Source organism: Pantoea sp. EEL5, assembly GCF_049892805.1.
GTDB classification, from domain to species: Bacteria; Pseudomonadota; Gammaproteobacteria; order Enterobacterales; family Enterobacteriaceae; genus Pantoea; species Pantoea ananatis.
The window spans coordinates 960,129-1,190,814 of record NZ_JBNDNJ010000001.1 but is presented as its reverse complement, the minus strand read 5'-3'; the positions used below and the strand labels follow the sequence as shown (position 1 = coordinate 1,190,814).

At 53.9% G+C, this 230,686-nt stretch carries 214 protein-coding genes, 3 tRNA genes, 1 other RNA gene, 3 pseudogenes and 1 other annotated feature (2 of these 222 only partly in view); of the genes and pseudogenes, 101 read left to right on the top strand and 120 right to left on the bottom strand.

The genetic code is table 11. The annotated features are described in order from the left end of the window. The 3 genes from ACPXSQ_RS05780 to ACPXSQ_RS05770 form a co-directional block, all read left to right on the top strand. Positions 1-339, top strand: partial view of an efflux RND transporter periplasmic adaptor subunit gene (locus tag ACPXSQ_RS05780; protein ID WP_013025715.1) — the final stretch only. It extends 816 nt beyond the left edge of the window; only the last 339 of its 1,155 coding nucleotides appear in the window; its start codon lies off the left edge, out of view; its stop codon occupies positions 337-339. 12 nt (positions 340-351) lie between these two features. Continuing rightward, positions 352-3,507, top strand: coding sequence for a multidrug efflux RND transporter permease subunit OqxB (oqxB, locus tag ACPXSQ_RS05775; RefSeq protein WP_072138745.1), 3,156 nt, complete (start codon positions 352-354; stop codon positions 3,505-3,507). Between the two features lie 108 nt (positions 3,508-3,615). Then, positions 3,616-4,905, top strand: coding sequence for a dienelactone hydrolase family protein (locus tag ACPXSQ_RS05770; RefSeq protein ID WP_426143091.1), 1,290 nt, complete (start codon positions 3,616-3,618; stop codon positions 4,903-4,905). A 143-nt stretch (positions 4,906-5,048) separates the two neighbouring features. Here the strand turns inward: ACPXSQ_RS05770 and ACPXSQ_RS05765 are convergent, their stop codons facing one another. Both ACPXSQ_RS05765 and ACPXSQ_RS05760 read right to left on the bottom strand, forming a co-directional pair. After that, entirely contained in the window at positions 5,049-5,543 is a 495-nt protein-coding gene (locus ACPXSQ_RS05765) for an RrF2 family transcriptional regulator (RefSeq protein WP_014605889.1), read from the bottom strand. 187 nt (positions 5,544-5,730) lie between these two features. Continuing rightward, positions 5,731-6,915: an MFS transporter gene (locus ACPXSQ_RS05760; RefSeq protein ID WP_210456233.1), complete on the bottom strand. Its 1,185-nt coding sequence runs from the start codon at positions 6,913-6,915 to the stop codon at positions 5,731-5,733. A 198-nt stretch (positions 6,916-7,113) separates the two neighbouring features. On the opposite strand from ACPXSQ_RS05760, the gene tus reads away from it, so the two are divergent. After that, positions 7,114-8,043, top strand: a complete 930-nt coding sequence (gene tus, locus ACPXSQ_RS05755; RefSeq protein WP_014605891.1) for a DNA replication terminus site-binding protein — start codon at positions 7,114-7,116, stop codon at positions 8,041-8,043. 33 nt (positions 8,044-8,076) lie between these two features. Here the strand turns inward: tus and fumC are convergent, their stop codons facing one another. Next, positions 8,077-9,474: a class II fumarate hydratase gene (fumC, locus tag ACPXSQ_RS05750; protein WP_042676472.1), complete on the bottom strand. Its 1,398-nt coding sequence runs from the start codon at positions 9,472-9,474 to the stop codon at positions 8,077-8,079. Positions 9,475-9,672: 198 nt separating this feature from the next. Here fumC and manA point away from each other — a divergent pair, with 198 nt between their 5' ends. The 3 genes from manA to add all read left to right on the top strand — a co-directional run bounded on the left by manA (position 9,673) and on the right by add (position 13,690). Further along, the gene (gene manA / locus ACPXSQ_RS05745) at positions 9,673-10,848 is read left to right on the top strand and encodes a mannose-6-phosphate isomerase (protein WP_105087533.1); all 1,176 of its coding nucleotides are present in this window, start codon (positions 9,673-9,675) and stop codon (positions 10,846-10,848) included. A 132-nt stretch (positions 10,849-10,980) separates the two neighbouring features. Next, a complete protein-coding gene (locus ACPXSQ_RS05740) occupies positions 10,981-12,480 on the top strand; it encodes a YdgA family protein (protein WP_013025708.1) in 1,500 nt (499 codons plus the stop codon). Between the two features lie 214 nt (positions 12,481-12,694). Next, entirely contained in the window at positions 12,695-13,690 is a 996-nt protein-coding gene (add, locus tag ACPXSQ_RS05735) for an adenosine deaminase (RefSeq protein WP_028715104.1), read from the top strand. A 43-nt stretch (positions 13,691-13,733) separates the two neighbouring features. Here the strand turns inward: add and ACPXSQ_RS05730 are convergent, their stop codons facing one another. The 5 genes from ACPXSQ_RS05730 to ACPXSQ_RS05710 all read right to left on the bottom strand — a co-directional run bounded on the left by ACPXSQ_RS05730 (position 13,734) and on the right by ACPXSQ_RS05710 (position 19,490). Then, entirely contained in the window at positions 13,734-14,774 is a 1,041-nt protein-coding gene (locus ACPXSQ_RS05730) for an oxidoreductase (RefSeq protein ID WP_028722333.1), read from the bottom strand. Positions 14,775-14,852: 78 nt separating this feature from the next. Continuing rightward, complete coding sequence (gene araC / locus ACPXSQ_RS05725) at positions 14,853-15,770, bottom strand: arabinose operon transcriptional regulator AraC (protein WP_014593654.1); 918 nt, start codon at positions 15,768-15,770, stop codon at positions 14,853-14,855. A gap of 72 nt (positions 15,771-15,842) precedes the next feature. Then, the gene (gene araH, locus ACPXSQ_RS05720; protein WP_013025704.1) at positions 15,843-16,829 is read right to left on the bottom strand and encodes an L-arabinose ABC transporter permease AraH; all 987 of its coding nucleotides are present in this window, start codon (positions 16,827-16,829) and stop codon (positions 15,843-15,845) included. Positions 16,830-16,841: 12 nt separating this feature from the next. Next, positions 16,842-18,362, bottom strand: a complete 1,521-nt coding sequence (araG, locus tag ACPXSQ_RS05715; protein ID WP_029569977.1) for an L-arabinose ABC transporter ATP-binding protein AraG — start codon at positions 18,360-18,362, stop codon at positions 16,842-16,844. Positions 18,363-18,506: 144 nt separating this feature from the next. Then, positions 18,507-19,490, bottom strand: coding sequence for an arabinose ABC transporter substrate-binding protein (locus ACPXSQ_RS05710; RefSeq protein WP_013025702.1), 984 nt, complete (start codon positions 19,488-19,490; stop codon positions 18,507-18,509). A gap of 365 nt (positions 19,491-19,855) precedes the next feature. Here ACPXSQ_RS05710 and ACPXSQ_RS05705 point away from each other — a divergent pair, with 365 nt between their 5' ends. Then, complete coding sequence (locus tag ACPXSQ_RS05705; protein ID WP_174260744.1) at positions 19,856-21,541, top strand: ribulokinase; 1,686 nt, start codon at positions 19,856-19,858, stop codon at positions 21,539-21,541. A gap of 11 nt (positions 21,542-21,552) precedes the next feature. Then, positions 21,553-23,043, top strand: coding sequence for an L-arabinose isomerase (gene araA, locus ACPXSQ_RS05700; RefSeq protein ID WP_174260743.1), 1,491 nt, complete (start codon positions 21,553-21,555; stop codon positions 23,041-23,043). Between the two features lie 333 nt (positions 23,044-23,376). Here araA and ACPXSQ_RS05695 read toward each other — a convergent pair whose 3' ends face one another. After that, positions 23,377-24,114, bottom strand: coding sequence for a hypothetical protein (locus ACPXSQ_RS05695; protein ID WP_105082491.1), 738 nt, complete (start codon positions 24,112-24,114; stop codon positions 23,377-23,379). A gap of 211 nt (positions 24,115-24,325) precedes the next feature. Next, the gene (locus ACPXSQ_RS05690; protein WP_024471577.1) at positions 24,326-25,048 is read right to left on the bottom strand and encodes an SDR family oxidoreductase; all 723 of its coding nucleotides are present in this window, start codon (positions 25,046-25,048) and stop codon (positions 24,326-24,328) included. A gap of 93 nt (positions 25,049-25,141) precedes the next feature. On the opposite strand from ACPXSQ_RS05690, the gene ACPXSQ_RS05685 reads away from it, so the two are divergent. After that, positions 25,142-26,077 (top strand): LysR family transcriptional regulator, encoded by a 936-nt coding sequence (locus ACPXSQ_RS05685; protein WP_014605897.1) that lies wholly within the window; start codon positions 25,142-25,144, stop codon positions 26,075-26,077. Positions 26,078-26,233: 156 nt separating this feature from the next. Further along, positions 26,234-26,932: an RluA family pseudouridine synthase gene (locus tag ACPXSQ_RS05680; protein ID WP_022622738.1), complete on the top strand. Its 699-nt coding sequence runs from the start codon at positions 26,234-26,236 to the stop codon at positions 26,930-26,932. A gap of 101 nt (positions 26,933-27,033) precedes the next feature. Here ACPXSQ_RS05680 and ACPXSQ_RS05675 read toward each other — a convergent pair whose 3' ends face one another. Continuing rightward, positions 27,034-27,969: an alpha/beta fold hydrolase gene (locus ACPXSQ_RS05675; RefSeq protein WP_024471575.1), complete on the bottom strand. Its 936-nt coding sequence runs from the start codon at positions 27,967-27,969 to the stop codon at positions 27,034-27,036. Positions 27,970-28,066: 97 nt separating this feature from the next. Between ACPXSQ_RS05675 and ACPXSQ_RS05670 the strand changes: the two genes are divergently transcribed. Continuing rightward, positions 28,067-28,657 (top strand): CGNR zinc finger domain-containing protein, encoded by a 591-nt coding sequence (locus ACPXSQ_RS05670; RefSeq protein WP_029569975.1) that lies wholly within the window; start codon positions 28,067-28,069, stop codon positions 28,655-28,657. An 88-nt stretch (positions 28,658-28,745) separates the two neighbouring features. On the opposite strand, the gene ACPXSQ_RS05665 is transcribed toward ACPXSQ_RS05670, so the two are convergent. Both ACPXSQ_RS05665 and ACPXSQ_RS05660 read right to left on the bottom strand, forming a co-directional pair. Further along, complete coding sequence (locus tag ACPXSQ_RS05665) at positions 28,746-29,285, bottom strand: DUF2058 domain-containing protein (protein ID WP_014593642.1); 540 nt, start codon at positions 29,283-29,285, stop codon at positions 28,746-28,748. A gap of 392 nt (positions 29,286-29,677) precedes the next feature. Further along, positions 29,678-30,160, bottom strand: coding sequence for a cold-shock protein (locus ACPXSQ_RS05660; protein WP_013025692.1), 483 nt, complete (start codon positions 30,158-30,160; stop codon positions 29,678-29,680). A gap of 292 nt (positions 30,161-30,452) precedes the next feature. Here ACPXSQ_RS05660 and ACPXSQ_RS05655 point away from each other — a divergent pair, with 292 nt between their 5' ends. From ACPXSQ_RS05655 to ACPXSQ_RS05635, 5 genes are all read left to right on the top strand, one after another. Continuing rightward, positions 30,453-31,118, top strand: a complete 666-nt coding sequence (locus ACPXSQ_RS05655; protein WP_104933356.1) for a haloacid dehalogenase type II — start codon at positions 30,453-30,455, stop codon at positions 31,116-31,118. A 115-nt stretch (positions 31,119-31,233) separates the two neighbouring features. Beyond that, complete coding sequence (locus ACPXSQ_RS05650) at positions 31,234-32,199, top strand: phosphotransferase (protein WP_228225216.1); 966 nt, start codon at positions 31,234-31,236, stop codon at positions 32,197-32,199. 14 nt (positions 32,200-32,213) lie between these two features. Continuing rightward, positions 32,214-33,581 carry an aspartate aminotransferase family protein gene (locus ACPXSQ_RS05645; protein ID WP_426143080.1) on the top strand — a complete coding sequence of 456 codons (1,368 nt, stop codon included), beginning with the start codon at positions 32,214-32,216 and terminating at the stop codon, positions 33,579-33,581. Positions 33,582-33,591: 10 nt separating this feature from the next. Next, positions 33,592-34,095, top strand: a complete 504-nt coding sequence (locus ACPXSQ_RS05640; RefSeq protein WP_013025688.1) for an Lrp/AsnC family transcriptional regulator — start codon at positions 33,592-33,594, stop codon at positions 34,093-34,095. 144 nt (positions 34,096-34,239) lie between these two features. Continuing rightward, entirely contained in the window at positions 34,240-34,623 is a 384-nt protein-coding gene (locus ACPXSQ_RS05635) for a hypothetical protein (protein WP_202631234.1), read from the top strand. Here the strand turns inward: ACPXSQ_RS05635 and ACPXSQ_RS05630 are convergent. From ACPXSQ_RS05630 to ACPXSQ_RS05605, 6 genes are all read right to left on the bottom strand, one after another. Next, positions 34,620-35,036 carry a hypothetical protein gene (locus ACPXSQ_RS05630; RefSeq protein ID WP_128574254.1) on the bottom strand — a complete coding sequence of 139 codons (417 nt, stop codon included), beginning with the start codon at positions 35,034-35,036 and terminating at the stop codon, positions 34,620-34,622. The genes ACPXSQ_RS05635 and ACPXSQ_RS05630 overlap by 4 nt on opposite strands. A 42-nt stretch (positions 35,037-35,078) precedes the next feature. Next, complete coding sequence (locus tag ACPXSQ_RS05625) at positions 35,079-35,906, bottom strand: MBL fold metallo-hydrolase (RefSeq protein WP_072138735.1); 828 nt, start codon at positions 35,904-35,906, stop codon at positions 35,079-35,081. 106 nt (positions 35,907-36,012) lie between these two features. Next, a complete protein-coding gene (locus ACPXSQ_RS05620) occupies positions 36,013-36,720 on the bottom strand; it encodes an alpha/beta fold hydrolase (RefSeq protein ID WP_029568755.1) in 708 nt (235 codons plus the stop codon). Between the two features lie 104 nt (positions 36,721-36,824). Further along, positions 36,825-37,406, bottom strand: coding sequence for a histidine phosphatase family protein (locus ACPXSQ_RS05615; protein ID WP_426143076.1), 582 nt, complete (start codon positions 37,404-37,406; stop codon positions 36,825-36,827). A 172-nt stretch (positions 37,407-37,578) separates the two neighbouring features. Continuing rightward, positions 37,579-38,682, bottom strand: a complete 1,104-nt coding sequence (locus ACPXSQ_RS05610) for a mechanosensitive ion channel family protein (protein ID WP_015700371.1) — start codon at positions 38,680-38,682, stop codon at positions 37,579-37,581. A 565-nt stretch (positions 38,683-39,247) separates the two neighbouring features. Then, positions 39,248-40,135, bottom strand: coding sequence for an SDR family oxidoreductase (locus ACPXSQ_RS05605; protein WP_072138733.1), 888 nt, complete (start codon positions 40,133-40,135; stop codon positions 39,248-39,250). Positions 40,136-40,259: 124 nt separating this feature from the next. Here ACPXSQ_RS05605 and ACPXSQ_RS05600 point away from each other — a divergent pair, with 124 nt between their 5' ends. Continuing rightward, positions 40,260-41,162, top strand: a complete 903-nt coding sequence (locus ACPXSQ_RS05600) for an AraC family transcriptional regulator (RefSeq protein WP_420916628.1) — start codon at positions 40,260-40,262, stop codon at positions 41,160-41,162. Between the two features lie 89 nt (positions 41,163-41,251). Here ACPXSQ_RS05600 and ACPXSQ_RS05595 read toward each other — a convergent pair whose 3' ends face one another. The 7 genes from ACPXSQ_RS05595 to ACPXSQ_RS05565 all read right to left on the bottom strand — a co-directional run bounded on the left by ACPXSQ_RS05595 (position 41,252) and on the right by ACPXSQ_RS05565 (position 49,223). After that, a complete protein-coding gene (locus ACPXSQ_RS05595; protein ID WP_426143073.1) occupies positions 41,252-42,682 on the bottom strand; it encodes a purine-cytosine permease family protein in 1,431 nt (476 codons plus the stop codon). Between the two features lie 513 nt (positions 42,683-43,195). Further along, positions 43,196-44,089: an N-acetylmuramoyl-L-alanine amidase gene (locus ACPXSQ_RS05590; protein WP_013025678.1), complete on the bottom strand. Its 894-nt coding sequence runs from the start codon at positions 44,087-44,089 to the stop codon at positions 43,196-43,198. Further along, positions 44,090-44,365, bottom strand: a complete 276-nt coding sequence (locus ACPXSQ_RS05585; protein ID WP_029568750.1) for a helix-turn-helix transcriptional regulator — start codon at positions 44,363-44,365, stop codon at positions 44,090-44,092. 686 nt (positions 44,366-45,051) lie between these two features. Continuing rightward, the gene (locus ACPXSQ_RS05580; protein ID WP_013025676.1) at positions 45,052-45,300 is read right to left on the bottom strand and encodes a helix-turn-helix transcriptional regulator; all 249 of its coding nucleotides are present in this window, start codon (positions 45,298-45,300) and stop codon (positions 45,052-45,054) included. A 51-nt stretch (positions 45,301-45,351) separates the two neighbouring features. Continuing rightward, entirely contained in the window at positions 45,352-46,056 is a 705-nt protein-coding gene (locus tag ACPXSQ_RS05575; RefSeq protein ID WP_013025675.1) for a fimbria/pilus periplasmic chaperone, read from the bottom strand. Further along, a complete protein-coding gene (locus ACPXSQ_RS05570) occupies positions 46,028-48,388 on the bottom strand; it encodes a fimbrial biogenesis outer membrane usher protein (RefSeq protein WP_028715094.1) in 2,361 nt (786 codons plus the stop codon). Before ACPXSQ_RS05570 ends, ACPXSQ_RS05575 begins: the two co-directional genes overlap by 29 nt. Positions 48,389-48,443: 55 nt before the next feature. Next, on the bottom strand, positions 48,444-49,223 hold the full coding sequence (locus ACPXSQ_RS05565; protein WP_426143069.1) for a DUF1120 domain-containing protein: 780 nt from the start codon (positions 49,221-49,223) through the stop codon (positions 48,444-48,446). A 1,671-nt stretch (positions 49,224-50,894) separates the two neighbouring features. On the opposite strand from ACPXSQ_RS05565, the gene ACPXSQ_RS05560 reads away from it, so the two are divergent. Both ACPXSQ_RS05560 and ACPXSQ_RS05555 read left to right on the top strand, forming a co-directional pair. Beyond that, positions 50,895-51,800 carry a winged helix-turn-helix domain-containing protein gene (locus ACPXSQ_RS05560; RefSeq protein ID WP_014593630.1) on the top strand — a complete coding sequence of 302 codons (906 nt, stop codon included), beginning with the start codon at positions 50,895-50,897 and terminating at the stop codon, positions 51,798-51,800. Continuing rightward, the gene (locus ACPXSQ_RS05555; RefSeq protein WP_019105277.1) at positions 51,793-52,251 is read left to right on the top strand and encodes a hypothetical protein; all 459 of its coding nucleotides are present in this window, start codon (positions 51,793-51,795) and stop codon (positions 52,249-52,251) included. The genes ACPXSQ_RS05560 and ACPXSQ_RS05555 overlap by 8 nt, the downstream gene beginning before the upstream one ends. A gap of 84 nt (positions 52,252-52,335) precedes the next feature. On the opposite strand, the gene ACPXSQ_RS05550 is transcribed toward ACPXSQ_RS05555, so the two are convergent. The 6 genes from ACPXSQ_RS05550 to ytfQ form a co-directional block, all read right to left on the bottom strand. Then, positions 52,336-53,916, bottom strand: coding sequence for a sensor domain-containing diguanylate cyclase (locus tag ACPXSQ_RS05550; RefSeq protein WP_210456234.1), 1,581 nt, complete (start codon positions 53,914-53,916; stop codon positions 52,336-52,338). 25 nt (positions 53,917-53,941) lie between these two features. Continuing rightward, on the bottom strand, positions 53,942-54,322 hold the full coding sequence (locus tag ACPXSQ_RS05545) for a hypothetical protein (protein ID WP_024471565.1): 381 nt from the start codon (positions 54,320-54,322) through the stop codon (positions 53,942-53,944). A gap of 120 nt (positions 54,323-54,442) precedes the next feature. After that, positions 54,443-55,429 carry a galactofuranose ABC transporter, permease protein YjfF gene (yjfF, locus tag ACPXSQ_RS05540; protein WP_014593627.1) on the bottom strand — a complete coding sequence of 329 codons (987 nt, stop codon included), beginning with the start codon at positions 55,427-55,429 and terminating at the stop codon, positions 54,443-54,445. Further along, the gene (ytfT, locus tag ACPXSQ_RS05535) at positions 55,426-56,442 is read right to left on the bottom strand and encodes a galactofuranose ABC transporter, ATP-binding protein YtfT (RefSeq protein WP_014593626.1); all 1,017 of its coding nucleotides are present in this window, start codon (positions 56,440-56,442) and stop codon (positions 55,426-55,428) included. Before ytfT ends, yjfF begins: the two co-directional genes overlap by 4 nt. Beyond that, positions 56,435-57,955 (bottom strand): sugar ABC transporter ATP-binding protein, encoded by a 1,521-nt coding sequence (locus tag ACPXSQ_RS05530; RefSeq protein ID WP_019105279.1) that lies wholly within the window; start codon positions 57,953-57,955, stop codon positions 56,435-56,437. Before ACPXSQ_RS05530 ends, ytfT begins: the two co-directional genes overlap by 8 nt. A 54-nt stretch (positions 57,956-58,009) precedes the next feature. After that, the gene (ytfQ, locus tag ACPXSQ_RS05525; RefSeq protein WP_013025666.1) at positions 58,010-58,966 is read right to left on the bottom strand and encodes a galactofuranose ABC transporter, galactofuranose-binding protein YtfQ; all 957 of its coding nucleotides are present in this window, start codon (positions 58,964-58,966) and stop codon (positions 58,010-58,012) included. Positions 58,967-59,632: 666 nt separating this feature from the next. Here ytfQ and ydgT point away from each other — a divergent pair. From ydgT to nth, 9 genes are all read left to right on the top strand, one after another. Beyond that, a complete protein-coding gene (gene ydgT / locus ACPXSQ_RS05520; protein WP_014605919.1) occupies positions 59,633-59,848 on the top strand; it encodes a transcription modulator YdgT in 216 nt (71 codons plus the stop codon). Positions 59,849-59,954: 106 nt separating this feature from the next. Next, positions 59,955-60,398 (top strand): DUF2569 domain-containing protein, encoded by a 444-nt coding sequence (locus ACPXSQ_RS05515; RefSeq protein WP_013025664.1) that lies wholly within the window; start codon positions 59,955-59,957, stop codon positions 60,396-60,398. A gap of 123 nt (positions 60,399-60,521) precedes the next feature. After that, on the top strand, positions 60,522-61,103 hold the full coding sequence (gene rsxA, locus ACPXSQ_RS05510) for an electron transport complex subunit RsxA (protein ID WP_013025663.1): 582 nt from the start codon (positions 60,522-60,524) through the stop codon (positions 61,101-61,103). After that, positions 61,103-61,681: an electron transport complex subunit RsxB gene (gene rsxB, locus ACPXSQ_RS05505; RefSeq protein WP_013025662.1), complete on the top strand. Its 579-nt coding sequence runs from the start codon at positions 61,103-61,105 to the stop codon at positions 61,679-61,681. Before rsxA ends, rsxB begins: the two co-directional genes overlap by 1 nt. After that, the gene (rsxC, locus tag ACPXSQ_RS05500) at positions 61,674-64,118 is read left to right on the top strand and encodes an electron transport complex subunit RsxC (protein WP_426143062.1); all 2,445 of its coding nucleotides are present in this window, start codon (positions 61,674-61,676) and stop codon (positions 64,116-64,118) included. Before rsxB ends, rsxC begins: the two co-directional genes overlap by 8 nt. Further along, positions 64,119-65,177: an electron transport complex subunit RsxD gene (gene rsxD / locus ACPXSQ_RS05495; RefSeq protein ID WP_426143060.1), complete on the top strand. Its 1,059-nt coding sequence runs from the start codon at positions 64,119-64,121 to the stop codon at positions 65,175-65,177. A 3-nt stretch (positions 65,178-65,180) separates the two neighbouring features. After that, the gene (rsxG, locus tag ACPXSQ_RS05490; protein WP_172796946.1) at positions 65,181-65,813 is read left to right on the top strand and encodes an electron transport complex subunit RsxG; all 633 of its coding nucleotides are present in this window, start codon (positions 65,181-65,183) and stop codon (positions 65,811-65,813) included. Then, positions 65,806-66,510, top strand: a complete 705-nt coding sequence (locus ACPXSQ_RS05485) for an electron transport complex subunit E (RefSeq protein WP_014605923.1) — start codon at positions 65,806-65,808, stop codon at positions 66,508-66,510. The genes rsxG and ACPXSQ_RS05485 overlap by 8 nt, the downstream gene beginning before the upstream one ends. Next, the gene (gene nth / locus ACPXSQ_RS05480) at positions 66,507-67,139 is read left to right on the top strand and encodes an endonuclease III (RefSeq protein ID WP_013025657.1); all 633 of its coding nucleotides are present in this window, start codon (positions 66,507-66,509) and stop codon (positions 67,137-67,139) included. Before ACPXSQ_RS05485 ends, nth begins: the two co-directional genes overlap by 4 nt. A gap of 55 nt (positions 67,140-67,194) precedes the next feature. Here the strand turns inward: nth and ACPXSQ_RS05475 are convergent, their stop codons facing one another. Beyond that, positions 67,195-67,893 (bottom strand): CTP synthase C-terminal region-related (seleno)protein, encoded by a 699-nt coding sequence (locus ACPXSQ_RS05475; RefSeq protein WP_013025656.1) that lies wholly within the window; start codon positions 67,891-67,893, stop codon positions 67,195-67,197. 599 nt (positions 67,894-68,492) lie between these two features. On the opposite strand from ACPXSQ_RS05475, the gene dtpA reads away from it, so the two are divergent. Both dtpA and gstA read left to right on the top strand, forming a co-directional pair. Further along, the gene (gene dtpA / locus ACPXSQ_RS05470) at positions 68,493-69,977 is read left to right on the top strand and encodes a dipeptide/tripeptide permease DtpA (protein ID WP_013025655.1); all 1,485 of its coding nucleotides are present in this window, start codon (positions 68,493-68,495) and stop codon (positions 69,975-69,977) included. A 152-nt stretch (positions 69,978-70,129) separates the two neighbouring features. Continuing rightward, positions 70,130-70,735: a glutathione transferase GstA gene (gene gstA / locus ACPXSQ_RS05465; RefSeq protein WP_014605926.1), complete on the top strand. Its 606-nt coding sequence runs from the start codon at positions 70,130-70,132 to the stop codon at positions 70,733-70,735. A 28-nt stretch (positions 70,736-70,763) separates the two neighbouring features. Here the strand turns inward: gstA and pdxY are convergent, their stop codons facing one another. From pdxY to uraH, 5 genes are all read right to left on the bottom strand, one after another. Next, entirely contained in the window at positions 70,764-71,624 is an 861-nt protein-coding gene (pdxY, locus tag ACPXSQ_RS05460; protein WP_013025653.1) for a pyridoxal kinase PdxY, read from the bottom strand. Between the two features lie 56 nt (positions 71,625-71,680). After that, positions 71,681-72,955 carry a tyrosine--tRNA ligase gene (tyrS, locus tag ACPXSQ_RS05455; RefSeq protein WP_014605927.1) on the bottom strand — a complete coding sequence of 425 codons (1,275 nt, stop codon included), beginning with the start codon at positions 72,953-72,955 and terminating at the stop codon, positions 71,681-71,683. 137 nt (positions 72,956-73,092) lie between these two features. Beyond that, positions 73,093-73,749, bottom strand: coding sequence for a pyridoxamine 5'-phosphate oxidase (pdxH, locus tag ACPXSQ_RS05450; RefSeq protein ID WP_015700385.1), 657 nt, complete (start codon positions 73,747-73,749; stop codon positions 73,093-73,095). Positions 73,750-73,772: 23 nt separating this feature from the next. Continuing rightward, a complete protein-coding gene (locus ACPXSQ_RS05445) occupies positions 73,773-74,087 on the bottom strand; it encodes an MliC family protein (protein ID WP_013025650.1) in 315 nt (104 codons plus the stop codon). A 303-nt stretch (positions 74,088-74,390) separates the two neighbouring features. Next, positions 74,391-74,810: a hydroxyisourate hydrolase gene (uraH, locus tag ACPXSQ_RS05440; RefSeq protein ID WP_013025649.1), complete on the bottom strand. Its 420-nt coding sequence runs from the start codon at positions 74,808-74,810 to the stop codon at positions 74,391-74,393. A gap of 230 nt (positions 74,811-75,040) precedes the next feature. Here uraH and ACPXSQ_RS05435 point away from each other — a divergent pair, with 230 nt between their 5' ends. From ACPXSQ_RS05435 to ycgZ, 4 genes are all read left to right on the top strand, one after another. Then, positions 75,041-75,274, top strand: coding sequence for a YgdI/YgdR family lipoprotein (locus ACPXSQ_RS05435; protein WP_014605928.1), 234 nt, complete (start codon positions 75,041-75,043; stop codon positions 75,272-75,274). Positions 75,275-75,305: 31 nt separating this feature from the next. After that, positions 75,306-75,533 (top strand): YgdI/YgdR family lipoprotein, encoded by a 228-nt coding sequence (locus ACPXSQ_RS05430; protein WP_014605929.1) that lies wholly within the window; start codon positions 75,306-75,308, stop codon positions 75,531-75,533. Between the two features lie 620 nt (positions 75,534-76,153). Next, positions 76,154-76,423, top strand: a complete 270-nt coding sequence (locus ACPXSQ_RS05425; protein WP_014605930.1) for a hypothetical protein — start codon at positions 76,154-76,156, stop codon at positions 76,421-76,423. Positions 76,424-76,657: 234 nt separating this feature from the next. After that, a complete protein-coding gene (ycgZ, locus tag ACPXSQ_RS05420; RefSeq protein ID WP_014605931.1) occupies positions 76,658-76,897 on the top strand; it encodes a regulatory protein YcgZ in 240 nt (79 codons plus the stop codon). Positions 76,898-77,069: 172 nt separating this feature from the next. On the opposite strand, the gene ACPXSQ_RS05415 is transcribed toward ycgZ, so the two are convergent. The 5 genes from ACPXSQ_RS05415 to umuD form a co-directional block, all read right to left on the bottom strand. Then, a complete protein-coding gene (locus ACPXSQ_RS05415) occupies positions 77,070-77,273 on the bottom strand; it encodes a hypothetical protein (protein ID WP_013025644.1) in 204 nt (67 codons plus the stop codon). 153 nt (positions 77,274-77,426) lie between these two features. Further along, a complete protein-coding gene (locus tag ACPXSQ_RS05410) occupies positions 77,427-78,068 on the bottom strand; it encodes a TetR/AcrR family transcriptional regulator (protein WP_014593623.1) in 642 nt (213 codons plus the stop codon). Between the two features lie 140 nt (positions 78,069-78,208). Further along, positions 78,209-79,054 (bottom strand): glyoxalase III HchA, encoded by an 846-nt coding sequence (gene hchA / locus ACPXSQ_RS05405; RefSeq protein ID WP_014593622.1) that lies wholly within the window; start codon positions 79,052-79,054, stop codon positions 78,209-78,211. A 148-nt stretch (positions 79,055-79,202) separates the two neighbouring features. After that, complete coding sequence (umuC, locus tag ACPXSQ_RS05400; RefSeq protein WP_013025641.1) at positions 79,203-80,465, bottom strand: translesion error-prone DNA polymerase V subunit UmuC; 1,263 nt, start codon at positions 80,463-80,465, stop codon at positions 79,203-79,205. A gap of 2 nt (positions 80,466-80,467) precedes the next feature. After that, a complete protein-coding gene (umuD, locus tag ACPXSQ_RS05395; RefSeq protein WP_014605933.1) occupies positions 80,468-80,887 on the bottom strand; it encodes a translesion error-prone DNA polymerase V autoproteolytic subunit in 420 nt (139 codons plus the stop codon). A gap of 891 nt (positions 80,888-81,778) precedes the next feature. On the opposite strand from umuD, the gene ACPXSQ_RS05390 reads away from it, so the two are divergent. Next, positions 81,779-82,057, top strand: coding sequence for a helix-turn-helix transcriptional regulator (locus ACPXSQ_RS05390; RefSeq protein ID WP_013025639.1), 279 nt, complete (start codon positions 81,779-81,781; stop codon positions 82,055-82,057). A gap of 146 nt (positions 82,058-82,203) precedes the next feature. Here the strand turns inward: ACPXSQ_RS05390 and ACPXSQ_RS05385 are convergent, their stop codons facing one another. Beyond that, positions 82,204-83,091: a LysR family transcriptional regulator gene (locus tag ACPXSQ_RS05385; RefSeq protein ID WP_196492566.1), complete on the bottom strand. Its 888-nt coding sequence runs from the start codon at positions 83,089-83,091 to the stop codon at positions 82,204-82,206. A 278-nt stretch (positions 83,092-83,369) separates the two neighbouring features. Here ACPXSQ_RS05385 and bla point away from each other — a divergent pair, with 278 nt between their 5' ends. Both bla and ACPXSQ_RS05375 read left to right on the top strand, forming a co-directional pair. After that, positions 83,370-84,251 carry a class A beta-lactamase gene (bla, locus tag ACPXSQ_RS05380; protein ID WP_210456236.1) on the top strand — a complete coding sequence of 294 codons (882 nt, stop codon included), beginning with the start codon at positions 83,370-83,372 and terminating at the stop codon, positions 84,249-84,251. 240 nt (positions 84,252-84,491) lie between these two features. Continuing rightward, the gene (locus ACPXSQ_RS05375) at positions 84,492-85,283 is read left to right on the top strand and encodes a BPL-N domain-containing protein (RefSeq protein WP_013025636.1); all 792 of its coding nucleotides are present in this window, start codon (positions 84,492-84,494) and stop codon (positions 85,281-85,283) included. 106 nt (positions 85,284-85,389) lie between these two features. Here the strand turns inward: ACPXSQ_RS05375 and ACPXSQ_RS05370 are convergent, their stop codons facing one another. Beyond that, complete coding sequence (locus ACPXSQ_RS05370; protein ID WP_014605937.1) at positions 85,390-85,614, bottom strand: hypothetical protein; 225 nt, start codon at positions 85,612-85,614, stop codon at positions 85,390-85,392. Between the two features lie 675 nt (positions 85,615-86,289). Here ACPXSQ_RS05370 and ACPXSQ_RS05365 point away from each other — a divergent pair. Beyond that, entirely contained in the window at positions 86,290-86,547 is a 258-nt protein-coding gene (locus tag ACPXSQ_RS05365) for a biofilm development regulator YmgB/AriR family protein (RefSeq protein WP_014605938.1), read from the top strand. 363 nt (positions 86,548-86,910) lie between these two features. Continuing rightward, entirely contained in the window at positions 86,911-87,099 is a 189-nt protein-coding gene (locus ACPXSQ_RS05360) for a hypothetical protein (protein WP_022622461.1), read from the top strand. 47 nt (positions 87,100-87,146) lie between these two features. Here the strand turns inward: ACPXSQ_RS05360 and ACPXSQ_RS05355 are convergent, their stop codons facing one another. Further along, positions 87,147-88,115, bottom strand: a complete 969-nt coding sequence (locus tag ACPXSQ_RS05355) for a UV damage endonuclease UvsE (protein WP_028715085.1) — start codon at positions 88,113-88,115, stop codon at positions 87,147-87,149. A 329-nt stretch (positions 88,116-88,444) separates the two neighbouring features. On the opposite strand from ACPXSQ_RS05355, the gene ACPXSQ_RS05350 reads away from it, so the two are divergent. The 6 genes from ACPXSQ_RS05350 (at position 88,445) to ACPXSQ_RS05325 (ending at position 99,228) form a co-directional block, all read left to right on the top strand. Then, a complete protein-coding gene (locus tag ACPXSQ_RS05350; protein WP_014605940.1) occupies positions 88,445-88,621 on the top strand; it encodes a general stress protein in 177 nt (58 codons plus the stop codon). 520 nt (positions 88,622-89,141) lie between these two features. Continuing rightward, positions 89,142-91,406, top strand: coding sequence for a catalase HPII (gene katE, locus ACPXSQ_RS05345; RefSeq protein WP_029568738.1), 2,265 nt, complete (start codon positions 89,142-89,144; stop codon positions 91,404-91,406). A 473-nt stretch (positions 91,407-91,879) separates the two neighbouring features. Beyond that, on the top strand, positions 91,880-93,667 hold the full coding sequence (gene treZ, locus ACPXSQ_RS05340) for a malto-oligosyltrehalose trehalohydrolase (RefSeq protein ID WP_210461650.1): 1,788 nt from the start codon (positions 91,880-91,882) through the stop codon (positions 93,665-93,667). After that, entirely contained in the window at positions 93,664-96,195 is a 2,532-nt protein-coding gene (treY, locus tag ACPXSQ_RS05335; protein WP_013025628.1) for a malto-oligosyltrehalose synthase, read from the top strand. The genes treZ and treY overlap by 4 nt, the downstream gene beginning before the upstream one ends. Before the next feature lie 59 nt (positions 96,196-96,254). Continuing rightward, complete coding sequence (glgX, locus tag ACPXSQ_RS05330) at positions 96,255-98,327, top strand: glycogen debranching protein GlgX (RefSeq protein ID WP_013025627.1); 2,073 nt, start codon at positions 96,255-96,257, stop codon at positions 98,325-98,327. 136 nt (positions 98,328-98,463) lie between these two features. Then, entirely contained in the window at positions 98,464-99,228 is a 765-nt protein-coding gene (locus ACPXSQ_RS05325) for an SDR family NAD(P)-dependent oxidoreductase (RefSeq protein ID WP_013025626.1), read from the top strand. Between the two features lie 201 nt (positions 99,229-99,429). Here ACPXSQ_RS05325 and ACPXSQ_RS05320 read toward each other — a convergent pair whose 3' ends face one another. Then, a complete protein-coding gene (locus tag ACPXSQ_RS05320) occupies positions 99,430-99,705 on the bottom strand; it encodes a hypothetical protein (protein ID WP_014605943.1) in 276 nt (91 codons plus the stop codon). A gap of 721 nt (positions 99,706-100,426) precedes the next feature. Here ACPXSQ_RS05320 and ACPXSQ_RS05315 point away from each other — a divergent pair. Together ACPXSQ_RS05315 and ACPXSQ_RS05310 are read left to right on the top strand one after the other, a co-directional pair. Then, a complete protein-coding gene (locus ACPXSQ_RS05315; RefSeq protein WP_013025625.1) occupies positions 100,427-101,638 on the top strand; it encodes a diguanylate phosphodiesterase in 1,212 nt (403 codons plus the stop codon). Positions 101,639-101,867: 229 nt separating this feature from the next. Continuing rightward, complete coding sequence (locus ACPXSQ_RS05310) at positions 101,868-102,101, top strand: DUF4060 family protein (RefSeq protein WP_006119000.1); 234 nt, start codon at positions 101,868-101,870, stop codon at positions 102,099-102,101. 32 nt (positions 102,102-102,133) lie between these two features. Here the strand turns inward: ACPXSQ_RS05310 and anmK are convergent, their stop codons facing one another. Then, a complete protein-coding gene (anmK, locus tag ACPXSQ_RS05305; RefSeq protein WP_013025624.1) occupies positions 102,134-103,270 on the bottom strand; it encodes an anhydro-N-acetylmuramic acid kinase in 1,137 nt (378 codons plus the stop codon). 284 nt (positions 103,271-103,554) lie between these two features. On the opposite strand from anmK, the gene slyB reads away from it, so the two are divergent. Further along, positions 103,555-104,022 (top strand): outer membrane lipoprotein SlyB, encoded by a 468-nt coding sequence (gene slyB, locus ACPXSQ_RS05300; protein WP_013025623.1) that lies wholly within the window; start codon positions 103,555-103,557, stop codon positions 104,020-104,022. 44 nt (positions 104,023-104,066) lie between these two features. Here the strand turns inward: slyB and slyA are convergent, their stop codons facing one another. Beyond that, entirely contained in the window at positions 104,067-104,504 is a 438-nt protein-coding gene (slyA, locus tag ACPXSQ_RS05295; protein WP_013025622.1) for a transcriptional regulator SlyA, read from the bottom strand. A gap of 141 nt (positions 104,505-104,645) precedes the next feature. On the opposite strand from slyA, the gene ACPXSQ_RS05290 reads away from it, so the two are divergent. Genes ACPXSQ_RS05290 through ACPXSQ_RS05280 form a run of 3 tightly spaced genes read left to right on the top strand, consistent with a single transcriptional unit; the run spans position 104,646 to position 107,748 of the window. Next, positions 104,646-104,888 carry a DUF1656 domain-containing protein gene (locus ACPXSQ_RS05290; RefSeq protein WP_013025621.1) on the top strand — a complete coding sequence of 81 codons (243 nt, stop codon included), beginning with the start codon at positions 104,646-104,648 and terminating at the stop codon, positions 104,886-104,888. Between the two features lie 5 nt (positions 104,889-104,893). Beyond that, complete coding sequence (locus ACPXSQ_RS05285) at positions 104,894-105,751, top strand: HlyD family secretion protein (protein ID WP_197665913.1); 858 nt, start codon at positions 104,894-104,896, stop codon at positions 105,749-105,751. After that, positions 105,748-107,748 carry an FUSC family protein gene (locus ACPXSQ_RS05280; protein ID WP_028715080.1) on the top strand — a complete coding sequence of 667 codons (2,001 nt, stop codon included), beginning with the start codon at positions 105,748-105,750 and terminating at the stop codon, positions 107,746-107,748. Before ACPXSQ_RS05285 ends, ACPXSQ_RS05280 begins: the two co-directional genes overlap by 4 nt. On the opposite strand, the gene ACPXSQ_RS05275 is transcribed toward ACPXSQ_RS05280, so the two are convergent. The 4 genes from ACPXSQ_RS05275 to ACPXSQ_RS05260 form a co-directional block, all read right to left on the bottom strand. After that, entirely contained in the window at positions 107,749-108,216 is a 468-nt protein-coding gene (locus tag ACPXSQ_RS05275) for a hypothetical protein (RefSeq protein WP_014593614.1), read from the bottom strand. A 136-nt stretch (positions 108,217-108,352) separates the two neighbouring features. Further along, a complete protein-coding gene (gene sodC / locus ACPXSQ_RS05270; RefSeq protein ID WP_014605947.1) occupies positions 108,353-108,871 on the bottom strand; it encodes a superoxide dismutase family protein in 519 nt (172 codons plus the stop codon). Between the two features lie 81 nt (positions 108,872-108,952). Further along, on the bottom strand, positions 108,953-109,849 hold the full coding sequence (locus tag ACPXSQ_RS05265) for an aldo/keto reductase (RefSeq protein ID WP_014593612.1): 897 nt from the start codon (positions 109,847-109,849) through the stop codon (positions 108,953-108,955). Between the two features lie 68 nt (positions 109,850-109,917). After that, positions 109,918-110,157: a DUF1289 domain-containing protein gene (locus tag ACPXSQ_RS05260; protein WP_071785158.1), complete on the bottom strand. Its 240-nt coding sequence runs from the start codon at positions 110,155-110,157 to the stop codon at positions 109,918-109,920. Between the two features lie 175 nt (positions 110,158-110,332). Here ACPXSQ_RS05260 and ACPXSQ_RS05255 point away from each other — a divergent pair, with 175 nt between their 5' ends. The 4 genes from ACPXSQ_RS05255 (at position 110,333) to rnt (ending at position 113,388) form a co-directional block, all read left to right on the top strand. Beyond that, positions 110,333-110,935 (top strand): TetR/AcrR family transcriptional regulator, encoded by a 603-nt coding sequence (locus tag ACPXSQ_RS05255; protein WP_022622467.1) that lies wholly within the window; start codon positions 110,333-110,335, stop codon positions 110,933-110,935. Positions 110,936-110,981: 46 nt separating this feature from the next. Continuing rightward, complete coding sequence (locus ACPXSQ_RS05250; RefSeq protein ID WP_014605951.1) at positions 110,982-112,079, top strand: alkene reductase; 1,098 nt, start codon at positions 110,982-110,984, stop codon at positions 112,077-112,079. Positions 112,080-112,189: 110 nt separating this feature from the next. Further along, on the top strand, positions 112,190-112,597 hold the full coding sequence (gloA, locus tag ACPXSQ_RS05245; protein ID WP_013025612.1) for a lactoylglutathione lyase: 408 nt from the start codon (positions 112,190-112,192) through the stop codon (positions 112,595-112,597). 119 nt (positions 112,598-112,716) lie between these two features. Then, positions 112,717-113,388, top strand: coding sequence for a ribonuclease T (gene rnt, locus ACPXSQ_RS05240; protein WP_013025611.1), 672 nt, complete (start codon positions 112,717-112,719; stop codon positions 113,386-113,388). Between the two features lie 45 nt (positions 113,389-113,433). On the opposite strand, the gene ACPXSQ_RS05235 is transcribed toward rnt, so the two are convergent. Continuing rightward, positions 113,434-113,769 carry a Grx4 family monothiol glutaredoxin gene (locus tag ACPXSQ_RS05235; protein ID WP_170934913.1) on the bottom strand — a complete coding sequence of 112 codons (336 nt, stop codon included), beginning with the start codon at positions 113,767-113,769 and terminating at the stop codon, positions 113,434-113,436. Positions 113,770-114,133: 364 nt separating this feature from the next. Here ACPXSQ_RS05235 and ACPXSQ_RS05230 point away from each other — a divergent pair, with 364 nt between their 5' ends. Then, positions 114,134-114,955 (top strand): C40 family peptidase, encoded by an 822-nt coding sequence (locus tag ACPXSQ_RS05230; protein WP_014593610.1) that lies wholly within the window; start codon positions 114,134-114,136, stop codon positions 114,953-114,955. A 64-nt stretch (positions 114,956-115,019) separates the two neighbouring features. On the opposite strand, the gene ACPXSQ_RS05225 is transcribed toward ACPXSQ_RS05230, so the two are convergent. Further along, positions 115,020-115,109 (bottom strand): YnhF family membrane protein, encoded by a 90-nt coding sequence (locus tag ACPXSQ_RS05225; RefSeq protein WP_019105306.1) that lies wholly within the window; start codon positions 115,107-115,109, stop codon positions 115,020-115,022. 280 nt (positions 115,110-115,389) lie between these two features. Here ACPXSQ_RS05225 and purR point away from each other — a divergent pair, with 280 nt between their 5' ends. After that, positions 115,390-116,415 (top strand): HTH-type transcriptional repressor PurR, encoded by a 1,026-nt coding sequence (gene purR, locus ACPXSQ_RS05220; protein WP_014605954.1) that lies wholly within the window; start codon positions 115,390-115,392, stop codon positions 116,413-116,415. Here the strand turns inward: purR and punR are convergent. Further along, the gene (gene punR, locus ACPXSQ_RS05215) at positions 116,412-117,317 is read right to left on the bottom strand and encodes a DNA-binding transcriptional activator PunR (RefSeq protein ID WP_013025606.1); all 906 of its coding nucleotides are present in this window, start codon (positions 117,315-117,317) and stop codon (positions 116,412-116,414) included. The two genes, purR and punR, sit on opposite strands and share 4 nt — an antisense overlap. 108 nt (positions 117,318-117,425) lie before the next feature. On the opposite strand from punR, the gene punC reads away from it, so the two are divergent. Beyond that, complete coding sequence (punC, locus tag ACPXSQ_RS05210) at positions 117,426-118,628, top strand: purine nucleoside transporter PunC (RefSeq protein ID WP_013025605.1); 1,203 nt, start codon at positions 117,426-117,428, stop codon at positions 118,626-118,628. Positions 118,629-118,914: 286 nt separating this feature from the next. After that, the gene (gene cfa, locus ACPXSQ_RS05205) at positions 118,915-120,063 is read left to right on the top strand and encodes a cyclopropane fatty acyl phospholipid synthase (RefSeq protein WP_024471835.1); all 1,149 of its coding nucleotides are present in this window, start codon (positions 118,915-118,917) and stop codon (positions 120,061-120,063) included. Between the two features lie 304 nt (positions 120,064-120,367). Here the strand turns inward: cfa and ACPXSQ_RS05200 are convergent, their stop codons facing one another. After that, positions 120,368-121,036, bottom strand: coding sequence for a riboflavin synthase subunit alpha (locus tag ACPXSQ_RS05200; protein ID WP_072136693.1), 669 nt, complete (start codon positions 121,034-121,036; stop codon positions 120,368-120,370). Between the two features lie 204 nt (positions 121,037-121,240). Here ACPXSQ_RS05200 and ACPXSQ_RS05195 point away from each other — a divergent pair, with 204 nt between their 5' ends. From ACPXSQ_RS05195 to ACPXSQ_RS05170, 6 genes are all read left to right on the top strand, one after another. Next, positions 121,241-122,614, top strand: coding sequence for an MATE family efflux transporter (locus ACPXSQ_RS05195; protein WP_014593604.1), 1,374 nt, complete (start codon positions 121,241-121,243; stop codon positions 122,612-122,614). A 153-nt stretch (positions 122,615-122,767) separates the two neighbouring features. Next, positions 122,768-122,844 (top strand) — tRNA-Val (locus tag ACPXSQ_RS05190). Between the two features lie 3 nt (positions 122,845-122,847). Next, positions 122,848-122,924, top strand: a tRNA-Val gene (locus tag ACPXSQ_RS05185). Between the two features lie 10 nt (positions 122,925-122,934). Beyond that, positions 122,935-123,011 (top strand) — tRNA-Val (locus ACPXSQ_RS05180). A gap of 346 nt (positions 123,012-123,357) precedes the next feature. Continuing rightward, entirely contained in the window at positions 123,358-124,770 is a 1,413-nt protein-coding gene (gene pykF, locus ACPXSQ_RS05175; RefSeq protein ID WP_013025600.1) for a pyruvate kinase PykF, read from the top strand. Between the two features lie 306 nt (positions 124,771-125,076). Next, positions 125,077-125,313 (top strand): major outer membrane lipoprotein, encoded by a 237-nt coding sequence (locus ACPXSQ_RS05170; RefSeq protein ID WP_006118977.1) that lies wholly within the window; start codon positions 125,077-125,079, stop codon positions 125,311-125,313. 74 nt (positions 125,314-125,387) lie between these two features. Here the strand turns inward: ACPXSQ_RS05170 and ACPXSQ_RS05165 are convergent, their stop codons facing one another. Genes ACPXSQ_RS05165 through sufA form a run of 7 tightly spaced genes read right to left on the bottom strand, consistent with a single transcriptional unit; the run spans position 125,388 to position 132,006 of the window. Next, positions 125,388-126,368 (bottom strand): L,D-transpeptidase family protein, encoded by a 981-nt coding sequence (locus tag ACPXSQ_RS05165; protein WP_426143036.1) that lies wholly within the window; start codon positions 126,366-126,368, stop codon positions 125,388-125,390. 56 nt (positions 126,369-126,424) lie between these two features. Then, on the bottom strand, positions 126,425-126,841 hold the full coding sequence (sufE, locus tag ACPXSQ_RS05160; protein WP_014593602.1) for a cysteine desulfuration protein SufE: 417 nt from the start codon (positions 126,839-126,841) through the stop codon (positions 126,425-126,427). A gap of 21 nt (positions 126,842-126,862) precedes the next feature. Continuing rightward, positions 126,863-128,086 carry a cysteine desulfurase SufS gene (gene sufS, locus ACPXSQ_RS05155; RefSeq protein ID WP_041457615.1) on the bottom strand — a complete coding sequence of 408 codons (1,224 nt, stop codon included), beginning with the start codon at positions 128,084-128,086 and terminating at the stop codon, positions 126,863-126,865. After that, positions 128,086-129,363 carry a Fe-S cluster assembly protein SufD gene (gene sufD, locus ACPXSQ_RS05150; RefSeq protein ID WP_105080194.1) on the bottom strand — a complete coding sequence of 426 codons (1,278 nt, stop codon included), beginning with the start codon at positions 129,361-129,363 and terminating at the stop codon, positions 128,086-128,088. The genes sufS and sufD overlap by 1 nt, the downstream gene beginning before the upstream one ends. Beyond that, positions 129,338-130,084, bottom strand: coding sequence for a Fe-S cluster assembly ATPase SufC (gene sufC / locus ACPXSQ_RS05145; protein WP_013025595.1), 747 nt, complete (start codon positions 130,082-130,084; stop codon positions 129,338-129,340). The genes sufD and sufC overlap by 26 nt, the downstream gene beginning before the upstream one ends. Positions 130,085-130,130: 46 nt before the next feature. Next, positions 130,131-131,624 carry a Fe-S cluster assembly protein SufB gene (gene sufB, locus ACPXSQ_RS05140; protein ID WP_013025594.1) on the bottom strand — a complete coding sequence of 498 codons (1,494 nt, stop codon included), beginning with the start codon at positions 131,622-131,624 and terminating at the stop codon, positions 130,131-130,133. 7 nt (positions 131,625-131,631) lie between these two features. Further along, the gene (gene sufA / locus ACPXSQ_RS05135; protein WP_013025593.1) at positions 131,632-132,006 is read right to left on the bottom strand and encodes a Fe-S cluster assembly scaffold SufA; all 375 of its coding nucleotides are present in this window, start codon (positions 132,004-132,006) and stop codon (positions 131,632-131,634) included. A 388-nt stretch (positions 132,007-132,394) separates the two neighbouring features. Between sufA and ACPXSQ_RS05130 the strand changes: the two genes are divergently transcribed. Then, positions 132,395-132,799 carry a hypothetical protein gene (locus ACPXSQ_RS05130; protein ID WP_014605959.1) on the top strand — a complete coding sequence of 135 codons (405 nt, stop codon included), beginning with the start codon at positions 132,395-132,397 and terminating at the stop codon, positions 132,797-132,799. A 31-nt stretch (positions 132,800-132,830) separates the two neighbouring features. Here the strand turns inward: ACPXSQ_RS05130 and ydiJ are convergent, their stop codons facing one another. Continuing rightward, entirely contained in the window at positions 132,831-135,884 is a 3,054-nt protein-coding gene (gene ydiJ, locus ACPXSQ_RS05125) for a D-2-hydroxyglutarate dehydrogenase YdiJ (RefSeq protein ID WP_072138005.1), read from the bottom strand. A 208-nt stretch (positions 135,885-136,092) separates the two neighbouring features. Between ydiJ and ydiK the strand changes: the two genes are divergently transcribed. Both ydiK and rprA read left to right on the top strand, forming a co-directional pair. Next, on the top strand, positions 136,093-137,193 hold the full coding sequence (gene ydiK / locus ACPXSQ_RS05120; protein WP_022622475.1) for an AI-2E family transporter YdiK: 1,101 nt from the start codon (positions 136,093-136,095) through the stop codon (positions 137,191-137,193). A 254-nt stretch (positions 137,194-137,447) separates the two neighbouring features. Next, positions 137,448-137,556, top strand: an RNA gene (gene rprA, locus ACPXSQ_RS05115) — antisense sRNA RprA. Between the two features lie 65 nt (positions 137,557-137,621). On the opposite strand, the gene ppsA is transcribed toward rprA, so the two are convergent. Then, positions 137,622-140,006 carry a phosphoenolpyruvate synthase gene (gene ppsA, locus ACPXSQ_RS05110; protein WP_013025589.1) on the bottom strand — a complete coding sequence of 795 codons (2,385 nt, stop codon included), beginning with the start codon at positions 140,004-140,006 and terminating at the stop codon, positions 137,622-137,624. Between the two features lie 416 nt (positions 140,007-140,422). Here ppsA and ppsR point away from each other — a divergent pair, with 416 nt between their 5' ends. Together ppsR and ACPXSQ_RS05100 are read left to right on the top strand one after the other, a co-directional pair. Next, on the top strand, positions 140,423-141,250 hold the full coding sequence (gene ppsR, locus ACPXSQ_RS05105; RefSeq protein WP_013025588.1) for a posphoenolpyruvate synthetase regulatory kinase/phosphorylase PpsR: 828 nt from the start codon (positions 140,423-140,425) through the stop codon (positions 141,248-141,250). Positions 141,251-141,402: 152 nt separating this feature from the next. Continuing rightward, a complete protein-coding gene (locus tag ACPXSQ_RS05100) occupies positions 141,403-142,449 on the top strand; it encodes a 3-deoxy-7-phosphoheptulonate synthase (RefSeq protein WP_013025587.1) in 1,047 nt (348 codons plus the stop codon). A 1-nt stretch (position 142,450) separates the two neighbouring features. On the opposite strand, the gene ACPXSQ_RS05095 is transcribed toward ACPXSQ_RS05100, so the two are convergent. The 15 genes from ACPXSQ_RS05095 to ACPXSQ_RS05025 form a co-directional block, all read right to left on the bottom strand. Next, positions 142,451-143,887 (bottom strand): protein adenylyltransferase SelO, encoded by a 1,437-nt coding sequence (locus ACPXSQ_RS05095; RefSeq protein ID WP_072138718.1) that lies wholly within the window; start codon positions 143,885-143,887, stop codon positions 142,451-142,453. Positions 143,888-143,977: 90 nt separating this feature from the next. Continuing rightward, a complete protein-coding gene (locus ACPXSQ_RS05090; protein WP_014593597.1) occupies positions 143,978-144,712 on the bottom strand; it encodes an EAL domain-containing protein in 735 nt (244 codons plus the stop codon). A gap of 292 nt (positions 144,713-145,004) precedes the next feature. Beyond that, a complete protein-coding gene (locus ACPXSQ_RS05085; protein WP_013025584.1) occupies positions 145,005-145,463 on the bottom strand; it encodes an NlpC/P60 family protein in 459 nt (152 codons plus the stop codon). Between the two features lie 66 nt (positions 145,464-145,529). Further along, positions 145,530-146,279: a vitamin B12 ABC transporter ATP-binding protein BtuD gene (gene btuD / locus ACPXSQ_RS05080; protein WP_013025583.1), complete on the bottom strand. Its 750-nt coding sequence runs from the start codon at positions 146,277-146,279 to the stop codon at positions 145,530-145,532. Next, complete coding sequence (locus ACPXSQ_RS05075) at positions 146,280-146,825, bottom strand: glutathione peroxidase (RefSeq protein WP_013025582.1); 546 nt, start codon at positions 146,823-146,825, stop codon at positions 146,280-146,282. Positions 146,826-146,858: 33 nt separating this feature from the next. Further along, the gene (btuC, locus tag ACPXSQ_RS05070) at positions 146,859-147,854 is read right to left on the bottom strand and encodes a vitamin B12 ABC transporter permease BtuC (protein ID WP_033765927.1); all 996 of its coding nucleotides are present in this window, start codon (positions 147,852-147,854) and stop codon (positions 146,859-146,861) included. 99 nt (positions 147,855-147,953) lie between these two features. Continuing rightward, entirely contained in the window at positions 147,954-148,256 is a 303-nt protein-coding gene (gene ihfA, locus ACPXSQ_RS05065; RefSeq protein ID WP_006118960.1) for an integration host factor subunit alpha, read from the bottom strand. A gap of 4 nt (positions 148,257-148,260) precedes the next feature. Continuing rightward, the gene (gene pheT / locus ACPXSQ_RS05060; protein WP_014593594.1) at positions 148,261-150,648 is read right to left on the bottom strand and encodes a phenylalanine--tRNA ligase subunit beta; all 2,388 of its coding nucleotides are present in this window, start codon (positions 150,646-150,648) and stop codon (positions 148,261-148,263) included. 14 nt (positions 150,649-150,662) lie between these two features. Further along, positions 150,663-151,646 (bottom strand): phenylalanine--tRNA ligase subunit alpha, encoded by a 984-nt coding sequence (pheS, locus tag ACPXSQ_RS05055; RefSeq protein WP_013025578.1) that lies wholly within the window; start codon positions 151,644-151,646, stop codon positions 150,663-150,665. Between the two features lie 72 nt (positions 151,647-151,718). Then, positions 151,719-151,844: a sequence feature (Phe leader region), on the bottom strand. Continuing rightward, complete coding sequence (gene pheM / locus ACPXSQ_RS05050) at positions 151,795-151,839, bottom strand: pheST operon leader peptide PheM (protein ID WP_106120997.1); 45 nt, start codon at positions 151,837-151,839, stop codon at positions 151,795-151,797. (Overlaps the previous feature by 45 nt.) A 116-nt stretch (positions 151,845-151,960) precedes the next feature. Continuing rightward, a complete protein-coding gene (gene rplT / locus ACPXSQ_RS05045) occupies positions 151,961-152,317 on the bottom strand; it encodes a 50S ribosomal protein L20 (protein WP_426143026.1) in 357 nt (118 codons plus the stop codon). Positions 152,318-152,361: 44 nt separating this feature from the next. Then, positions 152,362-152,559 carry a 50S ribosomal protein L35 gene (rpmI, locus tag ACPXSQ_RS05040; RefSeq protein ID WP_004157374.1) on the bottom strand — a complete coding sequence of 66 codons (198 nt, stop codon included), beginning with the start codon at positions 152,557-152,559 and terminating at the stop codon, positions 152,362-152,364. 100 nt (positions 152,560-152,659) lie between these two features. After that, positions 152,660-153,211 (bottom strand): translation initiation factor IF-3, encoded by a 552-nt coding sequence (infC, locus tag ACPXSQ_RS05035; protein WP_026020952.1) that lies wholly within the window; start codon positions 153,209-153,211, stop codon positions 152,660-152,662. Between the two features lie 3 nt (positions 153,212-153,214). Beyond that, positions 153,215-155,143: a threonine--tRNA ligase gene (gene thrS / locus ACPXSQ_RS05030; RefSeq protein WP_014593593.1), complete on the bottom strand. Its 1,929-nt coding sequence runs from the start codon at positions 155,141-155,143 to the stop codon at positions 153,215-153,217. A 246-nt stretch (positions 155,144-155,389) separates the two neighbouring features. Continuing rightward, positions 155,390-156,151, bottom strand: coding sequence for a DUF481 domain-containing protein (locus tag ACPXSQ_RS05025; RefSeq protein WP_014605966.1), 762 nt, complete (start codon positions 156,149-156,151; stop codon positions 155,390-155,392). Between the two features lie 351 nt (positions 156,152-156,502). Between ACPXSQ_RS05025 and ghoS the strand changes: the two genes are divergently transcribed. Then, on the top strand, positions 156,503-156,805 hold the full coding sequence (gene ghoS, locus ACPXSQ_RS05020; RefSeq protein ID WP_015700425.1) for a type V toxin-antitoxin system endoribonuclease antitoxin GhoS: 303 nt from the start codon (positions 156,503-156,505) through the stop codon (positions 156,803-156,805). A 78-nt stretch (positions 156,806-156,883) separates the two neighbouring features. Next, positions 156,884-157,777, top strand: a complete 894-nt coding sequence (locus ACPXSQ_RS05015) for a fructosamine kinase family protein (protein WP_015700426.1) — start codon at positions 156,884-156,886, stop codon at positions 157,775-157,777. A 4-nt stretch (positions 157,778-157,781) separates the two neighbouring features. Here the strand turns inward: ACPXSQ_RS05015 and ACPXSQ_RS05010 are convergent, their stop codons facing one another. Beyond that, positions 157,782-158,318 (bottom strand): YniB family protein, encoded by a 537-nt coding sequence (locus tag ACPXSQ_RS05010; protein WP_426143019.1) that lies wholly within the window; start codon positions 158,316-158,318, stop codon positions 157,782-157,784. A 156-nt stretch (positions 158,319-158,474) separates the two neighbouring features. Between ACPXSQ_RS05010 and hxpB the strand changes: the two genes are divergently transcribed. The 4 genes from hxpB (at position 158,475) to ACPXSQ_RS04990 (ending at position 162,000) form a co-directional block, all read left to right on the top strand. After that, positions 158,475-159,143 carry a hexitol phosphatase HxpB gene (hxpB, locus tag ACPXSQ_RS05005; RefSeq protein WP_022622480.1) on the top strand — a complete coding sequence of 223 codons (669 nt, stop codon included), beginning with the start codon at positions 158,475-158,477 and terminating at the stop codon, positions 159,141-159,143. Positions 159,144-159,272: 129 nt separating this feature from the next. Further along, positions 159,273-159,863 (top strand): metal-dependent hydrolase, encoded by a 591-nt coding sequence (locus tag ACPXSQ_RS05000; protein WP_015700429.1) that lies wholly within the window; start codon positions 159,273-159,275, stop codon positions 159,861-159,863. 151 nt (positions 159,864-160,014) lie between these two features. After that, positions 160,015-161,406 carry an L-cystine transporter gene (locus tag ACPXSQ_RS04995; protein WP_014605969.1) on the top strand — a complete coding sequence of 464 codons (1,392 nt, stop codon included), beginning with the start codon at positions 160,015-160,017 and terminating at the stop codon, positions 161,404-161,406. Positions 161,407-161,601: 195 nt separating this feature from the next. Continuing rightward, complete coding sequence (locus ACPXSQ_RS04990) at positions 161,602-162,000, top strand: DUF6515 family protein (protein ID WP_014605970.1); 399 nt, start codon at positions 161,602-161,604, stop codon at positions 161,998-162,000. Positions 162,001-162,055: 55 nt separating this feature from the next. On the opposite strand, the gene osmE is transcribed toward ACPXSQ_RS04990, so the two are convergent. Beyond that, positions 162,056-162,391 carry an osmotically-inducible lipoprotein OsmE gene (gene osmE, locus ACPXSQ_RS04985; protein ID WP_013025567.1) on the bottom strand — a complete coding sequence of 112 codons (336 nt, stop codon included), beginning with the start codon at positions 162,389-162,391 and terminating at the stop codon, positions 162,056-162,058. A 225-nt stretch (positions 162,392-162,616) separates the two neighbouring features. Between osmE and ACPXSQ_RS04980 the strand changes: the two genes are divergently transcribed. Next, entirely contained in the window at positions 162,617-163,819 is a 1,203-nt protein-coding gene (locus ACPXSQ_RS04980; protein WP_015700430.1) for a multidrug effflux MFS transporter, read from the top strand. A 117-nt stretch (positions 163,820-163,936) separates the two neighbouring features. Next, a complete protein-coding gene (gene nadE, locus ACPXSQ_RS04975; protein ID WP_015700431.1) occupies positions 163,937-164,761 on the top strand; it encodes an ammonia-dependent NAD(+) synthetase in 825 nt (274 codons plus the stop codon). A 76-nt stretch (positions 164,762-164,837) separates the two neighbouring features. Here the strand turns inward: nadE and ACPXSQ_RS04970 are convergent, their stop codons facing one another. After that, entirely contained in the window at positions 164,838-166,493 is a 1,656-nt protein-coding gene (locus ACPXSQ_RS04970) for a methyl-accepting chemotaxis protein (RefSeq protein ID WP_015700432.1), read from the bottom strand. 536 nt (positions 166,494-167,029) lie between these two features. On the opposite strand from ACPXSQ_RS04970, the gene yddG reads away from it, so the two are divergent. Next, positions 167,030-167,920 (top strand): aromatic amino acid DMT transporter YddG, encoded by an 891-nt coding sequence (yddG, locus tag ACPXSQ_RS04965; protein WP_014605974.1) that lies wholly within the window; start codon positions 167,030-167,032, stop codon positions 167,918-167,920. Positions 167,921-167,986: 66 nt separating this feature from the next. Then, positions 167,987-168,850, top strand: coding sequence for an excinuclease Cho (gene cho / locus ACPXSQ_RS04960; RefSeq protein ID WP_013025562.1), 864 nt, complete (start codon positions 167,987-167,989; stop codon positions 168,848-168,850). Between the two features lie 81 nt (positions 168,851-168,931). On the opposite strand, the gene spy is transcribed toward cho, so the two are convergent. The 6 genes from spy to ACPXSQ_RS04930 form a co-directional block, all read right to left on the bottom strand. Next, positions 168,932-169,423 (bottom strand): ATP-independent periplasmic protein-refolding chaperone Spy, encoded by a 492-nt coding sequence (gene spy / locus ACPXSQ_RS04955; RefSeq protein WP_019105326.1) that lies wholly within the window; start codon positions 169,421-169,423, stop codon positions 168,932-168,934. A gap of 282 nt (positions 169,424-169,705) precedes the next feature. Further along, positions 169,706-170,701: a succinylglutamate desuccinylase gene (gene astE, locus ACPXSQ_RS04950; protein WP_064373664.1), complete on the bottom strand. Its 996-nt coding sequence runs from the start codon at positions 170,699-170,701 to the stop codon at positions 169,706-169,708. A gap of 49 nt (positions 170,702-170,750) precedes the next feature. Further along, positions 170,751-172,076, bottom strand: a complete 1,326-nt coding sequence (gene astB / locus ACPXSQ_RS04945) for an N-succinylarginine dihydrolase (RefSeq protein WP_426143012.1) — start codon at positions 172,074-172,076, stop codon at positions 170,751-170,753. Next, the gene (gene astD, locus ACPXSQ_RS04940) at positions 172,076-173,542 is read right to left on the bottom strand and encodes a succinylglutamate-semialdehyde dehydrogenase (protein ID WP_015700435.1); all 1,467 of its coding nucleotides are present in this window, start codon (positions 173,540-173,542) and stop codon (positions 172,076-172,078) included. The genes astB and astD overlap by 1 nt, the downstream gene beginning before the upstream one ends. Then, entirely contained in the window at positions 173,539-174,570 is a 1,032-nt protein-coding gene (gene astA, locus ACPXSQ_RS04935; RefSeq protein ID WP_014593580.1) for an arginine N-succinyltransferase, read from the bottom strand. The genes astD and astA overlap by 4 nt, the downstream gene beginning before the upstream one ends. Further along, complete coding sequence (locus tag ACPXSQ_RS04930; protein WP_072138003.1) at positions 174,567-175,787, bottom strand: aspartate aminotransferase family protein; 1,221 nt, start codon at positions 175,785-175,787, stop codon at positions 174,567-174,569. The genes astA and ACPXSQ_RS04930 overlap by 4 nt, the downstream gene beginning before the upstream one ends. 887 nt (positions 175,788-176,674) lie before the next feature. Here ACPXSQ_RS04930 and ACPXSQ_RS04925 point away from each other — a divergent pair. Further along, positions 176,675-177,754, top strand: a complete 1,080-nt coding sequence (locus tag ACPXSQ_RS04925; RefSeq protein WP_426143009.1) for a porin — start codon at positions 176,675-176,677, stop codon at positions 177,752-177,754. A gap of 428 nt (positions 177,755-178,182) precedes the next feature. Here ACPXSQ_RS04925 and ACPXSQ_RS04920 read toward each other — a convergent pair whose 3' ends face one another. The 7 genes from ACPXSQ_RS04920 to ACPXSQ_RS04890 form a co-directional block, all read right to left on the bottom strand. Further along, the gene (locus ACPXSQ_RS04920) at positions 178,183-179,655 is read right to left on the bottom strand and encodes a YchO/YchP family invasin (RefSeq protein ID WP_105087517.1); all 1,473 of its coding nucleotides are present in this window, start codon (positions 179,653-179,655) and stop codon (positions 178,183-178,185) included. Positions 179,656-179,793: 138 nt separating this feature from the next. After that, positions 179,794-180,588, bottom strand: coding sequence for a glucose 1-dehydrogenase (locus ACPXSQ_RS04915; RefSeq protein WP_013025553.1), 795 nt, complete (start codon positions 180,586-180,588; stop codon positions 179,794-179,796). Positions 180,589-180,600: 12 nt separating this feature from the next. Then, positions 180,601-181,668 carry an ABC transporter permease gene (locus ACPXSQ_RS04910; protein WP_029569929.1) on the bottom strand — a complete coding sequence of 356 codons (1,068 nt, stop codon included), beginning with the start codon at positions 181,666-181,668 and terminating at the stop codon, positions 180,601-180,603. 17 nt (positions 181,669-181,685) lie between these two features. Further along, complete coding sequence (locus tag ACPXSQ_RS04905) at positions 181,686-183,212, bottom strand: sugar ABC transporter ATP-binding protein (protein WP_064352570.1); 1,527 nt, start codon at positions 183,210-183,212, stop codon at positions 181,686-181,688. Positions 183,213-183,222: 10 nt separating this feature from the next. Further along, positions 183,223-183,834 carry a DUF2291 family protein gene (locus ACPXSQ_RS04900; RefSeq protein ID WP_013025550.1) on the bottom strand — a complete coding sequence of 204 codons (612 nt, stop codon included), beginning with the start codon at positions 183,832-183,834 and terminating at the stop codon, positions 183,223-183,225. A 45-nt stretch (positions 183,835-183,879) separates the two neighbouring features. Continuing rightward, positions 183,880-184,815 (bottom strand): D-ribose ABC transporter substrate-binding protein, encoded by a 936-nt coding sequence (locus ACPXSQ_RS04895; protein ID WP_014593574.1) that lies wholly within the window; start codon positions 184,813-184,815, stop codon positions 183,880-183,882. 54 nt (positions 184,816-184,869) lie between these two features. Continuing rightward, entirely contained in the window at positions 184,870-185,664 is a 795-nt protein-coding gene (locus tag ACPXSQ_RS04890; RefSeq protein WP_013025548.1) for a GolD/DthD family dehydrogenase, read from the bottom strand. A gap of 342 nt (positions 185,665-186,006) precedes the next feature. On the opposite strand from ACPXSQ_RS04890, the gene ACPXSQ_RS04885 reads away from it, so the two are divergent. Further along, a complete protein-coding gene (locus tag ACPXSQ_RS04885; RefSeq protein WP_013025547.1) occupies positions 186,007-186,819 on the top strand; it encodes a DeoR/GlpR family DNA-binding transcription regulator in 813 nt (270 codons plus the stop codon). Between the two features lie 30 nt (positions 186,820-186,849). Here ACPXSQ_RS04885 and cobA read toward each other — a convergent pair whose 3' ends face one another. The 7 genes from cobA to ACPXSQ_RS04850 form a co-directional block, all read right to left on the bottom strand. Continuing rightward, a complete protein-coding gene (gene cobA, locus ACPXSQ_RS04880; RefSeq protein ID WP_028715064.1) occupies positions 186,850-187,671 on the bottom strand; it encodes a uroporphyrinogen-III C-methyltransferase in 822 nt (273 codons plus the stop codon). Next, the gene (locus ACPXSQ_RS04875) at positions 187,668-190,289 is read right to left on the bottom strand and encodes a nitrate reductase (RefSeq protein ID WP_028715063.1); all 2,622 of its coding nucleotides are present in this window, start codon (positions 190,287-190,289) and stop codon (positions 187,668-187,670) included. The genes cobA and ACPXSQ_RS04875 overlap by 4 nt, the downstream gene beginning before the upstream one ends. Beyond that, positions 190,286-194,359, bottom strand: a complete 4,074-nt coding sequence (gene nirB / locus ACPXSQ_RS04870; RefSeq protein ID WP_426143001.1) for a nitrite reductase large subunit NirB — start codon at positions 194,357-194,359, stop codon at positions 190,286-190,288. The genes ACPXSQ_RS04875 and nirB overlap by 4 nt, the downstream gene beginning before the upstream one ends. A gap of 10 nt (positions 194,360-194,369) precedes the next feature. Further along, on the bottom strand, positions 194,370-195,158 hold the full coding sequence (locus tag ACPXSQ_RS04865) for an ABC transporter ATP-binding protein (protein ID WP_013025543.1): 789 nt from the start codon (positions 195,156-195,158) through the stop codon (positions 194,370-194,372). A 10-nt stretch (positions 195,159-195,168) separates the two neighbouring features. Beyond that, the gene (ntrB, locus tag ACPXSQ_RS04860) at positions 195,169-196,041 is read right to left on the bottom strand and encodes a nitrate ABC transporter permease (protein WP_014605988.1); all 873 of its coding nucleotides are present in this window, start codon (positions 196,039-196,041) and stop codon (positions 195,169-195,171) included. An 11-nt stretch (positions 196,042-196,052) separates the two neighbouring features. Further along, positions 196,053-197,303 (bottom strand): CmpA/NrtA family ABC transporter substrate-binding protein, encoded by a 1,251-nt coding sequence (locus tag ACPXSQ_RS04855; protein ID WP_022622495.1) that lies wholly within the window; start codon positions 197,301-197,303, stop codon positions 196,053-196,055. 257 nt (positions 197,304-197,560) lie between these two features. Further along, positions 197,561-198,784: a nitrate regulatory protein gene (locus tag ACPXSQ_RS04850; protein ID WP_014593566.1), complete on the bottom strand. Its 1,224-nt coding sequence runs from the start codon at positions 198,782-198,784 to the stop codon at positions 197,561-197,563. A 487-nt stretch (positions 198,785-199,271) separates the two neighbouring features. On the opposite strand from ACPXSQ_RS04850, the gene ACPXSQ_RS04845 reads away from it, so the two are divergent. From ACPXSQ_RS04845 to ACPXSQ_RS04810, 8 genes are all read left to right on the top strand, one after another. Continuing rightward, positions 199,272-199,760 (top strand): SH3 domain-containing protein, encoded by a 489-nt coding sequence (locus ACPXSQ_RS04845; RefSeq protein ID WP_015700446.1) that lies wholly within the window; start codon positions 199,272-199,274, stop codon positions 199,758-199,760. A gap of 70 nt (positions 199,761-199,830) precedes the next feature. Continuing rightward, positions 199,831-201,048 carry a type IVB secretion system protein IcmH/DotU gene (icmH, locus tag ACPXSQ_RS04840; RefSeq protein WP_014593565.1) on the top strand — a complete coding sequence of 406 codons (1,218 nt, stop codon included), beginning with the start codon at positions 199,831-199,833 and terminating at the stop codon, positions 201,046-201,048. Next, the gene (tssM, locus tag ACPXSQ_RS04835; protein WP_072137996.1) at positions 201,048-203,156 is read left to right on the top strand and encodes a type VI secretion system membrane subunit TssM; all 2,109 of its coding nucleotides are present in this window, start codon (positions 201,048-201,050) and stop codon (positions 203,154-203,156) included. The genes icmH and tssM overlap by 1 nt, the downstream gene beginning before the upstream one ends. Positions 203,157-203,169: 13 nt before the next feature. Then, positions 203,170-203,868 (top strand): type VI secretion system-associated protein TagF, encoded by a 699-nt coding sequence (gene tagF, locus ACPXSQ_RS04830; RefSeq protein WP_014593563.1) that lies wholly within the window; start codon positions 203,170-203,172, stop codon positions 203,866-203,868. A gap of 34 nt (positions 203,869-203,902) precedes the next feature. Continuing rightward, positions 203,903-205,030, top strand: a complete 1,128-nt coding sequence (gene tagH / locus ACPXSQ_RS04825) for a type VI secretion system-associated FHA domain protein TagH (RefSeq protein ID WP_089517397.1) — start codon at positions 203,903-203,905, stop codon at positions 205,028-205,030. Beyond that, a complete protein-coding gene (locus ACPXSQ_RS04820) occupies positions 205,027-205,803 on the top strand; it encodes a PP2C family protein-serine/threonine phosphatase (protein ID WP_014605992.1) in 777 nt (258 codons plus the stop codon). The genes tagH and ACPXSQ_RS04820 overlap by 4 nt, the downstream gene beginning before the upstream one ends. Positions 205,804-205,816: 13 nt before the next feature. Further along, positions 205,817-206,764, top strand: a complete 948-nt coding sequence (locus ACPXSQ_RS04815; protein WP_014605993.1) for a hypothetical protein — start codon at positions 205,817-205,819, stop codon at positions 206,762-206,764. A gap of 44 nt (positions 206,765-206,808) precedes the next feature. Then, entirely contained in the window at positions 206,809-208,221 is a 1,413-nt protein-coding gene (locus ACPXSQ_RS04810) for a serine/threonine protein kinase (RefSeq protein ID WP_013025532.1), read from the top strand. 60 nt (positions 208,222-208,281) lie between these two features. Here the strand turns inward: ACPXSQ_RS04810 and ACPXSQ_RS04805 are convergent, their stop codons facing one another. Together ACPXSQ_RS04805 and chaB are read right to left on the bottom strand one after the other, a co-directional pair. Continuing rightward, entirely contained in the window at positions 208,282-208,956 is a 675-nt protein-coding gene (locus ACPXSQ_RS04805) for a gamma-glutamylcyclotransferase (RefSeq protein ID WP_024472169.1), read from the bottom strand. A gap of 452 nt (positions 208,957-209,408) precedes the next feature. After that, positions 209,409-209,639, bottom strand: coding sequence for a putative cation transport regulator ChaB (gene chaB, locus ACPXSQ_RS04800; RefSeq protein ID WP_014605995.1), 231 nt, complete (start codon positions 209,637-209,639; stop codon positions 209,409-209,411). Positions 209,640-210,003: 364 nt separating this feature from the next. Here chaB and chaA point away from each other — a divergent pair, with 364 nt between their 5' ends. Further along, complete coding sequence (chaA, locus tag ACPXSQ_RS04795) at positions 210,004-211,095, top strand: sodium-potassium/proton antiporter ChaA (RefSeq protein ID WP_013025529.1); 1,092 nt, start codon at positions 210,004-210,006, stop codon at positions 211,093-211,095. A 66-nt stretch (positions 211,096-211,161) separates the two neighbouring features. Here the strand turns inward: chaA and kdsA are convergent, their stop codons facing one another. The 6 genes from kdsA to hemA are packed head-to-tail and all read right to left on the bottom strand — an operon-like array spanning position 211,162 to position 216,511. Continuing rightward, on the bottom strand, positions 211,162-212,016 hold the full coding sequence (kdsA, locus tag ACPXSQ_RS04790) for a 3-deoxy-8-phosphooctulonate synthase (protein ID WP_013025528.1): 855 nt from the start codon (positions 212,014-212,016) through the stop codon (positions 211,162-211,164). Between the two features lie 25 nt (positions 212,017-212,041). Next, the gene (gene sirB1, locus ACPXSQ_RS04785; RefSeq protein WP_014593560.1) at positions 212,042-212,851 is read right to left on the bottom strand and encodes an invasion regulator SirB1; all 810 of its coding nucleotides are present in this window, start codon (positions 212,849-212,851) and stop codon (positions 212,042-212,044) included. After that, positions 212,848-213,246, bottom strand: coding sequence for a SirB2 family protein (locus ACPXSQ_RS04780; RefSeq protein ID WP_015700453.1), 399 nt, complete (start codon positions 213,244-213,246; stop codon positions 212,848-212,850). The genes sirB1 and ACPXSQ_RS04780 overlap by 4 nt, the downstream gene beginning before the upstream one ends. Positions 213,247-213,287: 41 nt before the next feature. Beyond that, positions 213,288-214,130, bottom strand: coding sequence for a peptide chain release factor N(5)-glutamine methyltransferase (gene prmC / locus ACPXSQ_RS04775; protein WP_014605997.1), 843 nt, complete (start codon positions 214,128-214,130; stop codon positions 213,288-213,290). Beyond that, positions 214,130-215,212, bottom strand: a complete 1,083-nt coding sequence (gene prfA / locus ACPXSQ_RS04770) for a peptide chain release factor 1 (protein WP_013025524.1) — start codon at positions 215,210-215,212, stop codon at positions 214,130-214,132. Before prfA ends, prmC begins: the two co-directional genes overlap by 1 nt. A gap of 42 nt (positions 215,213-215,254) precedes the next feature. Then, on the bottom strand, positions 215,255-216,511 hold the full coding sequence (gene hemA / locus ACPXSQ_RS04765; protein WP_014605998.1) for a glutamyl-tRNA reductase: 1,257 nt from the start codon (positions 216,509-216,511) through the stop codon (positions 215,255-215,257). Positions 216,512-216,728: 217 nt separating this feature from the next. On the opposite strand from hemA, the gene lolB reads away from it, so the two are divergent. From lolB to ACPXSQ_RS04745, 4 genes are all read left to right on the top strand, one after another. Beyond that, positions 216,729-217,352: a lipoprotein insertase outer membrane protein LolB gene (lolB, locus tag ACPXSQ_RS04760; RefSeq protein ID WP_014605999.1), complete on the top strand. Its 624-nt coding sequence runs from the start codon at positions 216,729-216,731 to the stop codon at positions 217,350-217,352. Then, on the top strand, positions 217,349-218,206 hold the full coding sequence (gene ispE / locus ACPXSQ_RS04755; RefSeq protein ID WP_013025521.1) for a 4-(cytidine 5'-diphospho)-2-C-methyl-D-erythritol kinase: 858 nt from the start codon (positions 217,349-217,351) through the stop codon (positions 218,204-218,206). Before lolB ends, ispE begins: the two co-directional genes overlap by 4 nt. A 136-nt stretch (positions 218,207-218,342) precedes the next feature. Continuing rightward, positions 218,343-219,290, top strand: coding sequence for a ribose-phosphate diphosphokinase (gene prs, locus ACPXSQ_RS04750; RefSeq protein WP_006118899.1), 948 nt, complete (start codon positions 218,343-218,345; stop codon positions 219,288-219,290). Between the two features lie 220 nt (positions 219,291-219,510). Next, entirely contained in the window at positions 219,511-220,665 is a 1,155-nt protein-coding gene (locus ACPXSQ_RS04745; RefSeq protein ID WP_014606000.1) for a GGDEF domain-containing protein, read from the top strand. On the opposite strand, the gene ychH is transcribed toward ACPXSQ_RS04745, so the two are convergent. Beyond that, positions 220,657-220,935 (bottom strand): stress-induced protein YchH, encoded by a 279-nt coding sequence (ychH, locus tag ACPXSQ_RS04740; RefSeq protein WP_013025519.1) that lies wholly within the window; start codon positions 220,933-220,935, stop codon positions 220,657-220,659. The two genes, ACPXSQ_RS04745 and ychH, sit on opposite strands and share 9 nt — an antisense overlap. A gap of 260 nt (positions 220,936-221,195) precedes the next feature. Here ychH and pth point away from each other — a divergent pair, with 260 nt between their 5' ends. The 3 genes from pth (at position 221,196) to ACPXSQ_RS04725 (ending at position 224,389) form a co-directional block, all read left to right on the top strand. Further along, positions 221,196-221,783 (top strand): aminoacyl-tRNA hydrolase, encoded by a 588-nt coding sequence (gene pth / locus ACPXSQ_RS04735; RefSeq protein WP_014606001.1) that lies wholly within the window; start codon positions 221,196-221,198, stop codon positions 221,781-221,783. A 106-nt stretch (positions 221,784-221,889) separates the two neighbouring features. Continuing rightward, complete coding sequence (gene ychF / locus ACPXSQ_RS04730; protein WP_013025517.1) at positions 221,890-222,981, top strand: redox-regulated ATPase YchF; 1,092 nt, start codon at positions 221,890-221,892, stop codon at positions 222,979-222,981. Between the two features lie 214 nt (positions 222,982-223,195). Continuing rightward, positions 223,196-224,389: a tyrosine-type recombinase/integrase gene (locus ACPXSQ_RS04725; RefSeq protein ID WP_426142984.1), complete on the top strand. Its 1,194-nt coding sequence runs from the start codon at positions 223,196-223,198 to the stop codon at positions 224,387-224,389. A 147-nt stretch (positions 224,390-224,536) separates the two neighbouring features. Here ACPXSQ_RS04725 and ACPXSQ_RS04720 read toward each other — a convergent pair. The 6 genes and pseudogenes from ACPXSQ_RS04720 to ACPXSQ_RS04695 form a co-directional block, all read right to left on the bottom strand. Further along, a pseudogene (locus tag ACPXSQ_RS04720) lies at positions 224,537-224,690 on the bottom strand (ISNCY family transposase); the annotation flags it as partial. A 106-nt stretch (positions 224,691-224,796) separates the two neighbouring features. Beyond that, positions 224,797-225,120, bottom strand: a pseudogene (locus ACPXSQ_RS04715) (GNAT family N-acetyltransferase); the annotation flags it as partial. Positions 225,121-225,344: 224 nt separating this feature from the next. Continuing rightward, positions 225,345-225,602: a hypothetical protein gene (locus ACPXSQ_RS04710; protein WP_426142982.1), complete on the bottom strand. Its 258-nt coding sequence runs from the start codon at positions 225,600-225,602 to the stop codon at positions 225,345-225,347. Positions 225,603-226,262: 660 nt separating this feature from the next. Beyond that, entirely contained in the window at positions 226,263-226,691 is a 429-nt protein-coding gene (locus ACPXSQ_RS04705; RefSeq protein WP_426142980.1) for a hypothetical protein, read from the bottom strand. Positions 226,692-226,744: 53 nt separating this feature from the next. Beyond that, positions 226,745-227,326, bottom strand: coding sequence for a hypothetical protein (locus ACPXSQ_RS04700; protein WP_426142977.1), 582 nt, complete (start codon positions 227,324-227,326; stop codon positions 226,745-226,747). Between the two features lie 88 nt (positions 227,327-227,414). Next, positions 227,415-228,443, bottom strand: a complete 1,029-nt coding sequence (locus ACPXSQ_RS04695; RefSeq protein ID WP_426142975.1) for a hypothetical protein — start codon at positions 228,441-228,443, stop codon at positions 227,415-227,417. 88 nt (positions 228,444-228,531) lie between these two features. Here ACPXSQ_RS04695 and ACPXSQ_RS04690 point away from each other — a divergent pair. Further along, positions 228,532-229,049: pseudogene (locus ACPXSQ_RS04690) on the top strand (TonB-dependent receptor domain-containing protein); the annotation flags it as partial. A gap of 98 nt (positions 229,050-229,147) precedes the next feature. Beyond that, positions 229,148-229,408, top strand: coding sequence for a DUF2534 family protein (locus tag ACPXSQ_RS04685; RefSeq protein WP_426142973.1), 261 nt, complete (start codon positions 229,148-229,150; stop codon positions 229,406-229,408). A 499-nt stretch (positions 229,409-229,907) separates the two neighbouring features. On the opposite strand, the gene ACPXSQ_RS04680 is transcribed toward ACPXSQ_RS04685, so the two are convergent. Further along, positions 229,908-230,686, bottom strand: the 3' portion of a protein-coding gene (locus ACPXSQ_RS04680) for a putative phage abortive infection protein (protein ID WP_426142971.1). The gene runs 517 nt beyond the window's last position; the window shows 779 of its 1,296 coding nt (coding positions 518-1,296); its start codon lies beyond the right edge, outside the window — the gene reads right to left on this strand; the stop codon is at positions 229,908-229,910.

The window sequence follows — 230,686 nt, the reverse complement described above, 5'->3', positions numbered from 1 at the left end:
CGCATGCGCGCCCTTCTGGACAACCGCCAGCGCACCTATACGCCCGGCCTGTTTGCCCGCGTTCGCCTTCCCGGTAGCGCGCAGTTTAATGCCGTGTTAATCGACGACAAAGCCGTGCTGACCGATCAGGACCGCAAGTATGTCTATGTGGTCGATGCACAGGGTAAAGCCCAACGTCGTGATGTTCATCCCGGCGCGATGGCGGACGGATTACGCATCGTTACCACCGGTTTACAGGCGGGCGATCGGGTTATCGTTGCCGGCCTGCAAAAAGTGTTTATGCCTGGTATGCCGGTAACGGCAAAAACCGTCGATATGGCCGCGACTGCCGCGCGATAACCTGAGGTTGTTATGGATTTTTCCCGCTTTTTTATTGATCGGCCGATCTTTGCCGCCGTGCTGTCCGTCTTGATTTTTATGACCGGGCTGATCGCCATCCCGCTGCTGCCCATCAGTGAGTATCCGGACGTGGTGCCGCCCAGCGTGCAGGTGCGTGCCGAATATCCCGGCGCTAACCCGAAAGCCATCGCCGACTCCGTGGCAACGCCGCTGGAAGAGGCGATTAACGGCGTTGAAAACATGATGTACATGAAGTCCGTGGCCGGTTCTGACGGTGTGCTGGTGACCACCGTGACCTTCCGCCCGGGTACCGATCCGGATCAGGCGCAGGTTCAGGTGCAAAACCGCGTAGCCCAGGCCGAGGCGCGGTTGCCGGAGGACGTGCGACGTCTCGGGATCACGACGCAAAAAATGTCGCCGACCCTGACCTTAGTAGTGCATCTGTTTTCCCCTAATAACACCTACGATTCGCTCTATCTGCGTAACTACGCCACGTTGAAAGTCAAAGATGATCTGGCCCGTCTGCCGGGCGTGGGGCAAATCCAGATTTTTGGCGCGGGTGAATACGCGATGCGCGTCTGGCTCGATCCCAACAAAGTGGCGGCGCGCGGCTTAACCGCCTCGGACGTTGTGAAAGCGATGCAGGAGCAGAACGTACAGGTTTCTGCGGGGCAACTTGGGGCGGAACCGTTAAAAAAACAGAGCGATTTTCTGCTGTCCATTAATATGCAGGGACGGCTGGAAAACGAGCAGCAGTTTGGCGATATCATTCTGAAAACGTCAGAGGACGGCTCACTGGTCCGGCTGCGTGACGTGGCGCGCATTGAAATGGGTTCAGGCAGCTATGCCCTGCGTTCGCAACTCAATAACAAAGACGCCGTCGGTATTGGTATTTTCCAGGCACCAGGCGCCAATGCTATCGATCTGTCAAACGCGGTGCGTGCCAAAATGGATGAACTGGCCACCCGTTTCCCCAACGATGTGAAGTGGGCTGCGCCTTACGATCCCACCGTGTTTGTTCGCGACTCCATTAAGGCTGTGGTGCAAACCCTGCTGGAAGCGGTGTTTTTAGTGGTGCTGGTGGTGATTCTGTTCCTGCAAACCTGGCGCGCTTCCATTATTCCCCTGCTGGCGGTTCCGGTATCCGTGGTCGGCACCTTTAGCGTGCTGTATCTGCTTGGGTTCTCGCTCAACACGCTAAGCCTGTTCGGACTGGTGCTGGCCATCGGTATCGTGGTGGACGATGCCATCGTGGTGGTGGAAAACGTTGAACGCAATATTGAGATGGGACTGTCACCCAAAGCCGCTGCCCATCAGGCGATGCGTGAGGTATCCGGCCCGATAATTGCCATCGCCCTCGTGCTGTGCGCGGTATTCGTGCCCATGGCGTTTCTGTCGGGCGTGACCGGCCAGTTTTACAAACAGTTCGCCACCACGATTGCGATTTCAACCGTGATCTCCGCCATCAACTCACTGACCCTGTCTCCCGCACTGGCCGCGATGTTACTGAAGGATCATCAGGCCCCCAAAGATATGCCGACGCGCCTGATCGACAGGCTGTTTGGCTGGATTTTCCGGCCGTTTAACCGCTTCTTTCAGCGTAGTGCGCACGGCTATGAATCGATGGTGGGGAAAACCCTGCGTCGCCGCGGCGCGGTGTTTGGTGTTTACCTGGTGTTACTGGCTGGCGCGGGCTGGATGTTTCATGCGGTGCCAGGTGGGTTTATTCCCACTCAGGACAAGCTTTACCTGATCGGCGGCGTCAAAATGCCGGAAGGCTCGTCGCTGGCGCGCACCGATGAAGTGATTCGTCAGATGAGCGAAATCGGCCTGCAAACGGAAGGCGTGGCCTATGCGGTGGCCTTCCCCGGCCTGAACGCGTTGCAGTTTACTAATACGCCGAACAGCGGCACGGTCTTTTTTGGCCTGAAGCCGTTCAGCGAACGTAAACAAACGGCGGCGCAGATAAACGCGGAGATCAATGCGAAAATTTCCCGCATTCAACAGGGATTTGGCTTTTCAATTATGCCACCGCCTATCCTGGGGCTAGGCCAGGGTTCGGGCTATTCCCTTTACGTTCAGGATCGGGCCGGACTGGGCTATGGCGCACTGCAGACCGCGATTAACACCCTCTCGGGCGCGGTTATGCAGACGCCGGGCATGCATTTCCCGATCTCCTCTTATCAGGCCAACGTGCCACAGCTGGAGGTGCAGGTTGACCGCGATAAGGCGAAAGCACAGGGCGTAGCGTTAACCGATCTGTTCAGTACGCTACAAACTTATCTGGGTTCATCCTACGTTAATGACTTTAACCGTTTTGGACGCACCTGGCGCGTCATGGCGCAGGCCGACGGGGAATTCCGCGACAGCGTTGAGGACATCGCGAACCTGCGTACCCGTAACGACCGCGGTGAGATGGTGCCGATTGGCAGCATGGTGCACATCACCACGGCCTACGGCCCCGATCCGGTGATTCGTTATAACGGCTATCCGGCGGCTGACTTGATCGGCGATGCCGATCCACGCGTGCTCTCATCGGCGCAGGCGATGCGTCAACTTGAAACGATGTCGGGTCAGCTGCTGCCGAACGGCATGAATATCGAATGGACCGATCTCAGCTATCAGCAGGCGACGCAGGGTAATACGGCCCTGATTGTTTTCCCTGTCGCTGTCCTGTTGGCGTTTTTAGTGCTGGCTGCACTGTATGAGAGCTGGACGCTGCCGCTTGCGGTGATCCTGATTGTGCCGGTGACCATGCTGTCTGCCCTTGTGGGCGTCTGGTTAACCGGTGGGGATAACAACGTATTCGTGCAGGTTGGACTGGTCGTGCTGATGGGGCTGGCCTGTAAGAACGCCATTCTGATTGTGGAGTTCGCCCGCGAACTGGAGATTCAGGGCAAAGGCATTACAGAAGCGGCGCTGGAAGCCTGCCGTCTGCGCCTGCGTCCTATCGTAATGACCTCTATCGCCTTTATTGCCGGCACGATCCCCCTGATTCTGGGTGAAGGTGCGGGTGCTGAAGTGCGTGGCGTTACCGGCGTTACCGTGTTCTCCGGTATGTTAGGCGTTACGCTGTTTGGCTTGTTCCTGACGCCGGTGTTCTACGTGACGCTGCGCAAGCTGGTGACGCGTAAAGCCGCTCAGCAGCGCTTACAGAACGCGCCATAATGGAGTCGACAGCGGGCGATGAAAAACCGCCTGCTGTCATCCCTCCGGCTTCATGCTTTCCCACCTGCTTAGCGCACCGCTTTTGCTTTTAAAAATAAAACCCCGTTAATGGACGAGGCAGAATTTCGCCGTCGCATGCATGACATAGTTATGGCTGATAATGTGACGGACGCGCTATCCCGCATGATTGATAGTCTGTCGCCCGCTCTTGTGACCTCCAAAAGCAAAAAGCAAAAGGAAATGTTCAGAATGCCGTTTCGTTTTCAGCGCAATATGATGATTCTGTGCCTGCTTGTGATTTCACTTCCTTCAATTAGCTTGCCCCTTTCGCAATACCAGCAATTTGATGGACTGATAAGAGCGCCCCTTACTCTTGAGGTGACGCTGAGCAATGGCCAGTTCGCTGAGCTTGATGCCTTTGTAACCCGACCCAGCGGAACCGGTGCCGCACCGCTGGTCTTGATAACTAACGGGACTGAAGGCTCCCGGGCCTTTGATCGCGGCATCATGAATCCAAACCGTATGTCAGGCACGGCTCTGGCGTTTGCACGCCACGGCTATGCTGCAGTGGTGGTGTTACGCGAAGGCTATGGCCACTCAAGCGGAAACGCAGAATATGCGGGCGGTTCATGTGAGCAGCCGCGCCATCAGCTGGCCGGGCAGCGAGATCGGATGGATCTGCTGGCCGCGCTGGCTGTACTGCAAAGACAGCCCTGGGCATCGCGGGAAAACGCGATTCTGGCTGGCATGTCTTCCGGCGGCTTTGCCGTTCTGGCAACCAGCGCGGCGAATCCGCCTGGCGTTAGCGCAGTCATTAATTTTGACGGCGGCCGGGGCGCGAATAAAGATAAATCGCTTTGTGATGGACCGGGTCTGCTTACCGCATTCGAACGCTACGGTGCAACGGCACGTCTCCCCTCGCTCTGGCTCTACTCTGCCAACGATCAGGATTTCTCGCCTGACATGGGAAGAACGTTTTATGACGCCTATCGACGTCAGGGCGGCAGCGCTGAATTTCGTGAAATGCCCCCCTTTGGTAAGAATGGGCATGTTTTCATGGATAGTGCGCCTGAAGCATTTTGGTGGCAGACGGTTTCCACGTTTCTACAGGCTCATCATCTGCCTTACCAAGAGGTTGTCTCTCTTCCCGACACCACCTTGCCCGTGCCTGCGGCGTTAAATAAAGCCGGGGCGGAGGCGTTTAAACATTACACCTCGTCCCGTCTGTATGAAAAAGCCTTCGCGATCGGTCCGGAAGGCGCATGGGGAAGCGCCTATTGGGCCAGAACCGGCGACGATGCGGCCAGCATCGCCCTTGAATATTGCAATACCTTTAACCGTGGTGATAAAGGCAGTTGCAGGCTGTATGCCATCGGTGATGCGGTTGTTTTACGCTAAGCCTGCACGCTAAAAAAAATGATGGGCCGGGCAGAAAGGACAGTGCCCTGTAACAGGGGGGATAATCATGGTGACGGGCAAAATGTGACGCGCGGCAAAGCGCTGTTTCCTTGAGGGACAATCAACACATAAAAAAAGCCGCATCAGCGGCTTTTTTTGCACTCGCTTTCAGGCTCTGCCACATCAGGTTCCGGTACGGCGGTACAGTTGCTGGTATCGTGGGTTTTCAGCTCATTTAAGGCATCGGCCACCGTGCGTTTGGCCAGGACCGCGAGTGAGGCCTGCTCGGCTTCTTCTGCGATAGATTTAAAATACCAGCACAGGTTGGCGCTGACCAGGCAACGCGGCGCGACGTCCGGGCGCGCAGCCCAGAGTTTTTTATCATCAGTGACGGAAACATAAATATCACGCAGGGTGATGTCTGCCGCCGGTCGGCCAAGATGAATGGAGCCGGTGCGTCCCAGCGTAGACACAATAATGCCGTCACGCGTTAATGGCACCATCAACTTGCGGATAAAACTCGGGTTTGCTTCAAGCCCGTAAGCGAGAATCGCGCTGGTAGAGCGTTTTCCCATTTGCTCCGCCATCGCCACGCTCAGAACCATTTGCAAAGCTGTCGGGAAGCGATAATCAAGCATCTTTGTATCCTGAATTGCGGTGCGTTTTTGTTGTTGTATTGCCGCATGAGTGAACAATGAATCAGCTGTAAATATAACAAAGGCGGTGGGTTTTTAGAAGCAAGAGGCCCGCGACAAGGCACATATTCACCACACTGAAGCCGTCAACAGCACAAGGTGCTTACCGCCATTCTGCTTGCCGATTCGCTTAAGGCGCTGCGTTGACCGGTGCGGGAAGCCGTTTTTTTAACGCCACCACCATCAGCAGGTTCAGCACGGCGAGCGTGCAAAGCAGCCATAAGGTGGCGTCTGCGCCCAGGGTGGCAAACACATAGCCAAACACCAGCGGCGTTATTGCCTGGCCCATTAGCGCCGGACGCGCCATTCTGCCTGCGAGCACGGCATAGGCTTCCGGTTTGACCATCACCAATGGCAACGTGCCCCGCACAATCGCACGCAGGCCGTTGCCTGCACCGTAAAGGATCATGCTGAACAACGCCGTTTGAGGAAACAGCGCCAGCAGCACCAGGCCCAACGCGACGAATCCAACAGAAAAAAACGTGGTCCAGATGGGATGACTCCCTTTGAAAACCATATCGATAATCCGCGAAGCCACCTGGCACGGCCCCAGTATGGCGCTGATCGCCAGCGCCGAGGCCAGGCTGTAACCGCTCGCTTCCAGCAGGGTAATAAGCTGCACGGAGATGGCCGTCATGATGACCGATGCCAGGGTGAAAATGGCACACAGCAGGCGAAACAGTACCACAGGCAAATCGGCCTCAGCGGCAGGCGGGCTTTGACGTTTAACCGCTACGGGCGGACTGCTCTGCGGCAGTGCAAAGAGATAAACGGGCAGAACGCAAACCAGTAACAGTCCGGCGATGGCAAAACAGGCGCCGCGCCAGTCAAGCCAGTGGATCAGCAGTGCCGTTCCCGGCCAGACCAGGCTGGTGCAGAAACCGGAAATAAGCGTTATGCCGGTTATCGCGCTGCGCGCATGTCCGCCATAGCGAGTGCCCAGGGTGGCAAAGAGCGCATCGTACAGCCCCATCGCCATGCCCACGCCAATGATGACCCAGGCCAATAAAAACACAGGTAAATGATGGCTGAACCCCATGAGGATCAACCCTGCCGCCATCACAAAGCCATTTAACGCCAGCATCAAACGCCCGCCGGTCCGGGCAATCATGTGCCCACAGCGCGGAGCCAGTAGCCCGGAAACCAGAATGCCTAACGAGAGCCCACCATAAACCCACTGTTGCGACCAACCGGTCTCCGCCACGATGGGCGCGGCCATCACCGCCATCAGATAAAAGGATCCGCCCCAGGAGAGGATCTGAACCAGCCCCATAAGGACAATGCTGAATGAACCGGGCTTTTTGATTACGTCCATGTCGGGAATCCGTTAGCGAGCGAAGCGTTTTTATAACATGTTAATGCAATAGAAAAAACGGGGGCCACTTTTTCCTGCCTGCGCCGAATGGCGGCACGGTTTTAATAACACGACTAATAGTATGTTGTAACTATATTCGCTATTGCAGCGCCTTGCGACTTCTGCCACATTGAGCATGTTGTAACTATGGAGAACAGAATGGCGCGCTACGATTTAGTGACTGACATGCAGCAATGCGTAAAAGATCTTGAGCAGGCGTTAGGTGCCTTGCGGCAGCAGATTGAGTCGCTACCGCTATTGATTGCCCGGGTCTTTCGTTTACCGCCCGTCGAAAAAGGTCATGAGCATGATCCTGTGACGCAACTTGCCGTTGAGCAGCTGCTTGGCATTCAGGCGCGAGACATGGCCATGAATCACTACTGCCGGCTGTTTATGCAACATCAGTCGGAAAAGCTCAGTACTAAAGCCGCCGTGCGCTTGCCAGGTGCGCTTTGTCTTGCGTGCAGCGAACAGGAAGAAACGGAGCTCACTGAGCGCATCGCGGGAATCAATCACCTTAAAGCCCGGCTGGAGCACCTGATTACGGTGGAGTCCGGCCTGCCCTCTGAAGCCCGCTTTGAGTTTGTCCATCAGCATTTACGAGGGCTAATCACCCTGAATGCCTACCGGACCATCACCGCGATCCCGGCACCGGAAAGTGTACGTTTTGGCTGGGCCAATAAGCAGGTGATTAAAAACGTGAAACGGGAAGAGATCGTTGCCCAACTGGAAAGAAGCCTGAAAGCGGGCCGCGCCCAGGCGCCCTGGACACGAGAACAGTGGGCAGAAAAGGTTCAACAGGAGCTGGCAGATGTCCGCGCCCTGCCCGCCTCAGCACGTCTCAAGATTAAACGCCCGGTGAAAGTGCAGCCTATTGCGCGCATCTGGCGCGCAGAAGAGAAAAAGCAAACCCAGCTGGCCTGCCCGTCACCGATTCTGGTGCTGTGCCGCGACCGCAGTCAGGTGCCGCAGTTGGGTGAGCTGCTGAATTATGATGCCGACAATATTACGCATCGTTATAAGCCAGCCGCCGAACCGCTGTCTTTGCTGATCCCCCGGCTGCACTTATGGGTTGATTGTCTGGTGTGATGTCAGGGCCGTGAAGGCCCTGACGTGCCTGACTCACTGCTTCATGCTGCCAACCATCTCTTCCGGGCGAACCCAGGCATCAAACTCGTCTTCAGTCAGATAACCCAGTTTCAGCGCCGAGGCTTTAAGCGTTAAGCCTTGCTTGTGAGCCTGCTTGGCAATTTCCGCCGCTTTGTCATAACCGATGTGGGTATTTAACGCGGTAACCAGCATGAGCGATTCGTTGAGTAACTGTTCAATTCGCTCACGCACCGGCTCGATACCGGTCGCGCAGTGGTGGTTAAAGCTGTCCATGCCGTCGGCCAGTAAACGAACCGATTGCAGGAAGTTATGAATAATCATCGGACGATAAACGTTCAGCTCGAAGTTGCCTGACGCACCGCCCATGTTAATCGCTACATCATTTCCCATCACCTGGCAGCACAACATTGTCAGGGCTTCACACTGGGTTGGATTCACTTTGCCCGGCATAATGGAGCTGCCCGGTTCATTTTCCGGAATAGCAATTTCACCGATACCACAACGTGGGCCCGATGACAGCCAGCGCACGTCGTTGGCAATCTTCATCAACGACGCCGCCAGCCCTTTAAGTGCGCCGTGCGCATGCACCAGCGCATCGCAGGTTGCCAGCGCTTCAAATTTGTTGGGCGCGGTCACGAAGGGTTGTCCGGTCAGGTCGGCCAGTGCTTTAGCCACGCGAACGGCATATTCAGGATGCGTATTCAACCCGGTTCCTACCGCCGTTCCACCCAGCGCCAGTTCTCCAAGGTGCGGAATGCTCTGTTCGATGTGCCTGAGGTTATGCTCAAGCATGGCAACCCAGCCCGAGATTTCCTGTCCCAGTGTTAACGGCGTGGCGTCCTGGAGATGGGTGCGGCCAATTTTAACGATGTCTTTAAACGCCTCAGATTTGGCGCTCAGCGTTTGTTTAAGCACGTTCAGCTGTGGGATCAGATGTTCACGCACCGCAATGACGGCCGCCACGTGCATGGCGGTGGGAAACACATCATTCGAACTCTGGCTCTTGTTGACATCGTCGTTAGGATGCACGAGGCGCGCCATACCGCGCTCTCCGCCGAGCAGCTCACTGGCCCGGTTAGCCAACACTTCATTCATGTTCATGTTGGTCTGGGTACCTGAACCGGTCTGCCAGATTGCCAGGGGGAATTCGTCACTGTGCTTGTCCGCTAACACCTCATCGGCGGCGTTCACGATCGCTTCCGCCCGCTCGGCCGGTAATAAGCCCAGATCCCGGTTAACGCTCGCGGCGGCGCGCTTGGTCATTGCCAGCGCATGAACCAGCGCGACAGGCATTTTTTCTGTCGAGATGCGGAAGTGCTCCAGTGAGCGCTGTGTCTGAGCGCCCCAAAGTTTCTCAGCCGGTACATCAATTGGCCCCATTGAATCTTTTTCAACGCGATTGGCTGCCATGATTTTCTCCTTAGCACAGTTTTAGATAAGACTTAGCGTCATCGGTTGTCGATTAGCCCCTGTCTGACGCGGTTAAACTTACACAATTTTTTAACATCCTCCGAGCTTAGCATCCTTCTTGCGCGGGATATGTATTTTCCATGGCGGTTTCTGGTTTAATAAGCGCAGTCTTTTTCCGCCAGTAAGGCAATTAAAAAAATGAAAAAAATGATTAACTCCCTGCAAAATTATGCATGGGGCAGTAAAACCGCTTTAACCTCGCTGTATGGCATAGCCAATCCAAAGCAGTTACCGATGGCTGAATTGTGGATGGGTGCGCACCCTAAAAGCCCATCGACTGTGGAAGAACATGGCAAGCCCCGTTCGTTACGTGATGTGATTGCGGCCAATCCGCAGCAGATGCTGGGCGATGCCGTGGCGAAGCGCTTTGGCGAGCTGCCTTTTTTGTTTAAAGTGCTTTGTGCCGATCAGCCGCTGTCCATTCAGGTGCATCCCTGCAAACGCGCTGCCGAAGAGGGTTTTGCGCGTGAGAATGCCGCGTCAGTCCCTCTCAATTCCGCAGAGCGCAATTATAAAGACGCTAACCACAAGCCCGAACTGGTCTATGCGCTGACGCCCTTCAAAGCCATCAACGGTTTTCGCGAACTGAACGAAATGGTTTCGCTGCTGGAGCCGGTTGCCGAGGCACACCCGCAGATCGCCCATTTCCTGCGCCAGCCCACTTTGGAAAATCTTGCCCAGCTGTTTTCCACCCTGCTTTCCCTTGAAGATGATGAAAAAACGCAGGCGTTGCGCGTACTGATGACCGCCGCACAGCAGCATCATGGCGAGCCATGGCAGACTATCAACGACATTGCGGAAGTGTATCCGCAAGACAGCGGCCTGTTTTCACCGCTGCTGCTTAACGTGATCACGCTGCAACCCGGCGAAGCCATGTTCCTGTTTGCCGAAACACCGCACGCCTACCTGCACGGCGTCGCGCTGGAAGTCATGGCCAACTCTGATAACGTGTTACGCGCGGGCCTGACGCCGAAATATATCGATATCCCAGAATTGATGGCCAACCTTGCATTTAAAGAAAAGCCGGCCAGTCAACTGCTCACGCAACCCGAGCAGCACGAAAACAGCCTGAATTTCCCCGTACCCGTGGAGGATTTTTCGTTCTCTATTCATGCGCTTACTGATAAGCCGCTTTCTGTCCATCAGGACAGCGCTGCGTTGCTGTTTTGCATTGATGGCGAGGCGACGCTCGTCTGTGGTCAGCAGCAGCTGGTGCTCAAACCTGGCGAATCCTGTTTCGTGGCAGCCAGCGATCCGTCTCTGACCATTGCAGGTCACGGCCGTGTTGCACGCGTATTTAATGAGTTAAGCTGAGACGGCTGACGTCACCGCGCTTAACTGCTATTATTTCAATCTATTAGCTAAAAATGCCTGTGGGCGCTTTTTCATCCGCCGTTTGGCGCGGTCTGTCAGGCGGGTGAAATCAAGGATAAGGACGATTCAGCAATGAAAAAGACTCAAGTTGCCGTTGGTGTGGTAGTTGCTCTGGGCGTAGTCTGGACAGGTGCGGCATGGTTTACCGGCAAAAAGCTGGAAAGCAATATGGATCAGATGATCCAGAACGCCAATGCCCAGTTAACGGCGATGGCCCCGAACAGTCGTCTTAAAGTGAGCTATCAGGATTATCAACGCGGCATTTTCAGCAGTAAAATGAATGTGGTTATCCAGGCGAGCTCGCAGACGGAAGACAACCCGCTGCTAAAACCCGGCCAGAGCATCATTCTGAATGAACAGATCGATCACGGTCCTTTCCCGTTTGCCCAGCTGAAAAAATTCAACCTCATTCCCAGCATGGCCTCTGTTCACACCACGCTGGCAAATACCGATGCGGTTAAAAAACTGTTTGAGCTGACCAACAACCAGTCGTTTATCAATGCTGAAACCCGCGTGGGATACAGTGGAAGCACCGATACCGCGGTGAATATTCTGCCCATCGATTATCAAAATGCACAAACGGCGCAGCGTGCGGCCACCAGCGGCGGCACGGTGAATATCAGCGCAGATAACAAAGGCGATAAAGTTTCGCTGGACAGCGACATCGACAGTATTGCGATCACCAGCAAAAACCAAGTCGATCAGCCGGTCATGTTTACGTTAAACGGACTGAAGCTTAAAGCCGATACGCACCTGACCAGCGAAGGCGTTCGCATTGGCGATCAGTCAATCAGCGTGGATAAACTGGCTGCCGCCGTAAACGGACAGGACGCGGTGATCCTGAATAAGATGGTCGGTGATTCTGCTTTTGATAATAAAGCGGGCAAAATCAGTGGCGACATCAACTATAAAATTGATGGCGTGGAAGTGCAGAAACAAAATCTGGGCCAGTTCGCATTAAAAATGAAGCTGTCTCAGTTCGATGCGCAAAGCGTAAAAACCTTCTCTGACAACTACAACGCACAGCTGACCACGCTGATGAATCAGCCGGGCGTGGAAGATGATCCGGTTCGTTTCCAGAACGGTGTTCGTGCCATTCTGCTGAATAATCTGCCTACCCTGTTAAAAGGTGCGCCTACCGTTAGCGTTGCACCGCTGAGCTGGAAGAACGATAAAGGCGAAAGCACCTTTAATCTGAACGTTAATTTTAACGATCCGTCGACGGTAACGGGCGAGCCGCAGACGCTGGCCGCATCGGTTGATCGCGTGCTGAAAACGCTGGATTTAAAACTCTCTGTGAATATGCCAATGGCAACCGAAACCATGCGCCATATTGGCCTGGCTGAGGGCTATCAGGCGGACGACGCGCAGAAGCTGGCGGATCAGCAGGTCAAAGGCCTGGCAGCGATGGGACAGATGTTCCGTCTGACACAAACCCAGGACAACAATATCGTTACCAGCCTGCAGTATGCTAACGGCCAGGTAAATATGAACGGCGACAAAATGACGCTGGAACAGTTTATGTCGCGTTACATGCTGGGCGTGCCAACCAACGAAGGCATGCCAGAGTAAGCGTTGTCTTCTGGAATCAGGCGGCCTTTGGCCGCCTTTTTTATGCCAATGCCTGGCGGGTGTGCCGCTGCTGGTAAATTCATTCAGTGCCCATCACGCAACTTTGCGCAATTTATCAGCACCTGACTCACTTGTTGCGCAAATTGCTGGCGTTGTTGCGCAAGATATTTTTATAATGCTCTGCACTTTACAGATACCCGGACGAGTGCACTCCATGATTGATTCAAAACTTCCGCTTACCGACATTCATCGCCACCTTGATGGCAACATCCGTGCACAAACCATTCTTGATTTAGGCCGCCAGTTTAACCTGTCCTTGCCTGCCACTACGCTTGAAGCCCTGCGCCCGCATGTGCAGGTAACGGAAACACAGCCGGATCTGGTGAGCTTTCTGCAAAAGCTGGACTGGGGCGTAAAAGTGCTGGGCGATCTTGACGCCTGCCAGCGCGTGGCGCGAGAGAACGTGGAAGATGCCGCCAGAGCAGGCATTCATTACACCGAGCTGCGTTTCTCGCCGGGCTACATGGCGATGACCCATAATCTGCCGATTGCAGGCGTGGTCGAGGCGGTCATTGATGGCATAAAAGCCGGATGCCAGCAGCATGATATCGACGTGCGTTTAACCGGCATCATGAGCCGCACGTTTGGCGAACAGGCCTGTCTGGATGAGCTCAACGGTTTACTGGCCTTCCGCGACCATATCACCGCCGTCGACTTAGCCGGTGACGAGCTGGGTGCGCCGGGGAGTCAATTCCTCAGCCACTTTGCCCGCGCGCGTGATGCCGGTTTTCGCATTACGGTTCATGCTGGTGAAGCAGCAGGCCCGGAAAGCATCTGGCAAGCCATTCGCGAATTAGGCGCTGAACGTATCGGTCACGGCGTGAAAGCAATTGAAGATCGCGCGCTGATGGATTACCTGGCGGAGCACGCGATCGGCATCGAATCCTGCCTGACCTCCAATATTCAAACCAGTACCGTGTCCTCGCTGGCCCAGCACCCACTGAAAGTCTTCCTGGAGCACGGCGTTCTGGCTACGATTAACACCGACGATCCTGCGGTACAAGGCATTGAGCTGGCCCATGAATACCTGCATGCCGCCCCGGCGGCAGGGTTAAGCCAGGCTCAGATGCGACAGGCCCAGGAAAATGGCCTGACGATTGCCTTCCTGAATGAGGCGGAAAAAGCGGCCATTCGGGCGAAGGTGCAGTAAACAACAAGGCCGCTGATTCAGCGGCCTTTTTTTCGCGTATTGACTATTTTAAAGACAACGTCTGGCGTTTTTCTGCCGACTGTAGCCCTCGCTCAATCAGCTCCATCACCTGAATTGCCTCTTCAGCAGTGACCGGGTTAGCGCCTCGTCCGTTAATGGCATCACGGATCCCCGCATAGTAGGCCGGATAGTTGCCAGGCTGTGTCAGGCAGGTTTTCTCGGTCATGCTATCACCCTCAACCTGCGTTAGCGTGCCATCGCGCATGTCGTAGCCCCACTCTTCGCTCGGCGGAAAATCACCGGCTTTGAGACGATCTTCCTGCGGGTCCAGACCGTATTTCACATAGCTGCCTCGCGTACCGTGAACCGTATAGCGCGGTGATTCTGCCGCCGCTAACATGCTGGCGTGGAGTACCACACGTCGCTGAGGATAGGTTAACGTGGCGTGGAAGTAGTCGGTCGTTTGTGCGCCGGGACGCAGTTCAGCTAAATCCACATTGATCGCCACCGGTGGTCCAAACAGCTGCAGCGCCTGGTCCAACAGATGCGGGCCTAAATCGAACCAGATGCCGCTGCCCGGCCCTTTCATTTCACGCCAGCGCTGGCGAACCTCCAGCCGGAAGCGGTCAAAGTGCGATTCAAAATAGCGCACTTCCCCCAGCTCGCCCTCGGCAAGTAAGGCTTTTAGCGTCAGGAAATCGCTGTCCCAGCGGCGGTTGTGGAACACAGACAGCAACAACCCTTTGGCTTTGGCTAGCGCATCCAGCTCGCGCGCCTGTGACAACGTCACGGTAAAGGGCTTATCAACGACCACGTGCTTGCCCGCATTCAGTGCCGCTTTGGCCAGGGGAAAATGCGTATCGTTGGGGGTGGGGATGACAATCAGTTGTAGGGTGGGATCGTCCAACAGCGCCTGAGGATCGGCCACCACCTTTACGGAGGGCCAGTCGGCATTGACTTTGCTGGCATCGCTGCTGGAAATGGCTGCCAGCTCAACATCCGGCGTTCCCGCAATCAGCGGGGCATGAAATGTTTTACTGGCAAAGCCATAACCAATGAGTCCAACTCGCAGTTTCTCGCTCATTCCTTTTCCTCTCTATTCGCTAACCAGACTGATTTAAGACTAATAGTCTCGTCAGGACAAGGAGGATTCCCCTTAAAATCAGGAGACTGTGCTGCGGGCGACTGTCCAGGCGTGCTGACTGGCTAAATTATCGTGCACGTCCTGATTACGTCGACGAAAATCACTGGGGCTGACGCCCACGCGTTTACGGAAGACGCGCGAGAAATAAAGCTGATCGTCATAGCCCACTTCGCGACCAATGCTGGCAATCGGCTCCTGCGTGGTCTGCAGCAGCAACTTGGCCCGTATCACCCGCTGATCTTCACGCCAGCGAAGCAGATTCACGCCCATCTGCTCACGGAACAGGTGCGCCAGCCGCGAAGGCGATAAGCAGACGTGGCGAGCCACTTCTTCAATTTTCACCTCGCTGGCGAGATGATTGTTCACATACTGGCAGGCTTCGATGATGCGCGGATCGCGAATTTGCTGGTGATTCCGCGGATCTTCCTCCACCGCACGCAGCAACAGGCGCTCCAGCAAATTCATCGCCAGTTCTTCGGCAAAGCGGCGTGAGGAGTTATGGGTTTGTTCAATGGTGGCAAACAGGCGATCGAATTCGCCACGCAGGGATTCAGGCAACCGCAGGCGCCCTACACCTTCCTGCTCATCCTGCCAGCGCAGCCAGTCATGCCAGTAAGCGCGCGGCCGGAAATAGACCCAGCGGTGAAACCACTGCGGGCTGTCGGGGGCACGACCGTAATAGTGGGCGGTTTTCGGCTGAAACAGCAGCATTTCACCGGGTTCACAATCAAAGGCTTTTTCGCCATCGAATACCCGGCCTTTGCCTTTGATGGTCAGGTTAAGAATATAGCCCTTCATGCCGTGCGGGCGATCGATAAAGAAATCCAGCGGACCATCCGCGGTGATAGGCGTTAACCCCGCCACCAGCCAGGCATTAAACGCGTATCCGGGCAGCAGGGGATTTTGCTGCTCTGCCGGTAATTCACGGTGATACATAATGTCCTCACTTCGTCGTTGAGTGATCACCCGCGGACGCCTTTCGCGTCCGCGGGAAGGTTTCACGCCAAATCAGACTTTATTTTTTTGTTTGTAGCGGTCAAATATCACCGCGGCTAACAGTATCAAACCACGCACAACATACTGTGAGAATGGCGAGATATTTAACAAATTCATCGCATTCTCGACGGTGCCAAGAATAAGCACGCCCGCCACCACGTAGGAAATTTTACCGATTCCGCCCTTGAGGGATACGCCGCCCAGGACGCAGGCAGAAATGACCACCAGCTCATAACCGATGGAGGTCATCGGCTGTCCGCTGGTCATACGGGACGCCAGAATGATGCCCGCCGCGGCGGAAACCAGACCTGAAAGGATAAAAATAATGATACGAGTCCGCACTACCGGTACGCCTGCCAGTCGCGCGGCTTCTTCATTGCCGCCGATAGCCAGCGTGTTGCGTCCAAACGTGGTTTTATTCAGCAGGAAGGCAAAAATCACCATGGTGGCCAGGGTGATCCAGATGGGGGCAGGCACGCCCAGCCAGTTGGCGAAGCCCAGCACAAAGAAGCGCTCGTCTTCGATGCCGACCGCTTTGCCATCGGAGAAAATGTAGGCCAGACCACGCACGATCTGCATTGTCGCCAGGGTCGTAATCAGGGCGTTAATCTTCAGTCGTGCAATCACGAAACCGTTGATAAAGCCGGTCGCCATTCCAAGCAGCAGCCCGGCCCCCACGCCAATCCACAGGCTTTCGGTCATGTTAATGACCACCGCCGTTACCACGCCTGCACAGGCGATAACGGAGGCAACCGAGAGATCGAAATCGCCGGATGCCAGACAGAACAGCATGCCGCAGGCGACCATGCCGGACATCGACATGGCCAGCCCCAGGCCTTTCATATTGATAAAGGAGCCGAAGTTGGGCACAAACACAGCACAGGCAATAAACAGCAGTGCAAAGACCACCAGCATGCCGAAATTGTCCCAGATGCGACCAAAATGCAGACCACGGCGTGGCGCTGCTGGCGGCGTATTAGATGTCGTGGATGAAGTCACGGTACTCTCCTGTCAGGCCACGGCGGCCGCTTGTGTCGTTTTAGGCATAGCCAGGCTCAGCGTCTGCTGCTCCGTAGCCTCGTCATGCAGTATTTCTCCGGCGATAGCCCCTTCACGCATGACCACAATGCGGTCAGCAAGGCCCATCACTTCCGGAAGATCGCTGGAAGCAAACAGCACCGCAATGCCCTTGTTTGCCAGCGCATAAATCAGGTTATAAATTTCGTGCTTGGCCCCAACGTCAATGCCGCGCGTGGGCTCATCCAGCAGGATCACTTTCATCTCCTCTGACAACCAGCGCCCCAGAATGGCTTTTTGCTGGTTGCCGCCAGAGAGGTTCATGATCAGCTGATCGGCACTCGGTGTTTTGATGTTGAGCGAACGAATATGACGGTCAGCGTTCGTGGCTTCCCAGCCGTTTTTAATCAGGCATCCGGCGGTCAGGTTATGGCGACGGGCGCTGATGTTGATATTGTCGCGGACCGAATGTACCGGAATGATGCCTTCGGCTTTGCGATCTTCCGGGCAGAGCATCACGCCAGCACGGATAGCATCGATTGGGGCGCTGAGCTTCAGCGGTTTGCCATCCAGCAGCACCTGACCGCCACGCAGTCGCGTTGCGCCAAACAGCCCTTTCAGCAGCTCGCTGCGCCCTGCGCCAACCAGGCCAAATAAGCCAACAATTTCGCCCGCGTGCACATTGAGCGAAATCGGCGTTCTGACGCCCTTCGCTTCCACATTCTGCAGTTCGAGCCGCACGGCGCCTTTTTCACGCGGCGAATACCCATAAATGTCGCCCAGATTACGCCCGACCATCGCCTGAACCAGATCGTCGTGATGCGTGTTGGCCATGTCGGTAAAGGTTCGAACATAGCGGCCATCTTTAAAAACGGTGATGGCGTCGCTGAGGGCAAAGATCTCTTCCATACGATGCGAAACGTAGAGCACCACGCGCCCTTCTGCCCGCAGCTGACGGATAACCCGGAACAGGTTATCGATTTCCCGTGCAGACAGTGAACTGGTGGGCTCATCAAACGCGATGATGCGCGCATTGCGCGCCAGCGCTTTGGCAATTTCCACCATCTGCCATTGCCCCAGAGACAGGTATTTCAGCGGCATGTCGGGATCAACGTCCATGCCTAAGTTTTTCAGTTGCAGTCCGGCTTCGTAACGCAGCAGTTTTCGGTTGACCAGCCCGTGCTTGTGCGGCAACTGACCGAGATAAATATTTTCTGCCACGCTCATTTCGGGGACTAAATGCAGTTCCTGGTAGATAATCGCCACGCCCGCGTCCAGCGCGTCAGTGGTGTGCTGAAAATTAACCGGCTTTCCTTTGATACGAATGTCACCGCCGCTCGGCAGATAGCTGCCACTGAGGATTTTAAGCAGTGTCGATTTACCGGCACCGTTTTCTCCCATTAGCGCATGCACCTGACCACCGTGGCACTCAAACGAGATGTCCTGTAACGCTTTGACGCCGGGAAAGGTTTTACTGATGCCATGAAACGACAGAAAGGCTGAATCAGTGTTCATGGTTTCTCCAAAAAATGGCGTTGATGATTCGGGCCACCGGCAGTTAAGGATTTATCCTGTTACCCCATTGGGTAACGCTGTAAACCCCCTGCTTTCTCTGTGGCCCGATAATGACTTTACCTGTGCTGCCTAAGCAGCCTGCTGTTACATCAACCCTTTCTTCGCCAGCTCGGCTTTAAAGTTGTCGCGGGTGATTAACACCACGTCGGTGACTTCAGTGAATTTCGGCGGTTCCTGACCTTTGCTCACCCAGTTGTAGAGCATCTGGCTGCTCTTATAACCGTGGATATCCGGGCTTGGCAGCAGAGATCCATAGAAGCCGGTTGCGTTGGCCTTCGACAGTTCACTCACCGCATCCACACCGTTAATACCGATACCGATGACGTCAGCGGCTTTAAAGCCCTGTCCTTCGGTTGCGCGCACGCCGCCCAGCACGGTGTTGTCGTTCATGCCGACAATCAACCAGTGTTTCACTTCCGGGTGCTGAACCAGCAGAGAGTTACCCGCATCGAATGCACCAGGGATATCATTGGACTTGGTCGGCACCTGGTAGATCTGTTTTTCCGGGAATCCTGCAGCTTTTAGCGCATCCATCGAACCCCCGGTACGACGACGGGCGGTATCCAGCTCGTTCGCCGTAATCGCCATCACCGCCGTGTCTTTTGCGTCCCAGCCGCGTTTTTGCATTTCTTTATAGAGTTCCTGACCCTGACGCTCACCAATCTTGGTCGCCGCCATCATTACTAACGGCACGCTATCCATGGGTTTGCCTTTGGCGTTGACGAACTGGTCATCCACCGCAATCACTTTCAGTCCGTAGCCCCGTGCTTTTGCCATAATGGCCGAGCCCAGCTTGGGATCCGGTGTACAGATAACAAAACCTTTCGCGCCGCTTGCCGCAAGGCTGTCTATCGCATTGAGGGTTTTCTCGCCGTCCGGAACGGCAATTTTGATGACCTCAAAGCCCAGATCTTTTCCGGCCTTATCGGCAAATTTCCATTCCGTCTGGAACCACGGCTCCTCGGGTTGCTTGACCAGAAAACCCAGCTTCATGGTCTCGGCGATAGCTGATTGTGACATAACCGCTGCCAGCCCAATGGCTGCCAACGCTTTAGTGAATTTATGCATGATGCTCTCCGGCGCTAGTTGTTTTATCGCTGTTAAAAACGAATTGGTGTAAACGCTACCAGTTAACTTTCTTTTAGGGGTACAGAAGTAAATCAGGACGTTAGCGCGAGCCGCGATGGTAGCCTGCTTAAACGTTGGCCTATTTTTAGCGGGAATGGAGAAGAAAAATGTAGAGCGGTATCACATCTTAAAATCACGACAGAATGATCCATATATTCAGCGAATTTAACCGTCTCTTAACTTTTGCAATGGATCACAATTTCACTGCTGATGGCAGAAAAGTGCATATTCTCAGCCAGCCGTGACTAACCGTTATTTCTTACACATCACAGGATAAGGAGGTTTATTCATAACAGGAGATTCAAATGCGTACTGAAGCCATCACCCTGGGACTGGACTTTGGTAGTGATTCGGTGCGTGCGCTGGCGGTGGATTGTCACTCTGGTCAGGAGCTGCAAAGTGCCGTGGCAAACTATGCACGCTGGCAGCAAGGCCTTTACAGCGATCCTCACAGCAACCGCTTCCGTCACCATCCACAAGACTATATTGATGCCATGGAGCAGGCCATGCTCGAGGTGTTAAATGCGTTGAGTGAAGAACAACGCGCTGCCGTCGTCGGTATCGGCGTTGACAGTACCGGCTCCACACCCGCGCCTGTTGACCGTGACGGCAAGGTTCTGGCGCTGCGGCCTGAGTTTGCTGAAAACCCAAACGCGATGTTTGTGCTGTGGAAAGATCATACGGCAATTGAAGAAGCCGAAGAGATCAATCAGCTGTGCCGTAGCGGCCGCTTTACCGACTACAGCCGTTACATTGGCGGCATTTACTCTTCTGAATGGTTCTGGGCAAAAATCCTTCACGTGACGCGTCACGATGCAGCGGTGCGCGAGGCCGCAGTCTCCTGGGTTGAACTGTGCGACTGGGTACCGGCATTGCTCAGCGATACCGTTGCCCCAGAAAAACTGCGCCGTGGACGCTGCGCCGCCGGCCATAAAGCACTGTGGCACGGCGACTGGAACGGCTTGCCGGATGTGGAATTTCTGAATGCGCTCGATCCCCATCTTACTCAGCAGCTTGACTCTCCCCTGTTTAAAGACACCTGGACCGCGGATTTGCCGGTGGGCACGTTGAGTCCCGAGTGGTCACAGCGCCTGGGGTTATCCCAGCAGGTGACGATTTCAGGCGGTGCCTTTGACTGTCATATGGGTGCAGTGGGCGCAGGCGCACGGCCCTACACGCTGGTGAAAGTGATTGGCACCTCCACCTGCGACATTCTGATTGCGGATACTGAGAAGGTGGGCGACCGCGCGATCAAAGGCATTTGCGGACAGGTCGATGGCAGCGTGGTGCCGGGCGCAATGGGTCTGGAAGCCGGACAGTCGGCGTTTGGCGATATTTATGCCTGGTTCAGTCGCCTGCTCGGCTGGCCGTTACAGCAGGCGGCGCAGCACCATCCTGAACTAAAACCGCAACTGGCAGAGATGCAAAAGTCGCTGATCAAAAACCTGACTGACGCCTGGGCCGCCAATCCGCAATTGGATCATCTGCCGGTGGTGCTGGACTGGTTCAATGGCCGCCGCACACCGAACGCCAATCAGCGTCTTAAAGGCGTGATCACCGACCTTAATCTCGGCACCGATGCCCCAGCCCTGTTTGGCGGCCTGATTGCGGCGACCGCATTTGGCGCCCGCGCCATCATGGAGTGCTTCGAGCAGCAGGATATTCCGGTTGAGAACATTTTGACCCTGGGCGGCATTGCCCGTAAGTCACCCGCCATTATGCAGGCCTGCTGCGACGTGATGAATCGCCCGCTGGATATCGTCTCTTCAGATGAATGTTGCGCCCTGGGCGCCGCCATCTTCGCCGCCGTGGCCGCCGGTGTTCACCGCGACGTCGAGCAGGCACAGAAGGTGATGGCCAGCCCGATTGACGTCACGCTGCAGCCCGATCCGCAGCGCGTCGCGCGCTATCAGGAACTTTATCAACGCTATCAACAATGGTGCGTGACGGCAGAACCTCATTATGCCGCACGTTCCGCTTCCGCTAAGTAAAGGAGTGGTTTATGCAACAGTTCAACGTGTGGTTTGTCATTGGTACACAGCACCTCTACGGAGCGGAAACGTTACGTCAGGTTGAGCAGAATGCCCGTCAGGTGGTGGAAGGTCTGAATCAGGCGGGACTGCCTGTGCGCCTGGCACTCAAACCGCTGGTGAAATCGCCAGATGAAGCGCTGTCGCTGTGCCGTGACGCCAGTCACGATCAAAACTGTGTGGGCATCATTACCTGGCTTCATACTTTTTCGCCGGCCAAAATGTGGATCGGCGGTTTAAACGTATTAACGAAACCGTTATTGCAGTTTCATACCCAGTTTAATGCCGAAATTCCGTGGGACAGCATGGACATGGACTTCATGAACCTGAACCAGACCGCTCACGGCGGTCGTGAGTTTGGCTTTATCGGCGCACGTATGGGCCTGCAGCACAGCGTGGTGACCGGCCACTGGCAGGATAAACACAGCCAACAGCGCGTGGCCAACTGGATGCGCGCCGCGCTGGCCAAACAGGTCAGTCAGCACCTGAAAGTGGCCCGTTTCGGCGATAACATGCGTGAAGTGGCCGTAACGGAAGGCGATAAGGTCGCGGCACAAATCAAATTTGGCTATGCCGTCAATGGCTGGGGCGTGGGGGATCTGGTCGAAGTGATTAACGGCGTCAGCGATGGCGATGTTAATGCACTGGTCGATGAGTATGAGAGCCAGTACCGCTTCACCGATGTGGCCGCCGTCGGCGGTGAAAAGCGGCAAAACGTTCTGGATGCCGCGCGCATTGAGCTGGGCCTGAAGCGTTTTCTGGACGATGAAGGCTGTATGGCATTTACCACCAACTTCCAGACGCTGCATGGCATGACCCAGCTACCCGGCCTGGCGGTACAGCGCCTGATGGGCCAGGGCTATGGTTTTGCAGGCGAAGGCGACTGGAAAACGGCCGCCCTGCTGCGCATTTTCAAAGTGCTGGCGGGCGATCGTCCCGGCGGAACCTCCTTTATGGAGGATTACACTTACCACTTCTCACCGGGCAACGATTTAGTACTGGGTTCACATATGCTGGAGGTGTGCCCGTCCATCGCGCTGGAAGAGAAGCCGCTGATTGACGTTCAGTTCCTGGGCATTGGCAACAAAGCCGATCCGGCACGACTGATCTTCTCAACACCGGCAGGCCGTGCCATCAACGCCAGCGTGATCGATATGGGTGACCGCTTTCGTCTGCTGGTGAACGTAGTGGACGCCATCGAGCAGCCTAAACCTCTGCCAAAACTGCCCGTGGCCCGTGCGCTGTGGAAAGCTCAGCCATCGCTGGCAACGGCCTCTGAAGCCTGGATCCTGGCGGGCGGCGCGCACCATACCGTGTTCAGTCAGGCACTGAGCCTGGATGATATGTATCTGTACGGTGAGATGCACGGCATTGAGGTGCTGGTGATTGACGAACATACCCAGTTGCCTGCGTTTAAGGATGCCCTGCGCTGGAACGATGCGTACTACCATATGAAGCGTTAAGATTGCTGAGACGTTGCGAACGGGTCAGATTGCTGGCCCGTTTTTTTATGGCTTGCCGCCGACCTTATCAACTCAGGCGGTCAACCGTGAATCACCCGAGGTAATACAATCGGATCAGTACGCCTTGCGTCACGGCTTTGCTTCTTCTTTTTTATCTGTTTCGTTATGAGGTTCTGCGTCAATTCGAGCCTGTTTCTGTGCAGTCAGTAGGCTGATGCAAAAGGGTTATCTGGCAGCAGAAATTAACATACGGGCTAGACGTTCTTTGTACAAAGGGCACAGGCCTGGATCACTCATTGCCTGCCACGTAACAGCGGCAGGCAGGCCTGGCATTTATTTTTTCAATAAACGTGGCAGTTGATTATCAAGCTCAAGAATACAGGCATCCATCATCTTTTGCGTTTCCTGGGTCACTTTAGCGTAATTGTTGGCCTTCCAGTCACTGATCGGTGCTGTCGCCGGTTTCGGTGCACACTCTGATACCACATAGGCGCTGAGAATATTGCCGCCTTCCGGACGTTTATAGAACAGCACGCGGTAAGTTAAATCGTAGTTGCTGTTATTGGCCGACATATCGCTATAAACCAGTGACCATTGCGCCGCGGCAATGAACAGCGGCTGTGTATAAGCATATCCGTTGCCATTTTTATCGAGCCAGCTTTTTATTTTCACTACGGCTTTTGGGGTAAAATAGTGCGCCGTAGGTTCGGGCAGCGCATCAACAGAGGTGCCTTTATAACTGTTTTTGTCAAAGGAGCCGGTGCTGATTCCCCCACCTAACACTGCCGTTAGCACAGACATGCCCACACCCGCACCGGTACTCACCGGTGTGACTTCGCGCAGTTTTACGTCTGAGTAATGATTGTTATTCATATCCACTGGCGCATAAATCGTCTCAACAGTCAGCGTGCTGCCGTTATCGGCCTTAACGACCTGAGCATTATTTTTACCTGCGCATCCCACCAGAAAGATTAATGACAACGTACCCGTTATTAATAACTTGCTCATATTTATCGCATTCCCTTTACGTAAAAAGCCCTTGTTTCCGATTGTCTCTTTAAGGATTTCCAACCGGATTTCAGCTTCTATAACGGGTAAAAGGGAAAAAGCTTTAGGATTTTTTCATTAATTTTTGATGAATACTCATGGCTTAGTGTCGGTCAAGCATGATGGTGCGCAGGAACGTCCAGGCAGCTGACGGGCACCTGTGGTTCAGCAAGCGCCCACGGATGCCCTCACAGAAGAGGCCTGAATATCACCCTTTCCATCACTGAATGGCGGTTTACCACGTCACCGGCTTGCCAAAGCGATCCAGATACTCCAGCCCCGATCGGCCCCGCTTGTGCTCGATGACGTTCACGATATCAGGCAGGGTTTCCTCAAGGCTAAAGGCCCCCTCTTCACCGCCCAGAGCCGTGCGGATCCAGCCCGGTGCCAGCAGTAATAAAGCCCGGTCCGGATGAGAGCGCGCCTGCCGTGCCGCATAGCTTCGCATATATTGATTCAGCGCGGCTTTAGAGCCGCGATACACTTCTCTTCCCCCTTTCACATTATCCCCCACGCTACCTTGACCGGATGACATGACGCCAATCAGTCCGTTGGCTCTGACTCGATCCTGACAGGTTTCAACAACCCGCATTGGCGAAAGCGCATTCGTTACCATGACGTGAATAAAATCTTCGGTACTGACCTCTCCAATCGTCTCACTCTGGTTGGGATTCGCCGTGCCGGCATTCACAAAAAGCGCGTCATAGCAACGATGCTGCAACCGCGATTTAAGCTGAGCGATTTGATCGGTATCGTTGATGTCCAGTTGTTCAATGGTAAGTGCATGCGGATAACGTGCAGACAAATCCTGCATAGCCTCGGGATGGCTGTTACGCACCGTTGCCGTCACTTCCCAGCCGCGGCTGAGCAGCTCACTGGTCATGGCCAACCCGATACCTCGTGAGGCACCTATTAATAACATTTTGGGCTTGTCGGCCTGCGATGAATAAAGCGTCATAAGAGTTACTCCTGCTGGTTGCGGAAATAACGACTTTAATGCGCAAAGAACAGTTGAGCCAGACGCACAGGATGCAATAATAGATTGCGTCTGATGCAAGGGTCTGACTTTATGCCTGATATTGATCTGAATTTACTCACTGCGCTGGATGCTTTGCTGACAGAGTGCAGCGTGACACGCGCAGCGAAACGGTTGGGGCTCAGTACCTCAGCCATGAGCCGCACGCTAGGCCGCTTACGCCTGGCGACCGGCGATCCGCTACTGGTTCAGGCCGGGCATAATATGGTTCCAACGCCCTATGCCACTGAACTGGCCACGCGCGTCCATGAGACGACTATGGACGCGTTCGCCCTGCTGCGCCCCGCAGATAAACGCCTCGATCTTTCTACAACCGCGCGCAGCATCGTTATACGGGCGAATGAAGGATTTATCGATTTAACCGCCGCCGCGCTGCTTAACGAGCTTCGCCAGACCGCGCCCAGGCTACGACTCATTTTCGTCAATAAATCAGATAAAGCGCCGCAGGCGTTGCGTGAAGGCAAGATTGATCTTGAAATTGGCGTGCTGGGTACGGATGCGCCGGAACTCAAAACCAGGCTGCTATTCAGCGACCACTTTGTGGGCATCTGCCGACGCGATCATCCGCTGCTGGATAACCCAGGCGTGACGGCAGAGCGCTATGCCAGCTTTTCGCATATCGTCATGTCCAGAAATAATGCCCGCTCTGGGCCTGTTGACGCCGCGCTTGATGCGCTTCAACTGCGCCGGGACATTCTGATGTCCGTTCCGACTTACAGCAGCGCCATCAATATTGTTTGCCAGACAGACCTCATTGGGCTGGTACCGTCATCCGCGCTGGTCGGGCCCAACCGGCGCGCCGACCTGGTGCATTTCGATCTGCCTGTGGCTACACCGGTGATAAAGGTGCTGGCTATCTGGCATCCAAGACTGCACGCGGACCCGGTGCACCGCTGGCTTCGTGATACGATCGTCGCCGTTTGCCGCCGGGAACAGGGTAAAACCAAATGAATAGCGCGATGTGATACCGGGTCGACACAGAGACTCGCGATCTTGCAAGCCGGTATCAGACTTTTTTCCTTTCCGGGCTGATGCTTATAGCGCCCCATTCGCCTGGGGGGTGAAAATTCGTTATCATCAGCGCCTGTTCACGCCCCAGGCCCACTGATGTCTACGATCGTTGATACTTTTATTGCCCCGCCGTGCCATGAGGAGATACGCATTCTCTATCAGGACGACCATCTGGTGCTGATCGACAAGCCCAGTGGGCTGTTGAGCCTGTCAGGCAAAAACCCCCAAAACCTGGACTCGGTACACTATCGCCTGGTGACGATCTTCCCCGGCTGCACACTGGTGCACCGGCTGGATTTTGGCACCTCCGGGTTGATGGTTGTGGCGCGTAACAAAACCATTAACGCGGCGCTCAGCCAGCAATTCAGCGCGCGCACGGTGGCTAAGCATTACAGCGCCCTGCTGTGCGGGCATTTACCGGATGAAGAAGGCATCATCGATGCTCCCATCGCGAAAGACCCAGCCCGGTTTCCACGGATGTCTATTTGCGCCGAATGGGGCAAGCCTGCCCGTTCCCGTTATCGGGTTGTTGAGCGTTTTAACTTTAAACGGGATGACGCCAGTGTAATTCCCCTGACGCGCGTGACGCTGATCCCAGAAACCGGTCGCACTCATCAGTTGCGTATTCACTGCCAGCTGCTGGGCCATCCGATTTTAGGCTGTGACCTCTACGGGGGGCTTTTGCTGCCGGGCACGGAACAGACGCCAAGGTTAATGCTTCATGCCAGTGAACTGCAGTTTGTTCATCCCGTTACCGGTGAGCCCTTTCACATCGTCAGCCCCAGTCCGTTTTAACGCAACGCCTTTACATTGGCGCCAGGAACACGGCTGACATTGTTGTGCCAGGCCGCTTCAGCCCGCAAACGCCTCTTGTTGTCACGGCTGACGGCACCGGTTTACTTCAGGTGCAGGTTATTCAGAAAGTCGGTAATAGCCGCAGCGATCGCCAGGCCGTGCGTTTCCAGCGCAAAGTGTCCGGTATCATAGAAGCGAATCTCCGCATCGGGCAGATCCCGTTTCCACGCCTCGGCACCAGCCGGCAGGAAGAAGGGATCGTTTTTCCCCCACACCGCAAGCAAGGGGGGCTGAAACTGACGGAAGTAGTTCTGAAACGCCGGGTACAGCGCCACGTTTGATGCGTAATCCAGCAGCAAATCGAGTTGAATCTCCGCGTTACCCGGCCGAAGAATGTGCAAACCCTCAAGCGTGTAACCATCCGGTGAGACACGACTTTTATCGGGCACGCCCTCAAGATATTGCCATTTGATCGAAGCTGGCGTTGGGAAGTCTCGCAGCGCGTCACGGTTTTCCTGGCTGGGCTCCTGCCAGTAGCGCTGGATCGGTTTCCAGCCCTCACCCAGTCCTTCCTCATAGGCGTTACCATTTTGAGAAATAATGGCCGTAATCCGTTCGGGATGACTGACGGCAAGCCGCCAGCCGACGGGGGCGCCATAGTCATGAACCATCAGCGCATAGCGCTCCAGCTTAAGCTGTTGCGTTAACTGCTCAATAGTGATTGCCAGCTGGCTGAAGGCGTAAACGTATTCGCCTCGTGCCGGAGATTCCGTGAAGCCAAACGCAGGCAGGTCGGGTGCAATCACGTGGTAGTGCCCGGCAAGATGCGGGATCAGGTCTCTGAACATAAACGAGGATCCCGCGAAGCCATGCAACAGCAGTATTGTCGGCCTGTTGGGATCGCCCGCTTCGCGGTAAAACACATTGACGTCGCCAACCTGTTCGTAGCGGTATTTTACGCCATCCCGTTGCTGTGCATCGTTAACGTCTTGCGTACGCAAACTGTCTGTCGTCGTAATGGATTTTGAAGCCGCCATGATGTTTCCTTATGATGTAACCGTTAAAGTTATTATTTGAAGGTTACGATCTGTTTTGCTAACCTGTCAAATATGTTTTTAACAGTTACAGGCAGCTATGAATTCCGATCTCAACACCCACGACTTCCTTTTCCTGGCGGATAACCTCGCACTGGACTTTATCAATAGTGAATACGGCGTGGACGAGCAGCGACATGACTGTTTCAGCGACGATCGACGCGTGATGCTCTGGCTGGAGATGGCAGGGATCTTGCCGGATGGCGCGCCTTTGCAGGCACCTGATGGGCTGTTACATGAAGCGCGGGCGCTGCGCGACAGTGCACGTGCACTTGTCGATGCTGCGATGAATGGCTTATCTGCGGATCTGACTGTTCTTAACAGGCTCTATAAGGACGGGCGCCCGACGAAGCGACTGGCGTGGGATGATGACGCGCAGCGATACCAGATCGCGGTTAGCCACGAGGAGATAAGCATAGCCATCCTGCTTTGGCCGGTGGTCAACGCACTGGTCGAGCTTGTTGTCAGTGACAGCTTTACCTACGTGCGCCAGTGTGAAGCACATGACTGTATCCTGCTTTTCCATGACCTCAGTAAATCGCACCGCCGCCGCTGGTGCAGCATGGCGACCTGTGGCAATCGCATGAAAGTCGCGGCGTTTCGATCCCGAAAGCGATCGGATCAGGTTTGATTATGGCTGCAAACGGCACGAGCCCTGCGGCGAAAGTGCGCAGCACTTTGCAGCAAGGCTCAGCGGTTATCCCGCCTGATTGCAATCATTACCACATCAGATCATCGGGTACTTTGAAATCGGCATAGGGATCGTCTTCATCCTGGGCTTCCTGACTCAGCGCACTGTTTAAGACAATACTGTTGGCATCACGTTGGGCAATTTTATCAGCCACGCTCGCGGGAATAATGGCGTAATGGCTCTCTTCGCTGTTATCAACCTGCAAACGTGCGATCGCCAGACGGCCATTGATAAGTTGTGCCTGGGTGGGCTTATCCACCATGATTTTTTTAATCAGGTTGTTATCTGTGAAGTTAAAACCGATATCACCTCGGGAAATGTCGATTTTGTTCATGTCAATCAGCTGCTTCACCTGCGCCTTGTACTCTTTTGAAAGCACAGCCTGCCGTTGTTGTTCATTAAGCTGCTTGTCACGCTCTTGCTGGGCTTTTTTGTTCTCTTCTACAGCTTCGCGCGCCTCGCGGGCCTGAACACGCGATTTTTTGGCCGTTCTCTGGACCTTGTCCATTTTCTTACTGGTGACTAATCCTGCTTTTAACAGCTGCTCTTGTAAGGTGAGTTTTGCCATCTTGTTCTCTGAATCTGATGAGGAATGGGCGGGATTATACCTGAGGCGATAGCAGATTGCAGACGCTGATGTAGTGCGCACTTAAGACTCGAGCGGACGTTGTATGCGCGAAGTCGTGAGGTTCCCCACGTCGGGTCCGGTATCCGTCAGTCGCTCATCCCCGGGTTAGCGTCCTGCAGATGCTGGCTGAGAGGGAGCCGGTGGTTCGCTAACGCAATCGGCTATGCGCAACAGAGACGACGTTGAGGGAAGTCTGTAAACTCATCAAGACGCGCACTGGAATATAACAAACCTGTTAGTCACAGGCGGTAAAGCGCGAAGAGAGATAAAAAGAAGGGATAAACGCCGCCAGCGCCCTGTCAGGCGAGCACTGGCAGACAGGTCTGATGATGTCAGACCTTGAGCATTTTTACTGTGGCATCAATGTCTATCTCATCTTCAGAGAAGATTAGGGTTGCGCCCTGAAAGGTGGTGATGGCCAGTTTTTTCAACGTACGCATCTCATCGGCCTGGGCTGCGGATTTAGGTTTGATATTGTTCATTAAGATGCCCACAGACAGCACCGTATTTTCTTTATCGATACGGCTGCTGGCAGGCACTTCCTCGCTGAAGACCACATAAGACTTAATGGCAGTGAGCTTGATTCGCTCACCCGCGATAAAAATGTATTTGCTCTCTGGCAGGACTTTCACCGCAAAGGCCGACAGCCCTTTATTGTTGGTGGTGGGTTCAAACGTCACCGCCGCATCTTTCTTAATCAGATCAGGGTTGGCGACCTTAATCACGTGAAAATACCGGTTATCACCGTTTTCATCTTTGATAAAGCCAAAGCCTTTATCCTGAAACCAGGTTGTGATTGTTCCATTCATCGCCATTACCGCCTACCTAATCGTTTATCTACTCAATTTTTTCAGCGCGCAGTGTAAAACACAATGCGGGTGCAAACTACGTCTTTGGGCTAAGTGTGGCCGATAAATTTCTGCTCTGCACCTAAGCTTTTCGGGCAGAGAGGTCGGGAAGACCATGAGGGCGTGGCTGGCGGCAGATGAATAATGCCGCCCCCCACTGTGAATTGAGCAAAAACCACTCCGTTACCGGGTCAATAAGAAATTATCTGTTCGGTCACAGCGATATACTTCTTTAAAACAAATTAAAGAGGTTAATCGCATGATTTATCAGCCAAAATTTATCAGCTTCGACTGCTACGGAACGCTCATAAACTTTGAAATGGGGCCGACCGCTAAGGGGCTTTTTGCCGACCGGATTGCAGAACAGCGAATGCCTGCGTTTCTGGACAGCTTCCGTTTCTACCGGCTTGATGAAGTGCTGGGTGACTGGAAGCCGTTTTTTCAGGTCGTTGAAAACGCTATTCAGCGGGCCTGTAAAGCGCATGATGTGGAGTACCGCGATTCTGATGCACTCACTCTTTATAACGCGGTGCCGACCTGGCAGCCACATCCTCACGTTGTGGAAACGCTGGAATTGATCTCTCAACATATTCCGTTAGTGATTTTGTCGAATTCGATGGTGGATCTTATTCCCCACAGCGTCGCCCATCTTAAAGCGCCTTTTCATGCGGTGTACACCGCTGAAGCGGCTCAGGCTTACAAGCCGCGTGCACAGATTTTCGAATACATGTTTGACCAGTTGGGCTGCGGACCCGAGCAGATGATGCACTGCTCCTCCAGCTTCCGTTATGACCTGATGACGGCATCCGACCTTGGCTTTATGGCCAAAGCGTTTATCGATCGTGGGCATGAACCCGCCTTAGAAGGTTATGGCGTTGATCGGCTCACCGACTTCCGCCAGCTTGCCGGCCTGCTTGGTATTTAATGCGTCTCTGGGTGCGGAGAAACGAGGAAATATGATGCCTGATGAACAGAGGCCCAAGGCGGTTGCACTCAGCACAGCTGCGCCAGCGCTTTCGCTGCCGGCTATCCAATCTTTAGTGTCTGAAAAATATGGCATTGAGGGCAACGTCCTGCCGCTGGCCAGTGAGCGCGATCAGAACTGTTGCATCGAGCAGGCCGACGGCACGCGCTATGTGTTAAAGATCAGTAATCCCTCTGAAGCGCTGTCCATCGTGGATTTTCAGATTGCCGCGCTTAATCACATCGCCGAGGCTGCGCCCGGGCTGTCCACGCCGCGCGTCGTGCGAACGCTAGAGGGCTCCCTGCGTGACAACGTCACTCTTGACGGAGGAGAAATAACGACCGTCAGAATGCTGACCTATTTAGACGGTATACAGGTTAAGGATACGGAGAGAACCCCAGCACAGCGTTGCGCGATGGGCACCTGTCTGGCCCGGCTTGACCTGGCTTTACAGGCATTCAGCCATCCCGCTGCCAGCCACGATCTTCTCTGGAACGTTTCAGCCGCGCATCGCCTGATGGATAAGCTGGAAGACCTCGTGGATCCCACCCGTCGCAGGCTGGCTGAAAAATTTATGACACGTTTTATCACCCATATCCTGCCGCGCCTTCCGGCGCTGAGGGCGCAGGTTATCCATAACGACTTCCATCTCTACAACGTGATGGTTGCGCCAGAGGCGCAGGATCATATTACGGGCATTATCGATTTTGGCGACATGCTTTATGCCCCCCTGGTCGGCGAAGTCGCAACCGCGGCGGCCTTTCAGATGACAGGCAGCGTCGATCCTTTTGCCGGCGCCGCCCAGTTTGTCGGCGCCTACCACCAGACGCTCCCGCTTACCGATCTGGAGCAGGCGGTCGTGACCGATCTGATGGCGACCCGTCATCTGATTACCGTTTTGATTACCGAGTGGCGCGCGGTTCGCTATCCACACAATCGCGCCTATATCATGCGGCACAATCCAGCCGCGTGGGAGGCGCTGTCTTTAATGGCGGATCTGTCTCGCGATACGGCACGTGACCGACTGCTGGCTGAACTCTGAAACCGGAGAATTGTATGAAAAGCACGACAGATCTCAATATGGTAAACGCCTATATCCCCGGCCAGGTCGACGTGGGGCCGGTCACCGCCGCGATGATTCAACGGCGCGATGCGCTGCTCGGCCCAGCCTATCGCCTGATGTACGAGCATCCCTTACATATCGTGCGCGGTGAAGGCGTGTGGCTCTTCGATCCTGAGGGCCGTCGCTATCTGGATATTTATAATAATGTCACCTCGCTCGGGCACTGCCATCCTGCCGTCACCGAGGCCATCTGTCAGCAGGTTCAGACGCTGGCAACAAATACCCGCTACCTGCACGACACCATTCTGGAACTGGCCGAACGCCTGCTGGCCACCGTGCCGGAAACCGCGCTTGCGCATCTGATGCTGACCTGCACAGGCAGTGAGGCCAATGACCTGGCTTACCGTATTGCCAAAGTTCGTACCGGGGGCACCGGCATTATTGTGACCGAGACGGCCTATCACGGCATCACGGACGCGGTGTCTCAGTTCTCGCCCTCTTTAGGCACGTCGGTGGATCTTGGCGCCCATGTGCGCCTGATTCCTGCCCCACGGCTTTATCATGCTGAGGGAGCCGATCTTAGCGAGCGCTTCACGCGCGACGTGGAAAACGCAATCGCCGACCTGCAGCGTCACGGCATCAAACCCGCCGCGCTGATCGTCGATTCCTTGTTCACCAGCGATGGCATCTTGCCTGGTCCGGTGGGCTTTATGAAAGGTGCAGTTGAAGCCATCAAGCGGGCCGGTGGCGTGTTTATTGCCGATGAAGTTCAGCCCGGCTTTGGGCGCACAGGCGAGACAATGTGGGGCTTCCAGCGCCACGGCATTATCCCGGACATGGTGACGCTGGGCAAGCCGATGGGCAACGGTCAGCCGATTGCCGGTCTGCTGGCCACCGCTGATGTGCTGGCGGAGTTTGGTCAACGCTCACGGTATTTCAATACTTTTGCGGGCAATACCGTTTCCTGCGCAGCCGCACTGGCCGTTCTGAAAACCATTGAAAGGGATGGCCTGGTTGCCCATGCGCGCGATGTAGGCAAACAGCTGCTTGATGGCATAACCGCGCTGGGTAAAAAGCATGAGGCGATCGGTGATGTTCGCGGTGCCGGCCTCTTCGTTGGCGTGGAACTGGTTTCCGATCGTCTGTCGCGCACCCCGGATCGCTGGCTGACCAGTCAGGTGGTGAACAGAATGCGTCAAAAAGGCGTGCTGCTGAGCGCATGCGCAATGGGCCACAACGTGCTGAAAATTCGCCCACCGCTGGTCTTGACGGCAGATCAGGCGGGAATGATAATCGATGTCCTCGATCAGTCGCTGACAGAATCGACGGCCGCCAGGGCTTCCCAGTCTGTTCTGAGGTAATCACCTGACCATGACGCACATTAAACCCCTCGATCGTACCGATATCAGAATACTTGAGCATCTTCAGCGCGAGGGGCGGTGTTCGATAGTGGAACTGGCTGAGGCGATCAGCCTCAGCCCCAGTCCCTGCCTGGCGCGCACCCGACGCCTGGAGCAGAGCGGAATTATTTCGGGTTACGCCGCCAGGGTTACGCTGAACAAACTGGGTAATAACCTGGTTGTGTTCTCCGAAATCACCCTGAACAGTCATTACCCGTCCGATTTTATCAAATTCGAATCCGGCGCCTGTAAGTACCGGGAGATTGTAGAGTGCTACAACATCAGCGGAGGCTATGACTATCTGTTAAAAATCATCGCCCCGAATCTTCACAGGTTTCAGGACCTGATGGATCGTTTGCTGGACGATGAGATCGGTATTGCCAAATTCGCCAGCCGGGTCGTTCTTCGGCAACCCTGGCAGTGGCGCGAAGAGCCACTGAGCGAGATTGCAACCGGGCAGGCAAGCTGGTCGTAATGCCTTGTGCAGGCTGACGGCACATCATGTTACCCCCGGCTTTTCGACCGTAGCTGAGGGTGACTTTAGGGATGAGCCTGATGCAGCGGTATTATCCGCAATAAACCAGGCCGAACGTTAAGGCTTTGAGCGGTGAAAATGATCATGCGATATCAGATGGCTGTCTTGTTGTTTGCAGGAACAACCGCTGCGCTGGCAGCGCCCCCCGTTGCCAATGTCTGGCAGATCTATCAGGCTGAACTCGCTCGCCAGTGCCCAGCTAAACATCTTGAATGGCTCGCACCGGCTGACATTCGTGATGCGCTTGATGACTATCAATCCCATCTGAGTACCGGTTTACAAAGTGCGATGACGACCGCCGAACGTCACCGCTGCCGCGATGTGTCGGCAGGTGTGACATGTGACAATGTCGGTGACCTGGATATTGCCTGGAAAAACGATTTAATGCCCGCTGTTGCGGCCTCTTTTTGTCGCCGTTTTACGATGTGCCGAAAACAGTCGGACTGCGACAACCTTGCTGCACCTTAGCGCTGCCTACCCGCCACCGACGCGAAACCTAAGCGCATGCCGGAATCCGCAGAAGCCTTGCGATCCTTTTTAAGACAATCAATAACTGCGCGCAACGGCGCAGACATCAACCGGCGGGGAAAATAGCGCCAGGAGCCTGCAAAAAAGGCCCACCACGCGTCAGGCAGCGGCATGAGTTCGCCTGTCTTAACGTGTGGCTGCAGCCCGTTTTCGAACGTCGCGGTTACGCCCTGGCCTTTTAGGGTCAGATCGCTTGCACCAGATACACCGTTAACCCCGATAGTCAGGCGTCCGGGCGCATCCATGCGAACCGTTTCTCCATTGCGCGCAAACGTCACGGGGACGTGTGCAACGTGGGGAAATTGTAGATTGATGCCGCCTGCCCCGGCACCGCCATTCAACTTGGGGCGCACTGAGGTCAGGCAAGGATGACAACGTGAGATAACCCAACCGGCTCAGACAAAACGCCATTCAAAGCCGTTTGCCGTTTTATTGATATGACCGGCGGAACTTCGGGCAAAGTGAGCGCTGAACCATAGCGCCTGATTCTCGACAGCCCATTCCATCGCCCAGCGGCGTTGAACTTCAGCCTGCTCTGCGTTGGCACAAAAGCGTGAGGCCAGATGAGGCTGCCTGACCTGAAGCTCGTTATGCATCAGGTCACCGCTGAATAAGGCATATTCCCCCGCACTGTGCAGGATAATCGACGCATGATCGTGGCTGTGCCCCGGCGTCGGGACAACGCGTAACACTTCAGCGAAATGCGGCGTTTGACTCACATCGAACGTCTCAAGTAACCCGGCATCGATCACCGGGTTAAAGCTGTCTTCTAAAACCGTTTTTCTTGCCGGATCGTTTTGCCAGCTTTTCAGGCCAATAGCGGAACAGTGATAGCGCGCATTTTTGAAAAATGGCGCCCACTTGCCTTCAACCTGATGGGTATTCCAGCCAACGTGGTCGCCATGCAGATGGGTGAGCAAAACGATGTCCACCTCATCGGGATTAATGCCTGTCTCGCGAAAACATTGTTCATAAGGCGTATCCAGTTGGTGGGAAAGCGGAGAGCCGAGGCGCTCACGTCCATTACCACTCGCTGTATCAATGACAATGACGTTATCTGGCGTTCGGACAATCCAGCTATGCACCGAAAGCGCGATATTTTCAGGAGAAAGACCGTCCAGCTGCTGGTCTGGATACAGCATGCTCACAGATAATGACGCCTCAAGTTCCGAAACCTTGAAGACGTCACAGTCACCCACGCGATAGTTCGATTTCTGTTTCACAGTAGCCCCTAAGACAGGATGAAATGATGCTTTTGATGAGTATGATTGAATCGTATCAGCTGGAAGAGGTTATCCCTGCAAAAATCTCATCGCCCCGCCCTCTGTGCTAATCCGTCACCAGCCGGGCTATGTTTTCGCCCAAATCTAAAAGAAAGGCCTCTCGCGACGGATGTGAATCGGTTACCTGCGGAGGCAAGGTATTCATGAAGGTAAAATGCCCGGCCTCTGCCATCACACAGAGATAAGTCTGCGTGTAACCCTCCAGTGCCTGTTTAAGAAAGCAGGCCTGGGACGGGGGCGTCAGGCTGTCCTTTTCACCTGCCCAGATGTGAACAGGTACGTTCACCGCTGCCAGCGCAGACGGAGCCTGGAAAAAATCGGCGGGCGGTGCCAGTAAAATAAGTCGATGCAACATCCGGTCGCCGGCGAAAACAACCGATTCCCCTGTGCTTGTCATCGCTACAGCCCCGGCATTAAGCAATAAAATCACGCTACCCAGGGAGTGGCCAACACCGGTAACCGACGCATAACCGCTACAAAATTCATTCTGAGCCCGCGCAAGCCGCTGGCAGCGTTCCAGTAATTCAGCGCTGGCGGGCACGGGTGAGGTCAACCGTTCAAAGTGTGGCGCGACAACGGAAACGCCATGGCGGGCAAAGGTCTGGAGAAGTTCAAGATGGCGCAGCGGACTGCCGCCCAGCCCCGCAGCAAAAAGGATACAGCGCGTCGCCCCCTTAACCTGCAATAAGGTGACGTCAAACGCCTCTTCCCCATGTTTGATCCGAGACGTTTCAGTAAGATCACTTTTGTCCATCAAAACGCATCCCGCTTAACCGATTGTCAAAAATATTAACAGGCTCTCGCCACCTTTACGCGTTGGATGCCGTTCTGCCACACAGTAAACCCCGGCTTCGTGAATTATGACTGGTCAGGACATTGGGATGAAACGTCATTGAGCCCCTCTGCATCCTGAGTAAATGATTTGAAGTGCTGGCGATCGTCAATTTTTACCACATAAATTGAATCAAAATCCGCTGACGGCCAGTCAGGTACAAGCGCCGCATCTCCGCCCGTTTTTTCAACAAGTGTCCGGGCAGCAATGACCAGATTTTTATGCTCCCAGGCGATCATGGTCAGCGGAACGCGTTTCTCATTGAGAAGGTCAGAGACCAGTTTACGGGGTTTATCCGCGTGAAAGCGCAGTATTACAGGCCTGGAAACCTGCACCGCCAGAGGGATCAGCGTGGAGAGTGGCCGCAGCGAACTCCCTGTTTTATCCTCTTTCGGTGCAGAGGCGTAAAGCGCATCCGGGTTTCCATAGCGGCTCAGCAACACTGCAGGAAGTTTCAAGGCCCGATTAAGACCTTTGCAGGTCAGTTGACCACTTGCATTGTCGGGTTTTTCGCCATGACGAAAAAAAACATAGGTACTGTCGGCCTCAGCACTCAAGGGGACAAAGACAGTACACGCAAACACTAAAGCCAAAAATTTCTTCATCATAACGTCCTGTGAGTCATAAATTCGCCAGCAAGGGCCTGATTTCAGAGCAGTTCACTAACAACAGATAAACGGTCGATGAACGAATGAATCTGCTGACTGGCTGCACAAGTGTGCCAGACACAGGCACAATAGCGCTTATGCCCCGTCCGGCGCATCTGTATTCTGTGCGCTGTCACCCAAGCGAGCCGGGTTGCGACCTGGCCTCCTGGCCGTTCATCTCCGAATCGGTCAGCGTCGCTCTGACATGCGGCAAACTCTGCGGATAATGTTGCTGGATAAACTCAATCATTTTCTCACGTACGTAACAGCGTAAATCCCAGGCCGTGGGAGAGTTCTGTGCGGTCATTAACAACCTGATTGTCATGGTTTTTTCGCTGGTATCGGTGACCTGGAGCACCTGCGTCTGCTGATCCCAAAGCCTCGTTTCACTGAGTACTTTTTCAAAATGCTGGCGGAGAGGTTCCAGCGGCATGGAATAATCCACGTAAAGAAAAACCGAGCCGAGTATTTGCGCGTTATTCCGCGTCCAGTTCTGAAAGGCATTTTCGGTAAAGTAGGTAATGGGCAGAACCAGTCGGCGCAGGTCCCAGATACGCACGACAACGTAGGTCAGATTGATCTCCTCAATCCAGCCCCACTCTTTTTCCACGACCACGGCATCGTCAATTTTTATCGGTTGCGTGAAGGCAATTTGTATTCCGGCAAACAGATTCACCAGCGACTTCTGCAGGGCAAAGCCAATGATGATTCCGGCTACGCCAGCACCCGCCAGAATCGTCGTGCCAAATTTACGCACACCCGGAAAGCTCAGCAGAATCATGGACAGACAGAATAACACCAGGATGACGATGGCGACCTTTTTGACATACATTAATTGCGTACGAATCTTGCGGGCGCGAAGGTTATTCGACAGATTAATGTCATAACGGATAAAGAGCATATCCTGCGCCACATTCGTTAACCGAATTAATACCGAGCAGACCGACAGGATAATAAAAATATTGGCGGTGGCGGTGATAAAATTTAGGGATTTTGGAGGGATATTAATATAATTAACCCCGATATTGATGAGCAGTAGGGGAATAAAAAGAAACAGGGATCCACGTAGATGCTTTTCAAGCGATTTGAACAGTTTTCTGTCGCGATTTTGCCAGTAGCGAATAAACACAAAAAGAACAAATCGGGACAGAAAGCCCACAATTAACGAAAAGATAACCAGTAAAACCGCAGGCACCCAGGTTGGCACCCCAGAGAACTCATCAAAGATCAACGACATCATTTTCCCTTCTCAAGCAATCGACAGCCTCAGGCTGTATGAAAGGTCACTAAAATCAGTAACCGCTGTTTTCTCGGTTATCTGCGAACGACGTGATTACGTATAGTAGTCTATGAAAAATTTGACCCACTGCCTCTTTAATCGGATAAAAACCGCATAAGGCGGCCAGTTTTAGCGGCGCTGTGTTCATAACCGACTGAAAATAAGACTTATTTACTTTCGGGCAAGTAAGATATCGCCATCGGCTTCACTCAACCGACATGCTCTGCTGGTAGCGGGGGAAATACGCGAAAGCGCAGCAAGGCCTCGCTTCGGTGCAAAAGCATTGCCGAGCGAGACAGGCACGATTGCCGCACAACCGCCACGTCAAACGCAAAGCCGTCATCTTGCAGAAGGCACGCACTCCTACCCGTCAGTGGAAAAAGGGGTTTTTCCCGGGGAAAGCACACCACCTGGTCGCCTGCGGTCGGCGACGCGTAGAACGATGTCGCTTTGGCGGGGCATATTACGTTGAGCAGGTCCACTTAGGGTGCAGCGGACCTGGCAGAGCAGTGTCGTTATCCCGTTAACGCAGACGAACCTGCTCAAGGTCAGCCAGTAAGCCGGGCCCCTGTGGCTTCCAGTCCAGATCCCTGCGGGTGATTGCAGCCGAAGCAGACATGTCCTCTGCAACAAATTTGCCCAACGCGCCAAAGTGTGCTGATGCTTCACTCGCCTCAATGCGAACCACCGGCACATCAAGCACCTGTCCAATCGTTTCGGCAATGCTGCGCAGGGGAATACCTTCTTCTGCTACGGCATGATAGCGCCTGCCCGCCAGATTTTTTTCAAGGGCGAGGACATAAAGCCGTGCAGCATCACTGATATGTACCGCCGACCAGCGGTTCTGACCCTCGCCCACCCAGGCCGAGACGCCCTTTTGCCGGGCCGTTTCAATCAATGAGGTCACTAGCCCTTGTTTCAAGGGATTATGCACCTGAGAGAGCCGGATGACGGCAACATTGATCCCTTTTTCTAAGACCGCCATTGCGCCCCGTTCTGTCGCCTTACGCGGATTGCGGTGTTCAAAGTTAACGTGGTTTTCAACTGCCAGGCTGCCAGGCCCTGCTGAGCCCAGCGCGACGGCGGACGTGACGATCAGCGGCCGCTGCGTTCCCGCCAGGGCTTCACCCAGCGCCTCAACCACCAGCCTGTCTTTTTCGCATTGGGCGACAAACGTGGAAAAATCATGATTAAACGCTGTGTGAATAACCCCGTCGCTTAGTGACGCGCCGCGCCGCAGGCATTGAAGGTCGTTAATGTCGCCAAAAAAGGGTTCGACACCCGCAGCAGCCAGCACTTCCGCGCCTTTTTGGCTTCGGGTCAGCCCTGAAACCTGGTAGCCGGAGGCAATAAGCTGAGCGGCAACCGCGGTGCCGATAAATCCCGTCGCGCCGGTAAGAAAAATTCGCATCCTGTTCGTCCTTACTGTGAATCAGCCATCATTTAACAACCCGATGCAGCTAATTTAGACGGGAGGCGTAATACATTCTATGCTGGAACGTCGCTGTTTTATGTCCGATCGTCCGGAGCAGACTATGGACCCGCTATCACAGTTGTTATCGCTACTCAAAACTGAAAGTTACGTTTCAGGCGGTGTTGTTCTTGATCCTGCACAGGCAGTCCAGTGGCCCGCTCATGACGGGGTCAAATGTTATGCCGTCGTGTTTGGATCCTGCTGGCTGTCCGTTGAGGGACTGGCAGAGCCCGTCAGGCTCACCGCTGGAGAGTGTTATCTTTTACCTCCCGGCCCCCCTTTCAGACTGGCAACAGACTTAACGCAAAAACCGGTCGATTTTCAGACCGTCCGGACTGAAATGATTTCCGATATCGCAACCAAAACGCACGAAACGTCAGGTTGTTTTCTGGTAGGCGGGCATTTTTTACTGGCTGGCCGCGCTGCACGCCTGCTTTTGCATTCCTTATCACCCGTGGTGCATGTTCACAGAGACGCAGATAAAAAGGCGATGTATTGGGCACTTGAACGGATGGCTCAGGAAGTGCGCGCCCCTCAACCGGGCAGCGAGCTTATCGTGCAGCAACTGGCTTTTATGCTGGTCATACAGGCCCTGCGATTGCACGCCGATGACAGCACAACTCCCCGCACTGGCTGGCTCTTTGCTCTCCGCGATAAAAAGCTGAGCGCGGCGATAGCCTGTATGCACGATGCCCCCGGACAGGGCTGGACAGTGGAAACGCTCGCCACGCAAGTGGGAATGTCACGTTCGGCGTTCGCACAACACTTTAGCCAAACCGTGGGTATGGCTCCTGCTGCCTATCTCACCCAGTGGCGAATGCTGTTGGCCTGCGACCGCTTACAACAGACTGATGACTCTGTACTGCATATTGCCACCTCGCTGGGATACGAGTCAGAAAGTGCATTCAGAAAAGCCTTTAAGCGCGTCATCGGCTGCACACCTGGAAAATTCCCCGCAGGGTAACAGGTTCAAGCCTGCCCTGGCAGACGGCGACAGACGGGAATGTTGGACATGATGCGAGACGATCGTCGCGGTTGGCGATCGTCTCGCGGTTATTTGGCCGGGCAGACAGACGCTTCAAGTTTGCCCCGCCGATCCCACCGGCAGGCAAGCAGCCACAGCAGCGCCGTCACAATCCAGCCGATGATCCACGAGATGTCGTTGCCGGCAAAGATCCAGGTCAGCGAACCATGATAAAGCGGGTTATCGATAAACGGCAGTTGCACCAGCACGCCCAGAAAGTAGACCGAAATACCGGCCCCGTTCCAGCGCCCATAGCGCCCGTCTGGCTGCGACAGCGCCGGGATATCTACTTTGCCATGGGTGATGAGATAAAAATCAGTCAGGCTTATCGCGCTCCAGGGCACAAAGAAAGCCAGCAGAAACAGCAGGAAGTGCGTAAAGGATTTCAGGAAAGCCGGTTCACTCAGCAGGGCAATCACGCAGGCCAGCGTCACCATTGAGGTGACAAACATAACGCGCCCCGCCCGACTGAGCGAGGTTTGCTGGCGAAAACCCGACACAATGGTCGTCAGAGACATAAAACTGCCATAGGCATTTAACGTGGTGAACGTAATTTTGCCAAAGCAGATGGCGAAATAGATCACCATCGCCATGGTGGCGCTGCTGCCCAGACTCACAATATAGCCAACCTCATTGCCTGAAAAGGCCTTACCGGCGATCGCGGCAACGATCACGCCCAGGGTCATTGATGCCTGGGTGCCGGTCATGCTGCCAAAGAACACCGCGCAGAACAGCGTCTTTGCGGAAACATCGGCGGGAAGATAGCGCGAATAGTCAGAGACATAGGGGCAAAACGCAATTTGCCAGGAGGAAGACAGCGAGACCGCCAGCAGAAAGTTAGCCAGCGTAAAATGGCGATTCTGCCATACCGCCGATAAGTCGTGAGTGGAGAGCAGCGTGATGAATAAACAGGCAAAGGCCAGGACGCCGATCACGCTCGCCAGTTTCCCCAGTTGATGAATCACACGATAGCCCAGCACCGCAATCACCACAATAAGGGCGCTAAACACCACCATTCCGGTCGCGTTGCTGACGTGAATAAGCTTCGCCAGCGCCTGTCCCGCCAGCACCGTACCACTGGCAGAAAAGCCGACGTACATTATACAGACCAGCACCAGGGGAATGACCGCACCGAATACACCAAACTGCATGCGGCTGGTGATCATCTGCGGTAACCCCAGGCGCGGGCCCTGAATGGCATGCAACGACATGATGCCCGCCCCGATGATTTGGCCGACCAGCAGCCCAACCAGCGACCACACCACATCGCCGCCCAGAACCACAGCTAGCGCGCCCGTGACAATGGCGGTGATTTGCAGATTACCGCCAAACCAGAGGGTAAACTGGCTGAAAGGCTGCCCGTGACGTTCGCGCGGCGGGATGTAATCAATCGAACGGGTTTCTGACAGGCGCGGTTTCTCTGCGCCTGAATAATCTGCTGCAGGTGATTCAGCTGGCATAGTTTCCTCACTGGAACACAGCATACGCGGTGCGTTGAGACCTATTGTTGAACGGATGGATGCGTAAACGGCAGTACATGTATATACATGTAACGATACTGTCACGCGAGTTGAGAAGTTACAAGATGACGCGTCATTGGAAAATGTGATGGTGCAGGCAAGCCTGACAGGTGACCGCGCATCGCTTGCTAGCATGTCGGGCGTGAAAACGAACAATTGCGCTGGCTCCTGCCCTCAACCCGTCAGATTGACGTATTGAAGGCAAAGCCGAGTACAGGCGAAACGCGCCACATGCCTTACCAGGTGTTAAATCCACAACAGCCAACACGGTAAAATTGCGATATGAATCTCCGTCTGGCTCCGTTCACAAACTGACAGGAGCCCTTATAAGGAGTCAGCCTAAACATAACGTTTGCCCGTTAGCCGCCCACCCAGCACACCGCCTCTGCGTGACTGGCGTCCGTAACAGCCCGATGCTCAAAGTCGCTGCCTGGCCTTGAGTTGATGATCCCTTCAATCAATGGCCTTTGGGCGATACTGTTCGTTAAGCGCCTGAGCAATTGCCTCTGTTTCCGCATCAGGTATGCCGTTATCAAGCGCCGGTCTGAAGTGCATTTGAAACGCCTGAATGGTTTTTATAGTCTCCTCGTCCAGCACACCCGTTTGTGGAATAGCATCATATCCATAGGTTTTAAGTAGCACCTGCATTTTATGAACATTCACAGGTGCGGTTGGTAGACGACCGTTGAGATATTTTTTTATTTTCTCTGCTTCCGGCCAGGCCCCGATCCCCTGAGCAGCCAGTTGTTTCCAGGGAAACAGCTTACCGGGGTCTTGTTTTCGCAGGGGGGCGATATCACTATGACCGACTACGTTATCAGGGGTAATATTATAACGCTGGATAATACGCCTGGACAACGCGACAAGCGCCTTGATTTGTTTTTCATCGTAGGGATACCAGGTTTTATGTCCCAACATATTTTCTGAAAAACCACGATTAACAATCTCAATACCGACAGAAGAATCATTGAGATTGACACGCCCATTCCAGTTACTGACACCGGCGTGCCAGGCGCGCTTATCTTCATGGACCAGTTGATAGATGAGGGGTTTATCTGCTGTATTGTCAGGCGACTCAGGAATAAGGTAATGGGCGCTGACATTATTACCTGTAAGAAGTTTTAACGATGTCGCGTTATCAGCGGCCGTGTAATGAAAAACCAGGAAACGAATACGTTCGTTTTGGGCGAGTGAAGAATAATCATGGCTCAGCGTATAGTCTTGCCTGTTTGCTTTTGACGAAATGCTAGGGCTACAACCTGTAAGTGATAACAGTAAAAACAGGCTGGTAAGGATGCATCTTACATTCTTTTTAATTCCCATATCAATTAAATCCTTTTGCAACATTTACTTTATCCTGATCGCTCTTTTATTCTGACGGAGGATAGAAAATTCAATCTCGCTCCTCTGATAAGAAAGCCTGTTTTCCAAAAACCACATAATGAATTCATTATCATTCTTCACGCCGATTTTTTTCATCACTCTCCGTTTATAATAACTGACTGCTTTCTCCGGCAGATTCATCCATTCGGCTATTTGCCTTACTGTCATCCCGGTCATAAAAAACCAGGTAACCGCTACTTCATTTTCAGTAAATGTCAGACAACGTTTTGCATTATCCATAAAAGTCACAACCCCTCCACTGGAGCAATAATTTTTTATCTCTCCACAAATAACCAAAAAAAATATTTAATTAACAATTAACTTCAAATCCCAACCTGTCATTCATCATCCCAACGCCATATAAAAATGCCCCCTTCCCTAACCTGGTGGCATTCAGTGAACGACTAGCTAAGATAATTCCGGATTGTACGTACCGGATTAACATGCCCCGCTAAACCGGCATCATAATTTCTAAAAACGCCGCATTTAATTGATAGAAACCCTAAGCACGAAGCCACACAGAACAGATTTCCATTCTCAGAATATCGGATGTACTGTTTTTTATTAGCCTCTCGCTATTTTCATATTCAATAAAGCGTTCAGCTCAGAACATTGAGATAACAATTTTAGGACGTTACACAACCAGAAAGGGTATTATCTGCGCCTGTCTGTAACTCATCCCCCGCCAGTTACAGAAAGGCGCAGAATCCTCCGGCAATATCTTTCCCCCCTACAGCGGCCAAAAGCCCCCTTTTCCTCGCAACGTTTTGCCAGCACCGCCTCCAACGCCATAAACCTTCCCTGCACCTGCCCACATACATTGCGGAGAGGAAGGCATATCGCCGGCACAGTGCCGAGAGCGTTCGCCAAAATATTCAAACCACGTACACCCGATGGTTATTAATTGGATGAATCCTCGTTTTGCACTAACCCTCCCTCTCCTCAAGACTAAAAGAGGGACGGTTGGCGATGAACCAGAGAATAAGTTCCTTATTGTTTTTCACACCTAATTTACGCATCACCCTGCGTTTGTGGTAACGAATTTTCAGCACATCCATGCCTGTCCGGCACGCAATCTGCTGTAATTTCATTCCGGTCATGTAAAACCCTATTACGGCAATTTCTTTGTCCGTTAAAAAAACATTTTCTCCATGTTTCCCGATAACCCTAAGCACATGTTATCTCCATAGCGAATCAGTAAACCTCAAAGGCGCGCCTGCAATAAACTACAGGGTGACTTTGTTTGTTTTTAACTGATAATTATAATCACTGACGCTGGTGATGCTCAGATGCATACCCTTTGAAAGTGGATGAGAAGGTGTAGCGCACAACGTCTCCTGCGGAAGAACATAAGGCTTCGTAAAAGTGATTTTCGATCCGCCTTCATCTGTATTAACCAAAGGTGAGAAACGGAACACTTTAGCGCTGGGATTACTTATACAGAGATCGCCGCGGACTAACTGATATTGTACGCGCTGCCACATATCTTTTTGCTCGATATCTTTTCTGACGTTAACTACGACCGGCAGATCTTGCCCAATGAGAATTTTCACCTTTCCATCGCTGACCTCATCCTTAGGTGGTAATCCTGTAAATACGACGCGCGCGATATGCTCTTTTACATCCGGCGTATTGGTACGGTAAATTACCCGAATGCTCTGGATGTCGCCTGGACCTATTACAATAGCCTGAGGTTCAGTATACAGTGTGCCACCGGCAAGATTATCGTCTGGTAGACGCCGGATTTTGCTGTAAAGCAGCACACTTTTATCGCCATTATTCTTAATATCAATAGTCGACTCCTGCTTACCTGACTCGATCAACACCGCTGATGATGAAGGTAGAATTTCGGCACTGGCATCATGAATAAGACCTGTAAATATGAAAACACTCATAGAAACGTTACGAAGCATGGCAGTTGAAAATAACATTTTTAATACTCTCCTGTTGATTCAGACGACGAGATGAAAGTTTACATTGCATATTTAAATGCGTAGGTGACGACATACCTTCTGATTCCAGCTTTCCGATATCTTTTTCATCGATTAAAAGAATATCTTTGTCGATGAAACGGGCAATTAATTTTCCAGAACCGTCATAAAAAAGATCAATCTGATGAATGTCAGAAGGTTTGTGGCTCCATTTCAACAGCATTGAACGGTTATCCGCTATGCCAAATTTAAAGAACGGCACCGATCCGCGAACAGCTGAAAAATCTCTGACGTTGTTTTTAATGATTACACCTGATGGCAGACCTTCCGGGCTAACGCGAATAAAATCATTTCGTCCTTCAGCGACAGGCGTAATTATGGCTTTTCCATCATGATTGGTGACCGCACTACTTTGTAATGAGGCGACATCAAGATAATGATGGACGCCTGTGTCGACCACCGCCCAGGTATTGCCAATACGGTTTGGTGAGAAAATAACGCCTTCTTTACTAATGGCAACAGCACCGGATAAATATGCCGCGGTGGTCTGCGATACGCCTCCGGCATCTCGTCCCTGGGAGAGCGAGACATCCGCAGTGGTGTAAGGTGTAATGACGGCATTATCCAGCGAGTAGCTTTCTGAACGACCCGCGCCCGACGTACGCATCTGGCTGGCAGTCACGGTATAGTTTTTAGATACCGGCGCACTGAGCGAATTCGACAGGCGCGCTCTGTTACCGTACGTGTAATACTGACTTCGCCAGTTAGCGCTGTGTTTGTTGAAACTTAGTGGAAGGCTCAAGAAAAGATTGAGGCTGATCTTATCTTTTTGCGTTTGTCCGGGGCTTAATGACATGTAGGAGACACCTACGCCCAACGAAGCTTTTCCCACAGGTAAGTTCAGACTGCCTGACAATGAATTGAAACCAGGCGCATCGTAGAAACGATAATGTGTTAACGAGATACTTCCTGTCACGCCATAGGAAAACTGCTGCGTTTGCGTTAAACCAATGCTGCTCCGCTGTGCATTGTAATTCCCGAGTCGTGCCTGGCCAATATAGCTAAAATGCCGGCTGTTACGACTAAAATTAAGGCTGGTATTTTTATAGCTGCCTGAAACATCCAAACTCAGGCCCTTCTGGTTTTTCTCATTTTGTACGCTTGTCAGGCTGGAGCGAAAGCGAAAATCTTTTTCGAAAGCCGTATTGCTGACCGTAAGCCCGCGATAGCCTGACGCAGTGACCATAGCGACCGATGGGGCGAAGATTGAATTTAGCGTTCTGGAGAAACCGGCGCCGCTTACCGTGCTTCTGCTGCCGCTAACGGTACGTCCCGTAAAAGCATAATAGCCCGCGTTACCATCCTGGTCAGAGGTGATTTGCGCGCGTGAGATGATGCGCGAGTCAACGATCTGCCCGTCTCGCTTAACCAATACCCTGACGTCATCACTAAAGCCAGCTACCGGAATATTACGCAGTTCCGCATGGCCTTTCTGAATGATTTGTTTCCAGAGAAGCAAGTTATTTTGCCAGAACTCGACAGTCAGCGTTTCTGCAGCTTCATAATTAAAGTTCACAAATGCCGTCGCGTTGCCGTTGGCGGAGGAGATGATGGCACCATCAATATAGCCAGTGCCAAACCCACCATCGCTAACGATTGTTCGTCCTGCGCGGACGCGAACATTTTGATAGTCTCGCTCAATATAGCCATCACGTATCGTGTTAACCGCCGTACGTGCGTTACGGCTGCTAAAGGAACTGTAGTAACCATGTGAGCGAATAATCGTATTGTTCATATTAATTCCGGCTTCATAATCTGTATTGATACTGTTGAGGGAGGTTTCTCCTCCTGAAAAGCGATAGGCATAGGTATTGTAATTTATAAATGCCCCGTTCCCGCCACTCAACCTTTGCTTCCCCTCTGGATTAATCAGATATTTTACAGGGACTAATAACCGTAAGGTATTATTAGCCCGATCAAATTTAGCCTGAATCTGTTTATCCAGATAAAAATATTTACTGCCATTTCTGGCTTTGTAGGGCGACCATGCTAACGCTTTTATTCCTGCTTTTAATTTTATGTCTTCCGAATAAACCGCTGCATTTTTAACCGAAAAAACCCTTCCTGATAAAATATATTTTCCATTGATGTAAATATCAGATTCCGTTTCTCGCTCTGGCATTACATGCTGATTAAGTGCATTATCAAGCTGCGCAGAAGTGATACCATTCGCAGCCATCAAATTAGAATCAAAATGTAGCGTTTCACTCCGCACTGGTGCTATAAAAATTAAAAAGAAAATAACAGTAACAACATAATATATTTTTTGCATGTCAAAATCAGGCACCTCATAGGGAGATGCCTGCTGTCGCTCTCAAAAAAATAAATTAGAAATAACGTACGTTAATCTGTGCAGTACCCTGCCAGTCAACCTGTTGTGCATTGGTTATCATATTTCCGGCGTTTAATTGCGGTTCGATGTCAAACACCCATGAAATAACTTTCCCTGAGGCTGGTGCACTAGTCGTTTCATCCCATGGTGTCCAGTCTTCCGTTTTCTTATAACTCCAATTGGCATTTAACACACGACCAAACGCAGTACCACTATGCGAACCACTATTCTGGTAACCGAAAGAGGTCGTATTGGTCACGCCGTCTACCGTTGATGAAACAGGGCTGATGGTAAAATTCCCCAATTTATTTCCCGTTACCGGATCCATCCCTAAACCAAAAATACGCGTACTATCTGCATGCCCACTTCTGTTATTGGTATTCACACCCACCATAGCACTGCTTTCATTGGGGTCGGTCGCCCAGAATGCCACTTTCTGCGCTGAGGGACAACTTACCTGTAATGTCACTTGTTTCGCTGCAAAGGTATTGACCGCGGTTTGATTAAGATCTTTGTGCTGAGTAATCCCCCAGTCAAGAGCCTCACCGCCTACAACATTTGCTGTACAGGCGTTCGGCGCAATGATGCCATGAACATTAATGTCGGTTCCCGCCATGGCTGAATGGCAAAATAATGCACTGGTGGTGAAACTCAACGCTAATACTGTTTTATTAAAAGACACGTTATTCTTCCTTATCTCTATATAAAAAAATCGACACAAGCCGCTCAGGCTTAATGCGGTGAGAAATATAACGTTAAACATTGAAATCGCCATATGAATTAATCTCTTTTTTTATAAAATGATCTTTTGTTTTTTATTGTTAAAAATCAATAAGATAGACACATACCCTATGCCACATTTAAAGCAATGTTTTTTTGATTGATTTATAAATAAATTCAGAAAAGAACATACACATCAACTCCAAATATTTACTTATCACTGCGTGAAAACCCGTCTTTTAAAGATTGCAATGGACACCTGCCGGATTAGACTGCCCTTTCCAGTTCCTTTTCATACTTTTTTCTGTGTCGAAGCGTCAGTACACACAACGCCATGCCGTCACATCTGATTGACGCTGTTTCATTGCCCTACTAATCACGTTTAAAATAGACAAACGTTCAGCCTGACGCTGTCGTTAGTCACTCAATCTGAATGCATTACTTAAGATTTTTCATTCCTGACCATTTTCATTCCTTTAGTTCATTACTGGTTTACATTGACTCACAGCCATATCTTTTAGTCAGATAGTCGTACCAGAAAAGCTTACCGTTTTATCCTACCTTCCCGTTAAATCAGCAATATGTTTGAAAAAGAAAGTGCGGTGCAAACCGTGACGCTCTTAGAACATTGGGCCTCAGGCCTGGGTAGCGCACTTTTCGATACTTAACGTCAGGAGATCAGGAAACGACAGACATTCTGTCAGGTCGATGAGAGTGGTGTTTGTTACAGCGGGATATTGATTACATGATATCTACGATGCGTTGCTAAGCCATAATGTCGCAGGTATGGATAAATACAGCATGACACAGGTAAGTGAGGGCAGTTAAAAACATCATCAACGCCCCATTGAAATGCAATACCTTAACGTTAAACGAAGCAACGTAAGATTCTGTGATGCCCACCTTGAATTCTCGCGTGATTTACTTAAACCACGGCTGATGCGTGATCTCAGGCTGCAGTGACGATGAGTATCATTGAGGTAGAGGTTCTTTGAAAATGGAGGGTGTATTCGTTCCGCTCAGTCTGCAATCTGGGCTTAATCTGGTTGGTTTAACAACCCTGCACATTATTTTCTTGCAGATTTTATCCTCGCCCAACCCCCCTGGTCGCATGATGTCTGTCTGCGCGACCTGAGGATTGCGCGCATGCAGCTACGCCTACCTCTGATGTGGATAGCGCTGACGGCTTATTAAAGTATGTATGTGCGTTTTTCATATGAGTGCGTATGCTGACAACAACGTCTGTTTTGAATGATGCAGTGAACGGCAGCAAGCGCGTAAACCAATGAGAGTTCAAATGAATCTGACACCTGCCGTTGACCAGAACGCCTGACTGACAGGGCAAATGAGAATGTATATAATTACTATTAGAGAAATTTTTGAGAAGTTAATTGCGCGTTTTAACATCGTTATCTGCTGTCTTTCGCGTGCGACAGCGGGCTACATAAGAAGCCTAAACCCGCTTCAGGTTCCCTCTAAAAACATTACTATTTTTTATTAAATTAAATTTAAAATTATAAACAATAAAATCAATTACTTACAACTTAAATCATGTATTTTATATTCCACTTAAATTAAAAAAGCCAAAGGCATGCAAATAAAACTCTTTTATTTAATTTGATTTGGAAATTATTCAGCACTATGCTGATGTCGATTCAGATAACAAATTTTTATCTATTAATTCCTTTCAATAGATGGGTATTCATGTCCATTTCTTTTGGTACAGATGGAGAGCACTTTGAGCCGAAAGATTACACTTAATCACTTTCTGGTTTTTGAACCCGAGAAAAAAAGAATTACTGGCAGAGGCAATCCGGCGATCATTAGTGCTTCAGCATCACTATGCTTCGAGTTGCTCATTGAAAATGTCGGTGAGTTAGTCACTCATCAACAGTTTTTTGACTATGCATGGCGTCGTTTTGGCATGGAGCCGACCTCTACGTCCCTCTATCAGAATATATCCAGCCTCAGGCGCGCACTGAGTAAAGCCGGACTGCAGGAAGACATCATTCGAACGATGCCCCGGCGTGGTTTTATTCTGTCACCACAAACCGTGGTGATGAAAGAAAATACCGTTACAGCCTCTTCAGCAACTGTCTTGAGTGAGAAAAATTATGAACCTCTTTCGTCAGAAGAAAACACAGAATCGCACGAGGGAGCATCTCCAGCCGTGTTACAGCACGCAGATGTCGAGGATGATAAAGATGATAAGACGGTTTTACCCTCAACACGTCAACGTGATCACTCGCCATGGCTACCCACAACAGAAATGTTGTTAGCACGACTCTCTTTTAAAAATGTGTTTTTTACCGCCATCACTTTCGTTTCTTTTTGCTGTATTTTTATTTTTATCAAAGTCGAACCGCAATCGGCAGAGCCCGTTTTCGCTCACAGCATGGACTATAAAGGCTGCGTGATTTTTAATAACTCAGACGCCTGGCTCAATAGCGCTGAGTTAAAAAAACGCGTAGATGATTTGGATATCAATTGTAAAGACAGTCAATATATCTATATGACATCTTTTAAAAATGCTGACAGACTCTCTTACTTTCAATGCCAGCACCCCTTGCACGCTACAATTCGAGCAAACTGTCTCTCTCATTATTATGTTAAGAATTTCAATGATGAATAAAATTCTGGTTCTGACAGGGCTATGCTTTATCGCTCTTTTATTGTATCCATTTAGTGGAAACCGGGAACACCGTATATCATGTAAAGCGGATATTTCTTATCAGTGGCAAGATAGCACGCTAAATTTATTCATTTCTCAAAACATCCAGAATGGCAAAGGTATACTGGCTCTCTCTGGTACGCTTCATGAAAAAAATAAAGCCGATGGTTATTTAAGTAAAACCATATCTTTCTCCTATCGAGAACAGGGCTATTATTATCACCTTAACTCAGATTTGGTCATCAACTCGCCACAAATGACCATGAGCGTTCAGGATCAAAGAAAATGGTTACCTGATTTCTTTATTGAAAAAGGGAAGCCTCTGCTGCTGAAAATCAGGCCTTACGGTGATAAAGCCTGGCTTTTTTACTCTGAGACTACGCCACTTTTCGTCTGTGAAAGAAGTAGTTAGCTTTTTTAACGATTTTTCACCCTTGTCCACTGCACGACGCTGAGATCTCAATGTTGATAATCTTGACGTCGTGCAGTGCATTTTTTACGACGAAATCAGTTTACTTCTGGCAGAAACAACTCTGTTTCGCCCCTCATGCTTTGCCTGGTACAACCATTGGTCAACGGAAAGCAATGTTTCCTCAATATCGTTGTTATGGTGAGCTAAACTCTCCACGCCAGCTGATATTGTCATTTTTCCTATTTCGCTAAATTGCGCACATGCGATATGTTCACGGATACGATTTGCAATAGATTCAGCCTCTGAGATTTGTGTATTCGGAAAGAAAACAACAAATTCTTCGCCACCAAACCGACAAACAATATCGTTAGTGCGGCAGCCTTTTTTTAAAAACATCGCGACGGCAACTAACGTTTTATCACCGATATCATGCCCATAGTGATCATTAATGCGCTTAAAGTAATCGATATCGAAAGAGGCAAGACTATGTTCGTTTTTAGCAGAGAGGTAAGGCGCGGTAAGTTGCTCAAATCCACGTCGGTTATACAGTTTGGTCAGATGATCGGTTATTGCATCATCACGTAATATGGCCAACGTTTTATTAATTGTGTTCGAATAAGCCAAAAAAGATTTTTTCAGCCGGTCAGATTCTTTATACCACGTTTTTATACCCTTGATTTTGGGAGGCAAATCCTTCGTTGTAGTAGACCGGGTCAGGCCAGCGAGTCTTTCGAGCGGTTTGGAAATCTGCGTGGAAACAAAGATGCTCACACCGACCAATAGCAATGCTATCACCAGTCCATAAACCAACACATCTTTAGCGATAAGCGTGAGTGTCGTGCTGACCACGTCAGGCGAAACGCATACGAATACGTGCCAGTTGGTTTTGATAACGTCTGAATAGCCTAACAGGCAGTCGCGTTGTTCTAACGTTGTCTTTAATCCACCGCTGCTGGCCTGATTCAGCCGCGTCGTCAGGCTGGTAGTCAAAGGATTGTTTTTTCCTGTAAGCATCTCATCAGGTGAATAAATGACTTCTCCAGTATCTGAAACAATGCTGATCGTTGTTTTATCAGTGTAAAAATGATGGCTCATGAGGCGGCTTAAAATACTTTTTCTTTTCAGGTAGATAGATCCTGCAATATAACCCAGATACGCCCCCGAAGAGGAATAGATCGGGTTCGACAAAAAAATGAGATAGTTACCTGTGGAAGGTGTAAAGGGTTCTGATACGAACGCCCCCTTTTTTACCGCCATCAACTGCTCAGGGGCAACATTCAAAGACGTACCAACAGGCAGTAAACCTGGTGGAGAGGATGCCGCAACGTAACCGTCTGGCGTTAGCATCACGACTGAACTGAACATATCCGATTGCAGTCTTAATCTGTCAGCTTCTTGCTGTAGTGCCTGTTTGTCTTCAAAACGTTTAATCTGAGTGGCACTGTATGCAAGCTCTTTTTGTGCCGTTCTGAATGTACTGTCGGTCATATCAGCAAGCTTACGGGCATAGGCGGTGTTAGATTCAATAATTCTTTTTTCAGTCAGAATCTTAAGAACAACGCCCACCACCAATATCAGCATGAGTGCAGTAATGACTATGCAACCAACAGAATGCAGGCACAGAAGCCCTTTTAACGAGGGTTTATAGGTTTTATTCATTCCCACAGCAGGTCTCTGTTATTTGCCATCATTATTTCAAAGATATTAGCACTGCCTGGAAAAAACAAAGCGTTTCACGGCTAAACGTCACCCTCTTACTCTCGCTAATCAGCGACATCGCGCTGATAAAGGCGTAAATCCAGCGCTTGCCAGACTGGCAATCCGGTGACGCAGTTATACCGCTGGCACCCTCTTCTCCATCATTAACCTTATTCTGCCGTGAAAAAAGAGGCGGGCCGTCGTTAACGTCTTCTGAAACAGGCCAAATACGTACAGGACAGGCATTCATTGCAAATGCGTTATGACCTGCTAGCAATAATAAACCGACATAACGCAGAGGGAATGGACATGCTTTATCCGTGATTGAGAAAGCATGCAGGCTGGCATGATGTGATACAACGCATGCACCCACACGATGAATAATCCCTGTTCAGGCAATGCTTATTCACTCACGCTCTCTCACCTACCATTACCGATTATGGGTTGCGCCACCTGCTACTCAAAAAAGCGGCGCATCAGCGCCGCCCTTAGCTTATTGAATCAGCCGTTTCACCGGCGCGTTCCGTTGACGATCCCAAATTACCGTCAGCAGGCGCTGTAACGCGATAAACGCAAACAGCAAAATGCCAATAGCAATCTTGGTCCACCAGGAACTGAGCGTGCCGTCAAAGTTGATCCAGGTTTGAATAAGCCCCTGAATTAACACGCCGAACAAGGTGCCCAGCACCGTGCCTACGCCACCCGAGAGTAAGGTTCCGCCAATCACTACAGAGGCAATCGCATCCAGTTCCACGCCCAATCCAGCCAGGGCATAGCCCGCCGAGGTATAGATGGAAAACACAATGCCGGCCAGCGTCGCCAGGGTAGTCGACAGCATGTAGATCTTAATGGTGGTGGCGCGGGTTGAAACGCCCATGAGTTGCGCGGAGGTCAGGCTGCCGCCAATCGCATAAACCTGATTACCAAAGCGAGTGCGATGCGCCAGAATGATCCCGCCCGCCACCACCACCAGCATGATCAGCGCCAGCAAACTGAGCCGCCCGCCCCCCGGAACCTTCCATGCCATGCTGGACAGCGTGGCGTAAAGAGGATGATCGATCGGAATAGAATTCTCAGAGACCAGGTAACTGCAGCCGCGCAGAAAAAACATGCCCGCCAGGGTGATAATAAATGCGGGAATTTTCAGCGCATCAATCAGCCAGCCCATCATGGCACCAAACATCGCTCCCATACTCAGGATGAGGGCAAACGCCAGGACGGGGTTGAGGTGATAGTCACCGATAACCTTTGCCAAAAATACACCCGAAAACGCAATGACGGCCCCCACCGAAAGATCGATGCCGCCCGATAAAATCACAAAGGTCATACCGACAGCGATAATGCCGAGGAAGGCGTTATCCGTCAAAATGTTACAGATCACCCGCGTGGAAGCAAAGCCGGGAAACTGGCTCAGGCAAAACAGATAGCCCATGACGAACACCAGTAGGGTGATCATTAGAGGCAGATGACGTTTAATCATGATGGACGTCTCCGTTTAAACATCGCAATAAAGCGCGGGGATTGCAGAAGCAGAACGCACATGACCACTATCGCCTTCACCACCTGATTCAACTCTGGCGGAAAGCCAGAGAGTAGAATACCGGTGTTCATCGACTGAATAATCAGCGCACCTATCAATGACAGCACGATGTTAAACCGGCCGCCCATCAGGGATGCTCCGCCGATGACCACGGCGAGAATCGCATCCAGTTCCAGCCACAATCCGGCATTGTTAGCATCTGCGCCACGAATATCCGCCGCCACAATCAGGCCGGCTACCGCCGCGCAAAGGCCGCTGATGGCATAGGTGGACATCACCACCAGCCAGCCATTTACGCCTGCATTGCGCGCGGCGCGCAGGTTAATGCCCACGGCTTCGATAAACAGCCCCAGGGCGGTTTTACGCGCCAGTAGCCAGACCAGCAACGCAACCGCCACCGTGATCCAGACCGGCACCGGTAACAACCACAGCGCCCCATTCCCAAACCAGCCAAGGCTGTCATTATTAAAGGTTACGATTTGCCCCTGAGTAATAAGCTGAGCAATACCGCGTCCGGCGACCATTAAAATCAGCGTGGCAACAAACGGCTGGATACGGAGCAAGGCCACCAGAATGCCGTTCCATATGCCGCAGGCCAGACCGCTGGCCAGCGTCACCATAATGATAAAGGGTACACCGTGCCCGGCGACGGTCAGCGTAGCGGCGGTGGCGCCGGCAATCGCCATCACGGCGCCGACCGACAGGTCGATCCCGCCGGTGGCGATGACCAGCGTCATGCCGATGGCCAGTAAAGCAACGGGCGCGGCGCGGTTGATAATGTCGATCGGACTGCCAAACAGCCGTCCGTCCTGAAGATGAATCGCAAAAAAGTTATTCGCGACCAGGCTGTCAACTAACAGCACCAGCAACAGGGCAATAATCTGCGGCATGCCGGGCGGCAGCCTGAACTTGCGACGTTGAGGTTTGGTCGCGGTGACCGGGGATTCAAGCATGCTGCGTACCTCCGTCAGCAATAGCGTTAACGATTGCCGCCACTGAAAGCTGCTCCAGTGGAATTTCAGCCACCTGTTTCAGATCACGCATGATCAATACACGATCGGCGTAGCCGACCAGCTCTTCCAGCTCTGAAGAGATAACCAGCAGCGCCAGACCATCAGCACACAGCGACTCGATGAGGCGGATAATTTCCGCATGAGCGCCCACATCAATGCCGCGCGTCGGTTCATCCAGGATCAGGAACTGCGGTTTTGTCACCAGCCAGCGTGACAGCAGAACCTTTTGCTGATTGCCGCCCGATAACAGCTCAACGGGCTGCTCTGCATGCGGCGTGCGAATACCCAGACTTTTAATAAAACGTTCGGCAATCGCCTGCTGTTCCCGTTTTTTAATCGGCCGTAACCAGCCGCGCTGCGCCTGCAGGGCCAGAATAATGTTTTCCCGCACCGAGGCCGCACCAATGATACCGTCGGTTTTGCGGTCTTCCGGACAGAACCCCATGCCCAGGCGTGAAGCCTGAGCAGGCGTGCGAATGTGTTCAACTTTGCCTTTGATCTTTGCCGTACCGCGATCGGCGCGACGAATACCAAATAACACTTCGGCCGTTTCAGTGCGTCCGGACCCCAGCAGTCCGGCCAGCCCCACCACTTCGCCGGGCCTGACCTGCAGGCTGAAAGGCTCGATCGTGCCTTTCTTGCCGTAATCTTCAAAAGACACCACAGGCTGATTACTGCGTAGCGTGCTGCCCTGACGCTGCAGCGCGGTCGCCATCAGCTCACGGCCAATCATCAGTTTCACCAGTTCAATCTGCGGCAGCGTTGCCGTGTCATGCGTGGCGATGAATTTACCATTGCGCAGTACGGTGATGCGGTCGGTGATGCGATAAACCTGATCCAGAAAATGCGTGACGAAAATCAGGCTCATGCCGCGATTTTTCAGCTGCGTCATGAGGGTAAACAGCATTTCAACCTCGCTGGCATCCAGGCTGGCAGTAGGTTCATCCAGAATCAGGACCTGCGCAGAAAGATCGACAGCCCGGCAGATGGCAATGATCTGCTGCATGGCGACTGAATAGTGGCCAAGGGGCCGGGTGACATCAAGGGCAAAACCGTAATTACGCATCAGGGCATCGGCATCGCGAACCATGCGCTTACGATCGATCATGCCAAAACGACGCGGTTCACGCCCGATATACAGGTTATCTGCCACCGACATGTTGGGCAGCAGGTTAACTTCCTGATAAACCGTACCGATACCGATATCCTGGGCTTCGGCGGTGCTGTGCGGCGAAATCGCCTGGCCGTTTAGCGTTACGGTGCCGCTGTCCCGGGTGTAAACGCCGGTCAGGACTTTTATGAGTGTGGATTTTCCGGCGCCGTTTTCACCTAACAGCGCCATGATCTCGCCTTTACGCAGGCTGAAAGACACATCGTCCAGCGCTTTGACGCCCGGGAAGCCTTTACTGACGCCGCTGATGGCTAAAAGAGGTTGTTCGTTGTGTGTGGTCATGCTGTCAACTCCGCCCTACATCATGGAAAACCGCCCCGAAGGGCGGCCTGCGGCTTAGTAACCCATGTTCTTTTTCTTATCTAACTCGGCCTGCGCGTCAGCAGGTAAAAAGAGTTTTGATTGCGTTCTGATAATTTTTGGCGGCAGCGTGCCGTCTTTTTTGAATTTTTCCAGCGCGTCAAACGCCGGGCCTGCCATGTTTGGCGTTAATTCCACGTTTGCGTTGGCTTCGCCTGCCAGCATGGCTTTATAGATATCAGGTACACCGTCAATCGAACCAGTCAGGATGTCTTTACCCGGTTTCAGGCCGGCCTCTTTGATGGCCTGAATGGCACCGATGGCCATGTCATCGTTATGGGCGTAAACCATGCAAATGTTTTTGCCGTTATTCTCTGCTTTGATAAAGCTTTCCATGACTTCTTTACCTTTACTGCGGGTGAAGTCGCCAGACTGAGAACGGATGATTTTGATATTAGGATGACCGCTAATCGCTTCGGCAAAGCCTTTTTTGCGGTCGATGGCGACGCTGGCGCCTACCGTGCCTTGAAGTTCAACGACGTTACACTTCTTGTCGCCCACCGTTTTCACCAGCCAGTCACCGATAAGCTTACCTTCCAGCACGTTATCCGCCGTTACGACAGCCTGGTACAACGAGTTGTCTTTCACCACAATGGCGCGATCCAGCAGGTAAACCGGGATTTTCGCGTCTTTAGCTTCTTCTAATACCGGCTCCCAGCCCGTCTGAACCACTGGTGCGATAAAGATGGCATCAACGCCCTGCGCAATAAATGAACGCACGGCCTTGATTTGGTTCTCTTGTTTTTGTTGTCCATCGGCAATCTTCAGATTGATGCCGCGTTTTTTGGCTTCGCTTTTTGCCACATTGGTTTCAGCCGAGCGCCAGCCGGATTCCGAACCAACCTGTGAGAATCCCACTGTCATTTCCGCCGCTAACACTGAGCCACTTAATGCGGCGCTGACCAGCGTGGTCAGGAGTAAACGTTTCCACATAGTTTTTATTCCTCTGAAGGGCGTTCGCTGTATAGGGTAAAGTGCCCATTAAGACTGACGTAAAAAAAAGTAAATTAGGGCGACACGCTTCACAAAATCGAGCGATTTAAAGGAGTTACGCGTTTCATGAGGGGGCATTTCATCAGGGGTTATGGACAAAACGCCTGTGTTTTTTTTCAACTTATGATAAATAAATGTAATAAACAGAATCGTTTAAGTGTAGGCCAGTTGAAAACGATTACAGGGAGGCGTACAGAATGAGTTACGGCAATTATTCGGCGACAAAAAGTGCATTTTGTGATTTCCAGCACATCCCTACACGGCCCTGTATATCGAATGAAACGATTCCGCTATAAGCCTTTGTTGAGGGTTTACTGACGTTCTCTTCATCTGACGCGGGAAACGGGAATTAATGGCAGTCGATTCGTACATATAAACAAATAAAAAGTTACCTGGTCTGATCAACCCAAACAACATACGCCCTGTACAGCACCTGACCTGATAACGGCGGCGACGTTTACTGTGCACGAAAATGATGAAAAGGGTTGTTTAGCGATCAATCTCTCGTGATTGTCTGATTTTTGCTTTTTTTAAGTGGCAGAACTGGACACGGCCGGGTGTCTCCCTATACTTGGCATTCTTTCCCATCCATCCGTTACGATAAAAATGACTGCGCACGATTATCTTTTAAAATTCCGCAAAGTGAATAACCTCGACAGTCTGGAAAAACTCTACGACCATCTGAATTATTCCCTTTCTGACAACACCGATATCATCAATATGTACCGGGCTGCAGATCATCGTCGCGCAGAGCTGGTATCCGGTGGTCGTCTGTTTGATCTGGGCTGCGTACCTAAATCGGTATGGCGCTACGTGGTATAATTCTGAGCTTCAGAATATTGTCTGAAAGCGCTTAGCCATAATGTTTCCCTTCTGTCTTAACATGCTATTCTGAGCCGCTTCTGACATTGAGACAGGATTAACCGCAATGAACACACAGGATGCCGCACCCCGAATTGGTGGCTGGCTTTTAGTGCCGCTGGCATGGTTGCTGATGACGCTGCTCACCACGGCGCTGGTGATGGCCATGTATCTGACACCGCTGTTTGATACACAATGGCGCGCCACCCTGTTTAATCACAGTTCGCTCGTCACCACCTACTGGGCCATTTCGCTTTTCACCGCCACCGCGCTGTGGGCTTACAGCATGTGGGTTGTGTGGATTTTCTTTAAGCGCTCTTCCCGGCTGCCCCGCCACTATATTGTCTGGTTGCTGATTACCGTGCTGCTGGCCCTGAAAACGTTTGCTTTTACGCCGGTTTCTGACGCCCGGGCGATTCAGACGTTACTGCTGTCTCTGGCGGCAGCGGCAATTTTTGTGCCTTATTTCAAGCGTTCAGCACGGGTAAAAGCGACGTTTACTCAGCGGTGAGGCCAAAATTATCGCTAACAGTTTAATCCTGAGTGCGGTTGTCCGTAGACAATGTTGTGTCACAGTTGTGATACAGCGTTTTATCAATGATAATAAGCCGCTTTCTGGTATTCAGGCGAAAAAATGACCGATTATCTCCTTCTCTTTGTGGGTACTGTGCTGGTGAATAACTTCGTTTTGGTGAAGTTCCTCGGCCTGTGTCCCTTTATGGGCGTTTCCAAAAAGCTGGAAACGGCGATTGGCATGGGCCTCGCCACCACATTTGTTATCACACTGGCCTCTATTTGTGCATGGCTGGTGAACCATCTTATTCTGGTGCCACTGGACTTAGTGTACCTGCGCACCATGGCCTATATTCTGGTGATCGCCGTGGTTGTGCAGTTCACCGAAATGGTGGTGCGCAAAACCAGCCCGTCGCTTTACCGACTGTTGGGTATTTTCCTGCCACTGATTACCACCAACTGCGCGGTGCTGGGCGTTCCCTTGTTGAGTGTTAACCTCAACCACACCTTTCTGCAGGCGGCGCTGTATGGATTCAGCGCCTCGCTGGGCTTCTCGCTTGTCATGGTGCTGTTTGCCGGTATGCGTGAGCGCCTGGTTCTGGCAAACGTGCCTGCCCCGTTCAAAGGAAACTCGATTGCGCTGATCACCGCAGGCCTGATGGCACTGGCGTTTATGGGCTTTACCGGTTTGGTGAAATTCTGATGAGTGCGATTTGGATAGCGGTTGCGGTATTAAGCGCCCTGAGCCTTGTGTTTGGCGCCCTGCTGGGTTACGCCTCACGACGCTTTGAGGTTGAAGAGGATCCCATTGTTGAGCAGATCGACGCTGTTCTTCCGCAAAGCCAGTGCGGCCAGTGCGGTTATCCTGGCTGTCGTCCTTATGCTGATGCGGTGGGCAATAACGGTGAAGCCATCAACAAATGTGCGCCCGGTGGCGAACAGACCATGCTGAAGCTGGCGGCCCTGCTCAACGTTGAGCCGCAGCCGATTGATGGCGACGAAGAAGCCAAAGCGCCCGTGCGCACCGTAGCATGGATAGATGAAGCGAACTGTATTGGCTGCACGAAATGTATTCAGGCCTGCCCGGTTGATGCCATCGTTGGCGCAACACGCGCCATGCACACCGTGCTGAGCGACGTGTGTACGGGCTGCGACCTGTGTGTCGCGCCTTGTCCTACCGATTGTATTGAGATGCGTCCGGTTGCCACCACCACGGCCAACTGGAAATGGGATCTTGAAACCATTCCTGTTCGGGTGATCCCGGTAGAGAGTCATGCTTAATCTGCTAAATTTTTTTAAAAAAGAGAAAACCTGGGATTTTCAGGGCGGCATTCATCCGCCTGAAATGAAAACCCAGTCTAACGGTACGCCGCTGGCCGAGCTGCCGCTGCCGCACCGGTTTATTATTCCGCTGAAACAGCATATTGGTCATGAAGGTGAGATCTGCGTATCGCCGGGCGATCGCGTACTGCGCGGTCAGCCACTGACGTTTGGCCAGGGCAGAATGCTGCCGGTGCACGCACCGACGTCCGGCGTCATCGAGGATATTGCCCAGCACATGACGGCTCACCCTTCGGGCCTGTCAGAGCTGTGTATTTTCCTGACGCCGGATGGTGAGGACCGCTGGATGCCGCTGGAACCGCTGCCGGACTACCGCCAGCATGAACGAGCCGCTATCCTGAAACGCATTCACGATGCCGGCATCGCCGGCCTGGGCGGCGCAGGCTTCCCGACCGCCACTAAACTGAAAGGCGGCCTGCGGGGCGTTAAAACGCTGATTATCAATGCCGCCGAGTGTGAGCCCTATATCACCGCTGACGATCGGCTGATGCAGGATTACGCAGCCGAAGTGCTGGAAGGCAGCCGGATTCTGGCCTGGGTCTTACAGGCAGATCGCGTTTTAATTGGCATCGAAGATAACAAACCTGAAGCCATCGCCGCTCTGAAGCAGGCGCTGGGCGGTGAGCGCGATCTCCAGATTCGCGTCATTCCCACCAAGTATCCTTCGGGCGGTGCCAAACAGCTCACCAAAATTCTTACCGGTATGGAAGTGCCGCACGGCGGACGCTCGACGGACATTGGCGTGCTGATGCAAAACGTCGGCACGGCCTGGGCGGTTAAGCGCGCCATCATTAATGGCGAGCCCATCACCGAGCGCGTAGTCACCCTGACAGGTGAAGCCATCGCCCAGCCACGTAATGTGTGGAGCCGGTTGGGTACGCCAATCAGTCATCTGCTTCATCAGGTCGGTTTTCATCCCTCACCACGCCAGATGGTGATTATGGGCGGCCCGCTGATGGGCTTTACCCTGCCGTCACTGGATGTTCCGGTGGTTAAAATCACCAACTGTATTCTGGCTCCGTCCAGCACGGAAATGGGCAACGACGAGCAGGAGCAGTCCTGTATTCGCTGCTCTGCCTGTGCTGATGCCTGCCCGGCTAAGCTGCTGCCGCAGCAGCTTTACTGGTACAGCAAAGGCGGCGATCATGATAAAGCCCGTGCGCACCATATTGATGACTGTATTGAATGCGGTGCCTGCGCCTATGTTTGCCCCAGCAACATCCCGCTGGTGCAGTATTACCGCCAGGAAAAAGCCGAGTTGCGGGCTATCGATCTGGAAGCCAAACGGACGCTGGAAGCGAAAGCACGGTTTGAAGCGCGTCAGGCACGACTCGAACGGGAAAAACAGGCACGTGAAGCACGTCATGCAGAGGCGAAGCAGCGCGTAGCGCGCAGCGACAGTGCTGAACTGGCTGCGGCTCAGGCACGCGCGAAAGCAAAACCTGGTGGAAACGAAGAGGCCGTCGCCGAGGCTCGCCATGCTCAGGCTCGCCTGCGCCAGGCTGAAGCCCAGTCGGAAACCCAGGCACTGAGCCGCCAGACGACCGATCCGCGCAAAGCGGCGGTTGAAGCCGCTATTGCGCGTGCTAAAGCAAAAAAATCAGCCGTTCCGGACGCGTCTGAAGAGGTGGCGGAGGATCCACGCAAGGCCGCCGTAGCCGCCGCCGTGGAGCGCGCCAAAGCGAAGAAAGCCGCGCAGGCCGCCAGCGCTGAAGGTACTGAGGATGTGCAGCCCGCCCCACAGGAGGATCCACGCAAGGCCGCCGTGGCCGCCGCCGTGGAACGTGCCAGAGCGAAGAAAGCCGCGCAGGCCGCCAGCGCTGAAAGTACTGAGGATGTGCCGCCCGCCCCGCCGGAAGACCCGCGCAAGGCCGCCGTGGCCGCCGCCGTGGAACGCGCCAGAGCGAAGAAAGCCGCGCAGGCCGCCGTCGCTGAAAGTACTGAGGATGTGCAGCTCGCCCCGCCGGAAGACCCGCGCAAGGCCGCCGTGGCCGCCGCCGTGGAACGCGCCAAAGCGAAGAAAGCCGCGCAGGCCGCCGTCGCTGAAAGTACCGAGGATGTGCAGCCCGCTCCGCCGGAAGACCCGCGCAAGGCCGCCGTGGCCGCCGCCGTGGAGCGTGCCAAAGCGAAGAAAGCCGCCGCCGCCCTGGCTCGCGCGGAGGACGCTTCTCGCGATGCTGCACTGGCTGCAACAGAGGCGCACCGTGACGTCGAGCAGGCGGAAATGGCGCAAGAACAAGCCAATAATGCGAATGCTGAAGCCGAACAGGCGCCGGAACTTGAGCACCCTACTGACGCGCGCAAAGCCGCTATTGCGGCTGCTATCGAACGTGCCAAAGCGCGTAAAGCGCAATCGACATTGACACCTGAGGACTAAATGGCTTTTCGTATAGCAAGTTCACCTTATACCCACAACCGGCGCAGCACCGGCAACATCATGATGCTGGTGGTGCTGGCTGCGCTGCCGGGCTTTGCAGCGCAGTGTTATTTCTTTGGCGTGGGCACGCTGTTGCAGGTGATTCTGGCCTCGGTAACGGCGTTGCTTACCGAAGCGGCCATCCTGCGTTTACGCAAAAGCCCGGTTGCTGCCAACCTTGCGGATAATTCAGCCCTCTTGACGGCCATTCTGCTGGGAATCAGCATCCCCTCTCTGGCGCCCTGGTGGCTGGTAGTGATCGGTACAGTCTTTGCGATTGTGATCGCCAAGCAGCTTTACGGTGGACTGGGACAAAATCCCTTTAATCCGGCGATGGTAGGCTATGTGGTGCTACTGATCTCGTTTCCGGTACAGATGACCAGTTGGATGCCGCCGGACGCGTTACAGATGATTAAACCGGGGATGCTCGATTCACTCAGTATGATTTTTACCGGCCATACTCTTGCGGGCGACACGATGCAGCAGCTGCAGCTCGGTGCCGATGGCGTCAGCCAGGCCACGCCGCTCGATACATTCAAAACCGGCCTGCGCGCGGGCCACAGCGCCGCGCAACTTCTGGCACAGCCCATTTACAGTGGTGTGCTCGCGGGTCTCGGCTGGCAGTGGGTTAACCTGGGTTATCTGGTGGGCGGTCTGTTCCTGTTATGGAAAAACGCCATTCGCTGGCATATCCCGGCTGCCATTTTGCTGTCGCTGGCCTTCTGCGCAACGCTGGGCTGGCTGTTCTCGCCCGCTACGCTCAACAGCCCAGTGATTCATATGTTCTCAGGTGCCACTATGCTTGGGGCATTTTTTATTGCTACCGATCCGGTCACCGCTTCGACGACCGACCGTGGTCGTTTACTCTACGGTGCGCTGATTGGGCTGCTGATCTGGTTAATTCGCAGCTTCGGCGGATATCCGGACGGCGTTGCTTTCGCTGTATTGCTGGCTAATATATGCGTACCGCTGATTGACTATTACACTCAGCCGCGTGTTTACGGCCATCAAAAGGATTAAATGATGCTGGACACGATACGCAAAAATGGCGTGACGCTGGCGCTGTTTGCCGCCATTACGACCGGCGTGACGGCTATAGTGAATACGGTCACTAAGCCAACCGTTGAGCATCAGACGCAACTGCAGCAGAAAAATTTGCTGGACCAGGTGGTGCCGACCGATATGTACGACAACCACATTCAGCAGGAATGTTACGTTGTCACTAATGCGGCGCTGGGTAACACCAATCCTCACCATCTTTATCTGGCACGTAAAGGCAACCAGCCTGTTGCCGCGGCGCTGGAAACGACGGCACCGGACGGCTATTCCGGCGCGATACAGATGCTGGTCGGGGCTGACTTTAACGGTAAGGTGCTGGGCGTCCGCGTGATTGAACATCATGAAACGCCCGGTTTAGGCGATAAAATAGAACTGCGCATTTCTGACTGGATTAACAGCTTTAATGGCAAAGTGGTAACAGGTCCGGATGATAAAGCGTTTGCCGTTAAAAAAGACGGTGGCGAATTCGATCAGTTCACTGGCGCCACGATTACCCCACGAGCCGTCGTGAATGCCACCAAACGTACGGCATTATTAATTGAATCCCTGAAAGGGAAACTCTCTTCGTTACCCGAATGTGGAGACGCAAATGAGTGAAGCTAAAAACCTGCTGGTAGGCGGGCTGTGGAAAAATAACTCGGCGCTGGTACAGCTGCTGGGCCTGTGTCCGCTGCTGGCGGTGACCGCCACCGCCACCAATGCGTTGGGGCTGGGGCTGGCCACCACGCTGGTGCTGACCCTGACCAACAGCTTTATTTCCGCCTCGCGCCGTTGGGTGCCCTCGGAGATTCGCATCCCCATTTACGTGATGATCATCGCGTCCGTGGTGAGCTGTGTACAGATGCTGATTAATGCTTATGCCTATGGCCTGTATCAGTCGTTGGGCATTTTTATTCCGCTTATCGTGACCAACTGTATCGTGGTAGGCCGTGCCGAGGCCGTCGCATCGAAAAGCAGCATCCCTCTTGCAGCCCTTGATGGTTTTGCCATTGGGATGGGCGCAACCTGCGCAATGGTGGTGTTGGGTTCCCTCCGTGAAATTATTGGCAGCGGGACGCTGTTTAACGGTGCAGACCAGCTGTTAGGCCCGTGGGCAAAAGCATTAAAAATTGAGGTGATTCATCTGGATTCACCGATGCTGCTGGCGATGTTACCACCAGGCGCCTTTATTGGTCTGGGCATGATGCTGGCGGGTAAATACCTGATCGATCAAAAAATGAAGCAGCGTGCTGTGCGCCGTGCTGAAGAGCAGGCGCTGGCTGCACCGCAAGGCAATACCGGAAAAGCCGTGTGAACCAGACAAAGCGTACCGAGATCCTCAGCCGTTTGCAGCAGGCTAATCCTCATCCTACGACCGAGCTGCAGTTTAGCTCGCCGTTTGAATTATTGATTGCGGTTCTGCTCTCTGCCCAGGCCACCGACGTCAGCGTGAATAAAGCCACCGCAAAGCTCTACCCGGTCGCGAATACGCCCGCTGCGATGCTGGCGCTGGGCGTGGACGGTGTGAAGGAATACATTAAAACGATCGGACTGTTCAACAGCAAGGCTGAGAATGTCATCAAAACCTGCCGCATTCTGCTGGAACAACACGGCGGAGTGGTGCCCGAAGATCGTGCAGCCCTGGAAGCGCTGCCCGGTGTGGGCCGTAAAACGGCAAACGTGGTGCTCAACACCGCCTTTGGCTGGCCCACCATCGCAGTGGATACCCATATTTTTCGCGTCTGCAACCGGACAAATTTCGCCCCCGGCAAGAATGTCGAGCAGGTCGAAGAAAAACTGTTAAAGGTTGTGCCCAAGGCATTCAAAGTGGACTGTCACCACTGGCTGATTCTGCACGGTCGCTATACCTGTGTGGCCCGTAAGCCGCGCTGTGGCGCCTGTCTGATTGAGGACCTGTGCGAATACCCGGATAAAGTGGAATAACGCGAAGGTGTTGTCTGATAAAGCCTGTGAACACACAGGCTTTTTATTTTCTGATCTAACGCTGGTCCAGAGCCGCCTGCATCCAGGCAATCACCAGCGGAGAGTCCTTATCCTGTAAGGCTGCACGCTCGGACTGGAAGAGCGTGGCGACGTAAAAAGGATGATCGGTCAGTTCTATGCCGCGTACATCGCCATTGAGATCCCAGGCGGTGATACGCAAATTGTTGCCTTCCAGCGCTGCACTGAAGTCCGGGTTAACGCCAAAGTTGCAGTGATAGCCTTCATCGCTAGAGAGGCTGTCGTAGGCGGTGGCAATACGTGAACCGGGTTCAAATGTCACCTCACCGCGCTGCTCCACCAGCGAGCAACTTAACGGCGCAATCACCATCCGCCCTTCATCGCTGGTTTCTGCATGATTCGCATCATGCCAGCCCAGTACGTGACGTGCATAGTCGATAACGGCATACTGAAAACCGCCACAGGAACCCAGAAAAGGTTTTCCCCCTTCCCGTACCCAGCGCAGCATACTGAAGACGCCCTCATCATTTTTATAGGGACTTCCCGGCACCAGCCATACGGCATGGCTTTGCCTGATGGCGGTTAAATCGCCCAGCTCAGGTGTTGGGATCCACTCAGGTTCAATATCGATAGCAAGATGGGCAGCGGCACGGGAAAGCGCCAGGGGAATAGCCTGATGCGCAACGGCTTCCGGACGATAGTCGCCGACTAACGCGAGACGTAAAGGTAACGGCATAGCAAAATTCCTCTTAACGAAATAAGGATGCTACGGCAGGGGGCAACAGATGTCGAGTCCCGAAGTGCGGCTCTGTCGTGTCTCCCACCCGATACAGCGAAGCGCTACGGGCACGCCGTACCCAGATAAGCTTTTTTCTCTGCTTGAATTAACAGGCAAAAATGTGACCTTAATCAACCTTTTTACGCCTTTGGTGGAGATTAACGTCATAATACGCAGACTATTTCATCAAATCGGCGTCAAAACCTGCTTTATAGCCAGATTGTCCTGAGAAAATATCACTTTCCGTTGTAAAGCTCGGCGTAACGCCGCTTTAGTAGTTAATGTCATTATTAACACTCCTGCAACCCCACCGCGACGTCATTACTTCACAGAAACGCTTAAAATCAGAATTAAATTCCAACTAATAATATTTATTTAGGTTTTAACGCCACACGATCGCTTTCCGGCAGAAGGTAGAAAACGCTTGCCCTGTCGCCTTTATTCAGCCAAATTAGTCGCCGTTTTTCCCATCTAATAAAAATCTGGCCCATGGTCTGATCACATGGCGCGGACTTAATTCCTGTCGCGACACAGGATATGAAATAACAGAGGTACAAGTGTCAACTGCAAACAAACACACCGACGAGGCCGTCAGCCTTAACGCGTTCAAACAGCCCAAAGCGTTTTACCTGATCTTTTCTATCGAATTATGGGAACGTTTTGGTTACTACGGCCTGCAGGCCATTATGGCGGTTTACCTGGTGAGACAACTGGGGATGTCGGAGTCCGACTCTATTACCCTGTTCTCCTCATTTAGCGCCCTGGTATATGGCCTTGTCGCCATCGGTGGCTGGCTGGGTGACAAAGTCCTCGGGACCAAACGCGTTATCGTTCTTGGCGTGCTGGTTCTGGCAATAGGTTATGCCCTTGTGGCTTTCTCGGGCCACAACGTCAGCATCGTTTATGTTGGTATGGCGACCATTGCCGTGGGAAGTGGCTTGTTTAAAGCTAACCCCTCTTCGCTGCTCTCGACGTGCTATGACAAAGACGATCCCCGTATTGATGGGGCCTTCACCATGTTCTACATGTCCATCAATATCGGTTCGCTGTTTTCAATGATGCTGACTCCGTGGTTAGCGGAGAAGTACGGCTACAACGTGGCGTTTTCGCTCTCGGTTGTCGGCCTGGTCATCACACTGCTTAACTTCCTGTTCTGCAAACGCCTGGTGAAAGACTTCGGCTCTAAACCGGACTTTGCCCCACTACAGTTCGGCAAACTGTTGATGACTCTGGTGGGAATTGTCGTCCTGGTCGCCCTGGCAAACTGGATGCTGCACCACCAGTCAATCGCCCGCGTGCTGTTAGGCGTGATAGCGTTCGGTATCTTTGTCATCTTTGCCAAAGAAGCCTTTGCCCTTCACGGCGCAGCCCGTCGTCGTATGATTGTTGCGTTCCTGCTGATGGTGGAAGCCATCGTGTTCTTCGTGCTCTATATGCAGATGCCAACGTCGCTTAACTTCTTTGCGATTCGCAACGTTGAGCACAGCATTTTGGGTATCACCTTTGCCCCTGAGCAATTCCAGGCGCTGAACCCGTTCTGGATCATGCTTGCCAGCCCGATTCTGGCAGCCGTCTACAACAAGCTGGGCGATAAACTGCCCATGCCGCACAAGTTCGCCATCGGTATGGTGCTGTGTTCAGCAGCCTTCCTGGTGTTACCGGTCGGCGCGAAGTTTGCCAGCGATGCGGGGATTGTGTCTGTTAACTGGCTGATTCTCAGCTATGGCCTGCAGAGCATTGGTGAACTGATGATTTCCGGTCTTGGCCTGGCGATGGTGGCGCAGCTGGTTCCGCAGCGTCTGATGGGCTTTATCATGGGTTCATGGTTCCTGACGACGGCGGGCGCAGCGGTCATTGCCGGTAAAGTGGCAAACCTGATGGCCGTTCCTGAAAACGTTACCGATCCGCTGATCTCCCTGGCCACCTACGGCAGAGTTTTCCAGCAGATTGGTATCGCGACGGCGGTCATCGCCGTGCTGATGCTGATTACCGCCCCTCTGCTGAACCGCATGACTCAAGATACGGCAGCAGACAAAGCCTGACTGAGGTCATGACTTTTCACGAAAACCGGGCCTGCCCGGTTTTTTTGTTTTTGTCGCCGATCAATGCCTCGCACATTCCTGCACCTTATTACTGGCAATTCCGCGCCATGAGATTACTATGCAAACACGATTCGCAACATGGTGGCCTCATTATGAAACTGTTTTGTAAAGCTGGTGCCTGTTCCCTTTCACCGCATATCGTCATGCGTGAATGTGGTCTGGACTTTACGCAGGTTAATGTTGATCTGCAGACTAAGCTCACCGAGCGCGGTGAAGATTTTCGCCAGATCAACCCCAAAGGTCAGGTGCCGGCCCTGCAGCTGAGCGATGGGAATGTATTAACGGAAGGCGCGGCGATTGTGCAGTATCTGGCCGATCTTAAACCCGATCGTCACCTCCTGGCCCCGGTGGGGAGCCTGACGCGTTATCACACCATTGAGTGGCTCGGCTATATCAGCAGCGAGTTACACAAAAGCTTCTCTCCCTTGTTTCGCAACGATGCGCCTGAGGAGTACAAAGCGTTGGTGCGCCGCCAGCTGGAGGCGAAATTTGCCTGGGTAAACGATGAGCTTAAAGACAAACAGTGGCTGATGGGCGTGCACTTTAGCGTCGCGGATGCCTATTTATTTGTGGTTACCCGCTGGGCAAAAGCGCTGAACCTGGATTTGGCCGCGCGGGACCACCTGCAACACTGGTTTGAACGCGTTGCAGAGCGGCCGTCGGTTCAGGCCGCGCTCAAAGCGGAAGGACTTAACTGATACGATGAGGGCCGTAACCGGCCCTTTTTTACAGCTTCTCAGCGGGGAAGACGTGCGTCGGTCGGACAATGGCATCCTGAGCGGCAACCAGTTGCAGTTCATACTCGCCCATCTCATGCGTTTTCAGCATCACTTCATAGACCGCAGCAGTGACGTGTTCCAGCGCCGCCTGCAGCGACAGCCCGTGCAGCAGATCGACCAGCAACAAGCCACTGGTCAGATCGCCCACGCCCACCGGTTGACGAACGCCAAAATCCACCAGCGGACGGCTGATGTGCCAGGCTTCACCGGCGGTCACCAGCAGCATCTCAAACCGATCGCTGCGGCGCCCTGCACGCGCCAGGTGCTTAATCAGCACGACTTTCGGCCCCTGGCTAATCAGCATACGTGCCGCGTCAACCGCCGTTTCTACGCTGGTTACGCTGCGTTCGCTGAGCATTTCCAGCTCCAGCAGGTTGGGGGCGATGATATCGCTGGCGGGAAGCGCCAGTTTGCAGTGGAACTCCGCCACGCCGGGTGCAACGATGCAGCCCTTTTCCGGGTGCCCCATAACCGGATCGCAGAAATACCAGGCTTCCGGGTTCGCGGCTTTTACCTGGCGCACGATTTCCAGAATGTTTTCGCCCTGCTCGGCCGAGCCCAGATAACCGCTGAGTACCGCATCACAGGTTTTCAGGCGGTCAATATCGGCAATGCCTTTGACGATATCGGTTAAGTGCGTGGCCGGCATCACGGTACCGGTCCAGTGGCCATATTGCGTATGGTTAGAAAACTGCACGGTATTCAGCGGCCAGACGTTCACACCCATACGGCGCATCGGGAACTCTGCCGCCGCGTTGCCCGCGTGACCAAACACCACGTGCGACTGAATTGCTAAAACGTTTTTCACTTTTTTGCCCTGTAGTGCCTTGCCATAAAAAAGGGCCGGAAACCGGCCCTGAAAGGTTACTGCCAGTTAATCAGGCAGTAATGCTTTTTACCGCGACGCAGCAGCGTGAAGCGGTTGAACAGCTTATCGCTGTCACTGAAACGGTACTCAGCATCAGACTGCTTTTCACCGTTCAGCGACACGGCATTCGAACCAATCATGGTGCGAGCCTGACCACGTGAAGGCACCAGCTCAGCTTTGACCAGAGCCTGTTGCAGATCGTCTTCGGCGCTTAGCGTGATGGTCGGCATACCATCCTGCGCCAGCTGTTCGAAGTCGGCCTCTGTCATATCGCTCAGCGCGCCAGAGAACAGGCTCTCGGTGATTCGTTTCGCGGCAGCCAGCCCCTCTTCGCCGTGCACCAGGCGCGTGACCTGCTCGGCCAGCACGTACTGCGCGCGCGGCGCGGTTCCGCTGTTTTTATCTTCTTCTTCCAGGGCATGAATCTCTTCAATGCTCAGGAAAGTGAAGAACTTCAGGAAGCGGTAAACATCCGCATCTGCGGTGTTGATCCAGAACTGGTAAAACTTGTAGGGACTGGTTTTCTTCGCATCCAGCCAGACCGCGCCGCCTTCGGTTTTACCGAACTTGGTGCCGTCCGATTTGGTGATCAGCGGAACGGTCAGACCAAATACCTGGTTCTGGTGCAGACGACGCGTCAGATCGATACCGGAGGTGATGTTACCCCACTGGTCAGATCCGCCAATCTGCAGGGACACGCCGTGCAGCGCATTCAGACAGGCGAAGTCGTAACCCTGCAGCAGGTTATAGGAGAATTCGGTGAACGAGATCCCCTGGTCGTCACGGTTCAGGCGCTGTTTAACGGCTTCCTTGTTGATCATCTGGTTAACAGAGAAGTGTTTACCGATGTCACGCAGGAAAGTCAGCACGTTCATATTGCCAAACCAGTCATAGTTATTGGCCGCAATCGCGCTGTTGGCACCACAGTCAAAATCCAGGAAGGGTGCGACCTGCGTCCGGATTTTTTCTACCCACTCACCGACGGTTTCGCTGGTGTTGAGTTTACGCTCTGCAGCTTTGAAACTGGGATCGCCAATTAAGCCCGTGGCGCCGCCTACCAGCGCAACCGGCTTGTGCCCGGCATCCTGAAAACGTTTGAGGCAGAGCAGTGGAACCAGATGGCCCAAATGCAAGCTGTCAGCAGTGGGGTCAAAGCCGCAATAGAGCGAAATTGGCCCTTGCGCCAGTTTCTCTACTAACGCGTCTTCATCCGTCACCTGGGCGATCAGGCCCCTCTCTTGCAATTGTTGTATCAGGTTACTGCTGGTCATCACTGACTCCAAATTGATCAGGCTGCACCTATGCTGGTACACAGCTTTCCGCTGAGTTGCGGAAGGAAAAATTAAGGGCTATAGCATAAAGCGCTGACGCCTTCTGTGCCAGCGCTGATGAGGGGGAAAACGCAGTTTTACGGCGCGAGTCGGTCAATTTTCCAGCCGTCGTTATCTCGCTGATAGAGGAAACGATCGTGAAGACGATGTTCGCCCCCCTGCCAGAACTCCATCGTATTAAATTTCACCCGATAACCGCCCCAGAAACTGGGCAGTGGCACGTCACCCTGCTGAAATTTTTGCTTCAGCTCCAGAAACTTGCCTTCCAGAACGCCGCGGGCAGAGATCCGGCTCGACTGTCGGGAAACCCAGGCGCCAATCTGGCTGTCACGGGGACGGCTGCTGAAATATTTCAATACCTCCAGCGGCGACAGCTTCTCGACTTCGCCCAACACCATCACCTGACGCTCTAAAAAGTGCCAGGGAAAATGGAGGGAAATACGCGGGTTGTGACCCAGCTGCTGTGCTTTACGGCTGCCGAGGTTGGTGTAAAACACCATGCCCTGCTCATCGTAGTGCTTGAGCAGCACGATACGTTGATACGGCTGCCCTTGCTCGTCCACCGTGGCCACCGTCATGGCGGTGGGATCGGGCAGTTGCGCCTCACAGGCCTGCTTTAGCCAGCTTTCGAACAGCGCCAGCGGATTATCGGGTAAATCTTTGCGACGCAGCCCACCTCGCGTATATTCACGGCGCAGATGGGCAATAGTTTGTAGCATGTCACTGTCACTCATGATGCACATTCACTCCGGTAACGTTAACGGGCAGGTTGCAACTCGCAATCGTTTACAACGATCTTATCATTGCGCTCAATAAAGGCGCCGTTTCCTTTGGACCAGAAAACATAGTGACCGTCGCTGTAGCGAGCGCCGGAAGCGGAAACCGTTTGTGTCAGGGTCAGCGGCTTGCCGTCCATGATAAAGCTTACCTGCTGTTTGGCATTATCCAGCGTCACGGTGAGCGGCAATGTGCCACAGCGGTAGTGTAACGTTTCTGGCGCGGGCGACGACTTGTGCATCAGGCTACAGCCCGACAGCACTAACACAGCAGCCACGGTTAATCCTTTTAACATCAGCGATTCTCCTGTACGGAAAGCAGGGCATGGGGCGTTCTGCTTGATTAGGTGTCATTGACCTTCGCCGGAGAGCCACGCGGGCGCACCGACCTGTCAGGGCAATTTAACCGATGATAGCCTGGGCATCAGCAAAAGTGTTTAAATAAGGCAGTGGAATAAAGACGAATACGGCGGGCGCGTTCCGCCACCCTGCAGGAGAAGCAGGGCGGCAGGTAGAGGGTCAGCAGCGGCATGCTGCCTACGCGAAGTGCCCCTCACTGGGCCGGCAGTGACGCTGAGCAGTGACGCTGCCGGGTGAGATTAGTTACCGCGATAGGTTGAATAGCCGTAGGGACTCAGCAGTAACGGAATATGGTAATGAGGCTCGCTGCTTTCCATGTGGAATATCACCGGAATTTCCGGGAAAAAGGATTTGTGCTGAACTTTCTGGTAATAATCGCCTGTTTTAAAGACGACTTTGTAATCGCCTGTTTCAACTTTTTTCCCTTCGGGAAACAGCGCGCTAATTCTGCCGTTTTTATCGGTAACACCGGAGGAAAGTTTTACCCACTTATCCTGCTCTTTATGTTCAAGGTCAACGGAAATACCCGGCGTTGGCGTGCCCGACTCCAGATTTAATACATGAACGCTCAGGGGATTTTTCATGCTGTCTGATTGTGCTGCATAAGCACTCACTGAACCCATTAATAACGCTGCGACTGCACTCATTTGCCATTTCATTGTCGATTCCTTTATTTAGTTAACCTGTTACCAAGGTTACAGAGCGCCCGATGAAATACCTAACGACAGGCGTTAAATGTGAATTTTCTGAGAGACAGGATGCTTTCCTGCTCTGTTTTAGCTATTCGCGCTATTTTCTTTTCATCATTTATGTCGTTTCGCGCTTTGGCCTGCAAAAATCTCAAAAGCGTCTATGCTGTTTAATTCAAGGTCCACTTCAAGGAGATGAAATGCATACTAAATCCTTCTCAGCCGCCGTTTTACTTGCTCTGTCCCTGGCAACGTTAGTAGGTTGCTCTTCAAACCAATCTATTAAAACATCAGACGGCCGCACGATAGTGACCGACGGTAAGCCTCAAATTGACAGCGATACGGGGCTGGTTTCTTATCGTGATGCACAAACAGGCAAAACCGAACAAATTAATCGCGATCAGATCAGCAACATGAGTGAACTTGATAACTAATTAATTCCATCATGGATATAAGGTGAAGACTATGAAGAAGACGCTGATTTTACCGCTGGCCGTTTTGATCGGCATGGCCGCATTAAGTGGCTGTACTCGTACCAGCTATGCCATTCACACTAACGATGGCCGTACCATTATTAGTGACGGCAAACCTTCTGAATCTGACGCCGGTTTACTGGGCTACACCGATGCAAACGGTGTGAAACAGCAGATTAATAAAACCGACGTTAAAGCCGTTTCAGAAGTTCCAAACTAATAAATGTGCCGCCCCGAACAGGGCGGCTTTTTTTATTGCCCGCAGCCCTGTTCTGTTTCCCCTCGCCTTATCGTCTCCCCTGCTCGTTAATACGCCGCTCACGCTCCGGTTTATTCTGATGTCAGAATCGAATGTAAACAGGGTGACGTCAGACCCGTTCTGTTTTCTGTTTTCTGTTTTCTGCTATCTGCTATCTGCTATCTGCTATCTGCTATCTGCTATCTGCTTCCAGCTTAAGGTGACTTTTCATCTTGCGTCTGACTTTTCGCCGTTCTGGCGATCTTTTTTTAACGCTTTTAGGGCCTCATAACAGGTTTATTTTACCTGCTACGATCCGAATAGTGCCGCAATTTCGGCCTTTAACTGTCAAGCACCTATCTTAATTTCAGGCCAATGACCGCGTATCTAGTGCTTTAATCACTTCAATTTCTTTCTGGAAAACCTCTCTGATTGCGCTTTTTCCCTGCTTTTTAAGAGCTTAGCGCGCTTATCACAAAGTTCACTTTTTTCACGGCTTTCTTTGATAGGTAATGCCTAATGAAATTAGGCTTTCACTATGCATTTCTTTTACTAGACTAATTACTGGGTCGACGACATTCTCACTCACTCAGGAGGTGCATATGTATTTTCACGATGAAGCTACCGGCCATAAGATTATTGGTGAAGCTGCGGTGAACCTGGCCCTACAGGATGAGGAGATAACTGTGGTTTCGCTGATCCGTCAGCTGAGCGTTATGGCGGATAATGAAATCGACGACGAGCGGGTCATTCAAATCGCGGATGCCCGTAAATGGCTGAAGAGCTTTATTAACGTCGCGACACGGGAGCGGGCAGAGCTCAACTGGATGGCCGTTACTGGCCAGGTGCCTGCCAACCTGACCGAACACTAACCCTCCGGTCAGTGGGTTATCCCTCTACGCGGGCGCACTGTGCGTCCGCGTTACCCTGGTCCGGCCCTGCTCTCTTCTTTGTTTTCCCTTGTCAACGGGCTGTTGCACCCTACTTTTTCCCTCTCCGCCAGCAACCGTTCATTTTTACATCGAAATAGCTGTACAAGTTTTATTTTATTGTATAACTTTATGCTACTTTCAACTGACGACTTTTGGACCACTGCGAGAGCACCTATGCAACACAATCATCGCCTACCTCAGAGCGCCGACGATATCTCACGTTATTTTTCTGCGGCGAACCTGCCTTCACAGCAAGAGCTGCTGGGACAGATCGTTGTTGATATTTTACGCGCAGGTCAGAACGTAAACCGTAAATCTATCTGTACTAAACTGCTGCGCCGCCTTGAGCTGTCGGCAAGTCAGGAAGAAGAGCGTCTTTGTCGTGAATTGATTGGGTTGCTGTTTGGGCGGTGACACGGCAACTGACTGCCGTTATTCGGGCGGGTCATCTTTGTCAGAGCAGTAGCGGCATAACCGCTGTTACTGCTTCTGGTGCTGTTACTGTTTCTGTTGTTTCTACTACTTTTACTGTTTCTGTTGCTTCCGCTGCTTTGCAGAACCCTGTCCGGCAAATGATCCTCACACGCTAGTGAAGTTTATGCGCCAGGATGCGGATGGCCTGTTCGCAAGTCAGCCTGGTCTTTTCGCACGCCGTCTGAAGACTTTGCTGGTGCAGCGCGCTGATAATGTCCTGTACCGTCACCGCTTCTCCGGGCTGAAGAATACCTGACACAATCCTTCCTAAAAGCGCGTGTATTTCTTCACCGATCTCTGTCCTGTTTTGTTTCACGCATTTTCCTCAAACTTTACTTTTCATTTAATATTCATTCGTTTATCAAAATGGCGCTTTTCCATTCGTCCTGTTAGCGCATCAGATCTCATGCGTTAGCTGTCATCTTCGCGCTATAATTTAGGAAATATTCGCTTCCTAAATAGACAAATGTTAATCCAGTATTTTCAAGGCCAGGGCGATGGTCGCTTGCTCATTGGCAACATCGGCGACCTTGCCCGTGACGCGCATGCCAAATGCGATACGCAAAATCAGGCCTGCGGCCGTTTCAATATCAAGATCGGCGGATATTGAGCCATCGTGCTGCCCTTCTTCCAGTAATGACATCAGAAAGTGCTTATTGCGGTTGATCACCTGGGCAACCAACTGCGACAGCTCTGCGTCGAGCACCTGTAGCTCAATGGCACTGCCGACCACGAGACAGCCGGTGCGCCCTTCACCACCACGAGAGGAGTCCAGATAAAACTGCAACAGCTCGCTTAGCTTCGCGCGGCCAGTGGCGTATTGAGCCAGCCGCTCCCGCAAATCCGCATTGCGAACGGCGATATAGCGCTGAAAGACCAGCAAAAACAATGAACGCTTATCCTGGAAAGCCTTGTAGATGCTGCCGACAGAGAGGTTCATTGCTTCACCGAGATCGGCCAGCGATGCGGCATGATAGCCTTTTTGCCGAAACACAATCATTGCCTTATCCAGAGCCTGTTCCATATTGAACTCTCTGGGCCGACCGCGTTCTCTGTGTTTACAGGCTGTAGATAGCTGGCTGTTCATGACGACCAATGTGAAAGGCGACATCTTCGGCACTGGCCGAAAACGATATGCACCCGTGATTGTATCTCAGGCGTGGATCACAAGTATACCCCGAATCCCAGCCCTGATGCAGAAGCCTGCACGAAGGCATTGCAGGCGACCGCTCAGGGCGCACGTGCGAGCCTTTAGCGGTTAGCGTTAAGTAATGCTTCTGCAGCCAGTTTACCCAACGCATTGGCGGCAAACGGGCTGTCGCCGGTTAATACCCGACGGTCTTTATGTACGGTGCCTTTGATATCACTGTTGACCAGCGTGAGCCCCATTGCCTGAAGCTTCTCGCCAAAATACCAGGTTAAATGCCCCGGCATATAGCCGATATCGGGCGTTTGCTTATCCGCTGAATCCGGGAATGCGCAGATAGCGTAGCCGTTAAGCGGGTTTTCCCCTTTACCCAGCGCAAGAAACGCTGCCGGGCCATGGCATAGCGATATCAGATGACGATCGTTTGCCAGCGTCCAGCGAATCGCCTCTGCGACCGCCTCACTTTCTGGCAGCCCAATCAACGCACCGTGCCCCCCCGGAATAAACACACCGGCATAGTCTGAATGAGGCGTAAGTGATGCCACCACGTCGCTTAGCGTTAAAGGTGAACGGAACAGCGCCAGGCAATGGTTGTAAAATCCGACCACCACCTCATCCTGTTGGGGCATTGCCCAGTGTTCAAACTTCACCATCTGTCCGGACAGCGTGGCCACGTCAAACTGAAAGCCGGCCTGATACAGGTGGTACAGCGGCAGCAGGGTTTCAATGGGATGATTCCCGGTTGAAAACAGCGTGTCGTTATCCAGCGGCAGATAGCGCTCGTCAGCGCAGATGACCAGAATTTTTTTGTGCCCTGAGTACGGTTGCGCGTATTCAGCATCGCTCAGATCGGATTTAGGGCTGGTGAACTGGTCAAGAGAATAGGCTGACGGGAAAAACGCGTTATGTTCAGCCTGATCGGCCACTGGAGATTTACTGGGTTCTGACATGACAATGCTCTCCTTAAGGGCGAATGAATACCTGTTTCATCCTAGACCAGAAAGCCTGGTTTACGCAGAGCGGCAGCACAAAACGGACCCTTTATGAGAGCATTCCGTCTTATGACCGCGCCTGAAACCGATGTCACGACGGCCGCCGTCACTTCACCACGGGCAAATCGCTGAGGCGGGTGGTGTAAGCCGGCGACAGCATCTCGCGCTTCATGGCCCAGCGTTTTTCCGTCCCCTGCCCGGCAAACCACATCTTTCCTTTGCCCTCTTTGTGAATCAAATCGATCACCTGCATCAGATCGTTACGGCCGGGGTTAACCGATCGTTCGTCGAACAGATCCAGCTGCGTTACGCCATGGTCGAAAAAATCACTCAGGACAATGCCGGCCTTGATATAGCGATGCCCTTCTATCCAGATATAGTCGAGCATCTCGGTCGCCACCCGGATGATGTCGCGCGTATCGTGAGACGGCGTCAGGAGTTGCCCCGTGGCCTGATTACCGTAAAAATTTTCGCCGGGCGCGTGTGGACTGGTGCGCAAAAACACACCGATTTGTCTGCAGTACTGTTTTTCTTTGCGAAGTTTTTCGGCCGCACGTTCGGCGTAGGTGCAGACGGCCTGCCGCACCTGCGCATAGTCTGACAGGCGACTGCTGAAGGAGCGTGAGCACATAATCTGTTGTTTGGTGGGTTCGAGCGCCTCCAGATCCTGACAGGGTTCGCCGCGCAACTCTCTTACGGTGCGCTCCAGCACCACGCTGAAATTTTTACGAATCAGGCTGGTGCTCTGGCAGGCTAAATCATCTGCCGTTTTAATCCCCATTTCCTCAAGTCGCTGGCTGAGCCGTCTGCCAACGCCCCATATATCGGCGACCGGCACAAGTGAAAGCAACTTTTTCTGTCGTTCTCTGTTGGACAAATCCAGAACACCGCCTGTCTTACTCCACTTTTTTGCGGCATGGTTAGCCAGCTTTGCCAGCGTCTTAGTGGGGGCAATGCCGACGCACACATTGAGATGAACTTCTTTTTTTATTCGGGTTTTGATCTCGCGGCCGAAGGTGTCGAGCGACATACAGTGACTGACGCCCGTCAGATCCAGAAAGGCTTCGTCAATGGAATAAATCTCTACCGAGGGCGCCATTTCCTCCAGCAGCGTCATCACTCTGGTACTCATATCCGCATAAAGGGCGTAGTTGGAACTAAAAACCTGCACGTTGTGACGGGCAATAATCTCCCGCATTTTGAAAAAGGGCACGGCCATCGTAATGCCCAGGGCTTTTGCCTCCGCATTGCGTGCAATCACACAGCCATCGTTGTTAGATAACACAATAATGGGCTTTCCTTTGAGATCGGGCCGAAACACCGTTTCACAGGAGGCATAAAAGTTGTTCACGTCCACCAGCGCAAACATGATTAATAAACCGACTTGATCACATAGGTCACCACACCAAACACTTCCAGCGCATCCTCCGTGCTAATCGCAATCGGTTTAAACTGCCGGTTCATCGGCATCAGTTGCAGACAGGGCTGAAGCTGAAGACGCTTAACGGTAAATTCCCCCTCGACAGAGGCGACCACGATATCGCCATGCGAGGCTCTTAGCGCGCTGTCCACCACCAGCATATCGCCGTCATTAATGCCTGCGCCGGTCATCGACTCTCCACTTACCCGTACAAAGTAGGTCGAACTGGGGTGCTGAACGATCAGCTTGTTCAAATCAATACGTTGCTCTACGTAGTCCTGAGCCGGCGATGGAAAACCACATGGCACCCGCTCCATAAACAGCGGCAACGCGAGTAACGCACTGACGTTTGCTGGCCTGATAAGCTCCACATTTACCTCCCCTTCCAAAATAACTGTATATAATTACAGTAATCGCGATCAACGGGTTTGATCAAGTGAAATGGCAAGGGTTTATATGAAGCGGTTGATGTGGATACAGATTTTTTTGCAGCCGCGCCGGGCAGGTTTTACGCAACTGTTCAGCAATCCTGCATTCAGGTCATTCTTTCACCTGCGGCTTTCTCTGCGCCTTAACCTGTTTCGTTCGTGGCGCGCTTTTTGTCTGACGCCGTGGCTGCGTCATGTTCACGACCCTGAAACGGTTACACGCACGGTATTTCAGTGGGCCGTTCACCTGCATGTTTCCCGTTAATTAACGCGCTTTTCTGTTTGGTCCCGATGAACGGCAGCGTAAACATCGACAGCATTTGTATTCTGGCGCTGACTGATTTAATTTTCTGCCAATAATAAACTGCAAATAATGATTGTCGTTATGCCTTATATTCATGCCGACGTATCGCTATTCAGATAGCGATTTGATGAAAGACACAACATGAAAGACACAAGGCGCCGCCTGTTGCGTTAACCTCCGGCCGTTTTTATTATTCTTCCCGGCCTGATGCCAGGACAGGATATTTATCCCCGCACGCACAGCACACCGTTCGATAAAGCGGAATCACAGAAACCTGGCCCGTCAGTGATAAGCCGTTTCAGCTGGCCCCCGGCGGGGCGCGCCCGATATCGCGGTGCGGTAAGAGATGCTTTTCCTGACTGCTTCTGATCATGCCTGCGTAGATCAGATCTGATGAAGACATATAAACACCTGATTTAACTGTTAATATAATTATTAAGATAAGTAAAGAATACGTGAAGTGTTCTCACCGCCGCCCAGCGCTATGATGCGCCCTGACCTGACAGCCTTATAAGGGAAAGGAGCACAGCATGGAATTAAAAAACCGTCACGGACAGAAAGTATCTTTAACAACCGATGAAATTTCATTAACGTGGTTTTTTATGACGGGAATGGAAATGAATAAAATAGCAGACTGGATGGCGCTTCCCGTGCACGCTGCATATTATATTAAGCAACGTCTCATGAAAAAACTTGGCGTGAAAAATAACAGTGAGTTTATCATCTGGTTTATTAATTACCGGGAAACCAGCGAAAATGAAAAAGCGGCGCAGAGCATTCCTGAACGCAGAGTGGGCATAATAAAATGAATCCCTGTTTTTTTACGCCTGTGACGAAGGGGGCCAGTGAAAAAACCGCTGGCGGCTCACAGGCCGCCTTGCTCTCTTAATCCGGTTAACGCGGGTTACCTCGACCCGAGTGATGTTATTCACAACAGGCTGTCGGGCTTATCCGGCTATTCGCCTTCGCCTGTTGCCCGCCGCCCTATCCATTCACGAAATATTTCCATCGATGGCGTCATCTTCTTTGAACGGAGCCAGGTTAGCCAGTAGCTGCCGACATCAATCTCTAGCGCAAAAGGACGGGCCAGCGTACCGGCATCCAGTTCACGCTGGAACATGCACGCCGGCACCAGCGCAACGCCGCCCGTATGAAACGCGGCCTCAATCATCAGACGTGACGAGTCAAATACCGGGCCGGTGATCCTGGGCGGTGTGATCCCCGCTGCCGTAAACCAGCTGTCCCACTCATCAGCCCGGTAGGAACGTAACAGATTTTCCCGTAACAGGCAGGCGGGTTGTTGCAGGCGGCGGGCAACGTCGGGGCGACAAAGCACCGTAAGCGGAGCCGTAAACAGCCGTTCATTCTGCGTGGCGGGCCAGGCGCCAGAGCCAAACCGAATCGCATAGTCCACGCCCTCGCCCGCCAGGTTGACCACGTTATTGTTGGTGCGTACGTTCAGTTCCAGCGCCGGATGCTGCTGACGGAACGCCTCAAGCCGGGGTAACAGCCAGCCCAATGCAAAAGTCCCCACGCAGGCGACAGTCACTACCTCTCGGTACTCACCCCCTTCGAAACGACGCCAGGCGTTTTCAAGCTGCGTGAAGGCTTCTGACACTTCAGCAAACAGCAGCCTGGACTCATCCGTCATCTCCAGACCGCGCGGCAACCGGCGGAATAAGACGACGCCCAGTCGTTCTTCCAGCAGTCTGACCTGCTGACTGACGGCGGCCTGAGAGACAAACAGCTCCAGGCCCGCGCGGGTAAAATTCAGGTGGCGGGCGGAGGCTTCGAAAGCCCGAAGTGCGTTAAGCGGAACATCATGTTTCACATTTACCCCCAGAAATTCTTTTGGCTCCTCTCAAATTATCTCGCTTGTCGGAATTTTGAAATCCCCTACCATCTCCTCCGCTAACGCTCTTCTTCAGAAAAAACGTGCTATAGCAGGATGCAGGCCTCAGCGGACAGCTTCCCAGGCGCGAGACATCTTTTAAATCGACATAAGTTTAACGAGGGGCTGAAGGGCAACTTTTCGTTTAATCCTGACCGCGCAACGATGCGGCTAACCGTTATGCCTTGCCTCTGTTCAGCGAGGCGGGCATTCATCAGTGGAGATTGACTATGACTCATCTGTTCAGACGACGCGCCAGCACGGCCGTTACCCTGTTGGCACTCGCGATGCCGCTTGCCGCTCAGGCCGGCTTTGACGAGGCCGCACTGCAACGCGGCATCCAACAGCTGGAAAAAAACGCGGGCGGACGATTGGGTGTGGCGGTAACCGACACCACCGATGGCACCGTTTTCACCTACCGGGGAGATGCGCGCTTTCCGCTATGCAGCACCAGTAAAGTTTTCGCCGTTGCGGCCATCCTGAAAAAAAGCGAAAGCGCGGACGGATTGATGAGTGAAAAAATCGCCATTCATAAAGCCGACCTGGTTAACTATAACCCCATCACTGAAAAACACTTCGGCGCCACCATGACGGTAGCAGAACTCAGCGCGGCGGCGCTGCAATACAGCGATAATACCGCTATGAACGCACTGCTGACCCGCCTGGGTGGCCCGCAGCAGGTCAATGCGTTTGCACGTAGCATTGGCGACAGCACCTTTCGGCTCGATCGCAAAGAACCGGAGCTGAATACCGCTATCCCGGGTGATAAGCGTGATACGACATCGCCTGATGCCATGATGCAAAGCCTGAAAAAGCTGGTGCTGGGCAAGGCGCTGGCACCCGCGCAACGTCAGCAACTGACCGACTGGATGAAAGGCAATACAACAGGTGCTAACAGCATACGCGCAGGCCTGCCCGCCAGCTGGACGGTTGCAGATAAAACCGGAAGCGGTGATTACGGCACCACCAATGATATTGCCGTCATCTGGCCACCGCATCATGCACCGCTGGTGCTGGTAACCTATTACACCCAGCCTGATAAGCACGCCGCTGCGCGTAAAGATGTGCTGGCGGGTGCAGCGAAAATTGTCGCCTCAGGGTACAACAAATAAGGGCGTTCAGCGCGCGACTGCGCACACCGCCACCCCGCTGGCGGCGGTGTGCTCAAGAGTCTCGTCGGCCAAAAGGGTTAGTGCGGGATAATCACCGCCCTGAATTGAGCAGTTGCTCAAGAACATCAGATTGCGGTATGTTGATGTCGGCCTGGCACGCTGCCTGAGCCAACCGGCTTTCCGTTGCGGCAGCGGCCGTTACGGAAATCTTCTCTTTCTTTGTCTGACAGGAAATGCAACATGCGCCTCGCTTCTGACGCATCACAACGTGTCCGCTATCGACGCGGGATTTTCACCGCGATGCTGTTTGCATTGAGCGTCGCATCCGGCGTTAGCCTGGCGGCACAAACTCCGCTAAACGTTGCCGTTTATCGCGGTGCGGCAGGCTGTGAGGGCTGTTCTGAAATGGTGGTGAAAGCGCTTCGTGGCGTCGCGATGCCACTCAGCATTGCCTATATCGGTGAGCACGAAAAACGAAAGCTGAATGCACAGAACCTGCGCCAGTTTGATCTTTATATCCAGCCCGGCGGCGGCCAGGACATCCCCGCTGCCTATGACGCGCTCGGTGATGAAGGGGCCCGTGCCGTGCGCGATTTTGTCCGCAGTGGCAAAGGCTATCTCGGTCTGTGCATGGGAGCCTACCTGGCGGACAGTAACTGGCTGGGGCTCATCGCCTCGCCCCTTGACTCTGAAGTGGGACGTCCGGGCTCACACATCGCGGATGAGGGTGATTACACGATCGCGGTGACCTGGGATCACAGACAAGAAACCTTTTATTATCAGGATGGCCCTTATCTTGTTGGTCAGACACAGCAGGACGGTTTTACACCTGTGGCTTTTTACCGTAATGGCGATGTGGCGATGGCGCGTTACGTCTACGGCAAAGGGACAGTTGTGTTAACCGGGCCGCATCCGGAAGCGGATGAGCGCTGGATGGGCGACGTCAGCGACAGTGGCGCAACTGACACCTCACCCCAGCAAAAGATGACGCGCCTGCTGGCTTATTTCTCCACACAACGCGCGGCGAAATAATGCGGATCGCCGTCAACGCCTGACGGGCTGCGCCGCCCGGACAACCTGAGCCCCGGCGGCTAATCCAGGGGCCGGACGCTGCCCTGACGACAGCGCACTGACACCGTTATACTTCGTTATCGGACTCCAGCGCGTCCTGAATCGCATCGGCCAGATTGGCGATTTCGTTTGCCACGGCCTGCAGATCCCACGCCGCTTTCGAGCCATTCGCAGACGTTGAAGCGCTGACGGACTCTTTTGCCACCGCCAGTGCCGCCGCAACCGCCACCGTACGTTTATGCTGTTCCTGTGTCATGCCTGCCGGCGGCAGCGAAAAATAGTCGTTAACCATTATCATTTCCTTCTGATTCGAGAGGCGTAAACCTTAACGCCCTGCGGGGGCAGAAGGAAGTGAATTATTGCAACGCCGCCCACAAAGCCAGCGTCAGGCCCCTGTAACGCACAACCAGGGTTGCTACTGCCCTCTTTCTGATTTCTGACGCGCATGCAACATGGACGTCATCTCTGACGCTATCTCGCCACCCGGCAGCGCAGCGCCATCCTGTCGCTTTGACAGATTATCGCACCTGCCAGCGGACAGGGATCGGGCTCAACGCGGCTTTATCAGCGTTATGTTGTACAGATTTTTCCTGGCGGGCAGCGTTTTGATGCCGTTTTATCCCAGGTTATACAGCTTGATCTGTACAACTTTGTACAGTCTTGTACAACAGCGAGGAGGAAACCGAAACGCGGAAAAATGAAAAAAACCCTTATAAATCAGAGTAAAATACCGAGCAGAGCCATTACACAGCGTTGCTGATGGTGAAAAAACTCCTCCGACCACCGATTTTTTTTCGCAAAAAATTGTACAAAGGTAATTTTTTTGTATAACTTTACGGCGTGATGTTAAGTCACTTGTAACGAAAGGTGCCTTGCACCGCATCTGAAGGTGAGTGGATTTCCACCTTCAGATGCAAAATTTTTCTCTGCCACGGGCAGAAACGGTTTCCACGATTTTGAGGCTACTATGCAAACGACAACCAATACCGAGTCTCAGATTTCTGAATATTTCATGAATGCGGGTGAGCATTTCACCAGTGAAAAAGATGTGATTGCAGAGACCTGGTCAGAACTCGCGGCCTTTAAAGCACACGTTTCTGAAAAAGATATGGTGCTGGGCTTAATCCATAAACTGGAAAGCGAAACCGACGCGACCAAACAGGATATCTATCGTCAGGCCCTGGAGATTGTGCTTCAGCGTACGCCGGGCGAGGCTCGTTTTTAATTTTGTTGTGATGACACGCTACTTAGCAAGGACGCTTTGCCTTCCCTAAAAATTTGCCCCTGATTCAGGGGCTTTTTTATGCCTGTCTGGCAATCTTTTCACGACAATAGTTGAGCAAGAGGGCGTGATAACCCTGCTCGTCGCGCGTTATCTTTCGCCCGTTTCTGTGAATTTTCCTGCCGTTGGGTTTAATTACGGCTGGGAGAAGCATGTTTCGTCACTCATCAAGCTGTACGAGGAGGAACCTCCCCCTTCGTTAGGCTGTCAGCAGGGAAACGCCAGCGAAGGACACACTCGCTGGCGGCAGAAACCCATCCCGGATCCTCTCATCGGCCCTGCCCGTCAAGGCGAACGGCAGGCCTTTTGATATGCGCCCTTAGCCAATGGGATCTGCTGGCAGAGGTTATCGCCGAAGCAACAGGTCAGGTGCTGGCTACGCGGCGTTATCCTCAGACAAAGGATACCGGCCTGAACGATTTTCTGGCATTCCCGATCGCGCTGCGACCGTCGCGATCAAAGCGCAACAGCCACTGCGGGCTGCTGGCCGGGTAAGCCGGTGCCCGCCGCTGACGTCACTTCAGACCCGCAACGGGCACGTCTCAGGTAATCAGGCTATTACGCCTGCCCCAGTCATACAGTTGTTCACGCGCCAGGTTTTTCATTTTTACCTCACACATGATATCGAAGTCGCCGAAGGACAAGGCCCAGCCGTTGAGCGTGGCATTGAAATAGTAATCAGAATGCGCACGCAGTTTGGTTTTCGGCACACTGAGATCCTGCTGGTCCGGAAAGCCTTCGGCCGGAATAATTCCCTCCTGCGAAATCGAGTAGTGCATCACCGGGCGTACGCCGCGCCAGGAGTCGATAATCTGCGCCATCCTTGCATCACTGGCCTGAATAAACTGATTCTCTTTAACCCAGTGATGATGAATATCCAGCACCACAGGGCAAAGCGACCGGGCCTGCAGCACATCATCCAGCGAACACGATATCTCATCGTTCTCCACCGTCAGCATCAACCGGGCTTCGGGGCTGAGCCGCTGAAATGCCTGCCTGAACCCTTCAAACCCGAGTTTGCCATTCATATGAATGTTGATTTTAAAATCCTGAAAGGTTTTGCCGTAGCCCATCAGGCAGGCACAGAGAGCATGATATTCCACATCCTCTAAGGCACGTGACACGACATCAGGATTATCCGACGCCAGCACGCTGTACTGTCCCGGGTGGAATGACAGCCGGATATGATGCGTCCGCGCCAGCTCGCCGCAGCGGGCGAACAGCGGATACAGCTCGGGTAAAAACGTTGCAAATAACGGCTTTGCCTGCGGCACCGTATACAGCGGCAGTAAATCACTGCCAATGCGCATCATCCTTAACGCCTCTGGCAGTGCCGCAATAGCTTCCAGCGTCAGATACAGGTTCTGCAAATTTGTCTTTGAAATCTCGTAAATCAGCGCGGTGCGCTGGGCCTCACCCAGACCGAGAAAACGGGTACGCGTGGTCGCGCGGAAGGGAAAATATTGCTTGCCCTGTTCGTTTAAGTACTTACATGCAAAGCCTAATTTCATAAACACTCCTGAACGGTATTCAGAAAGTGTAACAGCTAATTCAAATTTCGCCATTTAGAGCATAACTTTCAATAAGTTAATGCTTTATTTTACCAATAATTTCGCACTGACGGGCAGAGTGTAACGGATGACGTATAACAGCACATTGCGGCGCCCGACCTGTTTAGTCTGCGGGCAGAATTTATTCACTGATTTTACAAGTAAATACCCTTAGATTTCGTCCAGGAACAAGGGATGACAAAGTGGCATAATTTCGTATCAGAACTAAACTTACCGCTGTGACTAGCTAGTCCTTCTTATCTAAGGAACCCTGATATGAGGTCTTGTCTATGACACAACAGAAATACAGAGGTGGTGCCGGTAATTTTGCCAACGATCCTGAGCGAGCCAGTGAAGCGGGCAGTGCAGGAGGCAAAGCCAGCGGAGGTAATTTCAAAAACGATCCTGAAAGAGCCAGGGAGGCCGGTCGGAAAGGAGGCAAAAACAGCCGTCGCACCTCTAAGTAGATCTGAGTAAGGCGCCTTAAGGAGGTAATACGCCATGGACTGGCGATTTTCACCCTTTCTCACCCCTGCCTGTTATTCCCGTTAAGGATAACGATCCCCATGTTTAAATACCGATTGCTCACGGATAATATCGGCTTCGCTTGCGCGTTAATAAGCGCAACGGAAAAAATAAAACTCAGCCGACTTTAGCGAAGCGTAACCGTCTTAATCCCCGCTTTTTCAGAAAAGGCCTGGTTTGATAAAACAGCTTCACGCCATCAATACACAATAACCTCCACGACCAATAAATAACAAACTGATAAATATCAATAGATTAAACCACATCCGTCGCGCTTAAATAACCATTTAGTTTCATCGTTAAATTATTTTCTCCTTTCTTAACATCTCCCTGATTTTGCGTTACGCCATCCGATAATTATTTTACCATCGCCATTAAACGCAATATTTATAAGCTTATTAATTAAGTTGTTCTATATTTACTGGCACCTCAAGTAGTAAAAAAAAGCTGGAGCAACGTGTCATGCCGAATGAGAAAAAGAATAATCCTCTGAATCACCCAGCCCCCACAACGGGTCCGGAATCCTCACAACCCGGACTGGGCTCGCTGGCACCTAAAGAGGGTTCACATCAACCCCCAGCCGAACCGACACCGCCGGGTAAAAAACCCACCGCGCCGGGTAGCCTTAAAGCACCCGACACGCACAGCACGAAACTCGATCAACTGGAAGCGAACCGTAAAAACGGAACGGACAGCCCGCTGACGACCAATCAGGGCACCCGTATTGCAAATGATCAGAACACATTACGCGCCGGCTCACGTGGGCCGACGCTGCTTGAAGACTTCATCATGCGGGAGAAAATCACGCATTTTGACCATGAGCGCATTCCGGAGCGCATCGTGCATGCGCGCGGTTCAGCCGCCCACGGCTACTTTCAGCCCTACTGCTCACTAAAGGATGTAACTAAGGCGCACTTCCTGAGTGAGCCAGAGCAGATCACGCCAGTATTTGTGCGCTTCTCGACGGTCCAGGGCGGCGCGGGGTCAGCGGATACGGTGCGTGATATTCGTGGTTTTGCTACCAAGTTCTACACCGATGAAGGCGTTTTTGACCTGGTCGGTAACAACACACCGGTGTTCTTTATACAGGACGCCCACAAGTTTCCCGATTTTGTACATGCGGTAAAGCCTGAGCCGCATAATGAAATCCCTCAGGGACAGAGTGCTCACGACACGTTTTGGGACTATGTGTCGCTACAGCCTGAAACTCTGCACAACGTGATCTGGGCGATGTCTGACCGGGGTATTCCGCGCAGCTACCGCACGATGGAGGGGTTTGGTATTCACACCTTCCGCCTGATTAACGATGAAGGCAAAGCGACATTTGTTCGTTTCCACTGGAAACCGCTGGCAGGCAAAGCCTCGCTGCTGTGGGATGAATCCCAGAAGCTGACCGGTCGCGACCCCGACTTCCACCGCCGCGATCTGTGGGAAGCGATTGAAGCGGGAGATTTCCCGGAATTTGAGCTTGGCCTGCAGATGATCCCGGAAGAAGATGAGTTCCGGTTCGACTTCGATATTCTGGACGCCACCAAGCTTATTCCGGAAGCGCTGGTGCCCGTCGTGCGCGTCGGCAAAATGGTGCTGAACCGCAATCCGGATAACTTCTTTGCTGAAACGGAACAGGTTGCCTTTCATCCGGGGCATCTCGTCCCGGGACTCGATTTTTCTAACGATCCGCTGTTACAGGGCCGTCTGTTCTCCTACACCGATACGCAAATCAGCCGCCTCGGTGGGCCAAACTTCCACGAAATCCCGATCAACCGCCCGGTTTGCCCGTACCACAATTTCCAGCGCCAGGGCATGCACCGGATGGATATTGATACGAATCCGGCCAACTACGAACCCAACTCCATCAACGACAACTGGCCACGGGAAACACCGCCTGCCGCAAAAGGGGGCGGTTTCGAAAGCTATCAGGAGCGCGTTGAAGGCCACAAAGTTCGCGAACGTAGCCCCTCGTTTGGTGAGTATTATGCCCAGCCGCGTTTGTTCTGGAACAGCCAGACTGACATTGAACAGCAGCACATCATTGCCGCCTACTCTTTTGAGCTGAGTAAGGTGGCCCGCCCTTACATCCGTGAACGCGTGGTGGACCATCTGTTGCGCATCGATGTCAAACTGGCCCAAGGGGTGGCCGCCAACCTCGGGATTGATCTCAGCGATGAGCAGCTCAACACCGCCCCGCCAAAAGACGTCAATGGCCTGCAGCGCGATGACAGCCTGAGCCTGTATGCCATTCCCGATGCCGACATCAAAGGCCGTCAGGTCGCGCTGCTGCTGAGCGAAGGCGTAAAAGCCGACGACGTATTGGCTATTCTGCAGCATCTCACCGCTGCTGGCGTGCACACCAAACTGCTGGCGGCGCATATGGGCCAGGTCAGCGCGGACGATGGTTCTTTGTTGCCGATCGATGCCACGTTTAACGGGCTACCTTCGCTGACCTTTGATGCGGTGATCGTCCCCGACGGTAACGTTGATGCCCTGCTGAAAAGCGGAGATGCACGCTACTTCCTGCTGGAGGCTTACAAACATTTGAAAGTCATTGGCCTGAGTGGTGAAGCACGCCGTTTCAAAGCGCAGTTTGATCTGGATGAAAATCAGCAGGAGGAAGGCATCGTGGAAGCCGATAATGCTGAAATCGCGCTGATGAATGATTTTACTGCTGCGATGGCAGAACACCGCGTCTGGTCGCGTAGCCAGAAGGCCGAATCCATTCCGGCCTGATGACAGGAGCAGCCCGCCCTGCCACGGGAGGGCTGACACCTTAAACGCACGCAGAATGGGCGTCCACCTGGTCTGTTTGCGTCAAAACCGCTGTTAAAGGCGGTTTTTTTCTGCCTGATGCCCGTGCTCTTTTTCTGATTTCCCCAGTGCAGAGGCAAATGGAGGCCGGGCTCATCGGACAGCCCGGCCTCGCTGGGGGGAAAAGCCACAGGGTACATTGCGCGCGGCGGCAGTAAATGTTGGAACCTGGTCTATGATTATTTGTTGAGAGTGTTGTGTGAAGCAGGCACTGCCGGGTGCCTCATGCGGTATTACACATAACAATATCTGAATAATGGCACGGGGAAAGGCTGTTAAGGCGCACCGACCTCCCGGGCTCCTGATCTCGCTAACATCATTTTGCATTCGCATCATCGGCTTACCGATAGCGTGGTGGTGCTTATTGCGTACTTTCTGGTTAAAGAGGCAACGGAATGGTATCTACATCTTTTTTTAAGAGTTGGGGAAGCGAATATCTGGCCGATGGCAACGTGCGTTTCCGCGTCTGGGCAACGGGTCAACAGCAGGTTAGTTTACGACTTTCGGATAAAGATCTTGCCATGACGCCCGCCGGAGACGGCTGGTTTGAGCTGCAGGTCAGCGATGTACAGGCGGGGGCAACCTATAACTTTGTGCTGAACGATGGCACGGTGATTCCCGATCCCGCTTCACGCGCGCAACAGAATGACGTTAATGGCCCGTCTCTGGTCGTCGATCCTGCTCACTACCGCTGGCAGAACACCACCTGGCAAGGCCGCCCGTGGCAGGAAAGCGTGGTTTATGAAATGCATATGGGCACCTTCACCGAAGAAGGCACGTTCCAGGCTGCGATAAAGAAACTGCCTTATCTGGCGGAAACCGGCATTACCATGATTGAAGTCATGCCCGTTTCTCAGTTTGGCGGGCAGCGCGGTTGGGGCTACGATGGCGTGCTCCTGTACGCGCCACATGCCGCTTACGGAACGCCCGATGACTTTAAAGCGTTTATTGACGCGGCTCATGGCTATGGCATGGCGGTTGTTCTGGACATCGTGCTTAACCACTTCGGCCCGGAAGGGAATTATCTGCCCTTGCTGTCACCAGACTTCTTCCATAAAGACCGGATGACGCCATGGGGCGCCGGCATTGCCTATGATGTGGATGCGGTGCGACGTTATATTGTTGAAGCCCCGCTCTACTGGCTGCAGGAATACCACCTGGACGGCCTGCGCTTCGATGCCATCGACCAGATTGAAGACGTTTCCGACACGCCTGTTTTGATCGAAATCGCTGAACGCATTCGCGCAGATATTCCCGAGCGCCAGATCCATCTCACCACCGAAGACTGTCGCAACGTGATTTTCCTGCATCCCAGATCGGAAGATGGCACCGCCCCACTGTTCACCGGCGAATGGAATGATGACTTTCATAATGCCGTTCATGTGTTTGCCACAGGTGAAACGCATGCCTATTACAAAGATTTTGCCGATCGGCCGGAAAAACGTGTGGCACGCGCGCTGGCTGAAGGGTTTGTCTACCAGGGCGAGGTCTCAGTGCAGTCTGGTGAAGCGCGCGGTGTTGACAGTACCGGACAGCCGCCGGTGGCCTTCGTGGACTTTATCCAGAACCACGATCAGACTGGCAACCGTGCGCAGGGAGAAAGGCTGATTTCTCTGGCCGGTGCCGAACGTACTCAGGTGCTGCTGGCAACGTTGCTGCTGTCGCCCCATATCCCTTTGTTGTTCATGGGGGAAGAGTACGGCGAAACCCATCCTTTCCTGTTCTTTACAGATTTCCATGGCGATCTGGCGAAAGCCGTGCGGGAAGGCCGGGCGAAAGAGTTTGAAGGACATGCCGGTCATGAGGGCGAGAGCGTTCCCGATCCTAACGATGAAGCGACCTTTACCCGTTCAAAACTGGACTGGAGCAAGCTGGAGAGCGAAGAAGGAAAACGCTGGCTGAAGCTGACCCGCTCACTGCTGGCACTCCGGCAGCAGCATATTGTGCCGCTGCTGGCGACGGCGGGTGGAAACAGCGGAAAGGTACTGGACACCGCAGAGGGATTTGTTGCCGTGAGCTGGCGTTTCCCGGCGGGCACGTTATCAATGGCATTCAACATCGGCGAACAGGATCGCGCCCTGCCGGCGATGCCGGGCGAGACAATCTTCGCCTGGCCAGAATCCACCGATGCGCTCCCTCAAAACGCGATCGTTGTTCGTCTGGCTGCCGGAGAACCTAAATGAGCATTCCAACCGCCACCTACCGTATTCAGTTCCGCAATGGCATGACCTTCGATCGCGCTGCAGCGCTGGTGCCCTATCTGAAAAAAATGGGGATCAGCCATCTCTATGCCTCACCGATCTTTACCGCCACCCGTGACTCCACTCACGGTTATGACGTGACCGATGTTAATGAAATCGACCCGGCGATTGGCGGACGCGCGGGGTTTGATCGTCTGGTCAGCACGTTAAAACAGGCCGGACTGGGGCTTATCATTGATATCGTCCCCAACCACATGGCGGCATCGCTGGAGAACGGCTGGTGGCACGACGTGCTTGAACACGGTAAAGACAGTCGCTATGCCGACTACTTCGACATCGACTGGTCACGCCGTCTGACGCTGCCGTTTCTGGGTGATGATATTGATACCGTTCTGGAGAATGGCGACCTTGCCGTTAAACGCGATCCCCAGACCGGCAAGCCTGCGCTGGCCTATTTTGAAAGTTACTATCCGCTTACGCCGGAAAGCTGGCAGGGACAGGAAGAAGCCGTGCTCCAGCTGCGCAGCAAAGCCGGGCTGGATGCATTGCATCAACAGCAGCCCTGGCGGCTGATGTCGTGGCGCGATGCCGCACGGGACCTCTCCTACCGCCGCTTTTTTGAGGTGACCGGGCTGGTTGGCGTACGGGTTGAAGATCCCACCGTCTTCAGGGATGCACACCGGCTTATTCTGGAACTGGTCCACAGCGGCGCGGTTGACGGCCTGCGCGTCGATCACGTTGACGGACTGGCCGATCCTAAAGGTTATCTGACGCAGTTGCGTCGCGAGGCCGGCGAGGCATGTTATATCACCGTTGAGAAAATCCTGGGTGAAGGCGAGCAGATCCCCAGCGACTGGCCAATTTCCGGCACCACAGGCTATGAGTTTATCGCCGCGCTGTCGCATGTGCTGGTTGATAATCACTCTCTCAACGCCCTCCGCCAGGCCTGTGAAAGCGTCAGCGGCCAGGTCGTGCAGATGGACGACGAACTTCGTAAGGCAAAATGCCTGATGGCAGATCGCAATTTTGCCGGGGAATTTTCGCGCCTGATGGACCTGGCCAGCGCCATTGCCGAGGGGGAACACATCGCGATTGATCCCGAGCGGCTCCGCAGCGCACTGCGCGAACTGCTGGTGGCGTTCCCGGTCTATCGAACCTACGGCAATGCGCACGGCCTGCCTGCCAACGACCAACAACGTCTTCAGGCCGTCGCTGACGGCGTCAGGGCGTCGGAACATGCACCTGACAGCCACATGCTCGATTTCCTGCTGCAGATCATGCAGGGCGACGTCGCCAGCCAGTCCACCGCACTGGCGAACAGCTTCCGGACCCGCTTCCAGCAACTCACCGGTCCGCTGATGGCGAAATCCATCGAAGACACGCTGTTTTACCGACAGAACAGCGCGCTGGCGTTAAATGAGGTGGGCGCGGAACCCTTACAGACGCAGTTTTCCCCGCAGCAGTTTCACCATGAGATGGCAACGCGTCTTGCGCGTCAGCCGGACGCCCTTTCCGCCAGCTCGACGCATGATACCAAGCGAGGCGAAGACGCGCGCGCGCGGCTTTACACGTTGACGGAAGCCCCCCAGCGCTGGGCCGAGAACGTGGCGCGCTGGCGCGAACTCAATCGCCAGGCCGTGGGTGCCCTTGAGGACGGCCCTGCGCCGGAACCATCCGTGGAGTGGATGCTGTATCAGGCGCTCGCCGGTGTCTGGCCGCCCACCTTAGATCCCCGGGACAGTGCGGGGCTGGATGCCCTTGCCGAACGCTTCGCAGGCTATGTCGAAAAAGCCCTGCGTGAAGCCAAACTGCGCACTGACTGGACCGAGAACAACACCGCGTACGAGCAGGCCGTGCTGGGCTACGCGCGTCACCTGCTCTCACCTGCAAATCAGCCTTTCCTGCAGGATTTCGTTGAGGCGCTGCAACCCTTTATCCGTGCTGGCTTGGTGAACAGCCTGAGCCAGAGAGTCATTAAGCTGACCGCGCCCGGGGTGCCGGATGTGTATCAGGGAAGCGAAGCACTGGACTTCAGCCTGGTCGATCCTGATAACCGACGTGAACCGGATTATGCCGCCCTGGAAGCGATGTTACGTTCTGCGACGACGGCCCTGCCCGGTAGCCATGATAGCTGGCTCAGCGGTCAGGTTAACCAGCTTGCCACCCTGGCGCTGCTCAATTTACGCCGGGACAGGCCTGAACTCTTTGCCCGGGGCAGTTATCTGCCGCTTACGGCCGAGGGCGCGCAGTCCGACAGGCTGCTGGCGTTTGCGCGAACCCAGGGCAGTGAGGCCATTATTGTGGTGACATCCCGACTTGTGTTCGACGCGCAGCTCAAGCTGGAAGCGCCCCCAGCGACGCACTGGGCCGCCACCGAGATCGTGCTGCCGGATGAACTGGCACATCGCCGTTATCGCAATGTGCTGAGCGGCGAAACGATCAACCTGACCGACCGTATTTCGTTGGAAACGTTAAATAACTACTGGGCACTGGCATTGTTAGCTTGCTGAAAGCAGGTCAGTACATGGATTGAAACACCGTAACGGGGTTCGTTAATTGAGAGGGACAGATGTCAAATCATCGTTTTGAAATTACGTCGGGATCGGGCCAGCAACTTGGGGCGAACTTTGATGGCAAAGGCGTAAACTTTGCGCTGTTTTCTGCCCATGCAGAACGCGTGGAGCTGTGTCTTTATGACCCAAGCGGAAAAAATGAAATAGCCAGACTGGATTTGCCCGAGTTCACACATGAGATTTGGCACGGTTACGTGCCCGGCTTGCAGCCCGGCGCGCTCTATGGCTATCGCGTTTACGGTCCTTACGATCCGGAAAACGGCCATCGGTTTAACCCGAATAAACTCCTTGTCGATCCCTATGCCCGCGAACTGGCCGGGGACATCGCATGGAATGAGGCGCACTTCGCTTATGACCTGTATCACGAAGACAAAGATCTGACGTTCGACGATCGCGACAGCGCCCCCTTCACGCCAAAATGTCGCGTGATCGACCCCAACGAATTTGACTGGCAGGACCAAAACCGCCCGCAGGTTCCCTGGTCTGAAACGATCGTCTATGAAACGCATGTGAAAGGCTTTACCCAGTTGAACATGGCGCTGCCGCCTGAAATGCGCGGGACTTACGACGGCATGAGTCATCAGTCCACGGTGGGCTATATCAAGAGCCTGGGTATTACCTCCGTCGAACTGTTACCGGTGCACTGGTTTCCGGACGATCAGCACCTGCTGGATAAAGGACTGAAAAATTTCTGGGGTTATAACTCGCTGAACTTTTTTTCTCCGGCGACACGCTATTTTGGTCCGCGAGGCATTCAGGGTTTCCGGGATATGGTCCGCGCCTTCCACGACGCGGGCATTGAGGTGATCCTTGACGTGGTTTATAACCATACTGCGGAAGGCAATGAACTGGGGCCAACGCTGTCCTTTAAAGGTATTGATAACTTCTCTTATTACCGCACCTTACCCGATCAGCATCGCTATTACATTAACGATACCGGCACAGGAAACACCGTAAACACCTCTCATCCGCGTGTGTTACAGATGGTGACGGATTCACTGCGCTACTGGGCGGACTCCATGCATATCGATGGTTTCCGTTTCGATCTTGGCACCATTCTGGGCCGTGAACCAGAAGGCTTCGATCCCCGCGGCGGCTTCTTTGACGCCATTACGCAGGATCCCCTGCTTTCACGCTTAAAACTGATCGGTGAGCCCTGGGACATTGGCCCTGGTGGTTATCAGGTCGGCGGCTTTCCACCGGGCTGGGCGGAGTGGAACGATCAGTATCGCGATACCGTGCGCGATTACTGGAAAGGAAACAATGTCCCGACCGATTTTGCCGCCCGTCTGCTTGGCTCTGGCGATCTGTACGATCAGCGCGGACGTCGTCCCTGGGCCAGCGTTAACTTTATCACCGCGCACGATGGCTTTACGTTGAACGACCTGGTGTCTTACAACGAGAAGCACAACGCCGACAATGGTGAAGACAACAACGACGGTCACAACGATAACCGGTCTTATAACTATGGCGTGGAAGGCCCCACTGACGACGAAGGCATTAACGCCGTTCGCGAGCGCCAGAAACGTAACTTCCTGGCCACGCTGTTTTTCTCCCACGGAACCCCGATGCTGCTGGCAGGCGATGAGTTTGGCCGCAGCCAGATGGGAAATAACAACGGGTACTGCCAGGACAGTGAAATTTCATGGGTTCACTGGGATAACCTGCCCGCTTCGGCCGAAGCCCTGCGTGAATTCACCCGTCATGTGATTTCACTGCGCAAAACCCAGCCGCTGTTACGGCGTGAAAGCTGGCGCGACGGGATGGAAATCAAGTGGTTCAATGCCGGCGGCGGCCTGCAGCAGGCTGAGCAGTGGGACGAAGGTTCAACGCTCGGTGTCTACATCGGCCGACCCGATCTGCAACATCAGGATGGCGTCTGGTATGACGTGCTGATGCTCATCAACCCGTTTGAAGGTAATGTGCCCTTCCAGATCCCTCAGTTCGGTGAGGGCGGCTGGGTGCTGGAACTGACCACCAGCGATACCAGCAAACACGGGATGGTGATCACCAAAGAGAAGGACTTTGAACTGGAAGGCCGCAGTATGGCGCTGTTCAGAAGGCCTTAAGGACGCCCGGCGCGGCGCGAACCGGATGCGTAACGGTTAAACAATACGCATCCGGTACCGTTGCGCTTGACCTGGGCCGCAGGGCTGCCAGGCTGAACAGGGTTAAAACAGTAAGCGACGCCATTAAGGAGGCAAAATGTCCAGATTTACAGGTAAAATCGTTGTAGTGACAGGAGCCGGATCAGGAATTGGTGAAGCAAGCGCCAAACGCTTCGCACAAGAAGGCGCATCTGTCGTGTTGGTTGGCCGTAATCAGGATAAGCTGCAAAAAGTCCTGGCACAGTTGCCCGGCGATGGCCATATGGCAGCGGCCTGCGACGTGGCTGAGGCCGATCAGGTAAAAGCGCTGGCCGCCCGCGTTGAAGAAAAATATGGCCGCATGGACGTGCTGGTTAACAATGCCGGGATTATCGTTCAGGGACGCATCCACGAGATCGAACCCGCTGACTGGAAGAAGCTGATGAGCGTCGATCTCGACGGCGTATTCCACTGTGTGCACTTCTTTATGCCTGCCCTGCTGAAATCGAAAGGCAACGTAGTGAATATTTCGTCGGTATCAGGATTAGGTGGCGACTGGGGCATGAGCGTCTATAACGCGGCCAAAGGCGCCGTTACCAACTTCACCCGGTCACTGGCCATGGATTATGGCGCGGACGGCGTGAGAGTGAATGCGATTTGCCCGGGCTTTACCTTCACCGAGCTGACGGAAGCGGTGAAAAACGATCAGGCCCTGCTTGAGCGTTTCTATGACCGCATTCCGCTTAAACGCGCAGGTGAGCCTGAAGATATTGCTGATGCCATTGCCTTTATCGCCAGCGATGACGCACGTTATATTACCGGCGCAAATCTGCCGGTTGATGGCGGCCTGACCGCTTCGAACGGACAGCCTAAACAGGCGTAATCATCACAGCGCTGTAGTTTTCGGCGTTAATATTAACAGGCGTGAGCGTCACGCCTGTTAACCAGGTAATAATGTGCACCCTTCTTCGCGGTTATTATTATTTCACCTTCACACATTATTTCTTTATATCGCGCTCACGCCTCAGGCGCAGTAAACCGATATCTCCGCCGCGCGTAACGTCGGCGCTGACGTCCGTAATATTCAGGAAGACTTAGGTGTATGTCGCGTCGGCATGGCCCGATTGCGCGATGCCAGACTCCGCCCGGCAGTGGGACAGACGAAAGGGCTAAGGCAGGCGGTGCAGAGAATCGCATCCGGATGATGGATTTTCGCGACCGTTAAGGCCTGTTGCCGGGTGTAGAGTGAACCGATAAATTCACTTCCACGGCTGTTATCCAGCTGGCTACAACCTTCTTTATGAATTATCCATCCGCCTCGGGTAAAAGGACATACGTAATAGTAGCTTGATTTAAGCATAGGACTGCCCCTGCTGGTCGCTGTGTCAATCAGGACGATAAAAAGAGTGATGTAAGGTTTTATTTAATAATGTAGCGTTGTTAACCCTAGCTGAGAATTATCCCTAAAACCACAGGGATAATGACAAAACAGGGGTTTTGAGATTTATTCGCAGCGGGGTCACTGACTTACGTTAGCATCTTATCAGACTCTGGCTGCTGAAAAAGGCGCCAGGTGCAAGATCAGATTTGATACTTTAATCATTGTGTTTACCTCTCTTCTTCGACATTTTGGTTAAAAAAACATGCCAAATCAGGCTACTGCTGTTTTCTTTTCAAGGGCAGCAGTCAGGGAACCAGGATAATTTGATTACCCCAGGTAACCTGAGAATAATACTCATCGGTGTCATTTATTAACGGACCATAACCTGCAAAAAAGATACGTCTATTCAATACCTAACCACTGAAGTGCTGATATAATAGAAACAATGCGTAACACGCTGGTAATGAACAGAATAATAAAAAACCTGTTTGCCCCCGCCATGGTCTGTTATCCACCCCATGGATCGATCGTGTTAAACCTTCTGTGACAACGGAACATCACAGGTAAGCGCCCCCTGTGCCGTGCTGGAGAAATGCACGGCAAGGACACATTTTGCGATGGTAGTACAGCAGGATTAGGCTCCGCCTGATAAGCGATCTGGCAATGTGTGCGGTAAAAAAACAAGAATCTGGAAGACTTTATGTTGTCTACAATTATCTATCGCAGTCACATCGCTGACCATGTTCCGCTTAAGATGCTGGAGGGATTAGTCACCAAGGCTAACAAAATTAATGAATCATCCAGCGTCACCGGTATTTTATTGTTTAATGGCACCCACTTTTTTCAGCTCCTTGAAGGTCCTGAACGTGATGTGCTGGCGGTTTACGAACGTATTTGCCGCGATACCAGCCATCATAATATTGTGGAATTAATGCGCGATTATGCCCCTGCGCGACGTTTCGGCAACGTGGGCATGGAGCTGTTTGACCTGCGGCAATACGATAAAACCACGGTGCTTAATGCGGTGCTGGAAAAAGGCACCACCAAATACCAGCTGACCTATGAAGATCGGGCGCTTAAATTCTTGCGTACCTTTGTTGAAGCGCGCGAGAAAGAAAATTATTTTGAAATTCCCTCAGCAGACAGCTGGGATTTTATTCAGGATGAGGCCGAAACCCGCGAAGGTGATGTTGCCATGCTGAATCAGGAAGGCGTAAATTTTGCTTTTCAGGCCATTATTGATCCCTTTGCACGCAAAATTGTTTCCCTTGAAGCGCTGCTTCGCGGCAATCAGGGTGAAACGCAACAGCACTATTTTTCCCGCCTTGATCCGGATGATATCTACCGCAACGATTTGCACTCTAAACACACGGCCTTTGCACAGGCAAAGGCGCTCGGCCTGGATGATATGGTGCTGTCGATCAATCTGCTGCCGATGTCGCTGGTGCTTGTTCCCGACGCGGTCGACTTTCTGCTGACGGAAATTCATGCCCACCAGCTGGTGCCGGAGCAAATTGTCGTTGAGTTTACCGAGAATGAGATCATCTCTCGTCCTGACGAATTTGCCGCCGCGCTGAAACAGCTCAAAGCCGCCGGTATCAGCGTCGCGCTCGATGATTTTGGCGCGGGTTATGCCGGGTTATCACTGCTTACCCAGATCCAGCCCGATAAAATTAAAATCGACCGCAGTATTATTAGTAACGTGCACAAGAGTGGCCCGAAGCAGGCTATCGTCCACGCGATTTTAAAATGTTGTTCATCGCTGGAAATTACCGTGATTGCAGAAGGGATTGAACAGCCCGAAGAGTGGATGTGGCTGGAAGCCGCCGGCATTTCACAGTTTCAGGGATTCCTGTTTTCCTGGCCGAAATTAAATGGCGTATCTTCCGTTTCCTGGCCCGAGCTTAAATAAACCCTGGCTCCCGCAACACAATAAATTTTCATTCTCTCTTGCCGGACATAAAACGTGCTGCTAAATATTAGTAGCACGTTTCAGATTGTGTCATTGCGCTGCAATATTAGACGTGCACGCTGTTTTTTAAATTATCGATGATGTTAAGCAGTCAGATGTTCAGTGTTAAAGACCGACGCAACGCGCCCTGTTAAGGCGTGCCCCACAGGTATAGCATTTGAGGGACTGAATGAAGCAAATCATCCGCGGTGATAAAGAACCCGTCCATATCGTTGCCGCCTCGCGCGCGCTGGAAGCCCATATGTCTCGTTATGGTGAGGGAAATAAATACCATCCGGTTATCTATTCAATTGCCTATCGCAGCAAATACTACCAGGTTGAAGTCATTACCCGGCGTGAAACCATCGTGGCAACCGTCATCACGGGCGTGCGCAAGTTAACGCATCTGCCTGGCGTGGCCTGATTCGTTTTACGCTGTTCTAAAAGGGGACAGATTCAGTCCCCTTTCCCCTGTCGCATGAACAACGGATTGGCGGGATAAATGGCGCCAATCACGCTTTTTTCGCGTGCGCCGGTGACCGCAGGCAAATTTCCGGGCAGGCCGGACAGGGTGCGAAACGCCAGCCAGGCAAACGCCAGCGCTTCCATATCATCCCCGTTGATACCGATCGTGTCGGTTGTCGTCACTTCGGTACCCGCAAGATGCGAAGCCAGTCGCGCCATCAGTAACGGATTGCGGCTTCCCCCACCACAGGCCAGTAAACGATCGCATCCGTCATTGAGTTGCACCTGTTGCGCGATGCTGACGGCGGTAAATTCATTAAGCGTAGCCTGAACGTCCTGTGCGGCGATGCCAGGAAAATGACGCAGATGTTGTTCAAGCCAGCCCAGGTTAAACAGCTCCCGCCCGGTGCTTTTAGGCGGCGGCAACGCGAGCCAGGGCTCGCGCAGCAACGTATCAAGCAGGGCATGACTGACTTTGCCACTCAGCGCCCACTGGGCATCTTTATCGTAAGCTTTGCCCTGATTACGCCATATCCAGGCATCAAGCAGCATATTGCCAGGCCCGGTATCAAACCCGCGAACAGGCTGCCCCGGAATAAGTAAAGAGAGATTCGCAATCCCGCCGATGTTCAGCACCATGCGACGTTCGGTGGCATCCATCATCAAGGCCTGATGGAAGGCCGGCACCAGCGGTGCGCCCTGCCCGCCCAGCGCCATATCACGCCGCCTGAAATCCCCCACGACCGTAATGCCGGTCGCGGCAACTATCTGATTGTGATCGCCAATTTGCAGCGTATTCGGCGCTGCGCTCTGCGGCTCATGCCATACGGTTTGCCCGTGACAGCCGATCGCCGTGATATCGCCAACTTCAAGGGATTCACGGCGCATCAGGGTCAATACCGCCTCAGCAAACAGCTGCCCCAGCCGCGTATCAAGCTGCCCTAACTGCGACAGCGTCAGGGCCTGTCCCTGGCAAATGGCCAGAATAGCCTGACGCAAATCCGGTGGCATGGGATGACAGTAGCTGGCCTGCTGAGCCACCATATTTTCGTCAATGGCCGCCAGAACCACATCCACACCATCAAGACTGGTGCCCGACATCACGCCGATGTAGCGTCCTGATTTCATAGCCGTTCCTTTTCATTAAGGTGAAAATGGTGTTACGCGCGTTAAGCCTGACAAAAAATTGCGGTTAAATCCATGATTAATTTGTTTTTAATCAATAAATTGCCTGTGAGTTAACGCCTTAGAAATTTTTTTCTCATCGATTGAATCATTGTTAAAATTTAACGGTCTATGCTGGCGTCAGCCATGTTTTATACCGGCAAAGGTCAATTCTCCAGTTTTCTGTCTTATACTGTTTACAGGATTTCGCGAGAGATAGGCGCATTCTTGAATAAAGGAGTTTTCAAATGATTAAGCGTGTAATTGTGGTCGCTTTGACTGGAGTGATGCTTGCAGGTTGTAGCAATACCGATACGTTGTCGGGCGATACCTACAGCGCCAGTGAAGCCAAACAGGTCCAGAGCGTTTCATACGGTACCTTAGTGTCCGTACGTCCGGTTAAAATTCAGGGCGGCGATGACAGCAATATCATTGGCGCTATCGGTGGTGCCGTACTGGGTGGATTCCTGGGCAACACGATTGGCGGCGGTGCGGGACGCAGCCTGGCAACAGCCGGCGGGGCCGTACTGGGTGGCGTTGCGGGCCAGGGCGTGCAAGGTGCGATGAACAAAACAGACGGTGTTGAACTGGAAATCCGCAAGGATGACGGCAACACCATTATGGTGGTGCAGAAACAGGCCGCCAGCCGTTACTCTGTAGGACAGCGCGTAGCGATGGCGACCGATGGCAGCCAGGTCACCGTTTCTCCACGCTAATACAGTCACCCACCGACGCCGGTGACGGGCACTGTGCGTCGGTATTACTTTTCTTTGTTCTGTAGTTCGAGAATATTCTTCTCAAGGCGCGCAATCAGCGACACCATCTGATTGATCTCATCGCGGCTGATACCGGTGAGAATATCGTCACGGGTAATGTCAATCACGTGTTCGACCTGCTGAATAACCGGCTCGGCCTGTTGTGTGAGCTTAATGCGTTTGGCTCGGCGGTCATGTGCGCAGGTGGTTCGGGTAATCAGCCCTTTTTCTTCAAGCTGATCTAAGGTTCTGACCAGCGAAGGTTGTTCGATACCGATGGCTTTGGCTAACTGAATTTGTGACTGCTCAGGCGGTAACTGATGGATATTGTGCAGCGTAACCCAATGCGTTTGGGTTAAATCGAGTGGCTTCAGGCGTTGATCGATCAGAGCCCGCCAGATGCGCACCAGTCTGGACAGGTCCGTTCCGAGTGGGGTATCCATGTTATCTCCTTATAATTAGTCGGCTAGCTATCAGGCTGCATTGTATAGTATTTTGCAAGCCGGAAGTTAAATTACTAATCACTAAGTAGACAGTTTCGGCTGAAAATATTTCACTAACCTGTTCCAGAGTGCATCCCCATAATGGATATCATCAGCAACGGATTTCTCAGTGTTCACCCACTTACGGAACTGATTTTCGGTGCGTCACTTTACTTTCCTCCCCTGTTTAAAGCGGTGCTGGCCGGTTTTTTTCTCTGGCTGCTGATTCACCCACTGCTGCGCGGCTGGCTCGCCTCTGGCGACGTCTGGCATCCCACACTGTTTGATCTTTCCTTATTTGTGCTGTGCGTGACGGCCTCACTCTGGCTGATGGATCACGGATGAAAACGATGAAATTTTCCGGATTAAAGTACTTTTCAACGCTGATTGTTTTTACCCTTGCGCTGCTCAGTGCCTGGTGGGCCTGGAATTACTACATGCAGTCGCCCTGGACACGAGATGGAAAAGTGCGTGCCGAGTTAGTGGATATCACGCCGCAGATTTCAGGACGCATTGTGGCATTGAAGGTGACAGATAATCAGTTTGTTCACAAAGGCGAAACGTTGTTGACGCTGGACCCCGTCCCCTGGCAAATCGATCTGAATAAAGCCGATGCGCAGCTTAGCCAGGCAAAAGCCGATCTCGCTAAAGCGCAAAACGAGTTCAGCAGGCGAAGCCGGCTGCCGCGCAATACCATTTCAGGTGAAGATCTGGATGTTGCCCGTCTGAACGCCGATGCCGCACTGGCCAGCGTGAAGGCGGCACAGGCACAGCGTGATCAGGCGCAATGGAACTTGCAGCAAACCACCCTCACCGCCCCCACGGACGGTTGGGTGAGTAATTTAACCCTGCGCCCTGGCAACTACGCCAGCGCCGGTACGCCGCTTTTTGCCCTGGTCGACAGCCACTCTTACTACGTCGTCGGCTACTTTGAAGAAACCAAGCTGCGCCACATTCATCCTGGCGCCGCTGCCAACGTGGTGCTTTACAGCAGCGGCGCGCAGTTGACCGGTCAGGTAGAAAGCATCGGGCGGGCTATCTACGATCAAAGCCTGGAGGCGGATAACGGTTTACTGCCGGATATTAAACCGAACGTGCCCTGGGTTCGTCTGGCGCAACGTGTCCCTGTCCGTATCCGCCTCACATCGCTTCCCGATCGCGCGCTGTTGATCGCCGGTACAACCTGCACGATTACGATAGCACCATGAATCTCAACGGGCTGGCCTGGGGAAACCTTCCCTGGGTAAAGGCGGATCGCAATCAATGGCGCTATGCGTTACGCAATGCAGGCGCGATGTGCCTTGCGCTGAGCATTGCCTATGGTTTGAACCTGGACGAGCCTTACTGGGCCATGACCTCAGCAGCAGTGGTAAGTTTTCCTACCCTTGGCGGCGTGATCAGTAAAAGCCTGGGCCGCATCGTGGGCAGCCTGTTGGGGGCGGCCGCTGCGCTGTTGATTGCCGGCCATACGTTAAACGAGCCTTGGCTGTTCACCCTGTATATTGCCGGCTGGCTGGCGCTGTGCACCTGGGTGGCAAACCACTATCAAAACAATGTGGCCTATGGTTTTTCGCTGGCGGGTTATACCGCAGCCATTATTGCCTTCAGCTGTGTCAACCTGACGGACATCACCAGCCTGTGGGAGATTGCTCAGGCGCGGGTATGTGAAGTGATTTCCGGGCTGCTGTGCGCGGGCTTTATGATGATGCTCTTACCCAGCACCTCTGACGGCGATGCACTCATCCACGCGCTAAAACAGATGCACGCCCGCCTGCTGGAACATGCCACGCGCCTGCTGCAGGACACCCGTAATGACGAGATACGCAGCGCCCATGAAACGGTGATTGGTCAGATCCTGACCATGAACTTATTACGCATCCAGGCCTTCTGGAGCCATTATCGCTTTCGCCGCCAGAATAACGTGCTGAATTACATCCTGCATCAGCAGCTGAGACTGACCAGCGTGCTGTCCAGTCTTCGTCGTATGCTGCTGAACTGGCCCGATGCACCTGAGGCGCTGTTTGAGGTACTGAAGGCTATCATGCAGGAACTGGCCAAACCCGACTGCAATAAGTATCGGCTCGCGGCGTTGTTGCGCACGATTACGCCTGCCAGCGAAGGGGATTATCGACAGCGGGCGTTCTGTCAGCGGCTGCGCTACTTCTGCTGGATGTACCTCAACGTATTGCGCTGGATACGACTGCTGGAGCACGCCGAGGCGGATACCCGCTTTCAACCACCGGCCGTATCGGCGCTGGCCAGTGAGAGCGATAGCGCAGAGGCAGGCTGGAGTGCACTGCGCACTTTTACTGTCGTGGTCGCGGGTTGCGCATTCTGGATTACGACGCAGTGGTCTTCGGGCGCATCGGCGCTCACCTTCACGGCGATCGCCTGCGTGCTTTACGCCTCGGCTCCCTCACCCACAGGCAGCATTACGTTATTACTGAAAACGCTGTTGTGGCTGTTTGCATTTAGCTTTGTGTTTAAATTCGGGCTGATGGTGCAGTTTAATCAACTATGGCAACTGCTGGCGGTGTTATTTCCGTTGTTGCTGACCCTGCAACTGTTCCGGGTGCAGCAGAAACAGCGGGCCGCCATGTGGGGACAGTTTATTGTTTTTCTGGGATCGTTTCTGGCCGTGACCAATCCACCAGACTGGGACTATCAAACGTTCTTTGACGGCAATATCGCCAAAATTTGCGGCGTACTGCTCGCCTGGCTGGCGTTTCAGCTGCTGCGCCCCAGTTCGGATAGCCGCCGCAGCCGACGCCATATTCAGTCTCTGCGCATGGCTTTTCTCGATCAGCTTCGCCCCCGGCCCCATTTGAGTCAAAACCGCTTCGAGTCGCTGATCTATCACAAGATCGGCCAGCTCAGCAGCAGTCGGGATGAAAAAGCGCGCGTCTGGCTACTGCGCTGGGGCGTGGTTTTGCTCAACTGCTCACACCTCGTCTGGCAGCTGCGCGACTGGCCCACCGAATCCGCAGTTCTGAATCAGTATCGCGAGCGTGCGATGCAGGATCTGCAACATGTGATGAGCCTTCGCGGTGTTCAGCACCGGCAACTTGATGCGGCACTGGATGCGCTACAGACGATGACAGATGAAACGATCAGGGAAAATACCCGGGAAGCCGAAACGCTTGCCGGATTGTTGTGGCGCTTACGTTGTTCGCTGGAACAGCTGAAACAGGCCATTCCCGACTGACTACTGACAGTACTGCTGATGCTGGCGGTTAAAATCATCCTGCAGTTGCTGTACCGTTTTTTGTCCTTCGAATCGCGTCTTATCCGCCTCAGAAACCGGCTCAATAACCAGCGCTTTTTCATCCGGGGAGAAAATAAAGCGCCGGGAAATGAAGGTGCCAGTGAAGCTTTTCCCCGTGATGCCGCCGCAAATCATCACCGTATTGTGGTGATAGATCGTGGTATCTGTGAAATTGGTTTCCGTGGCGCTACGCAGAACATTTTGGCAATGCGATGCTTCAAGTTTTTGCACCACGTCCCGACTCAGCCGCTCACGGCCTTTCGCGATATGTTCACACCGAATCCGTGCAGGATTGGTATCAATGGTACGCTGAAGCTCTCGCCCGGTTTCGGTTACCAACTGCGTATCATTGGGTTTATCACAGCCTGCCAGCAGCAGGCACAGTAACCATGCGCCCTTCCATTTCATTTACCCTGCTCCTCAGGTTGTCAGGCTTTATGACGGGAATCAGTATCATAGGGGGGAATGAAGGCATGATGCTACAACAAATCTTCAACGTACGAAAAGCCATGCTGGCGGCAACCGATGCCGCCAGACTATCTGATCAGATTACGCCGCAGGCAAAGCGTGCCCCGCCGCCGCCGAGCGGTTTCGGGTGATCCGCGTGATTATCGCCGCCCACGTGAACCATCAGTGCCTTGCCTTTTATCTCACTCAGGTTTTTGATCCGGGGTGCCAGCACGGGATAGCTGGCCTTGCCCTGGTCATCCACGTAGAGCGCTGGCAGGTCCCCTAAGTGACCTTCACCGTAGGGTCCGAGATGTTTACCGGTATTATCCGGGTCCAGATGACCACCCGCCGCGCCCGCGGCCACCGTTTTCCCCTCTGATTCACCTGGTTCACAGCTGCCTTTCGCATGGACATGGAAGCCGTGGATGCCCGGTTTTAGCCCCGCCAACATGGGCGTAAACTGCAAACCATATTGCGTTTCTTCGATCTTCACCGTGCCAACAGATTTGCCGATACCCTGCGGCGACACCTCATGAATCGTCACCTCTTCACTGGCGGCCTGGGCTGCGCCGCAGGTTAACAGCGTCAACAACGCGATAGTTTTCACTTTCATTGTGGCTCCTTAGTGCTCTGGGTTCAGCTTAAGCCTGGCCTCAGTGCGCAAAGATTGCCGCAAATTGACGAATGTTTACGCTCAGGGTACGTCGTAGCCCAGCGCTGCTTTACGAATACGGAACCACTGTTGGCGACTGAGCGACAGATCCACGGCCCCCGCCGCCTCGGTGACGCGCTGGATTTTGCCGGAGCCGATGATAGGTAACGGCTTGCTCGGCAGGCGCATCACCCATGCGTAGACGACCTGTTCCAGACTGGATGCGCCTGTCTCCTCTCGGACCCGCGCCAGCTCGTCGCGCAACGGCTGGAAATGGGGATCGCTGAACAGACGTCCGCCCCCGAGACAGGACCATGCCATAGGGCGCAGGCGCTGCTGCTGGCAGTGATCCAGCGAACCATCCAGCAGCACGTTTTGCTGAACGGGAGAGATTTCAAGTTGATTAGTGACCAGGCTAAAAGGCAGACGCGACTGCAACAGGGCAAACTGCGCAGGTGTAAAATTGGACACGCCGAAATGAAGCACTTTACCGGCCTGATGCAGTTGAAGAAACGCATCGGCAACGTCATCGGCGTCCATAAGGGGATCGGGCCGATGAATCAACAGGAGGTCGAGATAATCGGTGTGAAAAGCCTGCAGCGAACGCTCTGCGCTGGCAAGAATGTGTGCGGTATCGGTGATGTAATGGCCAATCTGATGTTCGGGTTTGGCGCGCGTCGCAATGCCGCATTTCGTGACAATCTGAAGCCGCTGGCGCAGCGAGGGTGCCTGTTTTAATGCTTCACCAAACGCCGCCTCGCAACGGTAATCACCATAAATATCGGCATGATCGACCGTGGAAATCCCCAGTGAAAGATGGTGTTCAATAAAGGCGACCCGTTGCTGTGGCGTCATGTCCCACTCCATCAGGCGCCAGTAGCCCATAATCAGCGGTGAAAAGTGAGGGCCCTGTGGCGCAATAGCTTGCGGTTGTAACATCGTGTTCTCCCTGTGACACAAAAGCGGCTGGTTGTCTGTCAGGGAGTATAACGGAAATCGTGCGGGGGTCAGAACAAGGTCGGTTGCTGGGGTTCCTGAGGCTCATCCTTATGCTGCTGACGCAGCATACGCAGGCGGCGCTGATGGCAAAGGCGCAGCACGTCACGTTTCTGGCTGTCGGTATAGCGCATCCAGTTAAAACGCTCGTCGCGGCTGCGCAGGCAACCGAGACAATAGCCACGTGAATCTGTCTGACAAATACTCCGGCATGGACTGGGAACCGGAAAAAACTCAAGCTGCTCTGCCACAACTGCCCCCGCTAAAACGTGCATCCCTCTATTGAAGACAGACTGGTGCGATTGTGCAAGAAATAATCACAACACGAACAATTTATTCACTTTCAATACGTGATGATTTAACACTCTGTGCCTGTCCCGCGATTAAAATTTGCATTAGACCGATTGGTCTACCAGGATAAACCCCATGAACAAGATGCCACAACGTCATGAAACACGTGAACACCTGCTGATAACGGGCGAGAAGCTTTGCCTGCAGCGCGGATTTACCGCCATGGGGCTGAGTCAGCTGCTGACACAGGCGGCCATTCCGAAAGGGTCGTTTTATTACTATTTCCCGTCAAAAGAAGCGTTTGGCGTTGCCCTGCTTGAGCGCTACTTTGTCCGCTACCTGCATGAGGTAGAGCAACAGTTGTCTCAGCCAGCGGGCACGGTGAGAGAACGATTGTTAGACCATTTCAGACATGCGCTTGCGGTGTTTGAACAACAGGGGCACATCGTCGGTTGTCTGAGTGTGAAACTGTCGGCTGAAGTTTGTGACCTGTCTGAACCCATGCGCGGTGCCCTGCAGCACGGTGCCAGTCATGTTATCGCGGCTTATAGCCGCGCCTTAACGACGGCACAGCAGGAAGAAGGACTGATATTGCCGCATCCGCCTGAACAGCTGGCAGAGCTACTCTATGTCTTGTGGCTCGGTGCCAGTTTGCAAAGCAAGCTTTCCCGTAAGGCACAGCCCCTGCGGCTGGCGTTTATTACCATCGAACAGTGGCTGAAAGCGCCACTGGTTTAAAAAAACCACAATTTGTAGACGACCGGTCTACTTAAAAGGAGTTGTTATGGCGAGTACTCAGCTGTTTCGTCCGCTAAAAGTTGGCGCAATTACCGTGCCTAATCGTGTCTTTATGGCCCCGCTGACACGCTTGCGTAGCATTGAGCCAGGCGATATCCCGACGCCGTTGATGGCCGAATACTATCGTCAGCGCGCCGGGGCGGGCCTGATTATTACCGAAGCTACCCAGATTTCTTTCCAGGCCAAAGGTTATGCGGGTGCGCCGGGTTTACACACCCAGCCGCAAATCGCCGCGTGGAAAAATATCAACGAAGGTATCCACCAGGCAGGCGGACACAGTGCCGTACAGCTGTGGCACACCGGCCGTATTTCACACAACAGCGTCCAGCCGGAAGGTAAAGCGCCGGTTGCGCCTTCGGCGATTCCCGCAGGCACACGCACTTCCCTGCGTGCCGAAGACGGCAGCGTGTATCGCGAAGATACCTCAGTGCCGCGCGAACTGAGCATCAGTGAAATTCAGCAAATCGTTGCCGATTTTGGTCAGGCCGCTGCCAATGCGCGGGAAGCAGACTTCGACATGCTGGAACTGCACTCCGCTCACGGCTATCTGATGCACCAGTTCCTGTCACCGTCCTCGAATCAGCGTACCGATGAGTACGGCGGCAGCGTTGAGAAACGCGGACGTTTTGCGCTTGAAGTGGTCGATGCCGCGATTGCCAACTGGTCAGCGGATCGTGTTGGTATCCGTGTCTCTCCTGTCGGCAGCTTCCAGAACCTGGATAATGGCCCGAACGAAGAAGAAGATGCACTGTGGTACATCGCTGAACTGGCGAAACGCAAGATTGCCTATCTGCATATGTCAGAACCTGACTGGGCAGGCGGTACACCTTACAGCGACGCCTTCCGTCAGAAAGTCCGTGATACCTTCCCGGGCGTAATTATTGGCGCTGGCGCTTACACCGTTGAGAAAGCGGATGATCTTATCAGCCGCGGCTTGATCGATGCCGTTGCCTTTGGTCGGGATTACATCGCTAACCCGGATCTGGCCCAGCGTTTACAACAAGATGCACCACTGAATCCACAGCGTCCCGAATCCTTCTACGGTGGCGGCGCTGAAGGCTATACTGACTATCCTGCACTGTAAAACGCAGGCAGCCGTGAGTCTTTCACGGCTGCGGTTATTCTTTGGCGATTATAGTCGCTATACTGAGTGTTTGTGTCATCCGGGGATGACGTTTTTCAAAAGAGGAAGCTATGCGTTTACTTCATACCATGCTGCGCGTTGGCGATTTGCAACGCTCCATTGATTTTTACACTCGCGTGCTGGGCATGCGCCTGCTTCGCCAAAGCGAAAACGCTGAATATAAATATACCCTGGCGTTTGTGGGCTACACCGAAGAGAGCGAAGGTGCCGTTATTGAGCTGACCTACAACTGGGGCGTTGACAGCTACGATCTCGGTAACGCTTATGGTCACATCGCGTTGGGCGTTGATGATGTTGCCGCAACCTGCGAGCGCATCCGTAACGACGGCGGTAACGTGACGCGTGAAGCCGGCCCGGTCAAAGGTGGCACCACGATCATTGCCTTTGTTGAAGATCCAGACGGTTATAAAATCGAACTGATTGAAAATAAACATGCCGGACACGGCCTCGGCAGCTAAGCCGTCAACATCAGCCCGCGCAACGCGGGCTGATTCTCGCTTACCTTACCTGTACCTGCTGCAGACGGGGCGCTTTTTTGGCATACTACGCGCTGCCCTTTTTCTGCAATGAGATACTGATGTCTGAATCGTCTTCCCCCAACGCACTCAATCAACGCTTTCGTGGTTTCTATCCCGTGGTTATCGATGTGGAAACGGCGGGCTTCAATGCGCAAACCGATGCGCTGCTGGAAGTCGCGGCCATTACGCTGAAAATGGATGACGAGGGTTGGCTTCATCACGACCAGACACTGCATTTTCATGTTGAACCTTTTGTCGGCGCTCTGCTGCATCCGGAAGCCCTTGCCTTTACCGGCATCGATCCCAGCAATCCGTTACGGGGCGCGGTGAGCGAATACGAAGCCTTGCATGCCATTTTTAAACTGGTGCGCAAAGGCATTAAAGATACCGGGTGCAATCGCGCGATCATGGTGGCGCATAATGCGACCTTCGATCTTAATTTTATGAATGCCGCCGCCGAACGCGCCAGCCTGAAACGGAATCCGTTTCATCCTTTTGCCACTTTCGACACGGCCGCTCTGAGCGGGTTAGTGCTGGGTCAGACGGTACTGGCCAAAGCCTGCAAAGCGGCCGGGATGGAATTTGACAGCAGTCAGGCGCACTCTGCGCTGTATGACACGCAGCAAACGGCCACGCTGTTCTGCGAACTGGTCAATCGCTGGAAACGTCTGGGAGGCTGGCCGCTGGCTCTAGCGGAAGAGGCAACAGAATATCAGGGCGCGGCGGAGTAAACGCCCGTTAAACGAAGAAAAGGCCGACGATGTCGGCCTTTTTTATTATTCCGCTTCTTTAAACTTCTCTGCGGTTTCTTTGACCAGCGGTTGTAATTCGCCACGCTGGAACATCTCAACAATAATGTCGCAGCCGCCAACCAGTTCGCCATCGACCCACAGCTGAGGGAAGGTTGGCCAGTTAGCATACTTTGGCAGCTCTGCGCGAATATCCGGGTTCTGCAGAATATCCACGTAAGCGAAGCGCTCACCACAGGCAGACAGCGCCTGAACCGCCTGGGCAGAGAAACCGCAGCTTGGCAGTTTCGGCGAACCTTTCATGTACAGCAGGATCGGGTTTTCTGCGATCTGGCGCTGAATTTTTTCTACAGTACTCATTATTGCCTTCCTTAATTCGTCACTTCGTGTTTCTTTATTGTAGCGACTTCCCTTCAGGACTGAAAATGAGATTTTCTTCCCGTTAGGGCAAACCGCCATGTTTGTTAAGTCCGCTTGCGCGCTATCCACCCGCTCATCGGGACCCAAAAGGTGAATGCATTAATAATTTGCAATAATTTTGCTGAGTTAACCTGCTGAAATTACTTATTTATGCCTGCTTTTTACCCAAGTTATTAATTAATAAAAAAAGGACTTACTGTTTTAAAAAAAACTGGACTAGAATGTCTTCGGCGCTGATCGTTGATCAGATTTTTCTTAACCTTGTCAGATATCTGTTGAACCTGACAGCTTAACCAGTAAACGGACTATGCGTTCAATTATTACGCTTCTTATTCTGGCTTTTGCGCAACTGTTCTTTAACGTCGCCTCTGCATCACCGCAGGCGCCGGTTAAGGCCAGCTTGCATAAGGTAGAGAAAAAAAGTGCGCGCGAAGATGAGCGGCGCAAGCGACGCACGGTTAAAGCTTCGGCGAAAAAAAGCCGTTCCTCCGCAGAGCAGAAATCCAGCAAAACGCTTAAAACCAGTAAAAATCCCTCTCACGCGGTTGCCTCTCACAAAACCCTGACCAAAGCGACTGATTCACACAAGAAGCTCACCAAAAAAGTGGCGGCCAATGCCACCAGCAAGAAACGCTATGGTCATCAACGCGCGGTGAAGGTGGCGAAAGCGGACAGCAAGGATACCGGCACCATCAAAATGAGCAACGCACACCGTCAGCGCTATCAAAAAGCACGTGAAACGGCGATGGCGAAACTGATGGGACAGCTGGGCAAGCGCTACCAGTGGGGCGGAAAATCGCCGCATACCGGTTTCGACTGCAGCGGCCTGGTGTGGTACGCCTACAAAGATGTGGTGAAATTTAAAATTCCGCGTACTGCAAATGAAATGTATCACCTGCGGGATGCCGCGCCGGTGAATCGGGAAGCGCTGGAGAAAGGCGATCTGGTGTTTTTCCGCATCAACGGACGTGGCACGGCCGACCACGTGGGTGTTTACCTGGGTAACGGTAAATTTATTCAGTCACCGCGTACCGGAAAGGACATTCAAATCAGTGCGTTAAGCGAAGATTACTGGCAGCGCCACTATATTGGTGCGCGTCGCGTCATGACGCCAAAAACCGTTCGCTAAACGTCACTCCTCCGTCATACCGACGGAACGCAGCCGGGACAGGGAAACCTTCCCGGCTTTTTTATTAGTTCAGAATGGCGGTAAAGCTGAACGCAATAATCATCAACAGTGCAGCCGCCGTGGTCATCAATGACAGTTTCAGATCGGTACTCATCACAACTCCTTAGGCACAATTTTAGTAGGGGTTAAGCATTTTCCCACACGCGTGGGTAAAAATCTCGTTTTATCCGTGCAGCCTTGTTAGAATCCCCTCTTTGTTGCGCAACAGCGCGCAACATCGGTTGCGTCAGCACCCTTTTCAACCGTTATTTCCTGCCCCGATGCCCCATAACCGGTCAGAAAAACGATTTTTTTGCAGAAATAACCGTCCGCTGACGCAAACGTTTAACAACATGCTTATCAACAGGTTAGATAAGCCCGGGAGTTCGATTTTCATGGCAACAATTAAAGATGTGGCGAAACGTGCAGGCGTCTCTACCACAACCGTTTCTCACGTCATCAATAAGACGCGCTTTGTCGCAGAAGATACCCGCGAAGCGGTCTGGGAAGCGATTCGGGAATTACATTATTCACCCAGCGCCGTAGCACGCAGCCTGAAGGTGAATCACACCAAAACGCTGGGCCTTTTGGCCACCTCCAGCGAGGCGCCCTATTTCGCTGAAATTATTGAAGCCGTGGAGAATCACTGCTTTGATAAAGGCTACACCCTGATTTTAGGCAACGCGCATAACGACCTGCAAAAACAGCGTGCCTACCTCTCGATGATGGCGCAGAAGCGCGTCGATGGGCTGCTGGTCATGTGTTCTGAGTACCCGGATGATTTGTTGCAAATGCTGGAAGCCAACCGCAATATTCCCATGGTGGTCATGGACTGGGGCGAATCCCGTGCCGATTTTACTGACACGGTGCTGGATAATGCGTTTCAGGGCGGTTATCTGGCCGGCCGCTACCTCATCGAACGCGGGCATCGCGATATTGGCGCCATTCCAGGGCAAATGGAACGTAACACCGGTGGTGGCCGTCATGCCGGTTTCCTCAAGGCGCTGGAAGAAGCCGGAATTCAGCCGCGTTCAGAGTGGATTGTGCAGGGCGATTTCGAGCCTGAATCCGGGTATCAGGCTATGCAGCAAATTCTGTCGCAGAAGCAGCGCCCAAGCGCGGTGTTCTGCGGTGGCGATATTATGGCCATGGGCGCTATCTGTGCCGCCGATGAAATGGGCCTGCGCGTCCCGCAGGATATTTCGGTGATTGGCTACGATAATGTGCGCAACGCACGCTATTTCACGCCTGCACTCACTACCGTGCACCAGCCAAAAGCGCAACTCGGGGAGAAGGCTCTGGAAATGTTGCTGGACCGCATTACCAGCAAGCGTGAAGAGTCGCAAACCATCGAAGTGCATCCGACACTGATTGAGCGACGCTCTGTAGGCTACGGTCCCTATCGCGACTACCGTCGCTAATCCTCGCTCAACCACTCCTGATTGAGCGTTTGCGCATCACCCAGGTAATTGAGCAACCAACCCAATGCCGGTGATGCGCGATCTTCCGCCCAACTGACGCAGCAGGGACTTTCTGGAAAAGGCTGGGGCAAGTTAAGTTCGGTCACTTCGCCGCTGTCCAGTAGCGGGCGGGCTAAGTGCCCCGGCACCATTGCGACGCACAGCCCGGCCCGGACGCAGTCCAGCCCGGTCTGCCATTCAGGCACCACCAGTCGGCGTTGATTATCCAGAGCCCAGGTCATACGGCGCGGTAACGCACGCGAGGTGTCTTCCAGCACCAGCGAAGGCCAGTTGCGCAACGCCTCATCATCCAGCCGGGCGACCTGGGTTAACGGATGTTCCCGCGCGACGATGCAGCGCCAGTTCAGAGTTCCCATATCGCGGAAAGCAAACCGCCCGCCCACCGGAATCGCCTGAGTCGCGCCTATTGCGACCTCGACTCTTCCGTCAGCCAGCGCATCCCATACGCCGTTAAACACTTCATAACTGATGTGGAGCTCCATATCCGGAAAGTGGCGATAGAAATCCCTGACGAACTGACGGGTTCGGTGCGGTTTCACAATGCAGTCCACCGCAATCGCGATTTGCCCTCGCCAGCCGTTGGCCAGTTGCTGGCACTGACGGCGCGTGGCATCCATTTTTTTGATGACGCTGCGGCCTTCTCGCACAAAATGTTCGCCTGCAGGTGTCAAAACGACCTCCCGGTGCTGCCGTTCAAACAGCGGTACCGCCAGCCAGGTTTCAAGCTGGCGAACGGTATAGCTGATGGCAGAAGGCACACGGTGCAACTCCTGGGCCGCGGCACTGAAACTGCCGCCACGCGCGACCGCATCAACCACTTCAAGCGCATATTCAGACCACATATCCTGCCTTTAAATTTTTTAACAGCAACAGGCAAATTTTACCGTTTCACAGTATGAAGTACAGCTTTTACACTGCCCCGCGTTTATCCTGCAAAAAATGAGAATCAGATGTCAGCTTCTAAAGGATTCATTCCCTATCTTGCCGTGCTCAGTATGCTGGGCTTTCTGGCCACCGATATGTACCTGCCCGCCTTCGGGGCCATGCAGCAAAGTTTTAACACCTCCGCCGGGATGATCAGCGCCAGTATGAGCCTGTTCCTGGCGGGTTTTGCCTGTGGTCAGCTGGTATGGGGACCGCTGTCAGATCGTATTGGCCGCAAACCGGTATTGCTGGCAGGACTGAGCCTGTTTGCGCTGGGTTGTGCGGGGATGCTGTGGGTGGACGACGTCGTACTGATGCTGGTGCTGCGCTTCATTCAGGCCATCGGCGTGTGCGCGGCTGCCGTGAGCTGGCAGGCCCTGGTGGTCGATCGCTATCCTCAGTCGCGCGCGAATAAAGTCTTTGCCACTATTATGCCGCTGGTCGCGCTGTCTCCTGCGCTGGCCCCGCTGCTGGGAGCCTGGCTGATTAGCCATTTTCACTGGCGCTCAATTTTTGTCGTTCTGACCGCGATTGCCGCAGCCCTGATCCTGATTACGCTGCGCCTGCCATCGGTACAAACAGCCCGCCGCCCGGCCCCGTCACAGCCCGGTTTTATGACGCTGCTGCGTTCACGCGTCTACAGCGGTAACGTCCTGATGTATTCTGCCTGCTCGGCCAGCTTTTTTGCCTGGTTGACCGGATCACCGTTTATTCTGGCAGCGATTGGCCTGTCGCCTGCTGATATCGGCTTAAGCTATATTCCGCAGACCATTGCTTTCTTAGTCGGCGGTTTTGGCTGCCGTGCGCTCCTTAACCGTTTCAAAGGGGCGCAGTTGCTGCCATGGCTGCTCATCGTCTATAGCCTTAGCGTACTGGCCCTGTTTGCCGTCGCCCTGTCAGGCTCGGTTTCACTCACCGCTTTGCTGGTGCCGTTTTGCGGCATGGCGCTGGCGAACGGGGCGATTTATCCCATCGTCGTATCCAGTGCACTTCTGCCCTTCCCCCATGCGACCGGCAGAGCCGCCGCCCTGCAGAACACGCTGCAGCTGGGCCTGTGCTTTGTCGCCAGCCTGGCCGTCTCGGCGGGCCTGACCCAGGCGCTGTTCACCACAACGCTCATCATGGCGGTGACGATTGTACTGGCGCTGGCAGGCTATCAGATGCAGCGCCGCACCGGCGCACAAACTGATATTGCCTCAACGGCACATCCCTGCCAGGATAATAACTGAGGCAACGACTTTTGTCGTCTGAGTGATCAACACGTGACGGGCCCGCCAGCGCCTCCTGTGCCGGGCCCTGATTCGCCGTACCATCATAATAACAATGTTTGACGCAGCCTCATCGCTGTGAAGGTGTCTTTGTGGGCAAATGCACTCTGCTGGCCCCTGCATTGCACCCTTTCTCTGTACGCTTAAGGTTGTCTGGCGCAAGGCGTCATCTGTGACTTTTCTCATAATCCTGAGAAACGGCTCCTGCTCTTTCTCAGGTTCTGACAGTTCTGGTGATGGAGTGGCTATGAGTTCAACATGTGTAGCAGAAGTGAATATCGAACGAAACCATTGGTACCGTATCGTTCATGAGTTATTGCAAAAAGCAGACATCGAAATCAACGGTTCCCGCCCATGGGACATTCAGGTTAAACATCCCGATTTTTTTAAACGCGTCCTGCAAAAGGGCTCCCTGGGGCTGGGCGAAAGTTATATGGACGGCTGGTGGGAGTGCGAAAGGCTGGATATGTTTTTTCATCGGGCGTTGAAACATAAGCTTGATGAGCAGCTTCCTCATCACGTGCAGGATATCGTGCGCATTGCGCTGGCCCGCCTGGTTAACCTGCAGTCGAAAAAACGGGCCTGGCAAGTCGGCAAAGCGCACTATGATCTGGGTAATGACCTTTTTACCCTGATGCTCGATCCTTACATGCAATACTCCTGTGGCTACTGGAAAGACGCCACGACGCTTGAGGCGGCACAGGAAGCCAAACTGGACATGATCTGTCGCAAGCTGCAACTGAAACCCGGTATGACCTTGCTGGATATTGGCTGTGGCTGGGGCGGTCTGGCGGCTTATGCAGCAAGAAACTATGGCGTCAGCGTACAGGGCGTGACGATCTCTGCAGAACAACAAAAGCTGGCGCAGCAACGCTGCGAAGGGCTGGATGTCACTATCCTGCTTCAGGATTATCGCGATCTGAATCAGCAGTTTGACCGCATCGTCTCGGTGGGGATGTTCGAACACGTGGGACCAAAAAACTACCCAACCTACTTTGCCACGGTCAATCGCAACCTCAAGCCAGACGGAATTTTTCTGCTGCATACCATTGGCGCGCTCAAAACGGATATGCACGTCGATCCGTGGATCGGCAAGTATATTTTCCCGAATGGCTGCCTGCCTTCTTTACGCCATATTGCCGACGTCAGCGAACCGCATTTCATTATGGAAGACTGGCACAACTTCGGCGCTGACTACGACACCACGCTGATGGCCTGGCATGAGCGTTTCCAGCGTGCCTGGCCTGACCTGGCCGGACGTTATGAAGAACGTTTCCGACGCATGTTCTCCTACTACCTGAACGCCTGCGCCGGCGCGTTTCGCGCCCGTGAGATTCAGCTCTGGCAGGTTGTCTTCAGCCGTGGCGTTGAGGGGGGATTGCGGGTGGCGCGATGATTGCGCCCGTTTATGCGCCGTGGCAAGGTCGATATTGTCCGGACCGAACGCGGACGGCAGCCGGTAACCCCGGTTGCCGCGTTATCTGCCTGCCCCCACCTTCGCAGACGGGAAAATGGCGATCTTAAACCGCAGTCCAGGGCTGCAGCACATTCGCGCCGGGCGTTTTCGCCCGGGCAGTTGACACTGCACAGCCGTCAGTCGTCCCGGAAGACGGCGGGCGACACGGCAACCTGCTGGCCTGTGGGCAACGCTTTGGTCACGGCTGGCGTTATTTACCGCTATTTACCGCTATTTACCGCTGTTAATCCCGATCCGTTTCGGGCTGATCGGCCTGCTCTGCCAGTGCCCTGAGCGCGGCATCTTCACGCTGGGCCAGGACGCGCTCCACCGTGTCCACAATAGCCTGAGTATGGGGATCGATTTCGATGTTGACTCTGTCGCCAAAGGTTTTGGCGCCGAGAGTGGTTCGCTCCAGCGTCTCGGGGATAAGATAAACGCAGAATTTTGTTTTGGTCACGTCGCCTACGGTCAGGCTGATACCGTCGATGCCCACAAATCCTTTGTGCAGGATATATTTCATCTGCAAAGGATCCTGAATTTTAAACCAGACTTCGCGGTTGTTTTCAGAGCGGACAATTTTGCAGATTTCAGCCGTGGTCATGATGTGGCCGGACATCAGGTGGCCGCCAATTTCATCGCTGAATTTTGCCGCCCGCTCGATATTCACCACATCGCCCTGCTTGAGATCACCAAGATTGGTCACGCGCAGAGTTTCTTTGATCAGGTCAAAACTCACCAGATCGCCGTTGATTTCGGTGACGGTCAGGCAGCAACCGTTATGGGCAACCGATGCGCCCAGCGCTAAACCCGGCAACAGGTCAGCAGGAAGCCTGGCCACATGGGTGCGAAACAGACCTTTATCTTCAATGGACACGATTTCTGCGGTGCCCTGCACAATACCGGTAAACATAGTCTTTGCCTCTACGAAATTTGTGCCAGTTTAACACAGCCATGCTTAAGTGTTAGGTTTCAACAGCCTGAGAGACAGGCGGCACAAGTCCAAAACGCATTGCGTGACAAAGATTGGAGAAATCGGTCGCGCCAGTTACACTAAGCCCTGCTTCGTCTGAAGCAGTCCTCATTTCTTTATTAATCAGATAAGTCAGGTGTTTACGTGCAGAAGTATTTAACAGAAGCGCGTCAATTGCTGGCCCTCGCGATCCCCGTTATCCTGGCTCAGGTGGCGCAAACCGCGATGGGATTTGTAGATACCATTATGGCCGGCGCCGTCAGCGCCACGGATATGGCCGCCGTTGCTGTTGGCACGTCCATTTGGCTTCCCGCCATCCTGTTTGGTCATGGTGTTTTACTGGCATTGACGCCCACCATTGCGCAACTTAATGGTTCAGGTCGCCGTGAGCGAATCGCTGAACAACTTCGTCAGGGCTTTTGGCTGGCGTTTTTCCTTTCTCTGCTCATCATGCTGGTGCTGTGGAATGCCGGGTATGTTATCCGCTCGATGCATGATATCGATCCGCTGCTGGCAGAAAAGGCCGAGGGCTATCTGCATGCCCTGCTGTTTGGCGCGCCAGGCTACCTGTTTTTTCAGGTTATGCGTAACCAGTGCGAGGGGCTCTCCAAAACCAAGCCCGCGATGGTGCTGGGTTTTCTTGGGCTGATGCTGAATATCCCGCTGAACTACATTTTTATCTACGGCCATTTCGGCATGCCGGCGCTGGGCGGCGTAGGCTGTGGCGTGGCGACGGCCTCGGTGTACTGGGCCATGTTCTTCTGCATGCGTTTTTGGGTACGACGAATGCGCAGTATGCGAGACATTCGCGTAGAGAGCCGCTGGTCAGCGCCTTCACGCGTTATCCTGCAACGTCTCACAGGGTTGGGTTTGCCGGTCGCGCTGGCGCTGTTTTTTGAAGTGACCCTGTTTGCCGTGGTGGCCCTGTTAGTCTCGCCGTTGGGGATTGTTAACGTCGCCGGGCACCAGATTGCCCTGAACTTCAGTTCGCTGATGTTTGTCCTGCCGCTGTCGATGGGCGTTGCCGCCACCATTCGCGTTGGCTATCGGCTGGGTCAGGGCTCGACAGAGCAGGCGCGGGTCGCCGCGTGGACCGCGCAGGGCGTTGGCGTAAGCATGGCGGTGATTACGGCCATTTTTACCGTGACCTTTCGCCATCAAATTGCCCAGCTTTATAACGACAATCCCGCGGTGGTCACGCTGGCTGCGCAACTGATGATGCTGGCTGCGATTTACCAGATTTCGGATTCTATTCAGGTGATCGGCAGCGGAATTTTGCGCGGTTATAAAGATACGCGATCGATTTTCTTCATTACCTTTATCGCTTACTGGTTGCTGGGTTTACCTTCTGGTTACATCCTGGCACTGACCGACTGGGTGGTGCCGCGCATGGGGCCTGCCGGCTTCTGGTGCGGTTTTATCGTTGGCCTGACGTCGGCCGCCGTCATGATGCTGTGGCGCGTGCGACGTTTGCAGCAGCTTCCTGCGGAATTAATTCTTACGCGCGCGTCTCGCTAACTCGCTGAACGGGCCCGAAAAGGCCCGTTACGTTCAAAAAAACGGCGCATCGCGCAGATGATGTTCATTCATTGGCAAATTTGCGTTTTTCCCCTTGCCAGCCTCTTACGCTGCCGTTAATATTCGTCCCCGCTGTCGCCCTGACAGCGTGTTGCGCTCTTAGCTCAGTTGGTTAGAGCACCACCTTGACATGGTGGGGGTCGATGGTTCGAGTCCATTAGAGCGCACCAAGTGCGTCCGTAGCTCAGTTGGTTAGAGCACCACCTTGACATGGTGGGGGTCGGTGGTTCGAGTCCACTCGGACGCACCAAATTTGATATGCGCTCTTAGCTCAGTTGGTTAGAGCACCACCTTGACATGGTGGGGGTCGATGGTTCGAGTCCATTAGAGCGCACCACTCTTTTTACGTCCTTTCTTCTTTTGCGCAACAACCCTTTTCTTGATTTACATTACCTTTACGTACTGTTTTTCGATTGGTTTTCGCATACTTAGTGATTATACTGGCCGCGTTGTCCTACTTGAAAGGTTTCAGCGATTACGTGCTTATGACGATAATAAAGATTGTTTGCGCAACAACGTCCCGGTGGTTAACCAAGCTAACCACGCAACTTCCCTGCACGCCTGGCCTTCGTCACCTATTCTTATCCTGTACTGCCCTTTTCGATTTCAACCAGAGTTCTCATTTCGGTGCACTGTCATCGAAATCCTGTTTTTCATCCATCACAACTTACAGATAACCCGTCATGAAAAAGACTAAGATCGTTTGTACAATCGGCCCAAAAACCGAATCCGAAGAGATGCTGACTCAGCTGCTTGAAGCAGGCATGAACGTCATGCGTCTTAACTTCTCTCACGGTGACTATGCAGAACACGGTCAGCGTATTACCAACATGCGTGCCGTGACGAAAAAAACCGGCATTCCTGCGGCTATCCTGCTGGATACCAAAGGGCCGGAAATCCGCACCATGAAGCTGGAAGGTGGCAACGATGTGTCACTGAAAGCCGGTCAAACCTTTACCTTTACCACCGACCAGAGCGTGATTGGTAACAACGAGCGTGTTGCCGTGACCTACTCAGGCTTCGCGAACGATCTCAAAATTGGTAACACTGTACTGGTCGACGATGGTCTGATCGGCATGCAGGTCACCGAAGTCACTGAGAACAGCGTTGTGTGTGAAGTGCTGAACAACGGCGATCTGGGCGAAAACAAAGGCGTTAACCTGCCTGGCGTTTCCATTCAACTGCCTGCCCTGGCAGAGAAAGACAAGCGCGATCTGATTTTTGGTTGTGAGCAAGGCGTGGATTTTGTTGCAGCCTCGTTTATTCGTAAACGTTCAGACGTGCTGGAAATTCGTGAACACCTGAAGCAGCACGGTGGCGAAAACATTCAAATCATCTCCAAGATTGAAAACCAGGAAGGCCTGAATAACTTCGACGAAATCCTCGAAGCCTCGGACGGCATCATGGTTGCGCGTGGCGATCTGGGCGTTGAAATCCCGGTTGAAGAAGTGATCTTCGCGCAGAAGATGATGATTAAAAAATGTAATAAAGCCCGCAAAGTTGTCATCACCGCGACGCAGATGCTGGATTCCATGATCAAGAACCCGCGTCCAACCCGCGCTGAAGCTGGCGACGTGGCTAACGCCATTCTGGATGGAACAGATGCGGTGATGCTGTCTGGCGAGAGCGCGAAAGGCCGCTATCCGCTGGAGTCGGTCACCATCATGGCGACCATCTGTGAGCGTACCGACCGCGTGATGAAGCCACGCATCGACGGACAAAATGACAGCCGTAAGCTGCGCATTACCGAAGCCGTTTGCCGCGGTGCCGTTGAGACAGCCGAGAAACTGGAAGCACCACTGATTGTAGTCGCCACAGAAGGCGGTAAATCAGCCAAGGCCGTGCGTAAGTATTTCCCTAATGCAACCATCCTGGCACTGACCACCAACGCCACCACGGCGCGCCAGTTGATTCTGAGCAAAGGGATCGAGACCCGTATGGTCAGCGAAATCGCCTCTACCGATGATTTCTATCACCTGGGTAAAGAAGCGGCGCTGGAAAGCGGTTTTGCTCAGAAAGGTGATGTTGTTGTGCTGGTTTCAGGTGCGCTGGTACCCAGCGGAACGACCAATACGGCATCGGTACACGTTCTGTAATATCGCGTTTAACGCCTCTTTTTTAAAAAGCGCCTTCAAAGGCGCTTTTTTATTGTCTTCATAATACAGATTCAGGAAAAAGCCAGCGCGTAATGACAATAAAAATGCGCTGCAAATTAAGGTTAATCCGATTAAATCTCTCTGTTTTAGCTAAATTTTTTTATGTTGTTCTTCAATTCGCTGCTTCTTTGAGCGAACGATCATGTTTAAGCATGTTCTTATCAAAAAATTATTCTCAAGTTAAAAAGCTTTGTGTAATACTTGTAACGCTACATGGAGATTAACTCAATCTAGAGGGTATAAATAATGAATCGTACTAAACTGGTACTGGGCGCGGTAATCCTGGGTTCAACTCTGCTGGCTGGTTGCTCAAGCAACGCTAAAATCGACCAGCTGTCTTCAGACGTTCAGACTCTGAACGCTAAAGTTGACCAGCTGAGCAACGACGTGAACGCAGTGCGTTCTGACGTTCAGGCTGCTAAAGATGACGCAGCTCGCGCTAACCAGCGTCTGGACAACCAGGCTCACTCTTACCGTAAGTAAGAGTTCTGGTTTTAAAAATGGTGCCCTTGTGGCACCATTTTTTTTGTCTGCAGTTTGGGATAACGACGTCCGCCCTACTCGCCCACAGCGCGCTGGGATGACGCAGAGGCCGCAGCCTCATCCTGTATCGGCTCACCCGCACTGACCAGCACAGGCATGCCTGAGCGACGCGTCAGCGTGGCTTTAATCAACGCTCTGTCACTCTTCTCGCTCTTCATAAAGGATCTGAAGTCCGCACTGAGCGCTAACGGAGCCGTTTGCGGATCCTCCTTCTCATTACGTGACAGCGGCTGATGCACCTCAACGTAGCGCTTACCATCCGGTTCAACGCTGAACTTTACCGGTTGGTTAATAATCTGTACCCGCGTCCCTACCGGCACGCTATTGAACAGCGCTTCGATATCCTCGGTACGTAAACGAATACAGCCTGAACTGACGCGCATACCGATACCAAAATTGGCATTGGTGCCGTGGATAAGATACTGGCCTGTTCCACGCGCCATACGCAGCGCATGCAGCCCCATGGGGTTATCCGGGCCTGCTGGCACGACGGCGGGCAGCGTGATGCCCTCTTTGGCATAGCGCTTGCGGATATTCGCCGTGGGCGTCCACGTAGGATTGGGTATTTTCTGGCTGATGCTGGTCACCATGATGGGCGTGACGATCCCCATCTGACCAATGCCAATGGGATACACGATAACCTTGTCTTCGCCCTTTGGATAATAGTACAACCGCAGTTCGGCCAGGTTCACCACAATGCCTTCACGCGGCGTGTCCGGAAGAATCATCTGCAGAGGAATGGTCAACTGGGTGCCCGGTTTCGGTAACCAGGGATCGGTACCGGGATTCGCTTCCAACATGCCCAGCAGCCCGACCTGATAACGCGCAGCAATCTCTTCAAGAGGACGTTTGTTATCCGGTACCTGGGTCACCACATTCTCACCAATCAGGCGGCTGTCGGCGGTCGGTAACGGGTATTCCGTGGCAAAAACGGATGCAGAGAGCCCAAAACAGGTCAGCAGCAATGCACCAGCTAAACGCAAAGCAGGTTTCATGCGGTTTTTCTCGTCAGAAAGTAAAAAGACGCCGGATGGCGTCTTTGAAGTGTATCTTAGCTGAGGTTCTGAGCGGTATGGCGAATTGACTTAATCATCGCTTCCAGCCCCTGCGAACGCGTTGGGGTGAGGTGCTGAACCAGGGCCAGTTCGCTGAACCAGTGGCGCACATCCAGCGCCACAATGTCAGCGGGCTGCAGGTTTTGATAGAGACTAAATACGATAGCTATCAATCCCTTAACAATGGCTGCATCACTGTCACCTTCAAAGCCGATGGTGCCATCTGCCTGCGGTGTCATCTTGATCCACACCTGGCTCTGGCAGCCCGTAATGGCATATTCGGGCTGATGCAGTGTTTCAGATGATTCCGGAAGTTTGGCACCCAATTCAATGATGTAGAGGTACTTCTCTTCCCAGTTGGCGCAACGGTTAAAGTTGCGCACCAGTTTCTCTTTTTCTGGCAACGTCGCCATTAATCACTCCGTTTACTCTGCTCAACCGCCCAGCAGACGATGAATACGCGTCAGCCCGGCCGCCAGGCGATCGACCTCTTCTTCACTGTTGTAGAAGGTGAAGGAAGCACGACACATCGCCGGCACCTGATAGTGGCGCAGTAACGGCATTGCGCAATGATGTCCGGTGCGAATCGCAATACCGTACTGATCAAGGAAGCTGCCGACGTCAAACGCGTGGTGTTTGCCAAGGTTAAAAGCAATCACGCCTGCGCGCTGCTGCGGACCGTAAATCTGAATATCAGGTACGGATGAGAGTTTATCAAGGGCATAGTTCATCAATGCGGTTTCACGCTGATGAATCGTATCCAGACCCAGCGCCTGCACATAGTCCAGCGCCGCACCCAGCCCAATAATGCCGCCGGTGTTTGGCGTACCGGCCTCAAAACGCCATGGCGCCGTATTCCAGGTGGTGCCGGTTGGCAGCAGGACTTCACCAATCATCGAACCACCACCTTCCCACGGCGGCATGGCATCCAGAAGTGCCTTGCGGCCATAAAGTATGCCAATGCCGTTCGGGCCATAGAGCTTGTGGGCGGAGAAGACATAGAAGTCGCAGTCGATGTCCTGCACGTCAACGGTGTTATGCATCACAGCCTGAGCCCCGTCAATCAGCGTGACGACGCCAGCCGCTCTGGCCTGCGCGACGATCGCTTTCACCGGGTTAACCGTGCCCAGCACGTTTGAAACGTGCGTCACAGCCAGTAAGCGGGTCCGGCTGTCGATCAAACCAGCCAGTTGGTCCAGCGCCAGCTCACCGTTGTCGGTCAGCGGCAGCACCCGGATCTCGGCACCGCAGCGCTCTGCCACCATCTGCCAGGGCACGATATTCGCATGGTGCTCCATCTGCGTGATAATCAGATTATCACCGGGCTGAAGCTGACTGCCGCCCCAGCTGTTGGCGACCAGATTGATCCCTTCCGTCGTACCCTTTACAAAAACAATCTCTTCCGACGACGATGCATTGAGAAAACGTGCCACCTGTTGGCGAACGTTTTCCATATCGCTGGTCGCCTGCTGGCTGAGCGTGTGAATACCGCGGTGCACGGCCGCGTAGCCGTGCTGGTAGAAATGACTTTCGGCATTGATGACCGACAGAGGACGCTGTGCGCTGGCGGCGCTGTCAAGGTAGGCCAGCGGATGACCGTTGACCTCACGCTTCAGGATGGGAAAATCCGCCCTGATACGCTCGAGATCGAAGTTCATCATGAGTCGCCTCCCGGGAAGCGCTGCGCGATGCGCTGCAGCACAGCCTGGCGCAGAATTGGGTTATCCAGCGTTTCGGTTAACTCGGCAGCAAAGGCATGGATGATCATGGTCTGCGCCGCGTCCTGTTCAATGCCGCGAGAACGCAGGTAGAACATCTGCTCGTCATCAATACGGCCTACGGTCGCCCCGTGGCTGCACTTCACGTCATCCGCGTAAATTTCCAGCTGCGGCTTGGTATCCACTTCCGCCAGACGGCCTAACAACAGGTTGTTATTGGTCATCTGTCCGTCAGTTTTAAGTGCGTGCTGCGCGACTTTGATGTGACCGTTAAACACCGCACGGCCTTTGTCACGCACGATGGTTTTATGCATCTGGCGACTCAGGCAGTGGCCTTTGTTGTGTTCAAGATAGGTGCGGGTATCCGCCACTTCCTGATTCACCGGCAGCACCAGGCTGTTCAGCGACAGCTGGGTGTTCTCACCGTTCAGTTGCGTACTGGTATTGTGACGGCTCAGGCCAGCACCCAGTAAGAAGCTGGTGCTGGTCACCTGCGCATCGCGGTTGATCACTATGTCGTTATGGGCAAAGTGATAGCTTTTGCTGCTCTCAAAAGCCAGCTTGGTGTGACGAAGCCTGGCATTGTCCGCAACGGCAAAGGTGAAACGGGCGCCGGTAAAATGCGCGCTGTCTTTTAGCGTGACAAAGTGCTCAATCACTTCCGCTTCTGCGCTTTCTTCCAGTTGCAGATGATGACGATGATGAACCGTGTTCATGCCGTCGTCTTTGCCGCTGGTGATATGCAGCAGATAAAGCGGACGTGCCGCCGCCTTGCCACGCGCCAGCCGAATATGCGTGACTTCTTCAGCCAGGCTTTCGGTCAGGTGCAGAAAAATCTCCGGCTGCACGGCGGCAGGCAGGTCGCGGCGCTCGGCCGCAACGCTGTGCTGAATCTCGAACAGTTCGGTATCGCCGCTACTCAGCCCAGGCTGGAATCTTCCGTCGACAAAAACCAGACGTACGGCATCCAGCGGGAGCGACAGCGCATCAACCTGCGTAGCGCTGAGCTCGTGCGCCTCAGGCAACACGAAGTGATGCGCCAGCAGGCCATCCAGCGGCGTGTATTTCCAGTTTTCATGTTTGCGGGTGGGCAAGCCCAAACGCATTAACTGCTGCCAGTGCTGCTGAGCCTGCATTGAACGCATTTCACCGCGTGATTCAAACAGGTGGTGCCACTGTTGCAGCGCGGTATCACTCTTCGTCGGTAAGCCAGCCATAGCCCTGCTCCTCCAACTGTTTCACCAGCGAGAAATCGCCTGATTTTACGATTTTACCCTGATACAGCACGTGTACGAAGTCTGGCTTGATGTAGTCCAGAATACGCTGATAGTGGGTTACGATGATAAATGCACGCTTTTCGTCACGCAGGCTGTTTACGCCATTGGCGACGATTTTCAGGGCATCGATGTCCAGACCGGAGTCGGTTTCATCCAGAATGCAGAGATCCGGCTCCAGCGCTGCCATCTGCAGAATATCGTTACGCTTCTTCTCACCACCGGAGAAGCCTACGTTAACGGAACGCGTCAGCAGATCTTCTGGCATCTTCAGCAGATCGATTTTTTCTTCAATGAAGTCCTGGAAATCAAAGCGATCAAGCTCGTCCTGCTGACGGTATTTGCGCACCGCATTCACGGAGGTCTGCAGGAAAAACTGGTTGCTGACGCCGGGGATTTCAACCGGGTACTGGAAAGCCATAAAGATGCCTTCGCCTGCACGTTCCTCAGGTTCCAGCTCCAGCAGATCCTTGCCCTTAAAGGTTACGGAACCGCCGGTGACTTCATAGTCTTCACGTCCGGCCAAGGTCGCAGACAGCGTACTCTTACCCGAACCGTTCGGTCCCATGATGGCATGAACTTCGCCGGGCTTAATCTCAAGGTTCAGACCACGTAAAATCGCTTTGTCTTCAACGCTAACCTGTAAATCTTTAATACTTAACATGCTTATTCCTTCACATTGCTTCCGGCAACGCGTGTGACGGCGTCAATCAGCCCACACTGTGCTCAAGGCTGATGGCTAACAGTTTTTGCGCTTCCACTGCAAATTCCAGCGGCAGCTCAGAGAATACGTCTTTACAGAAACCGTTCACGATCATCGAAATCGCATCTTCTTCACTGATGCCACGTTGCAGACAGTAGAACATCTGATCTTCGCCGATACGTGAGGTGGTGGCTTCGTGCTCCAGCTGAGCGGTATTGTTACGGGTTTCAACATACGGGAACGTATGCGCGCCACAATCCGGACCAATCAGCATGGAATCGCACTGCGTAAAGTTACGTGCGTTGGTGGCCGTGGGCATGATTTTTACCAGGCCACGGTAGGTATTCTGACTTTTCCCGGCGGAAATACCTTTAGAGATAATCGTCGACTTCGTATTTTTGCCGATGTGGATCATCTTGGTACCGGTGTCCGCCTGCTGGCGTCCGCTGGTCAATGCCACCGAGTAGAACTCGCCCACGGAGTGATCGCCACGCAGGATACAGCTTGGATATTTCCAGGTAATGGCCGAGCCGGTTTCCGACTGCGTCCACGACATTTTGCTGTAATCCCCTTCGCACAGGGCGCGCTTGGTGACGAAGTTGAGGATACCGCCTTCGCCTTCACCGCCCGGGAACCAGTTCTGAACGGTGGAATATTTCACTTCCGCGTTCTTATGAATGATGACCTCTACCACCGCAGCGTGCAGCTGGTATGTGTCACGCACGGGCGCGGAACAGCCTTCGATGTAGCTCACGTAGCTGTCTTCATCTGCAATCAGAATCGTACGTTCGAACTGACCGGTTTTCGCAGCGTTAATGCGGAAATAGGTAGACAGCTCCATCGGGCAACGCACCCCTTTCGGGATGTAGACGAAAGTACCGTCGGAGGCTACCGCAGAGTTCAACGCGGCAAAAAAGTTATCATTGGGTGGCACCACGGTACCCAGGTACTTTTTCACCAGCTCTGGATGATCGTGGATCGCTTCGCCAAAGGAGCAAAAGATAATCCCCTGCTCGGCCAGCTTGCTGCGATAGGTCGTGGATACGGATACGGAGTCGAAGATGGCGTCAACAGCCACTTCTTTACCTTCACGTACCGGAACGCCCAACTGATTAAACGCGTTCTCAACTTCCTGCGTCAGATAATCACTGGCCGGGGCGCTGCCCGATGCCTGGGTTGCGCCCGGTTCAGACGCACAGGTGTCATCGCAGTTTCCGCACGATGGCGCGGAGTAGTAACTGTAGTCCTGATAATCCAGCTTTTCGTAATGCGCTTTCAGCCAGTGCGGCTCTTCCATTTCCAGCCAGGCACGAAAGGCTTTAAGACGAAACTCCAGCATCCACTCTGGCTCGTTACGCTTAGCCGAAATTGCCCGTACCACATCTTCATTGATGCCGTTGGCAAATTCTTCGGTTTGCAATTGGGTAAAGAAGCCCTCTTTGTAATTGAGCTTACCTTCCCACATTTGTACATCGTCAGATGTTTCGCTGTGTCGTGACATATTTCACTTACTCGACGCCAAAGCTTTCACCGCACCCGCAGGCGTGCTGAGCTTTAGGGTTATTGAATTTAAAAATCTGATTCAGGCCTTCGCGAACATAATCCACTTCGGTGCCATCGATAAACGGCATTGCCTGAAGCGGCACAAACAAGGTTGCGCCGTAGTAGCTAAACTGCAGATCATCCTCTTCTGGCTGCTTCACCAGATCCATTACATAACCAAAACCGGCACAGCCGGATTGTTTAATTGCTAAACGCAGGCCCTTGACTTCTGGGTTTTCTGCGGCCAGATTTAGAATTTGTTTCGCTGCGGTTTCAGTCAGCGTTAACCCTTTCCACACATACTCGTCGGGTGAGAAAGAGTCTGCATTCACGGATGACATGTTGATACCTCTTGAGTCCGGACCTTTTCAGGCTATCCCCCTATGGTAGTGATCTGACAAATCACTTCAACCTCTTGTTTTGCAGGGATAATCATAAGATGCTATTTTTACAGCTCATTTCTTAAGCATAGTCGCTGCAGCCAGGCTTGCATCGGCGAGCGTCCACTGAATTCGGGTTCTGTAACCTGTTAATAAATCGTAAATTTTTAAATGGCACCTTTACGATAATGCCTGTATTGATAGGTTACGCCTTTCTGGCATGTAAACAGATTGTTATTTCCGATTATACCGACAGGTGAGATAAATCGAAAAAAATTTCTTGCCGGGGAATTGCATTCCCGCTCTAGTTGAATATGATAATTATTATCATTCAACATTGAGGCGCGTTATGTCGTTATCGGTTTCAGCCTGGCTTCAACATAAACTCGATGAATACCGTTTTTCGGTTCGCGATCTCACCGTTGATTTTTACCTGGCACAGGCCAAACTCAACCGGGCTGAATGTACGATTCAGCAACTGCGTCAGTTTAACGATACCTGTTTAGACATGGCAGAGATCTGCCAGTTGAACGGCGATGACCTGAGTTATCTGCATGCCATGGGCAAACTTCACCACCGGCTGGTCCAGGAGATGCAAAACCCGGATCGTGACCGGCTGTTTCGCATCCAGGCTTACCAGTTGGCGCGACTCTCCCTGACTCAGCTGTGTCATCAACTCGCGATAACCGGTGAATGGGAACAAGCCACCGTATTGCAGAGTGAATTCGTCAGGCACGCAGGCTGGATATTCTAATCCAACCTGCGTCCGGCGTCGCCTCACCTTTTCAGATTAACTCAAGCAGTGCCTGAAGAGGATGACGCATGCCGTTGCCCTCCACGCGTTTGACCTGACTGCGGCAGGAAAAACCGGTTGCCAGGCAGCGCTGGCGCGGCAGTTTCTGCAATTGCGGATGCCATGACAGCGCATAAATTCCCAGGGAGTTCTCCAGGTTCTGGCTCTCATGACCGTAGGTGCCGGCCATGCCGCAACAGCCCACATTGATGTTTTCGAGCTTTGCGCCGAAGCGTGAGAAGATCGCCTGCCACTGACCGGGCGTGCCCGGCAGAGCGGTCACTTCGGTACAGTGAGCAAACAGATACCATGCTTCTCCGCTGGTGACCTGCACCTCACGTTCCTGCAGCGCCTGATGGAGCCACTCATGTACCAGAAGCACGTTGAAATCGCCACGGGCCTCGCCCAACATCTGGTGATACTCATCGCGGTAACAGAGCACCGTTGCCGGATCGATCCCCACCATCGGCATGCCCAGCTTAGCCACGCGATTCAGGAAATCGGCTGTTTTACTGGCCGTACGCGCAAAGCGTTGCAAAAAGCCTTTCACATGCTGCGCTTTGCCGTTGGGTGAGAACGGCAGCAGAACGGGCTGGTATCCCAGTTTCTCAATCAGTCGGATAAAATCATGTACCAGTTTGGCTTCATAGAAACTGGTAAAGGGATCCTGCACCACCAGCACTTTTTGGGCTCGCTGTGTTTCATTGAGCGCTTCGAGCTGCTCCAGCGTCATATTCATCGCCGGATGACCACTCAACTGCTGCTTGAGCGTAGGCGAGGACAATAAAGGCAGGTCGACCATGCCAATGTGTGTCTTACTGAATGAGGTCGCCCAGGGCTGTTTCAGGAAAAAGTTAAACACCCCCGGTGCTTTCGCCATCAGGGGCGCGTAGCTTTCTACGCCCGCCACCAGATGGTCGCTGAGCGGGCGCAAATAGCGTGTATGGTAAAGCTGTAAAAAACGCGAGCGGAAGGCCGGAACGTCAATTTTTATCGGGCACTGGGTCGAGCAGGCTTTACAGGCCAGGCAGCCGGACATCGCCTCTTTCACCTCATGGGAAAAATCATATTCCCCTTTATTGGCATACCAGGTATTGCGCATTCTGCTTATCAGCGCGCGAAGCGACAGGGAACTTTCCGGCAGCTTTTTCTCCAGCATCACCGGATCGGCGCCCTGCTCTGCCAGCAACCGAAGCCATTCCCGCGTTAAGGTCGCGCGCCCCTTCGGCGAGTGAATGCGGTTACGGGTGATTTTCATTGACGGGCACATCGGACTGCGGGCATCGAAGTTAAAGCACAACCCGTTTCCGTTGCACTCAAGCGCACCGCGCCAGGTTTCTCGTACCTGAAGGGGGATCTGACGATCGTAGCTGCCCCGTTTCGTCGCATCTACCTGCATCATTGCCGCCTCGCTGTCGAAAGGCGTACAAATCTTACCGGGATTGAGACGATTGTGGGGATCGAAGGCCGCTTTAATGCGGCGCAGCTCGTTAAACAGCGTTTCGCCAAAAAAGGCCGGACTGTACTGCGCGCGGAATCCCTTGCCATGTTCTCCCCACAGCAGGCCACCATAGCGTGCAGTTAAGGCAACCACCTCATCGGAAATTTGCTTCATCATCATTTCCTGATGGGGATCGCACATATCCAGGGCCGGACGGACATGCAGCACGCCGGCGTCCACGTGACCGAACATGCCATAACTCAGACCATGGCTGTCCAGAAGCGCGCGAAACTCAACAATATAGTCGGCCAGGTGTTCAGGTGGAACGGCGGTATCTTCAACAAAGGGGATCGGTTTGGCACGGCCTTTGGCATTACCGAGTAAGCCCACCGCCTTTTTACGCATGTTATAGATGCGTTCAATACCGTCCAGATCGTCACAGAGTTGATAGCCGATCACCCCGCCCTGCTGCTGCGTCATCAACGTATCCAGACGGGCGCAAAGCTGTGTGATCTGCCGATCGATTTGCCCGGCATCATCCCCGGCAAACTCAACGATATTCAGCCCTAACATTTCTTTATCCGGGATAGCCGTAATCAGCTCGCGCACGGAGTGCCAGACAATATCTTCCCGTGCCAGATTGAGCACTTTCGAGTCAACCGTTTCCACCGACAGCGCCTGCGCCTCGACCATCAGGGGGGCATTGCGAAGCGCAGAATCGAAGGCGTCATATTTAATATTAACCACGCGCCGGACTTTGGGCAGCGGCGTGATATCCAGACGAGCTTCGCTGATAAACGCCAGCGTTCCCTCTGCACCACACAGCAGCCGCGTCAGGTCAAAGGTCTGCATGTCATCGCTAAACACGTGGCGCAGGTCGTAACCGGTCAGGAAGCGGTTGAGCTTAGGAAACTTCTCCAGAATCAGTTCGCGATGCTCACGGCAGCGGGTGAGCACCTGCTGATAAATTCGGCCTTCAGGCGTGGGCGTTTGCGCCAGATTTTCAGCCAGCGCGGTAGGCACCGGTCGGGTATCCAGAATATCGCCGCCGAGCAGCACGGCCCTGAGCCCTAAAACATGGTCAGAGGTTTTACCGTAGACCAGCGAGCCCTGACCGGATGCATCCGTGTTAATCATGCCGCCCAGGGTGGCGCGGTTACTGGTGGAGAGCTCCGGTGAAAAGAAGAAACCAAAAGGTTTCAGGTACGCATTAAGTTGATCTTTGACTACCCCAGCCTCGACGCGCACCCAGCGTTGTTCGGTATTGATTTCCAGGATGCGGTTCATGTGGCGCGACATATCCACAATGATGCCTTGATTGAGCGACTGACCGTTGGTCCCGGTGCCGCCACCGCGCGGGGTGAAGACCAGACTGGAGAACGCCGCTTCACCCGCCAGTCGGGCTATCAGTGCCACGTCTGCCGTCGAGCGCGGGAAAAGCACCGCATCGGGCAGGAGCTGATAGATGCTGTTATCGGTTGAAAGCGAAAGTCTGTCGGCGTAGCTGGTGGCGGTATCGCCGGTGAAACCCTGCGCTTTGAGGGTTTCAAGAAATGTCAGCACCCGCTGGATAAGACCCGGTGCCTGAGAAATCTGTGGGATCATGGAGTATGTGACCAAAGATGTTGTGTAGGTTTGCGTCTGTATCTTGCTTTAATCCTCAGTTTTATCACATTTCCCACCGCGCTGTCGTTTTTTCAGGAAGGGCTGAAACCTTTTCTTTACAAGCCTGTTTAAACGCCCTGAAATAGCCCATGATTACGGGGCAGCGTCATCCCCTGAGTTGACGAATTCCAATGAGGTAACGCACAAGATGAAAAGCCTGGAACGGCAGATTGATCTTCCCCAGATGTTATTTACCCTGATTTTTATTTTACTCCTGATCGCCGCGTGCTTGTGGGTTGTCCAGCCATTCATATTGGGCTTCGCCTGGGCAAGCATGGTGGTTATTGCCACCTGGCCCCTGATGCTGAAGATACAGCGCCTGCTGTGGGGGCGGCGTTCGCTGGCGGTCATTGTGATGACTATCCTGCTGCTCCTGCTGTTTATCATCCCGGTTGCCCTGCTGGTTAACAGCCTGATAGATAACAGCGCACCGGTCATCGCCTGGGCGACTCAGGGACATATGTTACCCACCCTGAACTGGCTCAACGATATTCCCATGGTGGGTGAGAAACTGTATGCCAGTTATCAGAAACTGGTTGCGGGCGGCGGCGCAGCGATCATGGCGAAGTTACAACCTTATGTTGGCCGCACCACCGGTTTTTTTGTGGCGCAGGCCGGGCACTTTGGCCGTTTTATGATCCACCTGGCCGTGATGCTGTTGTTCAGCGTACTGCTCTACTGGCGCGGTGAGCAGGCGGCACAGGGCATCCGGCATTTTGCCTGGCGCATGGCTGGCCGACGCGGTGATGCTGCCGTATTGCTGGCCGGACAGGCAGTACGCGCGGTGGCGCTGGGCGTTGTCGTCACTGCGTTGGTGCAGGGCGTACTGGGCGGTATCGGGTTAGCCGTTTCCGGTATCCCCTACGCCACATTGCTGACCGTGTTGATGATCCTCTGCTGCCTGGTGCAGATCGGCCCGCTGCTGGTGCTGGTGCCCGCGATTGTTTATCTCTACTGGAGTGGGGACACCACCTGGGGCACGGTACTGCTGATTTGGAGCTGTGTTGTGGGCACGCTGGACAATATTTTGCGGCCGGTGCTGATTCGTATGGGCGCCGATCTGCCGCTGATTCTGATTCTGTCCGGCGTTATTGGGGGATTAATCGCGTTTGGTATGATCGGCCTGTTTATCGGGCCGGTTGTGCTGGCTGTCTCTTACCGACTGGTCTCTGTCTGGATGCATGAAGTGCCTGCGCCGCAGGCCGATCCGCTAAGCGTGGTAAGTGAATCACCGGAGCAAAAGCCCTGATCCCTCCTTTTATATGATTAGTACTCGTTAAGTGGGCTGGCTGATTAAGATATCGCCAGCCTTTTTTTCATTAGCGTACTTTAAGATAAAACGCATGTTTTACGCCTTTAGCCCCTCTCCCGCCTTAAAATGATTACTTTCTAAACATAATAACGGTCCGAAACGCTCTCCCTAGCCGTCAAAATATTATTTCCTTTAAACTAATAAGAGGATTCTTAAAGACGCCAGCGAGCCGTGTGAATACCATGTTTCCTATGTTGGAAATCAAGTTACTGATTTCTAAACGCCCTAATTTCCCCTGAGTAGCGTAAAGAATTGCTGTGTGTAGTCTTTGCCCATCCCCTGTGATGGGCTTTTTTTTGCCTGTCAAAAAGCAAAAAAAAAGCCAGCTTGCGCTGGCCTTCTGGCATCGGAGGTTATCCATCACCTCAGGCGGGTTTGTTTAGCGCCGCCAGGCTTAACCAGGTTTCCACCACGGTGTCCGGATTCAGAGACAGACTGTCGATGCCCTGCTCCATCAACCAGGCCGCGAAATCCTGATGATCTGACGGCCCCTGACCGCATATTCCTACGTATTTGCCCTGTTTTTTCGCCGCCTGAATCGCCATGGACAGCAGCGCTTTGACCGCCTCATTACGCTCATCAAACAAGGCCGATACCACGCCGGAGTCGCGATCCAGCCCCAGCGCCAGCTGAGTCATATCATTAGAGCCGATGGAGAAACCGTCAAAGTGTTGTAAAAACTGCTCGGCCAGCAGGGCATTCGAGGGGATTTCACACATCATAATGACCTTGAGCCCGTTCTCGCCGCGCTTCAGTCCCTGGCGACCCAATTCCTCTACCACCGCCTGAGCCTGATCGACCGTACGCACAAAGGGCACCATGATTTCCACGTTGGTCAGCCCCATCTCGTTGCGTACGCGCTTCACCGCTTCGCACTCCAGCGCGAAACAGTCGCGGAAACTCTCGGAGACATAGCGGCCTGCGCCACGGAACCCCAGCATCGGGTTTTCCTCTTCGGGTTCGTAACGTTCTCCACCCACCAGATTGGCATATTCGTTCGTTTTAAAATCCGACAGGCGGACAATAACGCGCTTCGGCGCGAACGCCGCGCCCAGCGTGGCGATCCCTTCGGTCAGACGGGCGATGTAAAACTCAACCGGATCGTCAAAACCTTTCATCATCTGACGAATCTGCTTCTGCAGTTCAGGGGTTTGCTGATCGAACTCCAGCAACGCTTTTGGATGCACGCCGATCATGCGGTTGATAATAAATTCCAGCCGCGCCAGACCAACCCCTTCGTTTGGCAAACAGGCGAAATCGAACGCGCGATCCGGGTTGCCCACGTTCATCATGATTTTAAGCGGCAGGTCCGGCATGGTATCAACCTGCGAACTGGTGACGTCGAAGTCGAGCAGTTCATCGTAGACATAGCCGGTATCGCCCTCAGCACAGGATACGGTAACGGTATGTCCCTCTTTCAGCCGCTCGGTGGCATCGCCACAGCCAACCACCGCCGGGATGCCCAGCTCACGCGCGATAATCGCGGCATGGCAGGTACGGCCGCCGCGGTTCGTCACAATGGCGGAGGCTTTTTTCATGATCGGTTCCCAGTCGGGATCGGTCATATCGGTCACCAGCACGTCACCTTTTTCGATGCGGTTCATTTCGCTGATATCGTGAATGACCTTGACGGTACCGGCGCCGATGCGGTGACCAATCGCACGGCCTTCAATCACCACCTTGCCCTGTCCCTGCAGGCTGTAACGCTCCATGACCTGACCGTTGGAACGCACGGTTTCAGGGCGCGCCTGGACAATAAATAACTTCCCGGTGTGGCCGTCTTTGGCCCACTCAATATCCATCGGGCGCTTGTAGTGTTGCTCAATCAGTACCGCCTGATGGGCCAACGCCTCCACTTCGGCATCGCTCAGACAGAAACGATCGCGCTCGGCTTCCGCCACATCTTCGATGCGCACCTGCTCGCCATGTTCACGCGAGTCGGCGTAAACCATCCGCACCTTTTTCGAGCCCATGTTGCGGCGAACGATAGCGGGACGTTTCGCGGCCAGCGTCGGCTTGTGCACATAAAACTCGTCCGGGTTCACCGCGCCCTGTACCACCATTTCACCCAGGCCCAACGCGGCGGTAATGAACACCACCTGATCAAAGCCCGATTCGGTATCAATGGTGAACATGACCCCTGAGGACGCCAGATCGGATCGCACCATGCGCTGAATCCCCGCCGACAGCGCCACGCCGCGATGGTCGTAACCCTGATGGACGCGATAGGAGATGGCGCGATCGTTAAACAGTGAGGCATAAACGTGTTTCACTGCCACCATGACTGACTCGATGCCCTGCACGTTCAGGAAAGTTTCCTGCTGGCCGGCAAAGGACGCGTCAGGCATATCTTCGGCGGTGGCGGATGAGCGCACGGCGAAGGATGCCTCAGCATCGTCGGCAGAGAGCTGCTCATAGGCCGAAAGAATCGCGGCTTCCAGTTCAGGCTGGAACGGGGTTTCGACTACCCACTGGCGTATCTGCTTACCCGCCTTCGCCAGTTGATCCACATCATCAATATTGGTGTCATCCAGCAAAGCATAAATACGCTGGTTCAGACCGCTCTGCTCAAGAAACTGATTAAAGGCCCAGGAGGTGGTCGCAAAACCGTTGGGAACGGAGACGCCCAGAGATGACAAATTGGTAATCATCTCACCCAGAGAAGCATTTTTGCCTCCCACCCGATCAACATCATGCATGCCAAGCTGGTTGTACCAAAGTACTAACGGCTGTTCGCCTTTATTGGACATTGAACTGATCCTTTATTAATGAATGGGCACATGGAAAATCCTGCTATTAACAAATCCAGCCTGGCATAACGTCTGATTAAACACGATCTGTTGAATCGTTAAAGCAGATTCTCAGACACAGTTTCAGAATTGCGCCTGGTTTTTTTCAGCGTTGCGCAAGGCCCTTATTTTTTGCTAATACGCTGATAATTCGCTCATTATTTTTTTTACTGCCTGTTATGCGGCGTTTTTGTTGCGCAACAAACACAGGCGTTGTCTGTCACCTGAGGCGGTGTTGATGGCGCAAAAAAGAGTGAACAGGTGACGTCATGATGCAAAAGCGAGAGGGAAACGATGCCCCAGACTACACTTGCCCCTGAAGGCATGCTTATATTATCTCACTTGTTTTTACGACTTCCCTGCCCGAGGCACGACTTATGACCACCGACAGAAGCGTTTTCTACATTTCCGACGGGACAGCAATTACAGCCGAAGTATTAGGCCATGCCGTGTTATCTCAGTTTCCGGTTAACACCACGAGCGTGACCCTGCCGTTTGTTGAAAATGTCCAGCGTGCGCAGGCCGTTAAGGCGCAAATCAATGCGCTTTATCAGCAAAGCGGCGTGCGCCCACTGGTGTTTTTTTCCATCGTTACGCCTGAAGTCCGTGACATCATTGTGCAGAGCGAAGGCTTCTGCCAGGACATTGTGCAGGCACTGGTCGCGCCGCTTCAGCAGGAGTTGGGGTTGTCACCGGCACCGGTTGCGCACCGCACCCACGGGCTTGATGCCAGCAATCTCGGCAAATACGACGCCCGTATTGCGGCAATCGATTACACGCTGGCGCATGATGACGGCATCTCGTTGCGCGGCCTGGAGGATGCGCAGGTGATCCTGTTAGGCGTTTCGCGCTGCGGCAAAACACCCACCAGCCTGTATCTTGCCATGCAGTTCGGTATCCGTGCTGCTAACTATCCGTTTATCGCCGACGACATGGATAATCTGAAATTGCCTCCCGCCCTGCGTCAGCATCAGCACAAGCTGTTTGGCCTGACGATCGATCCGGAACGCCTGGCGGCCATTCGTCAGGAGCGCGCAGAAAATACCCGCTATGCCTCTATGCGCCAGTGTCGGCTGGAAGTGGGTGAAGTTGAAGCGCTGTTTCGCACTCACCAGATTCGCTACCTCAACAGTACCAACTACTCTGTGGAAGAGATTGCGACGAAAATCCTCGATATCATGGGCCTGACGCGCCGCATGTATTAGTCAATTGCCGACGGCGGCGCTGTAACGTCCCGCTGCCGTCATTTTGACTTTCATTATCATGTTGTCGCTTGAATTCGCAGGTTAATGGTTTATTGTGACCATCATCACTTCCCGGTATTTCACCGCTGCGAAGAAAAAGCTTAGAGAACACCATGAACAAAACTGATGAACTGCGCACCGCGCGCATTGGCAGCCTGATTTCCCCTGCCAGTCTGGCAGCTGAACACCCGCTTTCGACTACCATGGCCGATAACATCACCGCCGCACGCAAGCGCATTGCCCGCATTCTGACCGGAGAAGATCCCCGTCTGCTGGTGGTGATTGGCCCCTGTTCGCTGCATGACCCGGTCGCCGCGCTGGACTACGCTCAGCGTTTGGTCGCCCTGCGTGAGCGTTATCAGGATCGGCTGGAAATCGTGATGCGCACCTATTTCGAAAAACCACGCACGGTTGTGGGCTGGAAAGGCCTGATTTCCGATCCTGATCTGGACGGCAGCTTTGATGTTAATCGCGGCATCAGCATCGCCCGCAAGCTACTGATTGATATCAATGCGTTGGGTTTACCGACCGCCACCGAATTCCTGGATATGGTGATCGGCCAGTTTATTGCCGATCTGATTAGCTGGGGGGCAATTGGCGCCCGGACCACCGAAAGCCAGATCCATCGTGAAATGGCCTCGGCGCTCTCCTGCCCGGTCGGTTTTAAAAACGGAACAGATGGAAACGTCCGCATTGCCGTGGATGCCATTCGTGCATCCCGTGCCAGCCATATGTTTCTGTCGCCCGACAAACAAGGTCAGATGACGATTTACCAGACCAGCGGGAATCCGCACGGCCATGTGATTCTGCGTGGCGGCAAACAGCCTAATTATCATGCAGGCGACGTTGCCGAAGCCGCTGCCTGTTTAGCTGAGTTTGGTCTGCCGCAGCAGTTGGTGATTGATTTCAGCCACGGCAACTGCCTCAAGCAGCATCGCCGTCAGCGCGATGTTGCACTGGACGTCTCCGGGCAGATTAAAAGCGGCTCTCGCGCCGTTGCCGGGGTAATGATTGAAAGTTTTATTGAGGAAGGCAATCAAAAAGTGGTGAGCGGTGAACCCCTGACTTACGGTCAGTCGATCACCGATCCCTGCCTCAGCTGGCAGGACAGCGAAGAGGTCCTTGCGCTGTTAGCTGAGGCGGTTTCTCACCGTCTGTAAATCAGCTTGAGCAGCTGACCTCCAGTGTCTTGCCCCAGTCCGGTGGCCGTTGACGATATTCAGCGGCCGCCGCGTCACTAAAAGGCTGCTGAAGCGCCTGATGTAAACGCGCCAACGCGCCGCTCTCTCCCTTCTCCGCCTCGTCTATCACCTGTTGAGCAAGGTAGTTACGCAGCACCACGGCTGGATTGGCGGCTTTCATCACCTGCTGCCGTTCGGCATCGCCAACCTGCTCCTGCAGCAGGCGTTGACGGTAGCGCTGATACCAGCGATCAAAAGCAGAACGATCGATAAATTCATCCCGCAGTGGCGAACGGCTCTCCGCCTGCTGCGTATCACTTAACAGACGGAACGTGAGCGTATAGTCGCTGCGTTCCTGACTCATTAAGCTGAGTAATTCGGTAAGAATCTCATTATCCCCGGCATCGGCCGTCAGCAGGCCCAGCTTCGCCCGCATCCGCTCTCCCCAGACGCGCATAAGCGCATTCTCATAGCCGCTTAAGGCCTGTTTGAGCTGTTCGGTACTCATTAACCCCGATAACGCATGGGCCAGTCGGTTGAGGTTCCATAAGCCAATCATGGGCTGATTCTCGAAGCTGTAGCGGCCCTGATAATCGCTGTGATTGCAGATATAATCCGGCTGATAGTCATCCAGAAAACCATAGGGACCGTAATCGAGGGTCAGGCCGAGGATCGACATGTTGTCGGTATTCATTACGCCATGAGCGAAGCCCACGCTTTGCCACTGGGCGATCAGTCGCGCAGTGCGCAGCACGATATCGGCAAACCACAGCTGATAACGATCGGCCTCATCCACCAGCTGCGGCCAGTGGTGGCGAATGGCATAGTCTGCCAGCTGTTTGACCTGTTCCGGCTGCTGGCTGTAAAAAAAGTGTTCGAAATGCCCAAAGCGCAGGTGACTCGGTGCAATACGCATCAGCATCGCGCCACGTTCGGCGGTCTCGCGGTAAACGGGCTCGTCGCTAACGGCAAGGGTGAGTGCGCGCGTGGTGGGAATGCCTAAATGATGCAGCGCTTCAGAGGCGAGAAATTCACGCACCGTGGAGCGTACCACGGCACGACCGTCGCCCATGCGCGAATAAGGCGTTAGCCCGGCACCTTTCAGGTGCCAGTCGAGCCTGCGACCGTCTTCCTGCCGCTGTTCGCCCAGCAGAATACCGCGGCCATCCCCCAACTGACCGGCCCAGACGCCAAACTGATGCCCACTGTAGACCTGGGCCAGCGGTGCCATGCCGGGTAATAACGCGGCACCATACCACACGCCATGGCCCTGCCCGGAAAACAATGCGCTGTCCAGTGCCATTGCCTTCGCCAGTGGCGCGTTGTGATACAGCAGTCGGCCGCCCGCAAGTGGCGTAGGGTTTAACGCGGTATAGCTGCCAGGAAGCTCACGAAACCAGCTGTTATCAAAGATCATCAATTCTCCCAACGACACCGGGTATCGTGTGATAAAACCCACAGTGTAGCGTTGATGACCAGGATTGGACAGGCGGCAGGCGTGCGAGTATCAGGGAGTGTGCAGGAATTGCTCAGAGTAGATTAACGTCTCAAAGGCGTCTGATTTAACCACTGGAAACAGCGCGCCCTGGAGGTGGACGTTACTGAGCTGGCTAACTTTATCCAGTAAAATTTCATCATCCACACCACAAATAATCATCCGATCGCAATGGCTGCGGAAATTATCGATGATGCTCTGCATAAATGGTAAAAAAGAAGCACGTTTAGACAGTGAGTGAATAAAGTGTTTATCCAGTCTGATACAGCTAAACAGATTATCGTAAACGGCTGTTGTGGAGGATTTCCCTGCGCCAAAATGGGACAGAGACAATTTAAACTCACGATTTAACGCGGCGAGTAATGGGTTATTTTTTCCCAAATTCAGCGAGAGAAACGTTTCGCTGATATCCAGCATCATAAAAGGAAGCTGTTTTATTTTGCGCGTCAGAAACTCACTCTCGAGAATGGTGTTCGCCATGCCCTCATCGACAGGCATAAAAGCCAGCAGGTGATGGGTTTCAAAAAACGTCTGGTGTTTTTCCAGCAGCGAGATCTGGCGCTGCAGCAGGCGCAGGCGCTGTGTCTCATCGAGCTGAGGCAACAGAACATCCTGCGGCAACGTGATCGGCGCACTCTCGTGCACGAACTGCGTAGCCAGCTCAATGGCGGTTAAGTGCCCTTCCTGAGAACAGGCGGCATAAAACCAAATTTCCGACTGATAGTCGGCAGACAGGTGAATTTTCATTTTACAGCCAGAATATGTGGCGATAGTGCATCGTATATGATTAAAAACATACTGGCAATAGTAGCAAAGGACTGATGAGATGGATATTTTTATCGCTTCATTACCGTTAGGCTAAAAAAATAAACTTTAAGCCAAATAATTCCAGGAACAATTCTGTTAACCGTGAAAAACATTCTTAGGTCCGGTGTTATAAATAAAACGAACCGGTTAAATCCGAATTAAGAATATTTTTCCAGGTCCGTTTTTTTTCTGATTTAATCCGCACAAATCCACTGGTTTTCCAGCGGAGAAATTAGATGCGGCGCGCCTGCCAAAAGACCTTCCGCCAGTAGACATTATCCAGCGAAGAGCGGATTACGCCCTGACTGGTGGACGCATGGATGAAAGCGTTATCCGTGTCATAAATGCCCACATGCAGGCCATTTTCACCACTCCCCGTTTTGAAGAACACCAGATCACCGGGCAAGAGATCGTCTTTGCTGATGCGGGTGCCGATATCGCTTTGTGCGGAAGTGGTGCGGGGAAGTTGCAGATCAAACCTGTCGCGAAACGTCAGGTAGACAAAGCCTGAACAGTCCACCCCGCCGCGGCTCATGCCACCATAACGGTAAGGCGTGCCCCGCCAGCTTCCCAGTTGATCTCTGAGTTGCGCTATCACGGTGATGGAGTCAGAGAGGCGACTGTTAATGGGCGGTGCATGATGGCTACAGCCCACCAGCAATAAAGCGAATAACAGCAACCCCATGCGCATCACAGCTCATCCTTAATAAAGAGTAACCGGATTAATGTAGCGGCAAAGCGCGCCAGGTGGCAAGTCTCAGGGCAAAACGGTCAGCAGAGGCCGTCCTTCTAAGATGAGCTGACGAAACGGAATGCCGTACAGGGGCGAAAGCTGTTCTGGCCGAAGGACATCCGCAGGCTCGCCCTGCAACACCACCTGGCCCTGATGTAACAGCCAGACCTGATTGGCATACCATAAGCTATGGTTAAGATCGTGACTGCTGGCGACAACGCAAACTCCTGCGGCACAGAGTTCACTAATCAGATCGTCCACCGCTTTTTGTTGAGCAACATCCAGCGCCGTCATGGGCTCATCCAGGATCAGTAATTGCCCTCTGGCGTTGATCTGCGGATCGATTTGCATCATTACCGCGCCAAGCCGCACCCGCTGCCACTCACCACCGGAGAGCTGGGTCAATGGCCAGGCTAATTTATCATCCAACTGCAACCGCGACAGTATCGTGGCGAGCCGGGCTTCATCTGGCGAGGTGGAAGACGAAAGATGCAGCCGCAGATAGTGGTAAACCGGCATCTGCCCCGGAGGAAGCTGTTGCTGAGGCAGCCAGCTGCGCACGCTGGCCAGCGCCGGGCCTGTCCAACTGACGAGGGCGGTATTCAGTAGCGTGGCGCGGCCGGTAAAGGGTTCCAATCCCGCCAGGGCTGACAGCAGTGTGCTCTTCCCTGCGCCATTCGGCCCCACCAGATGCACCCGTTGCCCGGCCTGCATCGTGCCGCTCACCGGTTGCAGCCGTCCGGGGATGGCTGCATTTTCCAGGCTAAGCAACACTTACTTTGCCAGCGCCTGTTTGATCGTTTCCAGAATAATGGGATCTTCTGGCGACATGTCCGGTGAGAAACGCTGAATAACGCTGCCATCACGCCCTATCAGGAATTTTTCGAAGTTCCACAGAATATCGCCCGGCGCTTTGGGAGCCCGTCCTTTGCTGACCATGCGCTCATAAAAACCACTTTCTTCCGGACGCACGGCCTCGGGTTTCGCCGCGACCAGCTGTGCATAAAGCGGATGACGATGCTCACCATTGACCTCACACTTTTCGAACATCGGAAACGTCACACCGTAGGTCGTGCTGCAAAACGTTTTGATTTCTTCGCTACTGCCTGGCTCCTGCTCCAGAAACTGGTTGCAGGGGAAACCCAGCACGCTGAAGCCCTGCTCATGCCAGGCTTTATGAATATTTTCCAGCGCTTCATATTGTGGGGTTAAGCCGCATTTAGAGGCCACGTTGACCACCAGCAGCACCTGTCCCTGCCAGGAGGACAGCGCCGTTTTCTCACCATCCAGTGTAACCAGTTCAGTTTGATAAATGCTCATACGGAGTTCCTGTGGTTAATGCATGTATGTCAGCTAAAGCTGACGTGACGATTTGACTAACAAGATGATAAACAGCGGTGCGCCGAGCGTTGCCGTGACCACGCCGATGGGTAACTCAGCGGAGGCCAGCGCCAGGCGGGCAATAATATCCGCGCCAAGCAATACGCTGGCTCCCGCCAGCGCCGAAGCCGGCAGCAGCGCACGGTGGTCGTTCAGCCCCACCAGCCGCAGCAGGTGCGGAATCACCAGGCCCACAAAGCCAATTGCGCCAGCAAGCGCCACGCTGACGCCAACCAGCCATCCCGTGGCCAACACCAGCAGATTACGCCAGTAAAACAGTGACAACCCAAGCTGGCGGGCTGACGTTTCTCCCAGCGCCAGTAAGTTAAGCACCCTGCTCGCTGTGGTGAGCGCCAGGATAACCGGCAGCAGCGCCAGCATCATCCAGCCATAGCGCCAGTCGATACCGCTGAAGCCGCCCATCATCCAGTACATGAGTTGGCGCAGATCGAGGCTGCTGCTGAAATAGACGGCCCACGTCATGATCGCGCTGCAAATAATCCCCAGCGCAACGCCAGTGAGCAGCAAACGCGTGACGGATAAATGACGCCGGGCAAAATGCAACAGAATCAGGGTAACGACCAGCGCACCGGCCATTGCCGAAAAGCTGAGGCTCCATAGCGAACCGCTGCTCAACAGAACGCCCGCGACCAGGCCAATGCCGGCCCCGTTGGAAACGCCAAGCAGCCCGGGTTCGGCCAGTGGGTTGGTAAACAACGCCTGCATGACAACGCCGCTCAGAGCCAGCGCGCTCCCCACCAGGATAACCGCAAGGCTGCGCGGCAGGCGAAGCTGGCCGACAAAAAGCCTGCCGCTGTCGCTGTCGCTGAACCATTGTGTGGGGCTTATCCAGCGCTCACCCGCGCACAGGCTGAGGATAAATAACACCAGCAGCAGGCTGCCGAGACCCAAAAGCCAGGCTTTACTGCGGCGATCGCTGTGCAGAGCAAGTTGTTCAAGCTGGGACATAAGCAGAATTAGCCAGAATGACAGAGGATTGATTGTAAAAGGATTGCGAAAAAAAGAAATGAAAAAGGCCGCTTGCGCGGCCTTTTTGAAACACTGGGATCAGTCACTGTCTTTTGGTGTGGCGTTTTCAACGCGACTTTTAAGCTTCTGCCCTGGACGGAAGGTCACTACGCGACGCGCAGTAATGGGAATATCTTCTCCCGTTTTTGGGTTTCTGCCCGGACGTTGGTTTTTGTCACGCAGGTCAAAATTACCAAACCCCGACAGTTTAACCTGTTCTCCATTTTCCAACGCGCGGCGAACCTCTTCGAAAAACAACTCCACCAACTCTTTTGCGTCACGTTTGCTCAGCCCGAGTTTCTCAAACAGGTATTCTGACATCTCAGCTTTTGTAAGCGCCATAGGTTCAATCCCTCAAGGTTGCCTGGAATCGCTCTTTTAATGCCGCAACGCATTTGGCAACCGTCGCGGCAATCTCCTCTTCTTCGAGTGTCCGGCTGGTATCCTGCAAAATCAGGCTGATTGCGAGGCTCTTATAGCCCTCGGAAACACCCTTACCTCGGTACACGTCAAACAAGTTTACGCCAACTACCTGATTTACGCCAACTTTCTTACACTCTGCGATGATATCTGCTGCCGGCACATTTTCGGCCACAACAACGGCGATATCACGGCGGTTTGCCGGGAAGCGTGAAACCTCTTGCGCATCAGGCAGGACGCGGTCTGCGACCTTATTCCAAAGCAGTTCAAAGACTAAGGTACGACCGTTGAGATCCAGCTTACGTTCAAGCTCGGGATGAACCACTCCGATAAATCCGATTCGCTCATCCTGTAAATAAATTGCCGCACTTTGTCCAGGATGGAGCGCTGGATTCGCCTCTGCACGAAAGCTAATCGCATTCAACTTGCCGGTTAAATCCAGCAACGACTCTAAATCACCTTTCAAATCATAGAAGTCAACGGTCTGACGCGCCAGATCCCAGTGTTCTTCATAGCGGTTGCCACTCAGCACGCCTGCCAGCATCAGATCCTGACGAATACCGAGATCCGCCTGAGTATCAGGAACAAATCGCAGACCGCTCTCAAACAGACGCACGCGGCTCTGCTGACGGTTCTGGTTATAGACCACCGCGCTGAGTAAGCCAGTCCACAGTGACAAACGCATGGTGGACATGTCGCTGGAGATCGGGCTGGGCAGCAGCAGCGCCTCTTCACCCGGATGCAGCAACTGCTGTACTTTCGGGTCCACGAAGCTGTAGGTGATGGCTTCCTGGTAGCCTTTATCCACTAACAGCATTTTTGCACGCTTCAGCGACAGGTTAGCTTCACGGTGCTTTGTCATGACCAGACCGGCCTGAACTGGCACATCCGGGATATTGTTGTAACCATAAATGCGGGCAATCTCTTCTACCAGATCCTCTTCGATAGCCATATCGAAGCGCCAGGCGGGGGCGACTGCCTGCCATTCCCCAGGGGTTACGCTGACCTGACAACCCAGGCGCGTCAGAATATCCGTGACCTGCTCATCGCTGACAACATGACCAATCAGCCGATCCAGCTTTTCACGACGCAGCGTGATCGTGGCCGGTTGCGGCAAGGCGTCCGCCGACGTCTGATCGATAACCGGGCCCGCTTCACCGCCGCAGATGCTCAGCAGCAGCTGAGTCGCGCGTTCCATCGCCTTGTGTTGCAGTGCAGAATCCACACCGCGCTCGTAGCGATGTGATGCATCGGTGTGCAAACCATGACGGCGTGCGCGGCCCGCAATCGCCAGCGGTTCGAACCAGGCACACTCCAGCAAAATATTTTGCGTTTCGCCGTTTACACCGGAATGTTCACCACCAAAAATGCCGCCCATCGCCAGGGCTTTCTGATGATCGGCAATCACCAGCGTATCGCTGCTGAGCTTCACCTCTGTGCCATCCAGTAGCGTGAGCGCCTCACCATCTTTCGCCATCCGCACGACGATACCGCCGTCAATGCGGTCCAGATCGAACGCGTGCATTGGCTGGCCCAGTTCGAGCAACACGTAGTTGGTGATATCAACGACCGGATCGATAGAGCGAATACCACAGCGACGCAGCTTCTCTTTCATCCACAGCGGCGTTGCTGCGCTGACGTTGATGCCTTTCACGACACGGCCCAGATAGCGTGGGCAGGCAGCGGTGGCTTCGACATTAATCGGTAACGTATCAGCAATCGTCGCCGCAACCGGCTCAATGACCGGCGCGTTAAGCGGCAGGCTGTTCAGCACCGCCACATCGCGGGCAATCCCGATAATGCCCAGGCAGTCTGCGCGGTTAGGCGTGACGCTGATTTCAATGGTGTTGTCGTCCAGCTGCAGGTAGTCACGGATATCCGTGCCAATCGGCGCATCGGCGGGCAGTTCGATAATGCCGCTGTGGTCGTCGGAAATCCCCAGCTCAGAGAACGAGCACAGCATGCCTTCGGACGGTTCGCCGCGCAGCTTAGCCGCTTTAATTTTAAAATCGCCCGGCAGCACGGCACCCACGGTGGCGACTGCGACTTTCAGGCCCTGACGGCAGTTTGGTGCGCCGCAGACGATGTCCAGCAGCCGATCGCCGCCGGTATTGATTTTGGTCACACGCAGTTTGTCGGCATTAGGGTGCTGACCGCATTCCACTACCTCACCGACCACGACGCCGTGAAACGCGCCCGCAACGGGCTCAACGCCGTCCACTTCCAGGCCGGCCATGGTGATTTGCTCAGATAAGGCCGCACTGTCAAGGGCTGGATTTACCCATTCGCGTAACCAGAGTTCACTGAATTTCATTGGATAACCTGCCCTTACTTAAATTGTTTGAGGAAACGTAAATCATTTTCGAAGAATGCGCGTAAATCGGTCACGCCGTAGCGCAGCATGGTCAGGCGCTCCATGCCCATGCCAAAGGCGAAGCCTGAATAGACTTCCGGATCGATACCGACATTGCGCAGAACATTGGGGTGCACCATGCCGCAGCCCAGCACTTCCAGCCACTTGCCGTTTTTACCCATCACATCCACTTCAGCGGACGGCTCGGTAAACGGGAAATAGGAAGGACGGAAGCGGATCTGCAAATCTTCCTCAAAGAAGTTGTTCAGGAAATCGTGCAGCGTGCCTTTCAGGTTGGTGAAGTTGATATTCTTATCGACGATCAGCCCTTCCATCTGGTGGAACATCGGCGTGTGCGTCTGATCGTAATCGTTACGGTACACGCGGCCCGGCGCAATAATGCGCAGAGGCGGCTGCTGGTTCTTCATGGTGCGAATTTGCACGCCTGAGGTTTGCGTGCGCAGCAGGCGCGTGGCATCAAACCAGAAAGTATCATGATCGGCACGCGCCGGGTGATGGCCCGGAATATTGAGCGCATCGAAGTTATGATAATCGTCTTCAATTTCCGGACCGGTCACTACCGCAAAGCCCAGCTCGCCAAAGAACGTTTCAATACGATCGATGGTGCGGGTCACCGGATGCAGGCCGCCGTTTTCGATACGGCGTCCCGGCAGGGAAACGTCGATGGTTTCTGCCGCCAGACGGGCATTAAGGACCGCAGACTCCATCTCCTCTTTACGCGCGTTCAGACGATCCGTTACCTGCTGTTTAGCCTCGTTAATCACCGCACCGGCCGCAGGACGCGCTTCCGCTGGCAATTCACGCAATGTGGTCATCTGTAATGTCAGATGCCCTTTCTTCCCCAGATATTCGACGCGCACCGCGTCAAGGGCGGCGATATCGGTCGCCCCGTCGATGGCCGCCGTGGCGTTCGCCACCAGTTCTGCTAGTTGGGACATGTTTTCCTCTTTTTCCAGTCAGGCTGGTTAGTACTTGTTGGGACCTGCCGGTCCAATATGCCAGCGCCAAAAACAAAAAAAGCCTCCACGTGGGAGGCTTTCAGCGCGATTTTTCGTTTCTTTTCTTATGCGCAAAAGCCCCTGATTGTCAGGCGCTAAAGTAAAAAAAGAAACGGAAAATAGCAGCATTCATGCTTGCGTTACCTTGTCATGATTTCCAACGGCACTATTGAAATGCGCATCGGCGAAAAAGTCAATCTTTTGCTCAGGTTACAGGTAATAAAAAAGGGAGCAAGCTCCCTTTTTCAACTGACTTACGCCAGCGCTGATTTCGCTTTTTCTACCAGTGCAGTGAATGCCACTTCGTCGAATACGGCGATGTCGGCCAGGATTTTACGGTCAATTTCAATGGCTGCTTTTTTCAGACCATTGATGAAACGGCTGTAAGACATACCGTTCTGACGCGCTGCTGCGTTGATACGCGCGATCCACAGCTGACGGAACTGACGCTTACGTTGACGACGGTCGCGGTAAGCATACTGACCAGCTTTGATAACAGCCTGGAAGGCAACGCGGTAAACACGTGAACGTGCACCGTAGTAACCTTTAGCTTGTTTTAAGATTTTTTTGTGACGTGCGCGAGCAACTACACCACGTTTTACACGAGCCATTTAGCTCTCCTGTTTAATATTCTGAATTAATTAAAAAAATTTACTTATGCGTACGGCAGGCAGGCAATAACCAGACCCAGATCGCCTTTAGACACCATGCCTTTCGGACGCAGGTGACGTTTACGCTTAGTAGATTTCTTAGTCAGAATATGACGCAGGTTTGCGTGTTTACGCTTGAAGCCGCCAGAAGCGGTCTTCTTGAAGCGCTTAGCCGCGCCACGTACAGTTTTAATCTTTGGCATTTTAAAAAATATCCACTTCGCATTGTTGATAACATGACCCAGACAGGCGAACAACAAACCGCACAACGCAAGCGCTGCGCGGTCATTGCTACTTGAATGCCTACTGTTTCTTCTTAGGAGCGAGCACCATGATCATCTGGCGGCCTTCGATCTTCGAAGGGAAGGATTCGACAATGGCCAAATCCAGATCTTCACACAGGTCTTTACGGACGCGGTTAAGCACTTCCATACCGATCTGCTGGTGCGCCATCTCACGACCGCGGAAACGCAGCGTGATTTTGGCTTTATCGCCTTCTTCCAGAAAGCGAATCAGGTTGCGTAGTTTGACCTGATAGTCGCCATCATCGGTTCCAGGACGGAATTTGATTTCCTTAACCTGAATAACTTTTTGTTTCTTCTTCTGTTCCTTAGAAGATTTACTTTTTTCATAGAGGAACTTGCCGTAGTCCATGATGCGGCAAACCGGCGGTTCGGCGTTCGGGCTGATTTCAACTAAATCTACACCCGCTTCCTCAGCTTTTTCCAGAGCTTCGCGTAGACTTACAATACCAAGTTGCTCGCCTTCAACGCCTGTTAAGCGCACTTCTGTTGCGCGAATTTCACTGTTGATGCGATTCGGACGCGTAGGTTGTACTCGTTTTCCGCCTTTAATACTTTATTCCTCCAATTGGTGAAGATTGCGGCTGCGAATCTCTTGCTGCAGCTTCTCAACAAACACATCGACGTCCATCGACCCAAGGTCTTTACCACGGCGGGTGCGAACGGCCACTTTGCCAGCTTCCACCTCTTTATCACCACAGACCAACATATAAGGGACGCGACGTAATGTGTGCTCGCGGATTTTAAAGCCTATCTTCTCGTTTCTCAAGTCCGCTTTCACACGAATGCCAGCATTCTGCAATTTACGTGTCAAAGTCTCAACATATTCTGCCTGACCGTCGGTAATATTCATTACCACAGCCTGCATCGGCGCCAGCCAGCTTGGGAAGAAACCGGCGAACTCCTCGGTCAAAATACCGATGAAGCGCTCCATCGAACCCAGAATCGCACGGTGAATCATTACCGGCGTCTGACGATCGTTGTTTTCACCCACATAGGTGGCATCCAGACGCTTAGGCAGGGAAAAGTCTAGCTGAACCGTTCCACACTGCCAGGCGCGGTCAAGGCAATCGTATAGTGTAAATTCAATTTTAGGGCCGTAGAACGCGCCCTCACCCGGCTGGTACTCAAACTCAATGTTGTTTTCATTGAGCGCCGCAGCCAGATCTTCTTCTGCACGATCCCAGGTTTCGTCAGAACCAATACGCTTTTCAGGACGGGTGGACAGTTTCACCACAATCTTTTCAAAGCCAAAGGTGCTGTACATGTCATAAACCATGCGGATACAGCTGTTCACTTCGGTACGCAGCTGATCTTCCGTACAAAAAATATGCGCATCATCCTGGGTAAAGCCCCGCACACGCATCAGGCCATGCAAAGCACCTGAAGGTTCATTACGGTGGCAGCTACCGAACTCAGCCATACGCAGCGGCAAATCGCGATACGATTTCAGCCCCTGGTTAAAAATTTGGACGTGCCCTGGGCAGTTCATCGGTTTGATGCAGTACTCACGGTTCTCAGAAGAGGTCGTGAACATCGCATCCTTATAGTTTTCCCAGTGGCCGGTCTTTTCCCACAGCACCCGATCCATCATGAACGGGCCTTTAACTTCCTGATACTGGTACTCTTTTAGCTTACTGCGGACGAACACTTCCAGCTCACGGAAAATTGTCCAGCCGTCATTATGCCAGAAAACCATGCCCGGCGCTTCTTCCTGCATATGATAGAGGTCGAGTTGCTTACCAATTTTACGGTGGTCGCGCTTCGCCGCCTCTTCCAGACGCTGTAAATAAGCCGCCAGCTGTTTCTTATCTGCCCATGCTGTACCGTAAATGCGCTGCAGCATTTTGTTGTCGCTGTCGCCGCGCCAGTATGCGCCGGAGATTTTCTGCAGTTTAAAATGGTGACAGAAACGCATGTTCGGTACGTGCGGACCGCGGCACATATCGACATATTCTTCATGATGATACAGCCCGGGGCGATCGTCATGACTGATGTTCTCATCCAGGATGGTGGTCTTGTAAACTTCACCTCGCGCCGCGAAGACATCGCGCGCTTCCTGCCAGCTGACTTTTTTCTTCACAACATCGTAGTTGGTCTCGGCCAACTGATGCATGCGTTTTTCCAGCAGCTCAATGTCTTCCTGGGTCAGGGTACGATCGATATCGACATCATAATAGAAGCCGTTGTCGATCACCGGACCGATCGCCATTTTGGTATCTGGCCACAGCTGCTTAATCGCATGGCCTAACAGATGCGCGCAGGAGTGGCGGATGATCTCCAGACCCGCTTCGTCTTTGGCAGTGATAATGGCAACAGACGCGTCGTCGGTGATGGGATCGACCGCATCAACCAGTTCACCGTTAACTCGTCCGGCGATGCAGGCTTTTGCCAGACCGGGACCAATATCAAGCGCGATATCCATGACGCTGACAGGGCGGTCGTATGAGCGCTGACTGCCATCAGGAAGCGTAATTACAGGCATAGAATGTCCTTAGTTGCAGTGGTAAGCCACACGAAAGCTTACATACAAAATTGAGTAGTGTTATTGACCTGGCGTTATGTCAGACCCACATTGTCGGAATGTCGCCAGGAGTGTAATGCGGGACGGATAATAGCAGTTTTCAGGCGCGAGCAAAACCCATGCGTTTGTCGCTAAGCCTCAGAGAGATCAAAAAAAAGCGGCCAGGCACTGTGCCAGACCGCGCTTTTTCAGACATCCTGACGCCTGTTACATCGCGTAGGTCAGCATGACGGAAGTTCGGGTATCGGTACGGTCTGGTGCAGAAGCCGGTGGGTTGTTGTTCCAGGTCACGTTGTAGGCCAGCTTGAGGGCAAAGTGATCGTTAATAGCAACCTGTAAACCCGTTTCTGAGTTCACCGTGGTGTCTTCTCCCAGCGAGCTCAGCACGGAAACACCCTGAATGAACTTAGTGGTGTCGGTAAGTTGCCACTGATAGCTCACAGCGCCGTAAGCCAGTCCCTGCGTTTTATGATCGCCGTCGCGGTAATCGTCGTAACGCACACCCGGACCGAATTCAGCACGCAGTGAATGCACCGGGCCGTTCAGAATCTGGCGACCATAACCGGCGGTCAGCACATCACGAGAATCATAGCCGTTATAACGATCGCTCAACCAACTTGCCTGACCAAACAGGTAGTCGTAGGCGCTCATGTTGTAACGCGAACGGGCACCCAGGTTGTAGGTTTCCGAAGAACGCTCATCGTTGGCAGAGGTGTTTGCGGCGTTACCCCACAAGCTGTAGGCCATTGATTCTGTGTACCAGGTCATATTGGTTTGCGCGGTCAATGATGAACTGGTGGTGTTACCGGTTTGTGCCAGGTAACCCGCAGAAGCAGAACCTTCAAAAGGCTTTTTCGCCGTTGAAGGGTCATCCATTGCGGTAAAGACAGCATTATCGGCCAGCGCCTGGTGACAAAACGCTCCGGCAGAGAGCAAAAGAACAGCAGACAGCTTGTTAAAGGCTTTCATTAAATGTGATCCGTGCAGCAGTTTTAAAAACGAAGATTCTGAAGGGTTTCCCAATGCGATCAATGCAATTTACGGTAACTTTTGTAAAAAAACATGAATTCGCTCAGAACGGCATACTTTAGCGTAACGCCGCGTATTCACTAGGCGTTAACCTGATTTCGGCGCGCATTATAGAGCCATTTTTGGCAAATGGCATCTTTTCATTTACAAGATTTACACAGGATTTTGCCTGGAATATCAGCGAAATTTGCACACAGATTGATCTGATTTTACGCCTCATCTCCTTCATTATTCGCCTGTTTTTTCACCCTGTACTACGCTGTGTATTATTTGAGCATACCGAGGTGCAGAATGAGCAACGGGAATTTACACCGCTATGTCGTCACGTTTCATTACCGGGAAACCGGTCTCAGTGACGTGCTGACGTTAACCGGAGCGATGACCTCCGGCGGCTTTTCTACCACGCTGATGGATGACAAGGGAAACCCGCATGAGCTTGGCACCAACAGTTTTGGCATTGTGACTACGCTTACGCAGGAGGGTTTGAAACAGCAGGTCATTGCCGCGGGCGAAAGCGCGCTGGGACAAACGCCCGACGTGACGCTCACCACGCTTGACGATTTTCTGCGCGACGCAGCACGTTCAACAGAGTAGTCTGTGCGCAGGCGCAGACTTTGCGCAGTGCTAACGCGTTACAATCGAATTCAGGCAGCGAATAAAGAGGATAACCCGATGTGGTCAGCCATTAGTCGTCTGTTAAGCGAGCAATTTGGTGACGCCGATATTACCCAACGCCACGAGCTCCCCGGTGGCGATGTGCATCCCGCCTGGCTGATTCGCTATGGTGAGCAGGATGTCTTTGTCAAATGCAACAGCCGCGATAAGGTTTCGCTGTTCAGTTGGGAAGCCGATCAACTCGCCCTGCTGCGCCGTACGCAGACCGTCCGGGTCCCCGAGGTTTACGGGGTGGGCAGCGATCGCGACTACAGCTTTCTGCTGCTGGAATACATCAAGCCTCAGCCTCTCGATGCGCACAGCGCACTGCAGCTGGGCCAGCAGCTGGCACATCTGCATCAGTGGAGCGAACAACCGCAGTTTGGTCTTGATTTCGATAACAACCTCACCACCACACCTCAGCCAAACAGTTGGCTACGGCGCTGGTCAGTCTTTTTTGCAGAGCAGCGTATCGGCTGGCAGCTGCAAATTGCCGCCGAGAAAGGCATTCTCTACGGCAATGCCGAGCTGATTGTCGACTGTGTGCAGCGCACCCTGGCCTCCCATCACCCGCAACCTTCCCTGCTGCATGGCGATCTGTGGCCCGCCAACTGCGCAGCCAGCCAGAACGGGCCATGGATTTTTGATCCGGCCTGTTACTGGGGCGACAGAGAATGTGATCTGGCGATGCTGAGCTGGTTTAACGATCTGCCCAGAGAAATCTTCGACGGCTATAATCAGGTCTGGCCGCTGCCGGATGGCTTCTCACAGCGCCAGCCGGTTTATCAGCTTTATTATCTGCTAAACCGGGCCAACGTGTTCGGCGGCAACTGGCTGGGGGCCGCGCAGTTTGCCGTAGGTCAGTTACTGGACGACGACGCGCTGGCGGCCGGCCAGGCTAAACCGGCCTGACCGGTTAGAGAAAACCGAGTAACGAAAGCAGAAAATATCCGGCGATAACAATCACGATGGGCAAAATATAGAGCGGGAAAATCTGCAGAAAAATGGTGTGACGAGGAATGCGCACCTTCTCTTCCACCTGCTGACGCGTGCGCCCTTCGCTGCCTTTCGCCTGTTCGAGGATCATCTGGTCTTCAATGCCTTCGCGGACATGGCGAACCTGCCTCCCCATACGCGCACCTGACGCTTCCAGGGCCAGCCCGATGAAGATCAGAATATAGATTAGCCAGAACCCCAGGTTCATCTGGCCGTTAAACTCCGGCACGGGCGAGTTGTGCCAGAAAATGTTCAGAAACGGCGTGTTAAAACGAATCATATCGACCATGACATGAATAAAATCGAGCATCACGGCATCAATGCCGGGTTTCTTTTCACTTTGTTTAAAGAGAAAACTCAGCAGTGAGATGATCGTGGAGAGCAACGCCAGTAAAAAAACTATCCAGCCGACAACGCGTTTAAGGATGGCAATACGGCCAGCCTGTTGATAGGTCATGATATCTCCTGAACCCAAAATCCTGTTAGCCTTCAGTCTAACCTGCCCTCAGGGAATTTTCCCAAAAAAAAGAGCAGGCTGCGCCCGGCAAGGCTCTCGTTAACCCCCGCCTGCGTTCGTGGTAAGGTAGCGGGATTATTTACAGGGGAGCGCCTTATGTCTTACCACCGCCCGGTTTACGCGGCTTTATTTGATATGGATGGATTACTGATTGATTCGGAACCGCTCTGGGATCGGGCCGAAATGGATATCTTTTCCACCCTGGACGTTGATTTAACGCGCCGTCATACGCTGCCCGATACGCTTGGGCTACGCATCGATCAAACCGTGCGCATGTGGTATGAAACGCTGCCCTGGACCGGTCCGTCGCAGCAGGAGATTACCCAGCGCATTATTACCCGCGTGATGGAACTGATTGCGACAGAACGTCCTCTGCTGCCCGGTGTTGAATCGGCCCTGAGGTTATGTAAGCAGCAGGGGCTAAAAACCGGCCTGGTCTCGGCCTCGCCGCTGTTTATGCTGGAAGCCGTGCTGGAGATGTTCAACCTGCGGCCCTGGTTTGACGTGCTGTCTTCGGCGGAGAACCTGCCTTACAGCAAGCCGCACCCTCAGGTGTACCTTAATGCGGCGGAGGCGCTGGGCATCGATCCGTTAAACTGCGTCGCGCTGGAAGACTCCGTTAACGGAATGGTTGCGAGCAAAGCGGCACGGATGCGCGCCATCGTCGTGCCGGCTGCCGTCCATCAGGAAGATGCTCGTTGGGCACTGGCCGATGTTAAACTCAGCAATCTGACACAGCTGATGCCCGCCCATTTACTGGGGTAATCGTGCCTGTGTTGTAACCTGTTGCACAGGCTTAAAAAATTAACGCTTCGTTACAGCGTCACAGGTTCTCATTTACTGGATAAATCCCTATACTGGATGCATCGACAGTTTTTGCAGCCAGGTTTTATCATGACGGCCGAGGGCCATATCTTTTTTGCGGTTGCCAGCGCTATTTTTGCCAAACGGGCCGAACTCACGCCGGTGATGGCGCACGCAGACTGGTGGCATTTGATCCCGGCCACGTTACTGACCTGCCTGCTTCCCGATATCGATCATCCCAAATCTCTGTTAGGACAGCGGCTTCGCTGGCTGTCCCACCCTATTGCGCGGGCCTTTGGTCATCGGGGATTTACCCACAGCCTGCTTGCGGTGGCGGCCAGCCTGTGGCTGTTTCAGATTAACGTACCGAAAAGCTGGCCCCTCCCGGCCGATGTATTGCAGGGCATGACGCTCGGTTATCTGAGCCATATTGTGGCGGATATGCTTACTCCCGCTGGCGTTCCACTACTCTGGCCCTGCCGCTGGCGTTTTCGCCTGCCGGTACTGAACAGCCAGAAAGGCAATCAACTGGAGCGAGCGCTCTGTTTATGCCTGATCGGTTACGCTCTGTGGTTCCCGGTAGGGATGCCTTCATTTGGTGAAAATGGCTGGCCCGCCCAGGTATTCGACACCTTACAAAATGGCGTTAGCCGTCTCATTTCTGCGCAATCTGAGCGTTAATTGCCCGGCAAAAAGGGTAAGGTTATAAGCTATTCCATTTGGATATAAGATTGCGCGATTTCTAACTGTTACCATTTCTGGATACGTATCTTTACGATCAAACCTCTGCTGCTCTCCTGACCAGGGAATGCTGCATTACATCGGAGTTGCTATGGATATTCCTCTTACGCTTAACGTCGTGGCATTTGTGCTGCTACTGCTTTTGCTGTCGCGCCTTGGCCGGGCAAACTGGAGCCTGTCGAAAAAGGTTCTGACTGGCCTGGTGCTGGGTGTGGTGTTTGGCCTCGCGCTCCAGCTGATTTATGGCGGCAACAGCGATATCGTTAAAGCCTCTATCGGCTGGTTTAACATCGTGGGTAACGGTTATGTTCAGCTGTTACAGATGATTGTGATGCCGCTGGTGTTCGTGTCAATTCTCAGCGCCGTGGCCCGCCTGCACAATGCCTCCTCACTGGGAAAAATCAGTTTTCTGACCATCGGCGTACTGCTGTTTACAACAGCAATTTCTGCCCTGATCGGCGTTTTTGTCACCGGCCTGTTTCACCTTAACGCGACCGGTCTGGTACAGGGCGCCCAGGAAACGGCTCGCCTGAGCGCGATTCAGAGCAACTACGTTGGTAAAGTCGCTGATTTGACAGTACCTCAGTTAATCCTGTCATTCATTCCTAAAAACCCGTTTGCCGACTTAACCGGTGCCAGCCCGACGTCCATCATCAGCGTGGTCATCTTCGCCGCGTTCCTGGGTGTGGCTGCCCTGCAGCTGCACAAGGATGATGAGGTCAAAGGCCAGCGGGTACTGACCGCCATTGATACGCTGCAGTCGTGGGTGATGAAGCTGGTTCGCCTGATTATGAAGCTGACACCTTATGGTGTGCTGGCGCTGATGACCAAAGTCGTTGCCGGCTCCAACGTGCAGGACATCATCAAGCTGGGCAGCTTTGTTGTGGCATCCTATTTGGGCCTGACCCTTATGTTTGTGGTTCATGCGCTGCTCCTGTCGGTCAACGGCATCAATCCTATGCGCTTCTTCCGCAAAGTGTGGCCGGTATTGACCTTTGCCTTTACCAGCCGCTCCAGCGCCGCCAGCATTCCACTGAACGTGGAGGCGCAAACCCGCCGCCTTGGCGTACCTGAATCGATTGCCAGCTTCTCGGCCTCATTTGGTGCCACCATTGGACAGAACGGCTGTGCCGGTCTTTATCCGACGATGCTGGCAGTGATGGTCGCCCCAACGGTCGGCATCAATCCTTTTGATCCGCTGTGGATTGCCACGCTGGTCGGCATTGTGACATTGAGTTCAGCAGGCGTAGCCGGTGTCGGCGGCGGAGCGACCTTTGCCGCGCTGATCGTCCTGCCTGCGATGGGGCTGCCGGTCACGCTGGTCGCGCTGCTGATTTCCATTGAGCCTCTGATTGACATGGGACGAACCGCGTTAAACGTTAATGGCTCAATGACCGCAGGATCGCTTACCAGTCGCTGGCTGGGCCTGACCGATAAACGCGTTTTAGAGCGCAGCGAACACAGTGAATTAGAGCACAGCTAATCACGCCAGACCTGGCGTCCACCGCCAGGTCTTTCTCTCTGTTTTTGTCTTATCTTCTCCTTATTTCTTCATCATCATCCTGTTCCCGTTAAGAAAACGTTAAGCGTGGTAAACGGGCAATAATGCACAGCATTTCCCCTTGTCTTTACGCAGCAAAAAGAGAATTCTGCAGGTAATAACTGCAGGAGAATGCTCATGAAAACGGTTATCGCCTCATTACTGGCGCTAGCAATTGTCGCGCCCACTCACGCGTTTGCTCGTCCCGGCGACTGGGGCCCGGGTCCACACTGGCGACCCGGCCCAGGCTGGCATGGTCCGGCACCGCGCTGGCACGGCCCCGATCACTTCCATGTTCTGCCGCTGGCCGCAACGGCGGTATTGATTGGCGGATTAACGTATTACCTGCTTAACGGCAGTTATTATCAGCGTCACGGAGAAGAGTACGTGGTGGTTGAGCCGCCTGTGCAAACCTACGAAACGGGCATGAGAGTGCTGGATTTTAACGGCAGGCGCTTTTATGTGCAGGACGGGCACTACTATCAGCGGGAAATTAACGGCAGCTACATTGAAGTGCCCCGACCGGCAGGATTGTAGCTATAAAAAAAACGGCTCACCCAATGGCGAGCCGTTTCTTATTTAAAGCGGCTAATTACTGCTTAACCTGCGGGTCTGTGTCGTATTCAGCACAGCTCTGGAAGCCGTAGTTCATCACGCGGCCTACATCGTTGTAGCTGACGAAATAGGTTTGGGCTTTACCGTCACGCTCGCCGATAACGTAGGTCTGGCAGGTACCACGTGCATGCACCATGGTGATTTCAGTGGAAGCTGGGCCAGCAATCTGGCGTACCTGCTCGCGGGTCATGCCTTTTTTGACGTCCTTAACCACCGGCTTAGTCACGTAGCTTTCGGCACGATCGTAAGTCGTACAACCAGAGAGCGCAGCCAGCGTCAGCGCCGCAGCGATACATCCCATCACTTTATTCATCTTGTTGTTCCTCGTTTTTTGTCCATGTGCTGAAAAGCCTGGAACATAAAACGGTTTTTTTCAAGTTAATGACAGACTTAAACTCAACTCGCTCAGGATGCTTTGATAACATGCCCCGAGATGACCTTTGCGCAGCCGCCAATAAGTGAGACAGCACGCTTGCCGGGCCTGCCCTGGTAACAACCCTTAAAAGTGACAATGTCACATTTTACCTACAGAGGATACATGAAGCTTTCATCACCAAACCGCCTGGTTTATGCCATTACACTGGGATTGCTTGCCGCGCTGGGGCCGTTGTGCATTGACCTGTACCTGCCCGCGCTGCCCCAGTTGGCAACGGATCTTCAGACATCGACCTCAACGGCACAGCTCAGCCTGACGGCCGGGCTGCTCGGTCTGGGAGCCGGGCAGCTGTTTTTCGGGCCGATGAGCGATAAATTTGGCCGCCTGCGCCCACTGACGTTGTCCCTGGTGCTGCTGTTTATTGCCTCGGTGGGCTGCGCGCTGGCGCAGGACATTAACCAGTTGCTACTGGCTCGCCTGTTTCAGGGACTGGCAGGCGCAGGCGGTGCGGTGCTCTCACGGGCAGTTGCTCGTGACATGTACAGTGGTCATGAACTTACCCGCTTTTTTGCCCTGTTAATGCTGGTAAACGGCCTGGCACCTGTCGCTGCGCCTGTACTGGGCGGCGCACTCATGACCTTTCTGAACTGGCGCGGTATCTTTGTGGTGCTGGGCTGTATCGCGGTTTTACTTATCCTGCTGGCGCGCGGGAAGCTGCATGAAAGTCTGCCCGCCGGGCGACGCAGTCAGGGATCGGTCTTTTCTGCCTATGCGGCGCTGGGCCAGGTTATTACCCATCGCCCTTTTATGGGATTTTGTCTGACGCAGGGGCTGATGATGTCGGGCATGTTTGCCTATATTGGCGCCTCGCCGTTTGTTCTGCAGGAACGTTATGGCCTGTCACCGCAGGCGTTCAGCCTTTGCTTTGCCGCAAACGGTTTCGGGCTAATCATCGCCTCTCAGACCAGCGCCCGGCTCTGTCCACTGTGGGGGGAGTTTCGGGTGCTAAAAGGCGGGCTGACGTTGGCAGGCGTGGCATCCAGCCTGTTGCTGATCGCGGGAATAAGTCATGCTCCCCTGCCGCTGTTACTGCTGGCCCTGTTCTTTACCGTTGCCAGTAACGGCGTGATTTCCACGACGGCGGCCTCACTGGCGATGCAAAGCCAAGGGCAGCGCGCCGGTAGCGCTTCAGCCGTGATTGGCGTGACGATGTTTACCCTGGGGGCCATTGCCGTACCGGTGACGGGCATCGGAGGAACATCAGTAATCAGTATGACGCTGACCGTTTTTGGCTGCTACATGCTGGCTATACTGACGTTTATGGCTTTGGCGAAAAAACCGGCATCCGGTGCAAAAACCCTGTGATTCCGCCTGCCCTGATAAAAACAGCTGTCGCTTTGGCTTGTTGTTTACAGGGATGCGCGTTAGCGTTAAAACAGGCGTTGTATTGTGCCAACGAGCGACAGACTTGAGGAGATGTTGATGTCACTGCAGCAGGAAATCATTACCGCACTCGGCGTTAAGCCGACTATCGATCCACAACAGGAAATCCGCACTAGCGTTGATTTCCTAAAAGCGTACTTAACCCGTCACAGCGGTGTTAAGTCGTTGGTACTCGGTATCAGCGGCGGACAGGATTCAACCCTGACCGGCAAACTGGCCCAAATGGCAATAACGGAACTTCGGCAAGAAACGGGCGATAAAGACTATACCTTTATCGCGGTGCGCCTGCCTTATGGCGTGCAGGCCGATGAGCAGGACTGTCAGGATGCACTGGCCTTTATCCAGCCGGATCGCTCGCTGGTGGTCAACATTAAAGAAGCGGTGCTGGCCAGCGAGCGGGCGCTGAAAGACGCGGGCATCGTCCTGTCCGATTTTATCCGCGGTAATGAAAAAGCCCGCGAACGTATGAAAGCGCAGTACAGCATTGCCGGCATGACCAAAGGTGTGGTGGTCGGTACCGACCACGGCGCAGAAGCCGTTACCGGTTTCTTCACCAAATATGGCGACGGCGGGAGTGACATCAACCCAATCTTCCGCCTGAATAAACGTCAGGGAAAACAGTTGCTGAAAACCCTGGGCTGTCCCGAGCATCTCTATCTGAAAAAACCCACCGCCGACCTTGAAGACGATCGTCCTGGCCTGCAGGATGAAGTCGCGCTGGGTGTGACATACGACATGATCGATGACTATCTGGAAGGCAAAACCATTGCGCCGGAAAGCGCGAAGATCATTGAAGGCTGGTACCTGAAAACCGAGCACAAGCGTCGTCCGCCTGTGACCGTTTTCGACGATTTCTGGAAATAATCCCCCTCGTCTTTATCCGTTAACATCGCGCCCGGTCAGCTCAGTAGCCGGGCGCTGCCATGTAATAGGTTCCCGATTAAAAACGCTGCCAGTCAGCGTCACCCGCCGCTGCCATCGCGTTGCGGGCAGGAAGTGGCACGCGGTCTGCACGTCCGACCCTGCTGCTTTGGATCGGTGCCTGGCGCTGCGTTTTGGCGAGCGTGAAGGTAGCAACCAGCTGGTTGAGGGTTGAGGCCTGATCCATTAATGAACGGGATGCAGAAGACGCTTCTTCAACCAGAGAGGCATTTTGCTGCGTCACATCATCCATCTGGTTTACGGCCAGGTGCACCTGATTAATCCCTTGAGACTGTTCGTTTGCAGCAACCGAAATCTCATCGACTAAATCGGTCACCTGACGGACCGCGTCTGTCATGCGCGTAATATTGTTACCCACGCCTTCTGCCTGATTCGAGCCGGCTTCCACATGGAGCATAGAAGCTTCAATAAGCGCTTTGATCTCCCTGGCAGAAGAAGACGATCGCTGAGCCAGATTGCGCACTTCCCCTGCCACCACGGCAAAACCACGCCCCTGTTCGCCTGCCCGCGCCGCTTCAACCGCCGCGTTAAGCGCCAAGATATTGGTCTGGAATGCAATACCTTCAATCAACGCGATAATATCGGTAATTTTTGTCGAGCTCGTCCGGATATCGCCCATGGTCATCAGCATCGCCTTCACGCGTGACGCACTGTCTTCAGAGATATCACGCGCGTTTTGGGCAAGCTGGCTGGCAAGTCGTGTATTTTCTGCCGTCTGACGCACTGTTTCACTCAACTCAGACATGCTGGCAGCCGTCTGTTCCAGGGAGGCAGCCTGCTCTTCCGTACGGGAGGAGAGATCTTCGTTGCCCGCAGAAATTTGTGCGGAAGCCGTGCTGACCGACTGCGCCGCGCTTTCTACTGCGCTGAGGGACAGGGCAACGTTTTCCACCAAATGGTTAAATGCCTTTGCCGTCAGGCCGATTTCATCTCTGCGAGCGTCATCTGCACGTAATGTCAGATCCAGATTTTCGCTCGCGGCTTCCATTGTGTGGCGCATCGCGTTGAGCTGACGACGAATAGCAAAAATGGTTTTAAGCGTAAAAAAGCCCAAAAGCAGTATGGCTGAAGCTGAGCCGGCAATCAGAATGAGTAAAGTATGACGATAGGTGCTGTCATTTTCTTTACGGAGTTGATTACCAATATCCACATTGAGTTGCAGCTGTTTCTGATAATCGTTAATCAGCTGTCGGGTTACCGCACCGATACCGCTATTACCCTGCAGCATCGACAAAGAAACCGCATCGTTCTGTGCGCGTGAGGCGGTGAGAAAAGCAGGCAGATCCGCCTCAATTTTTTTAATGGTGACAAATGCCTTTTCGGTCATCTGTCGATCTTCCTCACTGGAAATATCGTTCTTAAGGTAATTCTGGTTGAGCAGCGAAATATGATTTAAGACACCGTTGATTTCTTTCTCAATCTGCATCTGCTTAGCGGGATCGGTCATGCTCTGATGATGGTAGAGCGCGATGATAATGGCGTTGCTGCCGTCAACCATTTTGGCGATATCAGTAATAGAAGGAAGGGTATTTTCCTGCACATACTGGAAACGGTATTGAAAACCGTCCGCCACAGAAACCGCCACGATAACCATGGTTATCAGCGCCATGCAGAGAAGAGAAAAGGTCAGTAAAAGCCGCTGTGTTATAGTCATATTTTTCACCTGGTTGTAATTAAAACAGTTAATTCGTCTAAAAAATTCAGACGCAGACCTTAACTATCGACATAAAAAGGTGATAACAGCGCCCAAAACAGGCATTGTTTATTAAGCATTTAACGTGGATGAATTATTTGAAAAACAATAAGTTATTATTATGATGACGTATAAAAAAACACATCGTTACGCACTGTAATAAATCCTTAACCAATTCTTAACGCTCCACCCTGTTTTGGCGCTCGCGGACGGAAATCTATGAAACCTAATCCTGTGGTCATCCCCCTTTGCCTGCGCGGGATTGATGCGCTTGCGAGGCTCGTCAATAGAGGGAAAGCCACAAAGGTTGGATTGCGATCGCGTTATGCAACCTGTTAATCAGGCCATTCATGAAGGGCGTTGAGGGAAAAACGTTGCTCCGCGCACGGCCTGTTACAGGTTCCCCTGGCGGAATACCTGATGGACAGGCTACATGCTTACCGTTAGCATACTTCGCGCTCGCTGCCCGCTGGCGGCTCCTTTAGACGTTGAGTTTTATGCCTGCTAACTTATCACGCGCAACCTTAATCGGTTTGAGTGCGATTCTGCTCTGGAGCACCACCCTTGGCCTGTTGCGCAGCGTCAGTGAGGCGTTTGGCCCGACCGGCGGCGCCGCGCTGATTTATTCCACGACAGCGATTTTACTGTGCCTCACGCGCGGCATCCCCCATCCGCGCTCCCTGCCAGGGCGCTATCTGCTTGTGGGCGGCACCCTGTTTGTCGGCTATGAAATTTGCCTGGCGCTGGCGATTGGTCTCGCCAGCAACCGTCAACAGTCGCTGGAACTGGGGATGATCAACTATCTCTGGCCATGTCTGACCATCCTGCTGGCCATTCCGCTTAATCAACAGCGTTTTCGCCTGTGGCTGTGGCCCGGACTGCTGCTTTCCCTGTGCGGAATCATCTGGGTGATGAAGGGCGCCAACGAAGATGTACTGGGCCAGATGACGCAGAATATGACCCGCAATCCCACAGCCTACCTGCTGGCGTTTATTGCGGCATTAACGTGGGCACTCTACAACAACATCACGCGCCGCTTTGCACGTGGCAGCAACGGCGTCACCCTGTTTTTTGTGGTGACGGCTCTGGCGCTGTGGCTCAAATTCGCGTTGTTCACCCCTCAGGAAACCATGCAGTTTAGCCTGACTGCTGCTGCAGAAGTGCTGTTTATGGGCGCATCGACGGCGCTTGCCTATTCAGCCTGGAACTATGGTATCCAGCATGGCAACCTGACGCTGCTGGCGACCGCATCCTACTTCACGCCGGTGCTCTCAGCGCTGCTGGCCTCGCTGTGGCTGGACCTGGTGCCGGCGGTGAGTTTCTGGCAGGGCGTCGCCCTGATTACCGCCGGGTCGCTACTTTGCTGGCTGGCGACCCGACGTTTATAAATCTCAGACTGGCGAACGTTTAACCTGCCTGTTACACTGTATGGACAACCAGTACAGGAGTCCGTTTTGGTAAGACGTGCAGCGACCCATCGCCTCGAATTTGACGCGGCAACCATTTATGAATACCCGGAGCATTTGCGTGAATGGCTGGAAGGCCTGCCCAATCAGCCCGGCGTTTATACCTTTCATGGCGACAGCGAGACCTTGCCGTTGTACATCGGCAAAAGTGTGAATCTGCGTTCGCGTGTGATGTCCCATTTTCGTACGCCAGACGAAGCAAAGATGTTGCGACAGTCGCGGCGCGTCAGTTGGATCCCTACGGCGGGCGATCTCGGTGCGCTGTTGCTGGAAGCGCAGATGATCAAAACGCAGCAGCCCCTGTTTAATAAACGTCTGCGCAAAAACCGCCAGCTCTGTTCGCTGCGCATTACTCCAGAGGGTAAACCGGACGTCGTCTATGCCCGTGACGTCGATTTTAGTCAGTCACCGAATCTGTTTGGGCTTTACCGCAGTCGTTTTGCCGCGCTGGAACGCCTGAAACAGCTCGCCGATGAATATCAGCTCTGCCACGGTTTACTCGGTCTGGAAGCGGTGAGTGCCAGCCGGGGCTGTTTCCGCTCTGCCCTGCGCCGTTGTGCCGGGGCCTGCTGTGGCAAGGAGCCCGTCAGCGATCATCAGGACAGGCTGCTGTCTGCGCTGGAGAGCGTGCGGGTATTCTGCTGGCCGTGGCAGGGTGCCGTGGCGCTGGTGGAGGAAGGCAAACACATGACGCAGATCCACGTTATCGATCACTGGTTTTATCTGGGCTCGGTAAACACGATCGAAGAGGCAAAAGCCCTTAAACGTGGCAAAGGTGGATTCGATCATGACGGCTACAAAATTCTCTGCAGCCCGGTGCTGTCTGGCAACTACCCTGTTATTCCCCTCTAACATAAAAAAACCGCCGACACTGCCCACATCACGTGGACAAGGCCGGCGGTCTTCAACCGTGTTTACTGATTAACGTACAGCTTATTGCGCGGGTGCAGGTGCAGGCGCCATCTTGCCGTGCATCGGACGTTTTTCAGTCAGGTGCTTTTCAAAATTGGCGTTGTACTGTTTTTTCTGCTCCGGCGTCAGCACGTTATACAGCTTATTCTGCGTTTCCATCATGGCAACCGCGTTTGCTTTCGCGTTGGCCGTCATTTTGTCTGCCTGGGCTTCAGCCTGGGCTTTATCAAAGCTGTCAGAGGCGATGATGGCATGGGTTGCACGACGCTCATCCAGTGACGGACGCTGCATTTCACCACGGCGCTCTTTCATAATTTCATGCATTTTGGTTTTTTGATCGGCGGTCAGATTCAGACCGCCGAACATCATATCCATACCGTGCCGCATTGGTTTATGCATCGGCTTTTCCGTGCCTGCCGGTGGCGGTGTCAGATTATCTGCCTCAGCATGAACAACCGATGCCGCGCCAAATGCCAGAGTAGAAGCCAGTAACAGAGAAGTTAATTTACGCATCACAGTGTCCTTTTTATTCACTTGTTCAGTTTCGTAACGACAGCACTCTGTCGCGTCTTCGGAAACAAGCATACGACGCTGAACGTCAATTACTGAGAGCGAGAGTAAAAGCGTGAAAGCGCAAAAGCCACAATTCAGGCAATCATGGAGGGATTAAGAAGAAAGAGGAGAGGAATTGAAAAAGAGTATGAATAATCAGGCGATTTCGGATAAATCATGGAGAATTGTAATGCCTTTAGCAGTAAAGCGGAAGGTGTCTTCCGCCTTTTTGTTTGGATAAGGTCAGAGAGGCAATGCCTGGGTCTGTTCGCTTTCTTCAACCAACATCAGGCCCGCCCGCAGCCCCAGCGCAACACGCGGGTTAGGAAACAACACATACTCCCGCGCCTGCTGCACGAAGTAGCGTTTTTCCCCGTCTTCAGCCAGTAAGGCCCCCTGCGGGAAGGCGGTGAAGTTTTTGGTGTCATCACTCATATGAAGCTGAAAGTTCTCACTGTGGCGGGTGATCTGCTGGCTTACCCGATAGCGGCGCGGAACGGATTGCGCTTCCGGTAAGGTCTCACCATACAACAATGCTGCCAGCGCCCGGGCAGCCGCGCTAAACTGGGTTAAATCGTTTTCGCCAAAGGGCCGGGCCTGCCCCAACTCCAGCGTACAGCTGGCTGCGCCGAAATGCTCACAGCTGAAATGGGTGAAGGTGCCCGCTGGCGAGCGGTGGAAAACCAGCGCCTCCAGTCCGGCTACCGCCAGCCAGTGCAAAAACGCTGCCGGCCATGGCCGATCGTTTCTGGGCATTACGCCAAAACGCGTATGATAAGAACCGCGCAGGGCCGTATGCATGTCAAGGTGCCAGCGGGTTTCATCACACTCGCCCAGTTGCCAGAAATTCTCCAGCGTTTGTTCCAGCCGCAGCACTCGCCGTGCCTCATCCCCGTCATCAATCTGTTGCCAGCGTCCGCCGAACAGTCGGTTAATGTCGTAGGCCACATAGCGTTTTCCTGCGCGCAGCGCCGAGGGATTACCCAATACCACCAGCATGCGCTGCTGAAGCGGCTTCTCGCCCTGAAGTAAGGGCGTGATGAGCTGGTTAAGCATTTCTACAGGGGCAGTCTCATTGCCGTGAACCCCTGCAGAAAGCACCAGCGCCTGTTTAACCGGCGTTTTGGGCTCCATGAGAAGAATACCGTGATACAACCACTGCCAGCGAAGATGCGCCGTCTCACCTTTACGCTTACGCGGTGCTTCACCAGACAGCGTCTGCTGTAAAAAGTCCTGCATCGTTCCTCCTTAAAACCGGAAGCGGGCAGCCCTCATGGCAGCGCCTGCTTCACTGCTGAAATGCATACACATTTCCTAAGTCTAGCAGTCTGGTCAATTCATCAAGGGCAACCCGCCCTTCCTGCAGCAATTGCGGATCGGTTAAATCGTCTTGCGTTAGCCTGTCGCGGTAGTGACGGTCGACCCACTGGTTGAGCATGGTGAACAGGCGATCGTTCATCAGTACCGCAGGATTCACCGCCCGTTGCTCATCTGGCGTTAACACCACGCGCAGACGCAGGCAGGCCGGTCCACCGCCATTATGCATGCTTTCCCGCAAATCAAATACCTGTAATGACTGCAACGGTCCATCGCGTTCTACCTGCTCGCTCAGGTAGCGCCATACGCCAGGATGCTGGCGGGACTCTTCAGGCAGCACCAGCATCATGCTGCCGTCGGCACGGGTCAGAAGCTGGCTGTTAAACAGGTAGGTGCTCACCGCATCCTGCACGGAAACCCGGGAGGTTGGCACTTCAAGCGCGACAAACCCCGGAACACATTCGTGCAAGCGACGCAGCAAAGCGGGCTGATCGACAAATGCCTGCTGATGGCAGAACAGCATTTGCTGATTGCTGACCGCAATGACATCGTTGTGGAAAACGCCCTGATCGATGACCTCCGGATTTTGCTGAGCAAAGATCACCTTGTCGGAGGCAAGCTGATGAAGACGGGCGACGGCTTCGCTGGCCTCGCGGGTTTGTCGGGCAGGATAACGCTGCGGGGTCGAGCCAGACTGGTTATCACGACCGTAAATAAACAGTTGTACGCCAGCATCGCCATAATCGCCGCCCAGACGATTATGGTTGGCGGCGCCTTCATCGCCAAACAGCGCGACCTGAGGCAGCGCATCATGCACGGAAAAATGGGCCGGATCGCGAAATATGGCCCGCAACAGCGCCGCCGTTTCCGGGGCTTCAATCGCGCGATGAAATTTATTATTGAGGTTGGCAACGGTAAAATGCACACGACGATCGGCGCTGTCGGCAGAAGGCGAAACCGTGGCGGCATTTGCCACCCACATCGCCGAGGCTGAACTCGCTGCGGACAGCAGCGCCGGTGCGGTTTTCCCTGCTTTTTCCAGCACCTGTGCGTCGCTGCCGCTAAAGCCCAACTGAAGCAGCACGGCGATATTAGGCCGCTCATGGGGCGGTATCACGCCCTGAACGAATCCCATATCGGCCAGGGCTTTCATTTTCAACAAGCCCTGCTTTGCCGCCAGGCGCGGGTTCGACGGCTGTCGCTGGTGACGCGTGGAGGCTTCGTTGCCAAATGACAAGCCCGCATAATGGTGAGTCAGTCCGACCAGACCGTCGAAATTCGCTTCAATCGCTTTCATTAACGGGCTCCTTGCGGCGAGAAGTCGAGGCCCGGCGACAAGGCTTCAGGAAGGCTAAGCTCAGGTGATTCCAGCGAGGCCATCGGCCAGGCACAGTAATCCGCCGCATACCACGCGCTGGCACGGTGGTTGCCCGATGCACCAATACCGCCAAAAGGTGCCGTGCTGGCGGCGCCCGTCAGGGGTTTATTCCAGTTCACGATCCCGGCCCGCGCTTCCAGCAGCAGTTGTTCAAACTGTGCACGCGAGGGCGAAATCAAGCCGCATGACAGACCATAGCGCGTCTGGTTGGCCAGACGAATTGCCTGAGGATAATCGTCATAACGGATCACGCCCAGCAGCGGCCCGAACACTTCCTCATCAGGCAAACCGTCCACCGCCGTCAGATCAATAATCCCCGGGGTTAATAATGCCTGTTGGCGATCGGGCCAGCGCATCGCCAGCAGCACCTTGCCGCCCGCCGCGACGCGCTGCTGCCATTCGGCATAAATTTTTTCGGCAGCGGCGCAGGAGATGACGCTGCCCATAAAAGGTTGGGGACTGGCGTTCCAGGCGCCCGGCTGCAGCCTTCCTGCCACCTCGATCAGCCGCTGCAGGAAGGCATCGCCTGCGGCACCGCGCCTGACCAGCAAACGTCGGGCGCAGGTACAGCGCTGACCTGCGGTAATAAACGCCGACTGAATCGCAACATGCACCGCGCCCTCAATATCCGCCGGATCTTCAACGATCAGTGCATTGTTACCGCCCATTTCCAACGCCAGCATTTTTTCCGGCTGCCCGGCAAACTGGCGATGTAACTGATAACCGGTATGCGCGCTGCCGGTAAACAGCAGCCCGTCAATCTCCTGTTCCGCCGCCAGCGCCTGACCGGTTTCACGGCCGCCCTGGACCAGCCCGATGACGCCGGCAGGCACGCCCGCCGCCTGCCACAGCTGCACTGTTTTTTCTGCGGTCGCAGGCGTAAGTTCGCTGGGTTTAAACACGACACAGTTTCCCGCCAGCAAGGCCGGCACGATGTGCCCGTTGGGCAAATGTCCCGGAAAGTTATAGGGGCCAAATACCGCCAGCACGCCATGAGGACGATGACGCAAGGCGCTGTCGCCCTGCTGCTGTTCCCCGGTGCGCTGATGATAGGCCTTCACTGAAATACCAATTTTATTGATCATTGCGGTGACTTCGGTCAGGGCTTCCCAGCGCGGCTTGCCCGTTTCCTGCGCGATACACTCGGCCAGGGCCGTTTTATGTGCCTCAAGCTCTGCCGCAAAGCGTTCGACCAGGGCCTGACGCGCGGCAAACGGCTGTCTCGCCCATGCCGGAAATGCCGCCCGCGCCGCCTGGCAGGCCGCGCTCACCTGCGCCGTTGAGGCCGCTGAACCTTGCCACAGGATTTCACCGCTGACCGGATCCTGTTTGGAAAAATGCACCGACTCGCCATTGAGCCAGTGTCCGTTAATCAGGTGCGTCATGCTTTTTTCTCCTCGCTCCACAGCGTCACGACGCGCAGGCTGTCGCCCGGCTGGCAGTGTAACGCCTGCAGCTGTTCATCATTGAGCTGAACACTTTTCGCCATGGGTTCGACAGGTAAAAGTGCAACACGAAACTGGTGATAATCGCTATTCGCGACTAAACAGAGCGGCGCATCCTGTGGCGCATCCCCCCGTTGAGCCGTCAGTACCCGGCTTTCGCGCACCGCACGAATGTCGTCGATATCGCACTCCAACGTCGGGCCACCATCGAAGATGTCGATATACTGGCGATAGCGAAAGCCTTCGGCTTCCAGCACCGCACGCGCGGGGGCCGTTTTGGGATGTACCTGACCAATAACGGCCTGCGCTTCTGGCGTCAGATAGTGCAGATAAAGCGGGTGCTTGGGCATCAGTTCGGCGATAAAGGCTTTTTGCCCGGTGCCACTCAGAAAATCGGCTTTGCGAAATTCCATTGAAAAGAAGTGAATGCCCACGCTGTCCCAGAACGGTGAATGCCCCTGCTCATCACTGACGCCGCGCATTTCGGCAACCACCCGCTCCATAAAGTATTCGCGGAAGTTCGCCATAAACAGAAAACGGGATTTCGACAGGAGATAACCGTTTTTGCCATCGCGGTAATCGGCATCCAGGAACAGCGTGCAGAGTTCGCTGCTGCCGGTATGATCGTTACTCAGCGATAAGGTCGGTAATGCGGCGTAAACGTTCAGCTCTTTCGAGGCGTGCACCTGTGTTCCTACACGAAAGTTATACCAGGGTTCCTGCAGCCCAACCGCAACCTCAATGGCGCAGATCCCCACCGCACGATTATCCTGGCTGTCGGCCAGTACAAACACATAGCCCTGCTCGGCCCGCGGCAAACTGCCCTGCCAGGTTTGCAGCGATCGCTCAATTCGGGCCTGTAAGGTGGCGCTGTCAACCGGCAACGAGGTCAGCCCGCCGCCCGTTTTCGCCGCCAGTTCCATCAGTTGGCTGAGATCGTCCCGTTCGACCGGACGGATCACCATCATGATGCCTTTCCTTGTAGCAGGTGTTCACACGCCTGGGCAAAACGCGCCATGCCGATCTTCACTTCCTGCTCGCTGATGTTGAGCGCAGGCGCGAAGCGCACCACGTTGGCTCCGGCAATCAGCACCATGACGCCATATTCCGCGGCGATAAGGTTGATCTGTTTCGCCTTGCCCGCAAAGTCGTCGCTGAGCACGGCACCGATCAGTAACCCCAGTCCACGCACCTCTTTAAACAGGTGCAGACGCTGATTAAGGTCGTTAAGCGCCGCGACAATCCAGTCATGACGTTGCGTAACACCGGCCATCACTTCAGGCTGGTTAATCAGTTCCATGACTTTTCCGGCCACTGCGCCCGCCAGCGGATTGCCGCCATAAGTCGTTCCGTGGGTACCTACGCCCATGACCTGAGCCAGATCCTCGCGCGTCAGCATCGCCCCAATAGGAAACCCGCCGCCCAACGCTTTAGCACTGGTTAGCACATCCGGCGTCACGCCATAGTGCATATAAGCATAAAGCGCGCCGGTCCGGCCCACGCCGCTCTGCACTTCGTCGAAAATTAACAGTGCATCATGTTTATCGCACAGTTCACGCAGCCCACGCAGGAAGGCGGGTTCGGCGGGCACGACGCCGCCTTCCCCCTGAATGGGCTCGACAATCACGGCGCAGGTGCTGTCGTTGATCAGGTCTGCCGCAGAGGCAAGGTCATTAAAGGCGGCGTGCTGAATGTCCGCAGGGAGCGGCGCAAAATCCCGCGAATAGGCAGGCTGGCCACCCGCTGAGACCGTAAACAGCGTACGGCCATGAAAGGCATTCTTAAACGCCACGATGCCGCTTTTATGCTGCCCGACTCTGTCGTGTGCCACTTTACGGGCCAGCTTAAGCGCCGCCTCGTTAGCCTCGGCACCGGAGTTACAAAAGAAAACCCGATCGGCAAAGGTGGCATCAATCAACTGCTTCGCCAGGCGTAAAACGGGTTCATTGGTGTAGCCGTTGCCCGTGTGCCAGAGGCGTGAGGCTTGATCCTGAAGTGCCTGCTGGAGAGCAGGATGCGCATGCCCGAGCGCATTAACGGCAATACCCCCGGCAAAATCGATATAGTCTTTTCCCTGCTGATCCCAGAGGGTTGAACCTTCAGCACGGACGGGTACAAAGCTGGCGGGTGCATAAACGGGCATCATCCATTGATCAAAATCCTGACGCGAAACCTGCAGTGACATAGCCCTTCTCCTGTTCCCCAGCGGGTAACGTATTTGTATGTTAATTGTTAAAAATATAATAAATCTCGCCCTACTCTAGTTTGCAGATAGCGTGCCAGCCAAGGACTAAAATGCATAAAACAAGCTGGGTTTAGTAATATCAACAGGTTACGAAAGGCCACCATTCACTTATTTTGCATAAATAGTGAATAGTTATCTGACAAAGGCGGGATGGCAGAGCTTTTTAAAGCAGAATTATGCATTTGCGGGATGAAATATCGCTTTTGTGATCGCTGATAAACTATCTGCTCAAAATAGTGCAGCAACCGCCTTAAATCAGGGCAGTTGCACGGCTGTCGTGCAGAGGAGGATAAGTATTAGAGATAACGTTAATGCGACAGACATGATTTTTATCGGCGTAATTTAAAAAAGTGATAAAAAAATACTCACCCTCTCAATTTAAATATATTTATATGAAACTGGTAATATTGTTTCGCAGGTTATCATCAGAGCGTTAATAAATTACCGATCGCCGATTTAATTATCACTAAGCAACCTAATGGTTAACCATCAAACCTGTTTTGTTCATTTATTGCACGAGGTGTGTTGATTATTTAGACAGAAAGGCTAGCAATATCATTTTTTTGCCATATTGCATTTCCCCTTTCTATAAAAATCACTAATCATCTGTTTTATATGCTTTTCTTGCATTTACATTGCTGGCAGGGTCATAAGAAAAAGCACTGACAGGTAGCACCATCGCCGCCAGACTGGCTTGATTGGGATTTAGTTCCTTAAAATACACAATTAGTTACACTTATTGCGCTAGGCTGAATTAACAATTTGTGTCATTTTCTTTTCACCCCAACAGAGGGGAAATAATAATATAACCACAGGGTAAATAATAAATGATGAAGCGCACATTAGTGGCGGCATTAATGCCGTTACTGATCGGTCTGTCTACTGCTCAGGCCGCACAGATTTATAATAAAGACGGGAATAAGCTGGATATTCAAGGCAAGGTTAACGTATTGCGTTATTTTTCCGACGATAATAGCAACAACGGTGACGCCAGTTATGCACGTTTAGGTTTTAAAGGTGAAACCGCGATTACCGATCAACTCACTGGTTACGGTTTCTGGCAGTACCAATACAGCCTGAAAAACTCTGAAGGTAGTGATGCTAACAACGGTAACAAAACCCGTCTGGGCTACGCCGGTCTGAAATTCGGCCAACTGGGTTCGGTGGACTACGGCCGTAACTACGGCCTGGTTTATGACGCACTGGGTTATACCGATATGCTGCCTGTGTTTGGCGGTGATTCAGCGAACTCTGATGCGTTTTTAAGCCTGCGTTCGGGCGGCCTGCTGACCTGGCGTAATAAAGACTTCTTTGGTCTGGTTAAAGGCTGGAACGTTGCGGCGCAGTATGAAGGCAAAAACGATCGCACCAGCACCACTGATCCAGGCCTGGAAGTGCGTCGCTCTAACGGCGATGGCTTTGCCCTGTCTACGTCCTATGACTTTGATTTTGGCCTGAGCTTTGTGGGCTCCTATGCCAGCCTGAATCGTATTGCAGCGCAAAACACTGCAGCCTTCGGTCGGGGTGATAAAGCACAACTGTGGGCAACAGCAGCCAAATATGACGCCAATCAGATCTATCTGGCAGCCATGTACGGTGAAACCCTCAACGCGACTCCAATTAACGGTGGTTTTGCGAATAAAACGCAAAACATGGAAGTTGTGGCACAGTACCAGTTCCTGAACGGCTTCCGACCCTCTATTGGCTACGTCGCCTCGAAAGCGAAAGATCTTGAAGGAATTGGCGAGGCTGATCTGTACAAGTATACGGCAGTTGGTGCGACCTATTACTTTAATAAAAATATGTCAGTGTATGCTGAGTACAAAATTAACCTGCTGAAGAAAAACAACCCGCTGGGTCTGGCAACAGACGACATTACGGGCGTAGGTATGACCTACCAGTTCTAATCGTTTACCCTCATTGCAAAACGGCCCGGCCTGTGTCTGACGGGCCGTTTTTTCATCCGCCAGCCTAAGCCCGATCTTCCCACTCACACTTCAAACCCCTTTAACAGCGCCAACGCTGGGAGTGAGAAATCACGTCGATGTTCAACAGCCTGCGGGTTCAATAATCACCCGCGCTGTCAGTTCGCGGATAAGATTTTCGATGATGTCAGCGCGTGCACTTCCGTCTGAAGATATCGCCACAATCCCGAACGGGATCGGTAAAAGACACAAAATGTCGCCTCGAGTCTGACTCGAGAAGGTGAATACGTCTGCGCATCCAGGCTGGCAGCAAGAAGAATCAAGGCCACCCAGTAACCGCCATTTTGAAAAGATCGCAGGCACTTTCCCGCACGACAACATACTCTCCCTCTCTCGCTCTGTAACCTTGCTTATTCGCTAAAACTCAGGCTGTTACTGGACGAGGGCATCTGGACAGCACCGTCAACCGCGGGCTCATCCATCGACAATGGCGCTTGCACTTTCAGGGTGATCCAGTTTGAAGTGACGCGCTGCTGTTTACTGTCTTCCACCGTGACCGACAGACGGTACTCATTGCTGGCGCCCGGCGTGCTGTCCCAGGGGGGAACGATCACGCTCCAGCCATCAATGGCATTATTGTTCGGCGGTGATGTCAGGCTCAGTGCATGAGTATCGCCCTGCCAGCTCAGCGCCTTAATGCTATGACTGGCGCGCAGTTGCAGCTTGAGCGGTACGCTCTCACCGGGATTAAGCTGCCACGGCGGCGTCGCCAGGAATACAGACAGCGTTTTACGCTGCCTGTAGGCCATCACCGGGTTTTGGCTGCGCGTCACCGTGTCGTAGCGGCTGCCCCGTAGGGAGCGCGCTTCCGCGACGTTATTGGCATCCAGCTGCTTGCTCAGCGCGACCCCAAAGCGGTAATTGAGTTTGAGGCCAAGCTGATCCTGGCTCTCTCCGGCACTGCTGGTTTTGTGGCTGGCCGAAATGGTCACCAGCGGCACGGGCGTATAAGACAACCCCAGCGAGAGCGCCGCCGGGTTATGGTAACGGTTGCCGCTGTTAAACAGGTCAACCTTTTCCCCCAGATATTGCTGATAGCTGAATGATACGCCCAGCTGACGATAGAACGGCAAATAGCTTTGGGTGGTGATGTCGTAACCTTCGGCCATGCGGGACTGCTGGCTGTCACCGCGATTACGCCATCCGGACAAGGGATGATAGTAGTTAGCAGAAAAGCGCAGATTGTTGCTCCAGGCCTCAGTGCCCACCGAGGCGCGCTGAAGTCCAGTGCGAAAGCTGCGATCGATAAAACTGTTGTACCCCAACAGCCAGTTGCCTGCGTCCCAGCGCTGACCCAGCCCGGCATTACCAACAACGCCTTCAACAGAGTCGTGCAGCCCAAGCTGACTGAACGTAAGGTAGCGATTCTCATCAGCCAGCGGGCTGAACAGATTGCCGCCGGTGCCGTCAAAGTTGCCGGCCATGTCCACGTTTAAGTTGAACTCGGCGTTGCCATAAGGCGACAGTAAAGACTGCCCTTCACTCTCAACCCGCGTCGCCACTTCGTCGCGCAGTCGGTCAAAAGCCCACTGCCCGGCCTGCTCGCCCAGGGTCAGATCACTGCTGCTTTCATTGGCTTCCGCAATACTTTTGGCCGCCTTCGCCAGCTTTTTGCTCCAGTCATGGTTATCTTCGACGTTGCCAAGAGAAGGAAGATCGTCCAGTGACTGGCGAAAACGCGTGGGATCGCTAAAAGGGGTTTCCGACACCTGATGATCCGTTTGCAGCGCACCGGCGGGCAGCGCCAGAAGCGCAGTCAGAGCAGCGAGAGAGAAAGTCACAGGTCTAAACATCAAATCATTACGTCCGGGCATAAAAATCATCAGGTGGTTTCTCAACGAGAATGATAAAACCAGCGCTAATTATTTTAGCATAATGTGACCCAGATTCATGACTTGACTCGATATTTGTGCATCTGTGAGCCACCTGGCCGCCTGTCGCGGCCAGACAACCCGCTTGTTTCAGGAAAAAATTAGCCCGCCATCAACATTAACGGTTTGTCCGGTAATGTAGCGCGCATCATCCGATGCCAGAAAGGCGACCAGCCCGGCAACGTCCTGTGGCTGCCCGGCACGTTTAAGGGGAATGTTCTCTACCCATTCCGCCATCAGCTCGCCTTTACCATAGGTTTTTTGTTGCGTGCTCAGAATTTCGCCCCAGACGCGATCGTTGTAGTCCCACATTTCGCTTTCGATGATGCCAGGGCAAAACGCATTAACCGTGATATTCCAGCGGGCCAGCTCCAGCGCCAGACTTTGCGTAATGCCAATGACGCCCATTTTGCTGGCAGCATAGTGCGGCGTGTAGATAAATCCTTTACGCCCCTGCCCTGAAGACGTGTTAATCAGGCTGCCGCCGTTTTGCTGCACCATGTATTTAGCTGCTTCACGACAGCACAGCCAGACGCCCGTGGTGTTCACCGCCAGCACCCGTTCGAAATCGCTTTTGGGCATATTCCCGAAGGTATCAATCGTGATAATGCCCGCGTTCTGAACCGAAACGTCAATGCGGCCAAAGCGCTCAAATGCCTGCTGATACACCTGCTGCACGTCGTTCTCATCGGTTACATCCGCCTGCAGGGCCAGAATCGCGTTGGCGATGGGCCGCAGGCTGTCCGCCGTGGCAAAAACACGTTCAGAATTGGATACCATCACCAGGTTTGCGCCGTCCTGGGCAAACCTGGCGGCAATGCCTGCGCCGATACCGCGACAGGCGCCGGTGATGACAACCGTTTTCCCACTAAAATCCCGGTTCATTGTGTTCTCCTGTTATCCATGACGAATGTCAGCATGGGGCACCGCCGGCGGCTGCTTATCATGGCGGCGCAGTAGTATCACTTTGCTTTGTAAACGCTGCTGGAACTGGTCGATCACCACGGCGGTGACAATCACCACGCCCTTGATCACCATCTGCCAGAAATCACTGACGCCCATCATCACCATGCCATCGGCCAGGAAAACAATCACGAAGGCACCGATAATGGAACCCGACACGCGGCCACGGCCGCCTGCCAGCGCCGTGCCACCCAGCACCGTGGCACCGATGGCATCCATCTCAAACATGTTGCCTGTCATGGGGTGCGCGGTCTGCAGCTGAGAAGCCACCACCAGCCCGACTAATCCGGCACACAGCCCGGAAAAAGCGTAAACAAACACTTTGACTTTGATGATGGGCACCCCCGCCAGCCGCGCCGCCGACTCATTGCCGCCGGTGGCATAGATATAGCGCCCAAGCGGCGTTTTCCGTGTCAGGTACAGGCCAAGGAGTAAAAAGCCGATCATCAGCCAGATGGGAATAAAAACCCCCAGTACGGTGCCGGAACCCAGCAGTGCGAAACCAGTATTGCCCAGCGCGGGCATACCAACCAGATTGGCGTAGGTGGCGCCATCGTTAAACAGCAGCGCTGCGCCACGGGCCACATACATCATGCCCAGCGTACAGATGAAAGGGGCAACGCCGAGGCGAGTAATTATCGTGCCGTTGACGATGCCCACCAGCGTGCCAAACAGCGCGACCGTGAGGATCACTTCCGGCACATTAAGAAACAGTCGCGCGCCATTCCACAGCGGCACGCCCGACGTCAGTAACGCGCCCGCCACCATGCCGCAGATCCCGGCGACGGCACCGACAGACAGATCGATACCTCCGGTCAGGATCACCAGGGTCATGCCGATGGCCAGCAGCCCGGTAATCGCCACGTGCTGGGTCATAATCAGCAGGTTCGACGGCGTCAGGAAATTAGGCACCATCACGCTAAAAAAGCCGACCACAATCAGCAGCGCAATAAAGGTACGCGCCTTGAGTAAGTACATGTACAGCAGATATTTTTGATTCATCTTATTCTCCGGCAACCTCAGGCTTGCGGGGTGGATGCACTAATCAGTTTTTCGCGCGTTGCAGCGGCACGGGGCAAATCGGCAGTAATACGGCCATCGGCCATGACCAGAATCCGATCGGCGAGCGCCATGACCTCATCCAGTTCGGACGACGAAAACATCACCGCCAGTCCCTGCTGCGCCAGTTTGCCAATCAGGTGATACACATCGGTTTTGGCCCCGACATCAATGCCGCGGGTGGGCTCATCCAGCAACACCACCGCAGGTCCGGTCATCAGCGCTTTTCCCAGCACCACCTTCTGCTGATTTCCGCCGCTTAATGCGCTGATAGGCAACTCGCTGTCGCTGACTTTAATCGCCAGGTGCTGAATCATTTCATTGACACGCTGCCGTTCTTTGTCAGGGTGCACGATGCCCAGCGCCCGGCGAAAGCCGCGCAGGCTGAGATTCGACAAGGTCATATTGGCGCTAATCGACATCAGCTCGATCACGCCTTCACCTTTACGATCCTCCGGCACCAGCGTGATGCCGCGCTTCAGTCGCTGCTGGAAACTGCAGTTGTCCAGCCGCTGTCCACCTAACTGAATCTCCCCACGCTGACAAGGCAGTAACCCGGTTAATCCCTTAAACAGCTCTGTTCGTCCGGCGCCCAGCAGGCCATAAATACCAATCACTTCGCCTTTGCGCAGGCTGAAACTCACCGCATTGAGCCGGTAGCCACCGTTCTGATGCAGTGCGGTGAGCCCCGCCACCTGCAGCACCGTCTCCCCCTGCGGCGCGGGTTGATAGTCGAAGTGCTTTTTCTTGTCGCCAACCATTTGTTCAATGATCCAGGGCACGCTGACGTCGCGCACCTCACGCGCGGCGATGAAACGCCCGTCCCGGAAAACCGTAATGTGGTCGCCGATCTCCATTAGCTCTTCCAGCCGATGGGAGATATAGATAATGGTGACGCCGCGTCGCTTGAGCTGTTCAATGACGTTGAACAGCACTTTAACTTCCGACTGACTCAGGGCGCTGGTCGGTTCATCCATAATCAGCACGCGCGTATCCTTCGACAGCGCGCGGGCGATCTCGACCAGCTGTTGATGACCAATGCCCAGCGCATCCAGCGCAGCATAGGGATCGACGTCCAGTTCCAGCCGTTCCAGCAGTGCTTTGGCCAGCTGATACTGATACTTTTCGTTGATGACGCCGCGCTGGAAGAACTCATTGGCGATAAAGATGTTGTCCATCACGTTCATATTCGGGAACAGGTTCAGCTCCTGAAAGATAATGCTGATACCCAATTTTTCGGCCTGTTGGGTGGAGTGAAGCGTCACAGGTTTGCCATCCAGCAGAATCTCGCCTGACGATGGGGTTTCCACCCCGGCCAGCATCTTCATCATGGTGGATTTGCCGGCACCGTTTTCCCCGATGAGCACATTGACCTTGTTGCGATAAACCCGGTAGTTAACCTGATCCAGGGCGGTCACGCCGGGATAAACCCGCGACAGGCCGCGCGTCTCAATAATGACGTCGTCTTGCTGTTCAGTAACATGCATGATCACCTCCTCACTGACGCGTGATCTGGGCGGGCGTAATATCGGGTAGCGCGTGGGGAATGTCCCAGCTGCTAAAAACGCCGACCACGTCAACCCGGTCGCCCGGTTTTACGGCGGCGTTATGTATCATGGTGACCGCCTGCTGATTGATGGCTTTACCAAAGTCGCTAAACATCACCTGATCGTTAAAATCCTGATAGCTGGCCCCTTTGTAAGCATCCCGCAGCGCCGTCCCACGGATGATGGGCCCGATCTGAATAGTGACAGTGTCACCTGATGCCGCTTTAACTTTCATTTTGCCGTTACGTGAGGTGGTATCCAGCGCCGTGACTTCCCCACTCACGCTGACGCTGAATATGCAGGGATTCTCGCTCTGCGCCCGGTAGCCCAGGGCGCGACAGGCGCTGTCCAGATCCTTCTCTGACTGCAGGCGCTGAGTGAGCTCGCCCAACGGCTTTGCCTGCGCCACGATCTGTGGCACCAGCTTCTGCTGCCAGAGTTGCCCGATATTGGCCATGTGAGGATTCGGGGGATTCTTGAGGTCGGCCAGTTCCTGCTGCGACACAATACGACAGCTACCCAGTGCCATCACGATCGGTATCAGCCAGAGTCGGTTGTACATGACATTCTCCCTGGCGCCCGTCAGTACGGGCGCGACAACAATGGATTACGACTTGTAGTTAAAGTCCTGTACGTTTTTTGCATTGTCCGGTGTGATCAAAATGCCGCGAAACATCACGCGCTGCTTCTCAGGCTTCACGCCTTTCTGGATGTAATTATCAAGATCGGTTACGCCCTGAGCGGCAATGGCCTGCGCCTGGAGCATCACGGTGGCTTTTAACGTTCCGGCCTGCACCGCATCGCGTTCATCGTTACTGCCATCAATGCCGACGACCACGACATCATTGCGTCCGGCCGCTTTCAAGGCGGCAATGGCGCCTAACGCCACCGGGCCGTTACCACAGATAACGCCTTTTACATCCGGGTGAGCCTGCAGAATACTGTCCATGATGCGCTTGCCGTCGATCAGCGTGCCTTTGGCATCCTGACGCGCGACGCTTTGCATATCCGGATACTGTTCCAGCACCTGATGGAAGGATTTCGAACGGGTGACGCAGTTATTGTCGGCGAGGTTGCAGGTCAGCTCGGCGTATTTCCCTTTTTCTCCCATTTTCTCAACAAACACGTTGGCCACATCAGAGCCCGCCTGGAAGTTATTGTGGGTAATCTGTTCCAGCGCCACGTCATCTACCGGAATTTCACGGTTGATCAGCACCACCGGAATACCGGCCTGTTTGGCTTTTTGGATGGCCGCCACGCTGGCCGTGGAATCCGCGTTGTCCAGGATAATGCCCTGCACTTTTTTGCCGATAGCCGCATCAATCAGCTCGTTCTGCTTCTTAACGTCTTCACCGTGAGAGAGCACCGAGGTTTTGTAGCCCAGCGCCTGAGCTTTCACGTTGGCGCCCTTGGCCTCCGAGGCGTAATAAGGGTTATCCAGTGAGTTAACCAAAATCATAATGGTGCCTTTTTCAACCGCCAGCGCGGTGTGAGAAAACAAACAGGCGGCAAGCGTGGTGCAGAGCAACGTCGTTTTTTTCATGGTGTGTCTCGCTATTAGGGTGATGGCAGAGGAAAACGAAGCCTGGCGGTGGCCTTACCAGATGGTAAAGCCACCGTCGATCATCAGGTCGGCCCCGGTAATCATGTCGCTGCCGTTGCTGGCAAAAAACAGCACGGCGGCGGCGATCTCGTCGGTGTAGGCAAAGCGGCCTAACGGGATCAGTTTTTTCATTTCGGTGCCCTTCTCACCGCGCCAGGCTTTTTCCCCCATCGGGGTCAGCACCACAGTGGGCGACAGGGTGTTCACGTTAATGCGGTGCGGAGCAAACTCTTTCGCCATCACTTTGGTCATGCCCAGTAACCCGGCTTTGGCGGAGGTATAAGCAACGTGGTTGTCGATAGCGATGGACGCCGCCTGAGAGGCGATATTGATGATCTTGCCGCCGTTGCCCGCCTTGACCATCTGCTTGCCCGCAGCCTGTGAGCACAGAAAAGGCCCGGTCAGGTTCACGGCGATCTGCTTTTGCCACTCGGCAAAATCGGTTTCCAGCACGGGCTGAAGCATCACGTAGCCGGCACAGTTCACCAGAATGTCGATATGACCGTAGTGATCAACAATGGCGTCGAACGCCTGCTCAACGTCGGCAGGATCGGTTACATCGCAGCAAATAAACTGCACCTGTCCGGCCAGGGCTGCGCGCGCACTGTCGACCTTATCCGCTTCAAAGGGCGGATAAAGCAGCGCCAGGCTCGCCCCTTTCTCCAGCAGCATCTGATTACTGGCCATGGCGATGCCGCCCAGCCCGCCCGTCACCACGGCCACTTTGCCGCTCAGATTCATTGTGGTGTCTACGCCATAGCGCAGGTTAACGTCATATTCACCGCTCATCCGACTGTCCTCTCTGGTATTTTATTTGCCGCATTCATTTTCGAACAAAAATATAAGCTATCGAATTGATGGTTAATGTGGCTAAGATCAAATTTCACAACACTGCGTGCCTGGCGGCGTGATTCGCTTCAAAGCGCGTGATCCCGGTTGCAAACCGCCTGAGTAATATGGATTGTGTTGCTGTCGCGAAGGTGAAAGGGATAAAGCATGGCGCATATTGACTTTCGAACGAAAATAAACATCTTTTCATGCTGACTCGCAAAGGCGAAATCTGCGGGTTAAACTCTGCGACAACGCGTTATCGCTATAAGCCCGATGCGATTAAAAGAGGGAGCGTTTCGATTGAAAAGCAAGACTGAGCAGCTAGCTGAAATGCAGCAGCGTCGTGACAAGATCCTGGAGATGATTCGGGAGGACGGGACGGTGACGGTGAAAGCGCTGACGAAAACGTTCGGGCTGACCGAGGCCACGCTGCGAACCGACCTGCGGATGTTGCAAAAACAGGGTTTCGTGCAGCGCTACCACGGCGGCGCGACCCTGATGACCGGCAAACAGAATACCGGCCTGCTGCAGCTGGAACGTCAGACCCACATGGAAGAAAAAGACGCGATTGGGCGCCTGGCTGCCCAGCATATCGAAAACGGTGATACGGTGATTTTCGATTCTGGCACCACCACCACGGCTATCGCGGATGCCATCAGCCACATCCGGCGTTTATCGGTAGTGACCACCGCCGTGAATATCGCCCTGAAGTTGGGTGGCGAGCCCGGGATCAATGTGCTGCTGACGGGCGGGACCTTTAAATTTCCGACGCTTTCAACGTCCGGAGACAAGGCCGCCAGCTTCTTTGAAAACGTGCTGTCAGAAAAACTGTTTCTCGCCACCGCCTGTATCTCGCCACGGCTCGGCCTGAGCTTTCCCAGCGAAACCGACATCAAAGTAAAAATGGCGATGATCAAATCCGCCAGCACCGTCTACGTCGTGGCCGACTCCAGCAAGATTGATAAGGTCTCGATGTTTGCGCTGCCCTGCGACTGGAGCCACATCCACTACCTGATTACCGACAGCGGGATCAGCCAGGCGCACATCTCCGCGTTTGAGGCATTGGGCGTTAAGGTGCTGGTTGCGCCCTTACCCGCTCGCCGCGCCCCCTGATGTTAACGCGTAGCCTTGGCGGCCTGATTATCACGCCTGGCAAATGGCCGCCTCTGCGCCCAGCCTGACAAGCAGGTCGGCTCGATAGTAGCGAACCACGTCTCCGACGATCAGCAACGACGGCGACACCGGTTTATGCTGCGCGATCGTCTCTGGCAGCCCTGCCAGCGTGGTCACTAACACCCGCTGATCCTGGCGCGTGCCGTTTTCGATAATGGCGACCGGCGTATCCTCCCTGCGGCCATACTCACGCAGACGGCTGCTAATGACGCTGCTCCAGCTCAGCCCCATGTAAAACACCAGCGTCTGATTACTGGCTGCCAGCGCGGCGGCATCCAACTGAGGCTCACCGCTGCGCCCGTGTCCGGTAATAAAGCGCAGGGACTGGGCGCAATCCCGGTGCGTCAGCGGAATCCCGCTTGCGGCGGCACAGCCGACGGCAGCCGTAATGCCGGGCACGACCTCACAGACAATGTCAGCCTGCTGCAGGCTCACCATCTCTTCGCCACCGCGACCAAAGATAAAGGGATCGCCGCCTTTCAGGCGCACGACGTTGCGCCCGCTGAGCGCCAGATCCACCAGCAGTTGATTGATCTGCGCCTGTTTCAGGCCGTGGTGACCGGGCCGTTTACCCACGTCGATGCAGAGCGCGCTGTCCGGCACTTCCGCCATGACCGCCTCACTCACCAGGCGATCGTAAACCACCACTTCAGCGCCGTGCAGTAAACGCAGCGCTTTTATCGTCAGCAGGTCGACATCGCCCGGCCCGGCGCCCACTAACCAGACGCGGCCGGGGCGGGACGCGTTTTCGGGCGCCAGCAGTTTATCTAAGGTGTGAATAGCCAGCGTCATAATTCCTCCGGGACAGAGACGGAAAGCAGAAGGTGTTTTAGCTCCGGCAGGCAGGAGCCACAGTTGGTGCCACATCTGAGCGCTTTGCCCAGTGCCTGGGTGCTGTGGCAGCCCTGACGAATAGCATCAAGAATCGTTTGTTCGCCCACGCCATAGCAACTACAGATAATGCGTCCGGTCGCCGGGGCCTGCGCCGCCTGGCCTGCCAGCAGCGCGTGGCGTTCAGCGGCGTCCGCCGGTGCCTGACGAAAGGCCTGAGCGACCCTGTCGTGCTGGATTTCAGGTAAACGCTGGTCAGCATAAAAGGCCAGCTGCAGTTCACCGTCCCGCCATGCCAGGAGTCGATAGCTGTGGCCGCCATCGCTGGCGGTTTGCAGTTGCAATCCTTCAACGCTGAACTGAGACGCCAGCCAGCGCTGCGGCTGGTCCTCTCCGGCCAGCGCAAAGCGATGCGCGCCCTCATGCGGGGTGCGCGCCCAGTAACGCAGCCCGGCCGGTGGCGCACTGTTTCTCTGCCAGAGCCAGCCCTGCCAGCGGGGTTGTAATAACTGAATTCGCACCGCTGTCTGTTTAAAGGCGGGCTGAGCCGAAACCGGGCAGCGGGTCGCGGCCACTAAACCCCCGACGTTACCCTGCAGGCTGAACTGACGGTTCCAGTGCATCGGCACAAACAGCTCGCCGCGCCGCAGACCGCTGTCCAGCGTCACGCGCACCACCATCCATCCCCATTCAGACTGTACGCGCGCCAGCGCGCCGGCAAACAGGCCATAACGGCGCGCCTCTTCCGGATGCAAGGCGGCAAAAGGCTCGTCACAGTGCTGCATCAGGCGAGGCACCAGGCCGGTGCGCGTCATGGTGTGCCACTGATCGCGTACGCGCCCGCTGTTCATCAGTAAGGGATAACGGGCACTGCGCTCTAAAGGCGGCGGCGTGGCCGGTGGCAGCAGCCGTGCCTTGCCATCCGGATGATAAAAACGCCGGTCGCTGAACAGCCGGGCACAGCCTTGTGGGTGACGGGCATTGACGGGCCACTGAACAGGCGTCAGCGCATCCCACTCGGCATCGCTGAGCTGTGCCAGGCCGCTGATATCAAAAGCGCGTTCGCCCGCGTTCTCAAAGCCGGACAGCGCCGCATGCTCGCGGAAGATCGCCGCCGGATGGGTCCAGTTAAATGCCTGACCGAACCCCAGCCGCTGCGCCACCTGCGCCAGCAGCCACCAGTCGGGTTTGGCTTCCCCGGCGGGCGCAACAAACGCACGCTGACGGGAAATACGGCGTTCAGAATTGGTCACGGTGCCGTTTTTTTCGCCCCAGCCCTGGGCGGGGAGCAGAATATGGGCAAAGGCTGTGGTATCCGTGTGCGCCAGCACGTCGGAGACGATCACCAGCGGACAGTTGGCCAGCGCCCGGGCCACGCGATTGCCTTCCGGCATTGACACAGCCGGATTGGTGCCCATGATCCAGACGGCTTTAACCTCTCCCCGATCGATGGCGTCAAACAGCGCCACGGCGGTTAGTCCGGGCTGGCGGGCAATGGTCGGGCTGTGCCAGAAACGCTGTAAACGATCGCAGTCCGCTTCGTTAAAGCTCATGTGTGCCGCCAGCTGGTTGGCTAAGCCGCCCACTTCACGTCCGCCCATGGCATTGGGCTGGCCGGTGAGTGAAAACGGCCCACAGCCGGGACGGCCTATTTTTCCGCTGAGAAGATGCGCATTAATTATCGCATTATTGTTATCACTGCCGCTCTGTGACTGGTTGATGCCCATGCACCACAAGGTCAGGACCCGATCACGCTGAGCAAACAGCTGATAAAAGGCCACCACCTGCGCATCGCTGAGATCGCAGTGTTCCGCAACTTCAGCTATTCCCCACTGGCTGGCTGCCTGCAGGGTGGCTTCAACGCCGTCCAGGTGCGGCAGCATTGTCGCCTCAATGCCCTGATTCTGGGCCAGCCAGCGCAGCAGGCCTGAAAACAGAGCCGGATCGCTGCCCGGCCGCACCGCCAGGTGGAGATCGGCGATATCACAGCTGGCGGTGCGGCGCGGATCGATCACCACCACCTGCATCTCCGGCCGCTGCTGTTTCGCCTGTCTGAGTCGCTGAAAGATGACCGGATGGGCCCAGGCCGCGTTGGAGCCGACCATCACAATCAGATCCGCCTGCTCCAGATCCTCATAGCAGCAGGGTACCGCATCCGCCCCGAGCGCCCGCTTATAGCCCACCACCGCTGAAGCCATGCAGAGGCGCGAGTTGGTATCGATATTGGCGACGCCAAGAAAGCCTTTCATCAGCTTGTTGGCTACGTAGTAATCCTCCGTGAGCAACTGGCCTGAGCCATAAAAGGCCACGGCCTCAGGGCCGTGCTCTGCGATAATCTTTCGAAGCCCGTCAGCGGCGGCATCCAGCGCCGCCGCCATGCTGACCTGCTGTTGATGAATACAGGGATGCAGCAGGCGTCCCGTCCGGGTCAGTGTTTCCCCCAGCGCGGCCCCTTTAACGCACAGTCGCCCGCCGTTGGCCGGATGCAGCGGATCGCCATTCACCTGTGCAGATTCGCTGTGTTGCAGGGTCACCTCGACGCCACAGCCCACGCCGCAATAGGCACAGGTCGTTTTCATGATGCCTGCGCCATCAGGTTAATCGGACGGTTAGCGACCCAGACCTGGCCATCCTCCAGCTTCACCGGCCAGCAGCGCAGCTGATACTGCGGATCATCCAGACTTTGGCCGTCGCGCAGGCGCACGCGCTGTTTGTAGAGCGGTGAAATAACGACGGGTTCACCGGCCACATCGCCGAGGATGCCTCGCGACAGCACGCTGGCGTCGCTGCCCGGCTCGCGATCTTCCAGTGCATAACAGTCGTCGCCAAAACGGAACAGCGCAATGCGCACGCTGCCGAGGCGCGCACCGATCCCCGCTTCGGCCGGAATGGCATCCAGCGAACAGACTTCGCTCCAGGTTTCGGCGGGCAGGTGCATCAGCGGAATACCGCTGGCGGCGTGCGGCTGACGCTGACCGCGTACGCGCGCATAGTGCAGCGTTTCATCCGGCTGATCGCTGTTCACCGTGGCGGTAAACAGCGCCCGGCGCGATGGCTCTGCCAGCGTGGTCTGCCATTCACACTGATACGTTTCCACAACCTGCTGCATTTCCTGCTCCAGCACTGCGGCAATACCGAGGCTGTCATTGATCACGACGTCGCGCAGGTAATCCAGGCCGCCTTCCATGTTATCCATCCAGACGCTGGTGCGCTGTAAGCGCTCCGCCGTGCGCACGTAGAACATCAGAATGCGATCGACATAGCGGATCAGGGTTTCATCATCCAGATCGCTGGCAAACAGCTCGGCATGGCGCGGTTTCATGCCGCCATTGCCGCACACGTACAGGTTCCAGCCCTTTTCTGTGGCGATGACCCCAATATCTTTGCTCTGCGCTTCCGCACATTCGCGGGTACAACCCGAGACGGCCATTTTGATTTTGTGCGGCGCGCGCAGGCCTTTGTAACGATTCTCCAGATCGATGGCGAAGGCGGTGGAATCCTGCACGCCGTAGCGACACCAGGTCGAGCCCACACAGGATTTCACCGTACGCAGCGACTTCCCGTAGGCATGGCCGGTTTCAAAGCCTGCTGCCAGCAGGGTTTCCCAGATCTCAGGCAGTTGATCCAGCCGTGCGCCAAACAGGTCGATGCGCTGACCGCCGGTAATCTTGGTGTAGAGATCGTAACGTGCCGCCACTTCGCCAATGGCGATCAGCCCCTGCGGCGTGATCTCCCCGCCCGGCACGCGCGGCACGACGGAATAGGTGCCGTCTTTCTGGATATTGGCAAAGTAGCGATCGTTGGTATCCTGAAGCGGCAGATGGGCCGGTTTCAGCAAATAGTCATTCCAGCACGAGGCCAGCAGAGAACCGACCAGCGGTTTACAAATCTCGCAGCCGCAGCCGCGCCCGTGGCGCGCCAGCAGGTCATCGAAGGTTTTGATTTCGTTGATGCGGATCAGGTGATAAAGCGCCTGACGTGAATAGGCAAAATGTTCGCAGATATCTTTTTTCACCTCAACGCCCAGGTCTTCCAGCTGGAACTCCATCACCTGCTTCACCAGTGCCGAGCAGCCGCCACAGCCCGTCGCGGCTTTGGTGCAGCTTTTAATGCTGGCCATATCGCCGCAGCCACTCTGCACCGCCTGGCAGATATCGCCTTTGCTGACGTTGTGGCAGGAGCAGATCTGGGCGCTGTCGGGCAGCATGGCAACGCCCAGACCTTTGGCTGGCGCACCCTGCAGCGCAGGCAGAATCAGCCCTTCCGGCGCCTCGGGCAGCGGCATCGCGTTTAACATCATTTGCAGCAGCGTGGCATAGTCGCTGCTGTCACCGACCAGCACGCCGCCCAGCAACCGCTTACCGTCAGCGCTGACCACAATTTTCTTATAAATGCCTTTCGGACCATCGGCCCAGTAGTAGCTCAGGCTGCCTGCCGTTTTCGCGTGCGCATCACCAAAAGAGGCCACTTCCACGCCCAGCAGCTTCAGTTTGGTGCTCATATCGGCCCCGCTGAACCGGGCTGGCTCGGCGGCCAGATGCCCGGCCAGCACGCGCGCCATCTGATAGCCCGGTGCCACCAGGCCAAAAATTTGTCCGTTCCACAGGGCACATTCGCCGATAGCGTAGATATCGTCATCGCTGGTCTGGCAGACGTCATTGATCGTAATGCCGCCGCGGGGACCAACGCTGATATCGGCGGTGCGGGCCAGCTCGTCACGCGGCCGGATGCCCGCAGAGAACAGCACCAGATCGGTGGCCAGTTCGCCACCATCGGCAAAGTGCAGCACCAGGCTTCCGTCTGGCTGGGTCGCAATCTGTTCAGTCTGCCTGGAGGTGTGAACCGTCACGCCCAGCGAATCAATTTTCTGCCGCAGCATCAGCGCGCCGCCTTCGTCCAGTTGCACGGCCATCAGGCGCGGCGCAAACTCAACGACGTGGGTTTCCAACCCCAACTGCTTCAGCGCATTGGCGGCTTCCAGCCCCAACAGACCACCGCCGATGACCACACCGCGCTGGCTTTTACCGGCACAGGCGGCGATCGCATCCAGATCGTCCAGCGTGCGGTACACAAAGCAGCGTTCGCCCTCATGTCCCGGCACCGGAGGCACAAACGCGCGCGAACCGGTCGCCAGCACCAGTTTATCCCAGCACAGTGCTCTGCCGTCGCTGTCGTGCAGACTACGCTGCTGACGATCGATCGCCTCCACCCGACAGCCGCTGCGCAGTTCAATGCCGTGTTGGGCAAAAAAGTCCTCGCCAACCAGCGAGAGCTGCGCGGCCTCTTTGCCGGTGAAGTACTCAGACAGGTGCACGCGATCGTAGGCCGGATGGCGCTCTTCGCCGTACACCACGACGTGATACTGCTGATGCAGATCACGCGCTACCAGCTGTTCCAGAAAATGGTGGCTGACCATGCCGTGACCCACGACGGCTAATACAGGTTTAGAGTGATTCATCACGGGGTTTCCTGCAGCCTGCGGCTGCGTTTCAGGTTCATCAAGGCCAAACAGCGTATTGACAGAAACCTGCCTGGCGTTATGCAGTTGGTTCAGCAACGCGGCACCCTGCTGGCAGTCGCCATACAGCAGCACACCGTTGAGCCGTCCCTGTTTGAGAAAAAGACGTCGATAGTGACCGGAAAGCGGATCGAAACTGGTGACGGAAGGGGCTTCACGGATATCACCCGCGCTGAACAGCGCGATCCCGCTCACCTTAAGACGCGTGCCGGTGGCTTCACTGTAGAAATCAGCCTGAGGGCATTCCGCCAACTGGGCGGCCAGCACCGCCGCCTGCGCCAGGCAAGGCGCAACCAGGCCAAAGGTTTCTCCGCTGATTTCACAGCATTCGCCGACCGCATAAATCTCGGCATGGGCGGTGCGTAACTGCCGATCCACCAGAACGCCGCGCTGACAGGGAATGCCTGAGGCCTGGGCCAGGGCGATATCTGGCTGCACGCCCGTTGCGATAACGACCTGCGCCGCCGCCAGCTGTCGGCCATCGTTGAGAGTCAGTGACTGCGGGCCGATTTCTGCGACGCTGCAATTCAGTTCACAGCGGATACCGCGTGCGCTGAGCTGGGCAAGCAGTAATTCCCCTGCCATGGCGTCCAGTTGCCGGTCCAGTAAGCGCGACTGACGATGTACCAGCGTGACATCGCGCCCTTGCGCCTGAAGGGCTGCCGCGGCCTCAATGCCCAGAAAACCGCCGCCGGCGACCACGACCGGCCCGCTACCGGCCAGCAGTAAATCCACATCCTCCAGCGTGCGGAAAGCCGTTACGTGCGGCAGATCGATGCCTGCCATCTGCGGCATGCGCGGTTGCGATCCGGTCGCCAGAATCAGACGATCCCAGCGCAGCAGGCGCTGGCAGGTGCGCAACGTGCGCGCCGCCACATCGATCTGCTCAGCCGTTTCCCCGGCCAGCAAGGTGATGCCCTGGCGCGCGTACCAGTCACGATCGTGAATCTGGATTTGCTCCACGGTTTTTTCGCCAGCCAGCAGCGGCGACAACAGCACGCGGTTGTAGTTACCGTGTGGTTCACGGCCAATGACCGTAATGTCATAACGCTCCGGCGCCAGCTGCAACAGCGTTTCCACGGTGTGCATGCCCGCCATCCCGTTACCGACCACCAGCAGCCGTTGTCTCATGGTGTTTTCCTTACGCCGCCGAGGTCTGTTTTTCGTAGAGAAAATGCAGCACTTTTTGGCGCAGCTGGTGATAGCGCGCATCCTCAGCCAGCGCCACGCGCGAACGCGGTCGGGGTAAATCGACGGTAAGTATGTCCCCCACCTGGGCGGCCGGACCATTGGTCATCATCAGGACCCGATCAGAGAGCAGCACGGCCTCATCCACGTCGTGGGTGATCAGCACAATGGTGGTATTTAACTCCTGCTGAATACGCATCACGCTGTCCTGCAGGTGCGCGCGGGTTAACGCATCCAGCGCGCCGAACGGCTCGTCGAGCAGTAAAACGCGCGGCTTCATTGCCAGGGCGCGGGCGATGCCGACGCGCTGCTTCATCCCGCCAGAAATCTCGCCGGGACGCTTGTGCAGGGCATGGCTCATTTGCACCCGGTTGAGGTTGTGCTCGATCCAGTCGTGCATCTCCGCCTTGTTCATCTTGCCTTTAAAAACCTGCTGCACCGCCAGTTCGACATTCTGAAACGCCGTCAGCCACGGCAGCAGAGAGTGGTTTTGAAACACCACCGCCCGCTCAGGGCCGGGACCGGTGACCTCGCGGTTATCGCACAGCAGCACGCCGCTGGTGGGTCGGGTCAGGCCGGCAATCAGGTTAAGCAGCGTGGATTTACCGCAGCCGGAGTGACCGATCAGACTCAGGGTTTCGCCCTGATGAATATCGAAACTGACGTTGTCCAGCGCCAGAAAATCGCCGCCCGAGGTGGTAAAGCGCTGGCTGACCTGTTGTACGCGAATGATAGGTTGCATGATGTTCCCCTTATTTATCCCAGCTAAAACGACGCGCCAGCAGCATCAGTCCCTGCTCAAGCAGCAGGCCGACCACACCAATCAGCAGAATGGCAATCAGGATGTTTTCAACGTTCAGGTTGTTCCATTCGTTCCAGATCCAGAAGCCAATGCCCAGACCGCCCGTCAGCATCTCCGCCGCGACAATCACCAGCCAGGCGATGCCAATCGAGAGGCGCACCCCGGTGAGGACGGCAGGCAGCACGGCGGGAAACAGGATGCGGCGCATAATGGTCCATTCAGAGAGCTGCAGCACGCGCGCCACGTTGAGGTAATCCTGCGGGATGCGCTGCACGCCTTCTGCAGTGTTGATGATCATCGGCCAGATCGAACAGATAAAAATGGTCCAGCTTGAGGCCGGTTCCGCCCGCTGGAACAGCAGCAGACCGATAGGTAACCAGGCCAGCGGACTGACCGGACGCAGCAAGGCGATAATGGGATTGAACATGCGCGCCACAAAGGTGAAACGCCCCAACAGAAAACCGGCGGGAATGCCCACCAGCGCCGCCAGACCGAACCCGATGGCCACGCGCTGCAGCGAGGCCAGGACGTTCCAGCCAATGCCCTGATCGTTAGGGCCGTTGTTGTAAAACGGATCGGCAAACAGGACTTTCGCCGCCGCCCAGGTCGCGTAAGGCCCCGGAAAGCCCTGGCTGTACAGCGCCGCGATCTGCCATACCAGAAGCAGGAGCAGGACACCGCACAGCGCCGGAATACAGCGCTGTAGCAGCGGACGCAGGCGCGCAGGCGGGCGCACTTTTTTAGGCGTAACCTGGAGGGAAACCACCGTTGCCTGAGTGGGCGTATTGACCGGCTGCGCCAGTGGACGAGTCTGGGTTTTCATCAGGGCCTCTCTTAACGTTTGATCGCGAAGCTGGCGGCATAGGCGGCGGGATCGGTGCCATCCCATACTTTGCCGTCCAGTAAAGTGCTGCTGCGCATGTCGCTGCCGGGCAGCGTGACGTTGCCGACCGCGCTGGCAGCCTGTTTGTAGATATCAATACGGTTAATCTGCCTGGCGACGGCCAGATAATCGGGATCGCTGTTGAGCATGCCCCAACGCTTAAGCTGGGTCAGGAACCACATGCCATCGGAGAGATAAGGGAAGCTGACGCTGCCGTCGTGAAAGAAACGCATCGCATGGGGATCCTGCCATTTTTGACCCAGTCCGTTTTCGTACTGGCCCAGCATGCGCCCTTCCAGCGTCTCGGGTTTGGTGTTGATCCAGGCGCGTCCGGACAGTACCTGCGCCGTTTCACGTCGGTTATCGTCTGATGCATCGATCCAGCGCGCGGCTTCCAGCACCGCAGACGTGAGCGCGCGGGCCGTATTCGGGTTGTCTTTGACCCACTCTGCGCGGGTGCCCAGAATTTTTTCCGGATGATCCGGCCAAATCTGCTGGCTGGTGGCGGCGGTGAAACCAATATTGTCGCTGATCGCCCGCTGGTTCCACGGCTCTCCCACGCAGAAGCCGCTCATGTTACCAATCTTCATATTCATCACCATTTGCGGTGGCGGAACCACGACGGTGCGCACGTCCTCAAACGGGTTGATACCGGCGTTAGCCAGCCAGTAATAGAGCCACATGGCATGGGTGCTGGTAGGAAAGGTATGCGCGAAGGTCATGCTGCCCTTCGCCTGGCTGTCGATAGCCTTTTTCAGGCTGGCGCCATCGGTCACCTTCTGCGCCTTGAGCTGGTTTGACAGTGAGATGGCCTGACCGTTGTTGTTTAACGTCATCAGGTTCGCCATATCGTGCTGAGGACCGGCGACGCCCAGTTGAAGGCCATAGATCAGGCTGTAAAGTACGTGTGCTGCATCCAGTTCACCCGAGGTGAGTTTATCGCGTACCGCCGCCCAACTCGCTTCTTTGCTGGCCTGCAGCGTCAGGCCGTATTTCTTGTCAAACCCCTTTACCGAGGCCATAACCACCGGCGCGCAGTCGGTCAGTGGAATAAAGCCGACGCGCACGGTCGGTTTTTCTGGCGCGTCGGAACCTGCCGCCCATACCGCGTTGCGCAATCCCGGCAGCAGCCAGAGTCCACCGACGGCGGCGCCGGATAACAGCAGTTGACGACGAGAGAGTGAAACTGGCGATTTGCTCATCTTTACCACCCTGAAGAAATAAAAAAAGGCGTCCTCCCCACTGCTCTCGCAAGGGGACGGACGCCTTTATCCAAAGCACTCGCTCTACCGCCGTTGGCAAAGCAAATACGTACACTCTTTAAGGTAAAGCAAACCGCGTGCCAGAATTATTTGCCGTCACGTCTGCCCTGCGCGGCGAGAGGTGGCGGATTTTTAATCGTTTTTGCACGTTGGTGACGCAGGTCACGCACAAGCGTTGTGCAGCTAACCCTTTCGGGTTAGCGCTTCACTGTGGCCGCGACCGTCACGATCGCCTGGGCGATTTCCGGCAGCCGTTTGTTTTGATCCATCGCGCTTTTGCGCAGCGTCTGCCAGGCCTTTTCTTCGCTCAGGCCATGCTGCTGCATCAGCCAGTTTTTAGCCTGATCGAGCAGCTTGCGCTCTTCGAGCGTAGCGCGCATGGCGGCCAGCTCATTGGCCTGGCGCTGCAGATGCTGAGACTGCTCACCAATCAACGACAGTAACGATCGCCCCAGTTGTGGGGCGAGGCCTTCGCTGTTAAGCGCGGTGGGCCGGGTAGCCAGCCAGTCTGCGCCAGACACATAGAGCGTGAAGTCACAGCCTGACGGCGCCACGCTCAGGGGCGCGCCAGCCTGATGCTGCGCCAGGGCGATAGCGTCCCGGCAGTGCGCCATCAGCACAGCAGACAGTTGGTCCTCCAGCGACTTCATTTGATCGATGCGCTCAGATAGCAGCGAGAACCAGTGCAGCGCCCCGCTGTCGTCGCGCCTGCCGTCGGTACAGGCGATGCGCCTCAGCCGCTCAATTTCCCGGCTGGGCTGCGCCAGCGGCTGCCAGTTGAGCAGCACGGTCTCATCGGCAAACTGCTGAAAGGTATTAAAGCTCTGTTCCTGCGCCTCAATAAGCGCCACCATCGTGCTGCGCTGTTCGGCCGTAAACTCCCCGGCCGCAAATCCGGCCGCGCCCTGGGCCCGCTCCTGTCCCGTCAGCTCTTTGCCCTGCATAAAGCTGAACAGGGCGATAAGTGCCCGGGTAATTTCCGGATGGCTGGCGGTGTCGGCCGCTTCAAACACCAGATTAAGCAGGCTACGAATAATCGCATTGAACGCCGCCATCGCCTGCGCATGTGTGACGTCCTGACGGGCGATCTTCTGGCGCAGAACCGGCAAGTCTGCCAGTGCCTGTAACGCTGTCGCGATCAGGTTGCAAAAGCGGCTGTATCCGGGTTGAGCCTCCGCTCTGGGTAATGCCCGGCTGAACGCAAGCTGGCTCCGGCTGACATCCTGCTCACTTGCACTGCGCTCCTCGCCATACAGCCGCCCTTGCGAACAGATCCACAGGTTGCTGGCCCCCCGTTCGCGCTGCAGCTGATGAACCAGCTCGCTGACCGTAGTAATTAATTTACCAGTCTGCCGAAGTCGCTCCAGACTGGCAATATCGCTTTGCCGTGAGGCCTGCAACCAGCTCAGTGCGTCATCCATTGCTCAACCCTCTGAATGCAAAAAAAGAGTCAAGCAAAAGCCGTGCCGCTTCCGATCGCAGGGCCATAAGGATGAGGGAGCCTGAACAATGACCGCCAGGATCGCAGTCCAGGCAATGCGTGCTGTTAAATTGTTATTGGCGCTTACGCTTTTTTTTGCCTGTCATCTGACTGTGCCACTATCCAGCCCGACGTGTCTGGCTGGCCTCGGCATGTCTGCTTTGGCCTGTGCGCGACAAGGTGAAACCGACACGACAACGCGGTGTGAGAAGAAGGTGATGAACGCGCTTTACCATGCTATATCATTGGGTGCAATGGTTTGAATTCTCAAAAGTCTTAGGTAGACTGAGCGCTGTACAGGATAAATGTCATTTACCGCATTATCTTAACGGCTTACCTACCCGACTGCGCTTCCTCCCCAGTGAAGGTGAACAGCCGTGTTCTGATAAACAACATGCAGGTATATTGATAATATCGTGAGGAAAAAGGTGAAAAAAAATTTAGCGTTTATCCTGTTAGCGGGACTTTTATTGTCCGGCTGTAAAACGCCACCGCCTGCGGTGAATGATGACACCCTGGTCACCAGTGATGTGAACGGTGTGAAACTGGTACACCGTCATGCCGTGGCGGCACCAACAACCTTTACGCCCATAAATCAAACCTGGCGCGCCCTGTACAAGGCGTCGGTGATGACCCAACCCGATTACGGCGGCAAGGTTGTTCGTTACCTGGAGGCGGGAAAGTCTTTTGAGGTTCTTGGCAGCGTTGAGAACCACTGGCTGGCCATTGCTGATAAGCCGGATGGCATGTTAACCGGTTACGTGCCGCTGAAGGCGGGCGTAGAAAGTCATCGTTATGATGACACGTTACGCAATGACCGTCCGCGTCCGCGAAAAACTAAACAAGTGTGCGTTGACGTCGGAGGCGACAGCAAAGCCTGTCGTAATACCGCGACGGCGACCTGGATTCTGAACTAATGAAATTAACTACCTGCCGTGCTGGTCACGTTGCCAGAAACGCTATCTGTCGCGGGAAGAACACACAGTAATGAGCGTGGAATCCTCACCGCGAGAGGTCACGACCTCGGGTACCGAAAATCTTTTGCTTAAAGCGGCCGCACCACTGCTGAATGCGGTGGTGCAGATTCGTCAGGCCGCCACGCACGACGATCCTGCGGGTTTACGTCAGTCACTGATTGATGAAGTGCGCGTCTTTGAACAGCGCTGCAAGCAGGCGGGTTTGCCGTTTGAAATGATCATTGGCGCACGTTACTGCGTCTGCAGCGCGCTGGATGAGGCGGCCGCGCAAACGCCCTGGGGCACGCGCGGCGTCTGGTCCGGTAACGGCATGCTGGTCACCTTTCACAATGAAAGCTGGGGCGGTGAAAAATTCTTTCAGCTGCTGTCTCGCATCTCGCAAAGCCCTCAGCAACATCTCTGGCTGCTGGAAATCATCCATTACTGTCTGTTACTGGGTTATGAAGGTCGTTATCGGGGCAGTGAAAAAGGCCGGGCGCAGTGCGACAGCCTGCGGGCACGACTCAAGGCCCTGATTGATGAAACGCGCGCTCAGCAAAGTACCGATTCCGCCCCGCTGGTGCAGGTGCATCCGCTGGTCAGCACGCTCGCGCGGCCGATGGTGCCGCTCTGGGCCTGTGCGATGCTCGTCGCCCTGATCGGCTGTCTGATTTACAGCGGGCTGAACTGGCGACTGGGCAATGCTGCCGAACCGCTGCTGCGCAGCCTCTACAACATGCCGCTGCCGCAAATCACGGTAAATCGCCGCCCTTCCTCGCCGCAGGCCCTGCTGGATTTACGCCAGCGGCTCAATGACGTGATCGCCGCCGGTCAGCTGGAGGTCAGTGATGGCGCGTTTGGCAGCAAGGTGATTATTCCTGCTGACAAGCTGTTTGCCGAGCAGGGAACGGTCATCAACCCGGTTGGACGGGCCATCCTGGCGCGGGTTTCCAGCGCGATGAAAGATGTGAAGGGCACGATTCTGGTGTCGGTGTTTACCGACGACAAGCCCGTGGACGGCAGCCGCTTTGCCTCCAGCTACGAATTTTCTTTTGCCCGGGCGCGTTCCGTCAGCCAACTGCTGCAGGTGCAGCTCGCTGACACCCACGTTATCCGCTCTGAAGGACGCGGTGACAGCGATCCCCTGCTGCCGAACGACAGCAGCGAGAACCGAACCCGCAACCGCCGTGTTGAAATTACGCTGTTCGCCGCACCTGAAACACTGAGCACTCACCAAGGAACACACTGATGCGCGCTTCTTTTCGCTTATTTTTAACGCATCGACTGCTGTGGAGCTTTATCGGTGTAACAGCACTGAGTTGCCTGATGTGGATGCTGGGGCCGCTTATCACCTGGAATGAAACCCGTCCGCTTGAACCCGCCCTGCACCGCGAAATCGCCGTGAGCACGCTTTATCTGCTTTGGATCGTGCTTCAGTTAATCCCTGCGGTTTACCGTGCCTGGTATAACAGTCGTCTGCTGGATCGGCTGCAGGTGGTTGAAAGCGACGATCCCGCCGAGCGTCAGGCGACGGAAGCCCTGCTGAGTCAGCGTTTTAGCGAAGCGGCCATGCGCCTGAAACGCACCCATTTTGGCCGGCGTCAGGGCAGCCTGTGGGCACGCATCAACGCGAATTATCTTTACCAGCTTCCCTGGTACCTGATGATTGGCGCGCCGGGTGCCGGTAAAACCACCGCGTTGCTGAACGCCGGACTGAAGTTTCCCCTTACCGATACTTTTGGTAACGAGGCTGTGCGCGGCGTCGGCGGAACACGCAACTGCGACTGGTGGTTCACCGACAGTGCGGTATTGATCGACACAGCCGGACGTTATGCGTTACAGGAGAGTCAACGCGCCCGTGATGCCAGCGAGTGGCAGAGCTTTATTAATTTGCTGAAGCGCTATCGTGCCCGACAGCCGATCAATGGCGTTATCATGAGCATCAGCGTCGCAGATTTGCTGAGCGACTCGGCCGAGGCGCGTTTTGAGCAGGCTAATGCCCTGCGCGACCGCCTGAACGAACTGCATCAGCACACCGGTATTCACTTCCCCGTGTATATCATGGTGACCAAGACCGACCTGCTGAAAGGCTTTATGAGCTATCACGGCTCGCTGGATAAAGCCCGACGCGATGCCATCTGGGGATTCACCTTTCCCTGGGATGCCGGTAAGCCCAATAAGCAGGACTGGCATCCGCACTTTGACCTGCAGTTTACCCAGTTAGAGCAGAAGCTGCAGCTACAGCTGGCCGATCAGATGACCCACGAGCGCGATCTCAATGAGCGGGCAGAGTGTTTCCTGTTTCCTCAGGAGTTCTCGTCTCTGCGCCCGCTGCTCAGCGAATACCTGGACATTGTGTTTTCACCCCGCGCTGAAACCGTCGCCTGGAATCCGCGCGGTCTGTTCTTTACCAGCGGCACCCAGGAGGGCTTACCTTTCGACAGAGTGATGGGTGAGCTCAGCCGCAAACTGCAACTGCGCCAGGCCGGTTCCCATTCGATTGCCGCCTGGGACCGCGTGAACCGCAGCAGCCCTATTCCCGGAAATAAAGGCCAGAGCTTTTTTATTCGCGATCTGCTGAGCAATCTGGTGTTCAAAGAGAGTGGTCTGGCGGGCAGCAACCGTCGCTGGGAGTACCGCAATCAGCTGCTGCACTGGATTGGCTACGGCATGCTGGCCGGCGCGCTGGTGATCATGAGCGGCTTATGGCTGACGAGTTACTATCAGAACCAACACTATCTGCAGCAGGTTACGGCGCGATTGCCGGTTATCTCACAACAAAGTCAGCAGGTGATACATCAGCCCGCTGATAATATTTTTGATCTGCTACCCTTTCTGAATAACCTGGTGAAGTTACCCGTGTCCGACCAGTTTTCTCTCGATAATCCGCCGCTTACTATGCGAGCCGGTTTATATCGTGGAAACCAGGTCAGCGATGCGGCCTGGGCGCTTTATCAAAATGCGCTTAAGTCTTTATTGCTGCCCCGCGTGGCGCAACAGATCACCAACCTGCTGCGTAATGACCCGGGTGATGATAACGAGTACAGCCGAAATGCGCTGCGTGCTTATCAGATGCTGTATCAGCCGAGAAATTATGATGGGGAATTCCTCCGCGCCTGGCTGCTGCAGAATCTGCAGCATTCGTTACCGGAGAAGGTCAGCGCCCGGGATTTGCAGCAGCTGGACTGGCACCTGAGTCAGCTGCTCGATCAGCAAATTCAGTCGTCACCCTATGCGCGCGACAATGCGCTGATGATGCGCAAGCTGGCTGATAACTTAAATAATGCGGGTCGCGACAGTACCCTGCTGGCCACTGCGCCGCGCAAAGCTCAGCGCCTGACGACGCATAACCCATAATAGCGAGGTGAACATGCCTGTCTCTCTGGCCCCTGGCTGGTACGGTAAATTACCCTCCACGGGGGACTTTTTGCATCATCGGTTAACCGAGCAGCTGATTGCGCCCTGGAACCACTGGTTTCAGCAAGGTCTGGTGCACTGGCATCATCAGGATGATGCGGTGAGCGCCGACTTCCTGCGCGCCCCGGTCTGGAATTTTGTGTTACCGATCACCCCAATACGCAATCAGGTGCAAATGGGTTGCCTGCTGCCCTCCTGCGATCGGGTAGGCCGTGCCTGGCCACTGCTGGCGCTGCTGAGTTTCCCCCTGGCCCAGTGGCATCCGGCACAGTTAACGATTTCGGGCGACTGGTATCGGGATCTGGGCGCGACACTGTTGAACGCCGTGACGCAGCAGCAGAGTCCGGCACAGCTGGAACAGGCGATCCAGACCATGACGCCGCTGATGATCCCGGTACAGCAGCACTCCGATATCATGGATGTAATCGGTTTCCAGGATTTACCTTGCACCCTGAGCTGGCAGGACGTCGCTGAACGTTTCGACCCTCAGCAACATATTAGTTACTGGTGGAGCAATCGCAGTGACGGTTTCGTTCATGCCACGCACAAGCATAGCGGCAACCTCACCCCCGAACTGTTCTCATTACTGTTTAATCCGGCGGCAGGTGCACAGCCGGGTCGCAATGGCCTCTATCCACCGATGTTTGAGTGAGGCGTTGCTACTGTCCTCACTGACGGGATAACTCATGCAATTTACCATCGTTCAATGCACGTCTGATGTTCCGGTGAAAACCGTCACCTTTCATCCTCCAGGCGGCACTATTGGCCGCAGCCAAGATAACGACCTGGTGCTGCCGGATGAAGCCCGTTCCATTTCCCGCCTGCAGGCGCTGGTGCATCTGTCAGGCGAAGGCGAATGCCGTCTGACTAATCAGGGCAGCGTCACGCCTGTTGAACATAACGGTGTGGCCCTGAAGCGCGGCGTGCAGGTGCGCCTGAAGCACGGCGACGCCCTGCGCATTGGTGACTACGCCATTGACGTGCGCGATCCGGCCGTTCACGGCGTAAACAGCGATCCCCTGGCTTTTTTTACCGACGCCGCGACGCGAACGAATCCGCTGGATATTCCCGAACATGCCGACGTAGAGGAAGTGGCGGAAGAGCCTGCCGTGAAGCGGCCTGAACGGCGCGGCGATGCGAGGCTGGCGATTGATCCCCAGACCAGCGAAACTTTTCACGTACCCTTCGCCGCTGGAGTGGAGCAGGACAAACTGGTGGCAGCCCTGCTCGACGGCATGGGCCTGAATAACGGCCATAATACGGCTATCAGCGAAGAGCAAATGCGCACAACGGGCAGAATGTTGAGCCTGTTCTCGCAGGGGACGGTTGCCCTGCTGTCATCACGTTCCATTCTGAAACGTGGCGTGAAAGCCGAAATGACGATGATCCTGAACGAGGCAAATAATCCGTTCAAAATCCTGCCTTCAGGCAAAACGGTTCTGATGCAGATGTACCAGAGCCAGATGCCGGGTTTTATGCAGCCCGAGCAGGCCGTGCGCGATGCGCTGGTCGATCTGCAGGCGCACCAGCTGGGCATGATCGCCGGGATCCGCGCGATTATCGCCGCGATGCTGCAGTCGTTTAATCCTCAGGGACTGGAGGAGCAGGCGCGCGCTGACGGTGCCGTATCCAAAACCCCGTTCTCGTCCTTTAAGAAAGCCGCCCTGTGGGACTATTTTACTCGTCGCTACCAGCGCACCGCCGGCGAGATCGAAGACGATTTTCATACGCTCTTTGGGGAAGCCTTCCTGCATGCCTACGACATGGAGGTCAATCAGTATAAAGACTCCCAGACGCGCACGGACGACGCATGAATATTGCCTTTGCCAGTCATTGTCAGCAGGGGCTGCGCGATGAGAATCAGGATCGAACCGGTGTGATACTGGATGCGCGCAAAGCCTGCTTTGTCGTGTGTGACGGCGTGGCTGGCCTGCCCGGCGGCGATCAGGCCGCACAGCTGGTATGCGATGTGCTGATTGAACAATTGCAGGATTGCGAGCAGGTTACCCCCGTCGTGACGCATCAGGCGGTGGAAAAGTGCCGTTCAATACTTGAAATGGCCCAGGGTAATAATCCGAATTTTTCCACCATGTGCACCACGCTTGCGGGCCTGTTTATCGACCGCACCCGACAGCGCGCATGGTGGGCGCACGCAGGTGACAGCAGGGTTTATCACTTTCGTCACGGGGTGCTGAATGAGGTGACCCGCGACCACAGCCTGGCGCAAAAGTTGAGCGATGCGGGCTATGAAAATACCGGAATTAACAGTAATTTACTCTATAATGCGCTCGGCATAGAACCCGCTCATCCTGTGACCTTCGCTGACGAAATTTTGCTGGAAGATGGGGATGCGTTTTTAGTCTGTAGCGACGGTTTCTGGCTGAATCTGACCACCACGGAAATGGAACAGGCTCTGCGCATGGTCAATGACTGTGATGAATGGCTGACGTTAATGGCGCAGGCGGTGAGCCGTGACGTAAAGAAAGACAACCTCAGCGCCCTGGCGGTGTGGATCGGTGAGCCGCAGGATGCCACCCTGCTCTACACGCTGGCTGACTCAGCACGTTTTCTGCCCTCAGGCTATTGATTAAAGGAACTCTATGAAATTGTGGTTGCCCGCTATAGCCACGTTGTTTATGGCCTTTGCTGCGCAGGCGGAAAATTATCGTGTGGTGTATTCACCCAGTCTTGAACTGGAAGTGTACATTGACAATGTTGCGGGCAAAACGCCTGATGACTGGTGCCAGGAAACGCTACCGATCCGTATCGTATCGGGCAAAGACCAGGATTCAGCGATTTTAAAATCCTTTCTGCCGCGCGTGGGCACGCTGTTAGCCAACCAGTGTAACGAGCTGGACGTCTTGCCCTGGCAAATGATGAACGGTGAGGGCAAGGTGCTGGCGACCGGCAGCGCCAGCAAGCTGCAGAACTGGCGAATGATCGTGAATACCGATGCAGCCGCCCCGGCACCACGGGCCAGCGCAGCCAGTCCGTCTCGTCCGGCAGACAACACGCCGCTGCAGCATTTCGCTTTACCGAACGGCTGCCGTTTCCGCACCGCGTGGGACGAGCGTGGACTGTCGATATTTGTGCCCGACAAAGGTAAGCAGCAGTGCTCATCTGAGGGCTGGCTGGAAGGCAAAAGTGAAATAACCCTGAGCGGTGGCGCGCAGCCACAGACGGTTGCGGTCAGTTTTTACCAGGGTTATCCCCTTGCCAACCTGACGCTCACCGACCAACGCCTGCAAATTGTGGATGTGAATAAACAGCGTATGATTCTGGCCCGATCCGATGCGCCAGACAGCTGGATTGTATTGCCCTTTGATGAACAGCAGCATCTGTGGCGCTTTGACGGAACCTTATTGATCAAAGCCGATCAGGCGACGACACAGCAGGATACTACCGCGCTGGCCTCGCGCATCAGCACCCTGCGCAGCCGCTGGGCAACCGGTTTTACGTCGTCGCAAAAAGTGAATGTGTTACTTGTCGATGCCTTGCGCGCAGATCGGGTCGATCCTGGCGCAGGTGCATGGCGTAACATCAATTAATTACCGCGTAGCCTGACAAGCAGGCCCCGTTCAGAGAGTCTATTATGTCGGCTAATGACAGTCAGAAAACAATACCGAATGCCTTACCTGACGGATATCGTTTTAACGAGTTCGAAATTAAAGAGGTGATTGGCGGCGGCGGTTTCGGCATTGTCTATCGCGCATGGGATCATCAACTTGAACGCACCATTGCGATCAAAGAGTACATGCCTGTGTCGCTGGCGGTCAGAACACAAGACTTATCGCTGGAGCTGCGCGGTGAACGCTTTCAAAAGCTGTTTAACGCCGGTCTGAACAGTTTTATTCAGGAAGCCCGACTGCTGGCGCGCTTTAACCATCCCGGCCTGCTGCACGTTCTGCGTTTCTGGGAACAGAACGGCACCGCCTATATGGGAACGCTCTACTACAACGGCATGACGTTGAAAGAGTGGCAGATCACCAGCCATGAGGCGATTTCAGAAGCCTGGATTCGCCGCCTGCTGCCGCCGCTGTTAGGGGCGATTAACACCATTCATCAGGCTGGCTATCTGCATCGCGATATCTCGCTGGACAACATCCAGATTCAGGAAAATCAGCTGCCGGTCCTGCTCGACTTTGGCTCCGCCCGTAAAGAAATTGGCAACCTGTCCGACGAAACCGAAATCATGCTCAAGCCGGGGTTTGCACCGATTGAGCAGTACAGCGAAGAAGGTGAAAGCGAACAAGGGCCGTGGACGGATATTTATGCCCTGGGCGCCGTATTACATACGCTGATTACAGGTGCCCCGCCGCCGGTCAGCGTGGTGCGCTGCATTGAAGATAACTACCTGCCGCTGGTCACGCGCAAACCGGCAGGTTACTCGCTGCCGCTGCTGCACGCGATTGACTGCGCGCTGATGATGAAGCCCCACGATCGCCCGCAGAATATCGATGAGTTTGCCGCGTTAATTGATTTGCCGGTTAGCGACGTTGAGGCGGTGGTGAACAGCCTGCAACAGCGTAACGACGAGCAGAATAACAGCGAGGCCGCCTCAGCCGATACCGCGCCACCGGTCGTGTTAGCAATGAATCATGGTGCCACGGCGGCAGAACCCGTGACCGGACGTAACGTCCGTCGTCTGTCGCCAGGATTAGTGGCACTGGCCGCTGTGGCGCTGATTGCGGTTGCGGTGGTGGTCTGGATTGAGAATTCGCGCGCGCCAGCGGCGTCCCTCGTCAATAAGGGCCCGTCATCATCGGGCGCCGTAACGGGCACGGTGCCTGCCGGGCTGGCGATGGTTTACCTTAAGCTCACCAACGACGAGCAGGTGGTACTGAACGGCCAGCCCGTTGCAGTACGTGCCAGCAGCAACGGTTTTGCGGTGCTAAACCTGGCCGCCGGGCAGTACCGCATTGACGTACGCGCCGGTAACAGGCTGCGCAGTCAGTCACTGGTGATCGATAAACCCGGCACCTGGCTGATTAATCCCACCAATTAGTGCGCGGCAATACAGGATAAGGGCAGCCTGGCTGCCCGTTTTGCTCAAGGATTTACTGTCTCAGGCCTGTTTCAGCCAGTCTTGTTGCAACGCACGTACCTGGTGCGCCAGACGGATCAGGTCTTCCTCCTCCATCCCGCGCCGGGTCAGCTCGGCTTCCAGCGAGAACAAATACTGGGCATTCGACCCCAACGGCCCGGTAGCCGCGGCAATCAATGGCGCAACGGCCTGCGGACAGGTGTCATCCTCATACAGCGGGTGACGCGGATCCATAATAAACACCAGCGCGGTCACGCGGCGGCCGTCTTCCAGTGAAAGTTCACACCAGGTCGGCAGGTAGCAGCCGGTAATCATTTCTCGCTTCCACAGCAGCGCCAGCTCGTCGTGCAGGCGCGCTTCCGGCAGACGAAAGGCCAGCCCTTGGGTCATTCCGCCCTCTTTCAGCGCCAGCATGCGGCCCGGATGTGCAGCCGTGCCGCGTCCTGCGGTGAGGCGTAAACAGAATGCCCGATGCCAGCCGTCCAGTGACGCCGATGCCACCTCGTCTGCCTCAAATACCGGGTTCCACATCAGCGAACCGTAGCCGAAGATCCATACCGGGCTGTGATCGGGCCGACACGCCAGGGTTGCTGCCAGCGATGCTGCACGCTGTTCACAACTCCACAGGAGTGTTTCCTCGATATCACCAAATGACGTTTTACAATCTGCTTTTAATAAGAATTCCCGGGTTAGCAATGCGACCTCCTCAACGTTCATCACATCCTGTGCAAGTGGCTCCTCTGCTCTGTGACGTTCAACATTCACTGATTCACGCTCTGTTCATTTAACTGACATTAATTATTAACACAATGAGTTGCAAGCAAGAGTCGAAGTAGAAAGTAAAAATCTACTTATATTGCGGTATTAAAAGAAAGGTTAATTACATACCAAAATCTTATTTTAAAAAAATGCTGAGATGTAACAGCTCGTTATCGTGGATTATGGACACGATAATAACGGCTTTTTATTAATAACAAATACGAAACAAATACGACAGTTCGTTAATATCGGATTGGGCGCATGAGGGACAACGGCGGAGGCTGCCGCGCCCGCGTTGGCAGGCGACATCATTATTGGGGCAGGCGTTGAAGCAGAAACACAGCATCCCGTTCGGGGCGGGATGGGTGAGCGCGTCGGCTGAGCGGATGTTATTTTTTAGGATGCCATTTATCATCATCCCCTTTTTGATATTCATGTTTCACCGCGGCCCAGGCCACCTTATGTGCAACCTCTTCACGGGATTCATCCCCACGGCGATCGTCAGGGTCTTTGTACTCTGTCCATGCGTGGTTAAAAGCCTGCTGGTAGATGTCCTGCGCGTGGGCAGGCAGAACACGTTTAACAGGCTCCGGAAGATCGCTTCGCTTATCGTAGGGCATAGCCACTCCTCAGTTAACAGGGAATGAGTAAGTCTGGCGCAGATGGCCATAAATGCAAACCGGGTTTTATTGTGCCTTCCGCGATTTTTCTCTTCAATGGCAGGTTAATGCCCCCCTTTCACTACCTTTTATGGGGCTAAATGCCAGGATAACCCTGGTAATTGCATCTTCTTCCGCCTGATTTCACAGAGGAAACGTGCGATAAGCGAAAGTTATTCGCCCTTCAAACAAAAAAAGCCTGAAAGTAAAAAGCGGTAAATTTTCACATTCATTGTGATTGAAAAGTTAAACTGCGTAACCTATAAGTTTCAATGTAATGATGGGTAAATGAATTACCCCTTTTATTCAGCAGAGAGGATGGTGAATGCCTTCACATGAAAAAACACGTCACAAAGAGTTTTCACTAATACTTCCCCTTATTGCCCTGGGCATACTCTATTTTTTTAGCGCACAAACCTCACTGCCTGTTGTGGTCGGTATTAACTTACTGGCGCTGTTGGCGATCCTCAGCAGCGCCTTCAGCGTCGTGCGCCATGCGGACGTTCTGGCTCACCGTCTGGGTGAACCCTATGGCTCGCTGATTCTCAGTCTTTCTGTGGTGATCCTCGAGGTCAGCCTGATTTCGGCGCTGATGGCCACCGGCGATGCGGCACCGGCGCTGATGCGCGATACGCTTTATTCCATCATCATGATTGTGACCGGCGGTCTGGTGGGCTTCGCGCTGTTGCTGGGTGGAAATAAATTTGCCACTCAGTATGTGAATCTGGCTGGGGTAAAACAGTATCTGATTGCCATTTTCCCGTTGGCGATTCTGGTTCTGGTGTTTCCGAATGCCCTGCCGGGTGGAAACTTCACCACGGCGCAGGCGCTGCTGATCGCTGCGATTTCTGCCGCAATGTATGGCGTTTTCTTGTTGATTCAGACCAAAACGCACCAGAGCCTGTTTATCTACGAGCACGAAGATGAAAGCGATGACGGCGATCCCCATCACGGTAAGCCTTCTGCCCACAGCAGCGTCTGGCACGCTATCTGGCTGATTATCCATCTGATTGCGGTCATTGCCGTGACCAAGATGAATGCCAACCCGCTGGAGCATTTGCTGAGCGAGATGAACGCACCTAAGCAGTTCACCGGTTTCCTGGTGGCCTTATTGATTCTTTCGCCGGAAGGGCTGGGCGCGATAAGGGCTGTATTGATGAATCAGGTTCAGCGCGCCATGAACCTGTTCTTTGGCTCGGTGCTGGCGACCATTTCACTGACGGTGCCCGCAGTCTCCATCATCGCCACCCTGACCGGACAGGAACTGATCTTTGGCCTGGAGCCGCCGCAGATGGTGATTATGATTGCGTCACTGATTCTGTGCCAGATCAGCTTCTCAACCGGCAGGACCAACGTACTGAATGGCGCGGCCCATCTGGCGCTGTTTATTGGTTACCTGATGACGATAATGCTGTAATCCGCTGATCCAAGACAAAAAAAAAGAGCGACTATTCGCTCTTTTTTCTTATCGGCAGCCGCTGGCTTAGTTGCTGGTATCCAGCGCCGGGAAGCTTTTGACCAAATCATCAATCGCTTTCATCTGCACCAGGAAAGGCTCCAGCTTGTCCAGTGGCAACGCCGACGGGCCATCGCACTTAGCACTGTTGGGTTCCGGATGCGCTTCGATAAACAGACCCGCAATGCCCACGGCCATACCGGCACGGGCCAGCTCTGCCACCTGCGCACGGCGCCCGCCCGAGGCGGCACCAAAAGGATCGCGGGTTTGCAGCGCGTGCGTCACGTCGAAAATGACCGGAGAGTTATTGGTCACCTTCTTCATCACGTTGAAACCCAGCATATCCACAACCAGGTTATCGTAGCCGAAGTTACTGCCGCGATCGCAGAGAATGACTTTGTCATTGCCGCCTTCGGCAAACTTATCCACGATATTGCCCATCTGGCCGGGGCTGACAAACTGCGGCTTCTTGACGTTAATCACCGCGCCGGTTTTTGCCATCGCTTCGACCAGATCGGTCTGACGCGCCAGGAAAGCCGGCAGCTGAATCACATCCACGACGTCGGCAACCGGCTGGGCCTGGGATGCTTCGTGAACGTCGGTAATGATTTTCACGCCAAACGCCTGCTTCAGCGCCTGAAAAATCTTCATGCCCTCTTCCAGGCCGGGACCACGGTAAGAATGAATTGAGGAACGGTTGGCTTTGTCAAAAGACGCTTTGAACACGTAAGGAATGCCGAGTTTGTCGGTCACTTTTACATAGTGCTCGCAGATGCGCATGGCGAGATCGTAAGATTCCAGCACGTTCATGCCGCCGAAGAGAACAAATGGCAGATCGTTTGCGACCTTGATATCACCGATACTGACGACTTTCTGTGTCATGCCCTTTCCTTATCTGGGGTGACGCTTAATGCAGCGTCACGCGTTTTTGTTCGATTGCGTGAATCTGAACTTTGATCATCTCGCTGACCGGGTCTTCAGGACACTGTTCAACGAAGTAGGTTAAGTCATTTAACGCGATATGTTCGCACTCAAGCTGAGCGTAAATTAAACCACGATCGCGAATTTCATAGGGATCGTCCGGATCAATTCGCAGAAGTACCTGACTGACGTTCAGGGCCAGCTCCATCTGCTTCTCTTCCATCAGGGCCGCTTTCAGCGTATCCAGCATCTTGCGCATGACGCTCTCGGTTTTGGCTTCGTCCAGATCGTCATCATACAGACGCGCCAGCGGACTGATATTGCCCTTCAGCCACACTTCCAGCGTGTGCGTGTCCAGGGTTTCCCCGTTAAAGGGATTAATCAGCCACTTATCGCCGTCGAGCCAGTCGGCACGCAAAATCAGCTGCGTCGGGAAAATCACCGGCATCAGGGGTAATTCCAGTTCAGCCGCGATATGCAGCAGGATCACGCCCAGCGACACCGCCGTGCCCTGACGGGTTTTCAACACTTTATCCAGCCAGAGCGCATCTGACAGGTTATAGACGCCGCTGGCACCGCCAAATTTCCACTGCTTGTAAAACAGCTCCAGCAGCTTTTCGAGCTTTAAATCGGCATCCTGTTCATGACTGACGTAGTCACGGGCTTCAGCCACTAACGCAGCTAACTGTTCTTCAACCGACAACGCCGGGAAATCAGTGCGGATGGCCATCGTGGCACCAATCACTGCCTCACACAGCGGTGTCTCACTGTAATCGAGTTGTTCGGTGGAGCTCATACTATCCCCAGTAACGGCATTTTACTCAGTGCCAGCTTAATGATCGTCACCAGCGCAATCAATGCCACGATAAAGGCGATCCAGCGGGTGCGGTCAGAACGTGGGCGGCGGCTTAACGCAACCGACCCAAGGGCAATATAGATAATAACGCCTAACAGCTTCTCAGTCAGCCAGCTTCCCTGAGGCGAAAACGGATAGAAATGGGTGATCATCACCAGCGATGCACCGCTCAGCAGCAACAGCGTGTCATTGACATGAGGCAGGATGCGTATCCAGCGGCGTTGCAGCATCGCAGAGCCTGTGCGCTGCCAGTAAAATCGCAGCAAAAACAGCAAAATAGTTACTGCCACGGTCAGCAGGTGCAGATTCTTGATTAGCGGATAGTAAGCAAACATCGTTCATCCATGTTGTTCTTGAGTATTCTTCAATAGCGCGCTCAGGCCGGGTGCGGGGCTGCCTGCCCAAACGTGACCCGGGGGTTACCGCCATAATCATTCGCCGTCGCCACCGACAGGTAATGATGCTGCTGCATCAAGTGGCGCACGGCTTCGTCCTGCTGCCAGCCATGCTCCAGCAGCAGCCAGCCGCCTGGCTGTAACCAGTTTATCGCCTGCTCGACCAGCAGCCGTAAATCCGCCAGGCCCGCCTCTTCCGCCACCAGCGCACTGCGTGGCTCAAAACGCACATCGCCCTCGTTAAGATGGCGATCGTTCGCGTCGATATACGGCGGATTACTGACAATCAGGTCGAATCTGGCTGGCGCAATCTGCGCAAACCAGTGGCTTTGTATGAAGGTGGCGTTAGGTATGGCCAGATGCGCGGCGTTGCGCTGAGCCAGCGCGACCGCGGCTGGAATGCGATCGACACCGATGATGTCGCAATCCGGACGTTCGCTGGCAATCGCCAGGGCTATCGCCCCGCTTCCGGTGCCCATATCCAGGACGCGTGCGGGTGACTCAGGCAGATGCGCCAGCGCCTGCTCCACCAGTATTTCGGTGTCAGGACGGGGGATCAGCGTCGCGTCGTTCACCTGCAGCGGCAGCGACCAGAACTCCCGCTCGCCGATCAGATGCGCAACAGGTTCGCCCCGGGCGCGACGCGCCAGCAGCACGTCTAACTGTTGCAGCTGCGCTTCCGTCAGGAGAGTTTCATCAAACGCCACCAGCCAGCTGCGGGATTTGCCGGTCACAAACCCCAGCAAAATCTCTGCGTCTCGTTTCGGACTGTCGCCCCCACACAAGGTGGCGACTGCCTGTTTAAGCCAGTGACGGATATCCATCAATCCTGACCGGCCAGCGCGGCCAGTTGGTCAGCCTGATATTCCTGCACAATAGGTTCAATCAGACTGTCCAGCTTGCCTTCCATGGTTTCATCCAGACGGTAGATCGTCAGGTTGATACGATGGTCGGTGACGCGGCCCTGCGGGAAGTTATAGGTCCGAATACGGTCAGAACGGTCGCCGCTGCCCAGCAGGTTGCGGCGCGTACTGGCCTCAGCTTCGTGGCGTTTTGCCATTTCGGCCGCATGGATACGCGCGCCAAGTACGGACAGGGCTTTGGCTTTGTTTTTGTGCTGAGAACGTTCGTCCTGGCACTCCACCACAATACCGGTTGGCAGGTGGGTAATACGAATCGCAGAGTCGGTGGTGTTGACGTGCTGGCCACCGGCCCCTGAGGAGCGGAACGTATCAATTTTTAAATCAGACGGGTTGATCTCCGGCAGCTCGGCCTCCGGCAGTTCCGGCATCACCGCCACCGTACAGGCGGAAGTGTGGATGCGTCCCTGGGATTCGGTTTCTGGCACACGCTGAACGCGATGGCCGCCTGATTCGAATTTAAAGCGGCCGTAGGCGCCTTCACCCATCACGCGGGCGATCACTTCTTTGTAGCCGCCATGTTCGCCCTCGTTGGCGCTGACGATTTCAACGCGCCAGCGACGTGACTCGGCGTAACGGCTATACATCCGGAACAGATCGCCGGCAAAAATTGCCGCTTCGTCGCCGCCGGTGCCGGCCCGCACTTCCACAAAGCAGTCGCGCTCATCGTCTGGATCTTTCGGCAGCAGTAACAGCTGCAGCTGTTGCTCCAGAGACTCACTTTTTTCCCGTGCTTCCAGAAGCTCTTCCTGCGCCATATCGCGCATCTCAGGATCGTCGAGCAACATTTTGGCGGTTTCGATATCGTCCTGGTTCTGCTGCCAGTCGCGGAAGCAGCGCGTGACATCGGTCAACTGAGCATATTCACGCGACAAAGCACGAAAGCGGTCCTGATCGGCAATCACGCCGGCATCGCCCAGCATCGCTTCCACTTCTTCGTGGCGCTCCTGCAGCGCTTCCAGTTTAGCAACAATAGAGGTTTTCATTTAACTGTGGGATTCCCGTAACAGATGACGACAGCAGTGTGCCTAATCGAGACCCAGGCTGTCGCGTAAAATCTGCAGGCGTTCGCTATCGCCGTCGCGGGCGGCCTGCTGAAGAGATTTGGTTGGAGCATGAATCAAACGGTTGGTCAGCTTATGGGCCAGTTCCTGCATGACTTTCTGCGGATCTGCCCCCTGCTGCAGCGCCTGGAGTGCACGGCCTTCCAGCTCAGCGCGAATATCGTCTGCCTGCGAGCGGTACTCACGAATGGAGTTAACCGCGCCTTGCGAACGCAGCCAGGCCATAAAATCGCTGCATTCCTGCACCACAATGCTTTCGGCCTGCACCGCAGCGGCTTTACGCTGGGCAAGGTTTTGCTCAATGATGGCCTGCAGATCGTCAACGCTGTAAAGATAGGCGTTGGCTAATTTGCCCACTTCCGGCTCCACATCGCGAGGAACCGCAATATCCACCAGCAGCATCGGCTGATTACGACGCGCTTTTAACGCGCGCTCCATCATGCCTTTACCGATGATCGGCAGCGGGCTGGAGGTGGAGGTAATCACGATGTCGGCATCGGCCAGGCGGGAATCAATATCGGCCAGGCTAATCACTTCCGCACCGACTTCGTTAGCCAGCAGTTCCGCACGTTCACGGGTACGGTTCGCAATGATCAGCTTTTTCACCTGATGTTCGCTGAGATGACGGGCCACCAGTTCGATGGTTTCTCCCGCACCCACCAGCAGCACGTTCACCGTGGACAGCGACTCGAAGATTTGACGAGCCAGCGTACAGGCGGCAAAGGCCACGGAGACAGCATTGGCGCCAATATCGGTTTCGGTACGAACGCGTTTGGCCACCGAGAAGGTTTTCTGGAACATGCGTTCCAGCTCGCTGCTCAGCGCATGACCACGCTGAGAGTCGGCAAAGGCTTTTTTGACCTGCCCCAGAATCTGGGGTTCACCCAACACCAGCGAGTCCAGCCCGCTGGCTACGCGCATCAGGTGGCTGACCGCCTCATTATCCTGATGCCAGTAGAGGCTGTTGCGCACGTCCGCTTCATCAAGCTGATGGTATTCACACAGCCAGCGCACCAGACGTTCCTGAAGATCGACCTGTTGCTCTACACTGAGGTACAGCTCGGTTCGGTTACAGGTAGAGAGCACGACGCCGCTCTGCACCATAGGCTGGGATAACAGGCTGTTTAAGGCCTGCTCCAGCGACTCCGGCCCGAACGCAACGCGTTCGCGCAGAGCAATGGGTGCAGTTTTGTGATTGATTCCGAGTGCGAGCAGCGTCATAGCGTTTTAGGTTGGGTTATCCCAATAAATGTCAGGGTTTTGTGAAGCGCATTCTACAAGATGCAGCAGATCAAGAAAAGCCATACAAAGGCTATGACTGTAATAAGATTAAGCCGATCATAGCGTTTTTGCCGTATAAGAGCATTGACGGTTAAAACGCGGATGGTTAGCGTTACCTGTTATCAATTAAAAATGTGTCCGAGGAGATGACCACTTGATGCTGACTTCTACACGCAACCTGTTGCGCCTTTTACCCCTTGCCAGTGTTCTGCTGGCTGCCTGTAGCATCAATAAACCACAAGGTCCTGGCCCGAGCGTCACCGCGCCACAGTGGCAACAGCATCAGCAAGCCGTCAGCCACGTGACCCAGTATCAGACGCGCGGCGCGTTCGCCTATCTGTCGGATAAACAAAAAGTCTATGCCCGCTTTAACTGGCAGCAGACCGCGGCCGACCGCTATCGCCTGCTGTTAACCAACCCGTTAGGCAGCACCGAGCTTCAGCTGGATGCTCAGGGTTCAGTGGTGCAGATTGTGGACAACAAGGGCAAACGTTATGTCAGCAACGATGCGCAGAAGATGATTTCGCAGCTGACCGGCATGGATATCCCGCTGACCAACCTGCGCCAGTGGATGATGGGCCTGCCGGGCGATGCGACCGATTACCAGCTCAACGATCAGTACCAGCTAAGCAGCCTGACCTACAAGCATGACGGCCAGACCTGGCAGGTGACCATTGCTGACTATGACAACAAGGTCAATCCACCGCTTCCGGCCAGCCTGGAGTTAAAAGAAGGCGATCAGCGTATTAAATTACGTATGGATAACTGGACGCTGAAATGATGACCACCTGGCCTGCTCCGGCAAAACTGAATCTGTTTTTGTACATCACCGGTCGTCGGCCTGATGGTTACCATAATCTGCAAACCCTGTTTCAGTTTCTTGATTATGGCGACAGCCTGACAATCACGCCCGACACGAGCGATGAGATCAGGCTGTTAACGCCGGTGCCTGGCGTGCCGGATGCGCAAAACCTGATTGTCCGGGCGGCAGAGAGCCTCAAGTCGGCGGCGCGTGAAAACGGCAGCCTGCCTGCCAGGGCCGGTGCGCGCATTGCCATTGAAAAGCGTTTGCCCATGGGCGGCGGGCTGGGCGGCGGCTCGTCGAATGCCGCAACCGTGCTGGTTGCGCTAAACCACCTGTGGCAGACCGGCTTTTCCCCTGAGGCGCTGGCGGAGCTGGGCGTGAAACTGGGCGCCGACGTCCCGGTTTTTGTTAAAGGCTATGCCGCCTTTGCCGAAGGCGTCGGTGAGGTGCTTTCTCCAGCATCGCCTGCAGAAAAATGGTATCTTGTTGCCCATCCAGGCGTCAGCGTGGCCACGCCGGTGGTCTTCAACGATCCGGCGCTTACCCGTGACACGCCCGTGCGCAGTTTATCAGCACTTTTACAGGCTCCGTTCGTCAACGATTGCGAATCAGTAGTAAGAAAACGTTTTCGTGAGGTTGATGAGCTTGTTTCATGGCTGCTAGAATACGCGCCGTCGCGCCTGACCGGGACAGGTGCTTGTGTGTTTGCTGAATTTGACACCGAGCATGCTGCTCGCCAGGTGCTGGAACTTGCCCCACCATGGGTGCGCGGTTTTGTAGCTCGAGGCCTTAACGTCTCGCCGTTACAGCGTACTCTGCAAGGCGATTAGCGATAGCGTGACTGTGTCACCCTGTTCCAGACACAGCACGTTTCGCACTCACATACCCGTGTGAACGTTCACGACAGTATTCGCCGGTTACTGTCATGACGTTCATTCTCTGGACGCAAAGCCTGAGGTTCTTCTCGTGCCTGATATGAAGCTTTTTGCTGGTAACGCCACCCCGGAACTAGCACAACGTATTGCCAACCGCCTTTACACCAGCCTGGGAGACGCCGCCGTTGGCCGTTTCAGTGATGGCGAAGTAAGCGTACAGATTAATGAAAATGTACGCGGTGGTGATATTTTCATCATCCAGTCCACCTGTGCTCCCACCAATGATAATTTGATGGAACTGGTCGTGATGGTCGACGCGCTGCGTCGTGCTTCAGCTGGTCGTATTACCGCTGTTATCCCCTACTTTGGTTATGCCCGCCAGGACCGCCGCGTGCGCTCCGCCCGCGTGCCTATTACGGCTAAAGTAGTGGCTGACTTCCTTTCCAGCGTCGGTGTTGACCGTGTTCTGACGGTTGACCTGCACGCCGAGCAGATCCAGGGCTTCTTTGACGTCCCGGTTGATAACGTATTCGGCAGCCCGATTCTGCTGGAAGATATGTTACAAATCGGTCTGGAAAACCCGATTGTTGTGTCTCCGGACATTGGTGGCGTAGTGCGCGCTCGTGCCATTGCCAAACTGCTGAACGACACCGATATGGCAATCATCGATAAACGTCGCCCGCGTGCGAACGTTTCTCAGGTCATGCATATCATTGGTGACGTTGCGGGCCGTGACTGTGTGCTGGTCGACGACATGATCGACACCGGCGGCACACTGTGCAAAGCCGCAGAAGCGTTAAAAGAGCGCGGTGCCAAGCGCGTGTTCGCTTACGCTACGCACCCTATCTTCTCTGGCAATGCGGTGGAAAACCTGCGTAAATCTGTTATCGATCAGGTTATCGTCTGTGACACCATTCCGTTATCAGAAGAGATGAAGTCGCTGCCAAACGTCCGTACCCTGACGCTGTCAGGTATGCTGGCCGAAGCGATTCGCCGCATCAGTAACGAAGAGTCCATTTCGGCAATGTTCGAACATTAATCTTCGCAGGCCGGGCATTATGCCCGGCCTTTTCTTTTGTCTCCTGTTTATTCCCTCCGACAAAGCTGCTTGGTTTTCAGAAATTTTCATTATGAGTGACCTCAGTTATTGTCACGATCACTACGAAAAACTCTTTCGCTGAAATTATGTTATCTGGCCTTTTGCCTTTTTGAGTTGAGTGGTAATTTGCCCGCACTTTTTATTGCGATCGCCGCCCACTATGAACCTCGACGTCTTTACGTTATTTATTTGCGAACTCTACGTACTGGGGTTTATGAGCCTGATTATGATCTTTGCCTGGGTCGGATCTCACTATGACCGCATTCTGGGCTATGTCTGTGTCGCCATCGTGCTCACGCTTGTTGCCTTTTTTCTCAGCAGTTTGCGCAGCAGGGGCGACCAGTTCTTACCGGTGGCCGTAAGCAACGTATTAGTGATGCTGGCCTACGGGGGGTTATTTAGCGCTTTTCGCACATTCTGTGGTAAATCCCCAGGCATGACCGGCTTAGCAGGGGCGGCACTGTGGTCTCTGCTCTGCCTGTTTCCGACCTTTTATTACAGCTTATCACTGCGTGTTTTGGTGCTCTGCCTGCTTTGCATCGCCTATACCGCCGCACTCATTTATCTGCTCTGGCTGGCACGCCGTGATATGAATACCACCTTTTGGCCCGCACAATTATTGCTCTGGACTCACCTGCTTTTTCACGTCGCCCGGTTATTTCTGGATAACACCCGTCCTGTTGGCATACAGGGGGCGATCAGCGGTTCTGACTTTTCGATCTACGTGATTCTGGAATCCATGCTTTTCGTGATTGGCTTCACCGTCACCATATTAGCTATGGTGAATGAACGCACCCGTAATGCACTTAAGGACGCCTCGCTTCATGACCCGCTAACTAATATCTGGAATCGTCGTGCACTGTTTTCCGGGGCGGACGCTATGATCCGGTTTTGCCTGAAGCAAAACAAAGCGCTGACGGTGGTGTTATTCGACCTTGATCATTTTAAAGGGATCAATGACCGCTACGGGCACCAGCAAGGGGATCGGGTGTTAATTGATTTTTGTAACAGGGTCTCGGGAACGCTGCCACAGGATGGCCGCTTTGCAAGACTGGGCGGTGAGGAGTTTGCAGCACTGCTGCCGCTCCGCTTTGAGCAAGCCCGAGTGTGGTGCGAACAGGTACGCCAGACCGTTCAGCATTCGCGTCCCGGCCAGATCGCCTATTCAGTCAGTATCGGTTTTGCGACTGCAGATAACGGCGAAATAGATTTTGGTCAACTGATGGCTCTGGCGGATAAAGCACTCTATCGCGCCAAAGCCAAGGGCAGAAATCGGACAGAACCTTACCTGGTTATGTCAGAAAATCTAATGTGACGAATGATGGGTGCGGCGACAGCGTTTATCGCCATAATGGCGCACCCAGTAATAGCGATCTTCTACTTTTTCACGACCGCTAATACAGGCGCCCACCAGCCATAACAGTGCGCCAAAGAAAATGCCGAACATCGCGCCCTGAGCCAGCATCTGTGGTAAATCAAGCGAAGGCAGCTGGTTGATAATCGAAAAACCGATGCCGAGAAGCATGGTCACGAGTCCAATTCCCATCAAGGCATTACCTGCCATGCGTGAGTGATGACGTTTCATCTTTCACCTCCTTTATGCGCGGTCGGATGAGCGCACACAATGTTAAACTGATAGTAGTGTAGGCAATGCCTTCAGGCTAATTTGTGCACTAACTCACATAAAGGCCAGATGATTTGTGACCAATACGTTATTCCAGTTTATTGATTTAGATGAAAAATAATTAATCACTGACACTAATAATTTCCCCTGCGCGGTCTTTGTGATCCGCGTCGCGGCACAGTAAACTATCGCCCTTGAGTTATTACAGCAGGATATTCCTTGTGAGCAGCATAAAACTGATTGTGGGCCTGGCGAATCCCGGCGCGGAATATGCCGCCACGCGCCACAATGCGGGTGCCTGGTATCTGGACTTGCTGGCTGAGCGTCACAATCAGTCGTTGAAAGAAGAAGCCAAATTTTATGGCTATACGGCACGACTGGCTTTAGCCGGTGAAGACGTGCGCTTGCTGGTGCCGACCACGTTTATGAACCTCAGCGGCAAAGCCGTGGCAGCCATGGCGACCTTCTATCGCATCGCGCCGGAAGAGATCCTGGTGGCCCATGATGAACTGGACCTTCCCCCTGGCATCGCCAAATTTAAACAAGGCGGCGGACATGGCGGGCATAACGGCCTGAAAGACATTATCAGCAAGCTCGGCAACAACAATAACTTTCACCGCCTGCGGATTGGCATCGGCCATCCCGGCGATCGCAATAAGGTAACCGGCTTTGTTTTGGGCAAGCCCCCAGCCAGCGAGCAAAAACTGATTGATGATGCCATTGATGAGGCGGCGCGCTGCACCGAACTGTGGCTAAAGGAAGACCGCATCAAGGCGATGAACCGCCTGCATGCCTTTAAGCCTGTCTAATCGCCCAGATTGTCGCGAATCTGTGTATAATGCGCGAAAATTATCTTACGTTTCCGGCGGAGCCTGCTAATGGCTCTGCCCATACAGCTATAAAGGGTACTAAACCATGGGATTCAAATGCGGTATCGTGGGCCTGCCAAATGTCGGTAAATCCACTCTTTTTAACGCGCTGACTAAAGCGGGTATTGAAGCGGCTAACTTCCCCTTCTGCACGATTGAACCCAACACTGGCGTCGTCCCTATGCCAGACCTGCGTCTGGATCAGCTGTCTGAGATCGTTAAGCCGCAGCGCGTAGTGCCCACCACCATGGAATTCGTTGATATCGCCGGCCTGGTGAAAGGCGCCTCCAAAGGTGAAGGCCTGGGCAACCAGTTCCTGACCAACATCCGTGAGACCGAAGCGATTGGTCACGTGGTGCGCTGCTTCGAGAACGACAATATCATTCACGTGAATAACAAAGTCGATCCGGCTGATGATATTGAAACCATCAACACCGAGCTGGCGCTGGCGGATCTGGACACCTGTGAACGTGCTCTGCAGCGCGTACAGAAGAAAGCCAAAGGCGGCGATAAAGACGCTAAAGCAGAACAGGCCGCACTGGAAAAATGCCTGCCGCATTTAGAAAATGCGGGCATGCTGCGCGCGCTGGATCTGACGGAAGAAGACAAGGCCGCCCTGCGCTACCTGAGTTTCCTGACGCTGAAGCCCACCATGTACATCGCCAACGTCAACGAAGACGGTTTTGAGAACAACCCCTACCTGGATAAAGTGCGCGAAATCGCGGCCAAAGAAGGTTCTGTTGTGGTGCCCGTCTGCGCCGCCGTTGAGTCCGACATCGCCGAGCTGGAAGATGAAGATCGTGATGAGTTTATGGCCGAGTTGGGCATTGAAGAGCCAGGCCTGAACCGCGTGATCCGCGCCGGTTACTCCCTGCTGAACCTGCAAACCTATTTCACCGCTGGCGTGAAAGAAGTTCGCGCATGGACTATCCCTGTCGGTGCCACCGCGCCACAGGCCGCCGGTAAAATTCATACCGACTTCGAGAAGGGCTTTATCCGTGCGCAGACCATCGCGTTCGAAGACTTTATTGCCTATAAGGGCGAGCAAGGCGCGAAAGAAGCCGGAAAAATGCGTTCAGAAGGTAAAGAGTACATTGTTAAAGATGGCGATGTGATGAATTTCTTGTTTAACGTCTAAATTAGTTTTGTTGTCTCATGAGGTGTCATAACATCTCATAGATCTCACAAAACCCTCTAAAATCCACGCAATTGCGTGGATTTTTTATTCCATATTGTCTCATGTGATCTCATGGAAGCGCAGTCTAAAATGAGTACATAGATGAGTACAATCCGTTTCCATTATCATTTTAGGTGAGTACAATAACGGTATAAGAAATAGTCAAGGACCCGCTATGCTCACTGATACGCAATGCCGCACTGCCAGGCCGAAAGAAAAACTCTATCGACTCAATGACTTTAATGGTCTCTACCTCGAAGTGAAACCCAATGGCAAAAAGGCATGGCGCTATCGATTCAAACTCAACGGAAAATCAAGCATGTTTGCGTTGGGTGAGTATCCAGCGATAAAGCTCGCCGAAGCTCGCGAGAAATGCGAGCAAGCGCGTAAGCAAGTCGCAGATGGAGTTAGCCCGACACAGGCTCGTCAGTTAGATAAGATCCGCAAGGTCAATGACGCTTCTAACACCTTTGAGCTGATCGCCAAAGAGTGGTTGCAGATGAAAGACTGGGCCGAAATTACCAAAACACGCCGACTGGATATGCTTGAACGTGTGGTTTTCCCCGCAATCGGTAAGCTCCCTGTCAGAGATATCACCCCACACCACATTCTTAAAATTCTTCAGGAAACCGCTAAACGCGGCGCTCCGACTGTTGCCGCTGAAGCCCGACGTACCATTTCATCGGTTTTCGAGTTGGCAGTAGCAACGCTTAGAGCTGACAGCGATCCTGTCTGGCCTGTACGCAAGGCGCTTCCGGCGAATAAGACACAGCACAAACAGGCATTGAACCCACAGCAAATCGGGAAGCTATTAAGCTGTTTTGATAACAGTCGCGGCTCATATCAGGTTAACTATTGCATGTGGCTGATGTGGTGGACGCTGGCGCGGCCAGCCGAAGTCACCGAAGCTGAATGGGCAGAATTCGATCTCGATAATGCACTATGGACCATTCCGGCGACGCGCATGAAAGCTCGTAGGGAACATGTTATTCCCCTCCCCTCCCAAGCCGTCAACATGCTTAGAACGCTACAGGGATTAACCGGACATCGACACCATCTCTTTCCGGGCCGAGATAACCCACGTGGCCCGATGACATCACACTCGCTGCGTCAGTTACTTAAAAGCCTCGGCTGGAGTGGAACTTACAGCCCACATGCAACCCGAACCACAGGCAGCACACGGTTAAACGAGATGGGCTATCGACCTGACGCTATCGAAGCTCAGCTTGCGCACGCTGATACCAACAACGTTCGCCGCACGTACAACCATGCGACGTATCTTGATGAGCGCAAAGTGATGATGCAGGAATGGGCTGATAAGCTTGATGGATGGGTAAGCAGCACTGACATCAGTGTTGATGTTTCATAAACGCTGATGCATTGGTGTTTCATCATTGATTAATATATTAAATTTGTGATTATTTAAAATAACCTATAATTCAACCTATATTACGTGTAGAGCATGAATAACGGATTTTGATTAACCTAAATTAAGCGTCACTATCAAGCCGCCGAAATTTTCACATGCCCTGGCTTGATATAGCTGACAGGAGATACCCAAGCGCTGCGCGACCATCTGCGCTGTCAGGTGCTGGTCGACAACATCCTGAATGATTTTAAGTCGGTTAACTTCATCCAAAGTAAAAAAACTCCGCTGCATGAGCCGTCATCAGAATCCCTTGAGGGTAAATCTACGTGACGGACATCTTAACTTAGCCCAGAACGGACATTACAACTTTGCTACTACATAGATGATGTGCATAAATCTATCTTATGTTAAATAACCTGTGAAGGGAGTTTAAGGAACAATGTGCATTTCTGTGTATTTGAAGCCTTAAAGTCGTGGTATAGATAAGAACTTTTGGCTTCCTCAGTAAGCACATGAACCATGATCGCACGTACACCGATATTCTCAGCAACCCGATAACAACGCAGCACCGCATCGTGAAGCAGATCGGCACCAAGCCCTTTTCCACGAAATGCAACATCGCCTGCAAAACGAGCAAGTATGATGACCGGTACAGGATCCGCCATGTTGCGCCGAAGAGTGCCTATGGACTCTGTATGGTTAATGCTGCCAGTGGCCAGTGAGTAAAAGCCAGCGGTTACGGATCACAGTAATCTGATCAATATCCTGAAAGCGGCTGGCACCGGGCACCTTAGTAAGTATGTAATGCAGTGCCTCAATCGTCCCCATTCCGATTTTTTTGATAGCCCTTAATCTCACGTAAAAGCGTCAGGCATTCGCCCATCCAGTGTTCAAACAGACCATAAATGGTCAGGAAGGCTGAACGTCGGATGAGCTGTGTTATTAGGTGGCAATATTAAGTCCTGAGTTCGTTCAGATCTTCACTGTGGCAGGATCCAAATGAGGAGCCTGAACGCAGGACAGAACGAACGCTACCATCAGGTTCATAACATTCATCCTCAAATTCCCACTCGGAAACTGCGCCGGGTATATCGATGGCTTTGATGGCCACTGCTACGTTTTGTTCTGCCTGCCCTGCCAGCATTCTAATAATCTCGACCGAAGAGGCTGCTTCCCAGAGCGGCCAACAGAATAAAAAATCTAGTTTTGCCATTGTTCATCCAACCTTTTCGTCCAGTCAATATCCGCTGCGGCTCAGCGATGAGGATCGTCGCGCAGCCAGTTACCGCGTCCCGTTGACTATACTTCCAGGAAGACGAACGGAGGTAATTATATGTGGACGTTTCCTCATTCACAGACACGAGAATTCGGGAAAACTGCAGTAGAGACGTGATGTGCATTAGCACATAACAACCCGGCTGGCCGCCTGAAGTTGAAGATCCGCTCTTTACTTAAAACAGCATGTTATGCCTGTTTTAGAAACAGGCATAAAGAAGGAAAATTTACGCTTTCAAAGCAGCCCTCTTCTTTAAGGAAACCTGCGACGAGGTTTCATCTCGCGCTTTTCCGAAAATACTCTCTTCAGTTCCTCATCCAGCGTGTCATTCAGTTCGGGGGCTTGTTTTTCTATGAGCAACGCACTTGCAACAGGGGGGATCTGTCTGAGATGCACTGCAACATCGTCAATGGAAAATGGCGTTCCGACAGTACACTCACATGCTAACTGAATTATCTCACCAACATTCACCGGCAGGCCTTTTCCACGTTGCAGTTCACAAGCTGCACTTATATCCGCATCGCGCCATATTGTGTCATATGTTGGCTCTCCCTTGTGCTCTATCGCAACGTTATGCATAAAACATAAAGAGTTGGCCTATGAAGCGGTATAAAACTGCTCCCAGACAATAAAGCCCCGGGCATGCGGTACTTTTTGTCTTTTCAGTTGCGTTGAAAAATGAGAAACAGGTGGCGAGGACTTTTTTTGTATATAATCCCAGTTTCGGCGGTCAATCTTCGCCTCAAATAAGCAAATTTTTCCCTGATTTAATTCATGATCCACTAACAATATTACCCCATCGACACCCCACTCTTGTTCGATGGTGGCCGGGAGCTTTTGGGAATATGCCTTTATCGTTATCGGGAAATGATTCGGGAACTGCTCTCTGACCGCAGAAGTAAACTGAGATGTGCAGTCGTTTTCATCAACAACTATGCCCCTTTTTAATTTATTGAGCATATGACTGTCCGCGACAGAAAAGAGATCCTTAATCTTCTCCCGAAATTCCTCATTAAAAAGTGCCATGTTCTAATCCTTTTATATTAAAAATTGAAGTACGGACTGGGTATCTGTCACTGCTATTTATATACGGACCAGAGACTGGCAATGGAGCCTGCAGCACCCAGGGCCAGCAGACTCCAGTGGCTGAATATTATTTTCATCATGCTCCCTTTGTCGTCATACTTCCGGGCTTTGATATCAAGGAACTGTATCCGGAGCCGGTCAGTAAAGCTCTCTCTGGCAATGGCACTTGACACCCTCATGTAGATAAAAAAATCGCGCGTAACAGAGTGCAGTACCGCCTCCGTCAGTCTGGTCGGTTCAGAATATATCGCCCAGGTGATAAGTGGCACCTTCATCTTCATTTTATCGGAAGCATACGGATACAGGAAAATGGCCACGCTGCCATTAGCATGCTGAGATATCACCAGCGAGGCACCTTTTTCCGTAGGGAAACGTCGGCTGATCCTTGTACCTGATGCGTCATAAACCTCTTCCAGCTCCCCAATCGGATGAGATCCGGCTGAAAGTTGTATCTGACGGTGACTGTCATTACGCTGAACATACAGTTTTTCGGGGTAATGACTCTCTTCCGCCTGCCGGATAACTGTCTCAAAATATTCTTCGGCAAGGTTCGCATGGATGCGCCAGTTGAGCATGCTATACCGGTGCCTGAGCTGCGATGTGTGCTGTTTTTTATTCTCTGTCTGCATGACTGCCCTTTCCTTGCCCTTATACTAATCAATCTCAGTAATATTTACCTGTACGGCCACAGAAGCAGCAGTGCGCTTCACTGAGTTTCGTGTCTGAAAAAAAATACCGGTAGCCGGTGGTCCTCCGGTTCTTTTTTTGTTCCGTTTTTATGCGTTTTTCTTCATCGCTGTTCAGCCTTTGCTGTAGTTTCAGGGGAGACCACCCTTCCCTGTAAAAACTGACCGGATTAAGCGGGCCGGACCAGGAAATGACTTTGTTCAGTATTTCCCCTTCACTAAGCCCTTCTTCAGACCACCTGCGGATAAGGCTTATTTCACGCCTGCGCTGCTCTTCATACAGGAAAAGTGGAGCGATCAGTTTCAGCGCTTTCATGGAAAGCCAGATAAACTCTTTTTCACCGGTATGGCAAAAACCGGATGCCCACTGATAGATGTTCAGGATGTTGTCAGGAGTACATGCAAGGGCAAGACAGTTAATGCTCTTCAGTTTCCTGACAAGCCGGGAAAACGGAAATTCTGTTGAGGTGATCGTATTCCGGCCCGGTGACGAGATCTCATACTTTTCAAATCCGGTAATACTTTTGAGTTTGAGCTCGAGCGCAACGCGGATCCGGAACGGAATAGAGTAAATATCAAAGATCCGACCGTTTCCACCGGTCTGCTGAATATTTTCATAAGTCGCGGGTAGTAACGGTGAAAGGGAAAGGTGCCAGAAGGCATGCTCTGCGATTCTCATCTGACCGAAACTCATGATGTTAACGCCCAGCGAAATATTATGCATAGTCGTGAACTGCACCAAGTCATCTATGAACATTTTGATCAGCGAGTGCCGATCGTCATAATCACATTCAATCCCGAACAAGGTATCTCCGGGCTGTAGTTTCAGTAGTTTTTCAGCTTCAACGGCAATAATGGCCAGCTGCAGTTCCGTGTCAGCCTGTAGGCGCTTTTTGTCCGGAAACATATCGGGCTTAAGACCTGCGCCATCGGGGAGTCCCCTTGATTTTAGTGCTTTAAGGCAGGCTTCGAGCATTTCAACAGGGTCAGAAACAGAGGGAGGCATAATGAAGATCCTTAAATTTTGTCAGAGGGGGCTGCGCACAGCAAAAAATATCCAGTCCCTGAGGTTTCAGTCGATATGTACAAACGCCTGGGTTTCTGCTTATGTCGGTCGCGTAAATGATTATATCCTTTTCCGCTACGATCCCAACGATGCATATATCAGCCAAGTCGATAACATCAACGCCACCATCATGGGAGGCGAAGCCGGTGTCAGCTATAAGCTGACCGACAGCTGGAAAACCGACGCCAGTCTGGCCTATTCCTGGGGGCAGGAACACGGAAGATGGTAACCCCCTTCCGCAAATGCCTCCTCTCGAAGCCCGTCTGGGATTGTCCTGGGAAAGTGCTAACAGGAGCAGTACCGGGCTGGTACGTCTGGTCAGTAGCCAGCATCGGGTGGCCATTAATGAATGGTAATGTGGTGGGCAAAGATTTTGACAGCAGCGCCGGTTTTGCCGTGGTTTCCGCCAATGCAGCTTACCGCGTGAACAAGTACTTTAAAGTGAGCGCCGGTGTCGATAACCTTTTGGACAAGGATTACAGCGAGCATCTCAACCTGGCGGGTAACAGTAGCTTTGGCTACTCCGCCAATACCTCCGTTAACTAACCAGGAAGAACATTCTGGGGCAAAATTAATGTGACATTCTGACCGGTCCCGGTTCGAAAGGGCCGGGTTGTTTATTCAGAAAATATGAGGAAATCGTTATGTTGAAAATGCTCAAAACCCCGGAAGGGAAAAAGTTTCTTATTGCTGTGGCTTGTTTGTTTATCGTTGCGGGATGCGTGGTATCAAAAGCTGCGTTCCAGGGCGTGGAAGACCAGTACAATCTGCCGATGGATACCTGGGACACATCCCTGTTTATCATCCAGGGCGCATGGGTGGCCATTTACAGCCTTATGTTCACCATTGTGGGGTCGCTGCCTTTTGGGTTTTACTTTCTCGGCCCTAAAAATGATTCAGAATAACTGAATGCGCGTTTGTTCTTCACAACCGGAACGTAAGCGCACTCAAAAATGTATCGTGTCATTTACACTGGCACGATACATGTCGACTTCGGCCTTTTTCTCCTCAGATGCAATTGCCATCGCGGCCGTCAGGGGAATAGACAACGCTATGCTGATTGGCAGTCGCGCGTCACCGGCCTTCATGTGCGTGAAGGACTGACTGCGCCCCGGAGCCCTTCCCGCCATAAAGACGTCAGTGCTGCGCCGGGCTCAGCTGATAAACACCGGCGTTTACCGGACAGACATTTTAGTGCTGCCGGAGCCGGAGTGGCTTACATTTTTACCCGGCACTGTCACCATAATCGCCAATACCCTCCTTTCCAGTCAGATTGAAAGGCTGGAATTCCCCCGACATAAATCAAGAAACCGAAGCATTTCATGCCAGAAGCCAACGGGATCAACCAGAAATCAGTTCTGTCCTTTCGGCAGACACATAAAATATACAGAAGGCGCGTTTAAATCACCGCTGCTGTAACTGAATTTCCCCTACAAGATCCTGCCATCTTTTTATGTTTTTTTCCTGTATTGGATCATAGGTTCCGTCATTCGCTTTATCCCATAAGTTTTTTAAGGAAGCAAACTCACGGCAACGGTCAGTCAATTTTAAACGGGTTAATTGACTACCTTTCTTATCATGGTCATAAAAAAACTGATGCGAGTCTGATATACGACCCGTTTTTTTAAGATTGTTGAGCGCGGACTGGATAAAATCCACGTCAACAACAGGTTTGTCCTGATAATTGTTAGTGTAATCTTCAGGGGACATCACGACCGTTTGGCCATTGTCAGGTATTTCGAACACTGAGCGCCCCATATACTCATTAAAAAATGACTCCATGTTCAGGAAGAAAGCTCGTTCCTGGACGAAGGCCGTTTTCGCGTCTTCAAAGGCCTTTTTAATGTAATCAGGCAGGTCGTTCATTAACCCGACTATTGCGTTATGCTTAGGGCTGTTGAATATGAATGAGACCACCATGGCCGGGGGGAATGAGAATATTATATCGAATGTGGAGTCCGGATCCCCTTGTGAAATAACATTCTTGAAATGTTCACAGTAAATTTCCACAAAATTTTCATTCCATTCACTGATCACATTCTCGTCTTTATCACCGTTGGTGTTGTTGGGGCAAAAGAAAATAGCGTGTTCAAAAAAGTCAAAATCATGAAGATATTGCTGATAGGCAGCGTATTGCGTTTCCTTGCCATTTTCACGGATATAGCTTGCATTGACCGCGACCA

What these genes read in the sequence shown, in the direction of transcription:
- oqxB (WP_072138745.1), top strand. Translation starts at nt 352, where the DNA reads ATGGATTTTTCCCGCTTTTTTATTGATCGGCCGATCTTTGCCGCCGTG.
- ACPXSQ_RS05770 (WP_426143091.1), top strand. Translation starts at nt 3,616, where the DNA reads ATGGACGAGGCAGAATTTCGCCGTCGCATGCATGACATAGTTATGGCT.
- ACPXSQ_RS05765 (WP_014605889.1), bottom strand. Translation starts at nt 5,543, where the DNA reads ATGCTTGATTATCGCTTCCCGACAGCTTTGCAAATGGTTCTGAGCGTG.
- ACPXSQ_RS05760 (WP_210456233.1), bottom strand. Translation starts at nt 6,915, where the DNA reads ATGGACGTAATCAAAAAGCCCGGTTCATTCAGCATTGTCCTTATGGGG.
- tus (WP_014605891.1), top strand. Translation starts at nt 7,114, where the DNA reads ATGGCGCGCTACGATTTAGTGACTGACATGCAGCAATGCGTAAAAGAT.
- fumC (WP_042676472.1), bottom strand. Translation starts at nt 9,474, where the DNA reads ATGGCAGCCAATCGCGTTGAAAAAGATTCAATGGGGCCAATTGATGTA.
- manA (WP_105087533.1), top strand. Translation starts at nt 9,673, where the DNA reads ATGAAAAAAATGATTAACTCCCTGCAAAATTATGCATGGGGCAGTAAA.
- ACPXSQ_RS05740 (WP_013025708.1), top strand. Translation starts at nt 10,981, where the DNA reads ATGAAAAAGACTCAAGTTGCCGTTGGTGTGGTAGTTGCTCTGGGCGTA.
- add (WP_028715104.1), top strand. Translation starts at nt 12,695, where the DNA reads ATGATTGATTCAAAACTTCCGCTTACCGACATTCATCGCCACCTTGAT.
- ACPXSQ_RS05730 (WP_028722333.1), bottom strand. Translation starts at nt 14,774, where the DNA reads ATGAGCGAGAAACTGCGAGTTGGACTCATTGGTTATGGCTTTGCCAGT.
- araC (WP_014593654.1), bottom strand. Translation starts at nt 15,770, where the DNA reads ATGTATCACCGTGAATTACCGGCAGAGCAGCAAAATCCCCTGCTGCCC.
- araG (WP_029569977.1), bottom strand. Translation starts at nt 18,362, where the DNA reads ATGAACACTGATTCAGCCTTTCTGTCGTTTCATGGCATCAGTAAAACC.
- ACPXSQ_RS05710 (WP_013025702.1), bottom strand. Translation starts at nt 19,490, where the DNA reads ATGCATAAATTCACTAAAGCGTTGGCAGCCATTGGGCTGGCAGCGGTT.
- ACPXSQ_RS05705 (WP_174260744.1), top strand. Translation starts at nt 19,856, where the DNA reads ATGCGTACTGAAGCCATCACCCTGGGACTGGACTTTGGTAGTGATTCG.
- araA (WP_174260743.1), top strand. Translation starts at nt 21,553, where the DNA reads ATGCAACAGTTCAACGTGTGGTTTGTCATTGGTACACAGCACCTCTAC.
- ACPXSQ_RS05690 (WP_024471577.1), bottom strand. Translation starts at nt 25,048, where the DNA reads ATGACGCTTTATTCATCGCAGGCCGACAAGCCCAAAATGTTATTAATA.
- ACPXSQ_RS05685 (WP_014605897.1), top strand. Translation starts at nt 25,142, where the DNA reads ATGCAAGGGTCTGACTTTATGCCTGATATTGATCTGAATTTACTCACT.
- ACPXSQ_RS05680 (WP_022622738.1), top strand. Translation starts at nt 26,234, where the DNA reads ATGTCTACGATCGTTGATACTTTTATTGCCCCGCCGTGCCATGAGGAG.
- ACPXSQ_RS05675 (WP_024471575.1), bottom strand. Translation starts at nt 27,969, where the DNA reads ATGGCGGCTTCAAAATCCATTACGACGACAGACAGTTTGCGTACGCAA.
- ACPXSQ_RS05670 (WP_029569975.1), top strand. Translation starts at nt 28,067, where the DNA reads ATGAATTCCGATCTCAACACCCACGACTTCCTTTTCCTGGCGGATAAC.
- ACPXSQ_RS05665 (WP_014593642.1), bottom strand. Translation starts at nt 29,285, where the DNA reads ATGGCAAAACTCACCTTACAAGAGCAGCTGTTAAAAGCAGGATTAGTC.
- ACPXSQ_RS05660 (WP_013025692.1), bottom strand. Translation starts at nt 30,160, where the DNA reads ATGGCGATGAATGGAACAATCACAACCTGGTTTCAGGATAAAGGCTTT.
- ACPXSQ_RS05655 (WP_104933356.1), top strand. Translation starts at nt 30,453, where the DNA reads ATGATTTATCAGCCAAAATTTATCAGCTTCGACTGCTACGGAACGCTC.
- ACPXSQ_RS05645 (WP_426143080.1), top strand. Translation starts at nt 32,214, where the DNA reads ATGAAAAGCACGACAGATCTCAATATGGTAAACGCCTATATCCCCGGC.
- ACPXSQ_RS05640 (WP_013025688.1), top strand. Translation starts at nt 33,592, where the DNA reads ATGACGCACATTAAACCCCTCGATCGTACCGATATCAGAATACTTGAG.
- ACPXSQ_RS05635 (WP_202631234.1), top strand. Translation starts at nt 34,240, where the DNA reads ATGCGATATCAGATGGCTGTCTTGTTGTTTGCAGGAACAACCGCTGCG.
- ACPXSQ_RS05620 (WP_029568755.1), bottom strand. Translation starts at nt 36,720, where the DNA reads ATGGACAAAAGTGATCTTACTGAAACGTCTCGGATCAAACATGGGGAA.
- ACPXSQ_RS05615 (WP_426143076.1), bottom strand. Translation starts at nt 37,406, where the DNA reads ATGATGAAGAAATTTTTGGCTTTAGTGTTTGCGTGTACTGTCTTTGTC.
- ACPXSQ_RS05610 (WP_015700371.1), bottom strand. Translation starts at nt 38,682, where the DNA reads ATGTCGTTGATCTTTGATGAGTTCTCTGGGGTGCCAACCTGGGTGCCT.
- ACPXSQ_RS05605 (WP_072138733.1), bottom strand. Translation starts at nt 40,135, where the DNA reads ATGCGAATTTTTCTTACCGGCGCGACGGGATTTATCGGCACCGCGGTT.
- ACPXSQ_RS05600 (WP_420916628.1), top strand. Translation starts at nt 40,260, where the DNA reads ATGGACCCGCTATCACAGTTGTTATCGCTACTCAAAACTGAAAGTTAC.
- ACPXSQ_RS05595 (WP_426143073.1), bottom strand. Translation starts at nt 42,682, where the DNA reads ATGCCAGCTGAATCACCTGCAGCAGATTATTCAGGCGCAGAGAAACCG.
- ACPXSQ_RS05590 (WP_013025678.1), bottom strand. Translation starts at nt 44,089, where the DNA reads ATGTTGCAAAAGGATTTAATTGATATGGGAATTAAAAAGAATGTAAGA.
- ACPXSQ_RS05585 (WP_029568750.1), bottom strand. Translation starts at nt 44,365, where the DNA reads ATGGATAATGCAAAACGTTGTCTGACATTTACTGAAAATGAAGTAGCG.
- ACPXSQ_RS05575 (WP_013025675.1), bottom strand. Translation starts at nt 46,056, where the DNA reads ATGTTATTTTCAACTGCCATGCTTCGTAACGTTTCTATGAGTGTTTTC.
- ACPXSQ_RS05570 (WP_028715094.1), bottom strand. Translation starts at nt 48,388, where the DNA reads ATGCAAAAAATATATTATGTTGTTACTGTTATTTTCTTTTTAATTTTT.
- ACPXSQ_RS05565 (WP_426143069.1), bottom strand. Translation starts at nt 49,223, where the DNA reads ATGGCGATTTCAATGTTTAACGTTATATTTCTCACCGCATTAAGCCTG.
- ACPXSQ_RS05560 (WP_014593630.1), top strand. Translation starts at nt 50,895, where the DNA reads ATGGAGAGCACTTTGAGCCGAAAGATTACACTTAATCACTTTCTGGTT.
- ACPXSQ_RS05555 (WP_019105277.1), top strand. Translation starts at nt 51,793, where the DNA reads ATGAATAAAATTCTGGTTCTGACAGGGCTATGCTTTATCGCTCTTTTA.
- yjfF (WP_014593627.1), bottom strand. Translation starts at nt 55,429, where the DNA reads ATGATTAAACGTCATCTGCCTCTAATGATCACCCTACTGGTGTTCGTC.
- ytfT (WP_014593626.1), bottom strand. Translation starts at nt 56,442, where the DNA reads ATGCTTGAATCCCCGGTCACCGCGACCAAACCTCAACGTCGCAAGTTC.
- ACPXSQ_RS05530 (WP_019105279.1), bottom strand. Translation starts at nt 57,955, where the DNA reads ATGACCACACACAACGAACAACCTCTTTTAGCCATCAGCGGCGTCAGT.
- ytfQ (WP_013025666.1), bottom strand. Translation starts at nt 58,966, where the DNA reads ATGTGGAAACGTTTACTCCTGACCACGCTGGTCAGCGCCGCATTAAGT.
- ydgT (WP_014605919.1), top strand. Translation starts at nt 59,633, where the DNA reads ATGACTGCGCACGATTATCTTTTAAAATTCCGCAAAGTGAATAACCTC.
- ACPXSQ_RS05515 (WP_013025664.1), top strand. Translation starts at nt 59,955, where the DNA reads ATGAACACACAGGATGCCGCACCCCGAATTGGTGGCTGGCTTTTAGTG.
- rsxA (WP_013025663.1), top strand. Translation starts at nt 60,522, where the DNA reads ATGACCGATTATCTCCTTCTCTTTGTGGGTACTGTGCTGGTGAATAAC.
- rsxB (WP_013025662.1), top strand. Translation starts at nt 61,103, where the DNA reads ATGAGTGCGATTTGGATAGCGGTTGCGGTATTAAGCGCCCTGAGCCTT.
- rsxC (WP_426143062.1), top strand. Translation starts at nt 61,674, where the DNA reads ATGCTTAATCTGCTAAATTTTTTTAAAAAAGAGAAAACCTGGGATTTT.
- rsxD (WP_426143060.1), top strand. Translation starts at nt 64,119, where the DNA reads ATGGCTTTTCGTATAGCAAGTTCACCTTATACCCACAACCGGCGCAGC.
- rsxG (WP_172796946.1), top strand. Translation starts at nt 65,181, where the DNA reads ATGCTGGACACGATACGCAAAAATGGCGTGACGCTGGCGCTGTTTGCC.
- ACPXSQ_RS05485 (WP_014605923.1), top strand. Translation starts at nt 65,806, where the DNA reads ATGAGTGAAGCTAAAAACCTGCTGGTAGGCGGGCTGTGGAAAAATAAC.
- ACPXSQ_RS05475 (WP_013025656.1), bottom strand. Translation starts at nt 67,893, where the DNA reads ATGCCGTTACCTTTACGTCTCGCGTTAGTCGGCGACTATCGTCCGGAA.
- gstA (WP_014605926.1), top strand. Translation starts at nt 70,130, where the DNA reads ATGAAACTGTTTTGTAAAGCTGGTGCCTGTTCCCTTTCACCGCATATC.
- tyrS (WP_014605927.1), bottom strand. Translation starts at nt 72,955, where the DNA reads ATGACCAGCAGTAACCTGATACAACAATTGCAAGAGAGGGGCCTGATC.
- pdxH (WP_015700385.1), bottom strand. Translation starts at nt 73,749, where the DNA reads ATGAGTGACAGTGACATGCTACAAACTATTGCCCATCTGCGCCGTGAA.
- ACPXSQ_RS05445 (WP_013025650.1), bottom strand. Translation starts at nt 74,087, where the DNA reads ATGTTAAAAGGATTAACCGTGGCTGCTGTGTTAGTGCTGTCGGGCTGT.
- uraH (WP_013025649.1), bottom strand. Translation starts at nt 74,810, where the DNA reads ATGAAATGGCAAATGAGTGCAGTCGCAGCGTTATTAATGGGTTCAGTG.
- ACPXSQ_RS05435 (WP_014605928.1), top strand. Translation starts at nt 75,041, where the DNA reads ATGCATACTAAATCCTTCTCAGCCGCCGTTTTACTTGCTCTGTCCCTG.
- ACPXSQ_RS05430 (WP_014605929.1), top strand. Translation starts at nt 75,306, where the DNA reads ATGAAGAAGACGCTGATTTTACCGCTGGCCGTTTTGATCGGCATGGCC.
- ACPXSQ_RS05425 (WP_014605930.1), top strand. Translation starts at nt 76,154, where the DNA reads ATGTATTTTCACGATGAAGCTACCGGCCATAAGATTATTGGTGAAGCT.
- ycgZ (WP_014605931.1), top strand. Translation starts at nt 76,658, where the DNA reads ATGCAACACAATCATCGCCTACCTCAGAGCGCCGACGATATCTCACGT.
- ACPXSQ_RS05410 (WP_014593623.1), bottom strand. Translation starts at nt 78,068, where the DNA reads ATGTCGCCTTTCACATTGGTCGTCATGAACAGCCAGCTATCTACAGCC.
- hchA (WP_014593622.1), bottom strand. Translation starts at nt 79,054, where the DNA reads ATGTCAGAACCCAGTAAATCTCCAGTGGCCGATCAGGCTGAACATAAC.
- umuC (WP_013025641.1), bottom strand. Translation starts at nt 80,465, where the DNA reads ATGTTTGCGCTGGTGGACGTGAACAACTTTTATGCCTCCTGTGAAACG.
- ACPXSQ_RS05390 (WP_013025639.1), top strand. Translation starts at nt 81,779, where the DNA reads ATGGAATTAAAAAACCGTCACGGACAGAAAGTATCTTTAACAACCGAT.
- bla (WP_210456236.1), top strand. Translation starts at nt 83,370, where the DNA reads ATGACTCATCTGTTCAGACGACGCGCCAGCACGGCCGTTACCCTGTTG.
- ACPXSQ_RS05375 (WP_013025636.1), top strand. Translation starts at nt 84,492, where the DNA reads ATGCGCCTCGCTTCTGACGCATCACAACGTGTCCGCTATCGACGCGGG.
- ACPXSQ_RS05370 (WP_014605937.1), bottom strand. Translation starts at nt 85,614, where the DNA reads ATGGTTAACGACTATTTTTCGCTGCCGCCGGCAGGCATGACACAGGAA.
- ACPXSQ_RS05365 (WP_014605938.1), top strand. Translation starts at nt 86,290, where the DNA reads ATGCAAACGACAACCAATACCGAGTCTCAGATTTCTGAATATTTCATG.
- ACPXSQ_RS05355 (WP_028715085.1), bottom strand. Translation starts at nt 88,115, where the DNA reads ATGAAATTAGGCTTTGCATGTAAGTACTTAAACGAACAGGGCAAGCAA.
- ACPXSQ_RS05350 (WP_014605940.1), top strand. Translation starts at nt 88,445, where the DNA reads ATGACACAACAGAAATACAGAGGTGGTGCCGGTAATTTTGCCAACGAT.
- katE (WP_029568738.1), top strand. Translation starts at nt 89,142, where the DNA reads ATGCCGAATGAGAAAAAGAATAATCCTCTGAATCACCCAGCCCCCACA.
- treZ (WP_210461650.1), top strand. Translation starts at nt 91,880, where the DNA reads ATGGTATCTACATCTTTTTTTAAGAGTTGGGGAAGCGAATATCTGGCC.
- treY (WP_013025628.1), top strand. Translation starts at nt 93,664, where the DNA reads ATGAGCATTCCAACCGCCACCTACCGTATTCAGTTCCGCAATGGCATG.
- glgX (WP_013025627.1), top strand. Translation starts at nt 96,255, where the DNA reads ATGTCAAATCATCGTTTTGAAATTACGTCGGGATCGGGCCAGCAACTT.
- ACPXSQ_RS05325 (WP_013025626.1), top strand. Translation starts at nt 98,464, where the DNA reads ATGTCCAGATTTACAGGTAAAATCGTTGTAGTGACAGGAGCCGGATCA.
- ACPXSQ_RS05320 (WP_014605943.1), bottom strand. Translation starts at nt 99,705, where the DNA reads ATGCTTAAATCAAGCTACTATTACGTATGTCCTTTTACCCGAGGCGGA.
- ACPXSQ_RS05315 (WP_013025625.1), top strand. Translation starts at nt 100,427, where the DNA reads ATGTTGTCTACAATTATCTATCGCAGTCACATCGCTGACCATGTTCCG.
- ACPXSQ_RS05310 (WP_006119000.1), top strand. Translation starts at nt 101,868, where the DNA reads ATGAAGCAAATCATCCGCGGTGATAAAGAACCCGTCCATATCGTTGCC.
- anmK (WP_013025624.1), bottom strand. Translation starts at nt 103,270, where the DNA reads ATGAAATCAGGACGCTACATCGGCGTGATGTCGGGCACCAGTCTTGAT.
- slyB (WP_013025623.1), top strand. Translation starts at nt 103,555, where the DNA reads ATGATTAAGCGTGTAATTGTGGTCGCTTTGACTGGAGTGATGCTTGCA.
- slyA (WP_013025622.1), bottom strand. Translation starts at nt 104,504, where the DNA reads ATGGATACCCCACTCGGAACGGACCTGTCCAGACTGGTGCGCATCTGG.
- ACPXSQ_RS05290 (WP_013025621.1), top strand. Translation starts at nt 104,646, where the DNA reads ATGGATATCATCAGCAACGGATTTCTCAGTGTTCACCCACTTACGGAA.
- ACPXSQ_RS05285 (WP_197665913.1), top strand. Translation starts at nt 104,894, where the DNA reads ATGAAATTTTCCGGATTAAAGTACTTTTCAACGCTGATTGTTTTTACC.
- ACPXSQ_RS05280 (WP_028715080.1), top strand. Translation starts at nt 105,748, where the DNA reads ATGAATCTCAACGGGCTGGCCTGGGGAAACCTTCCCTGGGTAAAGGCG.
- ACPXSQ_RS05275 (WP_014593614.1), bottom strand. Translation starts at nt 108,216, where the DNA reads ATGAAATGGAAGGGCGCATGGTTACTGTGCCTGCTGCTGGCAGGCTGT.
- sodC (WP_014605947.1), bottom strand. Translation starts at nt 108,871, where the DNA reads ATGAAAGTGAAAACTATCGCGTTGTTGACGCTGTTAACCTGCGGCGCA.
- ACPXSQ_RS05265 (WP_014593612.1), bottom strand. Translation starts at nt 109,849, where the DNA reads ATGTTACAACCGCAAGCTATTGCGCCACAGGGCCCTCACTTTTCACCG.
- ACPXSQ_RS05255 (WP_022622467.1), top strand. Translation starts at nt 110,333, where the DNA reads ATGAACAAGATGCCACAACGTCATGAAACACGTGAACACCTGCTGATA.
- ACPXSQ_RS05250 (WP_014605951.1), top strand. Translation starts at nt 110,982, where the DNA reads ATGGCGAGTACTCAGCTGTTTCGTCCGCTAAAAGTTGGCGCAATTACC.
- gloA (WP_013025612.1), top strand. Translation starts at nt 112,190, where the DNA reads ATGCGTTTACTTCATACCATGCTGCGCGTTGGCGATTTGCAACGCTCC.
- rnt (WP_013025611.1), top strand. Translation starts at nt 112,717, where the DNA reads ATGTCTGAATCGTCTTCCCCCAACGCACTCAATCAACGCTTTCGTGGT.
- ACPXSQ_RS05230 (WP_014593610.1), top strand. Translation starts at nt 114,134, where the DNA reads ATGCGTTCAATTATTACGCTTCTTATTCTGGCTTTTGCGCAACTGTTC.
- ACPXSQ_RS05225 (WP_019105306.1), bottom strand. Translation starts at nt 115,109, where the DNA reads ATGAGTACCGATCTGAAACTGTCATTGATGACCACGGCGGCTGCACTG.
- purR (WP_014605954.1), top strand. Translation starts at nt 115,390, where the DNA reads ATGGCAACAATTAAAGATGTGGCGAAACGTGCAGGCGTCTCTACCACA.
- punR (WP_013025606.1), bottom strand. Translation starts at nt 117,317, where the DNA reads ATGTGGTCTGAATATGCGCTTGAAGTGGTTGATGCGGTCGCGCGTGGC.
- punC (WP_013025605.1), top strand. Translation starts at nt 117,426, where the DNA reads ATGTCAGCTTCTAAAGGATTCATTCCCTATCTTGCCGTGCTCAGTATG.
- cfa (WP_024471835.1), top strand. Translation starts at nt 118,915, where the DNA reads ATGAGTTCAACATGTGTAGCAGAAGTGAATATCGAACGAAACCATTGG.
- ACPXSQ_RS05200 (WP_072136693.1), bottom strand. Translation starts at nt 121,036, where the DNA reads ATGTTTACCGGTATTGTGCAGGGCACCGCAGAAATCGTGTCCATTGAA.
- pykF (WP_013025600.1), top strand. Translation starts at nt 123,358, where the DNA reads ATGAAAAAGACTAAGATCGTTTGTACAATCGGCCCAAAAACCGAATCC.
- ACPXSQ_RS05170 (WP_006118977.1), top strand. Translation starts at nt 125,077, where the DNA reads ATGAATCGTACTAAACTGGTACTGGGCGCGGTAATCCTGGGTTCAACT.
- ACPXSQ_RS05165 (WP_426143036.1), bottom strand. Translation starts at nt 126,368, where the DNA reads ATGAAACCTGCTTTGCGTTTAGCTGGTGCATTGCTGCTGACCTGTTTT.
- sufE (WP_014593602.1), bottom strand. Translation starts at nt 126,841, where the DNA reads ATGGCGACGTTGCCAGAAAAAGAGAAACTGGTGCGCAACTTTAACCGT.
- sufS (WP_041457615.1), bottom strand. Translation starts at nt 128,086, where the DNA reads ATGAACTTCGATCTCGAGCGTATCAGGGCGGATTTTCCCATCCTGAAG.
- sufD (WP_105080194.1), bottom strand. Translation starts at nt 129,363, where the DNA reads ATGGCTGGCTTACCGACGAAGAGTGATACCGCGCTGCAACAGTGGCAC.
- sufC (WP_013025595.1), bottom strand. Translation starts at nt 130,084, where the DNA reads ATGTTAAGTATTAAAGATTTACAGGTTAGCGTTGAAGACAAAGCGATT.
- sufB (WP_013025594.1), bottom strand. Translation starts at nt 131,624, where the DNA reads ATGTCACGACACAGCGAAACATCTGACGATGTACAAATGTGGGAAGGT.
- sufA (WP_013025593.1), bottom strand. Translation starts at nt 132,006, where the DNA reads ATGTCATCCGTGAATGCAGACTCTTTCTCACCCGACGAGTATGTGTGG.
- ACPXSQ_RS05130 (WP_014605959.1), top strand. Translation starts at nt 132,395, where the DNA reads ATGTCGTTATCGGTTTCAGCCTGGCTTCAACATAAACTCGATGAATAC.
- ydiJ (WP_072138005.1), bottom strand. Translation starts at nt 135,884, where the DNA reads ATGATCCCACAGATTTCTCAGGCACCGGGTCTTATCCAGCGGGTGCTG.
- ydiK (WP_022622475.1), top strand. Translation starts at nt 136,093, where the DNA reads ATGAAAAGCCTGGAACGGCAGATTGATCTTCCCCAGATGTTATTTACC.
- ppsA (WP_013025589.1), bottom strand. Translation starts at nt 140,006, where the DNA reads ATGTCCAATAAAGGCGAACAGCCGTTAGTACTTTGGTACAACCAGCTT.
- ppsR (WP_013025588.1), top strand. Translation starts at nt 140,423, where the DNA reads ATGACCACCGACAGAAGCGTTTTCTACATTTCCGACGGGACAGCAATT.
- ACPXSQ_RS05100 (WP_013025587.1), top strand. Translation starts at nt 141,403, where the DNA reads ATGAACAAAACTGATGAACTGCGCACCGCGCGCATTGGCAGCCTGATT.
- ACPXSQ_RS05095 (WP_072138718.1), bottom strand. Translation starts at nt 143,887, where the DNA reads ATGATCTTTGATAACAGCTGGTTTCGTGAGCTTCCTGGCAGCTATACC.
- ACPXSQ_RS05090 (WP_014593597.1), bottom strand. Translation starts at nt 144,712, where the DNA reads ATGAAAATTCACCTGTCTGCCGACTATCAGTCGGAAATTTGGTTTTAT.
- ACPXSQ_RS05085 (WP_013025584.1), bottom strand. Translation starts at nt 145,463, where the DNA reads ATGCGCATGGGGTTGCTGTTATTCGCTTTATTGCTGGTGGGCTGTAGC.
- ACPXSQ_RS05075 (WP_013025582.1), bottom strand. Translation starts at nt 146,825, where the DNA reads ATGAGCATTTATCAAACTGAACTGGTTACACTGGATGGTGAGAAAACG.
- btuC (WP_033765927.1), bottom strand. Translation starts at nt 147,854, where the DNA reads ATGTCCCAGCTTGAACAACTTGCTCTGCACAGCGATCGCCGCAGTAAA.
- ihfA (WP_006118960.1), bottom strand. Translation starts at nt 148,256, where the DNA reads ATGGCGCTTACAAAAGCTGAGATGTCAGAATACCTGTTTGAGAAACTC.
- pheT (WP_014593594.1), bottom strand. Translation starts at nt 150,648, where the DNA reads ATGAAATTCAGTGAACTCTGGTTACGCGAATGGGTAAATCCAGCCCTT.
- pheS (WP_013025578.1), bottom strand. Translation starts at nt 151,646, where the DNA reads ATGTCCCAACTAGCAGAACTGGTGGCGAACGCCACGGCGGCCATCGAC.
- rplT (WP_426143026.1), bottom strand. Translation starts at nt 152,317, where the DNA reads ATGGCTCGTGTAAAACGTGGTGTAGTTGCTCGCGCACGTCACAAAAAA.
- rpmI (WP_004157374.1), bottom strand. Translation starts at nt 152,559, where the DNA reads ATGCCAAAGATTAAAACTGTACGTGGCGCGGCTAAGCGCTTCAAGAAG.
- thrS (WP_014593593.1), bottom strand. Translation starts at nt 155,143, where the DNA reads ATGCCTGTAATTACGCTTCCTGATGGCAGTCAGCGCTCATACGACCGC.
- ACPXSQ_RS05025 (WP_014605966.1), bottom strand. Translation starts at nt 156,151, where the DNA reads ATGAAAGCCTTTAACAAGCTGTCTGCTGTTCTTTTGCTCTCTGCCGGA.
- ghoS (WP_015700425.1), top strand. Translation starts at nt 156,503, where the DNA reads ATGAGCAACGGGAATTTACACCGCTATGTCGTCACGTTTCATTACCGG.
- ACPXSQ_RS05015 (WP_015700426.1), top strand. Translation starts at nt 156,884, where the DNA reads ATGTGGTCAGCCATTAGTCGTCTGTTAAGCGAGCAATTTGGTGACGCC.
- ACPXSQ_RS05010 (WP_426143019.1), bottom strand. Translation starts at nt 158,318, where the DNA reads ATGACCTATCAACAGGCTGGCCGTATTGCCATCCTTAAACGCGTTGTC.
- hxpB (WP_022622480.1), top strand. Translation starts at nt 158,475, where the DNA reads ATGTCTTACCACCGCCCGGTTTACGCGGCTTTATTTGATATGGATGGA.
- ACPXSQ_RS05000 (WP_015700429.1), top strand. Translation starts at nt 159,273, where the DNA reads ATGACGGCCGAGGGCCATATCTTTTTTGCGGTTGCCAGCGCTATTTTT.
- ACPXSQ_RS04995 (WP_014605969.1), top strand. Translation starts at nt 160,015, where the DNA reads ATGGATATTCCTCTTACGCTTAACGTCGTGGCATTTGTGCTGCTACTG.
- ACPXSQ_RS04990 (WP_014605970.1), top strand. Translation starts at nt 161,602, where the DNA reads ATGAAAACGGTTATCGCCTCATTACTGGCGCTAGCAATTGTCGCGCCC.
- osmE (WP_013025567.1), bottom strand. Translation starts at nt 162,391, where the DNA reads ATGAATAAAGTGATGGGATGTATCGCTGCGGCGCTGACGCTGGCTGCG.
- ACPXSQ_RS04980 (WP_015700430.1), top strand. Translation starts at nt 162,617, where the DNA reads ATGAAGCTTTCATCACCAAACCGCCTGGTTTATGCCATTACACTGGGA.
- nadE (WP_015700431.1), top strand. Translation starts at nt 163,937, where the DNA reads ATGTCACTGCAGCAGGAAATCATTACCGCACTCGGCGTTAAGCCGACT.
- ACPXSQ_RS04970 (WP_015700432.1), bottom strand. Translation starts at nt 166,493, where the DNA reads ATGACTATAACACAGCGGCTTTTACTGACCTTTTCTCTTCTCTGCATG.
- yddG (WP_014605974.1), top strand. Translation starts at nt 167,030, where the DNA reads ATGCCTGCTAACTTATCACGCGCAACCTTAATCGGTTTGAGTGCGATT.
- spy (WP_019105326.1), bottom strand. Translation starts at nt 169,423, where the DNA reads ATGCGTAAATTAACTTCTCTGTTACTGGCTTCTACTCTGGCATTTGGC.
- astE (WP_064373664.1), bottom strand. Translation starts at nt 170,701, where the DNA reads ATGCAGGACTTTTTACAGCAGACGCTGTCTGGTGAAGCACCGCGTAAG.
- astB (WP_426143012.1), bottom strand. Translation starts at nt 172,076, where the DNA reads ATGAAAGCGATTGAAGCGAATTTCGACGGTCTGGTCGGACTGACTCAC.
- astD (WP_015700435.1), bottom strand. Translation starts at nt 173,542, where the DNA reads ATGACGCACCTGATTAACGGACACTGGCTCAATGGCGAGTCGGTGCAT.
- astA (WP_014593580.1), bottom strand. Translation starts at nt 174,570, where the DNA reads ATGATGGTGATCCGTCCGGTCGAACGGGACGATCTCAGCCAACTGATG.
- ACPXSQ_RS04930 (WP_072138003.1), bottom strand. Translation starts at nt 175,787, where the DNA reads ATGTCACTGCAGGTTTCGCGTCAGGATTTTGATCAATGGATGATGCCC.
- ACPXSQ_RS04925 (WP_426143009.1), top strand. Translation starts at nt 176,675, where the DNA reads ATGATGAAGCGCACATTAGTGGCGGCATTAATGCCGTTACTGATCGGT.
- ACPXSQ_RS04920 (WP_105087517.1), bottom strand. Translation starts at nt 179,655, where the DNA reads ATGATTTTTATGCCCGGACGTAATGATTTGATGTTTAGACCTGTGACT.
- ACPXSQ_RS04915 (WP_013025553.1), bottom strand. Translation starts at nt 180,588, where the DNA reads ATGAACCGGGATTTTAGTGGGAAAACGGTTGTCATCACCGGCGCCTGT.
- ACPXSQ_RS04910 (WP_029569929.1), bottom strand. Translation starts at nt 181,668, where the DNA reads ATGAATCAAAAATATCTGCTGTACATGTACTTACTCAAGGCGCGTACC.
- ACPXSQ_RS04905 (WP_064352570.1), bottom strand. Translation starts at nt 183,212, where the DNA reads ATGCATGTTACTGAACAGCAAGACGACGTCATTATTGAGACGCGCGGC.
- ACPXSQ_RS04900 (WP_013025550.1), bottom strand. Translation starts at nt 183,834, where the DNA reads ATGTACAACCGACTCTGGCTGATACCGATCGTGATGGCACTGGGTAGC.
- ACPXSQ_RS04895 (WP_014593574.1), bottom strand. Translation starts at nt 184,815, where the DNA reads ATGAAAAAAACGACGTTGCTCTGCACCACGCTTGCCGCCTGTTTGTTT.
- ACPXSQ_RS04890 (WP_013025548.1), bottom strand. Translation starts at nt 185,664, where the DNA reads ATGAGCGGTGAATATGACGTTAACCTGCGCTATGGCGTAGACACCACA.
- cobA (WP_028715064.1), bottom strand. Translation starts at nt 187,671, where the DNA reads ATGACGCTGGCTATTCACACCTTAGATAAACTGCTGGCGCCCGAAAAC.
- ACPXSQ_RS04875 (WP_028715063.1), bottom strand. Translation starts at nt 190,289, where the DNA reads ATGAAAACGACCTGTGCCTATTGCGGCGTGGGCTGTGGCGTCGAGGTG.
- nirB (WP_426143001.1), bottom strand. Translation starts at nt 194,359, where the DNA reads ATGAGACAACGGCTGCTGGTGGTCGGTAACGGGATGGCGGGCATGCAC.
- ACPXSQ_RS04865 (WP_013025543.1), bottom strand. Translation starts at nt 195,158, where the DNA reads ATGCAACCTATCATTCGCGTACAACAGGTCAGCCAGCGCTTTACCACC.
- ntrB (WP_014605988.1), bottom strand. Translation starts at nt 196,041, where the DNA reads ATGAAAACCCAGACTCGTCCACTGGCGCAGCCGGTCAATACGCCCACT.
- ACPXSQ_RS04855 (WP_022622495.1), bottom strand. Translation starts at nt 197,303, where the DNA reads ATGAGCAAATCGCCAGTTTCACTCTCTCGTCGTCAACTGCTGTTATCC.
- ACPXSQ_RS04850 (WP_014593566.1), bottom strand. Translation starts at nt 198,784, where the DNA reads ATGGATGACGCACTGAGCTGGTTGCAGGCCTCACGGCAAAGCGATATT.
- icmH (WP_014593565.1), top strand. Translation starts at nt 199,831, where the DNA reads ATGAGCGTGGAATCCTCACCGCGAGAGGTCACGACCTCGGGTACCGAA.
- tssM (WP_072137996.1), top strand. Translation starts at nt 201,048, where the DNA reads ATGCGCGCTTCTTTTCGCTTATTTTTAACGCATCGACTGCTGTGGAGC.
- tagF (WP_014593563.1), top strand. Translation starts at nt 203,170, where the DNA reads ATGCCTGTCTCTCTGGCCCCTGGCTGGTACGGTAAATTACCCTCCACG.
- tagH (WP_089517397.1), top strand. Translation starts at nt 203,903, where the DNA reads ATGCAATTTACCATCGTTCAATGCACGTCTGATGTTCCGGTGAAAACC.
- ACPXSQ_RS04820 (WP_014605992.1), top strand. Translation starts at nt 205,027, where the DNA reads ATGAATATTGCCTTTGCCAGTCATTGTCAGCAGGGGCTGCGCGATGAG.
- ACPXSQ_RS04815 (WP_014605993.1), top strand. Translation starts at nt 205,817, where the DNA reads ATGAAATTGTGGTTGCCCGCTATAGCCACGTTGTTTATGGCCTTTGCT.
- ACPXSQ_RS04810 (WP_013025532.1), top strand. Translation starts at nt 206,809, where the DNA reads ATGTCGGCTAATGACAGTCAGAAAACAATACCGAATGCCTTACCTGAC.
- chaB (WP_014605995.1), bottom strand. Translation starts at nt 209,639, where the DNA reads ATGCCCTACGATAAGCGAAGCGATCTTCCGGAGCCTGTTAAACGTGTT.
- chaA (WP_013025529.1), top strand. Translation starts at nt 210,004, where the DNA reads ATGCCTTCACATGAAAAAACACGTCACAAAGAGTTTTCACTAATACTT.
- kdsA (WP_013025528.1), bottom strand. Translation starts at nt 212,016, where the DNA reads ATGACACAGAAAGTCGTCAGTATCGGTGATATCAAGGTCGCAAACGAT.
- sirB1 (WP_014593560.1), bottom strand. Translation starts at nt 212,851, where the DNA reads ATGAGCTCCACCGAACAACTCGATTACAGTGAGACACCGCTGTGTGAG.
- ACPXSQ_RS04780 (WP_015700453.1), bottom strand. Translation starts at nt 213,246, where the DNA reads ATGTTTGCTTACTATCCGCTAATCAAGAATCTGCACCTGCTGACCGTG.
- prmC (WP_014605997.1), bottom strand. Translation starts at nt 214,130, where the DNA reads ATGGATATCCGTCACTGGCTTAAACAGGCAGTCGCCACCTTGTGTGGG.
- prfA (WP_013025524.1), bottom strand. Translation starts at nt 215,212, where the DNA reads ATGAAAACCTCTATTGTTGCTAAACTGGAAGCGCTGCAGGAGCGCCAC.
- hemA (WP_014605998.1), bottom strand. Translation starts at nt 216,511, where the DNA reads ATGACGCTGCTCGCACTCGGAATCAATCACAAAACTGCACCCATTGCT.
- lolB (WP_014605999.1), top strand. Translation starts at nt 216,729, where the DNA reads ATGCTGACTTCTACACGCAACCTGTTGCGCCTTTTACCCCTTGCCAGT.
- ispE (WP_013025521.1), top strand. Translation starts at nt 217,349, where the DNA reads ATGATGACCACCTGGCCTGCTCCGGCAAAACTGAATCTGTTTTTGTAC.
- ACPXSQ_RS04745 (WP_014606000.1), top strand. Translation starts at nt 219,511, where the DNA reads ATGAACCTCGACGTCTTTACGTTATTTATTTGCGAACTCTACGTACTG.
- ychH (WP_013025519.1), bottom strand. Translation starts at nt 220,935, where the DNA reads ATGAAACGTCATCACTCACGCATGGCAGGTAATGCCTTGATGGGAATT.
- ychF (WP_013025517.1), top strand. Translation starts at nt 221,890, where the DNA reads ATGGGATTCAAATGCGGTATCGTGGGCCTGCCAAATGTCGGTAAATCC.
- ACPXSQ_RS04725 (WP_426142984.1), top strand. Translation starts at nt 223,196, where the DNA reads ATGCTCACTGATACGCAATGCCGCACTGCCAGGCCGAAAGAAAAACTC.
- ACPXSQ_RS04710 (WP_426142982.1), bottom strand. Translation starts at nt 225,602, where the DNA reads ATGGCAAAACTAGATTTTTTATTCTGTTGGCCGCTCTGGGAAGCAGCC.
- ACPXSQ_RS04705 (WP_426142980.1), bottom strand. Translation starts at nt 226,691, where the DNA reads ATGGCACTTTTTAATGAGGAATTTCGGGAGAAGATTAAGGATCTCTTT.
- ACPXSQ_RS04700 (WP_426142977.1), bottom strand. Translation starts at nt 227,326, where the DNA reads ATGCTCAACTGGCGCATCCATGCGAACCTTGCCGAAGAATATTTTGAG.
- ACPXSQ_RS04695 (WP_426142975.1), bottom strand. Translation starts at nt 228,443, where the DNA reads ATGCCTCCCTCTGTTTCTGACCCTGTTGAAATGCTCGAAGCCTGCCTT.
- ACPXSQ_RS04685 (WP_426142973.1), top strand. Translation starts at nt 229,148, where the DNA reads ATGTTGAAAATGCTCAAAACCCCGGAAGGGAAAAAGTTTCTTATTGCT.